Annotated in this window: 197 protein-coding genes, 1 tRNA gene and 2 riboswitches (2 of these 200 running past the window's edge); of the genes, 92 read left to right on the top strand and 106 right to left on the bottom strand. The window is 37.4% G+C overall.

What is annotated here, in order from left to right; genetic code table 11:
- Positions 1–1182 carry the 5' portion of an FUSC family protein gene (locus R2R71_RS01295; RefSeq protein ID WP_316829425.1) on the bottom strand. 978 nt of this gene lie to the left of the window's left edge, so 1182 of the gene's 2160 nt are visible here — the first part of the coding sequence; the start codon lies at positions 1180–1182; the stop codon falls past the left edge of the window.
- Positions 1183–2082: 900 nt separating this feature from the next.
- Between R2R71_RS01295 and R2R71_RS01300 the strand changes: the two genes are divergently transcribed.
- Complete coding sequence (locus R2R71_RS01300) at positions 2083–3435, top strand: PhoH family protein (RefSeq protein ID WP_316829426.1); 1353 nt, start codon at positions 2083–2085, stop codon at positions 3433–3435.
- Here R2R71_RS01300 and R2R71_RS01305 read toward each other — a convergent pair.
- Positions 3430–3819 (bottom strand): hypothetical protein, encoded by a 390-nt coding sequence (locus R2R71_RS01305; RefSeq protein WP_316829427.1) that lies wholly within the window; start codon positions 3817–3819, stop codon positions 3430–3432. The two genes, R2R71_RS01300 and R2R71_RS01305, sit on opposite strands and share 6 nt — an antisense overlap.
- Before the next feature lie 40 nt (positions 3820–3859).
- On the bottom strand, positions 3860–5071 hold the full coding sequence (locus tag R2R71_RS01310; RefSeq protein WP_316829428.1) for a TCR/Tet family MFS transporter: 1212 nt from the start codon (positions 5069–5071) through the stop codon (positions 3860–3862).
- Positions 5072–5395: 324 nt separating this feature from the next.
- Here R2R71_RS01310 and gyrA point away from each other — a divergent pair, with 324 nt between their 5' ends.
- The 4 genes from gyrA to R2R71_RS01330 all read left to right on the top strand — a co-directional run bounded on the left by gyrA (position 5396) and on the right by R2R71_RS01330 (position 11143).
- The gene (gyrA, locus tag R2R71_RS01315; protein ID WP_316829429.1) at positions 5396–7981 is read left to right on the top strand and encodes a DNA gyrase subunit A; all 2586 of its coding nucleotides are present in this window, start codon (positions 5396–5398) and stop codon (positions 7979–7981) included.
- Between the two features lie 30 nt (positions 7982–8011).
- Positions 8012–9100 carry a tetratricopeptide repeat protein gene (locus R2R71_RS01320; protein ID WP_316829430.1) on the top strand — a complete coding sequence of 363 codons (1089 nt, stop codon included), beginning with the start codon at positions 8012–8014 and terminating at the stop codon, positions 9098–9100.
- 83 nt (positions 9101–9183) lie between these two features.
- Complete coding sequence (locus R2R71_RS01325; RefSeq protein WP_410478186.1) at positions 9184–10329, top strand: tetratricopeptide repeat protein; 1146 nt, start codon at positions 9184–9186, stop codon at positions 10327–10329.
- Positions 10330–10468: 139 nt separating this feature from the next.
- On the top strand, positions 10469–11143 hold the full coding sequence (locus R2R71_RS01330) for a GNAT family N-acetyltransferase (RefSeq protein ID WP_316829432.1): 675 nt from the start codon (positions 10469–10471) through the stop codon (positions 11141–11143).
- A gap of 4 nt (positions 11144–11147) precedes the next feature.
- Here the strand turns inward: R2R71_RS01330 and R2R71_RS01335 are convergent, their stop codons facing one another.
- The 7 genes from R2R71_RS01335 to R2R71_RS01365 form a co-directional block, all read right to left on the bottom strand.
- A complete protein-coding gene (locus R2R71_RS01335; protein WP_316829433.1) occupies positions 11148–11585 on the bottom strand; it encodes a Fur family transcriptional regulator in 438 nt (145 codons plus the stop codon).
- A 20-nt stretch (positions 11586–11605) separates the two neighbouring features.
- A complete protein-coding gene (locus R2R71_RS01340) occupies positions 11606–12055 on the bottom strand; it encodes a hypothetical protein (RefSeq protein ID WP_316829434.1) in 450 nt (149 codons plus the stop codon).
- A complete protein-coding gene (locus R2R71_RS01345) occupies positions 12052–12492 on the bottom strand; it encodes a hypothetical protein (protein ID WP_316829435.1) in 441 nt (146 codons plus the stop codon). The genes R2R71_RS01340 and R2R71_RS01345 overlap by 4 nt, the downstream gene beginning before the upstream one ends.
- A 1-nt stretch (position 12493) precedes the next feature.
- A complete protein-coding gene (locus R2R71_RS01350) occupies positions 12494–12955 on the bottom strand; it encodes a hypothetical protein (RefSeq protein WP_316829436.1) in 462 nt (153 codons plus the stop codon).
- 1 nt (position 12956) lies between these two features.
- The gene (locus tag R2R71_RS01355; protein ID WP_316829437.1) at positions 12957–14162 is read right to left on the bottom strand and encodes an ABC transporter permease; all 1206 of its coding nucleotides are present in this window, start codon (positions 14160–14162) and stop codon (positions 12957–12959) included.
- Positions 14163–14789 (bottom strand): ABC transporter ATP-binding protein, encoded by a 627-nt coding sequence (locus R2R71_RS01360; RefSeq protein ID WP_316829438.1) that lies wholly within the window; start codon positions 14787–14789, stop codon positions 14163–14165. It abuts the gene before it with no gap.
- 172 nt (positions 14790–14961) lie between these two features.
- Complete coding sequence (locus R2R71_RS01365; RefSeq protein ID WP_316829439.1) at positions 14962–15357, bottom strand: MerC domain-containing protein; 396 nt, start codon at positions 15355–15357, stop codon at positions 14962–14964.
- A gap of 85 nt (positions 15358–15442) precedes the next feature.
- Here R2R71_RS01365 and R2R71_RS01370 point away from each other — a divergent pair, with 85 nt between their 5' ends.
- Both R2R71_RS01370 and R2R71_RS01375 read left to right on the top strand, forming a co-directional pair.
- A complete protein-coding gene (locus R2R71_RS01370) occupies positions 15443–16642 on the top strand; it encodes a GTP-binding protein (protein ID WP_316829440.1) in 1200 nt (399 codons plus the stop codon).
- A 75-nt stretch (positions 16643–16717) separates the two neighbouring features.
- Positions 16718–17419 carry an endonuclease V gene (locus R2R71_RS01375; RefSeq protein WP_316829441.1) on the top strand — a complete coding sequence of 234 codons (702 nt, stop codon included), beginning with the start codon at positions 16718–16720 and terminating at the stop codon, positions 17417–17419.
- On the opposite strand, the gene hemF is transcribed toward R2R71_RS01375, so the two are convergent.
- The 4 genes from hemF to R2R71_RS01395 form a co-directional block, all read right to left on the bottom strand.
- Positions 17416–18309: an oxygen-dependent coproporphyrinogen oxidase gene (gene hemF, locus R2R71_RS01380; protein WP_316829442.1), complete on the bottom strand. Its 894-nt coding sequence runs from the start codon at positions 18307–18309 to the stop codon at positions 17416–17418. The genes R2R71_RS01375 and hemF overlap by 4 nt on opposite strands.
- Before the next feature lie 129 nt (positions 18310–18438).
- The gene (locus R2R71_RS01385; RefSeq protein ID WP_316829443.1) at positions 18439–19668 is read right to left on the bottom strand and encodes an MFS transporter; all 1230 of its coding nucleotides are present in this window, start codon (positions 19666–19668) and stop codon (positions 18439–18441) included.
- 103 nt (positions 19669–19771) lie between these two features.
- A complete protein-coding gene (locus R2R71_RS01390; RefSeq protein WP_316829444.1) occupies positions 19772–19993 on the bottom strand; it encodes a coproporphyrinogen III oxidase in 222 nt (73 codons plus the stop codon).
- 117 nt (positions 19994–20110) lie between these two features.
- Positions 20111–20419 (bottom strand): phosphoribosylpyrophosphate synthetase, encoded by a 309-nt coding sequence (locus tag R2R71_RS01395; RefSeq protein ID WP_316829445.1) that lies wholly within the window; start codon positions 20417–20419, stop codon positions 20111–20113.
- 79 nt (positions 20420–20498) lie between these two features.
- Here R2R71_RS01395 and R2R71_RS01400 point away from each other — a divergent pair, with 79 nt between their 5' ends.
- From R2R71_RS01400 to R2R71_RS01410, 3 genes are all read left to right on the top strand, one after another.
- Positions 20499–20984, top strand: a complete 486-nt coding sequence (locus R2R71_RS01400) for a DUF4442 domain-containing protein (protein WP_316829446.1) — start codon at positions 20499–20501, stop codon at positions 20982–20984.
- Positions 20985–20993: 9 nt separating this feature from the next.
- Entirely contained in the window at positions 20994–21623 is a 630-nt protein-coding gene (locus tag R2R71_RS01405; protein ID WP_316829447.1) for an ATP-binding protein, read from the top strand.
- A 135-nt stretch (positions 21624–21758) separates the two neighbouring features.
- On the top strand, positions 21759–23129 hold the full coding sequence (locus R2R71_RS01410; protein WP_316829448.1) for an MATE family efflux transporter: 1371 nt from the start codon (positions 21759–21761) through the stop codon (positions 23127–23129).
- A gap of 9 nt (positions 23130–23138) precedes the next feature.
- Here the strand turns inward: R2R71_RS01410 and R2R71_RS01415 are convergent, their stop codons facing one another.
- The 8 genes from R2R71_RS01415 to R2R71_RS01450 form a co-directional block, all read right to left on the bottom strand.
- Positions 23139–23873, bottom strand: coding sequence for a hypothetical protein (locus R2R71_RS01415; protein WP_316829449.1), 735 nt, complete (start codon positions 23871–23873; stop codon positions 23139–23141).
- Between the two features lie 38 nt (positions 23874–23911).
- The gene (locus tag R2R71_RS01420; RefSeq protein WP_316829450.1) at positions 23912–24595 is read right to left on the bottom strand and encodes a pseudouridine synthase; all 684 of its coding nucleotides are present in this window, start codon (positions 24593–24595) and stop codon (positions 23912–23914) included.
- Between the two features lie 23 nt (positions 24596–24618).
- Positions 24619–25521 (bottom strand): histone deacetylase, encoded by a 903-nt coding sequence (locus R2R71_RS01425; RefSeq protein WP_316829451.1) that lies wholly within the window; start codon positions 25519–25521, stop codon positions 24619–24621.
- Entirely contained in the window at positions 25521–26381 is an 861-nt protein-coding gene (locus R2R71_RS01430; RefSeq protein WP_316829452.1) for a bestrophin family protein, read from the bottom strand. Before R2R71_RS01430 ends, R2R71_RS01425 begins: the two co-directional genes overlap by 1 nt.
- A 5-nt stretch (positions 26382–26386) precedes the next feature.
- The gene (locus R2R71_RS01435) at positions 26387–27124 is read right to left on the bottom strand and encodes an aminotransferase class V-fold PLP-dependent enzyme (RefSeq protein ID WP_316829453.1); all 738 of its coding nucleotides are present in this window, start codon (positions 27122–27124) and stop codon (positions 26387–26389) included.
- A 2-nt stretch (positions 27125–27126) separates the two neighbouring features.
- The gene (locus tag R2R71_RS01440) at positions 27127–27678 is read right to left on the bottom strand and encodes a hypothetical protein (protein ID WP_316829454.1); all 552 of its coding nucleotides are present in this window, start codon (positions 27676–27678) and stop codon (positions 27127–27129) included.
- 68 nt (positions 27679–27746) lie between these two features.
- Positions 27747–28352, bottom strand: coding sequence for a DNA-3-methyladenine glycosylase (locus tag R2R71_RS01445; RefSeq protein WP_316829455.1), 606 nt, complete (start codon positions 28350–28352; stop codon positions 27747–27749).
- Between the two features lie 11 nt (positions 28353–28363).
- On the bottom strand, positions 28364–28843 hold the full coding sequence (locus R2R71_RS01450) for a GAF domain-containing protein (protein ID WP_316829456.1): 480 nt from the start codon (positions 28841–28843) through the stop codon (positions 28364–28366).
- A 117-nt stretch (positions 28844–28960) separates the two neighbouring features.
- Between R2R71_RS01450 and R2R71_RS01455 the strand changes: the two genes are divergently transcribed.
- Entirely contained in the window at positions 28961–29644 is a 684-nt protein-coding gene (locus R2R71_RS01455) for a DUF3291 domain-containing protein (protein ID WP_316829457.1), read from the top strand.
- Between the two features lie 33 nt (positions 29645–29677).
- Positions 29678–29929, top strand: coding sequence for a hypothetical protein (locus tag R2R71_RS01460; protein ID WP_316829458.1), 252 nt, complete (start codon positions 29678–29680; stop codon positions 29927–29929).
- Positions 29930–30237: 308 nt separating this feature from the next.
- On the opposite strand, the gene R2R71_RS01465 is transcribed toward R2R71_RS01460, so the two are convergent.
- The 7 genes from R2R71_RS01465 to R2R71_RS01495 all read right to left on the bottom strand — a co-directional run bounded on the left by R2R71_RS01465 (position 30238) and on the right by R2R71_RS01495 (position 36237).
- Positions 30238–30585: a Dabb family protein gene (locus tag R2R71_RS01465; protein ID WP_316829459.1), complete on the bottom strand. Its 348-nt coding sequence runs from the start codon at positions 30583–30585 to the stop codon at positions 30238–30240.
- Between the two features lie 95 nt (positions 30586–30680).
- Positions 30681–31166, bottom strand: a complete 486-nt coding sequence (locus R2R71_RS01470) for a YMGG-like glycine zipper-containing protein (protein ID WP_316829460.1) — start codon at positions 31164–31166, stop codon at positions 30681–30683.
- A 130-nt stretch (positions 31167–31296) separates the two neighbouring features.
- Complete coding sequence (locus R2R71_RS01475; RefSeq protein WP_316829461.1) at positions 31297–32022, bottom strand: ATP-binding protein; 726 nt, start codon at positions 32020–32022, stop codon at positions 31297–31299.
- Complete coding sequence (locus R2R71_RS01480) at positions 32012–32701, bottom strand: SIR2 family NAD-dependent protein deacylase (protein ID WP_316829462.1); 690 nt, start codon at positions 32699–32701, stop codon at positions 32012–32014. Before R2R71_RS01480 ends, R2R71_RS01475 begins: the two co-directional genes overlap by 11 nt.
- Positions 32698–33633, bottom strand: a complete 936-nt coding sequence (locus R2R71_RS01485; RefSeq protein WP_316829463.1) for an ABC transporter substrate-binding protein — start codon at positions 33631–33633, stop codon at positions 32698–32700. The genes R2R71_RS01480 and R2R71_RS01485 overlap by 4 nt, the downstream gene beginning before the upstream one ends.
- 113 nt (positions 33634–33746) lie before the next feature.
- Positions 33747–34337, bottom strand: a complete 591-nt coding sequence (locus R2R71_RS01490) for a DUF6580 family putative transport protein (RefSeq protein WP_316829464.1) — start codon at positions 34335–34337, stop codon at positions 33747–33749.
- A gap of 37 nt (positions 34338–34374) precedes the next feature.
- Positions 34375–36237: a TonB-dependent receptor plug domain-containing protein gene (locus R2R71_RS01495; RefSeq protein WP_316829465.1), complete on the bottom strand. Its 1863-nt coding sequence runs from the start codon at positions 36235–36237 to the stop codon at positions 34375–34377.
- A 97-nt stretch (positions 36238–36334) separates the two neighbouring features.
- A riboswitch (cobalamin riboswitch) is annotated at positions 36335–36520 on the bottom strand.
- Positions 36521–36590: 70 nt separating this feature from the next.
- On the opposite strand from R2R71_RS01495, the gene R2R71_RS01500 reads away from it, so the two are divergent.
- The 3 genes from R2R71_RS01500 to R2R71_RS01510 all read left to right on the top strand — a co-directional run bounded on the left by R2R71_RS01500 (position 36591) and on the right by R2R71_RS01510 (position 38269).
- Positions 36591–37838: a serine hydrolase gene (locus tag R2R71_RS01500; RefSeq protein WP_316829466.1), complete on the top strand. Its 1248-nt coding sequence runs from the start codon at positions 36591–36593 to the stop codon at positions 37836–37838.
- A 98-nt stretch (positions 37839–37936) separates the two neighbouring features.
- Complete coding sequence (locus R2R71_RS01505; RefSeq protein ID WP_316829467.1) at positions 37937–38161, top strand: DUF1508 domain-containing protein; 225 nt, start codon at positions 37937–37939, stop codon at positions 38159–38161.
- Positions 38162–38269: a YegP family protein gene (locus tag R2R71_RS01510; protein WP_316829468.1), complete on the top strand. Its 108-nt coding sequence runs from the start codon at positions 38162–38164 to the stop codon at positions 38267–38269.
- Positions 38270–38332: 63 nt separating this feature from the next.
- Here the strand turns inward: R2R71_RS01510 and rplT are convergent, their stop codons facing one another.
- The 9 genes from rplT to R2R71_RS01555 form a co-directional block, all read right to left on the bottom strand.
- Positions 38333–38677, bottom strand: a complete 345-nt coding sequence (gene rplT, locus R2R71_RS01515) for a 50S ribosomal protein L20 (RefSeq protein ID WP_316829469.1) — start codon at positions 38675–38677, stop codon at positions 38333–38335.
- A 73-nt stretch (positions 38678–38750) separates the two neighbouring features.
- Positions 38751–38951, bottom strand: a complete 201-nt coding sequence (rpmI, locus tag R2R71_RS01520; RefSeq protein WP_056872807.1) for a 50S ribosomal protein L35 — start codon at positions 38949–38951, stop codon at positions 38751–38753.
- A gap of 29 nt (positions 38952–38980) precedes the next feature.
- The gene (gene infC / locus R2R71_RS01525; protein WP_109928230.1) at positions 38981–39550 is read right to left on the bottom strand and encodes a translation initiation factor IF-3; all 570 of its coding nucleotides are present in this window, start codon (positions 39548–39550) and stop codon (positions 38981–38983) included.
- Between the two features lie 23 nt (positions 39551–39573).
- Positions 39574–41499: a threonine--tRNA ligase gene (gene thrS / locus R2R71_RS01530; protein ID WP_316829470.1), complete on the bottom strand. Its 1926-nt coding sequence runs from the start codon at positions 41497–41499 to the stop codon at positions 39574–39576.
- Positions 41500–41663: 164 nt separating this feature from the next.
- Complete coding sequence (locus R2R71_RS01535; RefSeq protein WP_316829471.1) at positions 41664–42761, bottom strand: acyltransferase; 1098 nt, start codon at positions 42759–42761, stop codon at positions 41664–41666.
- 152 nt (positions 42762–42913) lie between these two features.
- Positions 42914–43819, bottom strand: a complete 906-nt coding sequence (locus R2R71_RS01540; RefSeq protein ID WP_316829472.1) for a hypothetical protein — start codon at positions 43817–43819, stop codon at positions 42914–42916.
- 123 nt (positions 43820–43942) lie between these two features.
- On the bottom strand, positions 43943–44680 hold the full coding sequence (locus R2R71_RS01545; protein ID WP_316829473.1) for a (Fe-S)-binding protein: 738 nt from the start codon (positions 44678–44680) through the stop codon (positions 43943–43945).
- Between the two features lie 29 nt (positions 44681–44709).
- Entirely contained in the window at positions 44710–46017 is a 1308-nt protein-coding gene (locus R2R71_RS01550; protein ID WP_316829474.1) for an MFS transporter, read from the bottom strand.
- A 129-nt stretch (positions 46018–46146) separates the two neighbouring features.
- Complete coding sequence (locus R2R71_RS01555; RefSeq protein WP_316829475.1) at positions 46147–48039, bottom strand: ATP-dependent DNA helicase RecQ; 1893 nt, start codon at positions 48037–48039, stop codon at positions 46147–46149.
- 71 nt (positions 48040–48110) lie between these two features.
- Here R2R71_RS01555 and R2R71_RS01560 point away from each other — a divergent pair, with 71 nt between their 5' ends.
- On the top strand, positions 48111–51338 hold the full coding sequence (locus R2R71_RS01560; protein WP_316829476.1) for an amidohydrolase family protein: 3228 nt from the start codon (positions 48111–48113) through the stop codon (positions 51336–51338).
- A gap of 120 nt (positions 51339–51458) precedes the next feature.
- On the opposite strand, the gene R2R71_RS01565 is transcribed toward R2R71_RS01560, so the two are convergent.
- Positions 51459–53654 (bottom strand): B12-binding domain-containing radical SAM protein, encoded by a 2196-nt coding sequence (locus R2R71_RS01565; RefSeq protein ID WP_316829477.1) that lies wholly within the window; start codon positions 53652–53654, stop codon positions 51459–51461.
- A gap of 279 nt (positions 53655–53933) precedes the next feature.
- Between R2R71_RS01565 and R2R71_RS01570 the strand changes: the two genes are divergently transcribed.
- Complete coding sequence (locus R2R71_RS01570) at positions 53934–54650, top strand: hypothetical protein (protein ID WP_316829478.1); 717 nt, start codon at positions 53934–53936, stop codon at positions 54648–54650.
- An 88-nt stretch (positions 54651–54738) separates the two neighbouring features.
- Here the strand turns inward: R2R71_RS01570 and R2R71_RS01575 are convergent, their stop codons facing one another.
- Positions 54739–55929: an NAD(P)/FAD-dependent oxidoreductase gene (locus R2R71_RS01575; RefSeq protein WP_316829479.1), complete on the bottom strand. Its 1191-nt coding sequence runs from the start codon at positions 55927–55929 to the stop codon at positions 54739–54741.
- Between the two features lie 256 nt (positions 55930–56185).
- On the opposite strand from R2R71_RS01575, the gene R2R71_RS01580 reads away from it, so the two are divergent.
- Entirely contained in the window at positions 56186–57325 is a 1140-nt protein-coding gene (locus tag R2R71_RS01580) for a 5-(carboxyamino)imidazole ribonucleotide synthase (RefSeq protein ID WP_316829480.1), read from the top strand.
- Positions 57326–57367: 42 nt separating this feature from the next.
- Complete coding sequence (purE, locus tag R2R71_RS01585) at positions 57368–57850, top strand: 5-(carboxyamino)imidazole ribonucleotide mutase (RefSeq protein ID WP_316829481.1); 483 nt, start codon at positions 57368–57370, stop codon at positions 57848–57850.
- Between the two features lie 84 nt (positions 57851–57934).
- On the opposite strand, the gene R2R71_RS01590 is transcribed toward purE, so the two are convergent.
- Entirely contained in the window at positions 57935–58498 is a 564-nt protein-coding gene (locus R2R71_RS01590; protein ID WP_316829482.1) for a YqgE/AlgH family protein, read from the bottom strand.
- Between the two features lie 45 nt (positions 58499–58543).
- On the opposite strand from R2R71_RS01590, the gene pdxH reads away from it, so the two are divergent.
- Together pdxH and R2R71_RS01600 are read left to right on the top strand one after the other, a co-directional pair.
- Positions 58544–59194: a pyridoxamine 5'-phosphate oxidase gene (pdxH, locus tag R2R71_RS01595; protein WP_316829483.1), complete on the top strand. Its 651-nt coding sequence runs from the start codon at positions 58544–58546 to the stop codon at positions 59192–59194.
- Between the two features lie 370 nt (positions 59195–59564).
- The gene (locus R2R71_RS01600) at positions 59565–60263 is read left to right on the top strand and encodes a hypothetical protein (protein ID WP_316829484.1); all 699 of its coding nucleotides are present in this window, start codon (positions 59565–59567) and stop codon (positions 60261–60263) included.
- Between the two features lie 103 nt (positions 60264–60366).
- On the opposite strand, the gene R2R71_RS01605 is transcribed toward R2R71_RS01600, so the two are convergent.
- The 3 genes from R2R71_RS01605 to R2R71_RS01615 are packed head-to-tail and all read right to left on the bottom strand — an operon-like array spanning position 60367 to position 66041.
- Entirely contained in the window at positions 60367–61308 is a 942-nt protein-coding gene (locus R2R71_RS01605) for a DUF1735 domain-containing protein (protein ID WP_316829485.1), read from the bottom strand.
- Positions 61309–61326: 18 nt separating this feature from the next.
- Complete coding sequence (locus tag R2R71_RS01610) at positions 61327–62919, bottom strand: SusD/RagB family nutrient-binding outer membrane lipoprotein (RefSeq protein ID WP_316829486.1); 1593 nt, start codon at positions 62917–62919, stop codon at positions 61327–61329.
- A gap of 11 nt (positions 62920–62930) precedes the next feature.
- Positions 62931–66041, bottom strand: coding sequence for a SusC/RagA family TonB-linked outer membrane protein (locus tag R2R71_RS01615; RefSeq protein ID WP_316829487.1), 3111 nt, complete (start codon positions 66039–66041; stop codon positions 62931–62933).
- Positions 66042–66458: 417 nt separating this feature from the next.
- Here R2R71_RS01615 and R2R71_RS01620 point away from each other — a divergent pair, with 417 nt between their 5' ends.
- The 3 genes from R2R71_RS01620 to R2R71_RS01630 all read left to right on the top strand — a co-directional run bounded on the left by R2R71_RS01620 (position 66459) and on the right by R2R71_RS01630 (position 70725).
- Positions 66459–67358, top strand: a complete 900-nt coding sequence (locus tag R2R71_RS01620) for a 3-hydroxybutyryl-CoA dehydrogenase (protein ID WP_410478201.1) — start codon at positions 66459–66461, stop codon at positions 67356–67358.
- Between the two features lie 31 nt (positions 67359–67389).
- Complete coding sequence (ruvB, locus tag R2R71_RS01625) at positions 67390–68412, top strand: Holliday junction branch migration DNA helicase RuvB (RefSeq protein ID WP_316829489.1); 1023 nt, start codon at positions 67390–67392, stop codon at positions 68410–68412.
- Between the two features lie 804 nt (positions 68413–69216).
- Positions 69217–70725, top strand: coding sequence for a GNAT family N-acetyltransferase (locus tag R2R71_RS01630; protein ID WP_316829490.1), 1509 nt, complete (start codon positions 69217–69219; stop codon positions 70723–70725).
- A 406-nt stretch (positions 70726–71131) separates the two neighbouring features.
- On the opposite strand, the gene R2R71_RS01635 is transcribed toward R2R71_RS01630, so the two are convergent.
- Positions 71132–71338, bottom strand: coding sequence for a hypothetical protein (locus R2R71_RS01635; RefSeq protein WP_316829491.1), 207 nt, complete (start codon positions 71336–71338; stop codon positions 71132–71134).
- Positions 71339–71492: 154 nt separating this feature from the next.
- Here R2R71_RS01635 and queG point away from each other — a divergent pair, with 154 nt between their 5' ends.
- Positions 71493–72425: a tRNA epoxyqueuosine(34) reductase QueG gene (gene queG, locus R2R71_RS01640; RefSeq protein ID WP_316829492.1), complete on the top strand. Its 933-nt coding sequence runs from the start codon at positions 71493–71495 to the stop codon at positions 72423–72425.
- A gap of 3 nt (positions 72426–72428) precedes the next feature.
- Positions 72429–73268 (top strand): hypothetical protein, encoded by an 840-nt coding sequence (locus R2R71_RS01645; RefSeq protein WP_316829493.1) that lies wholly within the window; start codon positions 72429–72431, stop codon positions 73266–73268.
- Here R2R71_RS01645 and R2R71_RS01650 read toward each other — a convergent pair.
- Both R2R71_RS01650 and R2R71_RS01655 read right to left on the bottom strand, forming a co-directional pair.
- A complete protein-coding gene (locus tag R2R71_RS01650) occupies positions 73265–75124 on the bottom strand; it encodes a M1 family metallopeptidase (RefSeq protein WP_316829494.1) in 1860 nt (619 codons plus the stop codon). The two genes, R2R71_RS01645 and R2R71_RS01650, sit on opposite strands and share 4 nt — an antisense overlap.
- A 12-nt stretch (positions 75125–75136) precedes the next feature.
- A complete protein-coding gene (locus R2R71_RS01655; protein WP_316829495.1) occupies positions 75137–76084 on the bottom strand; it encodes a 3'-5' exonuclease in 948 nt (315 codons plus the stop codon).
- Positions 76085–76271: 187 nt separating this feature from the next.
- On the opposite strand from R2R71_RS01655, the gene R2R71_RS01660 reads away from it, so the two are divergent.
- From R2R71_RS01660 to R2R71_RS01670, 3 genes are all read left to right on the top strand, one after another.
- Positions 76272–78245 carry a DUF3857 domain-containing protein gene (locus R2R71_RS01660; RefSeq protein WP_316829496.1) on the top strand — a complete coding sequence of 658 codons (1974 nt, stop codon included), beginning with the start codon at positions 76272–76274 and terminating at the stop codon, positions 78243–78245.
- On the top strand, positions 78245–80149 hold the full coding sequence (locus tag R2R71_RS01665; RefSeq protein ID WP_316829497.1) for a DUF3857 domain-containing transglutaminase family protein: 1905 nt from the start codon (positions 78245–78247) through the stop codon (positions 80147–80149). The genes R2R71_RS01660 and R2R71_RS01665 overlap by 1 nt, the downstream gene beginning before the upstream one ends.
- A gap of 303 nt (positions 80150–80452) precedes the next feature.
- Positions 80453–81250 (top strand): murein L,D-transpeptidase catalytic domain family protein, encoded by a 798-nt coding sequence (locus R2R71_RS01670; RefSeq protein WP_316829498.1) that lies wholly within the window; start codon positions 80453–80455, stop codon positions 81248–81250.
- On the opposite strand, the gene R2R71_RS01675 is transcribed toward R2R71_RS01670, so the two are convergent.
- Positions 81247–81687 (bottom strand): hypothetical protein, encoded by a 441-nt coding sequence (locus tag R2R71_RS01675; protein ID WP_316829499.1) that lies wholly within the window; start codon positions 81685–81687, stop codon positions 81247–81249. The two genes, R2R71_RS01670 and R2R71_RS01675, sit on opposite strands and share 4 nt — an antisense overlap.
- A gap of 234 nt (positions 81688–81921) precedes the next feature.
- On the opposite strand from R2R71_RS01675, the gene topB reads away from it, so the two are divergent.
- The gene (topB, locus tag R2R71_RS01680; RefSeq protein ID WP_316829500.1) at positions 81922–83775 is read left to right on the top strand and encodes a DNA topoisomerase III; all 1854 of its coding nucleotides are present in this window, start codon (positions 81922–81924) and stop codon (positions 83773–83775) included.
- Here topB and R2R71_RS01685 read toward each other — a convergent pair.
- The 5 genes from R2R71_RS01685 to R2R71_RS01705 all read right to left on the bottom strand — a co-directional run bounded on the left by R2R71_RS01685 (position 83768) and on the right by R2R71_RS01705 (position 87685).
- A complete protein-coding gene (locus R2R71_RS01685; RefSeq protein WP_316829501.1) occupies positions 83768–84145 on the bottom strand; it encodes a response regulator transcription factor in 378 nt (125 codons plus the stop codon). The two genes, topB and R2R71_RS01685, sit on opposite strands and share 8 nt — an antisense overlap.
- A 178-nt stretch (positions 84146–84323) precedes the next feature.
- Positions 84324–86234 carry an AAA domain-containing protein gene (locus R2R71_RS01690; RefSeq protein WP_316829502.1) on the bottom strand — a complete coding sequence of 637 codons (1911 nt, stop codon included), beginning with the start codon at positions 86232–86234 and terminating at the stop codon, positions 84324–84326.
- Positions 86235–86263: 29 nt separating this feature from the next.
- On the bottom strand, positions 86264–86647 hold the full coding sequence (locus tag R2R71_RS01695) for a DUF3037 domain-containing protein (RefSeq protein ID WP_316829503.1): 384 nt from the start codon (positions 86645–86647) through the stop codon (positions 86264–86266).
- On the bottom strand, positions 86625–87416 hold the full coding sequence (locus R2R71_RS01700) for a HipA family kinase (RefSeq protein WP_316829504.1): 792 nt from the start codon (positions 87414–87416) through the stop codon (positions 86625–86627). The genes R2R71_RS01695 and R2R71_RS01700 overlap by 23 nt, the downstream gene beginning before the upstream one ends.
- A gap of 74 nt (positions 87417–87490) precedes the next feature.
- Positions 87491–87685 (bottom strand): hypothetical protein, encoded by a 195-nt coding sequence (locus R2R71_RS01705; RefSeq protein ID WP_316829505.1) that lies wholly within the window; start codon positions 87683–87685, stop codon positions 87491–87493.
- A 121-nt stretch (positions 87686–87806) separates the two neighbouring features.
- Between R2R71_RS01705 and R2R71_RS01710 the strand changes: the two genes are divergently transcribed.
- Entirely contained in the window at positions 87807–88181 is a 375-nt protein-coding gene (locus tag R2R71_RS01710) for a hypothetical protein (RefSeq protein ID WP_316829506.1), read from the top strand.
- A 190-nt stretch (positions 88182–88371) separates the two neighbouring features.
- Here R2R71_RS01710 and idi read toward each other — a convergent pair whose 3' ends face one another.
- Genes idi through R2R71_RS01725 form a run of 3 tightly spaced genes read right to left on the bottom strand, consistent with a single transcriptional unit; the run spans position 88372 to position 90663 of the window.
- On the bottom strand, positions 88372–88890 hold the full coding sequence (gene idi / locus R2R71_RS01715; RefSeq protein ID WP_316829507.1) for an isopentenyl-diphosphate Delta-isomerase: 519 nt from the start codon (positions 88888–88890) through the stop codon (positions 88372–88374).
- A 46-nt stretch (positions 88891–88936) separates the two neighbouring features.
- Positions 88937–89773 (bottom strand): phytoene/squalene synthase family protein, encoded by an 837-nt coding sequence (locus R2R71_RS01720; protein WP_316829508.1) that lies wholly within the window; start codon positions 89771–89773, stop codon positions 88937–88939.
- Positions 89770–90663: a MerR family transcriptional regulator gene (locus R2R71_RS01725; protein WP_316829509.1), complete on the bottom strand. Its 894-nt coding sequence runs from the start codon at positions 90661–90663 to the stop codon at positions 89770–89772. The genes R2R71_RS01720 and R2R71_RS01725 overlap by 4 nt, the downstream gene beginning before the upstream one ends.
- A gap of 259 nt (positions 90664–90922) precedes the next feature.
- On the opposite strand from R2R71_RS01725, the gene R2R71_RS01730 reads away from it, so the two are divergent.
- The 3 genes from R2R71_RS01730 (at position 90923) to R2R71_RS01740 (ending at position 93667) form a co-directional block, all read left to right on the top strand.
- A complete protein-coding gene (locus R2R71_RS01730; RefSeq protein WP_316829510.1) occupies positions 90923–91663 on the top strand; it encodes a LytTR family DNA-binding domain-containing protein in 741 nt (246 codons plus the stop codon).
- Between the two features lie 23 nt (positions 91664–91686).
- Entirely contained in the window at positions 91687–92799 is a 1113-nt protein-coding gene (locus R2R71_RS01735; RefSeq protein WP_316829511.1) for a sensor histidine kinase, read from the top strand.
- 124 nt (positions 92800–92923) lie between these two features.
- On the top strand, positions 92924–93667 hold the full coding sequence (locus tag R2R71_RS01740) for a LytTR family DNA-binding domain-containing protein (RefSeq protein WP_316829512.1): 744 nt from the start codon (positions 92924–92926) through the stop codon (positions 93665–93667).
- 72 nt (positions 93668–93739) lie between these two features.
- Here R2R71_RS01740 and R2R71_RS01745 read toward each other — a convergent pair whose 3' ends face one another.
- Positions 93740–96448: a PQQ-dependent sugar dehydrogenase gene (locus tag R2R71_RS01745; protein WP_316829513.1), complete on the bottom strand. Its 2709-nt coding sequence runs from the start codon at positions 96446–96448 to the stop codon at positions 93740–93742.
- A gap of 185 nt (positions 96449–96633) precedes the next feature.
- Here R2R71_RS01745 and R2R71_RS01750 point away from each other — a divergent pair, with 185 nt between their 5' ends.
- Positions 96634–96984, top strand: a complete 351-nt coding sequence (locus tag R2R71_RS01750; RefSeq protein WP_316829514.1) for a hypothetical protein — start codon at positions 96634–96636, stop codon at positions 96982–96984.
- 1 nt (position 96985) lies between these two features.
- On the opposite strand, the gene R2R71_RS01755 is transcribed toward R2R71_RS01750, so the two are convergent.
- Entirely contained in the window at positions 96986–97258 is a 273-nt protein-coding gene (locus tag R2R71_RS01755) for a hypothetical protein (protein WP_316829515.1), read from the bottom strand.
- Between the two features lie 268 nt (positions 97259–97526).
- On the opposite strand from R2R71_RS01755, the gene R2R71_RS01760 reads away from it, so the two are divergent.
- The 4 genes from R2R71_RS01760 to R2R71_RS01775 all read left to right on the top strand — a co-directional run bounded on the left by R2R71_RS01760 (position 97527) and on the right by R2R71_RS01775 (position 100590).
- Positions 97527–97772: a hypothetical protein gene (locus R2R71_RS01760; protein ID WP_316829516.1), complete on the top strand. Its 246-nt coding sequence runs from the start codon at positions 97527–97529 to the stop codon at positions 97770–97772.
- Positions 97773–97774: 2 nt separating this feature from the next.
- Positions 97775–98677 (top strand): cation diffusion facilitator family transporter, encoded by a 903-nt coding sequence (locus R2R71_RS01765; RefSeq protein ID WP_316829517.1) that lies wholly within the window; start codon positions 97775–97777, stop codon positions 98675–98677.
- A gap of 89 nt (positions 98678–98766) precedes the next feature.
- Positions 98767–99879 carry a Gfo/Idh/MocA family oxidoreductase gene (locus R2R71_RS01770; RefSeq protein ID WP_316829518.1) on the top strand — a complete coding sequence of 371 codons (1113 nt, stop codon included), beginning with the start codon at positions 98767–98769 and terminating at the stop codon, positions 99877–99879.
- 72 nt (positions 99880–99951) lie between these two features.
- Positions 99952–100590 carry a phosphatase PAP2 family protein gene (locus tag R2R71_RS01775; protein ID WP_316829519.1) on the top strand — a complete coding sequence of 213 codons (639 nt, stop codon included), beginning with the start codon at positions 99952–99954 and terminating at the stop codon, positions 100588–100590.
- 161 nt (positions 100591–100751) lie between these two features.
- On the opposite strand, the gene R2R71_RS01780 is transcribed toward R2R71_RS01775, so the two are convergent.
- Entirely contained in the window at positions 100752–101372 is a 621-nt protein-coding gene (locus tag R2R71_RS01780) for a Crp/Fnr family transcriptional regulator (RefSeq protein WP_316829520.1), read from the bottom strand.
- A gap of 354 nt (positions 101373–101726) precedes the next feature.
- On the opposite strand from R2R71_RS01780, the gene R2R71_RS01785 reads away from it, so the two are divergent.
- On the top strand, positions 101727–102248 hold the full coding sequence (locus tag R2R71_RS01785) for a sigma-70 family RNA polymerase sigma factor (protein WP_316829521.1): 522 nt from the start codon (positions 101727–101729) through the stop codon (positions 102246–102248).
- Here R2R71_RS01785 and R2R71_RS01790 read toward each other — a convergent pair whose 3' ends face one another.
- Positions 102249–103061, bottom strand: coding sequence for a murein L,D-transpeptidase family protein (locus tag R2R71_RS01790; protein ID WP_316829522.1), 813 nt, complete (start codon positions 103059–103061; stop codon positions 102249–102251). It lies immediately after the preceding gene.
- A 92-nt stretch (positions 103062–103153) separates the two neighbouring features.
- Here R2R71_RS01790 and R2R71_RS01795 point away from each other — a divergent pair, with 92 nt between their 5' ends.
- Complete coding sequence (locus tag R2R71_RS01795; RefSeq protein ID WP_316829523.1) at positions 103154–103819, top strand: HAD family phosphatase; 666 nt, start codon at positions 103154–103156, stop codon at positions 103817–103819.
- A gap of 77 nt (positions 103820–103896) precedes the next feature.
- Positions 103897–104712 (top strand): S1/P1 nuclease, encoded by an 816-nt coding sequence (locus tag R2R71_RS01800; RefSeq protein WP_316829524.1) that lies wholly within the window; start codon positions 103897–103899, stop codon positions 104710–104712.
- 229 nt (positions 104713–104941) lie between these two features.
- Here R2R71_RS01800 and R2R71_RS01805 read toward each other — a convergent pair whose 3' ends face one another.
- From R2R71_RS01805 to R2R71_RS01815, 3 genes are all read right to left on the bottom strand, one after another.
- On the bottom strand, positions 104942–105124 hold the full coding sequence (locus tag R2R71_RS01805) for a hypothetical protein (RefSeq protein WP_316829525.1): 183 nt from the start codon (positions 105122–105124) through the stop codon (positions 104942–104944).
- A gap of 511 nt (positions 105125–105635) precedes the next feature.
- Complete coding sequence (locus R2R71_RS01810) at positions 105636–106718, bottom strand: PAS domain-containing sensor histidine kinase (protein ID WP_316829526.1); 1083 nt, start codon at positions 106716–106718, stop codon at positions 105636–105638.
- A gap of 108 nt (positions 106719–106826) precedes the next feature.
- Positions 106827–107291, bottom strand: a complete 465-nt coding sequence (locus R2R71_RS01815; protein WP_316829527.1) for a VOC family protein — start codon at positions 107289–107291, stop codon at positions 106827–106829.
- A gap of 156 nt (positions 107292–107447) precedes the next feature.
- Here R2R71_RS01815 and R2R71_RS01820 point away from each other — a divergent pair, with 156 nt between their 5' ends.
- Positions 107448–109511, top strand: a complete 2064-nt coding sequence (locus tag R2R71_RS01820; RefSeq protein WP_316829528.1) for a beta-L-arabinofuranosidase domain-containing protein — start codon at positions 107448–107450, stop codon at positions 109509–109511.
- Positions 109512–109591: 80 nt separating this feature from the next.
- Here the strand turns inward: R2R71_RS01820 and R2R71_RS01825 are convergent, their stop codons facing one another.
- Positions 109592–110470: a polyphosphate kinase 2 family protein gene (locus tag R2R71_RS01825; protein ID WP_316829529.1), complete on the bottom strand. Its 879-nt coding sequence runs from the start codon at positions 110468–110470 to the stop codon at positions 109592–109594.
- Positions 110471–110610: 140 nt separating this feature from the next.
- Between R2R71_RS01825 and R2R71_RS01830 the strand changes: the two genes are divergently transcribed.
- Together R2R71_RS01830 and R2R71_RS01835 are read left to right on the top strand one after the other, a co-directional pair.
- Positions 110611–113055: a transglycosylase domain-containing protein gene (locus R2R71_RS01830; RefSeq protein WP_316829530.1), complete on the top strand. Its 2445-nt coding sequence runs from the start codon at positions 110611–110613 to the stop codon at positions 113053–113055.
- A gap of 122 nt (positions 113056–113177) precedes the next feature.
- Positions 113178–116327, top strand: coding sequence for a peptidase MA family metallohydrolase (locus R2R71_RS01835; protein ID WP_316829531.1), 3150 nt, complete (start codon positions 113178–113180; stop codon positions 116325–116327).
- Between the two features lie 67 nt (positions 116328–116394).
- Here the strand turns inward: R2R71_RS01835 and R2R71_RS01840 are convergent, their stop codons facing one another.
- On the bottom strand, positions 116395–116745 hold the full coding sequence (locus R2R71_RS01840) for a GIY-YIG nuclease family protein (protein WP_316829532.1): 351 nt from the start codon (positions 116743–116745) through the stop codon (positions 116395–116397).
- Positions 116746–116879: 134 nt separating this feature from the next.
- Between R2R71_RS01840 and R2R71_RS01845 the strand changes: the two genes are divergently transcribed.
- Both R2R71_RS01845 and R2R71_RS01850 read left to right on the top strand, forming a co-directional pair.
- Entirely contained in the window at positions 116880–117656 is a 777-nt protein-coding gene (locus tag R2R71_RS01845; protein ID WP_316829533.1) for a LexA family transcriptional regulator, read from the top strand.
- A gap of 68 nt (positions 117657–117724) precedes the next feature.
- The gene (locus tag R2R71_RS01850) at positions 117725–118174 is read left to right on the top strand and encodes a hypothetical protein (protein ID WP_316829534.1); all 450 of its coding nucleotides are present in this window, start codon (positions 117725–117727) and stop codon (positions 118172–118174) included.
- Positions 118175–118242: 68 nt separating this feature from the next.
- Here the strand turns inward: R2R71_RS01850 and R2R71_RS01855 are convergent, their stop codons facing one another.
- The 7 genes from R2R71_RS01855 to R2R71_RS01885 form a co-directional block, all read right to left on the bottom strand.
- Positions 118243–118935 carry a GDSL-type esterase/lipase family protein gene (locus tag R2R71_RS01855; RefSeq protein WP_316829535.1) on the bottom strand — a complete coding sequence of 231 codons (693 nt, stop codon included), beginning with the start codon at positions 118933–118935 and terminating at the stop codon, positions 118243–118245.
- A gap of 24 nt (positions 118936–118959) precedes the next feature.
- Positions 118960–119859 carry a glycerophosphodiester phosphodiesterase family protein gene (locus tag R2R71_RS01860; RefSeq protein ID WP_316829536.1) on the bottom strand — a complete coding sequence of 300 codons (900 nt, stop codon included), beginning with the start codon at positions 119857–119859 and terminating at the stop codon, positions 118960–118962.
- Positions 119860–119872: 13 nt separating this feature from the next.
- A complete protein-coding gene (locus R2R71_RS01865; RefSeq protein WP_316829537.1) occupies positions 119873–121282 on the bottom strand; it encodes a calcineurin-like phosphoesterase family protein in 1410 nt (469 codons plus the stop codon).
- A gap of 59 nt (positions 121283–121341) precedes the next feature.
- The gene (locus R2R71_RS01870; RefSeq protein WP_316829538.1) at positions 121342–122850 is read right to left on the bottom strand and encodes a DUF5689 domain-containing protein; all 1509 of its coding nucleotides are present in this window, start codon (positions 122848–122850) and stop codon (positions 121342–121344) included.
- 16 nt (positions 122851–122866) lie between these two features.
- A complete protein-coding gene (locus tag R2R71_RS01875; protein ID WP_316829539.1) occupies positions 122867–124435 on the bottom strand; it encodes a SusD/RagB family nutrient-binding outer membrane lipoprotein in 1569 nt (522 codons plus the stop codon).
- A gap of 10 nt (positions 124436–124445) precedes the next feature.
- Positions 124446–127754, bottom strand: coding sequence for a SusC/RagA family TonB-linked outer membrane protein (locus R2R71_RS01880; RefSeq protein WP_316829540.1), 3309 nt, complete (start codon positions 127752–127754; stop codon positions 124446–124448).
- A gap of 476 nt (positions 127755–128230) precedes the next feature.
- Entirely contained in the window at positions 128231–129454 is a 1224-nt protein-coding gene (locus R2R71_RS01885; protein WP_316829541.1) for a sterol desaturase family protein, read from the bottom strand.
- 159 nt (positions 129455–129613) lie between these two features.
- Between R2R71_RS01885 and R2R71_RS01890 the strand changes: the two genes are divergently transcribed.
- From R2R71_RS01890 to R2R71_RS01910, 5 genes are all read left to right on the top strand, one after another.
- The gene (locus R2R71_RS01890; RefSeq protein WP_316829542.1) at positions 129614–130372 is read left to right on the top strand and encodes an ROK family protein; all 759 of its coding nucleotides are present in this window, start codon (positions 129614–129616) and stop codon (positions 130370–130372) included.
- Positions 130373–130467: 95 nt separating this feature from the next.
- Entirely contained in the window at positions 130468–131883 is a 1416-nt protein-coding gene (gndA, locus tag R2R71_RS01895; RefSeq protein ID WP_316829543.1) for an NADP-dependent phosphogluconate dehydrogenase, read from the top strand.
- 24 nt (positions 131884–131907) lie between these two features.
- A complete protein-coding gene (gene zwf, locus R2R71_RS01900; protein ID WP_316829544.1) occupies positions 131908–133422 on the top strand; it encodes a glucose-6-phosphate dehydrogenase in 1515 nt (504 codons plus the stop codon).
- A 106-nt stretch (positions 133423–133528) separates the two neighbouring features.
- Positions 133529–134254: a 6-phosphogluconolactonase gene (gene pgl / locus R2R71_RS01905; RefSeq protein ID WP_316829545.1), complete on the top strand. Its 726-nt coding sequence runs from the start codon at positions 133529–133531 to the stop codon at positions 134252–134254.
- An 11-nt stretch (positions 134255–134265) separates the two neighbouring features.
- Positions 134266–134631: a DUF5655 domain-containing protein gene (locus R2R71_RS01910; RefSeq protein ID WP_316829546.1), complete on the top strand. Its 366-nt coding sequence runs from the start codon at positions 134266–134268 to the stop codon at positions 134629–134631.
- On the opposite strand, the gene R2R71_RS01915 is transcribed toward R2R71_RS01910, so the two are convergent.
- The 3 genes from R2R71_RS01915 to R2R71_RS01925 form a co-directional block, all read right to left on the bottom strand.
- On the bottom strand, positions 134628–135509 hold the full coding sequence (locus tag R2R71_RS01915; RefSeq protein ID WP_316829547.1) for an exopolyphosphatase: 882 nt from the start codon (positions 135507–135509) through the stop codon (positions 134628–134630). The two genes, R2R71_RS01910 and R2R71_RS01915, sit on opposite strands and share 4 nt — an antisense overlap.
- 1 nt (position 135510) lies before the next feature.
- A complete protein-coding gene (gene ppk1, locus R2R71_RS01920; protein ID WP_316829549.1) occupies positions 135511–137568 on the bottom strand; it encodes a polyphosphate kinase 1 in 2058 nt (685 codons plus the stop codon).
- 97 nt (positions 137569–137665) lie between these two features.
- A complete protein-coding gene (locus R2R71_RS01925) occupies positions 137666–138295 on the bottom strand; it encodes a hypothetical protein (RefSeq protein ID WP_316829550.1) in 630 nt (209 codons plus the stop codon).
- Between the two features lie 74 nt (positions 138296–138369).
- On the opposite strand from R2R71_RS01925, the gene R2R71_RS01930 reads away from it, so the two are divergent.
- From R2R71_RS01930 to R2R71_RS01945, 4 genes are all read left to right on the top strand, one after another.
- A complete protein-coding gene (locus R2R71_RS01930; protein WP_316829551.1) occupies positions 138370–138861 on the top strand; it encodes a YajQ family cyclic di-GMP-binding protein in 492 nt (163 codons plus the stop codon).
- 43 nt (positions 138862–138904) lie between these two features.
- Positions 138905–139351, top strand: a complete 447-nt coding sequence (locus R2R71_RS01935; RefSeq protein WP_316829552.1) for a GNAT family N-acetyltransferase — start codon at positions 138905–138907, stop codon at positions 139349–139351.
- A 69-nt stretch (positions 139352–139420) separates the two neighbouring features.
- Positions 139421–140014, top strand: coding sequence for a DUF4142 domain-containing protein (locus R2R71_RS01940; protein ID WP_316829553.1), 594 nt, complete (start codon positions 139421–139423; stop codon positions 140012–140014).
- 166 nt (positions 140015–140180) lie between these two features.
- Positions 140181–141794, top strand: a complete 1614-nt coding sequence (locus R2R71_RS01945; protein WP_316829554.1) for a S8 family peptidase — start codon at positions 140181–140183, stop codon at positions 141792–141794.
- 213 nt (positions 141795–142007) lie between these two features.
- Here the strand turns inward: R2R71_RS01945 and R2R71_RS01950 are convergent, their stop codons facing one another.
- Positions 142008–143054 (bottom strand): NAD(P)-dependent alcohol dehydrogenase, encoded by a 1047-nt coding sequence (locus tag R2R71_RS01950; RefSeq protein WP_316829555.1) that lies wholly within the window; start codon positions 143052–143054, stop codon positions 142008–142010.
- 124 nt (positions 143055–143178) lie between these two features.
- On the opposite strand from R2R71_RS01950, the gene R2R71_RS01955 reads away from it, so the two are divergent.
- The gene (locus R2R71_RS01955; protein ID WP_316829556.1) at positions 143179–143829 is read left to right on the top strand and encodes a YceH family protein; all 651 of its coding nucleotides are present in this window, start codon (positions 143179–143181) and stop codon (positions 143827–143829) included.
- Here the strand turns inward: R2R71_RS01955 and fabF are convergent, their stop codons facing one another.
- From fabF to R2R71_RS01970, 3 genes are all read right to left on the bottom strand, one after another.
- Positions 143830–145080, bottom strand: a complete 1251-nt coding sequence (fabF, locus tag R2R71_RS01960) for a beta-ketoacyl-ACP synthase II (RefSeq protein ID WP_316829557.1) — start codon at positions 145078–145080, stop codon at positions 143830–143832.
- A 152-nt stretch (positions 145081–145232) separates the two neighbouring features.
- Positions 145233–146000: an SDR family oxidoreductase gene (locus R2R71_RS01965; RefSeq protein ID WP_316829558.1), complete on the bottom strand. Its 768-nt coding sequence runs from the start codon at positions 145998–146000 to the stop codon at positions 145233–145235.
- A gap of 48 nt (positions 146001–146048) precedes the next feature.
- A complete protein-coding gene (locus R2R71_RS01970) occupies positions 146049–146636 on the bottom strand; it encodes a TetR/AcrR family transcriptional regulator (RefSeq protein ID WP_316829559.1) in 588 nt (195 codons plus the stop codon).
- Between the two features lie 132 nt (positions 146637–146768).
- Here R2R71_RS01970 and R2R71_RS01975 point away from each other — a divergent pair, with 132 nt between their 5' ends.
- The 3 genes from R2R71_RS01975 to R2R71_RS01985 all read left to right on the top strand — a co-directional run bounded on the left by R2R71_RS01975 (position 146769) and on the right by R2R71_RS01985 (position 149451).
- Complete coding sequence (locus R2R71_RS01975) at positions 146769–147680, top strand: helix-turn-helix transcriptional regulator (protein WP_316829560.1); 912 nt, start codon at positions 146769–146771, stop codon at positions 147678–147680.
- A gap of 82 nt (positions 147681–147762) precedes the next feature.
- Positions 147763–148596 (top strand): SDR family NAD(P)-dependent oxidoreductase, encoded by an 834-nt coding sequence (locus R2R71_RS01980; RefSeq protein ID WP_316829561.1) that lies wholly within the window; start codon positions 147763–147765, stop codon positions 148594–148596.
- A gap of 18 nt (positions 148597–148614) precedes the next feature.
- Complete coding sequence (locus tag R2R71_RS01985) at positions 148615–149451, top strand: SDR family NAD(P)-dependent oxidoreductase (RefSeq protein WP_316829562.1); 837 nt, start codon at positions 148615–148617, stop codon at positions 149449–149451.
- Positions 149452–149562: 111 nt separating this feature from the next.
- Here R2R71_RS01985 and R2R71_RS01990 read toward each other — a convergent pair whose 3' ends face one another.
- The 3 genes from R2R71_RS01990 to mutS all read right to left on the bottom strand — a co-directional run bounded on the left by R2R71_RS01990 (position 149563) and on the right by mutS (position 153361).
- Positions 149563–150030 (bottom strand): TlpA disulfide reductase family protein, encoded by a 468-nt coding sequence (locus R2R71_RS01990; protein WP_316829563.1) that lies wholly within the window; start codon positions 150028–150030, stop codon positions 149563–149565.
- Positions 150031–150237: 207 nt separating this feature from the next.
- Positions 150238–150738, bottom strand: coding sequence for a C40 family peptidase (locus tag R2R71_RS01995; protein WP_316829564.1), 501 nt, complete (start codon positions 150736–150738; stop codon positions 150238–150240).
- Positions 150739–150781: 43 nt separating this feature from the next.
- Positions 150782–153361, bottom strand: a complete 2580-nt coding sequence (gene mutS / locus R2R71_RS02000) for a DNA mismatch repair protein MutS (protein WP_316829565.1) — start codon at positions 153359–153361, stop codon at positions 150782–150784.
- A 325-nt stretch (positions 153362–153686) separates the two neighbouring features.
- On the opposite strand from mutS, the gene R2R71_RS02005 reads away from it, so the two are divergent.
- Positions 153687–154004 (top strand): HPF/RaiA family ribosome-associated protein, encoded by a 318-nt coding sequence (locus R2R71_RS02005; protein ID WP_316829567.1) that lies wholly within the window; start codon positions 153687–153689, stop codon positions 154002–154004.
- A 42-nt stretch (positions 154005–154046) separates the two neighbouring features.
- On the opposite strand, the gene R2R71_RS02010 is transcribed toward R2R71_RS02005, so the two are convergent.
- From R2R71_RS02010 to R2R71_RS02025, 4 genes are all read right to left on the bottom strand, one after another.
- A complete protein-coding gene (locus R2R71_RS02010; RefSeq protein ID WP_316829568.1) occupies positions 154047–154787 on the bottom strand; it encodes a menaquinone biosynthesis protein in 741 nt (246 codons plus the stop codon).
- 67 nt (positions 154788–154854) lie between these two features.
- Entirely contained in the window at positions 154855–155478 is a 624-nt protein-coding gene (locus R2R71_RS02015) for a histidine phosphatase family protein (protein ID WP_316829569.1), read from the bottom strand.
- Positions 155479–155545: 67 nt separating this feature from the next.
- On the bottom strand, positions 155546–156739 hold the full coding sequence (mqnE, locus tag R2R71_RS02020; protein WP_316829570.1) for an aminofutalosine synthase MqnE: 1194 nt from the start codon (positions 156737–156739) through the stop codon (positions 155546–155548).
- Positions 156740–157120: 381 nt separating this feature from the next.
- Positions 157121–157615 carry a lipocalin family protein gene (locus R2R71_RS02025; protein ID WP_316829571.1) on the bottom strand — a complete coding sequence of 165 codons (495 nt, stop codon included), beginning with the start codon at positions 157613–157615 and terminating at the stop codon, positions 157121–157123.
- A gap of 123 nt (positions 157616–157738) precedes the next feature.
- Here R2R71_RS02025 and R2R71_RS02030 point away from each other — a divergent pair, with 123 nt between their 5' ends.
- Positions 157739–158854, top strand: coding sequence for a trans-sulfuration enzyme family protein (locus R2R71_RS02030; RefSeq protein ID WP_316829572.1), 1116 nt, complete (start codon positions 157739–157741; stop codon positions 158852–158854).
- A 141-nt stretch (positions 158855–158995) separates the two neighbouring features.
- On the opposite strand, the gene R2R71_RS02035 is transcribed toward R2R71_RS02030, so the two are convergent.
- Positions 158996–160000: a hypothetical protein gene (locus tag R2R71_RS02035; RefSeq protein WP_316829573.1), complete on the bottom strand. Its 1005-nt coding sequence runs from the start codon at positions 159998–160000 to the stop codon at positions 158996–158998.
- Positions 160001–160206: 206 nt separating this feature from the next.
- Positions 160207–160317: riboswitch (SAM riboswitch) on the top strand.
- 256 nt (positions 160318–160573) lie between these two features.
- Between R2R71_RS02035 and R2R71_RS02040 the strand changes: the two genes are divergently transcribed.
- The 3 genes from R2R71_RS02040 to R2R71_RS02050 all read left to right on the top strand — a co-directional run bounded on the left by R2R71_RS02040 (position 160574) and on the right by R2R71_RS02050 (position 164391).
- On the top strand, positions 160574–161881 hold the full coding sequence (locus R2R71_RS02040) for an O-acetylhomoserine aminocarboxypropyltransferase/cysteine synthase (protein WP_316829574.1): 1308 nt from the start codon (positions 160574–160576) through the stop codon (positions 161879–161881).
- Positions 161882–161913: 32 nt separating this feature from the next.
- Positions 161914–162972 carry an alpha/beta fold hydrolase gene (gene metX, locus R2R71_RS02045; protein WP_316829575.1) on the top strand — a complete coding sequence of 353 codons (1059 nt, stop codon included), beginning with the start codon at positions 161914–161916 and terminating at the stop codon, positions 162970–162972.
- Between the two features lie 174 nt (positions 162973–163146).
- Positions 163147–164391, top strand: coding sequence for a homoserine dehydrogenase (locus R2R71_RS02050; protein ID WP_316829576.1), 1245 nt, complete (start codon positions 163147–163149; stop codon positions 164389–164391).
- A 91-nt stretch (positions 164392–164482) separates the two neighbouring features.
- Here R2R71_RS02050 and R2R71_RS02055 read toward each other — a convergent pair whose 3' ends face one another.
- Positions 164483–165253 (bottom strand): queuosine precursor transporter, encoded by a 771-nt coding sequence (locus tag R2R71_RS02055; RefSeq protein WP_316829577.1) that lies wholly within the window; start codon positions 165251–165253, stop codon positions 164483–164485.
- Between the two features lie 147 nt (positions 165254–165400).
- Here R2R71_RS02055 and R2R71_RS02060 point away from each other — a divergent pair, with 147 nt between their 5' ends.
- The 6 genes from R2R71_RS02060 to R2R71_RS02085 all read left to right on the top strand — a co-directional run bounded on the left by R2R71_RS02060 (position 165401) and on the right by R2R71_RS02085 (position 171424).
- Positions 165401–166627: a multidrug effflux MFS transporter gene (locus tag R2R71_RS02060; protein ID WP_316829578.1), complete on the top strand. Its 1227-nt coding sequence runs from the start codon at positions 165401–165403 to the stop codon at positions 166625–166627.
- Between the two features lie 255 nt (positions 166628–166882).
- Positions 166883–168028 (top strand): methionine aminotransferase, encoded by a 1146-nt coding sequence (locus R2R71_RS02065; protein ID WP_316829579.1) that lies wholly within the window; start codon positions 166883–166885, stop codon positions 168026–168028.
- Positions 168029–168049: 21 nt separating this feature from the next.
- The gene (locus R2R71_RS02070) at positions 168050–168853 is read left to right on the top strand and encodes a nitrilase family protein (RefSeq protein WP_316829580.1); all 804 of its coding nucleotides are present in this window, start codon (positions 168050–168052) and stop codon (positions 168851–168853) included.
- A gap of 107 nt (positions 168854–168960) precedes the next feature.
- A complete protein-coding gene (locus tag R2R71_RS02075; protein WP_316829581.1) occupies positions 168961–169995 on the top strand; it encodes a N(4)-(beta-N-acetylglucosaminyl)-L-asparaginase in 1035 nt (344 codons plus the stop codon).
- Between the two features lie 59 nt (positions 169996–170054).
- Entirely contained in the window at positions 170055–170831 is a 777-nt protein-coding gene (locus R2R71_RS02080; RefSeq protein ID WP_316829582.1) for a copper homeostasis protein CutC, read from the top strand.
- 65 nt (positions 170832–170896) lie between these two features.
- On the top strand, positions 170897–171424 hold the full coding sequence (locus tag R2R71_RS02085) for a hypothetical protein (RefSeq protein WP_316829583.1): 528 nt from the start codon (positions 170897–170899) through the stop codon (positions 171422–171424).
- A 29-nt stretch (positions 171425–171453) separates the two neighbouring features.
- Here R2R71_RS02085 and R2R71_RS02090 read toward each other — a convergent pair whose 3' ends face one another.
- The 3 genes from R2R71_RS02090 to R2R71_RS02100 form a co-directional block, all read right to left on the bottom strand.
- Positions 171454–171852 carry a DUF983 domain-containing protein gene (locus R2R71_RS02090; protein WP_316829584.1) on the bottom strand — a complete coding sequence of 133 codons (399 nt, stop codon included), beginning with the start codon at positions 171850–171852 and terminating at the stop codon, positions 171454–171456.
- 106 nt (positions 171853–171958) lie between these two features.
- Positions 171959–172540, bottom strand: coding sequence for a Crp/Fnr family transcriptional regulator (locus R2R71_RS02095; RefSeq protein WP_316829585.1), 582 nt, complete (start codon positions 172538–172540; stop codon positions 171959–171961).
- 18 nt (positions 172541–172558) lie between these two features.
- Positions 172559–173545, bottom strand: coding sequence for a D-alanine--D-alanine ligase (locus R2R71_RS02100; protein WP_316829586.1), 987 nt, complete (start codon positions 173543–173545; stop codon positions 172559–172561).
- Between the two features lie 194 nt (positions 173546–173739).
- Here R2R71_RS02100 and R2R71_RS02105 point away from each other — a divergent pair, with 194 nt between their 5' ends.
- The 9 genes from R2R71_RS02105 (at position 173740) to R2R71_RS02145 (ending at position 184380) form a co-directional block, all read left to right on the top strand.
- Entirely contained in the window at positions 173740–174510 is a 771-nt protein-coding gene (locus R2R71_RS02105; protein WP_316829587.1) for a PASTA domain-containing protein, read from the top strand.
- Positions 174511–174525: 15 nt separating this feature from the next.
- Positions 174526–175581 (top strand): endolytic transglycosylase MltG, encoded by a 1056-nt coding sequence (mltG, locus tag R2R71_RS02110; protein WP_316829588.1) that lies wholly within the window; start codon positions 174526–174528, stop codon positions 175579–175581.
- On the top strand, positions 175581–175988 hold the full coding sequence (locus R2R71_RS02115) for a thioesterase family protein (RefSeq protein ID WP_316829589.1): 408 nt from the start codon (positions 175581–175583) through the stop codon (positions 175986–175988). Before mltG ends, R2R71_RS02115 begins: the two co-directional genes overlap by 1 nt.
- A gap of 8 nt (positions 175989–175996) precedes the next feature.
- Positions 175997–176986 carry a YihY/virulence factor BrkB family protein gene (locus R2R71_RS02120; RefSeq protein ID WP_316829590.1) on the top strand — a complete coding sequence of 330 codons (990 nt, stop codon included), beginning with the start codon at positions 175997–175999 and terminating at the stop codon, positions 176984–176986.
- 96 nt (positions 176987–177082) lie between these two features.
- A tRNA-Ser gene (locus R2R71_RS02125) sits at positions 177083–177167 on the top strand.
- 198 nt (positions 177168–177365) lie between these two features.
- Complete coding sequence (gene pta, locus R2R71_RS02130) at positions 177366–179456, top strand: phosphate acetyltransferase (RefSeq protein WP_316829591.1); 2091 nt, start codon at positions 177366–177368, stop codon at positions 179454–179456.
- A gap of 2 nt (positions 179457–179458) precedes the next feature.
- Entirely contained in the window at positions 179459–180655 is a 1197-nt protein-coding gene (locus R2R71_RS02135; protein WP_316829592.1) for an acetate kinase, read from the top strand.
- Positions 180656–180777: 122 nt separating this feature from the next.
- Entirely contained in the window at positions 180778–181644 is an 867-nt protein-coding gene (locus tag R2R71_RS02140) for an alpha/beta hydrolase (RefSeq protein ID WP_316829593.1), read from the top strand.
- Positions 181645–181776: 132 nt separating this feature from the next.
- A complete protein-coding gene (locus R2R71_RS02145; protein WP_316829594.1) occupies positions 181777–184380 on the top strand; it encodes a hypothetical protein in 2604 nt (867 codons plus the stop codon).
- A gap of 77 nt (positions 184381–184457) precedes the next feature.
- Here R2R71_RS02145 and R2R71_RS02150 read toward each other — a convergent pair whose 3' ends face one another.
- Positions 184458–184850 carry a response regulator transcription factor gene (locus R2R71_RS02150; protein ID WP_316829595.1) on the bottom strand — a complete coding sequence of 131 codons (393 nt, stop codon included), beginning with the start codon at positions 184848–184850 and terminating at the stop codon, positions 184458–184460.
- A 39-nt stretch (positions 184851–184889) separates the two neighbouring features.
- Entirely contained in the window at positions 184890–185654 is a 765-nt protein-coding gene (locus R2R71_RS02155) for a DeoR/GlpR family DNA-binding transcription regulator (protein WP_316829596.1), read from the bottom strand.
- Positions 185655–185811: 157 nt separating this feature from the next.
- Between R2R71_RS02155 and R2R71_RS02160 the strand changes: the two genes are divergently transcribed.
- The 6 genes from R2R71_RS02160 to R2R71_RS02185 all read left to right on the top strand — a co-directional run bounded on the left by R2R71_RS02160 (position 185812) and on the right by R2R71_RS02185 (position 194293).
- A complete protein-coding gene (locus R2R71_RS02160; RefSeq protein ID WP_316829597.1) occupies positions 185812–187398 on the top strand; it encodes a glycerol-3-phosphate dehydrogenase/oxidase in 1587 nt (528 codons plus the stop codon).
- A 21-nt stretch (positions 187399–187419) separates the two neighbouring features.
- Positions 187420–188910: a glycerol kinase GlpK gene (gene glpK, locus R2R71_RS02165; RefSeq protein ID WP_316829598.1), complete on the top strand. Its 1491-nt coding sequence runs from the start codon at positions 187420–187422 to the stop codon at positions 188908–188910.
- Positions 188911–188946: 36 nt separating this feature from the next.
- A complete protein-coding gene (locus tag R2R71_RS02170; RefSeq protein ID WP_316829599.1) occupies positions 188947–189684 on the top strand; it encodes an MIP/aquaporin family protein in 738 nt (245 codons plus the stop codon).
- A gap of 386 nt (positions 189685–190070) precedes the next feature.
- Positions 190071–190511, top strand: coding sequence for a DoxX family protein (locus R2R71_RS02175; protein WP_316829600.1), 441 nt, complete (start codon positions 190071–190073; stop codon positions 190509–190511).
- Between the two features lie 98 nt (positions 190512–190609).
- Positions 190610–193639: a two-component regulator propeller domain-containing protein gene (locus tag R2R71_RS02180; protein WP_316829601.1), complete on the top strand. Its 3030-nt coding sequence runs from the start codon at positions 190610–190612 to the stop codon at positions 193637–193639.
- Between the two features lie 3 nt (positions 193640–193642).
- On the top strand, positions 193643–194293 hold the full coding sequence (locus tag R2R71_RS02185) for a response regulator transcription factor (RefSeq protein ID WP_316829602.1): 651 nt from the start codon (positions 193643–193645) through the stop codon (positions 194291–194293).
- Positions 194294–194492: 199 nt separating this feature from the next.
- On the opposite strand, the gene ligD is transcribed toward R2R71_RS02185, so the two are convergent.
- Positions 194493–197195 carry a DNA ligase D gene (gene ligD, locus R2R71_RS02190; protein WP_316829603.1) on the bottom strand — a complete coding sequence of 901 codons (2703 nt, stop codon included), beginning with the start codon at positions 197193–197195 and terminating at the stop codon, positions 194493–194495.
- A gap of 106 nt (positions 197196–197301) precedes the next feature.
- Between ligD and R2R71_RS02195 the strand changes: the two genes are divergently transcribed.
- Entirely contained in the window at positions 197302–197616 is a 315-nt protein-coding gene (locus R2R71_RS02195; protein WP_316829604.1) for a hypothetical protein, read from the top strand.
- A 39-nt stretch (positions 197617–197655) separates the two neighbouring features.
- Here the strand turns inward: R2R71_RS02195 and R2R71_RS02200 are convergent, their stop codons facing one another.
- The 4 genes from R2R71_RS02200 to R2R71_RS02215 form a co-directional block, all read right to left on the bottom strand.
- Positions 197656–201654, bottom strand: coding sequence for a hypothetical protein (locus R2R71_RS02200; protein ID WP_316829605.1), 3999 nt, complete (start codon positions 201652–201654; stop codon positions 197656–197658).
- 18 nt (positions 201655–201672) lie between these two features.
- Complete coding sequence (locus R2R71_RS02205) at positions 201673–206769, bottom strand: hypothetical protein (protein WP_316829606.1); 5097 nt, start codon at positions 206767–206769, stop codon at positions 201673–201675.
- A 292-nt stretch (positions 206770–207061) separates the two neighbouring features.
- Positions 207062–207259, bottom strand: a complete 198-nt coding sequence (locus R2R71_RS02210; RefSeq protein WP_316829607.1) for a hypothetical protein — start codon at positions 207257–207259, stop codon at positions 207062–207064.
- Positions 207260–207354: 95 nt separating this feature from the next.
- Positions 207355–208416, bottom strand: a complete 1062-nt coding sequence (locus tag R2R71_RS02215; protein WP_316829608.1) for a DUF2235 domain-containing protein — start codon at positions 208414–208416, stop codon at positions 207355–207357.
- Positions 208417–208598: 182 nt separating this feature from the next.
- On the opposite strand from R2R71_RS02215, the gene R2R71_RS02220 reads away from it, so the two are divergent.
- Positions 208599–208961 carry a response regulator gene (locus tag R2R71_RS02220; protein WP_316829609.1) on the top strand — a complete coding sequence of 121 codons (363 nt, stop codon included), beginning with the start codon at positions 208599–208601 and terminating at the stop codon, positions 208959–208961.
- A gap of 53 nt (positions 208962–209014) precedes the next feature.
- On the opposite strand, the gene R2R71_RS02225 is transcribed toward R2R71_RS02220, so the two are convergent.
- Genes R2R71_RS02225 through R2R71_RS02235 form a run of 3 tightly spaced genes read right to left on the bottom strand, consistent with a single transcriptional unit; the run spans position 209015 to position 221399 of the window.
- A complete protein-coding gene (locus R2R71_RS02225; RefSeq protein WP_316829610.1) occupies positions 209015–211006 on the bottom strand; it encodes an OmpA family protein in 1992 nt (663 codons plus the stop codon).
- A gap of 8 nt (positions 211007–211014) precedes the next feature.
- Complete coding sequence (locus tag R2R71_RS02230) at positions 211015–212016, bottom strand: PorP/SprF family type IX secretion system membrane protein (protein ID WP_316829611.1); 1002 nt, start codon at positions 212014–212016, stop codon at positions 211015–211017.
- A 35-nt stretch (positions 212017–212051) separates the two neighbouring features.
- Positions 212052–221399, bottom strand: a complete 9348-nt coding sequence (locus R2R71_RS02235) for a putative Ig domain-containing protein (RefSeq protein WP_316829612.1) — start codon at positions 221397–221399, stop codon at positions 212052–212054.
- A 231-nt stretch (positions 221400–221630) separates the two neighbouring features.
- Here R2R71_RS02235 and R2R71_RS02240 point away from each other — a divergent pair, with 231 nt between their 5' ends.
- A complete protein-coding gene (locus tag R2R71_RS02240; protein ID WP_316829613.1) occupies positions 221631–224219 on the top strand; it encodes a hypothetical protein in 2589 nt (862 codons plus the stop codon).
- 11 nt (positions 224220–224230) lie between these two features.
- On the opposite strand, the gene R2R71_RS02245 is transcribed toward R2R71_RS02240, so the two are convergent.
- The 3 genes from R2R71_RS02245 to R2R71_RS02255 form a co-directional block, all read right to left on the bottom strand.
- Entirely contained in the window at positions 224231–224425 is a 195-nt protein-coding gene (locus R2R71_RS02245; protein WP_316829614.1) for a hypothetical protein, read from the bottom strand.
- Between the two features lie 397 nt (positions 224426–224822).
- Entirely contained in the window at positions 224823–226355 is a 1533-nt protein-coding gene (locus tag R2R71_RS02250; protein ID WP_316829615.1) for a SulP family inorganic anion transporter, read from the bottom strand.
- Between the two features lie 45 nt (positions 226356–226400).
- A complete protein-coding gene (locus R2R71_RS02255) occupies positions 226401–227411 on the bottom strand; it encodes an LLM class flavin-dependent oxidoreductase (protein ID WP_316829616.1) in 1011 nt (336 codons plus the stop codon).
- 145 nt (positions 227412–227556) lie between these two features.
- Between R2R71_RS02255 and R2R71_RS02260 the strand changes: the two genes are divergently transcribed.
- Complete coding sequence (locus tag R2R71_RS02260) at positions 227557–228276, top strand: DUF481 domain-containing protein (RefSeq protein WP_316829617.1); 720 nt, start codon at positions 227557–227559, stop codon at positions 228274–228276.
- A gap of 9 nt (positions 228277–228285) precedes the next feature.
- Here R2R71_RS02260 and R2R71_RS02265 read toward each other — a convergent pair whose 3' ends face one another.
- Together R2R71_RS02265 and R2R71_RS02270 are read right to left on the bottom strand one after the other, a co-directional pair.
- Positions 228286–228960: a competence protein gene (locus R2R71_RS02265; protein WP_316829618.1), complete on the bottom strand. Its 675-nt coding sequence runs from the start codon at positions 228958–228960 to the stop codon at positions 228286–228288.
- Positions 228953–229267: a hypothetical protein gene (locus R2R71_RS02270; protein WP_316829619.1), complete on the bottom strand. Its 315-nt coding sequence runs from the start codon at positions 229265–229267 to the stop codon at positions 228953–228955. The genes R2R71_RS02265 and R2R71_RS02270 overlap by 8 nt, the downstream gene beginning before the upstream one ends.
- A 211-nt stretch (positions 229268–229478) precedes the next feature.
- On the opposite strand from R2R71_RS02270, the gene pxpB reads away from it, so the two are divergent.
- Positions 229479–230207 (top strand): 5-oxoprolinase subunit PxpB, encoded by a 729-nt coding sequence (gene pxpB, locus R2R71_RS02275; protein ID WP_316829620.1) that lies wholly within the window; start codon positions 229479–229481, stop codon positions 230205–230207.
- Positions 230207–230686, top strand: the start of a protein-coding gene (locus tag R2R71_RS02280) for a biotin-dependent carboxyltransferase family protein (protein ID WP_316829621.1). Its footprint extends 510 nt past the window's final position; the window shows 480 of its 990 coding nt (coding positions 1–480); its start codon is at positions 230207–230209; its stop codon lies off the right edge, out of view. The genes pxpB and R2R71_RS02280 overlap by 1 nt, the downstream gene beginning before the upstream one ends.

The raw sequence follows: 230686 nt of genomic DNA on the forward strand, positions 1-230686 counted from the left end.
GTAGGTGAGGTTCTCGGTGAATAAGTTCAAATCGAACTTTTGGCGGGTGATGAATTTTTCAGTATCAACCTCAGCCTTTCTGATATCTTTGCTATTTCTGAGTTTGAAATAACTGTTTATCGTTTTTACCCGGCCTAAAATATTCTCGATATTAACCTCAATATTCTTTAAAGCAATAATACCAGAAGTACTGAACTGTTGCTGATCGTTATTTTTTTCAAAGTTATTTATCTTGATCTTAAGTCTTTCGATTTCGATAAGCAAACGTTTAGAAATTACGGGAGTACCACCACTTTTAAGCGCAAATGCAATATCATCTAGAGCATAAGAAATACGTTTTATTGCCATCTCATAATCTGATAAGATGCCAGCGCTGTCAAACTGCTCATGAAGTTGTTTATAATTGTAATAGGTAGACATTACCTGCTCGAACAAATCGACCATATCTACAAAAACAAGCATCAAAAAACGGCCTTCCGGAGTAGAATCCCTGATAATTTCACGTGTTCTGAAAAGTAATTCCCTTACAGCATCTTGTTTTTCATGTACAGCAACCTGCAACCGAAGCAAATCTGCGTAAGTTTTATCATAATCATTATTGCGATGATAAAATTTGGCCTTTTCGCGAAGGAATTCTGCCACCTCGATTATCGAATCACTTAATGATTGCTGCACCAAACGAAAGGGCCTTAACCGGTAAACAAAGTAACTTAAACCTGTGTACCATAAACTTCCGGATAAAACCATTAAAGAGTGCCTGAGTACTTCCTGCCATGGCCGTATATCATCAATGCTGAGCACCATAATAAGCAGGGTAGCGGTACCAATCGCAGCAGCCCTGATACCGTAGATATAAAACATCGAAAAGATAAAGCTGGAGGCCGCGAGTAAAATACCAATGAAATAATGGTTTTTATTGGTAAGCCCCGTTAATACAGAAAACAAAAATATCAAACCGGCAGTAATTAACATGGCGTTTCTACGATGCACCATGGGACCAGGGCTATCTACAACGCTTACACAGAGTGCACCTAAAGACAAGGTCATCCCATATTTGAGCATCCCGAACTGCGCAAAAATTAATGAGGGTAGTAAAACCCCGATAGTAATACGCAAGCCATCAGCAAAGTAAGTGCTTAACAAAAAATCCTGAATATTTCTTATGGGTTGCCTTAGCTGCATGTGTACAAAAATAACATAATATGAACTGCTTTTGTTGCATGTTTTCAGATGAATTTTTTAAAAAGTTTATGGTTTTAAGTAGAAATCTGATAATTACATCTAATAAAAAACACAAGTAATTGTTTATAAGTAAAATAGCTTAATTTGTTAATAACTTTCAGAAAACTACACTCAATTAAATTCGTAATTGATTTTACGTAATAGATAATGTTAAAAACCCTGATTTTCAGGTTAATAAATTTGTTTATAAAAACTATCGCTTTTCTATTGACAAGAATGCTATTAGCTACTATCTTAGATAATATCAAATACGGAGTAATTTGAAAGTCTGACAGGAAAATTCAAAAGAAAAGCAGCACCGAAAGGGAAAGTTTTTCGAATGATCTACAGAAGAATATGATTATTTCTTGAATGGGTTAAACCATTTAGAATATGAAGGTAAAGCGCCGAAAGGAACATTATCTCAGAAAATCAAAAGGCTTAAGCAGACCTATTGAAAATAGTATTGTTCTACGGAATATCGCTATTGGAAATAGCTTCTAAACGATCTACAACAGTTGCAAAACCAAGTAGAAACGAAGAAATTCAAATTACAGATTTATTAGATGCCTTTTTAACAACTACGGAAGTTATTAAGGTTAAAAACGGGGAACTGAATCGAAAGAAGAAGGACCCCGTTTTTGTTTTTATAACATTTTAAAATAACCTTCGCATTCAATAATATTGAGGATATGGTTTCCCCTGGTAATATGAATTTTCGGAGAAAAGGATAAAACAAATGGTCAGTGTTTATCGGCGAATTCTACGGGGTGTTTCCAAAGTGTTAATTTTCCAGCTATTACAATAGCTTAGCAGAAAAAATCCTTTAAACTTTTAGCAAAGAAAGATTAAATTTACAAAATGGCTAAAAAAGGTAAATCAGATCCCCATTCATCAAAGAAGATTTTCGTTTTAGATACTTCAGTTATTTTGTACGACCACGATGCTATAAATAACTTTCAGGAACATGATGTTGCCATTCCAATTCAGGTTTTAGAAGAACTGGACAACTTTAAGAGCGGCAATGATACCCGGAATTTCGAAGCTAGAAGTTTTATCCGACTCATAGATCTTGCTTCAAAACAAAAGCTTATAAGCGATTGGGTAAGGCTTACACCTGCTAATTCGGGGAAGTTTAAAGTAATCTTAAACGATAAGCCTTTAAAGACAGATGCCGAAGAAGTATATGGAAAAGGTAAAACCGATCATAAGATCTTAAATGCGGCGCTAATCCTAAAAGAAGAAAACCCCGATAAAAAAGTCATCCTGGTATCTAAAGATATTTGCCTCAGGTTAAAGGCTAAGGCGCTTAACCTAAATGCCGAAGATTATGAAACCGGAAAAATTAAAAATGTAGATGAACTTTATACTGGAAAAACAGAGCTAATAAACTTCTCCGAAACCATAATAGATGAAGTAAAGAAAGTAAAAACAATTGATGCCACAGCTATAGATTTACCAGATCACGACGCTAATCAATTCTATATTCTTAAAAATAAGCGTAAAACAGCAAACGTTTTCTATAACCATAGCTTAAAAACAATTTCTGCAGTTTCAACAGACGCTATTTTTAAAATAAAGCCAAAAAATATTGAGCAGGCTTTTGCCATTGATGCGCTGCTAAATCCTGAGATTAAATTAGTCAGTATTCAAGGCAATGCAGGAACAGGAAAAACACTGCTGGCTTTGGCGAGTGCGCTTGAACAGCGTAGAGACTTCCGGCAGATTTACATTACAAGACCCATAGTATCCCTAAGCAATAAAGATATTGGCTTTTTACCTGGCGATGCCAAATCAAAAACAGATCCGTTTATGGCGCCCATATGGGATAACCTACGTTTCATCAGGGAGCAATTTAGCGGAGATGATAAAATGTCGGCAAAAATTGATGAGCTGATTACTACCGAGAAAATTGCGATTGCACCGCTTGCTTTTATAAGGGGAAGAACGCTAACCAAGATATTCTTTATTATAGATGAAGCCCAAAATCTGACACCCCACGAGGTAAAAACAATTATTTCGAGAGCAGGGGAGCATACAAAAATTGTTTTTACCGGCGATATTTATCAGATAGACACACCTTATCTTGATTCTGAAAGCAATGGATTGAGCTATTTGATAGAAAACGCGAAGAACCACCCACTATATGCGCATGTTACCTTACAAAAAGGAGAACGCAGCGAACTGGCAAATCTGGCTAATAAGCTTTTATGATTTTATTCTTTTCATTTTGATATCATCGGGATTGGTGGTTAATGGGAAACCTCTGTGTAAAAAATAGAAGTCACCCTTTATGTTTTTAATCTGAATGATCCAGTCTCCTTTTTTAATAAATGATAATCCCTTACCTCTTGTATTCTTCTCAAAAAATAACGTAATGGTATTTTGATCTGGAAATTCACTAGTGCATAACTGATCAGTAAATACTGTTGTTACTAAAGCTTTATACTTATCCTTTTCCTTAAATAATTTTATTTTGAAATTTTCTTGATAGTTGACAGTAAAAGTTCCTTCCCAATTAATTTCATTTTTCTGTGCTTTAGAATTAACAATATTGAATAAAATGAGTGCAAAGCTTAGAAAGAATATTTTTTTCATGATGGTTAATAGTTTAAGTCAATTTATAAACAGGGATTAATTAATGATATTTCCTTAAAGCCCTGATCGCAATAAATAAACCTATTAAAGTCAAGAAGGCGCTAAAAATGAAAGGTGCACCCGGGAAATAAAATGGTGTTCCATCCTGGATAAAGTAAACAAAAATATGGCTAGCGAGGAAAGGTCCTATTATGGCCGCTAAACTTTGCAAACTGGTGGTAATCCCTTGAATTTCACCCTGGGCATTTTCCGGAACCTGGTTGGATATTATGCTTTGCATGGCTGGCCCACCAATTCCGGCCAAACAATATGGAATTATAAATAGCATCATCATTAAGCCATTAGCAGCAAACGCGAAACAGATAAAGCCTACTACATAAAGAGAAAGCCCCGTATAAATGGCTTTTCGGTTTCCTATTTTAGGAATAATTAAACGGATTAAACCTCCCTGAACAATGGCCACGGTAATACCAACAACACCTAAGGAATAACCAATCATAGTAGGCGACCACTGGAATTTCTCTATTACATAGTATGACCAGTTAGACTGTACAGAATGACTAGCAACATACAGGAGGAGCAAAGTAGCCAATAAACCTAGAATAGCCGGATATTTTGAAGCATTTATAAAAGACCCGACCGGATTTGCCCTTTTCCAAGAGAAATCTCTTCTTTTTTCTTTTGCTAAAGATTCGGGCAATATAAAATAGCCGTACAACCAGTTAATTAATGATAAACCTGCAGCCACCATAAAAGGTACACGTAATCCAAAATTGCTTAGCAAGCCACCACCTACAGAGCCTAAAATAAAGCCCAGGCCAAATGCCGCACCAACCAAACCAAAATTCTGCGCTTTCTTTTCAGGCGTTGAAATATCTGCAATGTATGCCATTCCGGTAGTAAAACTTGCTCCGGTAATCCCTGCTATAATTCTGCCTATAAAAAACCAGAAAACGGATGGTGCAAAAGATAAGAACAAATAATCCATCCCTAAGCCAAATAAGGAGAACAGTAAAATAGGTCGGCGCCCATATTTATCGCTTAAGCCACCCAGTATTGGCGAAAATATAAACTGGGGCAATGCAAATGCGACCATTAAATAACCTCCATAATCTGCAGCAACACTTGTATCGCCACCGGTAAATTCTTTGATGAGGTTAGGTAAAACCGGTATAATAATTCCGAATCCGGTACAATCTATTAACAGCGTAATCATAATAAAAATCATCGCCGATTGTTTTTGCTTTGCCATTAGCTTTTAGGTTATGTACAAAAATATAATTTTAATTGATTTTGCTGATTAGCTAATAGGATTAGAGTTACATTAAAAACCAGAAATTAACCTAACTATTTTAGATTGAGTGCATTCATCAATATAGAAAAGTTTACAAAATGCAAACCAAATAAAAATCGTTTAAACACCACTACAGGAACATAAAAAAAATGTGACACCAGAAAACACCCGCATAAGCCCAAAACTTTTCCACAATGCCTTATTTCGGCATATTTTTGCTAAATTCGCAAGGTTATAATAATACCTTTTTGAAATATCGCTTTATAGGCGAAAAAATAATTTATGGCAGAAGATTTAGAAAATCAGCAAAACGACAAGATCATTCCAATTAATATAGAGGAACAAATGAAATCGGCCTACATTGATTATTCAATGTCGGTAATTGTATCGAGGGCTTTACCTGATGTACGCGATGGATTAAAACCTGTACACCGCCGTGTGCTATATGGTATGTTGGGCTTAGGCGTTACCAGTGGTAAACCTTATAAAAAATCTGCCCGTATTGTGGGAGAGGTTCTGGGTAAATATCACCCACATGGTGATGCTTCAGTATATTTTACAATGGTACGTATGGCTCAGGATTGGAGTTTACGTTATCCAATGGTTGACGGGCAAGGTAACTTCGGGCACATTGACGGAGATTCGCCTGCTGCAATGCGTTATACCGAAGCAAGATTTAGCAAACTTGCTGAAGAAATGGTTGCTGATATCAATAAAGATACCGTTGATTTTCAGTTTAACTTCGATGATACTGAACAGGAACCTACAGTTTTACCTTCAAAAATCCCTAACCTTTTAGTTAACGGTTCATCGGGTATTGCTGTTGGTATGGCCACAAATATGGCTCCACACAATTTAACGGAGTGTATAGATGGTATTGTAAACTACATCGACAATAAGGATATCACTGTAGAGGAACTAATGAAGTTTGTAAAAGCGCCTGATTTCCCTACCGGTGGTATTATTTATGGTTATAATGGCGTTAAGGAAGCTTTCGAAACCGGACGTGGGCGTATTGTTATGCGTGCAAAAGCCGAAATTGAAAACTTAAAAGAGCGTGAAGTTATCATTGTTACCGAAATTCCTTACCAGGTAAACAAAGCACAAATGATTGAGCGTACAGCTGAATTAGTTGGCGAGAAAAAACTGGAGGGTATTTCGAACATTAAAGATGAATCGAATAAAGACGGTATCCGCATTGTTTATGAAATTAAACGCGATGCCAACGCATCAATCGTTTTAAATAACCTCTATAAATATACTGCACTGCAAACTTCGTTCAGTGTAAATAATATTGCGCTGGTTAAAGGTCGTCCGCAAATGCTAAATCTTAAAGATTTAATTGTGCATTTTGTTGATCACCGCCATGATGTAGTTATTCGAAGAACGAAATATGAATTGGCAGAAGCCGAAAAGCGTGCCCATATATTAGAAGGTTATCTGATTGCATTAGATCACCTGGATGAAGTAATTAAGTTAATCCGTGCTTCAGAAACACCTGAAGAGGCCCGTGTTGGTTTAATGGAAAAATTCGGATTAAGTGATATCCAGGCAAGAGCAATCTTAGATATGACGCTCCGTCGTTTAACAGGACTAGAGCGTGATAAGATTAAAGAAGAATATGCTGAACTGATGAAAACCATCGAATATTTGAAATCTATTTTAGCCGACGAAAGTTTGCGTATGAAGATTATCAAAGATGAGCTGGAAGAGGTTAAGCAAAAATTTGGCGATGAGCGTAAAACAACGATTGTTCATTCTGCAGAAGATATGAGCATGGAAGATTTCATCGATGATGAAGAAGTTGTAATCACAATTTCTCACGAAGGATATGTAAAACGTACTCCAGCGACAGAATTCAGGGCACAGGGCAGAGGTGGCAAAGGTTCGAAAGGTAGTAACTCAAGAAATGAAGATTTTATTGAGCACATGCTGGTTGCCACTAACCACAACTATATGCTATTCTTTACCGAAGCGGGAAGATGTTTCTGGTTACGTGTTTATGAAATTCCTGAAGGAACACGCACAAGCAAGGGAAGGGCAATTCAAAACATAATTAATATACCGAAAGAGGAAAAAATCAAAGCGTATATTAAAGTTAAAAACCTTAAAGACCAGGAGTACTTAGAGAACAATTTTATCATAATGTGTACTAAACAGGGTACGATTAAGAAAACTTCTCTCGAGGCTTATTCTCGCCCACGCGTAAATGGTATTAATGCGATAAATATCAATGAAGGAGATGTGCTTTTAGAGGCATGTTTAACTAACGGATCGAGTGAAATTGTTATGGCTTTACGCTCAGGAAGGGCTATTCGTTTCAACGAAAGCACAGTTCGTCCGATGGGTAGAACTGCTACAGGTGTACGTGGTGTAAGGCTTGCACATGATAAGGATGAAGTTGTTGGCATGATTGCTGTTAACAATCCGGAAGTTACAGTGCTAGTGGTATCAGAAAAAGGTTACGGAAAACGTACCGACATCGAAGACTACCGTGTAACTAACCGTGGAGGTAAGGGTGTAAAAACAATTAACGTTACAGAAAAAACCGGACAATTGGTTTCTATTAAAGACGTTACTGACAGTGAAGACTTAATGATTATCAACCGTTCGGGTATCGTAATCAGAATTCCTGTTTCAGCTTTAAGAGTTATGGGACGTGCTACGCAAGGTGTTCGTTTAATATCTTTAAAAGGTGAAGATGAAATTGCATCAGTAACCAAAATTGACCACGAGGAAGATGAGGAAGAAACAGCTGACTTAGAAAACGTAGTAGTTGATGGTGAAGAATTAGAAGCCGATCCAGCTGCTGATGCAGAAGAAACTGAGGATGATGAACCTGATACTGAAACTGAAGACGAAAATTAATCCAATAAATAAGAACAGAATAAAAATTTTATGAAAAGAGTAATTCTAAGTATAATTTTAGCAGGTGTAGTAAGCTTTGCATTTGCTCAGAAAAGTGAAGTAAACGAGGCAAAAAAAGCCTGGGGAATTTTCCAGATAACAGGGCAAAGCGCTTCTGTTCCTTTGGCAAAAAAAATAGAAACACTATCTGCAGCTTTAGCGCACACCGATAAAGCAATTGCTGACGAAAAATCTAAGATTATGCCTGAAGCATGGTCGTACCGTGCATTATTATCTTCAGCTATTGCTTTAGTTGATACTGCAAATGCACAAAATGCTGATGCTAATTTAAAAATTGCTATTGATGCCGCTGCCCAAGCTAAAACCTTAGATACGAAAGGTGCTGAAAAGGAAAACATCAATTTAGCAGAAACGAATATTGCTAATGCCGTTAGAAATGCTGGCGTTGTTGCTTACAACAAAAAAGATTACAAAACAGCTTATGGCAAATTTGTACAGGCAACAGTAATTAATCCTTCAGATACATCGATGTATTTAAACGCAGGTATTGCTGCCAGAACACTTGGTGATTATCCGAACACTGTTCAGCAGTTTAAAAAAGTAATTGGCTTGAATTCTCCTCAATCGAAAGATTTGTATGCTGAAATCATCGACATTACTTTAAAGCAACAAAAAGATACTACAGCAGCTTTGGCTTTAATTAAAGAAGCTTCTACTAAATTCCCTGATGAAGCTAATTTCATTAAAACTGAAACACAAATTTATATCGATAAAGGTGATGCTGCTAAATCAGAGCAAATGCTTAACACTTTAGCTACTAAGGAGCCGAACAATGCAACTTACCAGCTGTTATTAGGTAATGTTTATTTTTCTCAGGCTTTAAAACTTCAGAACGAGCGTAATAAAATTGATGGCAAAAAAGTTAAAGAGTTTAACGAAGTAACTGCTAAAATGAACGGTTTATTAGATAAATCGGTTCCATATTATAAAAAAGCATTAGATATAGATGCTAAAAATGCTGGTGCTCTGGAAACTTTGAAAACAATATATGCTTTCAAAAACGACACTAAAAACTACGATGAAATTAAAAAGCGCTTAGATGCTTTGCCAAAACAATAGTTTGGTTAACACAAAAAAAAGCCCTGAAATTTCGGGGCTTTTTTTTTTATGCCTATTTTTACAACATCACAAAATAAAATGCTATGCACAACTTGTCTAAATTTTTAATTGCCGTTTTAATTACTTTATCGCTTAATGCTTCAGCTCAAAAGAGCCAAATGTTAATTGCCCGTAATGCAGTTGGTAAGTTACAAGCATCATTTTCAGGTAAAGAAGATTCGAAAAAGCAACTTGGCATTATTACTGAAGGCTTAAAATCAATTGAATCGGCAGAGAAAGATAATAAGACGAAGAACTGGCCGGAAACATGGGCCATTAAATCTTATTTAACTTCTTATGCATCAATTATTGAAACCGATAAAACAGCGTCATTTAAATACTTCGATACAGCAGTTGTAGCGGTAAAAAAGGCAAAAAGTTTAGATAAATATGAAGATCCGTCAGGGCTGATTAAAGCTTCTGAACACAATATCTTAATCAAAAAACAGGAGAGGGGTAACCTTGCCTATTTCGAAAACGATTTTAGAGAAGCACTGGAAGATCTTCGTGAAGTAAGCGATAAATTCCCGGCAGATTCAACTTTGGCGTTAAATACTGCGATTTGTGCTCAAAATGTTCAGCAATACGACGAATCCCTAAAATACTTTAAAAGAGCAAAGGATGACAGTATTCGCAATCCGGCGGTATTTCAGAAAATGGCTCAGCTATACGTAGCAAAATCAGATAATGCAAACGCTATTAAGGTTTTAGAAGAAGGACTTGCCTTAAATGCTTACAATCATACATTAACAAATGATTACATTAATCTATTATTGGATACAGAGAATTATAGCAAAGCCCAGGGCTTAATTGAAAATAACCTGAAAGTGGAGAAAGGAAACAAACTATTATTCTTTCTATATGGTTATTTACAGCAAGTTGGTGGAAATAACGCAACAGCAATTCTAGCTTATAACAAAGCGTTATCTAACGACCAGAATTACTTCGATGCTTTATATCAGTTAGGTTTAGCTTACGTAAATACTGCAAATGATACGTTAAAGAAAACCGATGCTGATAAAAACACTCAATATAGTTCACTAATTAACCGGGCACAGTTTGCTTTGTTACGTGCTAACGAAATCAATCCTAATGATAAGCAAACTGTTCAGTTGCTGATCGAAATTTACACCCGTAAAAATGCACAAAGTAAAGTGCAGGAATTGAGAAGAAAATTACAGGAGCTTTAGCGATAAAATTGAATAAAGACTTATGAAGGGGACAGACATCAGAAAACACAACTTAACATAATATTAATTATAAGTCATTAATTATAAACTCAAAAAATCTGTCTGATTAGATATATTTGAGCTGAAATCTAGCAATTTAATGAAACATATTTTAGATAATCCGATATACAATTCTTTAGCTACCGCTCACCACAAATTTGCCAAATCTTTCGGGCAAACGAATCACTATCTTGAAGATATTGCATCGTTTGCTGGATTAAAAAATAATTCTGCAGAAGATTTAAACGAGTTGTATAAAAATTCAGTTGATGGAAATCTGTTCATTGTTTTTTCAATTGAACAACTTCAAATTCCAGAAAAATGGAAATTGATTACACACATAGATATGCATCAAATGGTTTACGATAGCGTAAAATTTCCTGAAGAAAGTTCAGACTATTTTGATTTAAATGAAAACCACGTCCAGGAAATGATTGCACTCGTAGATTTAACTAAACCAGGTCCCTTCAAATCTAGAACTATAGATTTAGGTAACTATACCGGGATTTTTGATGGAGAAAAATTAATATCGATGGCTGGAAACCGTTTTAATCCGGCGCCTTATATGGAAATCAGTGCGGTTTGTACGCATCCTGATTATTTAGGAAAAGGTTATAGTAAAAGTATTATGAATGAACAGGTTAAAAGAATTATACTAAATAATCAGATTCCATTCCTTCACGTTAAAAGTGATAATTTAGCTGCAATAAAATTATACGAAAAAGTTGGCTTTAAGTTTAGAACTGAAATGACCGCCTATGTGATCTCAAGGTAAAAAGTTAGTTTACTTTATCTGCACATGCAGCACAAATACCACTGGCTATTAAATTTATGCCTTCAACTTTAAAACCTGAAGGTACTTTAAATGCAGGTATTTTAACACTGTCAAGGCAGTAAACTTTTTGGCAATTATTACAATTAAAATGTACATGTTCATCATGATGCTCGTGTGCATTACAATTACCTGAGCATATTGCATAGTTTGCCGTTCCGTGGTTATCAAGAACTTTATGAATAATTCCTTTTTCTTCGAAAGCTTTTAAAACACGATAAAGCGTTACCCTGTCTACCTCCTTCCCCATCACCTGTTCGAGGTATGGTTGTGAAGTAGCAGAATCTCTCCGGCTTAAAATATCAAGCACTTGCAATCTGGGTGCAGTTCTTTTTAAACCGTTTTTTATTAAAAGGTTATCGAAACGATTTGAATCATCTTTCATGGTTATACAAAAATAAACAATTAAATGATGAGTTTGGCATTTTTAATGGATATTGGGGGTGCGTAACTGGCATCTTTTTGTTCAAGTTTTAGAATCCCTTTAACCTTAATTGGTTTGTCGGTGAAGGTAACCGCACTCTCCATTTCTATCATTATCATAACCGGAACACCATTCTGTCCGCAAAAATAACATTGATTTATAGGCAAGGTAGCCAGCAGGAATTTTTGCTGTTTCTGGCCGCTTTTTATAGGAATAAGGTAGCCCTTTAAATCAAACTCCTTATTCTCGAATCGTTTTATAACGTCTGAAAAAATTGGAAGCAATTGATTTTTTTCAGTTAACTCAAATTTCACTGAACCGATAATATCCCAGTTTAAAGAGAATATCTGGTCGTTGGGATTATGTTTCTGCGCTTGACCGAATACGTTAAAACCAACGAATATGAATAGAAAAACAAAGAAATACCTCATAGTTGAACGGCGTTTACAAGAAAAAACTCAGAACGTTTATCACCTGAATCATTAATAATCAATTTGCCTCTTAATTTTATAGGCTTATTGGTCCACAATAGTGGATTTAGCATCTTAACTTCAACCATCGAGGGAATATCTCCCGAACCACAAAAGGGGCATGATTCGATAGGAACAACTGAGAGCATAAATTCAGAGAACTTATTACCTACTTTTGTAGGGATAATGAAGCCAGGAAGCTCAATTGTTTTGTTATTAATGGCTTTTAGTTCTGCAGGAAAAATACTTTTCCACTCTAAAGGTTTAATTTGTTTTTCGTATCTCAAACCGATCAAGTTCCAGTAAACTGTTCGCATTTCGGTATGCACCTGAACCTGTGCTTTTGATTTTAACCAAAACAAAGACAAGAAAATCAAAATCAATAATCTTTTTCCCATTTTAAAGTTGTTTAGCATTTAACAAGAAAAACTCACTTCGGTCATCACCAGAATCGTTGATGATAAAAATTCCGCTAAGTTTAATCGGTTTCTCCGTTATTGGAATAGGCTTTAAAGCCTTAACCTGAACCATCGAAGGAATGTCTCCGGTACCACAAAACGGACAAGATTCGACAGGAACAATTGAAAACATAAAATCATTAAACCTGCTACCAACCCTGGTCGGAATCATATAACCTGGCAAAGTAATAACCTTATTGTTTAAAGCCTTTAGTGCTGCTGGGTATACACTGCCCCATTTACCCGGTGTTAGTTCCTTATCGTACCGCAAGCCAATAATGTTCCAGTTTGCTGTTCGCATATCGGTATGTACCTTTACTTGTGCGACATTTTTATTGACGATCCCAAATAAGAAGAAAATTAGCAAAAAGCGCTTTATTTTTTTGAGATTAATACTGCTCATATTATCGCTCTTTACTTAGTGTTTTCGCAATATCTACTTTATAAACCTGTAATGCAGGCAATAGTGAAGCAATAATACCAATAACAAATCCAGCAATGATTAAATATGCCTCTTCGATACTGAACAAATTACCAGTAAGTTTTGCCTGCGATGATTCCTGGTATAGACTAATCACCTCAAGCGCCAGGTGACCAATCATCAGGCCTGTAATTGCACCTGTAACAGTCACAATAAGTCCCTCCAACATAACTAAAAAGAATAATTTCATTTTCGATGCGCCCAAACAGCGCATAATTGCCAAATCGTATTTTCTTTCTTTCATTGAATTGAAAAGGCTTATAAAAATGCTTAGTGCTGAAATAAGCATAATTAATAACGCAAACCATTTCAAAGTATCAACGCCTACGCCGATTAAAGAAAACAATCTTGCGCTTTCCATAGCTGGTGAGGCAGCCTGCATATTTGTACTTTTATTAACCATTCTCGGAAAAGCGATAACCGACATTGGCGAACGGTATTGAATTAATATCGAAGTGATTTCTTTCGGTTTAATTTCATTTTCCTCAGCATGTTCGTGTTCGTCTTCATGAACAGGCTCATGCATTTTATAAACGCTTCCGATATTGGTAAGAATCAGGTTATCTGTAACATTTCCCTGAGGCTTTAAAATTCCTTTTACTACATATGCATGGCTTTTATGTATATCATCATTGCCAGTTAAACCATGGGCTCCAAAAAATGTATCGCCAACTTTAAGTTTCGATTCTAACGCTACGCTATTACCAATGGTTACCTCTAAATCTTTTTGCCAGAATTTACCCGCACTAATTTGTAATTGATACAGACCTGTAAAAGAGGTATCCGTTCCAACTATTCTGAAACCATTATAGTTATCACCAAGTGCAAGCGGAACGGCTCTTTTCACCATAGGGTTAACCATAAGTTTATGTGCATCCTCAGCGGGTATATTTCCTGTTGGAAAATCGATGTGATAAATGCTACTTAAAATCAATTGGAGTGGACTTCCCTTCGCTCCTACTACCAAATCGATATCCCGGCCATTTTGCTCCAGTTTATTTCCAATTTGAGTTGAAGCCAAAAACAATATCGATAGTATACCTATTCCAAAACTAACCAATAAACAATTTAAAAATGTTGTTAACTTATTACGGAAAAGGTTTTTACCTGCTATTTTTAAAATATTCATTTACAGTAAATATGATTGCGAAATATAATTGCGAACACGCTGATCATGAGTGGCGATTATTAAAGCAGTACCATTACTTTTTGCCTGCGATGTAAGCATTTCTATCACCGTCTCAGCATTTTTGTCATCTAAGCTCGAGGTGGGTTCATCAACAATTAGGATATCGGGTTTATTTACCAAAGCTCTCGCTACCGAAACTCTTTGAAGCTGGCCCTCACTTAATTCATCAGGATAACTTTTTAGTTTTACAGCTAATCCTAAATCAGCGAGTAAAGTGGTGTTGAAATCTTTATCCACAACACAACCAGCCATTGTATTTGCCAATTCCAAATTTTCGATAACCGTTAATGACTTTATCAAATGTGGTTTTTGAAAAACAATACCAATTTTTTGCCCCCTGAACTTATCCATAGCTTTTGGTGAAAGTTGGTATAAATTAGTTTGATCAATGAAAACAGCTCCTTCAGTTGGTTTGAGCAAGCCAGAAATTATATTTAGCAATGTGCTTTTTCCCTTTCCAGAAGCGCCTAGCAGCAGCCATTGATCCATATCAGCAATTTCCCAGTCCGGAAAGCTTAAAACATTTCCATTGGAATAGCAATGTTTTATAGATTTAACAGAGATCATTTACTATTCTTTAAAACAGTTTTATCAACTATAATTATATTTTTAACGGCATATCTGCGGTAAATTTCCAATCCATTGTTGGTAGCATGTTTACAGCCAGGGTTTATCATAGATATAAAAATTAAAAATGAAACGAAAGTAGCTTTGTAATATCTCGGCATAATTCTAAAGCTTAATGTTTATGGTTTACAGGGCAAGATTTGAGCATTCTTAAATTTAAAAAATGAGCCAGGGCGATTGTAAAACCTCCCAATGGGATTAAGATAGGCTCGAGAAAATCGATACCCGAAAAATGACCTGTTGCAATTAAAACAAATCCGGTTATCAAAGTACATATTGGTAAAATATTATGATGCGACTTTCTGAAAGATGCGCTTAAAGACCATACTCCTATTACCAGTGAGATGATAATCATAGAGATTTCAATCCAATCGTTCGCCAGAAAATCGAGCCCCCACATTGGAAGAATTGTTATTAAAAATGGAACTGCTGCACAATGAATAGCGCATAATGTTGATGCGGTTATCCCTATCCTATCGAGGTTAATGTTAAACTGAAGTATTTTCATAAAATAAATTAATTGCTCAAATATAAAAGCAATATTGTTGCATTTGAAATTATACTCAATATATTTGCAACTTAATTGCATTAAAATGATAAAAAAATTACCCGTTACCGTATTAAGCGGATTCCTGGGCGCAGGAAAAACTACCCTATTAAACAGCATATTGAAGAATAAACAAGATTTAAAAGTGGCAGTTATTGTTAACGATATGAGTGAAATTAATATCGATGCGAATCTGGTAACCAACCAACACACACTATCAAAAACAGATGAGAAACTCGTTGAGATGAGTAATGGTTGTATTTGCTGTACATTACGTGAAGATTTAGTATTGGAAGTTGAAAAACTGGCCTTAGAAAACCGATTTGACTATTTGATCATAGAAAGTACCGGCATTTCTGAACCTATACCTGTTGCCCAAACCTTTTCTTTTGTAAGTCAGGAATCGGGTATCGATTTAAGCCGTTTTAGTCGGCTGGATACCATGGTTACCGTTGTTGATGCCTACAATTTTTATAAAGATTTCGGTTCGGCCGAAAAGCTGGCAGACAGACAGATGGTTGATGATGACAGCGATAAAAGAACTATTGTCAATTTAATAACCGACCAGATTGAATTTGCTAATGTTATTTTGCTGAATAAAACAGATTTAGTTAGTGATGTGGATTTAAAAGTGCTCAAAGCCCTTATCAAAAAGTTAAATCCTGGCGCTAAAATTTATAATACACTTTTTGGAGAAATAGACCCTTCGCTTATCTTAAATACCAATCTTTTCGATTTTGAAGCTGCTGCTGAAGGTGCTGGTTGGAAAAAAGAACTTGAGGAAGTCCATAAACCAGAAACAGAAGAGTATGGCATTAGTTCGACCGTTTTTCGCTCTAAAAAACCATTTCACCCTGAAAGATTATGGAAATACATAAATGAGCAGTTTCCGCAAACTATTATCAGGTCGAAAGGTATTTTTTACCTTGCTGCAATGCCTGAAACAGCAATTAATTTTTCTCAGGCAGGAGGTTCGTTAAGAATTGACCATGCCGGTGTCTGGTGGGCCAGCATGACAGAAAGCGAAAGAAGAACATATGCTGATTACCTGGAAAATGAAACTGAAATAAGAAAGAATTGGGATGAACAATTTGGTGATAGCATTAACGAACTGGTATTTATCGGGCAGGAAATGGATACGGAACAACTTAAATCAGATTTGGAAAAGTGCTTACTCACAGTACCGGAAGTAGCTGATTTTCATAGCAGAAAGAAATTTGTTAATCCATTCGAAAATGTTATATAACTAATCAGCTAGATTTCACCTTAAAATTTCTAATGTATGTGATCAACCTTTTTGTTATTAACTTGTTATCAAGCTATGTACGATCATTTATCATTTGAAGAAGCAACAGCCTTACAGATTGAACTTGCAAAGCAGCTAAAATTTCAGGAAGTAAAAAATATCACCACGATTGCAGGAGCCGATATTTCTTTCGATAAAGGTAGTACTACAATGTTTGCAGGCATTGTAGTACTAAGTTATCCTCAAATGGTTTTACAAAGCTATGCATTGGCGAATTACGAAACTTCATTTCCGTATAAAGCTGGTTATTTAGGTTTTAAAGAAGTACCGGCTTTATTAAAAACGTGGGAACTAATATCGATAAAACCAGATATTTTAGTTTTAGATGGTAATGGAATCTTGCACCCAAGAAGAATGGGCGTTGCTTCTCATTTTGGTGTGCTCACCAACCATACAACTATTGGCTGTGCAAAAAGCCTTTTGTATGGTAAAAACCATCAACCTGAAAACACTAAATACAGTACCTCTGAAATCAAAACTTCGGGTGGAGAAATGCTAGGCTATGCTTTAAGAACAAAAGCAAACTGTGAAGCAGTATATATTTCAGCCGGGCATTTAATTACGCAGGAACAAAGTTTAGCTGTTATGAAAAATTGTATTGGTAAATATCGCATTCCCGAACCTACAAGAATTGCACATGATATTGTTAACCAGTTTAGAACAGGAAAATTAAAGGCTGGCTACTATGTTTCCATACAGCCGCTAACATTATTTTAAATCCAGTTAATTCCTTTTTTAAGAAACTGCTGTGTTTTGTACTCCTCTGAGTTAACTTCAGGCTGAATATTATATCCCCAGTTCGCCTGTGGTGGCAAACTCATTAAAATAGATTCTATTCTTCCGTTGGTTTCCAATCCAAATTTAGTACCCGAGTCATAAACCAGGTTAAATTCTACATAGCGGCTACGACGCAGATATTGCCATTCTTTCTGCACATCTGTAAATTCTTTTTCACGGTTCCGGTCGATTAACTCTGTATAGATTGGCAAGAATGTCTCGCCAACATTCGCTGAGAAATCTAAAATCTCTCCCCAGCTCAAGTCGGTATTTTCAGGTTTTAAACGATCATAAAAAATACCACCTATGCCACGTGTCTCTTCACGATGTTTGATATAGAAGTAGTCATCTGCGTGCGTTTTAAACTTCGGATAAAAATCCGGATTAAAATCATCACAGGCTTGCTTTAATTTATGATGAAAGAAACGGGCATCATTTTCGAAAACATAATGAGGTGTTAGGTCTATACCACCACCAAACCAGCGTGTTTGTTCATTAAGTTCAAAATACCTGATGTTCATATGAATTATAGGTACCAGCGGATGATTTGGATGAATAACAATAGAAACACCTGTTGCGAAAAAATCATCTTCGGTTACATTGAAAGCCTTTTTTACTGCTTCAGGTAATTTACCGTGTACTGCAGAAAAATTTACACCGCCTTTTTCAATTATAGCACCTTTCTGCATAATACGCGTCCGTCCACCTCCGCCACCACTCCGTTCCCAAAGCTCTTCCTCAAATTTCCCTTTGCCATCGGCAATTTCCAATCCCCTGCAAATTTCATCCTGTATTTGCTTATAACGCTCTGCTACTTCTTCTTTAAACATCGTGAACTTTCTTGATACAAAGCAAATTTAAGGGTAATAAGATAGTGATGACTATTTATGTTTAGATAGTACATTTTGTTGACACAATTAAGCTTAGGATTATTTTGATAATCGCGTGCCTTGCCGTAACTATTCTTCCAGGTAATCTAAATCTTTATTAAAGCTTTCCTTTAACTGACTCAGTCCGAAAATAGCAATTACCGTTAATATGCCCATAACGATATAGCCTGCAGGGATTAAACCATATTTTTCGGTAAAAAATTCGAAAATAAAAGTAATTGGTATTAAAGCACCACGGACAAAATTAGGCGCTGTAGTGGTAACTGTTGCCCTTATATTGGTTCCAAACTGCTCCGATGCGATAGTAACAAAGGTTGCCCAATAACCCACACAGAATCCCATGAACAAGCAAATCCAAATGAATGAACTGCTGGTAAGACCATAACTGGTTAAATAAACGATTACACTAACCACCGAAAGCAGATGAAAAATGAGTACTGTTTTCCGCCTCGACTTAATCACCTGCGATAAGAGACCAGTAAAAACATCGCCTATGGCAATACCAAAATAAGTAAACATAATTCCTGTACCTGCTTTAAGTGGTTCAGTTGCGCCTAATGCTTTACCAAATTCGGGAGCAAGTGTTACTAAAATACCCACCACAAACCAAAGTGGTATACCAATTAAGATACAATACAGGTATTTGAGAAACCTTTTTCGATCGTTAAAGAGCATAAAGATATTACCTTTCGACACTTCTGTTTGGGCTGCGTGCTTAAACATTCCCGACTCAAAGGTGCCAACACGAAGCAAAAGTAAAACCAGCCCCATTCCTCCACCTACAAAGTAAGAAGTTTGCCAGGTATATTTTGATGCTACGGTAGCAGCAACTGCTGCGCCTAAAAGACCAATTGCGCCCACGATCATGGTTCCATAACCACGTTTTTCTTTATCCATAGTTTCGGCTACCAGTGTAATTCCAGCACCTAATTCCCCGGCCAATCCTACACCTGCAATAAACCTGATTATAGCGTAACTGTTTACAGAGTTTACAAAACCATTTGCAATATTTGCAAGTGAATAAAGGAGAATAGATCCGAAAAGCACCTTGATCCTTCCTAATTTATCGCCAAGTACTCCCCAAAGTATACCACCAAGCAAAAGGCCAAACATCTGAGAATTGATAATTAGAAAACCATCGGTACGCATATTTTCGGCAGATACACCTATTTCAGTAAGGCTTTGAACGCGAACAACGGAGAATAATACGAGATCATAAATATCAACGAAGTAGCCTAGGGCGGCCACAATTACCAGAAAAATAACATTACGGTTGTTGGTTTTTGATTGGGAATCCATTTAACTATTTGGTTTAATTGCTGAAAGTACAAATAAGTGCAAATATTTAAAACAGATATTAAAAATAAAGCCACTCTTGTGACAAGAGTGGCTTTTTATTTGCCTACATAGGAGGCATTTTCTTTGTAGTGTCGGGTGGTGTTGTAGTTTTTGAAGTGTCAGGCGGCGTAGTCGTCTTCGTGGTGTCAGCTGCCGGAGTTGTGGTAGTTGTAGAATCCGTCATTGTACTGTCTGATGATCCAGCCATGTTTTTCGACGAATTGCATGCTGAAGTGGCTACCATTAATGTGCCAGCGAAAGCAAGACTTAAGATTATTTTTTTCATAGTTTTTTTATTGTTAACTGTAGTCTTAACAACCTTATAATCATTTGGTTTTAGATTTTTAGTCAAAACGGATAAAAAGAACTTAGAAACTATATAATAACAATCAGTTACCAAAAGCTAGCCATGATGCATCTTAAGCTTATCTAGCAATTGAGGTGAAACATTTTCGGCATATACACCGTAAGCATCAACCAAAACTCCTTTTAAATTACCTACGTTCGATGAAATTGCATAAACAACAGCACTATCGGCCGGATCATTCATTCCTTCAAAACGATATACCTCCTCTATCTCAAATTCTTCAGGCATTAAGAATAAATCGATTTCCTTACATTTCAGGCTTTCTGTTGTTAAATTGAAATCAAGATTATAGCCACGGCTATCTAAATCAGCTAAAGCTGCTGTAACAGTTTCATAAATATGCATATTCCAATTTACCAAAATATTACGAAAACATCATCACTAAAACTTTAAAAGGTGGTAAAACTTTCTGATATTAGTAAATATGATTATTTCTCAAAACACCCTGAAATGGGTTATGCGCCTTTATCCACCTTTACTTTTTCAGCGCATTTGGGTTAAGAAATTTGAAAACGACTTTAAAAGTTGTACAGTAAAAATCAGTAAGAGTTTTTTAAATAAAAATTATAACGGTTCCATATTTGGCGGCACCATATACGCTGCAACCGACCCTTTTTATGCCTTGTTGTTTGACCAGTTAATGCAAAGAAGAGGTTTTAAAGTTCGTGTATGGCTAAAAAGTGCTTCAATACAATACTTAAAACCAGGCCGCTCTGCATTATATTTCACGATTAAGTTGAGTGATGAAATGATTGCAGAAGCAGAGGAAGCATTAAAAACTGTCGGAAAGTTTGTTAAAGCTTATCCGATGGAAATTACGAATAAAAACGGTGAGTTATGTGCCACAGTTATGAACGAAGTTTATATCCGAAACCTGCATCAGGGCGAAACACCCCGCGTTGCTTATTAACATGATATTATGCCAAGTATTAAAAGTTTAATTCTGCAGGGTGAAGGGGTTATGCTCGATTTCAAAAAAACCATCACTAATACCGAAAAAATTGCCAAAAGCCTGGTTGCATTTGCCAATAACAAGGGAGGTAAACTTTTAATTGGTGTAGCCGACGATGGTACGATTAAGGGCGTAAAATCAGAAGAAGAAGAGAAATACATGATTCTTACTGCTGCACACCAATGCTGCAAACCGGCGATCGAACCTTTCTTCGAAGAAATATATGTTGATGATAAACTGGTACTCGTGGTTAACATCCCCGAAAGCGACACAAAGCCTCATTATGCCTTAGATGAGCAGAAAAAATGGTGGGCTTATATCCGCATCGATGATAAAAGTGTCCTCGCAAGTAAGATAATTGTTGAGGTTTTAAAGAGCGACCATAAGGATAAGGGGGTGCTTATTTCTTATTCAGAAAATGAAAAAAAATTACTTGAATATTTAGAAATCAACGAAAAAATAACGCTAAAGGAATTCAGCAAACTACTGCGAAGTTCTTACCGTAAAGCACAAAAGATATTGGTTAACTTAATTCTGACTAATGTAATCAAAACCAATACCACCGAAAAGGAAGAGTATTTTACTGCCGTGAAATAACGTTCATACTCCATAATACAAAACCTAAACTTATATAGCATTCTTAATGAGGATGAAGTTTGCAGAGCGATCCGATAAATTAACTTTCGATTAACTGTCTTTTTTGAGGTTTAAAAATCCGACCTTTGCAGACCTATGTTTTCTAAAATTTACGCCAGATACAAACCTTATTATAAAGAAAATCTTCATCTAGCCTTACCTATCGTAGGTTCGCAGGTTGGGCATACACTTGTACACATGGCTGATAGTGTAATTGTTGGCCACTTTACCGATACCACACAACTTGCCGCTGTCTCGCTGGTAAACAGCATCTTCATTCTTGTCATGGTAATCGGACTTGGAATTTCATATGGATTAACACCATTAATTGCACAAGAAAACGGGCGGCAAAATTACGAGGAATGCGGAAAGCTATTATCAAATAGTTTAATTATCAATATCCTTGTCGGTATTATTCTTTACGCTTTCGTTCACTTTGGTGTCCTGCTGATTATTGATCACCTTGACCAAACCCCTGCCGTAGTTTCTTATGCTAAACCATATCTGGGATTACTTTCCGTGTCGATAATTCCGCTATTAATTTTCCAGACGTTTAAGCAATTTGCCGAAGGATTGGGTTTTACTAAACAAGCTATGTTTGTATCTATCTGGGGCAATGCGATCAATATTATCCTTGGCATAATCTTCGTAAAAGGAATGTTCGGCATTAAATCAATGGGCGTTAGCGGTGTTGGTTTAAGCACACTAATTGACAGGTTGTTAATGGCAACAGTAATGGCAATTTATGTTTTAAGGTCTGAAAATTTCAAAAAATACCTTGGTAATTTCAAGGCTACCTATATTGATAAAATCAGGGCTTTCAAAATAATAAAAATTGGTGCGCCTGTGGCAATGCAATATTCTTTCGAGATCAGTGCTTTTAGTGGTGCTGCCGTATTAATTGGTACTATTGGGGCTATCGAACAGGCTGCACATCAAATTGCAATTAGCCTGGCTGCTATGACGTATATGATTGCCAGTGGTATTGCTTCGGCTGCTACCATAAAAACCGGGAATAACTTCGGAAAAAATAACTTCGACGACTTACGCAAATCTGCAATAGCCAGCTACCATGTAATTTTATTATTCATGAGCTGCACAGCCATTATATTTGTATTTGCACACAGCATCATGCCATTTATTTATACTTCTGATTTAAAAGTGGTTAAAATTGCAGCTCAATTGTTGATTATCGCAGGCTTCTTTCAATTATTTGATGGGACACAAGTTGTTGGTTTAGGTGTCCTCAGAGGTATTGGTGACGTAAACATGCCTACCTTCATTACATTTCTGGCCTATTGGGTTGTCGGTATTCCGGTAGGATACTTACTTGGATTCCATTTCGGACTTGGTGTAAACGGCATATGGTATGGCTTAACCTTTGGACTATTAACCGCCTCTATCCTGCTGTTTTTAAGATTTCAAAACAAAACAAAAGCGCTTAACAGTAAAGTTGCATTCAGCTAATAATAAAACTTATTTTCCGCCAACATTTACAACCACGCCTATTGTAAAAATAGAATTGCCAGCCGACATATAATCACGTTTTTTTAAACCAATATTACTACTTGTAGTGTATTGAAGCTGAACATTCTTACTCAAGCCCATCCTGGTAAAGAAAATCGGTTCAAAGAAAATATTATCCTCTTTAGGTTGAACCACATTATTCAAGAAGAACCTATCCATTTTTACATGACTGATTCTTAAAGCAGTACCATAGTTTATCGGAAAATTTGTACCAAATAATTTCAGGCTATTCTTTCTCTTTGAACTATAATTTACCTGCAAAAATGATTTTCTGTAATCAACATTCTGCACTTCTGTACTTAACAAAACATCATTTTTATAATCGCGAAAGGTGATATCACTCCAGCCCTTTCCAACGCCTCCGTAAATTTCTATAATCCGGTTATTGTCTGGCCCAAAGGTATCAAAGTAACCACCACCAATTTCAATGAGTTTGTGGCTGAAATCTTTACTTTTCCTTTCATTATTCATGATAGAACCGCTAAAAAGAACGCCAACGTGATTGGAAACGGCATAAGCACCATTTAAACTTGCATTACCTTTTAAGGAGATATGTCCGCCCCCGCTGAATTCGCCTTGCTGGCTAAGCATTGGGGTATTTGGAACATTAGGCATATAAACTGAAGAACAGCTGCTGGCAAAAAGTGCTAAAACAGGGAAAGCTAAACGTAAGTATTTATTCATAGATGACTTATAAACAGATTTTCAAAACAAAAATTGTGCTAATATTTCATTTTCATAAAATCCATTACTCTTTTAAACTCATCATGAAGATCAGCCTTTAACTCTATTCTTTCTGAAGTTTTAGGATGAATAAAACTCAACTCAGATGCATGAAGCAACATAGTAGTCATATTCCATTGTTCCAGAAATAATTTATTCTGCTTATTACAGCCGTGTGTTCTATCGCCGATGATAGGATGAAGAATGTGACTGAAATGCCGTCTCAACTGATGCATGCGACCAGTTGTAGGTTTTGCTTCAACCAATGAATACCTTGAAGTCTGGTGCTTTCCGAAAGGGACATTAATTTCGGCTTTTTGTAAGGTTTTAAATGATGTAAAAGCATCCTGCATCGTACCATTCTCCTTTGCCAGAGGATAATCAATATCCATTGAATCAGGTGTGAAACCTCTTAGAAGCGCTAAATATTTTTTATCGGTTTCAGCATTCATAAATTGCTGATGCATAGCAACTTCAGATTCTTTATCAAAAGCAAAAAGTAAAATACCACTGGTTTTCCGATCGAGCCTGTGAACCGGGCTAACATGCTTCCCAACCTGGTCCCTTAACATTTGCAAAGCAAACTCAGTAGCATCTCTTGCAATCGATGATTGATGCACCAGTAAACCATGAGGCTTATTTATGGCTATTAAATTTTCATCCTGATAAATGATCTCCAACATGCCGCGAAGATAAGGATATTACATTAATCAAATAAATCAAAAGCCAACCTGTACGTATTACAATGCGCATCAACAATGTCTTTGATATCCGTAGAATAACCGCCTCCCATGCTAATCTGCAGTGGAAAACTTTTACGTTTACAAGCCTCAAGGACCATCCTATCCCTTTCCTTGCAACCCATCTTGGTTAAAGAAAGTTTACCTAATTTATCAGTTGACAAAACATCAACGCCTGACAAATAAAAAACGAAATCAGGGTCAGACTGCTCTAAAGCCTTGGTCAGATTAACTTCAAGTACGGTTAAATATTCATCGTCTTCTACTCCATCAGCCAAAGGCACATCAAGACTGGAGATTTCTTTTCTGAAAGGAAAATTTTTATCGCCATGCATTGAAAATGTAAAAACGTTTCCCTTATCATTAAAAATTTCAGCTGTTCCATTGCCTTGATGAACATCTAAATCAATAATTAAGATTTGATTAACTATCTTATTATTTAACAAGTAATTAGCAGCAACAGCCTGATCATTCAACAAGCAAAAACCTTCCCCCCAGTTACTTCCAGAATGATGGGTTCCTCCAGCCACATTAAAAGCTATTCCATCCGTTAATGCTGATAAAGCGCCATCAATTGTCCCTTGCATAATTCTTAATTCCCGTTCAACCAATTGACTGTTTAAAGGAAATCCAATACGCCTTTGCTCTTTTGCAGGCAAGGTTAAATCACGCAATTGCTTCCAATAATCTTCATTATGCGTTAGCAAAATAGTCTCTTCATCAACCGGTTCCGGAAAAAACAAATTTTCTGGTGTAATCGTTCCTTCATGCAGTAATTGCTCAGGAATCAGTTCATATTTGAGCATCGGAAAACGATGGCCTTCAGGAAGCGGATGAGCATACAATGGATGCCAGGCAATTTTTATCATTAACTTAAAATCTCCTCAATATGCTTTTCGATATTGTTACAGATCGTGTCAACGGGAAGATCATTAGCATCTTCCCCAAATGGGTCTTCTATTTCTTCAGCTATTAACTCCAAACTCGCTAATACATAGAGAATAAAAGGAACAATAAGCACTAAATAATAACCTAAACTAAACACCCATCCGATTGGAATAGTTAACACATATACGAAGATAAATTTCTTAATAAAAACGCTGTATGAAAATGGAATCGGCGTATTTTTAATTCGCTCACAGCCACCACATATATCAGTAAACTGGTTAACATCATTCGTGAGTACAATAAGTTGCTCCTGCGAAATAAAACCCTTGGCCGTTAACTGATACAACCTGGAAATCATGCTACTGGCAATCTGATTAGGAATATGCTTTGTTGCCTCTACTTCAATAAGAAAACTATTTTTGCCGAAATACTTTTTTTCACGAAGATGTTCCTTTAGAGCGAAAGCATATTTAGGAATACCATATTCGAAAAAACGGGTTTCTTCATCAGGCAGATTCAACGCTTTAATCTTCATTGCGAAATTGCGGCTAACATTGGTTAAAGCACCTAGGAGCTTACGTCCATCCCACCAACGATCATAAGAAGTGTTTGTTCTGAAAACCAGAAGCATTGAAATAACAAAACCCAGCAAACTGTGCATCATACCGATGTTACTTACATAATCGCTTTTCGAGAGCTTAAAAACATGTAGTTCGAGAAACGAGATAAATGCAGAAAATACGGCCACACTTAGCATCAATGGCCATAACTTTCTAAAAGTATCAGCCTTATGAATGTGGAAGATAAAAGTAAACCAATCTTTAGGGTTATAATTAATCATGATCGTTAGTTTAATATTTTCCTGGTTACATCAAGTAAAATTTTTCCGGTTTGATAGATATCCTCAAATGAATTATAAAGCGGAACCGGACTCAATCGAATCACATCAGGCTCCCGCCAGTCGCCAAGCACATTGTTTTCAACCAAACCATCAAAAATCTGCTTACCTTTTTGTTTTGCGATAATTGATAATTGCGCACCTCTATTTTCAGGTTCTTTTGGTGTAATGATTTTATATTGCTCATATCCAATATTTATATTAACCTGACTGACAATAAATTCAAGGTAATTTGTTAAATCTATACTTTTAGATCTTAATGGCTCAATAAAACCAGCATTTTCAAAAATCTGTAACGAAGCATGGTATAACGACATCGGCATTACCTGCGTACAACTTACCTGCCATCCATCGGCGCCAACCTCCGGAACGAAACCTTTTTCCATTTTAAAACGCTTATTTTCCTGGTAGCCCCACCAGCCCGCAAAGCGATTTAAAGCCGTATTTTCAAAATGTTTTTCATGAACAAAGATTGCGCTTATACCACCGGGCCCTGAATTCTGGTATTTATAAGAACACCAACAGGCGAAATCAACATTCCAATCATGGAGTTTTAAAGGCACGTTTCCTGCTGCATGGGCAAGATCCCAACCAACCAGTGCACCAACAGCATGCCCTGCACGGGTAATTGTCTCCATGTCATACCATTGACCAGTATAGTAATTAATGCCACCAAATAAAACCAAAGCTATCTCATCACTGTATTCTTCGATCTGAGCAACGATATCTTCCGTCTTAAGGATATTTCATCACCTTTACGAGGAAAAACTTCTATAATCGCTTCTTTTGGATCAAAACCATGAAACCTAACCTGGCTTTCAATAGCATATTGATCAGAAGGAAAAGCGCCGCCCTCCATAATTATCTTAAACCGCTTTCCTTTTGGCTGATAAAAGCTCACCATCAACAGATGAAGATTCACCGTTAGCGTGTTCATTGGACAAACCTCTGCCGGATATGCTCCAACAATTGGTGCCATTAACTTTTTAAGTTCTTTATGGTAAAACATCCAGGGTTCTTCACCGTCGAACCAACCTTCTACAGCATAATTAGCCCAGTTATCGAGCTGACGACCCAAAACCTCTTTTGACACTTTAGGTTGCAATCCTAAAGAGTTACCACACAGATATATAAAATCTTTATTATTTTGCTTAGGAAATAAGAACTGACTCCTAAATTGTTTCAGTTCATCAGCAGCATCCATCGCTTTCGCAAACGGGAGATTGTTTTCTAAATTCATTGCATCAATAATACGAAAAAAGCAGATATTGTTAAAAACCCGCTAGCGATAGCTGAAGCAAAAAAAAATCACACCTTATTCGGTTTACTTACGTATTTATTGCCACTAACAAAGAATCTCCAGGGAAGCAAGGCATGCTCCTCAGCATAAGCGATACCGACACGGGGTGCAGCGACAATTTGCCCATCAGCACAAGAAAGCTGATGATCTTCTATCCATATTTCACTGCCTGATAAATCTTTAGCATTAAAAGACCGGTCGATACCCAATGCTTTAGCTGCAGAACCAGGACCTGAAGAAATCGCTGCTTTCGATACGGACATATTTCTTCGTTCTTCCATCAACGCAACACCTATCAATGGCTCTATCGCCCTGATTAAAACTGCATGCGGTTCATCCTTTACCGAACTTACTACATTAAAAAGATGATGCATCCCGTAACACAGGTAAACGTAAGCTACACCTCCCTCACTATACATGGTTTCCGTACGAGCAGTACGACGGCCACCATAAGCATGAGAAGCTTTATCCTTTACCCCAAAATAAGCTTCCGTTTCGACTATTATCCCGGCAGTTACCTGTCCATCAATTTGCGTAAACAGCACTTTACCGAGCAGATCTTTTGCCAAAGCAACAACATCTTCATTCAGATAATAATCAAGCTCCAGCTTCAATTTAAATTAATCTATTTATTTAATAAAACAGCTATAACTTTCTCTAAATTAACCTTATCTGTATCATCAAAATGATTTAAGAATTCACTATCAACATCGAGTACACCGATTACCTCACCACTTTTGATTAATGGCAGTACAATTTCAGACTTTGAAGCAAAAGCACAGGCAATATGCCCTGGAAATTCATCCACGTCGGAAACAATTAATGTTTCTTCCTGCGCCCATGATGAACCACACACACCTTTACCCTTCTTAATTCGGGTACAGGCAACAGGCCCTTGAAAAGGTCCCAAAACCAGCTCATCATTTTTAACGAGATAAAAACCAACCCAAAACCAGTTAAATTGCTCTTTTAGTGCAGCCGCTACGTTTGCCATATTCGCCACAAAATCAGTTTCCCCATACAATAAACCTTCAATTTGAGGAATTAGTGATTCATATTGCTCAGCTTTCGTTACAGCCCTGTTTATAATTAAGTCTTCTGCCATAGTTAACAAAGTTAATCAGTTTTAAATAATACACTAGCTTCCTTTATGATAATGACATTTTTTTGAAAACAGGATAAGGGTAATTTCATTAGTTTTGACAACATTTATCCGTAAAGCATGATTGTAGCCTTAACAATAACAAAGTTTAAAAGCAGAAACATCCCTTTCGCCTTTTTAGGAATGGCTATTTTACGCTTACCCTTATGGTTGAACAGGAAATGTAACTTCTGGAAGTTAATGGGCAGCGGTAAAAATGCACAAGTTGATTTACCACCCGACTTTAAACATTGGGCAATTTTAACAACCTGGGAGAACCGTATTGATTGTGATGAATTTTATAGCAAATCAATTCCTGCCAAATGGTTCAGTCACTTTAGCAAAGAAACATTTACAATATTACTTAAACCTTTAAAATCGCATGGCTTATGGTCAGGTAAAGAGCCTTTTATAGTAAAAAATGATTTAACTCAGAAAAACGAAAAAGTAGCTATACTCACAAGAGCAGCAATTCGTCCTGGTAAAATAAAAGAGTTTAGAAACAATATAAAAAGAGCTGCCGAGGCCATGAGAGAAGCTGATGGCTTTATATTATCAGCAGGAATCGGCGAGAATCCTTTTTTTGACCAGGCTACTTTCTCTGTTTGGGACAACATAGAACATATGAAAAATTACGCCTACCGTTCTTTTGACCATTCGGACATTATTAAGCTTACACGGGAAAGAAAATGGTATTCAGAGGAGCTTTTTGCCCGCTTTGAAATTATAGAAAGCCACGGGAGTTTAAACGGCCAATCTATTTAATCAATCAAATCTTAAAATTCAATAATTATAAACATGAGAGTAATTGCAGAGCTTCCGCACCCGGAATGTAAAATATCCATCTTTTCGATGAACCAGAAATACATTGTAAAATTTGAACAGGGAACCTTCGAACAAAGCTATAAACTCGCCGAATTAGATTTGAGTGGCGGAGGCGTTAATGATGTATTCGAAATTCTGGATGAGGAGTTCATCACAACTGTAATCGATAGATTTAAGTTAATGCGAAGCGATTTCAATTCAGCCTACACAAGACACCAATATTAGAAAACAATATCACAACTAACTGATTTTCAGCAATAAAAACATCAAAACAAAATAAAATTTCGTTTTTAGCCCCTATTCCCAACCTAGAATCAACTCTTAAAAACAAAATTACTTCAAATAAAAAACATAAACAATTGATAAACAGAAAACTATAACATACCACAAAACATTATTTTGTACCGTTATTTTACCAAATAAATGAGAGGTTCATGCTATTTCAGCAGTTAACACACAAAAAAAACCTAAGGCCAGCTGGCCTTAGGTTTTTTTGTGTAAAGTATAGCGTACTTTTATATCAAAGCGATTTCTTATCCTTTAACGGATGCGATAACAATATCATGAACAACTACCCTATACCAGTTTTTAGAAAATTTCTCTACGGCATCTAAATGTATTTTATCTTCCTGATAAGCATTATGATCTTCGATGTTAGCGAAAGTAATGGTTAGTGCATAGGTAAAAGAATTATCGGTTACAGGCCGAACAGGTGTATTAGCTGCTAAACCGTAATTAAGCGTTTTGATATATTTAATTGGCTTCAAAGCTTCAAAAAACTGTGTAAAATCAGCTATCTCTGTTTTGGTTAACTGAGGTTTTAACCAAAACATCACGAAGTGTTGTACCTGCCCTTTTTCGGCGTTATTATTTTCTGTCATGGGGATTTTATTTATTTAAATATAGAACGATTTTTTGAGACATAAAAAAAGCGGTCATCAAAGGACGACCGCTTTAAAATATTATGACTTACTGATTAATTTTTAGGTTGCACGCGACCAGATTTTCTGTCTTCACCTCTACCGATTAAGTAACCACCACCAGCACCTACTAATCCGCCGATTACTGCACCACGACCTTTTTTCTTATCAATTAAAGCACCACCTACGGCACCTGCTGCTGCACCAATTACTGTACCTTTCGCAGCATCACTCCAGCCTTTTTTCTTAGCTGTTGGCTGTGTTCCACCGTATGAGCTTGAAGTACTACCTCCTGAACTTACAGAGTTTGCTCCGGCCCTGCGGGCTGCAGCTAATTCTGCCTGACGTTGTTCTTCAGCGGCCTGTTCTTTTTTCACTAATTCAGCTTTTTTAAAGCTATCTAAACGTAAGCTATCTTTAACAGCTTTAACGGCTAATGCCTTTTCTGCTTCTTGTTGTTTAAATGCAGCCTCTTCTTTTGCTTTGTTGTTACATGCAAACATTACTGAACTTAAAGCTAACACTACTAATATCTTTTTCATGATTCCTGATTTTTTTTGATTACTCGTTCCTGACTACCTAACCTCGCCCGGAAGTTTCATTTGCTATATGATTTAGTTAATTACCCATACTAAAGAAAAAATGATGCCAAATTGTTTTGGAAATCAAAAATTAATCAACTAAATCAATATACCAGAAACCAATTTCAGGCTGAGTTGCATCTTTATCTACCTGATTTGAAGCGGTATCAGACGGCTGGGCGTAAGTCCTGAAAACCAATTCCCCTGTCATAAAATCAATTTTTTGCTTAAAAACAGGACCTTCAAAAGCAAATGTATGGAACTCTCCATTCTCCCCGCAAGGATCAATATTTGGTGGTAACGAGCTGATTAGACTTGTGTTAATGACTTTTCCGCAGATTTCCTTTAAATTCTGCTGAGCGCAAACAATGATTGTATTGTAATTCAGATTTAAAAACTCCTTGATGATTGCGGTTGTATTCATTTTCCATAAAGGAAATATAGCCTCGAGCCCTGCTTCTTTCAGTTTATTTTCGCGATATGTCCTTAAATTTTTCAAGAAGATATCACCAAATATAGAATGTGTTATACCTTCTTCTTTAAATTTAGTAAGATGAAGATGCATCACATCATCATAGGTTTTCATATCAGGCATTTCGGGTAGCCTGATTTGATACAAAGGAATACCAATACTTTCGGCTTGTTTAATCAGCAACGATTCGCGAACACCATGCATAGAAACCCTGTTGTATTTTTCGGTAACTGTTGTAACGAGGTATTTAATTTCAATTGAACTATCCTGCATGGCGTAATGCAAAGCGAGCGTACTATCTTTACCACCACTCCAGTTAAAAATACATTGCCGCTTAATTTTCATTTAACAAGATTTCCTTAAGCGCTGCCATGCCCTCAACGGCACCTTTTTCAATAGCAAAAGTATTTTTATAGCGTTTTACGTCGGGCGTTACCGGATCGATAATATACTTTGGCGCTGATGATGAAATAAAATCAATTAAACCTGCTGCTGGATATACAGCCAATGAAGTTCCTATAAGTACAAAAATATCGGCAGTACGGCAAATCTTTGCTGCCACTTCTATCATAGGAACGGCTTCACCGAACCAAACTACGTGTGGCCGCAACTGTGATCCCAACTCACACAATTCTCCCATTTTAATTTCCGTTCCTGCAACCGGGTATACAAGACTGGATTTTTTATCAGATTGGGATTTAGTAATAACGCCGTGAAGGTGCGTTACTTTAGTAGAACCTGCCCGTTCATGCAAATCATCAATGTTCTGAGTGACGATCTCAACATCAAAATACTTTTCGAGTTCCGCTAAAATCTCGTGCCCGGCATTTGGTCTGGCAGAAACAACCTGCCGCCTTCGCTCATTATAAAATTCCTGTACCAGGCCTGGGTTTCTTTCCCAGGCTTCGGGGGTTGCTACATCGTAAACATTGTAACCTTCCCATAAGCCATCAGAATCGCGAAAAGTTTTCAAGCCACTTTCAGCACTTATGCCGGCACCTGTTAATACCACCAGTTTTTTCATCTTTTAAATACGTTGAGCTTAGAAAAATTAACAAACTTATTGCCGATTCTTCCATTCGCCTGGAAAATTTCCGGGTGAAACATGCAGGCCAATGATTCAATTCCATCAACCAAGGTCCCGGCGCTTGGCTGCGTAAACATATCGAAATCGGCAATATAAACCTGGTTACTTTTTACAGCTTCAAGCTCATCCCAGCCAGGTTTCGAAACCAGTAAACTCATTTCTTCTATGCTGCGCTGTACATCAAACCCACAAGGGGCAACAATAAGCACTTCAGGATTATATTTGAGGATTTTATCCCATTGGATTACAATAGAATCGCCTGCCGGATTGGATAACATATCGACACCACCAGCCGCTGCAACCTGAAAAGGAATCCAATGGCCACAATTATACACCGGTTCAATCCACTCCATAATCATTACCCGTTTCAGCGGTGCGCTGTTTGCCCTTAGCTCATCTAAAACATAAGCTGTACGTTTCTGTAAACCCGCGAGATACTTTAAGGCAACTTCCTCTTTGCCCATAGCCCGGGCAATAGTTAATGCACACTCGTAAACATCATTAAGGTTATTTGGAGATAAAGGAACCAAAAGGGGTTGTTTGGTTAACTTCATCACCGCAGTTTCAGTACAAACGGTGTCGATGTTACAAACCTCACAAACATCCTGTGTAAATACAATATCAGGAGAAATACGCTCCAGTAATTCATCATCAACCCAATATAAACTCTTACCCTGGGCTTTAGATGCAGAAAATATGCGATCGATTTCGATACTTGAATAATTCTTACCTTCCAAAATGCAACGAACAATTTTAGGCATATCAGCAGCCTCTTTAGGGCATTCGAAAGTAACACCGCAGAGGTATTCCTGTAAACCCATATCATAAATCATTTTGGTAGCAGCAGGCAAAAAAGAAACAACTTTCATATCAAATATTTATATCGTCATTTAAAATAAGTATAAGCGACGGTAGATTTAAATTTAAAAAAAATCCCCTTTTGAAATTCATCAAAAGAGGATTAACACTAAAAAAATTGTAATCAGGCTTTTTGCACCTGTAATTTTAATACAGGATATTTAGCCTTTAATATTTCAAAAGCTCCGAAAAGCAATGCACCATAAATTAATGTTCCTTCAAGGAATCTGATTTCAAATGGAATAGCTTTTTCTAAAACTAACCAGAAGCCTGCAAGGTCTTGTGTATACGCAGGATTCTTAAACCATATAGGAAAATCAGTTACAATCCAGTGGATTAACACAATAACCAATGTAGAGGCTAGCAGATTAACAATATTGATATTTTTCAACATCACACGCCCAACCAAAACCATTAATGCAAAGGCCAAATAAACCCAGTACCAACCTTCATAAAGGAAACCATTGCTGTATTTGCTAAAAATAGTTGTTGATAGCACAAAATCGCTTAAAAACAAACTCAATATCGGAAACGCAAAAGCTTTTAAATGGTCTTTAAAGTACGCACCGCCAAAAAGTGCTACAGCACCGATTGAGGAGAAGTTTGCAAATTTTAATTCATCTGAATTGAATGTCACCAACAAACGGAAGCCGGTTATTGCCAATATCATTAACAATAAAACTACGGTACGTGGGTTAAATTTTAAGTGAGCCATTTTATATTGGTTATTTATAGTGCAAAGTTAAATTTTCTTAACGGATATTAAAAGTAACACCGGTATTAAAATTGAAGCCTAAACTATTATAACCAATAATCTCGTTATATTTTTCGTTTAAGATATTTTTAGCATCAAAGAATAGCTTCACCCTTTTACCAGCCAGAGCATATTCTGCGTAAGCACCAAGCAACTTATATGCAGGCAATGTATCAACCGTGTAAGTACTGAAATTTCCATCGGTACGGCTACCAAAATAACGATAGTTAGCACTCACAAATAAATTAGCTGTAGCCTGTAAACCTGCATTAATACCAAAAGTATGTTTTGGTCTGCGGAAAAGGTAATCAGCAATTGCATTATCAACAAAGTTAAATTCATTACCTTCTACATAAGCGTAATAACCATTTAAGTTAAACTTACCTAACTTAACAGCAGGTTCAACCTCAAGTCCCTTTGTTTTCTGGCTAACCTGGTTTACATAACCGGCAGGATAAGCATAAATAATTGCATCAGTTAAATCGCGTTTAAATCCGGCTACACGTAAAGAAAACTTATCATCGGCAAAACTGAAATTCACGCCAGCCTCATAGTTTTGCGATTTCTCAGGCTTCAGGTTTAAATTAGCACCAAACTGGCCAAACAACATATTTAATGTAGGTACTTTAAAAGCCGTTGAAACTGTTCCGAATAACTTAATTTCTTTAATGATGTTGATGCTTGGAGTTACTGAATAAGTATAGTTCTCGCCATATTGTTCGTGTTTATTGTAACGTCCGCCAACTTCCAGGTTAAATATGCTTAAATCGTGTAAGAACAATGAACCATAAGCCGCGAAAATATTAGCTTTAGGGTTTGAACCCGCTGCTGTTAACTTCATTACACGATTATCAATCCCTACTAATAAATCTAAATTGTTGTTTAATTTCTGGTTGTAAAATAAATCGATAATGTTCACCTTGCCCTGGCTAAAGCTCGGGAATGAGCTGTGCGCATCGTTAGAAGTATTTTCATAGCTGTAGTTTAAGGTAACTTTTCCCGTAGCAAATTCATATTTTGCGTTTGTACCTGCTGCCACATTTTTCAGGATTGAATAATTTCCGGCATCAGTAAAAGCACCTCCATCAAAACTATAATTCCCATAATAGTACCTCACAAATGGGTTAATCGAGAAATGTTTATCAAGCTTAATACCAAAATTAGCATTTAATGCACCGGTTCTGAAACCGTCTTTATCGAATTCAGTATTATTTCCTGCCGGATTTGCAGCTTCTGAAATGCCGTTTGTTTTATTTTGTGTGTAGTTAATGTTATAGCTAAATCCTTCAACACCGCCATTTAAACCAATAGTACCTTTATAAGTTTCATAGCTACCAGCACTTGCAACACCGTAAATTGTATTACCTTTTGGTCCACCTTTTTTAGTAATGATGTTGATTACACCCGCTACAGCATCTGAACCATAAATGGTAGATTGCCCGCCTCTCAAAATCTCAATATGGTCAATCTGGTCGATGGAAAGTAAACGTAAATCGAATGCACCACCATTGCCAGATGGGTCATTCTGAACGATTCCATCTATTAAGACAACTGCATATGCACTCCCAGCACCGCGAAAAAATACCGATTTATTTAACCCTGGATTACTGCTTGCACCAGCAACGATGATTCCTGCCTGCTCGCTGATTAAATCAGGTAACGATTTACCATGACTTCTCTCCAGCACTTCATTACTGATAATGGTTACTACTTTACCTGTTTGTGATTGTTTTTGATCGTTTTTTGTTGCTGTGATTACAACATCTTTCAGACGTAGACTGTCTTGAGCGTTAGCCAGCTGACTAACTGTTAATTGTGCAAACCCCAGGCCAGCAGCAATTAAAATTCTTTTTTTGTTCATTTGATTGTGAGTTTTGCCCACAGCCAACAGTTAGAAAAGGAAATGAAAATACGAAAAACGTTAAGTACCTCAATCCTAGCTTCAATCCCCGAAAGCTATGAAATTATTCGCTAAAGGCAGGTCTTCTGACTTACTCCCGGTTCTTTCTGCCTTCCCATTGAAATAGTGGCTTTAGATTGAAATACCGTTATGGAGCTTACAGCTGCGGGACAGTTGCAGAATTACACTGCATTCCCTTTTAATTCCGGATGTAAATCCGGAAACCAAAAGCGCTGCAAAAGTAACAAAATTTGGTAAGATGTAAAATGGATGATGGGAAATGGGTTTTATAACACAAAAAGCTAACTTTAGTTATGAAATTTATTTGCCTTACCTTATTTTCTGTAATGAGTTTGATTGCAAAAGCACAACAAACAGATACCGTTTTGCTAAAAAAGTTAATGGAATCAAAACCAGAACTATTCAGTAAGGTGTTAAACCATCCTGACAAAAACCAGATCCAGGTTTTGTACACGCAAGTGAACCGCGATACACAGAATAAGCCCAGTTTTAAAACTTATTCTTATAATTTTGATGCTCATCATTATTTCTATCCGGCAAGTACAGTTAAACTTGCTGCCGTTATCTTCGCCCTGGAAAAAGTAAATCGGCTAAAAAGTACCGGATTAACGGTTAAAAGTACGATGATAACTGATAGTGCTTTCAAAGGACATACAAAAGTTACTAAAGACACCTCTTCGGCAAATGGTCTACCTTCACTGGAACATTACATTAAGAAAATTTTGTTAACCAGCGATAATGATGCTTTCAACCGTTTATTTGAGTTTATTGGCCGTGCTGAAATAAATGAAAAGTTAAAAAAATATGGCTTAAACGATAGCCGCATTTTAAATCGCCTGGCTATTGGCGATGCCGGAGAAACGGCAAAACATACTAACCCGATTAAATTTTACAATGGCGATAAACTGGTTTACAGTCAGCCCGCACAATTTGATGCTAAGGAATATCCATTAACGTTAACCAATACCACTATGGGAAAAGGTTACCTGGACAGTACCGATAAATTAGTAAACAAGCCCTTTAGCCTGGAAAATAAGAATGCATTTGCTATTAATGACCAGCAAGAGCTAATGAAAAAGCTTATTTTACCTGAAGCCTTCTCCTTAAAAGAGCGTTATCATTTAACAGCCGCCGATTATAATCTGATTTATACCTACATGAGCATGTACCCTACTGAAAGCGCTGACCCGAAATACAAGCCCGAGGAGTTCTGGCCAACCTACGCTAAAATGCTTTATTATGGACGGGAAAAAGAAACTGATTTAAATCCTAACATCCGCATATTTAACAAATACGGTGACAGTTATGGCTACATAATCGACAATTCTTACTTCGTGGATTTCAAAAGTGGAATTGAGTTTTTCTTAACCGCTGTTGTACAGAGCAATGAAGACGGCATATTTAACGATAATAAATACGAGTATGAAACGGTATGTTATCCATTTATGAAAAACCTGGGCAGAACCATATATGAGTATGAAATGAAGCGTAAAAAACTACATCGTCCCAATCTGAGCAAGCTGAAAATGGGTTATAAATAGATTACAAAAAGTTAATATAACAAAACATAAATATTCGATAACTTTAAGATAATCATCCCTATACGAAACATTAATAATTATTTAAAACCAAATCAGTTATGGGAAAATTTGTAATCAGTAAAAGAACAAACGGAGAATTTCAATTTAACCTTGTTGCGGGTAACGGACAAACAATCTTAAGCAGCGAAGGTTATTCGGCTAAGACAAGCTGCGAAAACGGAATTGAATCGGTAAGAAAAAATTCGCAAGACGATTCGAAATTTGAAAAGAAAACGGCTAGCAATGGTAAAGCTTATTTTAATTTAAAGGCAACAAACGGATAAGTGATCGGAACAAGCCAGATGTACGAGAGTGAAGCTTCAAGAGATAACGGAATTGTATCGGTAAAAAACAATGCACCGGAGGCAACGGTTGATGACCAAACGGCCTAAAACAAAAAAGTCCCGATTTTCATCGGGACTTTTTTAATATCATTATCGCCTGAGCGAGAATTTCTATTTTACTGCATCAATTACAGCTTTGAAAGCTTCTGGGTGATTCATTGCTAAATCAGCCAATACTTTACGGTTTAAACCGATTTCTTTAGAAGCTAGTTTACCAATTAACTGAGAGTAAGAAATACCATGCTGGCGTGCACCTGCATTGATACGTTGAATCCACAATCCGCGGAATTCTCTTTTCTTAACTTTACGGTCACGGTAAGCATATTGCAAACCTTTTTCTACCGTATTTTTAGCAATTGTAAAAACCTTACTTCTTGCGCCCCAATAGCCTTTGGCCATATTAAGGACTTTTTTTCTTCTTCTTCTCGAAGCTACTGCGTTTACCGAACGTGGCATGTTGTTGTTGTTTTTTGGTAAGCGGCGCCCTGTTTAAGGAACTTTAATGCCTGATACCTGGTGAATTAATAAATTACTTTCCGATACAAAGCATACGTTTAACGTTACCAGTATCTGCTGCTGTTACCATGCTAGCGTTTCCAAGTGCACGTTTACGTTTAGTACTCATCTTTGTTAAGATGTGACTTTTGTATGCGTTGTTTCTTTTGATTTTACCTGTTCCAGTAAGCGAAAAACGCTTTTTAGCACTGGAATTGGTTTTCATTTTTGGCATAACCTGTTTTTTAATTTATAAACCTATTTTTATTTTTTTGCTACTTTAGGCGCAACTGTAAGGAACATACGTTTACCTTCTAATTTAGGTAATAACTCTACTTTTCCTACATCTTCCAAAGCCTGAGCAAATTTTAACAATAAAATTTCGCCCTGCTCTTTGTAAACAATTGCTCTACCTTTAAAATGCACATAAGCTCTAACTTTCTCACCGTTCTCTAAAAAGCTGATGGCATGTTTAAGTTTAAACTGGAAATCGTGGTCGTTTGTATTCGGACCGAAACGAATCTCCTTAATTACAGTTTGCTTAGCATTAGATTTAATTTCCTTCTGCTTTTTCTTTTGCTCGTAAACGAACTTGCTGTAATCGATAATTCTACAAACCGGAGGTACTGCATTTGGAGAAATCTCTACCAAATCCAATTCCAGTTCATCAGCAAGTGCCAAAGCTTTAGCCAAAGGATAAATCCCCGGTTCAACATTATCGCCAGCTAAACGCACTTCGGGCGATTTAATAAACTGATTAATGTTATGTTCTGCTTCTTTTTTCTTAAAAGGTGGACGTGGTCCCCTGTTAAATCCTGGTCTTCCTAATGCCAAATTTGTATAATATTAATTTTAATTTAAACTGTTACTTCTTTCAATAATAAGCCGCTGAACTCTTCCAACGTCATTTCTCCTAAATCTCCCTCACCATGTTTTCTGATTGAAACTTTACCTTCAGCCATTTCTTTCTCACCAATAATGAGCATGTAAGGAATTTTTTTAACCTCCGCATCGCGGATTTTGCGACCGATTTTCTCATCCCGAAAGTCAATCAGCCCGCGAATATCGGAATTATTTAATTCATCTAAAACTTTTTTTGCATATTCTTCATATTTTTCTGAAATAGGAAGGATAATAAACTGCTCAGGACTTAACCATAAAGGGAAGTTTCCGGCGCAATGTTCTATCAAAACAGCAATAAATCTTTCTAAAGAACCAAACGGAGCCCTGTGAATCATCACCGGTCTGTGTTTTTGATTATCACTACCAGTATATTCCAGTTCAAAACGCTCTGGTAAGTTATAATCTACCTGAATTGTACCTAACTGCCATTTTCTGCCCAAGGCATCTTTCACCATGAAATCAAGCTTAGGACCATAGAAAGCAGCTTCACCGTATTCTACAACTGTGTTAAGGCCTTTTTCTGCAGCAGCCTCAATGATGGCATTTTCAGAAAGCTTCCAGTTTTCATCAGAACCGATATATTTCGACTTGTTTTCCGGATCTCTTAACGAAATCTGCGCAGTATAGTTTTCGAAACCTAAAGATTTAAAAACATAAAGTACTAAATCGATAACTTTTTTAAACTCATCTTTTACCTGCTCAGGCATACAGAACAAGTGCGCATCATCCTGAGTAAAGCCGCGTACACGGGTTAAGCCGTGTAATTCGCCGCTCTGCTCGTAACGGTAAACAGTACCAAATTCGGCAAAACGAACAGGTAAATCTTTATATGAACGTGGTTTAGTTTTGTATATCTCGCAGTGGTGCGGGCAGTTCATCGGTTTTAAGAAGAACTCCTCTCCTTCCTGAGGCGTCTTAATTGGCTGGAACGAATCCTTACCATATTTCTCCCAGTGACCAGAAGTTACATATAAATTCTTGTGGCCAATATGCGGCGTAACCACCTGCTCATACCCGGCTTTTGCCTGTGCCTTAGTTAAAAAGTTAACTAAACGCTCACGCAAAGCAGTTCCTTTAGGCAACCATAAAGGCAAGCCCATTCCAACTTTTTCTGAAAAAGCAAACAGTTCTAACTCTTTACCAAGCTTACGGTGGTCGCGTTTTTTAGCTTCCTCAATCATTGCCAGATACTCAGTAAGCTCACTCGCCTTCGGAAATGTTACACCATATATACGGGTTAACTGTTTCTTAGTTTCATCACCTCTCCAGTAAGCACCGGCAACATTCATCAGTTTTACTGCTTTTACAAAACCGGTATTAGGAATATGTGGACCGCGGCACAAATCGGTAAAAGCACCCTGTGTATAGAAAGTAATCTTTCCATCTTCTAAACCATCAATTAAATCAAGTTTATACTCATCGCCTTTTTCAGTAAAATATTTAATCGCATCAGCTTTGCTTACGCTTTCACGGGTGAAAGTTTCTTTTTGCTTAGCCAATTCAATCATTTTAGTTTCGATGGCTTTGAAATCATCGGATGAGAATTCCTTGTCACCGAAGTCAACATCATAATAGAAACCGGTTTCAATAGCCGGGCCAATACCAAATTTTGTACCAGGATAAAGTGCTTCCAAAGCTTCAGCCATCAGGTGAGCAGATGAATGCCAAAAAGTAGATTTACCTTCCGCATCGTTCCAGGTTAATAATTTAACAGTAGAATCAGCTTCGATTGGACGGGTTGAATCCCAAACTTCGCCGTTTACTTCAGCAGCTAAAACGTTTCTTGCTAAACCTTCAGAAATTGACAAGGCAATTTGATGGGCAGATGTGCCCTTTTCGTACTGACGAACGGAGCCGTCAGGTAAAGTAATATTAATCATCTACAACTATGATTTTGTTCCGCATCGATCAAGATTATTGGAACGGTTTAAAAATAATGTTAATTCTAAATCACTTACCACGTGATTTTAATTTGTGCAAATATGCTGATTTTCTTGCTAAAAAGCAAGTTATTGAACTTTAGAAGTGAAGGCTTACCCCATCCCTAAAGATTACTTTTCACCCACTTATCTTTCAGGTAATTACGAAGCGGAATATCGACAAACCGCATTACCAAATAAGCAAAAGCAATTAAAAGCAGCAGAAAAATAGGAATAGTAAATTTAAGTAAAGACATTTCTGGCTTTACAGTTATGAAATAGGTAAGAAAAACCCAAATAAAGGGATAATGCGTCATATACAACGGATAGGAAATTTCTCCTGATAGTTTACATAAAGGCTCCAGTTTAGGTTTTAATGTTGCACCTGCACCTAAGGCAACCAATACAGGAAAATAAATTAGAACGATAAGCGTTTCCGTTAACCAGTTGTATTTCTCGTTGAATGGAACCAAAAAAGCTAAAAGCAACAATAACGAAACGCCCAGAAAGCCTAACCTGTTTTTAATAATCCAGTTCGAACGATAAACAAGCATCCCGGCCAGAAAAGAGTATAAAACCCTTACGCCACCATCCCAAAAGCTTGGTCCGCCCCAGCCACCCGTCAGGTTGGTTGATTTAAAGGCAACAAAACAGATAAGTCCAACCGCCACAAACGATGCGGCTTGCAAGGTTTTTCTTCCTAACCTGTACAAAACCAATACATAAAAAATATTGGCAATATATTCCCAGAATAACGACCATGCCGGTGCATTTAAGCAAAACAGGTTAAAATACCGCTCTTCCATTACCGGATAAGGAATTAAAAATGCAGAGGTAAGAAATAACAATAAGGTTTTTCCAAATCCATATACCGAGTAAAAATTACTGAAAGGATCAAAAAGAAAGGTTAATAATCCTAAAACAGAACCTATTAGCACCAATGGATGTAAACGGATTAACCTAAGCTTGGCAAACTGAGTAAAACCAACTTTTTCAATTCGGCTATCGTATGCATAGGCAATTACAAAACCAGATAAACAGAAGAAAAAATCTACTGCAAGAAAGCCGTGGGCGATAAAATTTTTGCTGTAGTCGGCAATAGCAATTTCCATGAAGTGAAAAAAAACAACTACAATTGCAGCCAAACCTCTTAATCCATCTAAAATTTCGTAGTGCTTCTTTGTCTTTAAAATATCTTCCTTAGCGATGTACTTTTCGGCCATTTATATCTGATTTTGTTTCAATGATAGTTAAATTATGCCATACAGTATAAATATGTCGCGATATTGTTAAGAAAAATGAAGATCAAAATCTAAGGCATAAAAAAAGCCCTTCCGAATTTCACCAGAAAGGCTTTATAAATTTAGGAAGAAAACTATCCACCAAAACCTCTGATTACTGCACCACCACCTGGTCTTCCGTTTCCATTACCTCTGAAACGTTTCATCAAGTTTTCCATTTTCACCTTATACTCAGCTTCTGTAATAGGCACGGCTTTTTTAGGCGCTGTTACATCTTTACTGCTAACGTTTCTGTATTCAATGCTTTTTGCAATTGTACTGTTACCTCTTGCTTCGATGGCAAGTACAGTGCCTTCTGTCCACATATTTGGATTAGGCGAGAAATCAAAACCTAAATCAGTAGTGTACCAGATATGAGTTTCTTCGGTAACATCTCTATCCATATCAAGGATTTTCATGCTTTTGGTCGATTTTATAATCGCTTCGTGGCAAGTGAAACCTGCAATCTGCTTTGTAGCATCGGTTTTAACCACTTCAATTTTGGGAGGGACAACAGGTTTTGGTTTAGCGGTATCGTTAGGGTTTTGGTTTCTGCCCATTCCACCACCGAAACCTAAGCCAGCAGTCATGTTAAGTTTTAAACCACTTTGCATTACATAAGTAGTGTCACTTAAATCAAAGACTTCAACTAATTTTTTATCAGCAAAAGTGTAATAATATTCTCTATTACCACCTGCACCACCAAAACGCATCATCATCCTGCCCATTCCGCCGCCACCGCCGCCGCCATTACTGTCTTCAGTTTCTTCCACAGGCATATAACTCGCATTTGTTGCGTTGAAAAGTAATTCAAAATTGCTTTTGCTCGATGAAGGCATTCTTGCTTTCATCTGCTCCGGAATTTGCATACCGCTTGCAGCTGCCATTGCAGCAGGATCTATTGTAGTTTCGAACTGTATTGCTCCTGAAGTTTTCTTTTGTGCATCAGCAACTGATGCCATAGATAAAACTCCTAATAAAGCGAAAATGATTTTTTTCATCTGTTTTTATGTTTTGTTGTTTAGATACGAAAGGATCAAAAAGGTTTAACAAAGTTATTGCAGATAAAACGCTAAACTTGTTAAAAAGTGTTAAAGCTCTACTAATCAGCAGTAATAATCTTGTTAATATTCAGTACTTTCTAACCAGCCATGGCACAGCACATCGGCAATATGCATGGTTTTAATCGGAAGGTTATTTTTATCGATATAGCCTTGCAGGTGTAAAAGGCATGATAAATCTGTAGAAATAATATAATCAGCTTGTTGTGCTAAAGCATTATTAACCTTTTGTTCGGCCATTGCCGATGAAATAGCATCGAATTTTACGGCGAAGGTTCCACCGAAACCACAGCACATATCGCTATCTGCAAGTTCGAGCATTTCCAAACCATGAACTTTTGACAAGAGCTGACGCGGTTCATCTTTAATTTTGCATTCGCGTAAAGCACTGCAGGAATCATGGTAAACAGCCTTCCCTTCCAGTTCAGCACCGAAATAGTCTTTCCTAGCCACATTTACCAGAAAATCAGAAAGCTCCCAGATGTTTGATTGTAAGCTACGGCATTTGTTGTGAACGATGGTATTGGTGAATAAATCGTTATAACCACTTTTCACCATTCCAACACATGACGCTGATGGTGCAACAACATAAGTATTTTCGGTAAAATCATTCAGAAACTTTGTACCAACCTCCTTTGCTTCATCCCAGTAACCAGCATTGTAGGCAGGCTGACCGCAACAGGTTTGCTTTGAGTTGTATGCCACATTACATCCTGATTTTTCTAATAACCTTAAAGTATTAAATGCGGTTTCGGGATATAACTGGTCTACAAAACAGGGAACAAACAATTCTACTTTCATCTATTATAATTACAATTCGAGCTACAAACTTACAATTTTGCCGACTCTTTGCGCTCGATTTTCTTTAAGATTACCAAAAAGATTAAACCTACTATAAAAAATGATGCCAAAGCAATAATAGATTGACGCATATTATGGGTAATACCTTCAATCAAAGCAAAACTAAATAACCCAATTACTATGGCTAACTTTTCGGTAGCATCATAAAAACTAAAAAATGATGCAATATCTGTCGTATTTTCAGGAATATTTTTCGAATAAGTAGAACGTGACAACGATTGTATCCCTCCCATAATCAACCCTACAATTGCTGCAAGGGCATAAAACTGGTACTCATTGGTGATAGAATAACCATAAATACAGCAACCAATCCAAATTATAACAACAATTATCAAAACATTGATATTACCCAGTTTCTTTGCCAAAAGTGACATCAGCCATGCGCCTAAAATGGCTACCAGCTGAATAATTAAAATTACAGCGATTAAACTGCCCGATTCTAATTTTAAAACTTTAGCCCCGAAACCAGCGGCTGCCAACATGATGGTTTGAACCCCCATCGAATAAAAGAAAAAAGCGATTAAATAGGTTTTTAGAAAGCTCATTTGCTTAAGTTGATTCCATACCTTAACAAATTCACCGAAGCTACTCTTTACAATACCCTTATCTGCCAATGCAGGATTTGGTAAATCTTTTGGCAGAACTTTAAACGGAATCTGTGCAAACAAAAACCACCAGATACCCACAAGTAAAAAGGAAATCTGTGCCGGTAAAGACTTATCGGTAATGCCAAAAAGTTCAGGTTTTAACACAAACACAAAGCAGATGAGCTGTAAAATTACACTACCAACATACCCATAAGAAAACCCTTGTGCACTAACTTTGTCCTGGTTTTCTGTTGATGCAATTATAGGAAGATACGAGTTGTTAAACATTACACCACCAACATAACCCATAGCAGCAAGAACAAAGCAAATAATTCCTATTTCCAGGGTTTCCAATTTAAAGAAAAACAATCCCATACATGCTAATGAGCCTATATAAGTGAACAACTGCATGAAAAATTTCTTTTTCCCTTTTGCATCGGCATATGAAGACAGTATCGGCAGCAAAACAACCATTACCAAGTAAGCAAATGATAAGGCGTAATTAGACAGGACGGTATTTATAAATGTTTTACCGAAAAAAGTTACTTCATCGCCATGCGCTTTTGTTGTAGTTATAGCGACATAGTAAACTGGGAAAATTGTAGAAGTAATAACCAGGTTATAGGCAGAATTTGCCCAGTCGAAGAAAGCCCATGAGCGGATGGTTTTCTTGTTGTCTTTTTGTATCATTTAGTTTTAAGGAGGTTAACTGTTTATTTGGTAACGGGTTAATCGCAGGCGTTTTGTACTACATATCGTTTAACGTTTAATTGCAGTTAACCATTTCCCACAGTTTCAACAATTCATCGTTTTAGCCCGTTAAAGATAGTATTTCTTTCCGTCAGTTTTTATCTTGCCGGCATCTAATAATTCGCGAATGGCATCGATACGCTCATTTTCAGCGCCATTTTTAATGCTGTTAACCAAATCATCCAAACTTAATGGCTGTTGTTGTAGTAACGATACGATGTCAAATTCAATTTCGTCATTCAATTGCACATCATTTTCGGCCCTTTTCTCAGCCAAACAAACATCGCAAACACCACATTTGGTTGCATTATGTTCATCAAAGTAGTTTAACAGCTGAATACTCCGGCATCTATTAGTTGTGGTATAGCCCGCAACAGCATTAACTTGTTTAAGTAATATCTCTTTTCTTAAATTTAAGTAGTTCACATCAAGGTCGAAATGGTCCATATCAACCCGAGGACGAACATATTGTAATTGCGGTTGATCGGTTTGCTGAATGTAGGTTAACATTTCTATTGATTGCAATTTATTTAAAAGCGCAACTACGTCTTTATAAGACATGCCTAACTTCTTGGCTAAATCGGCTTCATTTATCTTAACGAAACCATCAAAAGCACCGCCATAAGACCTGAGAATAGTCTTTATCACGCCGTCATAAGCTTTATTCTCGATCTGAAAACGATACACTTCTTCATGATTCACAATAAACATCAGCCTCGATGGCAAAAAGATACTTTCAGACAAGGTGATGTAACCATCGTGCTCAAGAAACTTTAATGATGAAATTGTTTTTAAAACGCTAATATTAAATCTTTTACAAAAATCAGCCACATCAAAAGTAAAAGTAAGGCCTTCTCCGGCGCCAAATGCCAGCTGGAAGTAATTACCTAAATAATGGTAAACCTTTCTTATGTCTTCGGGTGATGGAAAGCTATCGATATAGCGTGCTTCAAGGCTTAAAATATCAGATTGATTGGCAAGTAAAACGGCGTAACTTTTATTTTCATCACGTCCGGCCCTGCCCGCCTCCTGGTAGTAAGCCTCAAGGCTTTCGGGCAAATCAAGATGCACCACAAAGCGAACATCTGCTTTATCAATACCCATTCCAAAGGCATTGGTGGCAACCATAACCCTGGTTTTGTTCAGTTTCCAATCTTCCTGCTTTTGAAAACGAACATCCCGTTCTAAACCTGCATGGTAAAAATCAGCTTTAATGTGGTTCCGGTTGATAAAATTAGCAATTTCAGCGGTCTCTCTCCGGTTTCGTACATAAACAAGCCCGGTACCTTTAACGTTTTTGCAGATATCAATCAACTTTTTATGTTTATCTTCCTTATTAAAAACAACATAACTTAAATTATCTCTTGCAAAGCTTTTAACAAAAACCTGCGGATTTTTCAGTTCAAGTTTCTCAACAATATCCTGCCTTACAAATTCAGTCGCTGTAGCGGTTAATGCCAAAACAGGAACATCAGGCAAAATTCCCCTAAGTTTTGCAATTTGCTGGTAAGGCGGTCGAAAATCATATCCCCATTGCGAGATACAATGTGCTTCATCAACGGCAATCAGGTTCACATTCATGTAAGAAATACGTACACGAACCAGTTCAGATAACAGCCGCTCAGGTGAAAGGTACAGGAACTTAATTTTGCCATAAATGCAGTTATCCAGTAAAATATCAATTTCCCGTTTTCCCATTCCGGCATAAATGGCCACTGCTTCAATCCCTTTCGATTTCAGGTTTTCTACCTGATCCTTCATCAGCGCAATGAGTGGCGATACAACAATACATATTCCATCTTTAAGCAATGCAGGTACCTGAAAACATATCGATTTTCCTCCGCCGGTGGGCAAAAGTGCCAGCGTATCTTTATCCTCTAATACTGAAGCAATAATATCTTGCTGTAGCGGCCTGAAAGATTGGTGTCCCCAATATTTTTGTAAAATCTCTATTGCTGTCATAAATCGGCGATATCAAAACTATAAAAAAGCTATTGATATTGCTAAATTGCGCCATAATTAATAGAAATTTAATGAAAAAACGCTACATATTAGCTGCGCTTTCACTGTTATTTTTCACTTCAAATGCCCAGGAAAAAAAATGGGATGTGGAAAAATTTCATGGAACAACCAAAAACTTCAGCCTGAATACCGATGAAGGAACCTGGATGAATCTCGATGTTAGTCCGGATGGACAGGAAATCGTTTTCGATTTGCTCGGAGATATTTATACGATGCCTTTTGCTGGCGGGCAGGCAAAACTCATTAGCGGTGGTATTGCTTACGATGTTCAGCCGCGATTTAGCCCGAATGGAAAATACATTTCCTACACGAGCGATAAAAGTGGCGGTGATAACATCTGGATTATGAACCGTGATGGCTCTGGTAAAAAACAAGTAACCAAAGAAACTTTCAGGTTACTAAATAATGCAACCTGGATGCCTAACAGCGAATATATTGTTGCCAGGAAACATTTCACCGCAGGCCGCTCCCTGGGTGCCGGAGAAATGTGGATGTACAACATAAACGGCGGTGATGGTGTTCAGTTAACTAAACGAAAAAACGACCAGCAAGATGCCGGAGAACCTAATGTTTCACCTGATGGCAGATACGTTTATTTTAGCGAAGATGTAAGCCCGGGTCCTAATTTCGAATACAGTAAAGATCCCAACGGAACAATCTATGCCATCCGTCAGTTGGATTTAACCACCGGTAAATTAACCACCTTAATTAACGAACAAGGCGGTGCATGTCGTCCGCAGGTTTCACCTGATGGAAATTTGATTGCTTTTGTAAAACGTGTCCGCTTAAAATCGACGCTTTATGTACAAAACATTAAAACCGGCGAAGAATGGCCTGTAAACGAAGATTTATCGCACGACCAACAGGAAACCTGGGCTATTTTTGGTGTTTACCCTAATTTTGCGTGGACACCAGACAGCAAAAACCTGGTATTTTATGCCAAGGGTAAAATCAGGAAAACTGAACTTGCCAGCTTAATTACTTCAACCATTCCCTTTCAGGCAAATACCGTTCAAACCGTACAGGAGTCAGTACATTTCGAACAACAAGTATTTAACAATGATTTCTCGGCAAAAATGCTCCGCCAGTTAAGTACCTCTCCTGATGGAAAAACAATCGTATTTAATGCCGCTGGATTTTTGTACAAGCAGGAACTACCAAACGGAACTCCTGAACGTTTAACAAATGGTCTTGACTTCGAATTTGAACCCGCTTTCAGTCCTGATGGAAAATATGTAATCTACACCAGCTGGAGTGATGAATTGCGTGGTGCAATTAAACGAACAGATTTAAAATCAGGCAAAACGATTACCTTAAGCGATGAAAAAGGTTTTTACTATTCGCCACAGTATTCAACTAAAGGTGATAAAATCGTTTTCAGAAAAGGAAGTGGTAACGATGTTTTGGGTTATAACTACGGCCGTGGAACCGGTATTTTTATCATGCCTGCAAATGGTGGAAGCAAAACCTTGGTTTCAGAAAACGGTATTAAACCTTCTTTTAATAATACCGATACCCGGATTTACTTCCAGAGTTACGCCGATGGAAAGAAAGCATTGAAAAGTATTGATTTGAACGGCGCAAATGAGCGAACACATTTTACATCCCAGTACGCCAATCAGTTTGTAGTAAGTCCGGATAATAAGTGGCTGGCTTTTAACGAACTCTTTAACGTGTACATTACACCAATGATTAACATTGGAACAGCTCAGGATGCTTCAGCGGGTAATAAGGCTATTCCAGTAGCCAAAATTACCACCGATGGCGGTACGTACATCCAATGGACGGCAGACAGTAAAAATTTACACTGGACTTTAGGACCAAAATATTTTACTATTGATGTAAACAGCGCCTTTAATTTTGATGGTTCGACACCAAAAACACAGCCCACTTCGGTAGATATAAACCTTTTGTTAAAATCTGATTTGCCAACTGGAATTATTGCTTTAAAAGGCGCCAGGATTATTTCGATGAAAGGCGATGAAGTAATTGAGAATGGAATCATTTTAACAGATGGAAATAAAATCACAGCAATTGGAAAAGCTGATGCGGTTACCATTCCTGCAAATGCAAAAGTGATTGACGTAAATGGTAAAACCATTATGCCCGGAATTGTTGATGTACATGCTCATTTACGAACCAGTCCTGACGGAATTTCCCCACAAAGCGACTGGAGCTATATGGCTAACTTAGCTTTTGGGGTAACTACTGCTCACGACCCTTCGAGCAACACCGAAATGGTTTTCAGTCAAAGTGAAATGCTTAAAGCCGGGCGGATGGTTGGCCCGAGAGTCTACTCAACCGGAGGGATCTTATATGGTGCTGATGGCGATTTCAAAGTGGTTATTAACGGTTTAGATGATGCATTGGCACATTTAAAAAGACTGAAAGCCGTTGGCGCATTTTCAGTAAAATCTTATAATCAGCCACGCAGAGAGCAACGCCAGCAGATTTTAGAAGCTGCCCGTCAATTAAAAATGGAAGTTGTTCCTGAAGGTGGCTCAACATTCTTCCATAACATGAACATGGTGGTTGATGGCCATACAGGTATTGAACACAGCATTCCGGTTTTACCTGTTTATAAAGATGTTACGACACTCTGGAACAATACCAATGTTGGCTATACCCCTACTTTGATTGTAGCTTATGGGGGCCAATGGGGCGAAAATTACTGGTACGACAGAACCAATGTATGGGAGAATGAAAAATTAATGACCTATACGCCACGTTCAATCATCGATTCGAGGGCAAGAAGAAGAACGACATCTGAATATAGCGACTATAACCATATTGATATTGCGAAAGCGGCTAAACAAATTGCTGATGGCGGTACAAAGGTAAATTTGGGTGCACACGGACAAATCCAGGGTTTAGGTGCACATTGGGAGCTTTGGATGTTTGTTCAGGGTGGTTTTTCGCCTTTACAAGCCATTAGAAATGCTACCTTAAATGGCGCATCTTATTTAGGAATGGATAAGGAAATAGGCTCTTTAGAAGTTGGTAAACTCGCAGATATGGTCATTATGGACGCAAATCCTTTAGATGATATCCGCAACTCTGAAAAAATCAAGTATGTGATGATTAATGGTCGCTTGTACGATAGCGCTACCATGAATGAAGTTGGTACAAGAGAAAGACTCCGTGGAAAGCTTTGGTTCGAAAATGCAAGAGGAAATGGCTACATCATTCCGAACGGCGAATCAGAAACTTGGACATTTACTGTTCCGCACTGCGATTAAATTATAATCCCGCAGATTTAAAAAGATTAACGCTAATCTTTTTAAATCTGCGGGAACTTTCTTTTTTAGTATTCCTGCTTTCATCGCAATGACGACTTAAAGTAAGGAAAGCTTAAAGCTTTACAATACCAACAACCCAAATTCCCTCAACGTATTTACGGGTTTGGAATACCAGAACAATTCAAAATTATCCATTTCGGTTTCAAAATCCGATTTAAGCTCCTGAAAAGAATGTATGTTTTCCCCGGTCGCTTTAATCCTTTCTAAAATTGAAACCAACCATTCGCCTTCATTTTTATTAACCTGAACGGTGAAACTCTCCCTCTTGTCATGAAAAGTTAGTGAAGCCATTTCCCAGGAGTTGCCTTTTTTTGTTTTGGTGAAATATTCAGCCTCAGGCTTACTCCCTAACCAGATTACTTTGGCAGTAGGTTTTGTATTAAAATGATGCTCTTCCTGAATGGCTTTTTCTATAAAATCAGGTGCGATTTTAGTTCTTGGAATCTTGAAATCGAACCAATCTTGTAATTGGTAATCAAAGCAGATGCCATGCATGAAGTTGAACAGCGATTTCTTTAATCCAAAGCTAAATTTATTATGGTCGATTCCGGTTTTATCCCTGTAATTAATGTCATTATTGGCAAATGTACCGATGCGTTCTGTTTCCTTCACCACACCAAACTTCTCCGGATACATACCAACAGGACTATGAGCAGTCATCGCAAACTGATGCCAGAAACCAGATTGCAGTATACCAGCTTCAAATAACTGACGTACCATCTCCAAACTATCTACCGTTTCCTGAACGGTTTGAGTTGGGTAACCGTACATCAGATAAGCATGCACCATTATACCCGCCGCGGTAAAATTTCTGGTAACCCTGGCAACCTGTTCTACGGTAACACCTTTGTCAATAAGTTTTAATAACCTGTCTGATGCCACTTCTAAGCCCCCTGAAACAGCAATACAGCCAGAAGCCTTTAGCAATAAACATAAATCGGCAGTAAAACTTTTTTCGAAGCGAATGTTGGTCCACCAGGTTACGGCTAATTTTCTTCGAAGGATTTCCAAGGCAACTTCCCGCATTAATGCAGGTGGCGCAGCTTCATCAACAAAGTGAAAGCCATTCTGACCGGTTTTTAAAGAGAGTTCTTCTATCCTGTCAACAATTTGCTTCGCTTGTACCGGCTCATAAACCTTAATGTAATCTAAAGAAATATCGCAAAAGGTACATTTACCCCAATAGCAGCCATGTGCCATGGTAAGCTTATTCCATCGCCCATCGCTCCACATACGGTGCATTGGATTCACAATTTCGATTACGGAAATGTATTTATCTAACAGTAAACCCGAATAATCAGGCGTACCAACATCAGCTTGTTTATAATCCTTTCTAAAAGAATCATTTCTATAAACTACTTCATCATCGTTGAGCAAGAATGTACGTTTATACATTTGCATTTCAGATGGAACATTTCCGCTGATATTCTGAATAAGTAATTCTATTGGTAGTTCCCCATCATCAAGTGTAATGAAATCGAAAAACTCGAAAACACGTTTATCTGATAAGGAGCGTAATTCGGTATTCGGGAAACCACCACCCATAGAAATCTTAATCTCCGGATGATTTTTTTTCACCCATTGAGCAGAGCGGAATGCACTGTACAAGTTTCCGGGAAACGGAACCGAAATCAAAAATAATTTGGGCTGAACGGTTTCAATATATCCCTTTAAAACAGAAAGGAGAATTTTATCGATATAGCTCGGCTCCTGTGCCAGGGTGTTGTAAAGTTCATCGAATGAGTTGGCGCTCCTGCCTAAACGTTCGGCATAACGACTGAAACCGAAGTTTTCATCAACACATTCTACGATAAAATCTGAAATATCTTCGAGGTAAAGTGTTGCTAAATGTTTCGCTTTATCTTGCGTACCCATAGCACCAAAAGCCCAGTCTAATTCTTCCAGTTGCTCAAATCTTGAAGCCTGTGGCAGAAAGTCATCGCCACAAATCTGCAGCGCCAGGGTTGGATTTTTACCTTGCAGAAAATCGATAACAGTGCTTATGGTTTTTAAATATTCGTCTTGCAAGGCAAGAATACGCTTTGCATTCGGGCTCAATGCCTTATCCGTTTTGACGTTGAACAAATCGGTTAAACCCGCTTTTGAAAATATTTTAAGGATTACCTCAATGCCTAAATCTGCCTGGGTTGAACTAATATTTTTAGTGTTCAGAAAGCCTTTTATATACGCTGTAGCCGGATATGGGGTATTCAGTTGCGTAAATGGTGGCGTAACAATAAAGAGTTCTGTTTTCAAAAGGAATATTTAAAATGCAAAAGTAAGGGTTTTTCAAGACTTATGGTTTTAATAAGTGATTGAGTAGCAATTTTCCTAGTTTTTGTCATTCTGAATGCAATGAAGAATCAACAAGCGATGAAAAGAAACTTTTAATAATAGTACTGTCATTAATGGCACTGGATAAGCAAGACTAGAAATAAAAAGAAACAGATGCTCCGTACTTCAGTATGACAACACTTACAAACTAAAACATTCATTCCTGCGTTTTAAAAAAACATCAATACCTTTTTCTGCCGAATGAAAGTTTGTATTTTCTTTTTCCTTGTTCTAATCGCTCACACCAGCAATGCCCAAAAAACATTTCTATTTCCTAAAGTAAAAACACAAGGCATTTCAGTTGAACAGCTTACCCCGGCAAACTGGACGGTTATAGAAACGGCCAACGGCGATTTGAATAACGATGGAAATGATGATTTAGCCGTAATTTTCGAATCAGACCGGATTACTGATGAAACCAGGACCTATGGCGACAATAATTCTGAGATTATTAAGGAAACCCAAAAACCACGTATCCTGGCGATCTTTTTCAAAAACAGCTCAACAGGTGTTTATCAGCTATCTACCCAAAACAACGATTTCATCTTACGTTCGCAAGAGGGAGGTAAACTCGGCGATCCTTTAAACCAGATTAACATTAAAGACCAACAGCTTTACCTCAGGTTTCAGGGTGGTGCCGAATGGCGCTGGGAATTAGGTTATACGTTTAAATTCGAACGTAAAGATTGGTTCCTAACCAGTGCTGTGAACCTTTACTTTAATCAGAATACCGGGGATATGACTGAAAGGGTTTACGATTTTAAGACCCGTGAGTTATTTACAACCGTTGGTAATTTACACCGACGCGATATTGCAAACCGAAAAACAAGCGAAGTACTTTATTTTTCTCAGTTGAGAACTTTTAAAACCTTCAAAAAACCGTGGGCGTGGGAAATTATGCCGAATGTTTATTTGTAGTTTTGCCACGGAAACACAGAATTAAAGCAGTTCTTCAGGCGGTCGTCATTACTTCATACCTGGCAATGACGTGATTGTAAAGATAATCCTAAATATTTTGAGCGATTACAAACCCACTTGCCCAGGCCCATTGAAAATTATAACCGCCAAGCCAACCGGTAACATCCAGGCATTCGCCACCAAAAAACAAGCCTGGAATCTTCTTACAGGCTAGCGTTTTGGCTGAAATTTCATCAGTATCAATTCCACCTCGCATAACCTCAGCCTTATCATAACCTTTATCGCCAGCGGGCTTAACCTTAAAGTGATGAATTGTTTGCACGATTAAATCGATTTCAGTTTTAGTTAAGGATGCAACAGGCTTTATTAAGGGTAAAAACTTACCTAAAGCATCTGTAAATTTCTTCGTGTAATACCTGTTCAACAAGGTTGATAACATATTTTTTCCATTCGATTTACGCTCTTCATCGAGCAGCAAGGCGATATCATGATTAGGGAGGAGATTTATATTGATGATTGCCCCCCTGCGCCAGAATGAAGAAATCTGCAAAATTGCCGGACCGCTTAAACCCCAATGCGTAAATAAAATATTTTCCTCAAAAGAAATTTCATCATTACTCACTTCACAGAAAACCGAATTACCTGAAAGCTGGGCAAACCATTCTTCATCTTTCCCGGTAATGGTTAAAGGAACCAAAGCCGGTGCTGTTTCCACAATTTTTAAACCATGTTTGCGGGCAAAACGCAGTGCGAAGTCGGTTGCACCCATTTTTGGTATTGGCAAACCTCCTGTAGCAATCACTAACTTTTCAGTGCTTAAGGTTATTTTTTTGCCCTTGGCTTCATAACTCACCCGAAAGCCATCCGGTAAAACTTCAATTTCTTTCACATCGGCATTACACCGGATTTCCTGTCCGAAATCTTCACATACTGAGGTAAAAACCTGTACAATATCTTTCGCATTTTTACCTTCCGGAAATAATTGTCCCAGTGTTTTTTCCTTTCCCTGGATGTCATAGGTTTCAAAAAAACTAATGGTATCATCAACCGTCCATTGGGTAAATGAAGATTTAATAAAATGAGGATTTGCCGAAATAAACTGTTCTGCCGATGCAAACTGGTTGGTGTAATTACATCTTCCGCCACCAGAAATTAAGATTTTGGCGCCAGGTTTTTCGTTTTTTTCAAGAACAATTACTTTTTTACCAAGGTATCCGGCCTGCACCGCACACATCAATCCGCAGGCACCTGCACCAATAATAATCGCATCAGCATTCATACAACAAAGGTATAAGTTTTAGGTTTATAGCAGTATAGTTGTTTAATAGCCCCGATTGAAGTGGAAATACTTTTTGTTGCAGGTCTTAGACAAGCTCAGGCTGACAATCGCAAAAAGATTGAAACGTAAAGCGGGACTGAATTTGACTCGTTGCAGTGGCCTTGCGCTTCGAAATTTAAATGATACAAATTAATGATTCTGCCATTATCCTTGTTCTTTTTGCTATTTTTGCAGCTCAAAAAACTCAATCTCATTGATGGCAAAACAGATTAGCGAATTAAAATTAGGTATTTTAGGTGGCGGTCAATTAGGCCGTATGCTCATTCAACAGGCGATTAATTACAATGTTAATTCATTGGTTTTAGACCCCGACCCTGATGCGCCTTGCAAGCATATTGCAAACTACTTTGAAAACGGTTCTATTACTGATTTTGATACGGTTTATAATTTCGGCAAGAAAGCTGATTTAATAACCATAGAAATAGAAAAAGTTAATATTGAGGCTTTAGAGCAATTGGAAAAAGAGGGAAAACAGGTTTTTCCACAATCGAGGGTAATACGGTTGATTCAGGACAAAGGTGTTCAGAAACAGTTTTTCAAGGAAAATGATATCCCCACCTCTCCTTTCCAGATTGTAAACACTAAAGAGGATATGGAAAACAGCCACATCCCTTTTCCATACATTTTAAAACTTCGTAAAGATGGTTATGATGGTAAAGGTGTTATGCGGATTAACAATGCCGCTGATTTGGATAAAGCCTTTGATGCGCCTTGTATTATCGAAAAGCTGGTCGACTTTGAAAAGGAGGTTGCCGTAATTGTTGCCCGCAATTCGAACGGTGATATGAAAACTTTCCCGATGGTGGAAATGGAATTTAATCCTGAAGCCAACCTGGTAGAGTTCCTGATTTCGCCATCAACCTTTGCCGAAAGTTTACAGCAAAAAGCGGAGAACATTGCAAAGAACATTGCATCATCAATGAATATAACAGGTATTTTAGCGGTTGAAATGTTTGTATGCAGAGATGGTGAACTACTGGTAAACGAGGTTGCTCCACGTCCACACAACAGCGGTCATCAAACTATTGAAGGCAATTATGTTTCGCAGTTTGAACAACATTTGCGTGCAATTTACAATTTGCCCTTAGGCGATACCACCAGTATTACCAATGCAATTATGATTAACCTGTTGGGCGAAAAAGGCTCAGAAGGCATTGCCAAATATGAAAACTTAGAAAAGATTTTAGCAATTGATGGCGTTTACGTGCACCTATACGGGAAGAAATATACTAAACCTTTCCGCAAAATGGGCCATGTAACCATAGTGGATATTGACCGGGAAAAGGCTATTGAAAAAGCCCGTTACGTTCAGAAAACGTTAAGGGTAATTGCTTAAGAAAACAAACTAAAAGAAGACTTAAATCACAAAACACATATAATGAGTGCGAAAGTAGGAATAATTATGGGCAGCAAATCTGATTTGCCTGTTATGCAAGATGCCGCTGATGTATTAAAGGAATTCGGAATTGATTACGAAATTACTGTGGTTTCTGCACACAGAACACCAGAAAGGATGTTCAATTACGCAAAGAAAGCACAAGGAAGAGGCTTAAAGGTAATTATTGCCGGTGCCGGTGGTGCAGCTCATTTGCCAGGTATGGTTGCTTCTATTACCACATTGCCGGTAATTGGTGTTCCGGTAAAATCATCAAACTCCATTGATGGCTGGGATAGCATTTTATCGATCTTACAAATGCCTAATGGTATTCCTGTGGCTACGGTTGCTTTAAATGCAGCAAAAAACGCAGGTTTATTGGCCACGCAGATTTTAGCAACGGCTGATGAATCGATAACGGTTAAAATGCAGGCCTATAAAGATGAACTGAGAAGAAAAGTAGAGGAAAGCGCCGATAGTATGTAGTCCACAGTCGGAAGTCAGATGATTTGATGTTTTATTAGCATTCATCACTTCGGTCTGCGGACTGCTAACTTTTCTGACAATAATTTAATTCAAGCTTGGGTCTGTGGGGAAATTGCTGATATGTGCATACTTCGGACCCAGGTTTACAATTACATCCCTCCAGAGTTTCTCCTCATCGTTTCCGAAAATAATATCCGGATGCTGAATATCACTTACCATCCAGGCGTTTTGCTCCAGCTCCCGGTCTAACTGACCTTCATCCCAACCCGAATAGCCCATGAAAAATTTAACTTCGCTTTCATCAATGGCATTAGCGTTAACCAGGATTTTCAGGGTTTCAAAATTTCCACCCCAGTAAATCCCATTTACAATTTCTTCACCACTTTGTAATTTATCATACGCCCGGTGTATAAAATGAATCGTATCGGCAGCAACAGGCCCACCAAAATAAATCTGATTATCCGCAGCCCACAAATCCTGAATAACATCTTTCAGCAGCAAATTACCTGCCTGGTTTAAGATGAAACCCACGGTTCCCTCCTCGCCATGTTCTGTTAATAAAACCACTGAACGTTTAAAGTTAGGATCTGCCATAAAAGGTTCAGAAATTAATAAACGGTCGGTTTTTGGATTTAAATTGTTTAGCATGATGATAATCATTTGTTGCACCGTAAAAGATGCCTATTTTTGTTTATGCAAGTTACTAATGAATTTCTACAAAACCTGCGCCAAGATTATAAAAGCGCCACGTTAGATGAAGCTGACGTAGATAACAATCCTATTACGCAATTCAAAAAATGGTTTGACCACGCCTTAGAAGCGCAGGTTTATGAGCCTAATGTTATGACCCTGGCTACTGCCGATAAAGCTGGTAAACCTGATGCCCGGATTGTATTACTAAAAGGTGTAGATGAAGATGGATTCAGGTTTTTTACGAACTACCTGAGCGCCAAGGGCAAGGAACTGAAACGTAACCCTTATGCAGCACTGGTTTTTTTCTGGCCCGATTTAGAGCGACAGGTTAGAGTGGAAGGAACAGTAGAAAAACTTGATAAGGAAACGTCTGAAGCTTATTTTACCTCACGCCCGGTTGAAAGCCAGATTGGTGCAGTCGCTTCTCCACAAAGTCAGATTGTGGCAAACAGGCAGGTCTTAGAAGAAAAATTCGAGGAACTGAAAACGAAAAGCGCAGGAAAAGCCATTTCGAAACCGGCACACTGGGGCGGTTATATTGTTAAGCCTACCCGCATAGAGTTCTGGCAAGGCCGCAGCAGCCGTATGCACGACAGGATAAATTTTGAGCTTGTAAAAGGAATCTGGATTAAGAACAGATTAGCGCCATAAAATCCTTTAAAAATGAAAAGAGATACGCTATCCAGCAAGATCTCTTTTCTTTAACTAATCATTAACTAACCTAAATTTACTAGGAAGTATCTTTATAAAAACGTTGTCATTCTAGCAGAACACTCAACGATTATTTTCTTCTTTTATTAAGCAATTAAATTGCCTTTTTGTTTTTCTTGATGAATCAAATATCCTAATAAAACAGGTAGCTGTAAAGCATGTATCGATGAATAATTGCTATGTATCGATGAAAAACAAAGGGATAAAATTTAACATTATTATTTAACATTTATTAACTTTAATTTTTTGTAAATCAGCATTTTAAAGTATATTGTATGTACAATTATTTTAAATTAAACTCAATGATTTTATGAAAATTAAAACCCTCGTTCCGCTGTTTTCCCTAGCGGTCACCTCCCTTAACGTAAATGCGCAGGAATCCAAATTAAAAAATGAGAAAATTTCTTTTTTGGGTACAGAACTAAAGTATAAAACCAACAATGAATCTTTAAAAAATGGCGCTGTGGTTTTAACAGATGCTAAATCAGCCAACATTATAGTTAAAGGCTTCTACAAAGACAACCTGCCAGCAGGTAACTGGTATTTTTACGGTGCAACGGGTTTAGAAACAAGTTATAACTACGACCAGAAAAAAACACTGTTCATCGATACCGCTTTAATCAGTAAAAATGTGGTTTCTATAAAAAGCAGTAATCAAGAAATTGTGGAGAAAGCAAGTATACCCGTATTGCTTTATCCTAAAGATTTATTTGTTAAAACAGTTGTTGAGGAACTTACAAAAATCAGAACTGCCGATTCGGCTGAATTTCACCTGGAGATTATTACAGATATTTCCAATGCTGAAAACATTAAGTATGCGGTAAAATATTTTGAAAATGGTAAGGCAAAAACACAGGCACTTAAATTAGGTGATTTACCGCTGCCTGTAAATTGGGTTCCGGCCATGTTTAATAAGGAGTTTATTCCTGCCGAGGTAAAAATGAAGGTTTTGGTTAGCGGGTTAAAATTTGCAGATGATAATTCAAAACGATTAAGATGGGATAACTAATACGTGTTCTCTAAACATCTTTTTACGGTTGATTTCATTAAGAATCCAATCCACAAAAAAAGGCGAACCAATCGGTTCGCCTTTTTTATACTTTATTCAGGAATTACCTGGCTTTGGTATAGGTCCATTTTTCATAGAAGAATGTCCTGTCCGCACCCGATTGCGTCATAATGTAACTCACTTCCAATGTCTTGGTAGTACCCGAAACGGTAAACTTGTTCACCCCTGCCGGATTTAGCCTTGCAGCACGAACAGATGAGTTTGTACCCTGTCCGTAGTAGTTCGTAACACTGGTTACATTACCATCGGCATCCATTGTAAATATTGGCGAGAAGTTTCCGTATGCAGATGTAGAAGTACCACTTTTAATCGGGTGGTAGAAATTGTTTGCATACAGGTAACCATCATATTCTACAACTGATGTTGCACCTGTTGTTCTCAGCTCCTGTGTCATTGGATAATAACCAGTTAATGTTGATGAAGTATTATCAACCATCGAACTTGTAGCGGTTACGGTATAAACACCATCATATTTGTTTTTGGCTACGATTACAAAAACACCGGTTCCGTAGTTACCACTTATTGTTCCGCTGGTTACCGATTTAATTTTCACACCTAAAGCATAGGTTTTAGTAAAGTCAAATGAGGCTGTATTTAATGTTAGGTGAAATGTACCGGTTTTCGATCCTTTAGGAATGGTAACGGTATAACTTGGAACAGTATATAACGTTGATGGTAAAACCGTATAACTAGAGCTCATTGTAGCCACAGCTGCATCGTCAAAGCTGATTACGACACTAATATCTTCTGGTGCACCACTATTGCCGGTATAGTTAATGGTTATTGGAAGGTCAATTGAAGCAGAAGCATCAAGCGACTTTGTTACCACTGAATAAGCAGTAGAACTTGTTCTGGAAGGTAAATCTGCCAATTCTATGATACCGTCTGATCCATTTTGGGTGTAAATCCCATCTTGTTTGGTACAAGATGATAGTCCGAGGCTCAATCCGATTAATGCCAGGAATATTTTTTTATAGTTTTTCATTTCTTTATTTTTAATCAATTAGTTAACATCCCAGAAAATTTTCGACGTAAACGGACTCAATCCAGTTGGTACGTTAGGATTTAAGTTATATTCTGTTGTAGGATACAAGTTTCTAACCGGAAGTTTATCAACTGTAGTTGCTGAAGATTGAAGTGATACAAAAGTTGTGGTTGCAGCCGTACCTGAAATAGCCGGATAACCTGTCCTTTTGTATTCCTGCCATGCTTCATATCCATTTACAAAATTAAGGGCAATATATTTTTGGGTAATAATCGCTTCTAATTTCTGTGCGGTTGTTGTTGCTAAAGAATAATTCACAAGATAGCTTGCTGAATTTGCAGCCTTGTATGCCGTTAAATAAGCATTAAGTACAGCATCAGTTGCAGAAGCTGTTGATGTACCAGATTTCTGAAGATAATTATAAGATGCTTTAATACCATTATCAAAATTAGTTGCTGCATCTCCGGATAAAGTGTGTCCGTTCAATGCCGCTTCAGCGAGTAGGAAATACGTTTCAGCCGCAGGCATAATGATTTGTCCCATAACCCTACTTTTCAAAATCCCCTGCGTTTCTGGCGCACTTGAACCCGTACCCACACCAATATACCATGCCGGATAACCTGAAATCCATGAGGAAACATTTGATTCATTACCCAACTGATTGATCGGAGTAGTACCTGCAGCGTAGTTTTTATATATTAAAGCACCACGTGTTCCATCAGTTAATTTTGTACCATTATAAAATGTAAAAATCCATCGGGTTGGGATTTGCTGCGCCGCATAAGAACCGTTACTTCCCGTATAAGTAGAATGATAAGTGTTCCAAGTTGGATTTTGTCTGGCACTTGTGCTTACATATCCTGGATTTATGGTTACATCATCAGTTAAAAAGCCTTCTGAAGAAAACGTACTAAATGCAGTTGCCGCATATGATGCTAATGTACCTGCCTGTGCCCTTGTTAAAATACGGAGTTTAATATTGTTTGCGAATTTGATCCATTTTGTAGCGTCACCACCAAACATGATATCGGAAGTACCCAAGGCAGTAACGACAGAACTAGATCCATAAGTTTGCAAATCCTTTATTGCAGCGTCAATCTCCGTTACTAAAGATTTGTAAATAGTGGCTGCATCATCGTAATGAGGTGTTAAATTATCAATACCTGCCAAACCCTCTGAATAAGGCACATTACCATATTCATCTACTAAGATTTGATAATAGTAAGATTTCATAATTCTCGACACTGCATTGTACAACACATACTTGTTTACACCTGTAGTAGATGTAATAATATACTGGTAGCTTCTCAGATCGGTAAATGCAGAATTGAATAAACCGTTATTTGTACCTGAGTTCCAGTTATATGTAAAATAAGTTGAGCCTGTAAATGAATAGCCACCAGCATTAGCCTGGTATCCAGCCATCCATGCACCATAATTAAAATACGTAATAAAGTTAGAAGCGGTGTTATTAAGTACAGCTGGCAAAACTAAATTTGGTGATGATGATGTAGCGGAGTTTGCATTTTCATTTATATCAAGGTATTTCTTACAGCCGCTTACTGTAAAAATGATTATTGATAGAATAGTTACTGTTAAAATTCTTTTCATAATTAGTGTAATTAGAAAGTTAATGATATAGTACCACCATAGTACCTTGTTGGCGGCGTTTGCGATAATGAGGTAATACCTACAGCATTACTATCTGATCCGTTATTGCTATAATCCGGATCTGCATATTCGTTTGATTTAGGCATCCATATGAATAAATTTCTTCCCTGTGCACTAATTGTGGCAGATTTAATAAATTTCATATTACGCAATACCGATGATGGAAGTTTATATGCCAATGATAGTTCCCTTAACTTCCAGTAGTTACCTGAATAAACATAGTTACTTGTTACGCCAGAGTATAAACTGCTGCTGGTCCAGAAACCTGCTCCGCCATCAGAAACCGTTATACTGTTATTCGCAACATAGGTACCCGTGGTTGAGTCATAGTATGATGAGTTAGGGAAAACAAATTTCTCACGGTTGTAGTAAGCACTTCTTGCTGATGAACCCGAGAAGTCGTATGTTGAACCAGCTGTACTATACTGAACGTAGTTTGATCTGTATTCAAATAAACCTGAGAAAGTTAATCCTTTCCATGTCAACTGAAAATCTAATCCTAACCTGTTTTTTGGAGTAGTGTTACCCAAAATATTTCCAGTTGTAGTACCTACCGGATAACCTGTATTTTTATCTACTACTACCCTGCCTTCAGAATCCCTGATGTAATCTGAACCAATAATTACCGGATAAACCTGGCCAACCTGTCCGTAAATCGTAGTACTGTTACTTACACCAATACGGGTTAAATCGTTTGAAAGTGATATCAATTTATTATTGTTGTAAGTATAATTTCCACCTACGGTTAATGTCCAGTTGCCTTTTCTAATCGGTGTAAAGTGTAAGGCTGTCTCCAACCCCTCATTGGTCAATTCTCCGGTATTCAATAAGTAGTAGCTATAACCAGTAGTAGCAGGTACACCAGCAGTAATTGCCTGGCCTGTTGAACTGGTATTGTAATAAGTTACAGTACCATCTACTAAGCCTTTTAACAACCTAAAATCCATACCTACCTCATAACCAGTTGTAATTTCCGGTTTTAAATTTGAAGATACCAGTGTGTTACTTGGTGTATATCCTGTACCATAACCATATCCTGTTTGTGAATCGAAAGTTGCTTGTAATGAATATGCACCACCATTTGTTGAGTTACCCACGTTTACGTTACCTACTTTTGATAGACCAGCCCTGATTTTCATGTAGTCTAATATTTTGCTGTTTTTCAGGAAAGAAAAAGCATCCGTTGGAATAAATGATAAATCTGCGGCAGGATAAAAGAAAGATCTGTTAGCAGGGGCCAAAACAGAAACCCAGTCATTTCTTCCCGTTAAGTGCAAGTAAAGATATTTCTTATAACCTAAGGTTACATCAGCCCATGCACCGATTTGACGGGTATTGTAATTAGCTTCACCAGCTGAAGGGGTTCCCGTAATATTTCCAAGATTATATAATTCACTTACCTGTAAACCACTTCCGGAAGCATTTAGATATTTATACTCGTAGCTTTTTAATGAAGTACCAATCAATGCATTAATTGAGAAATCTTTAATGTCTTTTTTAATGTTTGCAAAGAAATCAGTACTGAAATTGCTTGTACTTAAAGTTTCATCAGAAACACCACTACTTTGATTTGTTTTTGCCGAATGATCACGTGTGTATTGTGTATATGTGTAACCAGCCGTGCTGTTTTTATTTTTATAGTAACGGTTACTAATTGCAGCTCTGTAGGTAAAATCTAACCAGTCGGTTGCTTTATACTTTAGCTCCAATAAACCAGTTAAGTATTCATTGGTTGTATTTTGTCTATAGTTATCAATTGACCAATACGGGTTTTTATAATAGTCGTTATAATAATTATCAGGATTTGCCCAACTCGAAGTATCTTCCCAGTTTTTATAACTTAAGAGTGGTATTTGTGCCGGTGTATTTAATAAGTTATCATAAATCGTAGATGTTGCACTCGTAATATCATATCTGTTTTTAGTATAACTTGCATTATAGTTTGCACTAAAGTTTTTAGTGAAGTTTCTCGACCCGTTATACCTTAAGGCAGTTCGGTTGTATTTATCTTTAGGTGTAGTACCAGCACCGTTTAAATACTGAGCAGATAAATAAGTTGAAGATTTTTCATCAGCAGCTGAAATTGAAAAATCAGTTTGATTTGAAATACCAGTATCCCAGAAGTCGTACTTGTCGTTTGTAGCTGAATAAGTTGCGTACTGTTGTGAACCATTTTCAAGCACACGGCCAATAGCTCTTGTCGTACCATCGAATGCAGGACCATATTGCTGATTTTCGATAGGATCGTAAACCTGAGCACCGGAAGTAGAACCCGAACCAAATGAATTCTGCAACAAAGGATAAAAGCTCACTTGTTCAAAAACGGTTGTATTTGATAATTTGATAACTGGCGTACCTACCTTACCTTTTTTAGTGGTAATAATTAAAGCACCGTTTGATGCATCAGAACCGTATAAGGCAGCACCACTCGCTCCGTTTAGTACGGTAATATCTTCAACATCATCCGGATTAAGGTTACCTAGAATGGCATTAGGAACAACAGCTCCATCCAAAACAATTAGGGCCTGGTTATTTCCCGTGATAGAGCGGTTTCCTCTTAGTACCAATCGGTAACTTGGATTAACACCACTGCTTACTGCATTGATTTGTAAGCCGGGAACTTTTCCAGTTAGTCCGCCTGCAATGGTTGGTGATTTACCAGCGGTTAACGAAGCTCCGTCAACACGTGTAGACGCATAACCTTGCTCCCTGGCAGTTCTCTTTATACCACCTGCCGATACAACGACCTCATCGAGCGTGTTCGTATTCGACTCAAGAACTACATCCAGATTACCACTCGTTACTGATATCTCTTTTGATTTGTAACCTACAAAGCTAATAACCAGCTCTGCTTTACCTGTTGGAACCTTAAGGGTGTAACGCCCATTAGCACCAGTTGTCGTTCCTACACCTGTTCCTTTTAGTTTAATACTAGCACCAGGGATTGGTAAGCCATCATCCTTGGCTGATACTACTCCTGTAACAGTCCTGTCTTGTGCGGAAACTTTTGTCACCAGCAAGACCATAAAGAATAACAAACATTTTAGTAGTTTTCTTTTCATTTACATTTAATTTTAGTTTAAATAGTTAATAATATATTTGAAGAATTAATCGCAACATGGCCGTTTTAGAACTGTTTAGTTCTGCTTAATTAAACCATATATTTGATTAGTTTGAGATTCTCATCTTATTGGAAAACTTGGGCGGAATTCCAATTCATTACGAACAGTTGGGATGATTAATAATTCGACATCTAATAAAAGAAATAGAGATCAACTATATTTTTAAGAAACGATAAACAAGATTTTTGTATCGATAAACAATTTAAGCTATGTTAAAAAACATTTTTTAACTATTTATCTTAATTATTTTGACTAAAAGGCACTTTTCAGCAAGGAAAGAAGTGAAATAATCACACAAAAACTAAAAAAGACAACAAAAAATAACTAACCAATTCATAAAACTCATCCAATAAACTTATTATGATTAAAAATATTTCAGTTATAGGCTCCGGAACAATGGGAAATGGCATCGCTCATACCTTTGCGCAATTTGGATGTTCGGTAAATCTTATCGACATTAATCAAACAGCTTTAGATAAGGCTTTACAAACCATAACAAAGAATTTAGATCGGCAAGTTGTAAAAGGAACACTTACAGAAGAACAAAAAGCAGAAACGTTAAAGAATATTAAAACGTTTACCGCTATGGAAACTGGAGTAAAAGAAGCCGATTTAATTGTTGAAGCGGCGACAGAAAACATCGATTTAAAACTCAAAATTTTCAAAGATTTAGATGCCTTTGCCCCTGCCGAGGCCATTTTAGCATCGAATACTTCCTCTATATCCATTACGCAAATCGCAGCGGTTACCAATCGAGGAGACAAGGTTATCGGGATGCATTTTATGAATCCTGTTCCGGTAATGAAGCTGGTTGAAGTTATCCGTGGCTATCAAACCAGTAATGAAACCACAAATACCATCATGGCGCTTTCTGAGCGTTTACAAAAAACACCTGTTGAAGTGAACGACTATCCAGGCTTTGTGGCAAACCGTATTCTGATGCCGATGATTAATGAGGCCATCTATACCTTGTATGAAGGAGTTGCCGGTGTTTACGAAATTGATACCGTAATGAAACTGGGCATGGCGCACCCAATGGGTCCACTACAACTAGCCGATTTCATTGGTCTTGATGTTTGCCTAGCCATTCTTAAGGTACTTCATGAAGGCTTTGGAAACCCAAAATATGCACCCTGCCCGCTGTTGGTGAACATGGTTGCTGCAGGCAAAAAAGGCGTTAAAACAGCTGAAGGCTTTTACCAATATACAGCCGGTTCGAAAGAACTCATTGTTTCCAACAAATTTAAAAAATCCTAATTTTTTTAGCATTTAATTTTATATTTGCTGTATGAATGAAAATCTTGATCCTGAAGCCAGCAACCTTACGCCTACCGACAGGGATATTGAACGGGTATTACGTCCACAGGCATTTGAGGATTTTACCGGGCAAGAAAAGGTTATGGAAAACCTGCGGATTTTTGTTCAGGCTGCAAAACTACGTGGCGAAGCACTTGACCATGTATTGCTTCACGGGCCTCCGGGATTAGGAAAAACAACCTTATCTCATATCATCGCCAACGAAATGGGTGCCGGTATTAAGGTTACTTCAGGGCCTGTTCTGGATAAACCAGGCGATTTAGCCGGATTACTTACCGGATTAGATGCCGGAGATATTCTTTTTATTGATGAAATACACCGTTTATCACCTTTGGTTGAAGAGTACCTGTATTCGGCGATGGAAGATTTTAAAATTGATATCATGCTCGAAACAGGGCCAAATGCCCGTTCTGTTCAAATCTCCTTAAATCCTTTTACACTGGTTGGCGCAACTACGCGTTCGGGACTGCTAACTGCACCTCTACGTGCCCGTTTTGGTATTAATGCCCGTTTGGCTTATTATGATGCAAAACTTTTAACTACTATTGTACTGCGTTCATCAGATATCCTAAAAACACCGATCAGTGATGAAGGCGCCTATGAAATAGCCCGGAGAAGCCGCGGAACACCTCGTATTGCCAATGCTTTACTACGCAGGACCCGTGATTTTGCCCAAATTAAAGGTAATGGAAGCATTGATCCTGAAATTGCAGGCTATGCCTTGAATGCACTAAACGTTGATGAGCATGGACTTGATGAAATGGACAATAAAATCCTGACTACAATTATCGACAAGTTTAAGGGTGGTCCGGTGGGCTTAAAAACCATTGCTACAGCGGTAGGCGAAGATGAGGGTACGATTGAAGAGGTTTATGAACCATTCTTAATTCAGGAGGGCTACATTATGCGTACGTCGAGAGGTCGCGAGGTTACTGAAGCAGCTTACAAACATTTAAAGAAGAATTTTCCTGGACAGACGGGGAAGTTGTTTTAAGGTTTTCCCGCTGATTTAAAGGGATAAGAAACACAGAATATAACTATTAAAATCCTTTTAAATCTGCGAACATCTGCGGGAAGCTAAAATACGCTATAAAGTTCTCGCAGGTTTTGATTTTCCCTGTAAATTTCAAAATATTTTCCCGCTGATTTAAGGGGATAAGAAGCGCAGAATATAACTACTAAAATCCTTTTTAATCTGCGAGCATCTGCGGCGAGATAAAATACGCTATAAAGTTCCCGCTGATTTATTTTTTTCCTATAAATTTCAAAATATTTTCCCGCTGATTTAAGGGGATAAGAAGCGCAGAATATAACTACTAGAATCCTTTTAAATCTGCGAACATCTGTGGGAAGCTAAAATACGCTATAAAGTTCTCGCAGGTTTTGATTTTCCCTATAAATTTCAAAATATTTTCCCGCTGATTTAAGGGGATAAGAGGCGCAGAATATAACTACTAAAATCCTTTTTAATCTGCGAGCATCTGCGGGGAGATAAAATACGCTATAAAGTTCCCGCTGATTTATTTTTTCCTATAAATTTCAAAATATTTTCCCGCTGATTTGATAAAGTTTCGCATTACTGTTTTGCTGAGGCACGAAGCATCTGCAACCTATGTAACAGATTCTTCGTTCCTCAGAATGACAGTAGTTTCAAAAAAGATTTAGTGAACAGCCCGACTGTATTTATAAATGGAAACCTAGCTTTCATTTCCAAGAACTAATTTTTCTCAAAATCAGTAGCTAATTCGCAAAACATTAACTTCATTTCTCTGTTCATTCAATGTAAAACAAACAAATTATGAATATTGAATTACGCAGATTAACGCTCGAGGATTATGCAGATTTAAAGGAATCGATGATTCAGGCATACGACAGCCTTGGCGGGTCCATCTGGCCGAAATCAAGCATAGGCAAGCTACTGAAAATTTTCCCTGAAGGACAGCTTTGTGTTGCGGTTGATGATAAAGTTGTGGCATGTTCCTTATCGATTATTGTCGATTATACAGAATACGGCGACAAGCATACCTATAAGTTAATAACCGGAGATTATTCCTTTACCACTCACGATCCGAACGGCGACACCTTATATGGGATTGAAATTTTCGTACATCCCGAATATAGGGGGCTACGTTTAGGAAGAAGATTGTATGAAGCCCGGAAAGAGCTTTGCGAAAGCCTGAACTTAAAAAGCATAATTGCCGGCGGTAGAATTCCCGGATACCATGCTTATGCCGAAACGTTAAGTCCGAGGCAGTACATCGACAAGGTAAAGGCCAAGGAGATTTATGATCCTACCCTAACCTTTCAGATTTCCAATGATTTCCACGTACGTAAAGTGCTTAAAAACTACCTACCTGGTGATCATGAATCGAAAGAATATGCAACATTAATCGAATGGAACAACATTTACTATCAAGGCGTAGATGCTTCAGCACGCTCGGCTATGACCATTCGTTTGGGTCTGGTACAATGGGAAATGCGTTTATTCCCGGATATGTCTGCCTTTTACGAACAGGTTGAGTTTTTTGTTGATGCGCTTAGTGGCTATAAATCCGACTTCATCATGTTTCCGGAGCTTTTCAATACCCCTTTGCTCCAGCCTTACAACCATTTACCTGAAATCGAGGCCATGCGGAAACTGGCTGAAAAAACCCAGGAAATTGTCGACAAAATGCATGAGTTTGCGCTAAGTTATAATGTAAACATCATCACCGGAAGTATGCCTTTACTTGAAGGAGGAAAACTTTATAATGCTACTTACCTTTGCCACCGGACGGGTAAGATTGATGAATACCGTAAAATACACATCACCCCTAACGAACAGAAATACTATGGTATGATCGGTGGAGATAAGGTTAAAGTATTTGATACGGATTGCGGAAAAGTAGGTATTTTAATCTGTTATGATGTTGAATTTCCTGAACTGAGCCGCATATATGCAGATCAGGGCATGCAAATCTTATTCGTTCCCTTCTTAACGGATACCCAAAACGGCTATACCAGGGTAAGGCATTGCGCACAGGCAAGAGCCATAGAAAATGAATGTTATGTTGCCATTGCCGGTTGCGTGGGTAACTTACCAAAAGTAAACAATATGGATATCCAGTTTGCCCAATCAGCGGTTTTTACGCCTTCAGATTTTGCTTTCCCAACCAATGCCGTTAAGGCCGAAGCCACTCCAAATACGGAAATGGTGCTGGTGGTTGATGTTGATTTACACCTCCTGGATGAGTTACATCATTATGGTACGGTTAAGATTTTAAAAGATCGAAGAACTGATTTATATCAAACCAAATTGTTAAAATAAGAAGCCTCAAAATTACAGCTATTCCGGTTTTTTTATTCCCTGTTTGTATTTGCCTACGGTCTTCTTGGTAGCAATGCCATTTTTATGGGCAAATCCCGAATAAATGTGCAACCAGACACGAGTTATTATACCAGTAAATACGAAGTAAATGTGGACTTGAGGTGGATAAAAGGTGGACTAGACGTGGACTTGAGTCGGACTTGAATGATGATTAATTTAGATGAACTATGTTAAGCTCATTCATCTTTTCTTAACATAAATATACGCAAATCAATCTGCCTGGTCCTATTCTTTATTAATTTTCTCCATGTGCCAGGCTATTAAAAACCAGTTTCAATCAGCAATATATTTTTCAAAAAAAAGCCGGTTATATCACTAACCGGCTTTCAATTTTTACTAAAGCTAATTATTTGCGCATTGCAAACCATACGATTAAACCAATTATTACCGCTATTGGTAAAATCCATTTTAATACAGAACCTGCTCCGTTTTCGTCTTTTTCGGTAACGGCTGGACGGGCGGGTCCCGGGTCTGCTTTATGACTTTCGTAATCTTGTTCTATCGGTTTCGGAGCTTCTCCGCTTTCCGTATGTTTTGGATCTAAGTTTTCCATTATTGAAACATTTAATGCGTTATTTAAGCTCAATGGCATCCCAGTTAAAAATCTGGAAATTAATCCGGCTCATATTTATTAATTCAGTTTTCAAAATAACAACAAGCAATTAGGTAAAAAGGTTTTAATTCTAAGCCCTATCTTTGCAAACCGCATGTATAACAATTCTGCAAAATATAGCAAGCTGATTAAGGATGAAGCCATAAGGTTGGGTTTCATGGCCTGTGGTATTTCTAAAGCAGAATTCCTGGAAACAGAAGCACCCCGTCTGGAAAACTGGTTAAACAAAAACCTTCATGGCGAGATGAAATACATGGAAAACTATTTCGATAAAAGGCTCGACCCCCGCTTACTTGTTGATGGCGCAAAATCAGTTATATCACTTTCCCTGAATTATTATACGGAGGCTAAACAAAGCGATCCTGATGCACCGAAGATTTCGAAATATGCCTATGGACAGGATTACCATACCGTTATAAAAGATAAGCTTAAGGCCTTAACTCATTTTATTGAAGAAAATATTGGTGAAGTATCGGGAAGGGCCTTTGTTGATTCGGCACCAGTTTTAGACCGTGCCTGGGCGCAGCGCTCAGGAATAGGCTGGATTGGTAAAAACTCGAACCTGATCAGTAAACAAAATGGTTCGTTTTTTTTCCTTGCCGAATTAATTATCGATTTAGAACTAGATTACGACCATCCTTTCCAAACCGACCATTGCGGCACCTGCACCAGGTGCCTCGACGCCTGCCCCACTGATGCCATTATTGCACCACAAGTGGTTGACGGCACAAAATGTATATCTTATTTAACTATCGAACTAAAGAACGAAATACCAACGGAGTTTAAAGATAAAATGGATAACTGGATGTTTGGTTGTGATGTTTGTCAGGATGTTTGCCCATGGAACAGGTTTTCGAAAGCGCACAACGAAGCATCATTTGAGCCCGAAAACGGCTTGCTTGATTTAAACGCTAAAGACTTAACTGAAATCACCGACGAAGTTTTTAAAAAGGTTTTTAAGGGATCGGCTGTTAAAAGAACCAAGTTTATCGGCTTGAAGCGAAACATTGATTTTTTGAAATCGTAAAATATGTTCAGGTTAAAACTTATCATCATTTTCTGCTTTTTCGCCCACATGGCAATGGCGCAAACCTTACATCTTAAAAAAAGAAAAAACAACGCCATTGGTGGACATGAATTTGCGCAAAAGATAAGTGACAGCACACTAAGCCTTAAGAAACGGGAAAAAATAATTTTCAGGGAAATTAAACGCGGTAATGTTCCTGATTTTTTGAGAACATTAAAAAATTTCATCACGGTTAGCAATCATGATCCTGTTAAGCTAAGCTATTATGTTTTGCCTGATTATCTTGCCATAGGCAGCAATGAAGATTTCTTCTATGTACCCATGACGCCTATGCTTGCACAGAAGGTGGCAAAGCTGACGCACTGTGTTTTGCCCACAAAACACCTGGTTGATTTAATATACCAGGCTGCTCGTATAAAATTAAACCCACAACCTATCGCACCAACAGCAGCAATGACTACTGTTCCCGTATTTATTGCACATACCGATTCTGTAATAAAGCAGCTTAAACCTTTTTTAGCTGAACATAATGAAAGCGCATTAACGGCTGGCCATAAAAAGGATATTATTATTTCGAATAAAATTTATGGTGAGAACACCGCGAGGGTGGTAATCTATGGCTGGCATAAATCAGATGGAAAGGCTATCCAGCCAGTTTACAATAAGCATACGAATACCTGGGCAGATTACAGCCACGGTGTGCGATTAATTCAAAATACAATTTACGTCGACAACAAAAAAACGACATTAAAAAAGGCGTTGAAAGATCCTCTTTTAAGTCGTTTCTTTAGTGATGAAGGCCAGATTACCAAGCCTTATTACCCTGTAAATGCCAAATATTAATTCAGCGTAAAGGTATTATCCGATTTAACTTTATCAGGCGTATGCGGGTTTCCCATAACTACCTTAGTTAATTTCCTATTTGTTTTAACATTGATGGTTGTCTGGCTGTTTCCGCTTTCCCAAACACCAATTGAGCTATGGTTCTTTTCTGTTGAACCATCTTCATAGGTTAACAATAAATCAACCGGTAAAGCTTTGGTACCTTTGTTCTGAATTACAATTGCGTAACCTGCATCTGTTTTAGTTGCCGATTTAATGGCCATATCAACAACACCACCTTCAAAAAACCAGGGTTTCCAGAACCAGTTTAAATTTTTACCACTACCTTCATTCATGCTGTAAAAGAAATCATAAGGCATCGGATGTTTACCGTTCCAGTTTTTAATATAATGATGTAAAGCTTTGGTAAACAGCTCATCACCCAGGTAATCCTTAATAAAAAGATAAGCTAAACCAGGTTTAGGGTAAGAGTTGGTAAAAGCGCCTGAGCCCTTTAAATCGGGCGTTAAAGTCATGATGGGCGTATCATCCTTTCCACCAGAACTCGAAGCTGTTGGCTGAATACCATATTCATCTACGATGGTTGAGTCAATCATCGGAGAAATCAGCCACTCACCTATCGTTGCCCATCCTTCATCCATCCAGCCATATTTAGTCTCATTAATTCCCATGTAGAATGGGAACATGGTATGAAAGATTTCATGGTCGGTTAGTGTAATTGCATCTTCACGTTTATCAACGGGATTATCATTCACCATCATTGGGTATTCCATCTGGTCTAAACCATCGAAAACTGTTTCATGGTTATATGGATATGGCCATTTTGGAAATTTATAGCTCATAGCCTCTACCGTTTTGCGGGCGAAATCGATTACTTCGTAATAATCTTTATGTTTTGGATTAAAAACGGCATCAACGCGGGTACGTCGCTTCGTTGCCGGATCAACTACCAAACTCGATGATTTCCACAAATAATGATCGCTCGAAGCAAAAACAAAATCAGTAACGTTTTTAGCTTCAAACTTAAAGGTATTAAATGCTTTTGCCTGTGTTACTTTTTTAGCCGCGAGATCAGCTTCGGTAATCACGTCGATAACGGCATCATTTTTTTCTGCTGATGTTATTCTGGCGACAATATCTTTCTGGAAAACATCTGAAGCATTTTTTAAATCGCCTGTTGCCCAAACGCCATAGCCCCCCGGAACCGTAACTTCGGCCGAAAAGTTGTCAAAATCATTATAAAACTCTTCAGCGCCGGTATAAGGATACTTGTTCCAACCATCAACATCGTCATAAACGGCAATTCGTGGGAAGAAATAAGCAACGAAATGAGAACCCTCATCAACCTGCCCTGTACGCATGTGCGATCCCTTGTTTAATGTATAATTATAAGCTATTGCAAATTTTATCGTCTTTCCTGGTAAAACAGCAGGAACTTTAACCGTCATGTTTGTTCCATCAATGGTAAAGTCGCTAATATTTTTTCCATTGGCTGCTAATTTTTCAATCGCTACACCATCGCCTAAGTCAGCTTCGGCAAACCTGGCTTTTCTTGGCGTTCCTTTTTTATACAGATTAGGATATAACTTAAACCATATTTCGTTTAAAGTATCAGGGCTGTTATTGGTATAAACTACATCAACAGTACCTTTCAATAAGCGGTTAACCGGATTAAAATCTACTTTAAGGTTGTAATTAGCACTGTTTTGCCAGTATTTTTTTCCTGGCTTTCCATCAGTACTTCTTGTACCTTTCTGATAAGTACGCTGAAAAACAGGCTCCACAGGCAGCTGTACCTGGGCTTGTAAACAAAAAGATGAAAAAAGAAGAACACTTAGTATTTTGAGTAATTTCATTTTAACTGATTATTATTTACCAAACTTCATTTTTAACTGTTCAAGCATATCGTTATTGATAGGCTGCGCAGGTTTCTCAGGAGCCTTAGGCTTATTGTAGTGTGCTTTGTTTGCCGGAGATGGATTTTGAGGTCTTGGCGCTCTGTTCTCATTCTTTTTAGCATTAAACTTAGCCCACTCTTCATCCAATTTTTTCTTGGTATAAAGCGGGAAATCGCCATTTTTCATCCATGCATAATAGCTGGGTTCAATAGCAAAAACCTGTGCGGTTGTTTTGCCTTTATGCTTTCCGAAATTGAAACATACCTCATTATTCTCGTTATAAACCATACGGCCGGCAAAATCTACAGGTTTGTTGATATTTGTAAAGGTGTGCAATGCGGCTACATCATTAACTACCGGTTTGCTTTTTACGCCTTGCTTATCTTCAAACTCTTTGTCTTTATACATCTCCAGCTGGCCAAGCAGTACTTTGTAGGTCGCAATCACATCAGCCTCTGCTGCGTGTGCATTAACCAAATCGTCGTTACAATAAAACTTATATGCTGCTTTGAGGGTACGTTGCTCCATCTGGTGGAAGATATTCTGAACATCAACAAATTTCCGGTCGTTCATGTCGAAATCTACTTCAGCTCTTAAAAACTCTTCCAGTAGCATTGGGATATCGAATTTATTGGAATTATAGCCTGCCAAATCACTATTGCCTAAAAATTCAGCAATTTCTTTTGCTAAAACTTTAAAAGTTGGCTTATCCGCAACATCTTCATCATAAATACCATGTATTAAAGAAGTTTGTAACGGGATAGGCATTTCAGGGTTAACACGCCATGTTTTAACCAGTTCAGCACCATCAGGCATTGCTTTCAATATTGCAATTTCTACAATCCTGTCGGCACCAACATTAATTCCGGTTGCTTCAAGATCAAAAAAGGCTAAGGGGCGTTTTAAATTTAATTTCATTATTTAAGCTATAAGATTTAGGTATCCGCTTATACGGAGATACCCTTGATTTTTTCTTTAATCAAAAGTGCTAAAAAGGATTGGTTACTTCTGTAAAATCTGTACACATTTTGTAAAATTTAATTGGCAAATTATTTCCTTATGTAAGGGTGTAAATTTAAATTGCGATCGAATTAACCAAGCTCAAATGAGAAAAACTTTCTTAATACTAATCTTATCTATTACCCTATTTACAGCCAAGGCACAAAACTTTAATTTCGGTGCAATAACACTGGAGGATGTTCAGTTTGACAGAAACAAAATAGACAGCAATGCAAATGCGGTTGTGTTAAAAGAATTTGGAACGGCATCCGTTCAAATCAGCGACCGTACCAACAGTACAGAACTCATCTTTGAGTACCATGTAAAAATTAAAATCTTTAACAAGGAAGGTTACAAACAGGCGAACATTATTATTCCAACCTATAAGGACGGCACCCGCGAGGAACTGATCAGTATGGTAAGGGCTTCGACGTTTAACTATGAAAACGGACGGTTTGTTGAGTCGGTTATGGATAAGAAATCTATATTCACGGAGAACAAATCAAAGTATACGGTATTAACCAAATTTACTTTACCAAATATTAAGGATGGTTCGGTAATCGAATATAGTTACCGGCTTGAATCGCCAAATCTTTTTAATTTCAAAACCTGGGAATTTCAAAGCGACATCCCTAAGGTTTACAGTGAATACCTGGCTTATATTCCGGCCATTTATAACTACAATGTTTCGCTTCGCGGATTTAATAAGTTAAGCGACACGAAAAGTGAGGTTGCCAAAGAGTGTATGCGCATTAACGGCACACCGATCGACTGTTCGAAAATCTGGTATATCATGAAAAATATCCCGGCATTTATTGAGGAAGATTACATGACGGCTGCCAGCAACTTTAAATCGGCCATATATTTTGAGCTTTCTGAACAGCAACTACTTAACGGTGGTTCTCAGAAATACACCAAAACCTGGAAAGATATCGATTATGATCTTACCGGAGAGAAAAGTTTAGGCTCCCAGATGAAAAGGAAAGACTTATTTAAAGAGGTGATGCCTTCCATTCTTAAAAATACCAGCGACGACCTTAGCAAAGCGAAAGCCGTTTTTGATTATATCAAGAAACAGATAAAATGGAATAACTATTACGGAAAATATAGTGAAGATAACATAAAGAGGGCTATTGATATGCATTCAGGCAATGTTGCTGATGTAAACCTAAGCCTGATATCGGCCTTATCGGCTGCAAATTTAGATGCCGAAGCGGTGATCCTGTCGACAAGAGATAACGGAACCGTTAACAAGCTTTACCCGGTAATGAGCGATTTCAACTACATTATTGCTAAAGTTAACATAAACGGCACCAGTTATTTGCTTGATGCTACTGAACCATTAGCACCGTTTGGCTTATTGCCCCTTCGTTGTATAAATGATCAGGGCCGTGTAATTAACCTGAAAAAACCATCGTACTGGATTGATCTGGTTGCTGGGCAAAAAACATCTACAAGCTATATTATGGAGGGAAAATTAGCTGATGATGGAAAAATAAAGGGTACAATTACTACCCATAACACGGGTTATGCTGCTTTGAATAAGCGTAAAGAGATAAAAAAATATAATTCGATTGATGAATTTGTTGAGAAGCTTGATGAACGCATGGCAAAAATCCAGATATTAAAACACCAGATAAAGAATGTTGATAGTGTAGAAAATACGCTGACGGAAATTTATGAGGTAGAATTTTCGCCCATTGCCAATGTTGGGAAAGATGATTTATATTTTAATCCCTTTTTTATCAATCCTGTTGCTAAAAACCCGTTCAATTTAAATGAAAGAACTTATCCGGTCGATTTGGGTGCTGCATCTGATGAACGTGTAATTATTAATATTGCTTTACCGGGCAAATACGAAATGACCGAAAAGCCAAAAGACCTCGCCATCGGGCTTCCAAATAATGGAGGAAGATATCTTCTTAAAATGCTTACAGAAGACGGCAGCTTATCTTTCAGTCAGATTATTCAATTTAATAAAGCCATTTACCATCCTGAAGAATATCCTTATCTAAAGGAATTTTACAGTAAAATCCTCCAGAACCAGAAGGCTGATGTGTTATTAAAAAAGGTTAAGTAATGAGACTGACAACACTTCTTTTTTGCCTGTTTATTTCTTTAAATGGTTTTTCGCAGGATAATTATGATGCAGAAAACATCCCTTCAGCATTAAAAAACAGGGCAAATGCCGTTATTCGCAATGAAGAAACTTTAATAGACATGCGCTCGCCTGACAATGTGTTGTTGAGTGTTAAAAAAGTAATTACCGTATTAAACAAAAATGGCGAAGATAATGCCCGCCTGGTTTTATTTTACGATAAAAATACTGCGATAAAAGCCATCAAGGGTGAGGTATTGAATGCTGCAGGAATAGCTACTAAAAAGTTTTCGCAAAACAATTTTACCGACGAAAGTGCTGCCGATGGCTTTTCACTGTTTGTTGACAGCAGGGTTAAGCATTATTTACCTGCTGAAAATATATATCCTTACACCATAGTTTACAATTACGAAATCCGTTACAGGCAGAACCTGATTATCCCGGATTGGATTCCACAGGAGGCGGATGATATTTCCGTTGAAAAAAGCAGCTATACTTTCATCAGTAAACCAAGGGATCAACTGCGCATCAAAACACAGGCTATCCAAGATCGACCAGAAGAATCGGTAAACGATAAACAAAAAATAATGGTCTGGCGGGTTAATAACATGCCCGCTGTAAAAACCGAGCCCTACAGTCCTTACCGGGAAACCTATCAGACTGCTGTAAAAATAGCGGCAAAAGACTTTACTTATTATAACCATAACGGCAGTTACACAAACTGGCAGGAACTTGGCAAATGGGTAAACGATGATTTGTTACAATCGAGGAGAGCGTTATCGCCGGCAACCATACAAACCATTAAAGATTTGGTTAAAGACGAAAAAACGGACAAAGATAAGGCACGGAAGATTTACGACTACATGCAAAAGAAGACACGTTATATCAGTGTTCAGATTGGTATAGGGGGCTTCCAGCCCGTAACTGCTGCTGAGGTAGACCGATTGGGATATGGCGATTGTAAGGCCCTGGTTAACTATACACAAAGCCTGCTTGATATTGCCGGTATAGAATCGTACTACTGCGTGGTTGAAGCCGGCAACAAGAAGGTTAATTTCGATCCGGATTACGCCAGTATGGTTCAAGGCAATCATATTATTTTATGTATGCCCCTAAAGGGCGACACAACCTGGCTAGAGTGTACAAGTCAGAAAATCCCATTCGGTTTTTTAAGCACCTTTACTGATGACCGCACTGTTCTTGCCTGTACCAAAGATGGAGGTAAACTGTTAAAAACACCAAAGCTAAGCACCAATAACAATCTACAGGTCAGGACTGCTGAATTAAAAATCCTAGCCAGCGGAGACGTTTCAGGCAACGTAAAAACAATCTTTTCTGGTGCACAGTACGATAATAATGAAGAAATTATTGATAAACCATTTACCGAACAGAAGAAACTTTTAGCGGAGATATATAATATTGATAATATCAGCTTTAATGCGGTAAACTACAAGCAGCATAAGGATAATAATCCACAGATAATAGAAAATATAACGCTTAATTTACCACACTATGCTACCTTAAATAACAACAAGTTGTTTTTAAAAGTAAATGCTTTCAATATAAAAAATACTATATCCGAATCGCGAAACCGTATAAAACCAGTTTATATAAACAGGGGTTTTACGGACGAGGATACAATTATTTACAGCCTGCCTGAGGAAATGCTCACAAACCTATTGCCGGGTAGTGATAAAAGCTTAAAATCAGCATTTGGAGAATACACAACCAAGACAATACTGGAAGGGAAAAAACTGACCTATCAAAGAAAACTGATTTTAAATGAGGGTACTTTTCCGGCAGAAAGTTATGCCGACTTCTTTAAATTCATTACAGATGTAAATACGGCAGATAATTTGAAACTGATACTCAGCTTAAAAAAATAATCCCCAACCCTATTCCTATAACCATAAGCAAGTATATCAGGATTTCTGTTGAGGCAAATCTTTTATATTTTGTCCAGAAGGAATAATCTTTGTCCTGATCAGGCATTGGTACGTTACGTGTTTAATGGCCAAAAATAGTGATTTCCCGTAACTAATTCTCTTCCTAGGCATAAAATAGAGGCAGCTTCTAAAGTCATAGCAGTGTAAAACCGCATCAGGCAAAAACAATTGTATCATGTCTGTTACAATAAATCTCATCAATGTGCGTATAAGTAGTTCATAAACAAACACAAGCACGCCTGAATGAGTAGAAAAATGATGGGCATAGCTGCGTTTCTTTTATTAGGAATCAGCGTTGTCGGAACGAGTTGGAAAGCGGTGGAGCAACCACAAAAAGTACAAACAAAAACAACCAGACAAATTAAAGGTTTATCGCAGGATAGTCTTTACAACAATTACATTGTTAATATATACCATGCTGCGCATTTAGATTCTGCAGGTTTGGCGATTAATGTTTTTGAGAAAGCACTAACCGGATATTACAATATTAAGTCGCATGGTTTGTTGCATACAAAATCTATCCTTACCATTGCCGATTTCGACCAGGAAAGCTGTAAAAAGAGGCTTTACATCATCGATTTAGCCAAAAAAGAATTGCTTTTGAATACCTGGGTTGCCCACGGGCAAAACAGCGGCGGTGATAAACCCGACTACTTTTCGAACGCCAGGAATTCGAACAGCAGCAGTTTAGGTTTTTACCTTACCGGCGAAATTTACTTTGGTAAACATGGTCGCTCTTTAAAGCTCGATGGCATGGATTATGGTTTCAATAACAATGCCCGAGAACGTTCAATTGTTGTGCATGGTGCAGACTATGTTTGTCAGGCAAGTATTGATCAGTTAGGCAGACTGGGCAGAAGCCAGGGTTGCCCGGCAGTAGCCACAAAACTGGCAAACCAGGTAATCAATACCATTTCTGATAAAACAGTGTTATTTATCAATAGCTCAACACAAGCCTATAATTCGAGTTATTTAAATGAAACACTAGCTGCAAGCGTGGCGTTAAACCAACAAGATGTATTGGCTTCGAACATGGATTAATCTTTCAAGTTCTTATTGCTGATTTTCCCGGGCAGAAATAAAGAGATAACTGACTTAAAGTGCGATAGAAAATCCCAAACCCAACGGTTAGTATCTAGTTTTCTTTCACCACAATCAATTATTTCTGCCCTTTCAATTCCTTTTTGCAGCAGGTTTTGTATCCATTTTATTTTCAGTTTTCTTTTCAGTAGTAAGCCAAGGTAATCGCTGTAAACATGTGCCCATATTTCTATCATCAAAGAATTAACGGTAATTTTTAGGGGTTTGCCAAATTCTTTCTGATAATCTGATTTGATAAGAAGGACTAAGGCTAGCGTTCTTGCCTTTACATTTCCATCGAGATAATACCACAAGCCTTTATCGCTGTAAACACGAATTAACCCCTCATTGAGGCAAACTTTTATTTCGCAGTTTTTTAATTCGTAAGTCTTATCCATCGGCATATTTATTTTATGTTAGACAGATAACACCACAAATTGTTATAATTTTTTAAAGATACTTTAGGTTCAATTCTGATATCGGCTAAATTCTGATACAAACGTTTTCTTATAAATACTGGTAAATCAGCACGTTCCACTTAAGGCTTTTTCGCAGCTCTATTGTGAGTAAAATTTTAGTCCTTGCCTGAGAAATTTTAATCATCTTTGAAGTTTAAAAAACCAAACCGGTTAATGAAGATTGTAATTGCAGAGAAGCCATCTGTTGGTCGTGAACTTGCCAAAGTTTTCGGTGCAACCACCAGAAAAGACGGATATATCGAAGGAAAGGGTTATTCTTTTACCTGGGCATTCGGGCATCTGTTACAATTGGCACCGCCGCAGGATTACGGTTATATTGGCTGGAGGAAACAGCATTTACCAATGCTTCCTGCAAAGTTTAAACTTGCTGTTAGAAAGATAAAAACCAAAGATGGTTTTGTTGAAGACCCCGCAGTACGAAAGCAGCTGGATACCATTAAGAAACTATTCGATGACGCTACGGAGATTATTGTGGCTACCGATGCCGGGCGTGAAGGCGAACTTATTTTCAGGTATATTTACTATTACCTGAAATGTAAAAAACCGTTTAAAAGGCTTTGGATTTCTTCTCAAACAGATGAGGCAATTAAAGATGGTTTCAGAAATTTAAAACCCGGTACCGATTACGATACGCTTTTTAATTCGGCGCATTGCCGTTCCGAGTCGGATTGGTTGGTGGGCATGAATGCCACTCAGGCGCTTAGCATATCGGCAGGCAACCGTACGGTACTTTCTCTGGGGCGCGTACAGACACCTACCCTAGCGATGATTTGCGCCCGTTTCCTGGAAATTAAAAACTTTGTACCACAGATTTATTTTCAGATCAGCATTTTGCTTACAAAGGATGAGCAGACCTTTAAAGCTGTATCGGTAAATAATTATAAAAACAAGGAGGAAGCGGAAACTATTTTCAAGCTTGTTGAAGATGTACCTTCAGGCTTTACCAATGGAGGAAATATCGTTGCCGTTGAAGCAAAGCCCAGAAAAGAGCCGCCACCATTATTGCACGATTTAAGCTCGCTGCAGCAGGAAGCCAACAAGAAAAAAGGCTACACTGCAGATCAGACATTAAATATCCTTCAAAATCTTTACGAAAGTAAGCTGGTATCTTATCCCCGTACCGGAAGCCGGTATATAGGTGATGACGTTTTTGCAGGTGTACCTGCATTAATTGAAAAATTTACCAATCACCCTGATTTTGGCAAACAGGCACAGTTTTTACAAACCATAAGCCTGAACAAAAGAAGTGTTAATGCTAAAAAAGTAACCGACCACCATGCCGTTTTACCTACCGGCGAAGAAGCCTATGGTTTAAGCCCAGATAAGCAAGCTGTTTATGATATGGTTGTTGGCCGTATGCTGGAAGCCTTTCATCAGGAGTGTTTAAAAGAGATTACCAAAATAACGGTCGAATCGGCAATAACATTCATTGCAAACGGAACTGTTATTCGTTCTGCAGGTTGGCGCTCAGTTTTTAACGAAACGGAAGACGATAAAAAAGATGAGGATAATGCGGCCTTACCGAAAGTTGCCGTTGGGGAACAGCTCCCGATTATTGAAAAAAACTTACTGGAAAAGCAAACCAAGCCTAAATCGATGTACAATGAAGCTTCGTTGTTAAAGGCACTGGAAACCTCCGGCAAAGAAATAGAAGATGAAGAATTGCGCTATGCCATGAAAGATAGTGGTTTGGGCACACCTGCAACAAGGGCATCCATCATAGAAACACTGATTACCCGTGAATACATCAGCCGTGAAAAACGAAACCTGGTACCAACCAATAAAGGCCTGGCCGTTTACGAAGTAGTGAAAGATAAACAGATAGCACAGGCAGAATTAACAGGACAATGGGAAAAACGTTTGGAGGAAATAAGAACCGGTGCTTCGGTGAAGGATTTTAAAGCTGAAATAACGGAGTATACCAAAACAATTACCAATGAGTTATTGGTGGCGGGGGCAAGCATATCAGCTAAACTAACTGAAGAAAAGCCAGTTCAGGTTAGTTAAAGTGAATATCCAACAAAGCTTTAGCGTTAATACCGATTTGTTCATCTTTCTGAATAAAACCAACTGCACCGGCATCGAGGTAACTCTGCTCGAATGTTTTCTTGTCGTTACCGCTAAACATAATCACTTTTAAATCGGGGTATTGGGCTTTGATCGCCACAACAGTTTCCGGGCTACTATCGCCATTTGGCATATTTATATCCAGAACAAGCAGATCAAACTTATTCGTTTTGAGTTTACTATAAGTATCTTCCAAATCAGTTGCCTGTTCTACCTGAGGGTTTATCAGGTATTTGATAAAAAAGCCCCTCATCACTAACCGCATCATCTCACTATCATCGGCAATTAAAATTTTAAGATCTTCCTTCATGAAAAGATTAGCATGTGAGCGTTTAGTTTTTTAGGCAATCATCCATAACATTACAAATTCACTGAACTCAATGGCAATAAAACCAAACAATTTAAATTTTACTGCTTAGAATCATGGAATGATTAACCAAAAATAACAAAATTATCGAATTAGGTTAAAAAATTTAGAGCAAATATCTCTAAACGTTTATAAACTCCCATGCGCTGTGGTGTGAATTTAGCTTTTCTGCGTATTTCATGAATTCATTGTAAAAAACATCTTTCGACATTGTTACACCATCGCCAATTACAACGAGTTTCTTTTTTGCTCTGGTCATGGCAACATTCATTCTTCTGGTATCTGATAGAAAGCCAATATTTCCATCGCTATTACTACGGGTTAAGCTAATATAAATGATATCCCGTTCCTGTCCCTGAAAACTATCAATAGTATTGATTGAGATTTTATCTGCGTAAAGCATTAATTCGGGATCAGACAGCATTAATTCTTTAAGTAAATAAACCTGCTGCTTATATGGGGAAATGACACCAATTGAAGGAAATGGCGAAACATTATTGTCTGTCAGGCTTTTAATCAAACTATGCAGGTGATTTAAAAGAAAAGTTGCTTCTTCGGGATTTATTGTACTGGTTCCGTCTGCCTTTTCATCAAATCCGCAGCCAGCTGTATCGATAAACATTAGCGGTTTATCGTTTTCAAACAGTAAATGATTTTCGACGGTAGCATTAGCCTTTAGTTTAGCCTGATAGAATACCTGCGATGAATAGCCCATAATTTCTTTATGCATGCGATATTGCTCATTGAGCAATACAACATTGTCCGGATGGAGTGTAGCCGTTTTTTCGAGGAGCGTGGTGCTTAATCCATTTTTAGCAGCCTCGTTTGATTTTATAGTCGGCGAAAGCTGAAAATGATCGCCAGCTAAAACTATTTTTTCTGCTTTCAATAAAGGAATCCAGCAGGCTGGCTCGAGTGCCTGGCCAGCCTCATCAACCACAACGGTACCATATGTTAAGCCTTTTACTGTGTAATGGTTTGAACCTACAAGCGTTGCAGTGATAATCTGTGCATTGGCAAAAAGATTATCCATAATGTATTTCTCAGCATTTTCTATTTCCCTGCCAATTTTATGCGCTTCATCAAAAAGAGCCTTTCGCTGATCCCGTTCTGCCTTTCCAAAATTACGCTTGTATTTATGCGCCATGTTTTTGTACTCATTGGCTTGTTTTTTTAAAGCTTTTATTGATTTCATTTCCGGGTGTCCGGCCATTTTAAAATCGAGCGTAGCATGTAACAAGCTTTCAGAAACCCTTGCCGGATTACCAACACGGAGCACGTTTAAGCCCTCTTCAGATAACTTTTCGGTTAATAAATCGACAGCCGTATTGCTTGGTGCAACAACCAATATTTTTTGATTGTTCTGTTTGCTCAAGGCCTTTATAGCCTGCACTAATGTTGTTGTTTTGCCGGTTCCCGGCGGGCCATGAACAATAGCCAGTTCATTAGCCGAAAGAATTTTGTTCACAGCTTCCAGCTGAATATCATTTAGTTTATCAGTGGTAAACCTTTCAAAATCGGGATTAAAATCTGCAGTTTCGCCATTTGTTAATATCCGGATAAGCTTGTTTTTAGCACTGTCTTCAGAAAGCAGCATTGCCTGTTTTAAAGCTTGCTGCATTTCATCGTAACTATTGTTATCGAAAAGCAGATCCACACCAAGCTTTCCGTCCCTTGTCCAATCGGGTAGTTCATCCAACCGCAAACTAATCTTCATTTTGTCGCGATTCAGGTGCGTTATTGTTCCTTCTATCCTATCGGTTTTAGGATCGTGATTGGAAAAAAGCATTACGGCGGAACCAAACCGAAACTGCTGCGACAAGTCCTGATGCGTAGTTCTTTCAATTTCAACCGTGAGGTAATCTCCCCGTCCCATTTCCGTATTACGTATGGCAACAGGGTACCAGGTTAAGCCCAGGCTCCTCCTATCTGCAGCGTCAGTATTTTTCGTTAGTTTTAGGAAAGCAGCATGATCTTCTTTTCGCTCAATATTGAGTAGTTCCTGAAGTTTTTTGAAGTAATCTTTTGACAAGAAAAAATAATGATAAGTGAAATAATCAATTACAAAACCAATTGATGGTGTAATTTTAGTAAAGTTTCTTCGGCATTTACACACAAGCCAGGGTGAACCTTTGAGCATTGCACTACGGTACTCCTGGTTGCTGTTAACCAGCGGAAACGGGCAGCCATATCATATTGACCAATTGGCCCGGAACCTTTTGCTCCTGCGCTAATACGTTCAAAAGCTTCAAGGTTTTCTACAATCTCTTGTATATCCAATGCAGGTGCAAAAGTTTTTATTTTATTTTCGTCAATGGTAAAGACGCTCTGTAAAAATTTTTGCTTAGCACAGTAGAGTATTATGCCAACATTCAGAAACTCTTCGCGTTCTACCCTTGGCATAACACGAATTACAGCATACTCAAATAAGTGTTTCTCTTGCATGCTGTGCTTGTTTTAAAAATATTTCTGAGTTTTCGAATCTGATTTGCAGAAACCTGGCATAAGCCAAACGGTGCTGTTCTTTGGTTTCAAAAACAGTTTCTCCTTCTAACCAAACATCAGGGATCAAGGAAACGATAGAAAGAAAGTGTTCGGGTTTTAATATGGCACGGAATTCTTCATCAACAGTTGCTAATTCGGTTGCCCATGGTAATAAAACATGGTCTTTAATTAAAGCAAATGGGCGTTTTGCCTGCTCTTCCCAATCTTGCCATGAATGGTGAAAATATAATGATGCACCATGATCGATAAGCCATAGTTCTTTATGCCACAACAGCATGTTTGTATTGCGGCAGGTTCTATCCATATTAGTTAGCAGGCTATCTAACCAGACAATTTGCGATGCAAGTTTAGCATCAACCGTGGTAACTGTGGGATCGAAGGTTATGGAACCCGACAAATAATGAAGGGCTAGATTTAGGCCCACACTGGCTTTCAATAAATCCTGAATTTCTTCATCGGGCTCAGTACGCCCAAAAGCTTCATCAAGGTTTGCAAATACCAGTTCGGGCACCCGAAAACCTAAAAGCCGTGCAATTTCGCCGCCAATTAATTCAGCAATAAGTGCCCTGGGGCCTTGTCCTGCACCACGGAATTTTAAAACATATAAAAAACCGTCATCAGCCTCGGCTATTGCAGGCATTGAACCTCCCTCTCTTAAAGGTGTAACATATCGGGTTACATTTACGGTTCGCAGTTGGATATCATTCATAAATTACAGGCACAAATTTAGCAGAAATATGCTAAATAATCTGCTATGAATAAATCCTCGATTTAAGCTAAAAGTTAGTTGACGTAATTATGAAGAAAACTCATACCTGCCGGTGTAATTGATGATGACCACTGAACAGCTTCGCGGTTTATCTTAATATAACCAAGATTTTCAAGTTCCTCATATTGATCATCCATACCTCCAAGTATTGATGAACTCACCTGCTGGTCTATGATTTCCAACAAGGATTTAATTTCTGCACGTTCCATTTTATTTATTTTACTGGAAAACAATTGGCAAGCGATAAAGTTTTAAGCGTTAATAATAAACCACTTAACAAAACCATTATGGTACTTATCGGTTGTAACAATACTTCATTTATAATTACATATGCCGATTTATTACTTATTTATACTGGCCATTCCCGTAGCTTGCGTGGCGTGGACCTTCACCAAGGAAGAAATTTTCAGGGAAGCGCGTGAGTTCTGCGTTGGGAAATCGCAAAACTGTAATCACCTGTTTAAACGCAAGTTTTTCTATGTTTTTACCTGTGAATACTGCTTTAGCCATTATGTAACCATTATTCTATTATTGATAACAAAATATACATTACTATATGCCGATTGGCGGGGCTATCTGATTGCAGGTTTTTCCATTATATGGATCGCAAATGTTTACATGAGTTTATATAACCTGATCAGGATTGATTTAAAGAAAGAAAAAATAAAGGTAGCAAAGGAAGAATCTGAATTAAAACAGGAATAATGAGTTCCTTTTTTATAGAGAACGGACAAATTTAAAAGATGCCTGCAGCATAGCTGAAGGGCCAAAAATCAAAAAAAAGTAAAGAATTTGTTAAAAAGTTTAGTTTTATCAGAACTAAACCTATATTTGCCCTTGAGAGCGTTAATTTAGATGCGGGTATACGACGAAAGTTGTATGCCCGTTTTTTGTTTCAGGCAACTTTTATCGCTTCTATAACCCTTTCAAGGCATATTTTTAGCCATTGCGTATAAACACCTGGGTTTTGCTGTATATCATTCCTCAAGGTTTCCAAATTCATGTATTTATAAGATTCTACCTCAAGTGGGTTTATTACCGGAAGCTCATCAGAAATTCCGAAAAAAACGTGATCCAGTTCATGTTCAATTAAACCATCAGCAAATTCAGCTTTATAGGTAAAATTAAAACCATAGGTAAGGTCACAGCGCATACCCATTTCTTCAGCAAGCCTGCGCTCAGCAGCATCTTCATTACTTTCTCCTGAGCGTTGGTGGCTACAACAGGTATTTGTCCATAAACCACCCGAATGATATTTATTTTTAGCCCTTTGTTGCAATAAGAGTTCGCCAGAAGTGTTAAAAATAAAAACAGAAAATGCCCTGTGGAGCAGCCCCTTTTCATGAGCTTCCAGCTTCTCCATTTCGCCAATGGGCACATCATTTTTATCTACAAGAACTACTTGTTCAATCATTTTATATAAGTCTTCAAGATGGTCAATTACAAAAATAGCGATAATTTTATATCACATTTAATTTATGGCGTATCATAGAGTCGAACATTAAGCCAATTTTACGGTGGTTAGATATTCTGATTCTTTCGTTCATTATTCTTTCAGCCGATAAGCCTTTTATCTTGCTAAAAAGTTTGCGGTAATAAATATAGGAAAGATAAACACCATGTCTTGATGACGCAGGAAGCATCTTTATACCAGATAAGGCTTCTTCAAATTCCTGCTCAATTTCTATCTCAATTGCCTGTTTCTGTTTATCGCAGAATGCTGAAAGATTTATGTTTGGAAAATAAGTTCGGTTTAAAGATTGGCTATCAGCTTTTAAATCCCTAAGAAAATTAACCTTTTGGAAAGCAGAGCCCAATTTCATAGCGAAAGGCTTAAGTCGTTGATATTCTTCTGCATCGCCATTGGTAAATACCTTCAAACACATTAAGCCTACTACTTCTGCCGAACCCAGTATATAGGTATCATATAACTGGCTGGTATATTTGGTTTCACTTAAATCCATCTCCATACTATTTAAGAAAAGATTGATTAGGGTATGATCGATCTGGTATTTATTAACCACACTCTGAAAAGAATTGAGCACTGGATTTAAGCTTATTTTTAAATTAATGGCCTCGAAGGTATCTTCTTTAAATTTTCTCAATAAGTACTCTTTATCATAATCATGAAAACTGTCGACAATTTCATCAGCTAAACGAACGAAACCATAAATAGCGTATATTGGCATACGCAGGTTTTTATTTAAAAAATATATTCCCAACGAAAAGCTTGTACTGTACCTTTTCGTGGTTATTTTACTGCATTCGGCAGATAGTTTATCGAATATATCTTTCATAAGATTTCAGGCTTTTTAATAATCCTTTCAAAGTCTTCCAGTGTATTGAATATGGTAACATTTTCACTCATTGTTAACTGATTTAATAAGTGGGTGTTCCCTGCGATGTTAATTTTAGTGTCGGCACCTATTGCCTGTAAATCATCTAAGTATTTTTGCGCCGTTTTCTTATATCTTATTCCAACCATAAAAAACAATAAGCTGTCGATTTTATTTTCGAGCAGTACTTTTTTTATAGATGTTAACGGAACTCTTGCGCCCAAAAATATCACCTTTTTATTATTAGCCCTCAAAATATAATGAGAAAATAGCAAACCAATATCATGCTCCTCATCTTCAGGCAAAAAGAGTAACCAGGTTTCTTTGGAATTTTCTTTTAAGGGCAATTCATCAATTGCTTTAAATATTTTACGTTTGATTATGTTGGCTAAGTAATGTTCCTGAGCAGGGCAAATATTATCTTTCTGCCACATTAAGCCAAGCCGAACCAGTACCTGGTACATTATATAACGGTAAGCATCCGACATTCCGAACTTATCAATACAAGCAGTTAAAAGCTTATCAAAGGCATATTCATCATAGGCTAATCCAGATTTTATGAGCTGTGTTACAAAATAATCAAACTTAGGTTTTTCCGGAGCTAGGGTAATGTAAGCGTCAAGCATCTTAAGCAAATCGCTATCACTAAGGCTGCATATTTTCGAAATTTTCAGCCCTGACTGATTGAGCATAACGATATTCAAAAGCTTTTTCAGCTGGCTATCATCGTAAAAACGAGTATTACCTTCTGTTCTCATGGGCTTCAAGGCATTGTAGCGTTGCTCCCAGGCCCTTATAGTATGAGATTGAATTCCAGAGAGTTGCTCGAGATCTGATATTGAATAAAGCATTTTGTTTAAAAAAATAGATTTAAATTTAAACAAAAAAGCCTTTAACATGTTTTAATAAAAACAACAAAAAAAGGTTTTAAACAAGGATTTTATTCAATTAGTATTATTTTACTGGGTTTATGAATTACTCTTTTAAAGAATATCCTTTTCGTACAACAGCGTATTCTTTATGAATTAGTGTTAAACCTTTACGAAATTGTTTTTTTTTCTAAATTAGAACTCTTGAGTTATTTTGCATCCGTTTTAGCCGCTACCAAATATGAAATTAAAGTGTATAGTTATTGATGATGAAAGCCAGGCAATTAGCGGTTTAAAATCTTATATAGATACACTGAAAAACCTGCAACTTATAGCCGTTTACACCGATCCGCTGCAAGCTTTAACAGAAATTGGCTCAGGTCAGGATGTAGACATTATTTTCATGGATGTAGATATGCCGATGATTTCGGGTATAGAGTTATCTAAAGCGATTAAACACAAAACTTCAAAACTTATATTTACAACTTCACACAGCAAATATGCATATGAGGCTTTTGAAATAAATGCAAACGCTTATCTTCTAAAACCTTACACTTTTGCCCGTTTTGCAGAAACCATTAACAGGTTGTTTCCACACATACCTGCACAGCCCAATGTTACCGTAAAGCATGAGGAAGATTATTTCTTTATCAGGAACAAAAATGACAACAATAACCTTGTAAAGGTCCGGTACAATTCGATCGTAGCGGTAGAAAGCTTACAAAATTATGTTAGAATTTACACTGATGACGACACTATCGTTTCCTACATTGGCCTTTCAGAAATTAAGGAAATTTTAAAAGAACAGGCAAATTTTATACAGGTGCACCGTTCATTTATCGTTTCAAAAAGCCACATTGAAAAAGTTGAAAGCAATACGCTAAAAATGAAAAATCAACTACTGGTTAATCTGGGAAATAATTACCGTGATGAGGTTTTGGCCTTTATTAAAGAAAAGACCATTAAAACAGGTCGTTCTTAATCTCTAAATTTTTCGCTCAAAAAATGATATCCACAGCAGACACTGTAAGTAAGCGCCAACATGGTTTTTTAAGCTGGTTAATTTTAAACAGGTACCATCTCATTGGATGGGCTATATTTCTATTCTATGAAATTGTTATTGTTGGCTTGTATACAGGTAAATTTAGTTACCCGGGTGCTTATGTTTTTCACTATATCATCAATATTGCCATATTTTACATACATGCATTATGGGTATTAAAATATAGTTTGATTAATCCGAAACAAATTTTTTGGCGTATGCCGCTATACCTTGCATTGGAGGTTGGTGCCTATTTGCTAATCATATATATAGCCTACGCATACATCAATAAAAATTTTCATTTGATTAGACCCGAACAGCCTGAATTCAACAGAACGTTCTTCATAGCTGGTATATTCAGGGCTGTTTATTTCATGATTTTCGGAACAGGTTATTACTTTTTGATCACATTTTTAAAAGAAAGAAGAAAGACTGAAGAACTTGAACAACAAAGGCTTAATAATCTCATCCAGCTTGCAAAATCGGAACATGCATTTTTAAGGGCCCAGATACAACCACATTTACTTTTTAATACGCTCGATTTCATTTACCAAAATGCGAAAGAGCGTTCGCCCATAGCAGCAGAGACTATCGTAGCACTTTCCGGAATGATGCGTTATGCTGTTGACAGTAAGCATAGGGAAGAATTTATTGAACTGGGAGAAGAGATTGAACAGGTGGAAAACCTGATTAATCTGCACCAACTAAGAAATAACCATAACTTACAAATTCAGTTTTCTTATGACGATGAAGTAAAAAAGGAAAAAATTATTCCAATGGTGCTGGTTACTCTGGTAGAAAATATGTTTAAGCATGGAGAATTAGAGGATATGACAAGTCCATCACAAATAACTATATTAAAAGACTTAGAAAGCCTTATAATTCATACAAGAAATCCTATCAAAAATAAGGTTATAAACCACAAAAGACCAGGTACTGGTTTAGAAAATATTAAAAAGCGATTATCTTACAGTTATGGCGAAAAAGCCATCATAAAAAACTATTTTAATGATAATGAACACTTTAATACAAAAATAACTATAAAAAAGCTCGACTTTTTAAAAGATAATCCCTAGATTAGCTTTAATTTTATTCCTACTAAGGATAAAATGGCATAAATTCTTTGTAAGTTAAATTTGTATAAGTGTTTTGCTTATGAAGAAAAAATTTAAATTAAAATCTCAAACCTAGTAAAATAATATGCCGATTAATTGTATTGCGATAGATGACGATCCGAATTCTTTAGAGAACCTTAACTCCTATTTAATCAGCTTACCCGATTTACAGCTGGTTAAAAGTTTTACTGATCCTCTTAAAGCCCTAACCGATATTACGGTTGCTGATAAAGTTGATATTATTTTTATGGATATCGAAATGCCCACGTTATCGGGCATCGAGTTAGCTTCATTATTACGCCAGAAAACGAAACATTTAATATTTACAACTGCGCATCCACGCTATGCTTTAGATGCGTTCAGTGTAGCTGCAGATGCATATCTGTTGAAACCTTATACCATGTTTCATTTTGAAGAAGCAATTAATAACCTTTACCCTAACGAGAAGTCAGGTAATACTGATCCGGAAGGTAATTCCTTTTTAATTCCATCACAGGATGAATCAGCAGAAGCCGTTAAAGTAGAATATGATGATCTGATCGCTTTAGAACAGATCAATGAAATGATTTACATCAGAACAATTAAAGAAAACTATATGAGTTTTAAATTAAGCTTTGACAAAATGCTGAGCTTATTAAGAAACCATCCATCTTTTATACAGGTTAGTTCTACTGCAATTATTTCAAAACTTCATATTAAGAGCTTTCTTGGCGATCAAATTGTTTTAGCAGGCGGATTTTCTATCCCTCTGGCAACAAAATACAAGGATTCATTTCTTTCTTTTGTGAAACAAAATCTCTTAAAAAGTAAGTTAATAAACGATAACTAAACGGTTTTTAACATTATAAAAAGGGGCTTCAGAAATTTCTGAAGCCCCTTTTTTTTGTTTGAATATGAACTATTATTTAGCTTCAAGTTTTATCTCCCGGATTGACAATCTGTTTTTAACTGCCTCCTTAGTAGATTTAAATAAAATTATTACATCGTGAAACTTACCATCTGTTATCAATTCTATTGGAAAATCCACCTTAGTTAAATTACCTTTTCCGATAACTTTACCATCTTCCCTGTCTAACCTGATTTCTACTTCATAATCTACATCCGCCGATTGGCTTAAAGAAGTAATATTAAATTTGGCTACATCAGTTAAATCGATAGCTGATAACTTTAGCCAGCCTTTATTTTGCAGAAGGTTAAAACCTCCATTATCTCTACGGCTGAAACCCGAAAAGTCTTTAATATCTGTCGAATTTATGATGTTACTTTTCAGGTTGTAAACATTTGTAGTTGTTAATGGCTTAAGTCCTTTGGCACCTAAATCAGAATAACTCGCTTTTAATGTTAGTACAGGTTTGTTTTTATTTACTGTTTCCGGTGGCACAATTTTACCTGTTGTTGGTAAAGATGCGGTTGTATTTCCTTTAGCCGATAAGCTTAATACCCACTCAACGATCTGTTTAACTTCCGATTCTTTCATCTCCGAGTGTGCCGGCATTGGAACTTCGCCCCAAACACCGCTACTTCCTTTCATAACCTTCGATGCCAGGTAGTCAACAGCTTTAGGATCTTTTTGATATTTTGCTGAAACTTTGTCGAAGGCCGGGCCAATAGATGTTCCGGAAACTTTATGACAAGTACTACAATCAGATTTGGCCATTAAAGATTTACCGATTAGTGTTTGTGCTGCCTGTTGGTGCCCAAGCTGTGCTCCCGCTAAATCCGAACCTTCGGTATAAGCATTTGAAACATAAATCCTGTCTTTCCCAACTGTTGCACCCTTATCTGATACTAAGACCTGATAGTTAACCGGTTTACCAGGAAAATAAAAAGATTTGTTACCTGACAATACAATATCAACTTTTGGGTGCTCATTACCGGCAAAAACAGGTATAACAGTACTTTTTGTAGCAGCTTTCGCATTATCAACTACCTGAACACTGATCGGATATTCGCCTGCTTTCGTAAATACATGCTGTAGTTCCGGAACTGTTGTTGTTTTCTTCAGCCCATTTCCAAGGCTCCAAACATAAGTCAATTTGCCACCATCGGCATCCGTTGCTTTAACTTTTGCGATCATTTTATAAGGAAGCAAACCGCTTGGTTTATCTATGGTCAAGCTCGTTATTACCGGTGGGCGATTGCCTTTAAGGTAATCAACCCTTGCAATTCCAGCATCAGGATTTTTTGAGAACCAACCTTTTCCATACTCTAACACATAAATCTTCCCATCGGGTCCAAGTTCCATATCAATTGGAGCTGAAAAAGAAAGGTTAGACATAATTGGCTCCATACTTGCATAATCGCCATTGGCTTTCATGGTCACGGCTTTAATCCATCCTCTAACCCATTCGTAAATAATCAGCTTACCGTTATAATATGCCGGATAAGGGTCGGTTGGCGCATTGTTATACAAAACCGGACCTGCCATTGCCGTCCTGCCACCCGAACCTACTTGTGGAAATTCTTTTGATTCGCCATAAGGATACCAGATAAATGCTGGATTAGCCGGAGGAACATTTTCCAACCCAGTGTTATTGGGCGAATTATTTATCGGATGTGCAGGATCGAAAGCTGCCCCATTCTTACCATTTGTATAATCATAAGCTTTATACGGATAATTATTACCTATAAAATATGGCCATCCGAAATTACCTGCTTTCCTGGCCTGGTTTACTTCATCATAGCCTCGGGGACCACGCAATTCATCATCATTAGTAGCATCGGGCCCTACTTCACCCCAATATAAATAACCGGTTTTCTGGTCAACAGAAATACGATATGGATTCCGATTGCCCATTACAAAGATTTCAGGACGGGTTTTATCCGTTCCTTTTGGAAATAAATTCCCTTCAGGAATGGTGTAAGTACCATCTTCCATTACTTTAATACGCAATATTTTCCCCCTTAAATCATTTGTATTTCCGGCAGACCTTCTCGCATCATATTGTTGTAATCCAGGCCTGTTATCCAGCGGGGCAAATCCCTTATTTACAAATTCCTGTTTCGGCACGTCAAATGGTGTAGAGTTATCACCTGTTGAAATGTATAGCAAGCCATCGGGACCAAAAGCCAGCGAGCCGCCAGTATGGCAACAGATTTCCCGCTGTGAATAAAATTCTAGAATTACCTTTTCCGACGACATACTTAACATATCGTTTACCATTTTAAATCTAGACAACCTGTTTACCGATTTCCCCATCGGGCTGTAAAACAGATATACATATTGATTTGCAGCATATTTAGGATCGATTGTTAAGCCAAGCAAACCCTCTTCAGCATTCACATCTGATAAGCCGGTTTTAAAGTAAACATCCAATTTTGCCGCCTGGACAAGTTTTTTAGTGCTGTTCTTGTACAGCATTAATTCACCTCTTCTTTGTGCCACAAGAATATCAAGATTAGGCAGAACAGACATTTCTGTAGGTTCTGTAAATTGGCCCTGAATGAGGTTAACTTTTACAAACCTATCCTGGTCAGGTGTATCAATTCTTAGTTCTTTATTAGCAGTTTTAATGAGTTTTGTATTGCTTACAGAATTATTGATGAGTTTTGTCGATAAAAATACTGTGAAGGCTATTCCTGAAAGCAATATTACGGATGATGTTTTCATTTGTTCGGTTAGATATTTTTTATTGGCTAAATATAATCCAATGTTTTAAAACGAATAACCTTTAGCCGGATAATTCTAAGTAATATTATTGTTGGCAACAGGAAAATCATAATTTATTAATGCCGAATTCAATAAAATTTAAATTCAGGAGTTTATATTTGTATCCGTTTACTTAATCATCTCCAATGAAAAAATTTCTTTTGCTTATCAGCTTTATTTTTGCAGGTTATTTAGCTAAAAGCCAGACTTTAATATTAGCTAAAGATGCCGGCCAATACATTGGAAAAACTGTTACGGTATGTGATTCGGTTTACAGTTCAAAGGCACTCGATAAATTAAGTTTATTGAATCTAGGTGGCTCCTATCCTAAAGAATTATTAACGATCGTTGTAAATAAAGAAGATATTGCAAAGTTCTCAGCAGAACCTGCAACGATGTTTTTAAGCAATAATATTTGTGTTACAGGTACGGTAACCGAATTTAAGGGAAAGTTCCAGATCGTTGTTACCGAACCTAAACAAATTGTTGTTAAGTAGCTTAATTAAATACAGTATCTGCCAGCAGCACTCCTTTTTCGCCACTTGTTGTTTCAATGGTATGAATATGTTTGTACGAATGGGAGAACTTATCGTAGGCTTTTTTTACCGCATGAACCAACACATCTTTAACAGGAAACCTTCTGTTATTTTGCATACAATGTAATATCTTGTTATCTATTAAATGAAAATCGCAATCATAGCCTTTATCATGTAATTCAATTACTTTTTCGGTCATTGTGCCATTCATTTCTAACTTTCCATTGTTGATCATAACATTTAGTTTTAGGTTGATGATTTGTTAATTACAGGGAGCGTAATATTAAAACACAGATTACTAACTAATTATATATTATCTACAATACTATAGATTAAATGTTTTACAACATTTGTTCTTTTTGTTCAGTTCAAAAGACTTGATATTCCATGAATGAATTTAAGTCTTTAAAAGTTAAAAACAAAAAACCAGCTGTTTATAAACATTATACCCTTCCTTTTAAGGGGAAGGGTATAATGATGAGCGTAATAGATGAAGGGCCTTAATGAATAGATTATTATATTTTGGTTTTAGTTATCATGTTACTTTAGCAGCCGACAAAGAGGTAGCCTTGCCGACTGTTGAAGCTTCGATTTCCTATAATCTACCGCTAAGATTAATATTCGGTATTACAAATACTAAAAGCTTATACATAAAGGTTCAAATCCTTGATGGAAAGTACAGTTTCCGTGATAAAGCCGATCAACATTTCAGCAATTTATTTGTTAAAGAACAGAAAAAATCAAAATAAGAATGGCCAGAGCCAACAAATCTATTTATAGCGCCTTAGCGGCTAATTTGCTTATTGCAGTTACGAAATTTACAGCCGGGGCATTCACAAACAGTTCATCCATGATTGCTGAAGGTATTCATTCGACAGTAGATACCAGTAATCAGCTCTTATTGCTTTATGGCTTAAAGAGAAGTGTTAAAGCTCCTGATCGATATCGCCCATTTGGGTATGGCAAAGAGCTGTATTTCTGGTCTTTTATTGTTTCAATTATGATTTTCGGGCTTGGTGGTGTGGTTTCCATTTCTCAGGGGATTGAACATATCCGCCATCCTGAAATATTAAAAAACCCAGGCTGGAATTACCTGGTATTAGCATTATCTTTCATTTTCGAAGCTACTTCTCTTTTTATTGCAATAAAAGAATTTGATAAAACCAGAAATGGGATTGCGTGGTGGAAAGCCATTATTAGAAGTAAAGATCCTTCGGGCTTTCTTGTTTTATTTGAAGACGGAGCAGCTGTACTTGGCCTTCTTATTGTTTTTATTTTAATGCTTCTCAGTCACCATTTTCAATTACCGTTTTTAGATGGACTTGCATCAGTGCTAGTCGGTTTGTTGCTGGTATTTGTATCGTTTATTTTAGCCAGGGAAAGCAGAAGCTTATTAATGGGTGAAGGTTTTGCACCTGAAACACAACAAAAAATAGAAAAATTTGTAAAAAAGGATCAGGATGTTGTAAGCCTCATTAGTCAGCTTTCTACTTACCAATCGCCAAAAGAGGTACTATTAATGCTTGTTATTGCATTTCAGGATGAGTTAAACACCAAAGACATTACTACCGCAATTGAGCGGTTAAGTACCAATATCAAGCAGGAATTCCCCCTGGTCAAATTTGTGATTATACAACCTCAGCAACTTAAGTAATTGTAATATTTCTATGCCAATTTAATTCAGGTCAGTTTTTAACTCTACCTTGGATAATCCTTTAACCAATCATTCTAAATCGTTTAACCATGAGTCCAAAATCTTGTAAAACCCTGTTTAACATTTTAAGCGTAATGCTATTGTTTTTAGTTTCATCATACAAGGGTGAAGCACAAACAAAATTAAATGTTGCCGTTGCCGGATTAAACCACGACCATATTTTCCTAATCATGAACAGTTACCAAAAAGGGGAAGTAAACATCGTTGGTATTGCGGAAAATAACCCGGACTTGATTGAAAGGTTTAAAAAGCGGTATAAACTAAATGATAGCTTATTTTTCCCTGATGTTAAATCGTTATTGGCTAAACATAAACCAGATGCAGTATTAGCTTATAACGCAATCAGCGACCACCTTGCTGTAGTTGAAGCTGCTGCCCCACTTGGCATTTCGGTAATGGTTGAAAAGCCACTGGCCACTACGGTTAAAGATGCAGAGAAAATGGCCCAGCTTGCGAGGCAGTATAAAATCAATCTTTTAACCAATTATGAAACAACGTGGTATCCAAGTAACCAGGAGGCTTTTTTAACGGTTAAAGAACAAAAGTCAATTGGAGAAATCAGAAAAATGATTGTTCATGACGGACACCAGGGGCCAAAAGAAATTGGTGTAAGTAAAGAGTTTTTAAGCTGGTTAACCGATCCTAAGAAAAACGGTGCCGGTGCCCTGGTGGATTTTGGTTGCTACGGTGCCAACCTGATGACCTGGCTGATGAATGGGCAAGCACCAATTTCTGTTTCGGCAGTTACCCACCAGATCAAACCTGATATCTATCCAAAAGTTGATGATGATGCCACTATTTTATTGGAATATCCAGATGCTACAGGTATTATCGAAGCCTCCTGGAACTGGCCTTTCAGTATAAAAGATATGGAGATTTTTGGCAAAACCGGCTATATACAAGCGGTTAATGACAATAATTTAAGGCTGAAAGAAAATGATAGATCAGACTATAAAATATTCAAGGCTAAGGCACTGGCCCCTGCCTATGCGAGTAGCCTGGGTTATCTTTCGGCGGTTTTAAAAGGCGAAATCAAGCCACTTAATGATTTATCATCTCTAGAAAATAACCTCATTGTAGTTAAAATTCTCGAAGCGGCAAAAACAGCAGCTAAAACCGGCAAAAAAGTGATGATTAAATAGATATTCGTTAAAAAAAAGAACTGCGATAATAATTTTTATAGCTTTGGATTTTCAGCCAGAGTAACAGCCATCATGACGAAAAACCCGAAACTTTTAATTTCTTTATTAATTATATTTTTAATAGGATTTATCTCTTTAAGTGTATTAATTGCTTACCACCCTATTTTAAAATCTGATATCGCTATTTCTCTGATGGTACAAAAATATCAGGCTAAATGGCTCGACTACGTTATGCTGGCAATAAGTTTATTTGGCGAATTACCCTGGTCGTTACTATCGGTTTTGGTAGTTGCAGCCATTTTTTACTACAATAAATTTAAGCGTGAAAGTTATTTCATTGCACTGGTACTATTTTCAGGATTAATCATTCTGGGAATAAAGAACATTATAAACAGGCCACGGCCTACTAGTTTTTATGTCCGTCTGGTTGAGGTAAACCGGTTTCAGAGTTATCCAAGCGGCCATGTTTTATCTTATGTACTCTTCTTTGGGTTTCTCATTATCTTAATGAAAAAGTTAAAAGGTATAAATAAGGGCTGGCGAAATATAATTACCGTAATTTCTTATTTCCTGATCATTATGATTGCTCCGTCAAGAATTTACCTTGGAGCGCATTGGTTTACTGATACTTTAGGTGGGTTTTTGTTAGGTTTAATCTGTTTATTTCCCCTTTCCTATTTCTATCTTAAGAAAGCCGGGGAGGTAAATTAACTTGCCATTAAACAGGATAAGTATAAACCTGCTCTTGAGCTGGGGCTTTTCGTCCGTTTGCATAGGAATAAATGGCTTTCTGAAGCGCATAGCAAATACATTTTCTATAAATTTATAGACTAGAAGAATACTAAGCAATACCGTTTTAAGGGTATTTACAATCAGGTTCCGGTTTTGGTTCTTATCCTCGATAAGGTTTCCATTCTCATACCTAAAAATGAGGCAATATATTTTAGCGGAATACGGTCTATTAAACCAGGGTAAGATTTTAGAAAACGGAGGTATCTCTTTTCAGCAGATTGTAACCTGCATAAAAAACCACGTTCATAAGCCTGTGCATAATGTAAGGTTGTCATTTTCCTGCCTACATAATTTGCAATAGGGAAATTGTCATATAATTCTTTAGACATCTCATGAGGAATGGCAATGGCTTCTATCGGCTCTAGCGCTTGTATATATTCATCTGTATCCTCCTCTTCCCATAAATTTCTTATGGTTCCTACCAGTTCATTTTCTTTGGCTATCCAGGTTGTTACTTCTTTGCTGCCATGCTTCATATATCCTCTGGCTGCGCCCTTAAGTATCAGGAAAATATACTTGTTTCGATGTAGTGGCGACGAAATAAATTTTCCCTTATTAAAAATTACAGGGAATGTACTGCTATTAATAATGTCCTCAATTTCCTGATTGAGTGGGTGGAAATATTTGAATACAGAAATCAGTGGTGAAGCTCCCCCGTAAGCTACCCATTTATCTTCAGTATAATTTTTTTGAGGATTCATAACTTAATAATGAAATGTTAATCTGCTATGCAAATAATCATAAAATTTCTATCAAGCGCTAAAAAATCATGTAAATTATTTAACGTATAAACAGAAAATTGGTTTTATCCGGCTAATCATTATTGCATACACAAAGGTACACTGCATTTAATACTAACTAAGTAACTTAATACCTTTTATTAGCGTATTAATACGCTAATTATACCACAAGCTTTGCAAGCGGGGAACATGTTAATACGATACAGCGCACCCTTACACCCACTTATAGACCAATAATAGCAATGGTTCAGTTATTTAGCTGGAATTTAATGGTACATGGTTTGTTGAACCATAGTACACCTAACCTATAAAATCATGACAACATTTGAATTTAACAAATTAGTAAATGTGCATTCCGTTTCATTAAAATCGCATGCCTTAAAATTTACTAATGACATAGAAGATGCAAACGACTTAGTCCAGGATACTTTAGTGAAAGCGATCAGGTTCTATGAGAATTTCCAGGAAGGTACAAATATCAAAGGATGGTTATTTGTAATTATGAGAAATACATTTATAAATAATTACCGGAAAATATCTAAAACGAGGGCCTTAATTACACAGAATGATGAAATATCTTCTGCTAACCTGATGCATAGCGCAACGAGTAATCAGGCTGAGGGTAAATTTATAGTTGGTGATATTGGAAAAGCACTGGCCAGTTTACCGGAAGCTTATCACACCCCTTTTGTACGGTACTTTGAAGGTTATAAATACCACGAAATTGCTGATATGCTGCAGATACCTTTAGGCACAGTAAAAACAAGAATATTTGTAGCGCGGGAAATGCTTAAAAAATATTTAAAAACTTATGCTAAAGCACAGCATGGCGAATAATTATTTTCTGATTTCTATTGTTGTACCTGCCATAACATGATTAAACAACGAATCCATTTCATAGTTCTTTAAAGCTATACACCCATTAGTCCAATCTTTTGATTTTACTCTTTCGGGGCTTGTGCCATGTATCAGCACTCCACTACCTGGCTTAAGCCCCTTTTTTAATGCGTTCGCTTTATCAGCAGAATCAGGGTAAGAAATCCAAATGCTTTTGTAGAATTTATCATTTCTTTCAAACTTCATATCAAGATGATAAATGCCTTCTGGTGTTTTTCTGTCTCCCTCGTACTCTTTATCACCAATGGGATTTCCACCTAGATTTATATCAAATTCTAAAACATTAATGCCTTTCCGTTTCACAAACATTTTTCTTTTGCTTTTAAATACAAGGATATAGTCGGCCATTGAAAGTGTATTAGCAATCTTTTTAATTCTTTCTGCAGGACTAGCTGAGGTATCCGGATTTCGTATATTTATCCATCGCTCTGATCTACCACTCGATTGATCATCTCTGCTAAGAGAATCTAATCCGCCTTTAGTAAGGCGTTGTAACCGCCATTTACCCCTATCAGCATAGATTAATGCTTCGTTATTAAATAAAGGTTTAATGTATTGATTAAATTTAAGCGGGGTTTCATTTGCATCAAATACAATGATAGAGGTATCGAGATAAGCTGGTATGGATTTAAATAAGCTATCATTCCATAAAATACCAGTATGTTCTTTTACAGCAGCAACTTTAGTATCGCGTTTCCAGAACACAATTAGCAATATTATAGCAAGCAGCGGAATCAGGCTTAAATATCTCATAATGATTTACTAAATATAAATTATAAATTCCTGAAAACAATAAGCCTACGAAAAACACGAGAGTTTTGTAAGTTTGCCATTATCATAAAAATATGAATTTTAAGCCAAAAGCCCTTCTTTTCGACCTCAATGGAACCATGATTGATGATATGGAATATCACAATAAAGCATGGTTTACTATTTTAAACGATGATTTAAATGCGAACATCAGTTATGCTGATGTTAAAAAACAGATGTATGGCAAAAATGATGAGCTTTTGCAGCGTGTTTTTGGTGCAGGTTATTTCACACAGCAACAAATGGATGAGATTTCCATCAAAAAGGAAAAAATTTATCAGCAGGATTATTTACCTGATTTACGCCTTATCGCCGGCTTACCAGCAGTACTCGATAAAGCCAAAGCTTCGGGTATATTAATGGCCATTGGTTCGGCAGCAATTCCTTTTAATATTGATTTCGTTTTAGATGGCTTAAATATCCGTTCATATTTTAATGCAATTGTGAGTGCAAATGATGTGGAAACGAGTAAACCAAATCCAGAGACTTTTTTAAAAGGGGCAGAAATTCTTGGCATTGCTCCAGCCGATTGCCTGGTTTTAGAGGATGCCCCTAAAGGTGTTGAAGCTGCTCTTAATGCCGGGATGCCATGTATTGTTTTAAGCACTGCGCATGATGCGGCGTATTTTAAAGATTATAGTAATGTATTAAAAGTTGTTTCAGATTTTAATGATCCTATCTTTTCTGAGCTGATAAAATAAAATTCTTTTGTAAAGGCTTGATGACATTATTTTAATTTAACCTAAGGCAGCTACCTTTGCCCGACATTTAAAACAACATGAAAATTCGTCATTCACTTTCACTGCTTGCTGTTGCGGTTAGCTTAATTTTAATTTCCTGGGGTTATACAGGGCACAGAACTATAGGTAAAATAACCGAAAATTATCTGGGCCCGGCGGCAAAAGCCGGCATACAAGAACTTTTAGGTAATGAAAGCATAGCTGACGCCTGTACCTGGGCAGATGATGCTAGGAAATACCCGGAGTTAAAGGAAACGGCAAACTGGCATTTCTTAAATTTACCATTAGGCCTAAACTTTGAAGAGTTTAAAAATATGGTCGATACCATGAAACAAGCTAACGTTTACAGTGCCTTAATAAAAGCTAAGGAAACATTAAAACAACCTGAAGCTACGAAAAAGCAAAAAACTGAGGCATTAAAATTTGTACTTCACTTTGTAGGTGATATCCATCAACCTATGCACATATCAAGGGCTGAAGATAAGGGTGGAAATACCATCCAGTTGAACTTCGATGGAAAAGGCACCAATCTACACAGCTTAATCGACACTAAATTATTGGAACGTGGCGGAGCGAAATACGATAGTATAGCAGTTGCATTTAATCATATTCCTAAGCGTAAGATCAGAAAATGGCAAAAAGACCCGATAATTAAATGGGCATGGGAAAGTTATCAAATCAGTTCGGAGCTTTACAAAGAAGTAGATGAAATGAAATCAAGGAATATAGGTGATGAATATTATAAAAAACACATTGGTATTGTAAGGAAGCGAATTCAGCAAGCTTCTGTTCGTTTAGCTGGATTACTTAATGAAGCTTTTGAAAACAACACTGCTGTTTCTAATGCTAAATAATCAAGACTTAAATCAAGCATGAGTTATTAACAGTTTTCAACAGGTGTTTATAATTATTTTAGGTAAAAAACCATTCTATGCATAACTTGTTATAGTAAAAAGAACAACCTGAAATAAGTCCTGTGAGCGGGGTATCCGCGAAGGGCAGGCACACCATAACCACAAAACATTTAAGCACAAAACAAAGGCCTCCAATAAATATCGGAGGCCTTTGCTGTTTGTTTAAACCTTACTTCGCTATGAATATCGTTCCATCGTTTTTAATTTTATAAAAATATTGTTTCTGCCCTTTGGCACACACCACCTGTATCTTTACAACTTCACCCGATTTTCCATTTCTATAGCTGATCCTGTCGCCTTCACGTATACTATCCAATACGTAAACTGGCGTGTATTGATTAACTTCTTTCATGATAATTTTAGATGATATCATTATCAAAACTGGCTAATGATTAAAGCAGATGGTTAGAAAAAAATTGCAGGTTACAATGATAACCTGCAATCCTCTAAATTAATCATTGCTTCCAATCCTGATAAGCTTTGTATGATTAACGCCAAAGTAGAAAAATTGTTGAAGTTTTTGCCGGGTTGAATAAAGTGAATAAATTATCGTAGCAAGCAATGAACAGTTTTTTTTAAAAAATGAATAAAACAATAGCTAAGTTACTCCATTTAGAAGATGATCGATTTGATATTAAGGCTTTAGCCGATCATCCGATATCCTTAAAACTGAACAAGATTAAGCCCGATATAATTTATTAAATGAAGCACCATTCAAAGGTACCGGCAATAACATCTTATTTGTATATCCAGAGCAATAGTAAGACGTACCAGTATTTATGGCAGGTAAAAACCAGTTAAAAACTGAGAACTGATTAACATTATAAACCAGAAAGATAAGCAGGAGCTTCGATAGCAGAGAATTATTTAGGCACCTCGATGTAAAAAGTACTTCCAACATGTTCAGTACTATTAAACCAGATTTTACCCCCGTGAAGGCTTACAATTGCTTTAATAATCGCCATTCCCAAGCCCCACGAGTCTTCGCCGTGAAGCCCCTCACGCATAGCGATGCTAAACCTTTCGAACAGATAAGGTTGCAAATGAGCAGGAATTCCTATACCGTTATCGCTAACACACAGTAAAACATTATCACCCCTATCTTGTATTTCTACCTTAATTGTTCCATTTACCTCGGTAAACTTTATAGAATTAGATATCAGGTTATTAATTACCTGCATAAACTTCATGTTATCTATCCTGGCATAAAGTTTTTCATGGCTGCTTACAAATTCAAAGTTCCTGAAAAGATTTGATTCTGCCTGCTGGTAAAAGCCTATTACATCTTTAATTTCATGTACCAGGTCTGCCCGCTCTTTTCGAATTTCTACTTCAGACGATCTTAAAAATTCGTGGTTAACCAGATTCCTAATCAGCAGGATATTACGTTCACACATATCTTTAATAAAGGTTAAAGATTTGAGAATTCGCTCTTGCCCGTGTAATAGTTTATTGGCCAGTAAATCAGAAACAGCAAGACTAATCATGGCTAAAGGCTCTTTTAAATCGTGCGAAACAATTTCAAGTGCTGTATTTTTACGGGCATTTATTTTTTCAATGTGAAAATTGTTATGTTTCGCAACACTTACGTCCTCTGCAATTCCGGCCAGTTCCGTTAATTTGCCATCAATATAGATGGGATATGCACTTACCCGTATATATTTTTCCAGCCCCTCATTACAAATAATTCTGAACTCATATTTCCTTGAAACATTATCTTCCAGCGTTTCTTCGTAACAATCGATCACATGAGCCCTGTCCTCAGGATGAATAAAATCAGAAAGTCTTAAAGGATTTGATACGACTTCGTTAACAGGAATTTCAAAAATGGCTTCAAAAGCAGGACTTATATAAGAAAAAACTTGTTCATCGATATTAAAAATAAAGTATATATCTCTTGAAGCATTACCGATGTGCTTAAAGAGTTCGGGATTTAGTATAGACATAATTATTTACAGCATTAAAAAGACAAAAAATTAAGCATATCATTTAATGTTTATAAAAAAACAGGTATTTGCCTATCGAATTACGTACTTATACCATTCTGATACTACCTACCTGTCGTTATTTACTTCAAGCCAATGACCATCCGGGTCTTTAAAATAAATTTGTTTAATCCCATCAACCCTAAGGGTAAATTCGCCCTTCACTCCTACCCAGCTTTCAAACTCGATATTTTTGGCCTTAAGTTTTTTTATAAAATCATCTATAGAAACCACACTAAAGCATAAATGTTCATTCTTATCATGAATTTCGTTCTTTTTAGCACCTTGAATTATATGCAGGTGCCCTGCGCTACCTAAACTAAACCAGGTATGTCTGCCATCATGAAAAGGTTCAGGAATCTGCGGTAAGCTGAATATGTTTTCATAAAAATCAGTTGCTGTTTTCAAATCAGCAACGTAAACAGCTATATGGTTTAATACTGCAGCCGGTTGTTTTTTGTCTGTTTGTGCCATAGATTTCTGTAAGGGGCTTAAAGCAATCAATGTTAATAAGCTGAACGCAAAAAATTTCATAGAATTTAAGTTTTAACAAAACAATATGATGAAAATTATTGAATATATCCTTTTGTATTTTCTAAAGATATATTCTTGTAACAATATCAGAAATTAATAATTTAATTAAAAATAAGTTATAATTTTAGGGCTTTAACCATAACCTAAATCGTTTTTATGAGTACCACATCCTGGATTAAACCAAGTGCTATCCTTACCTTAATCGTTTCTTGTTTATCGCTAAATACGCAGGCCCAAAATTTAAAGGCTGCTACAGTAGAAAATACCGATAATAGCCTAACCAACAGCTATTATATAAGTAATAAAGCACCACTGTTAAAAAACCACTTCATTAAATTACCTATCGGCAGTATTAAACCAGCCGGCTGGTTAAGAAATGTTCTACTTCTTCAAAAAGATGGTTTAACAGGAAACCTTGGGGAAATTAGTATCTGGCTATCAAAAGAAGATAATGCATGGCTTCATAAAGATGGTAAAGGAAAAAACGGATGGGAAGAACTACCCTACTGGTTAAAAGGATACGCAAACATAGGCTACATGTTAAATGATAGCAAAATGATTACTGAAGCGAAATTCTGGCTGGAGGCTGTGCTAAAAAACCAACGTGAAAATGGCGATTTTGGACCTTTGGTAGAAAAAGGTGCGGGTAAGAGAGATTTATGGACCAATATGCCAATGCTCTGGTGCTTACAATCTTACTACGAATATTCGAAAGATAAACGGGTAATTGACCTGATGACCAAATATTTTAAGTGGCAATTGAGTATTCCTGATGATAAGTTACTTGAAGATTATTGGGAAAAAAGCCGCGGCGGAGACAATATTGTTAGTATTTACTGGCTATACAACAGAACGGGCGACAAATTTTTGCTTGATTTAGCTACAAAAATTGATAAAAATACGGCGAACTGGCGCCAGCAGGATAATCTTCCAAACTGGCACAACGTAAATATTGCACAATGTTTCCGTGAACCAGCAACTTATTACCTTCAAAGTCATGATAAAGCTGATTTGGCGGCGAGTTACAATAATCAGCAACTTATCAGAAATATCTACGGACAAGTTCCGGGCGGAATGTTTGGTGGTGATGAAAACTCAAGAAAAGGATATGACGACCCTCGTCAGGCAGTAGAAACCTGTGGATTGGTAGAACAAATGACATCTGACCAGATGATGCTTGGTATTACCGGCGATACCTACTGGGCCGAAAACTGCGAAGACGTTGCTTTTAATACTTTCTCTGCAGCTTTTACACCTGACTATAAAGCTTTAAGATACCTGACCGCTCCTAATATGGTTATCAGCGATTCAAAAAACCACCATCCGGGCATAGATAATTCCGGTCCTTTTTTAATGATGAACCCTTTTAGCAGTCGCTGTTGCCAGCATAACCACTCAGCAGGCTGGGTTTATTATGCAGAAAATACGTGGATGGCCACACCGGATAACGGTATTGCTGCTCAGCTTTATGCCGAAGGCAGTGTAAAAGTAAAAGTTGGTAACGGAACTGAAGTTACATTAAATCAAACGACTAAATATCCGTTCGAAGACCAGGTAAATATTACCCTAACAACACCAAAATCAGTAAACTTTCCACTTTATCTACGCATACCAGCATGGTGCAAGGGCGCAGTAGTTAAGGTTAACGGTAAGGCTATAACTGTTGATACAAAAGCCGGAAGTTATGTTAAATTAAGCAATACCTGGAAAAACGGAGACCAGATTTCGTTACAGTTGCCAATGGATTTAAAACTTCGTGAATGGGAGAAAAATAAAAACAGCGTAAGCCTGAATTATGGTCCGCTTACTTACTCTTTAAAAATTGATGAAGATTATATCTTAAAAGACAGTAAAGAAACCGCAATTGGCGATTCTAAATGGCAAAAAGGTGCAGACCCTAAAAAATGGCCTTCATTCGAGATCCACCCTAAAAGTGCCTGGAATTATGGGTTGATTCTGAATAAAGCTGATTTAAAAAATTCATTTACAATCGTAAAAAAAGAATGGCCTAAAAACAACAATCCATTTACAAACGGAACCTCACCTATAGAAATAAAAGCAAAGGGAAAAATTATTCCGGAATGGAAAATAGACCAATATGGTCTGGTTGATATTTTACCAAAAAGCCCGTTAACGAATAATGAAGCTGAAACTTCATTAACGTTAGTACCCATGGGTGGAGCAAGGTTAAGAATTTCAGCATTCCCGGTAGTGAATTAATAAAGAGAAATCTATTGAAAAATAAAATGGCGCATCTTTAACATAAAAAGATGCGCCATTTTTCTTTAATAATAAATAAACTATTCTGCCAATAAAGCTGTTTTTGTTTCTGCCAGTTTTGCCTGCTCAACATCATCCAAAACCGGAAATTTAATATTCAGGCTTTTAAGCTTGTCTTCAATAATTTCACTTATCGCCAAACGGGCAAACCATTTCTTATCGGCCGGAATAACATGCCATGGTGCATCCTTAGTTGCAGTTTCATTAATTGCATCTTCATAAGCTTTCATATAATCATCCCATAAAGCTCTTTCCTTAATATCCCCCGAAGAGAATTTCCAGTTTTTAGTTGGATCTTCAATCCTATCCAAGAATCGCTGTTTTTGTTCATCTTTACCCACATTCAGGAAAAATTTTAGCATTACTGTGCCATTGGCAATTAAATGCTCCTCAAAATTCCGGATACTTTGATAACGTTGTTTCCAGAAATCTTTGTTTATTTTCTTTACATCTGCATAACCAGGGATATTTTCGCTTAAAACATATTCAAGATGAACTTTACATACCAACACGTTTTCATAATGAGAACGGTTATGAATTCCAATTCTGCCCCTTTCAGGTAAAGCCTTATAATGTCTCCATAAAAAATCGTGCTCATATTCTTCTGCTGTTGGCACTTTGAAACTAAAAACCTGACATCCTTGCGGATTTAAACCACTCATCACATGCTCGATAGCACTATCCTTTCCTGCGGCGTCCATTGCCTGAAAAATTATCAGCAGCGAATGGGTGCCAGAAGCATAAAGTTTTTCCTGTAACTGACTAACCTCTATTTTTGATTTCACTAAAGCATCTTTCGCTTTTTCCTTATTAAACCCGCCAGTGTAATCGGTTTTGGTATTCTTTATTGAAAATTTTTTATCTCCCTGTACAATCAGGCTTTTAAATTCGTTCTTCATATCTGTGCATTAAAGTATATACTCAGCAATCAATTATTTAAATATAGACTAAAAAATAAGTAAATTAAATACGTTAATTTGCATTTGGAGTTTTTTATATTTAACGCCACAGCTTTTTACAATACCACATCTTAACCAATATGTTTAAAGAGATAAAAAACAAGTACTTACGTTATTCGGCAATTAGTGTTTTTTTTATAATTATATTTTTCTCTGCGCTTCAGCTTAACTTTTTATGGCTGTTTGGTTATTCACCGAGTTATCATGACATCAAAATCCCGACACTTCGCGTAGGTTCAGAGCTCTATACAGCTGATGGAAAGTTGATCGGTAGGTACTTTAAAGAAAACAGAACACCTGTTAATTATAATGAAATTGCACCAAGCGTGTTGAATGCACTGGTTGCCACTGAAGACGTTCGCTTTTATAAGCACTGGGGCATTGATATTCAAGCTGTTGGAAGAGCAGTTGTAGGTTTTGGAAAAGACGGTGGTGCCAGTACAATAACGCAGCAGCTGGCTAAAAACTTATATCGCACCCGATACAATAAATCGCAAGGCCTACTATCTAAAATTCCTTTAATCCGTACCGTAATTTTCAAACTGAAAGAATGGATGACGGCTGTTAAACTGGAATCCAACTACTCAAAGAACAACATTATTACCATGTATTTGAATACCGTTTCATTTGGTAACAATACTTATGGAATTAAAACTGCGAGCCGCATCTATTTTGATAAAGAAGCAAAAGATTTATCTACTACTGAATCGGCGCTGTTGGTGGGAATGTTAAAGGGAACTACTTTTTATAACCCGACAAAAAATCCGGAAAGAGCCCTGGTAAGGCGAAACACTGTACTAAGTCAAATGAATAAGTACAAATACCTAAGTAAAGATAGCCTTGCCGAATTATCAAAGGAACCCATCAAACTTAAAGAAGGTAAAATGGAAGATGGCAGTGATGGTGATTCTTATTTACGCGCTGCCGTGGCAAAATACCTTGAAAAATGGTGTAAAGATAATGGTTATGATTTGTATGAAGATGGATTGAAAATTTACACTACCATCGATTCAAAACTTCAAAAATATGCGGAAGAAGCTGTTCAGGAGCAGATGAAAACCTTACAACGCCGATTTTATAGCGTTTGGGGCAACGAAGATCCCTGGTATGATTCTGAAAAACAAAAGGTAGATTATCCGGACAGGGCAATGAAAAACCTGCCGATATATAGTTTACTTCAAAAGAAATTCCCGAACAATCCTGATTCTGTAAAGGCCTATTTCAATAAAAAGAAAAAGATGCAGATCTTTACTTATAAAGGCGACCGCGACACCTTATTTTCTACAATGGATTCCATCCGTTATTACGGAAAAATCATGAATACCGGTATGATGACCATGGAGCCAGCGAGTGGAAAAATTAAAGTCTGGGTTGGCGGTATAGACCACAAATTCTTCAAATACGACCACGTTAACCAAGCTAAAAGACAAGCAGGCTCTACGTTTAAGCCATTTGCTTATCTCACCGCTCTTGAACAAGGAATGAACCCTTGCGATAAATTCACAGATAAACCGGTAAAAATTGCTTATCAAGATAAAGGAGAAACAAAATACTGGGAGCCAAAAAATGCAGACTACAGTGTCACTTACCGCGAAATGAGCTTACGCTGGGCGATGGCAAAATCGGTAAACACCATTACGGCTCAGGTTACGGAAAAAGTTGGTTGGGATAACGTAGTTAAATGGGCTCACGAATGTGGTATAGACAGTCACCTGGAATCTGTTCCATCAGTAAGTTTAGGTTCGAACGATGTTACCGTTTATGAAATGGTTAAAGCATACAGTACCTTTTTAAATAAAGGGGTTAAAACAGATCCTATTCTGGTAGAAAAAATTACTGACCAGGATGATAACATGATTGATGATTTCAAACCTAAAACAAAAAGGGTTTTATCAGAAGAAATTGCCTGGTTAATGTTATATATGTTCAGGGGTGGTATGGAAGAACCAGGTGGTACATCGCAGGCATTATGGGAATGGGATTTATGGAAGAAAAATAATCAGATTGGTGGTAAAACAGGTACTTCATCTGATTATGTTGATGCCTGGTACATGGGAATTACAAAAGACCTGGTTACAGGTGTATGGGTTGGTTGCGATGAGCGTACGGCACATTTTAAAAATGGCGAACAAGGTGAAGGTTCAAGAACAGCACTCCCTATTTTTGCTAAATTTATGGAAAAAGTTTACCATGACCCTAACTCAGGTTATACTTACGGCCCCTTCCCTAAAGCAACAGTTGATATAACAAGAACAATTAATTGTCCAAGTCCGAGGATTGTTGAGGATACGACTTCGACAGATAGTGTTATTGTCGATTCTACTGCTGTAGCAGAACCAGAAACACCTGAAACTGCAACTCCGGTACCGGCAACAGAAACTGAAGTTAAAAAAGAAGAGAAAAAACAAGAAACAGCTCCAATTCAACCGGCAGTTGTTGTTCCGCTAACCCGCAAAGAAGAACGGGAATTAAAAAGGAAACAAAGGCAGGAAGAAAGAGAGAAAAAAAAGAACGGTAATAATTAGGATCTAACCTTATAAAAAGTGTTAAAATAAAAATAGTGGTAATAAAACAATCACTATTTTTATTTTTTAAAGTCTTGCCCCTCTGTTTTGTAAATTATACCACACAAATTAAACCAATACATATGAAAATAAACGCTACTATTTTAAAGCAATTAATTCCGGCTTTGCTTCTGGCTATACTTTCATTTTCTGCTCAGGCACAATACTTCGGACAAAACAAAGTCAGATATAAAAACCTCGATTTTAAGGTTTTACAAACCCCACACTTCGAAATTTACTATTACATTAAAAATGAAAACCTGTTAAAGAAATTTTCGCAGGATGCTGAAACCTGGTATAAAATGCATCAGGAAGTTTTCAGAGATACTTTCATGAAGAAAAACCCTGTTATCCTTTACAATAACCACCCTGATTTCCAGCAAACTACTGCCTTAAATGGTGAAATAGGTGTTGGTACCGGTGGTGTAACCGAGGCCTTAAAAAACCGTGTTATCATGCCCGTTATGGAACTCAACAGCCAAACAAGGCATGTACTTGGCCATGAGCTTGTCCATGCTTTTCAATATCACCTGTTACTTGAAAAAGACTCTATCAGTCTTGAAAACGTTGGACAAACACCTTTGTGGATGGTTGAGGGGATGGCTGAATACCTCTCTATCGGTAAGCGAGACGCTTTTACTTCAATGTGGATGCGTGATGCCATGTTAAACCGTGATATCCCTTCGCTAAAGGATTTAACTAATTCAAACAAATACTTCCCTTATCGCTACGGTCAGGCTTTCTGGACTTATATCGGTTCTCAATATGGCGATACTACAATTGTGCCCTTATTTAAAAACACAGCAAAATACGGTTACGAAAATGCCATAAGGTATACTTTTGGTTATGATGATAAAACTTTATCTGGTTTATGGAAAAATGCAATCGATGCGCACTACAAACCAATGTTAAAGGCCGACAGTTCGCAGATTAAAATAACAGGCACAAAAATTATTGATAATAAAAACGCGGGAAACATGAATGTTGCTCCTGCCATTAGTCCTGATGGTAAATACGTTGCATTCATGTCTGAGAAAGATTTATTTGGAATAGATTTATTTCTTGCTGATGCGAAAACAGGTAAAATCATCAGGAAACTTACCAGTCAGATTTCGAATGGCCATATAGATGATTTCAATTTCATTGAATCAGCCGGGGCATGGTCGCCTGACAGTAAGCAGTTCGCCTTTAGTATTTTTAGTCATGGCAAGAACCAGATGATGATTATCAATGTGAGTAATGGGGCTACTGTTTCTCAAACCGCGATGGGTGATGTTGCTCAATTTGGTAACCTCACCTGGTCGCCGAATGGAAAAGACATTGCTTTTTCGGGAATGATTGAAGGACAGAGTGACATTTTCTCTTATAACTTAGACACCAAAAAAGTTACTCAAATTACGAATGATATTTATTCTGATTATGCGCCAAACTATTCGCCAGACGGAAAAAAATTAGTCTTTTCATCAGACCGCGGAGCAATACAGAACAAAAACATTACTGCTGTTCATCCAATAAACCTGACCATTTTCGATATCTCGACAAAAACGGTAAGCAACCTCGATGTTTTCCCTGGAGCAAACAACCTAAATGCACAGTTTTCGCCAGATAGTAAAAACATTTATTTTCTATCGAACAGAGATGGTTTCAGGAATCTATATAAATATAATTTCGATGACAATTCGGTTGACCAGTTAACCGATTATTTTACGGGTATCAGTGGTATTACGGAGTTCTCCCCTGCTATTTCCGTATCACAAACTAACGATATTGTTTACAGCTATTATCGTTACCAGCGCTACACACTTTACAATGCAAAACTTAACAGTTTTAAACCGAAGAGAATCAGTAACCAGGAAGAAAATTTTGATGCAGCAATACTGCCTCCAATGGAAAACATTGGTGTAAACATTATAAATTCAAACCTGAATAATTTTGACAGGTTTGAAAAAATTGTTGCCGATTCGATGAAAACTGTACCATACCGACCAAAATTCAGGTTAGATTATTTAGCAAACAGTGGTGTTGGTGTATCAACAAGCAGATTTGGAACAGGTGTTCAGGGTGGAATTATCGGAATGTTCAGTGATATTTTAGGTAGAAACCAAATCATCGCAAACTTATCTGTTAATGGGGAAATTTATGATTTTGGAGGGCTGGTTGGTTATATTAATCAAAAGAGCAGAATAAACTGGGGCGCTGCCGTATCGCATATCCCTTATGTTTCCGGATTTAGTTCTTACGCTTTCGAAAAAGTGCCAAGTGGTAATACAACCATCGATGCCGTAAACTACCGAACAGATATCATCAGAACTTTTGAAGATCAGGTACAATTATTTGGTTCTTATCCGTTTAGTAAAATTCATCGTTTTGAGCTGGGTGGTGCCTTTTCACACTACAGTTACCGGATAGACAGGTACAGTAATTATTATAGTACAGATGGTTATTACTTAGGTTCTGACAGAAGTAAAATTTCCAATGAACAGGCTTCAAGCGACTATGGCGTACCGTTTAATTCATTTACACTATACCAGTTAAATGCAGGTTTTATTGGCGATAATTCGATTTTTGGGTTAACTGCTCCTTTAGATGGCTTCAGGTACCGTGTTAGTGGTGAATTATATTTTGGAACCTACAGATTTTCTGGTGTTACCGCCGATTTGCGTAAATACTGGAGAATTAAGCCTATTACAATTGCTGCCCGTTCTTACAACACCCTCAGAATTGGTGGCGATGCAGACCGTTTATATCCGATGTATGTAGGATATCCGTACTTAATCAGAGGTTATGAAGCAAATTCAATTTATAAAAACAGTACAGCTACAATTGGAGGAAACTATGATATCAATCAATTGAGCGGAAGCAAACTTGCTGTATTTAATTTTGAAGTCAGGTTACCATTTACCGGGCCTAAAAAACTTACAGCGATCCCATCTAAATTCTTGTTTTCTGATTTGAATTTATTCTTTGATGCAGGGGTTGCCTGGACAAACGATACAAAAGTTGCCTTTAAAAAAGAGCCTACTTACACAACAACACCAATTTATGATGAAACAGGACAAGTTATTGGTGAAAACCAAACCACTAACGAGCGTGTTCCGGTTATGAGTGTTGGTATTTCGTTAAGGGTTAACGTATTTGGTTATTTCGTACTGGAACCATATTACGCAATTCCATTTCAACGGAAAGATGTTAAAACAGGTGTGTTCGGTTTAACCTTTGCACCTGGCTGGTAAAGTACTCTAAAAAATAGAAAAAGGCTTTGATGTTAACAATCAAAGCCTTTTTTATTGGTTTTTATTTTTACGATAAACTGCTGAAAGATAGCTTAACCTGATTGGTAATATTCCGGTGTAATAGAATATTTTCAAAATCCAATCCTACAGTCAAATCAATCCAATCAGGATTACAAGATCTTACAAGGCGTTCTTTCTGCATTCTTGTAAATCTGCTCACAAGTTTAAATCTGTTTAATGCCTGTGCTTCCGTTTTAAATTCTTCAAAGTAAACCAAACGGGTTAATTGCTTTCCGTTATCAAAAAACAAGTTTGGCATCTGCTTGTAGAAATCCAATGTTTTAATCAAATCGGAGCTCATGCCAACATGCATACTTGTACGATTTCTGTCGGTAACGATGTAAACAAACTTTTTCATAATAACGTATCTAAAATTTAAAACTAAACTATTTAGTATATCCTCTTGCAATTCAAAATAATATTACTAACTTTATGAGCATAAAATTACTAACTATTTTAGTATTTGCAAATTTATTTTAATAATTTATTTTTATGTCAAATATTTCAAACAACTTAAAGTACCTGAGGAAGAAAAAAGGCCATACACAACAGGGATTCGCTGATATCATGGAGATTAAGCGTTCGCTTATCGGTGCTTACGAAGAAGACAGGGCTGAACCGAAATATGAATTACTAAAAAAAATAGCTGAATATTTCGATTTAACAATAGATGAATTTATTAACGAAAAAATTTCAGATAGCTGGAAACCCAAACCGAAAAGTTCAGGTTCTAACTTAAGGGTATTGAGTATCTCGGTAGATGCCAACGACAGAGAGAACATTGAATTAGTACCTGTAAAAGCAAGTGCAGGTTATTTAAATGGCTTTTCCGATCCACAATACATTAGTGATTTACCTAAATTCCAGCTGCCGCTTCCGGCCTTACGCCAGGGAACTTTTCGTGCTTTTGAAATTATGGGCGATAGCATGCTTCCTGTTCAACCTGGAAGTGTTATTATTGGTGAGTATCTGGATAACTGGAATGAAGTTAAAACAGGCGAAACTTACATCGTAATAAGCAAAAACGAAGGTGTGGTATATAAAAGAGCAGGCAATCGTTTCAGGGAAAACAAAGACCTTAAATTAATATCGGATAATAAGGTTTATGATCCTTATACAATTGCTGCTGATGATATTTTAGAAATATGGCGAGCAAAAGCTTATATTTCTACATCATTGCCGGAACCAGCTCCAGATCCGACAATAGAGACGCTGACGCAAATGATGTCACAAATGCAAAAATCAATTTCACAGCTAAATAAAAATTAACATCTTTTAACAAAGCCAGATTAAACCGGACAGCCATTTCTGTATCTATTAGTTTAAACACATACAACATGAAAAAACTAATTTTAACTATGGCCATTGCAGTAATGGGATTTACAGCAGTGTTTGCACAAGATTCTACTAAAAGACAAAGAAGACCAATGCCGAAACTTTCAGCAGAACAAAGGGCTGAAAAATCGACTGGCATGATGGAGAAAAAATTAAACTTAACTGCAGATCAAAAGCAAAAAGTTTACGCTATTGAATTAGACAGAGCAAAAAAAATGGATGCTTACCGAAGTGAAGACAGAGCTGCAATTAAAGGAAAAATGAAAGAGCGCAAAGCAGATCTGGAGAAGAGTAGAGCTGATCTGGATAAAATTTTAACAGCCGATCAAAAAACTAAGCTCGATGCATTTAGAGCAGAAGCCAAAGAGAAAGGTGATAAAATGCGAAAAAACGGAATGAGAAGAGCTAAAGATAAAGCGCCAGTAGTTTCTAATCCACCTGCTCAGAATTAAATTTCAAAATAATTTGTAATCAAAAAAGCGTCTCTGATAGGACGCTTTTTTGATTTAAAGAACTATTATTACTTTAAATAATCATTTGCTTTTAGGTAATCGGCCCAAACTTTATAACCCTCAGGAATCAAATGCAGGCCATCCTTTGTTAACTCGGCCTTTAAACGTTTATTATCATCAACAAAGACCGGATATAAATCGATTACAGTAACATTTTTAGAAGCAAATTTTCTAATTTCATCGTTCAACCAGAGGATATGATTATCCTTTCCGTAGTGATTTTTAAATTTCTCAAATGAGCTGTTAACCGGAAGCAGCGTTGTGAAATAAATATGTGTCCTTTTTGAACCTTTTGTTACCCTTGCTATTATGGTTTTATAATTGCGAAGAATAATACTGTCAGGAATATTTCTTGATATATCATTTATACCAATCAGAATAAACAATTTTTCAGGTTTCCTGTCAATAACTTCCTGCAACCTTTCTAAAACACCGAATGTTATATCGCCGGAAATACCTCTATTTTTAGCTTGAGGCAAATCCAAAAGTTTAGCCCAATCTGTACCAGCAGTGATACTGTTCCCCAGAAATATAAAATCTTTCTTTGATTTTGGTTCTGCCTTAAATTTTTCAACCAGTTCTGCATATTTACCTGGTCGGTAAGTACTGTCCCATTTTACAATCTGGGCATTTACATCAGCTAATGTAAACGTAAAAACAAGGCAGCCAATTAAGAAGAATTTATTCAGGAAAGATTTCATATCGAAGATTTTATTTAAAGATAATTATTTTGATTGAACCAATAAATCAGGATAGTCGGAAATAATGCCATCAACACCTAAAGCCTTTAAAGCATTCATATCTTCCAGCTTATTGGCTGTCCATGGAATAACTTTAACACCATCAGCATGTGCTTTTTTTATTAGCTCTGGATTCACCATTTGCCAAACCGGGCTTAGAATAAATGGTTTATAACCTAAATCGGCAATATTTTCTTCGTAAGTTTTTTTATTGGCAACAAGGAAAGATGTTCTTACATTAGGGTATTTTTCATGTATAAGCTGAATTGTCCTTTTATCGAAAGACTGAATAACTACATAAGATGTTATCTTCTTTTTTTCGATAATATCCATTAGTTTTTTAACGAAAACGGCTGGTTCAGGATTCGTTATACCGTCGCCCGGAGCATCGCACTTGGTTTCTATATTATAGAAAAACTGTTTCCTTTTATTTGTTTTAATGTCTTTCTGAACGGCATCAATTAAATCTTCCAGTAAAGGAATCTGGGTTTTTATCTTTTGCTGGTTTGGAAATCCAGCCAGAGGTTTAGAGCCCAAATCAAAAGCTTTTAAATCATTATAGTCCATCTGATAGATTGGATATTTTTTGGCATCCGTAGCCGGAATATCCTGTCCCTCAGGTGTACGCATAAAGCCCGGACTCAAATAATCATCATGGGTTACCACAACCTTACCATCGCGGGTAATGTGTGTATCCATTTCGAGTGTTGTAATCCCATCAATTTTCATTGCATTTTGCATCGCGATGATGGTATTTTCCGGCCATAAACCTCTCCCACCCCTATGGGCTTCGGCACTAAACTTTGGAAATTCGGCAACTTGTGCGGATACACTAAATGACCCTGCACTTAAAATAACGGCTAATAATTTACTTGTTAACTTCATCTTGTTTATTGTATTATGCTTTAATTTCTGCTTCAAATTTTTCGCCAAAGCGGTCGGTAGCAACCACTTTAACTGTCGTAACCGAAGGCTCGAAGTGAGCCATAAATAAATGGTCGGTAGACCGCGGTTCAACAAATGGCCGTGGATTTGGGAGTTTATCTCCTTTATATAATTTTACCGCCAAAGGATCAAAACCGTCTTGTTGAGCCAAAGCGCCCATAGGCTTTCCATCTAAGTAATATTCAACTTTCCATTCCGGATCGTAATTCCAAACATTGGCAATTAACCTTTTTTGATTGGTTAAAGTATCAACATAGATATCCAATTGCTCTTTTCTATCTCTACCTGTAGATTTATAGTACCATTTCAGCTTTGTACCGTCAACTTCATAAACACCATAACCCCGAGGCGTTCCATCTTCACAAATAGGGCCAGTCCACCAACCTCCGCATACCGTTCCATGATTATGTTCGTAAACACCATTCTTGATTACATTTTTGTTAAAATGTGTATGTCCCGACATGATATGGATATTTTTAAAATCCTTGATTACGGCGTAGAAATCTTCCTTATTTTTAACTGAGTTATGCACTGGAATATGCAAACAAATGATGAGTAATGCATCTTTCGATACAAATTGTAAATCTTTCGCAAGCCACTCCAGCTGGGTTGGTGTAATATAACCGTCGTAATTTCTTTCCGTCCCTAAATAACGAACATCGTCGAGTACTACATAATGTGCTTTTCCACGATTGAAAGAATAATATGTTGGCCCATAATGCGCCTGAAATGTCCTGTCAGAAGTTTCATCTCCTCCTTGTCTGTAATCCTGATCATGATTTCCCAGTGCCTGAAAAAACGGAATACCAATTTGTGCTATAGCTGCATCGTAATCAGGGAAAAGATCGAAATTATCCCATACCAAATCCCCTACACCAATTCCATGTACAAGTGCATTCCCCATGCTTTTCACTACGGCTTTGGTATCAGGCACTGATGTATTCATCATTTGTTCAACATCTTTTTTGTTTTTCACCTGCGGATCAGCCCATATAATGAAATTATGTTTATCATCATTTTGTTTAAGTGGCTTTAAATCGAAGTTTAATTTCCCTGCGGTATCCGGCTTGTAATAATGACGGGCGATACTGCTTTCAGTTTTAAACTCGTATCCCGATGGTGTACTTATCCAAACAAAACGGGCAAGTTCGTGAAGCTGAAGCTGATAATTACCATTTTTATCTGTTTGGATGACACTATAACCATCAGAAATTACCACGCCAGCAACAGCTTTACCTTTACTGGTTACAGTTCCGCTGACCAATCCATCAACAGAAAACAGTGCTGAGGGAAAAGTTTTTAAACTTATAAAAATTGTAGAGGTTAATAAGCTGGATTTCTGGATAAATGATCTTCTATTCATGGATGATTTGTTCGTTAAAGAAACAAGCCATCTTTTTAAGGATGGCTTGTTGTTTATATTTAGTTCACTAAGGTTGTGAAACCTGTTGCAGTTTCAATTGTTGAGAGTGGTGAAGTTGCTGTTAGCGTAATAAACTGTGCAGTTCTTCCAGTACTCCACAATCCGGTTTTTGCATCATACACACCACCAAGCATGGTAAACGCACCTGCTGTTGTTGGGAAACCAAATTTACTGGTATTTGTACCTGCGCCATAGAATGCTACTGCTTTTCTGTTTTGAATGGTACTGTATTTATCGGTATTGGTAATTCTGTAACCAGCTTCCGGTGGACCAGCAGCGTATACAGCGCCATTACCACCGTACATAATCACATCTAAAGGAATACTATTGCCATCAACATTTATTCCATCAAAAACTGCAACTCCTGCAACGTTTCCGCTGTTAGCCAATAAATTAGAAGTTGCTGTACCAAAGCTTACACTGTTTACAGTTGAGTATTGTGTACTACTAATCCAAACGGCGGCACTGATATCTGTAGAACCAGAACCCCAGATGTTTTTATTGCCACCAACATAACAGAACTGGCCTTTTTTAACTGTTCCTGATGTGATGTTAAATTTATAGGTTCTAACATCACCCAATGCCCAACCCGTTGCCGGTGCAACTAAGATACCCGCATTATTACAGGTAACAACAGAGAAAGGTGTGACTGCAAAATCAATATCTCTGGTTGCTTTAAACTGAATATATTCATAATTGGCATCAGAACCACTTGGATCGGTTAAATAGCCGGTAATTATAAGTGCAGATGGCTTAATAACTGCAAGCGGGAAGATATCATCATAAGTTCTTGGCCATAGTTGAATTCCGGTGGTTGTTCTGGTAGCTATACCTGTGAAATCCGCAAAAGGTGTTAAAGTTTCATTAGCAAATGTTGCGGTAGTTTCTGTATGTACCGTTGCTGATCCATAACCATCATTTATGGTTTTATTACCAACCACTTTTTCAGTTGATGTAGGCACAGGATCTACATTTCCTTTACTTATGGTTATCAAAGTACTTTCGTAAAAATCAGGTCTACTGTTTAAAGAGGCACTATTCACTGCTCTGGTAATTATTGCCCTGCCTGATGCCTTTTTCTCAATGGCCGATGCGGTAACCCCTGTTAACTGTAAAATTCCATTTACTCTTTTTAATGTTGAACCGGTTACCCTTACGTGAATAGAATCACCCGGGATATATTTCGAAGCATCTGCGCCAATGTTGATGGCAATTCCTCTTAACGAATCTATACCATTACCGGCAATCCTGCTGTTCTGTAAGATTACCAATCCGGCAGGAATATTAGCACCGGCCTGATTTGAAATCACTACACCCTTTACAAAATCGGCACCCCCTAAATTTTCATTATTAAGTGTTAAATCTGCATTTTTAAAAAGTTTACGTAAATCGAAGTTTGAAATATATGGACTTACGCTTACGCCGATATAATCGGTTTCACGCTTACATCCCATCCAGGTGCCACAAATAAAAATTATTGCACCGATATAAAGTATTGTCTTTTTCATATTATTTGTGATATGATTAAGGTTTTTGCCACCAAACAAGTGTATTAATATCATCAGCACCTTGAGCGGCAACTGCATTTTTATAACTTGTTGGATTTGTTGATTGAGTAACTAATGGATAATTTAATCTCGAAGGCATTCTGCCACCATTTGCCAGACCAGTTCCTTTCGGAATAAAGGGATGACCTGTCCTGCGATATTCAATCCATTGCTGAAAATCGACTAAAAACATTGCGTAGTATTTCTGCAAATGAATTAACTGCATTTTACTAGGTGCATTGGTTGTCGTGTTATCCAAAGGTAAAGCATTGTTCCAGTTAATATCAGCTGCAACAACATAACTTGCCAAAGCCGGATCAGCCGCAGACGTAAATCTTGTAGGCAACCAGTAATTAACAGCATCGGCTATGCCTTTTAAATAATAACTTTCGCCAGTACCGCTTATCCAACCTTTGGCTGCAGCTTCTGCCAAGATAAAATCAACCTCAGCGCAGTTCATGATTATTCCTGTGTAAGGATCTGTTTGTAAAGTAACACCAGCGCTTTGTGCGTCCGAATAAAAATAGGATTGTTTAGTAATAGCAGTTCCCGTATCGTAGCCACTTGGTACACCGATTAAGCCAGCAGGTCCGGGAGCTATCCCAAATCTACTCACACCATTTACACCATATGTTGTATTTACACGAGGATCCCCCCAGATAGCAAGGTTACTTAAAAAGAAATCTGTAATTGCAGGCGTTCTGAAATCTACTGCCCTTACATTTATCATAAATGGTGATGAATAAACAGCAGTACTACTATTCGTACCATTCCACAAAATTTTTGCAGTATGGGTATTGTTTTCCATTATCGGATAACCTGTTTTATTGGTATCTGCAATCTCTTTAATTTTTGAAATTACTTGCGCACTAACTTCAGCTTTGCCAGAAAGCCTTAACAGCAACCTCAGGTACAAAGAATTACCAAATCTGCGCCATTTACTAATATCTCCCTGATATATAGGATCACTGCTGGGAACAATAGATTTCCCTTCGGTAAGTAATTTATTTGCTTCCTCAAGCTTACTGAACAAATCTAAATAGATATCTTTTTGCTTATCAAAAGCAGGCTCATAAACACCTTCTTTACCTTGATTTGCCTGTGTATAGGGTACATCGCCATAAACATCTGTAAGCAGCTGGAAAACCCATGCCTGAGTAATTAGCGATATACCTTTGTACGATGAGTTTAACGATTCAGGTTTATTTGCTATGGTATAAATATCTCTCAGGTTTGTTAATTCCAGGTACCAGGCATTCCATGTATAGTCTGCCCATGTACGGCGTACATCGTACCTGAAAACTTTTCCTTCAGCATCACTGATATCAACCGTAACCTGCATAAGTTCGTTATTAAAGTTTCGGTTTCTAACCATGTTTGCCGACAGGACATTTACCAGAGCCGGCGCTAAAAGCTGACTTGCAGTAACTGTTGATTTCCCAATAGGATCTGTATTAACTTCGTTGAAGTCTTTTTTGCAGGAGAAAGCAGAAACACTAACTGCTGCTAATAATATATAACGGGTTATTTTATTTATCGATTTCATAATGTTTTCTTTATAAGCCCACAACTAAACGTACACCATAAGTTCTCGTGGCTGGCAACTGACCCGTTTCAAAACCCTGAACAATATCAGTTCCAGATAAGGTTCCAAATTCAGGATCGAATGCTGGCCATGGCGACCAGATAAATAAGTTACGGCCGTAAGCGCCAATTGTTAATTTGGTAAAACCAATTTTCTTCAAGAAAACCTGACCAAAGGCAAAAGTTACATTTGCCTCCCTGAACTTTAAGTAGTCTGTTCTGAAAACACTTCCTTCAGCCTGATCTGAGCCATATAATGAAGTGTAAAAGCTTTCTAAGTTTGTAGCAACTACATCATTAGTACGGTAAGTTCCGTTTGCATTTTGAACCACACCATCACCAACAACACCATTATACCTTCCTGGTAAGGTTAAATTAAGTTTACCCAAAGCGGCCATTCTCGAGAAAGTAAGTGAATGGGCAACTGCCCCCAGTTGGGCATCAAACAAACCATTTACACTAAAACGACCATAAGTTAATGTTGTGCCAAAACTGAACCTGAATTTAGGCATCGTATTACCTAAATATACTAAGCCGGTTGATGTTTTTGCATTACCCGTGGTTGCATCATAAACAATTTGTCCATCTGGCGAGCGCAGGAAACCATTTCCATATAAATCTCCCATGCTACCCCCAACATTGGCAACAATTTGTCCACCACCCAGGGCACCTGTTCTAAGCACTACAGAACTATCAGCAAGTTCTACAATTTTATTTCGGTTCGCCGTAAACGTTCCGGTAAGTTCCCACTTAAATTTCTTTGTCTGAATCGGCGTACCATTTACAGCAAGCTCGATCCCTTTGTTCTCCACTTTACCAACGTTAAACACTGCAACATTGTAACCAGTAGCCCTATCAACAATACGACTTAAAATCTGATTCTTGGTATTTCCTAAATAAGCTGCAAAATCAAAGTTTAAACGGTTTTTAAACAAACGTAACTCTGTACCAACCTCTATAGTAGTTGTTTTAAGTGGCTTAAGGTTCGGATTTGGTAATATATTCGGATTAGTCATTGCGCTATCCGGGTAAATACCGTTCGAAGCCAAATTATAGTTATAGGCAGTACGATAAGGTGTTGTACCACCACTACCAACCTGAGAAATTGAAGCTCTTAGTTTAAAGAAGCTGATTTGAGATGGTAATTTCCAGAAATCAGACAATATGAATGAAGCACTTGCTGATGGATAGAAAAACCCAACATTATCTGTTCTGAATGGTGTTGCAAGTGTACTGCTCCAATCCTGACGACCTGTTAAATCAAGATATAGATAGTTCTTATAAGTGAATGATATCGCTGCATAAAAACTGTTAATTCTGTAACGGGCAGTATCAGGAACTGAAACTAATGGATTTGCATTATTTGTTAAACTGTAATTACCGGGAATTACCAAACCATCAGCTCTAAGTTCAGATTTATTATACTGGTTACGCATCTGGCTTCCACCAACATTAGCATTCATTCTTAATGACTCTGAAATTTTCTTATCATATTTCAATAAGAAATCTGCATTAATCTCATAAGAATTAATGTCTTGTACACGATAAGAACCTTGAGCAAATTTATTACCTGCAGCATCCCACGGGCGTTGTGTTTCGCGGATATCATGATTATAATCAATTGAACCTCTAACCAACAAACTCAATTCATCGGTAAATTTATAATTTGCCTGCAGGCTACTCAATACACCATTTCTTCTTTGCTTATTTAAATATTGTTCAGAAATTGCATAAGGGCTTTCAGGGTTTGTTGTTGTGATGTTCACAAACTGAACATTTTCTTTACCATTTACCCAGTAATCGCGATACCAGTCTGTATTTACGTTTGGCTGTGCAAACATAAACCAGTACATCAGCGATTGGTTTCCATAACCTGTTGCAGGTAAATTATCGCTATGCCTGTTATTATAGGCCGCTTTGAAATTAATATTCAATTTTTTTGTTACATCGGCATTTGCAGAAAATGAAGCCGAAGTACGCTCTAAACCTGTATTAGGAACAATCCATTCGTTATTGCCGTGACTGGCAGAAAAACGCATACCCACTTTTTTATAAGTTCCGTCCAAACTCACAGAATTTGAAGATTCGAAACCAGTTTGAAAGAAAGCATCAACGGGGTTTTCATACGCTACCCATGGTGTTCTGGTTAAGCCTCTGGTTTTGGTTGCCGGATCATATTGATAATACATACCTCCCTGATTAAAAGGAGCACCCCAGCTGGCACTTGTACCATTTGTACTTGGCCCGTCTTCAGTTGCACCATAAGAGAAATAACCAACACCAAACTGCCCCTGGCCATACTGGTTTTGAATATCAGGGCTTTTACTTACCTGTTCCCATGTACTGTTAGAGGTAAATGTAATATTAAGTTTTTTACTCTTTTTATTACCTGATTTTGTTGTAATGATAATCGCACCGTTTGCGCCACGCTGACCATAAAGCGCAGAAGCACCCGGGCCTTTTAATACGGTTACACTTTCAATATCATCAGGATTTAAATCGTTCAAAGCAGAGCCAAAATCTGGCGGCATAATATCACCTGAAGTTCCGTAAACACCACCAGAAGAAGCAGCTGTACGGCGAGCGGAACTGCTGGCAACAACTCCATCAATAACAATTAATGCTTCGTTATCTCCGGTCAGGTTATTTTCCCCTCTTAAGATGATTTTATTCGATGCTGCAGGGCCGCTATTACGTACAAGATTTAAACCCGCCACTTTGCCAGATAAGGCATCGGTCCAGTTACTCGCCACAGCATTTGTAAAAGCGCTACTGTCAACTTTTGTTGTAGAATAACCCAATGATTTCTCTTCACGCTTAATACCTAAGGCTGTTACAACAACATCATTCAATTGGCTTGAAGCTGATTTTAGCCTGATGGTAATATTATTTTCATTCTTATCGAAAACCCTTCTTACAGCAGTATACCCAAGCATATTAAATACTACTGTACTACCTTTCGGAATAGAAATACTATAATTACCATCGTTATTGGTTACACCTAGGTTTCTTTTATTAATATCGGTAATTGTAATTCCTACTAAAGGCTGGTTGTCATCTTCATCCAATATCGTTCCTTTTATCATTACATTTTGCTGAGGCTGCTGAGCCGACACATTAGTTAAAAAAAATGATAATGAAATAAAAAGCAGTAAAATCTTAATCCAGTTTCGATGTGGACTAAAAACTTTTGCCGATTTCTTGAGATCATCAGGAACGTTTCCATTTTCTGGCCATACGCACTGAAACCCCACATTTTGTTGGGTAAAATTTTCGTTCATAATTGTTTATATCCGGTTAGTATTATTAGGAAATTGATTAATTAAGTTATCAGAACCGGACGCCGGCAAAATAACCTTACCAACATTAAGTAAATATTAACTAACTATTAAAATAAAAAAGGCAAGCCTCATACTCTTGCGATTTATTAGCTTTATATTACTTAATGTTTCGTTAACTAAAATTATAAAAACAAATCGAAACTAAAAACAATTTATTGAAATCAAAAATAAGTTTATAACTGGAAAAGTTATGGAAATAAAATATAGATTCGGGTATAGCCAAACAAATGACAAAACAAGCCAAAAAAGCCCCATTATTGACATTAATCTATATCAACGAATTATTAGGTGTTCAAAAAAGTAGCAGTAATAATTTCGTTACCTTAAGAAACACAAGAATAGAAAATACAAAACAACATGAAACATAAGCATTGTAACAATACTATACCATTTCAAAACCGAAAGCTATTGAAATACTAATCATTATTGTTTTTATACTTTAAGACGTATTTATTGTAAAGAGATTTTAACGCAAATATTCTCTCAAGTATGATTAATCCCACAACCGGAAAGATCAATAATTCAAAAATGCCGAAGATAAAAAACACATAGGCAAAAATAGAAATCAGCCTGAAACACTCCAGGTAGTAAATCCATTTTCTCTGTTCGAGTAATGCGCCAATGTTAATTAGTGTAATCATGATAAATACAAGAATTGCAATTGCATTCAACGAATTGATTGACTCATAAAACATTGTTGTCAGCGTTAAAATTGCAACAATTAAAATCAGTTGAAAATTAACGTAACCTTTAAACTTAATCTTTTCCTCATCATGCTTCCTTTGAAGATATCGTTCTTCCAGCTCTGGCCTGATACCCTGATCCATCAGCGCCGGGCTTCCAAAAACGGCAATCCACTTTTCCTTGAAACCGTTAGCCCTCCTATATGCTTCGATAATTTCCAGGTAATAATGAAAATGCTGCCAGAGAAAACTATAACTCTTAATCGGGTGTGTTAAGCCATAGCTTGGTGGTTCTTCTTCAGTCTGAAATGTACCAAAAATCTTATCCCAAAACACAAACACATCTCCATAGTTTTTATCAAGATACTTTTCATCTGAAGCATGATGAACACCATGAAGAGACGGTGTTATAAAAACATGCTCGAGCCAGCCAATTTTACCTATAAGCTGTGTGTGTGTAAAAAAAGAATATGCCCCGTGTGCAAGAAGTATTACAATGATCATATCCGGATGAAAGCCAATAAAAGGAAGTACACACCAGAATACATTTCTGAAAACAGCCTGAATAGTTGTTATTCTTGCAGCTGCAGATAAATTAAACTCCTCGCTTTGATGATGAACGATATGTGCCGCCCAGAGAAAATTAATTTCGTGCCCAAGGCGATGGTACCAGTACCAAACTAAATCAGTAGCTAAGAGCAGAAATATCCATATATACCATTTATTGGGGATATTAAATAATGCATAGTTTTTATACACCCATTCATAAAGCTGGTAAAAACTTGCTGCTATAAACAGATTTAATAATCGCTCTGCTATCCCAACACTAAAATTAGCAATCGAACTTTCGTATTTGAAAACCGAGCTTCTTTTCTTCTGTTGAGCGAGTTTATACTCCAGAAATACAAAAATAAAAAAAGCAGGAATGGCAAAAGCAAGATAATTAACGTTGTTCATAGCAAGGATTTGTTGTATTACGTTGCAAACATAAAAATATTCTATTAATTACATAGATTTAGTAGTTATTTTTATTTACACATAAATTACTTCCAAAAGCATTTAATGTTTGTTGTTTTAATTTATTTGTAGAACTTCGAAGCGGATAAAAGCACAATTATGGCAACAAAAAAGCAAGCTGAAAACACCAATATTTTATCCATAGATATTGGCGGTACAAGTATTAAAACAGTTCTATTAGATGAGAATGGAAATATGTTATCAGAATATTTAAAGTTAAAAACCCCTGATGGCGCAACACCAAAGGATGTTTTAACGGGAATTATTGAACTGATCAAGCCTTTTCCAGATACTTACGATCGCGTTTCAGTTGGTTTTCCAGGCTATGTTAAAAATGGCGTAGTAAAAACAGCTCCTAATCTTGCCAAAAATAAATGGGATGATATAGATTTAGGTCAGCGAATTGCCAATGCATTAGGTAAATCGGTTAGGCTGGTTAACGATGCCGACCAACAAGGACTAGGCGTTGTAGAAGGTAAGGGTTTTGAAATTGTTTTTACAGTTGGTACCGGTTTTGGAACTGCTTTATTATTTGATGGTGGTCTGCTTCCACATCTGGAACTGGCCCACTTCCCGATTAGCAAAGAAGAGGATTATGATGATTATATCGGTAACAAAACCTTTGAAAAAATTGGTGCAGAACGCTGGAATAAACGCTTGAAGAAAGTTATCGAGATTTATAAAACGGTTTTCAATTATGATACATTGTATATTGGCGGCGGAAATTCTAAACAAATCGATTTTAAGCTAGAGCATAATATTAAAATTGTATCGAACAGAGATGGAATAAAAGGTGGTGCAAAGCTGTGGAAACTGGCTGACGGAAATAATATTACAACATTAAAACCTAATAAATAGACATTCTTTTAAGCTATTTATTACAATCATTTAACATCACTAATAAGAATATTAATTTGTAAACGCTAATTTTGGGCATAATCAAAACACAAAAAATGGCAAATAACAATTCCAAACAATATAAATTGGGTATGATTGGTTTAGGCACAATGGGCCGTAACCTCTTATTAAATATGGCCGACAAAGGCTTCTCAGTAACAGGTTATGATAAAGATCATAAAATGATTGCAAAGCTTGAGGAAGAAGGAAAGAACCATAACCTTGAAGGTTTTGATAATATTGAAAACTTTATTGACAGTTTAGCTACTCCCCGTACATTGGTACTGTTAGTTCCGGCCGGGCCAATTGTTGATAGTGTTATTGCAGAATTAAAACCCCTGTTAAGTAAAGGCGATATTATTATTGATAGCGGAAACTCACACTTTACCGACACCAACCGTAGAGTTGATGAATTGGAAAAAGATGGTCTGCATTTCTTTGGAATGGGTATTTCAGGAGGTGAAGAGGGAGCACGTTTTGGCCCTAGTATGATGCCTGGTGGCGATAAGCAAGCCTACAATGTGGTTAAAGATGTTTTCGACGCCATAGCAGCTAAAGTAAATAACGACCCTTGCGTAACTTATATTGGCCCTGGTGCTTCAGGCCATTTTGTTAAAATGGTACATAACGGCATTGAATATGCTATTATGGAGCTTATCGCAGAAGTCTACGGCATTCTAAAAAATGGCCTTGGTTATAGTAATGAAGAAATCTTTAAGGTATTCAAAAAATGGAATGAAGGCAGACTTCAGTCATTCTTACTGGAAATCACCGCTGAAATTTTCGTTTTTAAGGATGGCAATACGAATATTGATTTGTTAGATCAGATTAAAGATGAAGCACGCTCGAAAGGAACTGGAAAATGGACTTCGGAAGTTTCGATGGAATTACAGTTACCAATTCCGACAATAAATGAGGCTGTTTCAAACCGTGATTTATCAAAATTCAAGAAATTACGTGTATCGCTCGAAGAAGCATTCGGCAAAAAAGACACAAAAATTAATGTTTCTATTGAAGAACTGGAAGATGCCTTTTATTTTTCAATGATAAGTGCCTATGCACAGGGTATGCATTTATTGGTTCAGGCATCTAAAGAATATCAGTACGATTTAAAACTTCAGGAGATCGCTAAAATATGGCGTGGCGGATGTATCATCAGGGCTAAATTTCTTGAAGATATTTATCAGGCATATGAAAAAACAAACAGTCTTGAACATCTTTTCGGAGATTCTGGCATTCAGGAAATTATTAAAAGCACATTAAATGGAACACGTAAAACTGTTTCTGCTTGTATAAATTCTGGTTTAGGAATCCCGGCATTTGCCTCAACCCTAACCTATTTCGACACCATTACTACTGGCCGCATGCCATCTAACTTAATACAGGCACAGCGGGATTTCTTTGGTGCACACACGTTCGAGCGCATTGATCAGGAAGGCGTATTCCATGCCGACTGGAATAAATTATCTTAACAATACCGATTTAAAAACATAAAAATGAAATCAAATACCGTGTTAAGCCCAACAATATTTGTAATATTTGGAGGCACAGGTGATTTAAATAAACGCAAACTAGCCCCTGCGCTTTATAACCTGTTTATCGAAGGCTACATGCCTGATAAATTTGCTGTTATTGGTACGGGGAGAACTGAATTTACTGATGATAGCTACAAAGCCGCTTTAGAAGACGCAGTTAATGAATTTTCCCGCTCAGGAAAAGTAAAAAAAGATAAATGGGAAGAATTTGGCAATACAATTCATTATTGCCCAACAGATTTTGCCCAGCCCAAAACATTTGAAAATTTAAAGGCAGCCGTAGAAAAATACCAGAAAGAATACGGACCAAAAACACAGGTTATTTTTTACCTGGCTGTTGCACCTAACTTCTTCCCTGTTATTGCCGAGTGTTTACAAAAATATAAGTTAACACAAAATGAAGATAACAGCCGTATTGTTATCGAGAAACCTTTTGGTCATGATTTGGAATCAGCTAAAGAATTGAATAAACTTTTGAGTACAATATTTACTGAAAAACAAATTTACCGTATTGACCATTACCTGGGAAAAGAAACTGTTCAGAATATGATGGCTTTCCGTTTCGCCAACTCATTATTCGAGCCGCTATGGAACAGATCTTACATCGACCATGTTCAGATATCTGTTACAGAACAATTAGGCGTTCAGGATCGCGGTGGCTATTACGAGGGTGCAGGTGCTTTAAGAGACATGATTCAGAATCACTTATTGCAGTTGCTGTGTTTAATTGGCATGGAAGCACCGATTACTTTTGATGCTGATGAAATCAGAAACAGAAAAGTTGAGGTATTGAAAGCAATGCGTCCTTTCACATCTGAAGATATTCGTTTTGGAACTGTTCGTGGCCAATACAGCAAAGGTTGGGTAGAAGGCAAAGAAGTACCGGGTTACCGTCAGGAAAAAGGTGTTGATGCACACTCAAATACTGAAACATTTGCAGCAGTTAAGTTCCATATCGATAACTGGAGATGGCAGGGAATTCCTTTCTATTTGAGAACAGGAAAGCGCTTAAATCAAACTTCATCACTTATAACCATACAGTTCAGGGATGTACCTCATCAGATTTTCTCTTCTGATGTAACTGAAAACTGGCAGCAAAACAGATTGGTTATCAGCATTCAGCCGGAAATGAGTATCCGTATGCAAGTTCAAGCTAAAAGACCGGGACTAAATATGGTACTGAATCCAGTAGATATGGTTTTCGATTATAAAGGAACATATGAAGGCGATACACCGGAAGCATACGAAACCCTGCTATTGGATGCAATGATGGGCGATCAGACATTATTTATGCGTGGCGATCAGGTTGAAGCAGCCTGGGAACTGGTAATGCCTATTTTAAATACCTGGGAAAGTAAAAAATCAATTAATTTCCCTAACTACCCGGCCGATAGCTGGGGCCCGGAAGAAGCCGAAGCACTTATTGCCAGAGATGGCTTCCATTGGTTTAACCTGCCTTTAAAGAATAAAGACTAATAATTACCTCACCATTGCGAGGCGCAAAGCAACCCAAAATATCATAAAATAAACGATTATAAAATCAGATTGCTTTGTTCCTTGCAATGGTGTTACCTTATAAAACATGAACTTACTCATATACAAAACGCTCGAAGAATTAAACCAGGATTTGGCTGATTATGTTATCAAAATTGCTGAGTTAGCGATTGAAGAAAACGACCGGTTCAATTTCGTATTAACAGGAGGCAACTCACCTAAAGAGCTTTATAGAATTCTATCGGTAGATTGTAAGGACAGAATTGATTGGGAAAAGGTTTATTTTTTCTTTGGTGATGAACGTAATGTACCAGCCAGCGACGAAAATTACAATGGCTTAATGGCGAAGAAAAACTTCTTCGATAACCTGAATATTGCTGATGATCATATTTTTTATGTAGATACAACCCTGGCTCCTGAAAAGGCAGCTATTGAATATAAAAAAGCCATCGACAAACATTTTAACGGGAATGATATCGTTTTCGATTTAATTTTACTGGGCATGGGCGATGACGCACATACCGCATCGATTTTTCCAGGCACAAGTTTGGTAAAAGATGAAGAAGTAAATGTTGCCTCAGTATTTGTTGAAAAACTAAATACTTACCGCATCAGCCTTACGGCACCATTAATAAACAAAGCCGAGAATGTTGCCTTTTTAGCCTTTGGCGATAACAAAGCAAATGCGTTAAGCCATGTAATCGGTGATGAGGATAAAAATTTTGAAACTTATCCGGCGCAATTAATCAATCCGATTGATGGAAAATTAACCTGGTTTGTTGATGAAGCTGCAGCTAAATTATTGGAAGATTAATCAAAATAAACATGTCTGAACAAAATGATTTATCAGACTTTTTAAATGGAAAAACGGAATATGCTCTTGAGTTATTCCGTTTTTTTGTTGATGAATTCAGCAAAGTGGCTGAAGTAAATGTTCGTGCCTTAAAATCGATGATTTCGATAGAAGGAAGACATAATTACGTTTATATAACACAACTAGGCAAAAACTTTGTTCACGTAGTGTTTCATTTCAAAACACCTTTTGAAGAGAATCTGTGCTTCAATAAAATAGCACAAGTACCAGGTACTAATCAGTTTAATCATCACCTCAGGCTTTATTTCAAAGAAGATATTAACGATGAAGTTAAAGCTTTTATGAAACTAGCGGCTTCAGGCAACCAAAATGCTTAATCTAACTTTTCTTCGATTAAAAGTTTAATAATACCATCAGCCATACCCACCTTTGGTACGTAAATCTGCTTAATTCCTGTCCATTTCATTAAAGTAAGGTAAATTTCACAGGCAGGAATAATAACATCAGCCCGATCAGGATTTAAGCCCAAAACATTTATTCTTTCCTTAAGTGAATAACTTGTTAAGCGATTGTATAAAGCATTTAATTTTTGGAGCGACATTGGTGCGCCTTCCTTTTCATCGGCCATACGAAAAAGCTTGTTGATGTTACCACCAGTTCCAATTCCAGCAAGGTGTTTGTAAGCTTTCGTATTGTCTTTCACCCAGGTTTTCATTTCTTCCCAGGTTTCTTCCTTATCCTGATTATCAAGCATCCTTATCGTACCGATATTGAAAGATTTAGAGGCTTCAGGAACACCATTTACAAAAACAGAAAGTTCGGTACTACCGCCACCAACATCAATATAAAGATAGGTTTTATCCTGATCCAAATCCTGTTCAATATGATTGGCATAAATAATATTAGCTTCCCGCTGGCCCTCAATAATTTCGAGCGTTAATGACGTCTCTTCTTTAATAAGCTTTACAATTTCCTGCCCGTTTGATGCTTCACGCATCGCCGAGGTGGCACAAGCAAGATATTCTGTAACATGGTAAACATCCATCAGATTTTTGAAAGCAGTCATCGTTTTTACCAGATCGCCGGCTTTTTTTGGCGAAATATGCTGATCTAAGAAAGCATCATCGCCCAAGCGCAAAGGCACACGGATTAAGGTGTTTTTCTTATACTTATATGCTCCATCATGTTTACTGATATCTGCGATGAGTAACCTAACCGCATTCGAACCGATATCTATTGCTGCGTATCTTAACATATTATTGATGCTTGGTTTTCAAATAGTTATAAATATCTACCTGAGCCCTTGTCTTTTTACTTAACCTGTTTTTATGGTACCTGTTATTATTCTGGGCGTTTATTTGCCTTGCTTTTGTATTATCCTGCAATTGCAAATCAATCATATCCTGAATTTCCTGCTTAACATCAGCATCTAAAACAGGAAAGCCAACTTCTACCCGGTGATCGATATTTCTGCTCATCAAATCGGCAGATGATAAATACATATCATTTTTGCCATTGTTACTGAAAATGTAGACCCGGGCATGTTCTAAAAATTTATCGATAATACTAACGGCAGTTATGTTTTCACTAAATCCTTTAACACCAGGAACCAGGCAACAAATCCCTCTAACAATTAGCTGGATTTTAACACCAGCATTGCTGGCCTCGTAAAGCTTACTGATAATCCCCTCGTCGGCCAAACTGTTTACTTTCAGCAGTATATAGGCTAATTTACCAGCCTTTGCATTCCTGATTTCGCGGTTAATAAAATTGGTAAGCTTTGATCTGCTTTCCAAAGGAGATACAATTAAATGCTTAAATCCTTTAGTAACCGTACGTTTTGTTAAAGCATCGAAAAGCTTCGCTAAATCATTTGTTATTTCTTTCCTGGCTGTGAATATGCTATGGTCGCAATAAATGTTAGCTGTTTTTTCGTTGAAATTTCCTGTTGCTAAATTTGCGTAATACACAGGCTTATCTTTTTCAATACGTTTAACAAGACAAATTTTTGAGTGTACTTTGTAATCAGTTAGGCCATAATTTACCTTTACCCCTTCTTCCATCAACCTCCCGGTCCAGAAAATATTGGCCTGTTCATCAAAACGGGCTTTTAATTCCAATAAAACCGAAACGTTTTTTCCGTTTTTAGCCGCATTTATTAATGCATTAATCACTTTAGAGTTCTCGGCAAGGCGATACAAAGTAATCTGAATATCAGTAACTTTCGGATCTATTGCTGCTTCACGCAGAAACAGAATGATATAATCGTATGATTGATATGGTAAATTTACGAGGTAATCTTTGTGTGCAATTTTGGAAAAAACACTCTCAGTACGATGCAAACCATGAACTTTTAAAGGTACATTGGGTGTATATTCCAGTTCTTTACCGCCAACATTTGGAAAAGCAATAAAGTCACCAAATTTATGATAACGGTTTCCTGGAATTAAACTTTCGGCTTCGAGTTTAAGTTTATTGACCAACACAGTTAACATGTTCAAAGGCATGGCCGAATCGTAAAGTAAACGCATAGGCTTACCTTTTTTACGTTTCTCGAGGCTACTTTTTAAATCGTCAATAAACTTATCACTGATGTTTTTATCAATATCCAGTTCTGCATCCCTTGTTAACTGAATGGAATACGCTTCCAGGTTATCATAGGTAAAAACATAGAAAATATCATCAAGACAATAACGGATAATATCTTCAGCAAGAATGATAAATTTTAAATCATTTGTTTCTGGCAGAACAAGAAACCTGGGTAAATTCGGTGGAATTTCAATTAAAGCATATTTCTCCCTCAGTTTGGTATCTTTTCTCGATAACTTAACAAAGAAATATAAAAACCTATCCTTCAATTCAGGGAAAGGTTTATCCATATCGAGCATTATGGGAACCAGGTTCGATAGAATTTTATCTCTAAAATGGTTTTTAACAAATTCACCCCTGCTTACATTCAGCTGCGTATCGTTTAAGATAAATATCCGGTTTTGAGCCAGTTCATTAATTAATGTAGCCTGAAAAAGCTGGTCGAATTTACGTTCCTGCCTAACAACAATGTTTTTAATTTCATTAAGGATCTTCTTCGGATTAAAACCTAAAAGTGCTTTGGCTTTTTCATTAAGATTGGTTAAACGGGTCATTGTGGCAACCCTAACCCTATAAAACTCTTCGAGATTGGACGAGAAGATAGATAAAAATTTGATACGTTCTATTAGTGGAACAGTTTCATCTGCTGCCTCCTGCAGTACGCGTTCATTAAAATACAACCAACTTATTTCGCGATTAAAAAAAGGTATCTTCTTCTTGCTCATTTAAAAAAATAAAAATCCCTGCCAAGCAGGGATGCCCAAAACTGCAAATTTATTTGTTAAATCGATGTTAATTCATAACCATATTAATGTTAACAAACTATTTAGCCGGTGGTGTTTTGGTCGTTTTTTTAACAGCGGGTTTAGCGGTAGTAACGGCTTTTTTCGCTGTCGAAGCAGCTTTTGTTGCAGCGGCTTTAGCCGGCACAGCCTTCGCAGCTATTGTAGCAGTAGTTTTTTTTGCAGTAGCTGCTTTCGGAGTAACAGTACTAACAGCCTTTTTAGCTACAGGAGCCTCTTTTTTAACTGTTGATACCGCCTTTGCCACTTGCTTACTTATTGCTTTCTCGGCCTTTTCCTCTGAAGCAATTGCGGCAACTTTTACACTTTGAACCACAGGTTTAGCTTTAGACACAGCTTTTTTAACTACTTTTTCGGCCTTAACAGCAGCCTTTGTTGTTGGTTTTTTAACCTCTTTTTCTGCTTTTTTAGCGCTATGTAATAAATCATCAATCTTGTGCCCAACATCTGCTTTTATCACAGTAAACTTTTTGGTTAATTTTTTAGCCACTCTTTTACTTGCCTTAGCTACCTCTGTACTAATTTCCGAAGCATCGTGCCCCAGGCTTTTTACTACTTCTAAAAACTGAGCAGTTAAAGATTGTTCCAATTGCTTTTTAGCATCTTTTTTAGTGGTTTTTTTTTGAGCCTTAGCCTTAGTGGTTTTCATAATATTTTCGTTTTTTTGTGGTATCAGTAATTATCTATTAAATCTACTTATTTTTTTACTTTAAAGCTAAAACCATGCCTTCTTTTGATATCGTAAGTAAAGTTGATGCGCAAACACTCGATAATGCAATTAACAATGCTAAAAAGGAAATTTTAAACCGTTTCGATTTTAACGGTTCTAAAAGCACCATCGATTTGGACAAAAAAACCAATGTGGTTACCATTGTAACTGAAGACGACATGCGTTTAAAAGCAATTGAAGGTTCGATTATTTCCAGAATGATGAAACAAAATTTAGACCCTAAAAGTTTGGATTTTGGTGATGAACACCAGGCTTCGGGCAATATGATCAGAAAAGAAATAAGCATTAAAGAAGGTTTAGATAAAGAAGCTGCTAAAAAAGTTGTTGCCAAAATCAAAGCAAGCGGGTTAAAAGTTCAACCATCAATTATGGATGATCAGATTCGTGTTACAGCGAAAAAAATCGACGACCTGCAAGCCGTAATAAGCCTTTGCCGTAATGAAGATTTCGGACAGCCATTGCAGTACATTAATATGCGCAATTAATTGTTGTTGATTAGTTATGGCTTAATTCGTAGAAATATTCAAAATGGAAATCAGCGAAAACGGATTCATATTTTCCGATAATAAAGCGCTTATTAAAACTGAGTCAGTGCATCACTATCTCAGTGAATCGTCTTATTGGGCAAAAAACATCCCTTTCGAAACGGTAAAAAAATCTATTGAAAATTCTCTTTGTTTTGGCATTTATAAAGACAATGAACAAGTCGGCTTCGCCAGATGGGTAACGGATAAAGCTACTTTTGCCTACTTGTGCGATGTTTACATAGAAGAACACTTCAGAGGCCAGGGTTTATCGAAAAAACTAATGTCATTCATGATCTTTCATCCTGATTTACAGGGATTACGACGTTACCAGCTAACAACTTTAGATGCACATAAGTTGTATAGCCAGTTCGGTTTTTCAGCAATAAATAATCCCGAAAGGCAAATGGCAATCGTGATCGAAAACATTTATCAAACCCAAAAACATTAACTACCCATACCGGCTATAGAAAACTTTTCTTCTACTTTCTTGTTTTTCAATCAAACAATAGAGAAAGTAATGAAAAAGATAATTTTAGGTTTAGCCTTCGCAGCGGCGATAACATTTCAGGCTTGCCAAAGTGCAGATAAAAAATCATCGACTACAAAAGACAGCGTTTCCGGAGATACCACTATGGTTAATGGTGTTCACGTTACGGGCTCCGAAAGCACTGAATCTTCGCTTGATGAAGAAGGTGCTACTTTTTTAAAGAAAGCTGCTGTTGGCGGTTTAATGGAAGTAGAGGCTGCTAAAATTGCTTTAACAAATGCGAAGAGTGCTGAAGTGAAGAACTTCGCTGAGCAGATGATTACCGACCATACCATGGCAAATAAGGAGCTGAAAGAGCTGGCAATAAAAAATAAAATTATTACTCCCGATGCCTTACCAGCTGATGAGCAAATACATCTGGACGCAATGAAAAAACTTAAAGGAAACGATTTTGATAAGCACTATATTGCCATGATGGTAGATGACCATGAGAAAACCGTTAAACTTTTCGAACAGGGAAAACATAATAAAAATGCTTCTTTAAAAACATGGGCAACTAATACCTTAACTGTAATTGAAGACCATACTGCGAAAGCAAAAGAAATTGCATTGTCTTTAAAATAATAAAGCCTCAGCCGGCTAAAAAAGCAGAATTCAACAGGAATGAATTCTGCTTTTTATTTAACCGGATTAAACGAATACTAATTGTTCGCATAACATCATTTTTAATTGGGTTTTATAATTTAAAGAAAATTAAACCTATATTTTGCCGTTAAATACAAAAACACAAATGAATAAGAATAGAATTTTCAAAGCCCTATTAAGCTTTATTGTAGCGATATCAGCGCCATTTATTGCTGATGCCCAAAAACCAAACTGGCAAAACCTCGATTTAAAAACCGATTCGGTATTCGGAATTGGCACTGAGAAAGCGTACAAGGAATTGCTTAAAGGTAAAAAATCTACAAGGGTTATCGTTGCCGTGAACGATGGTGGTGTAGACGACCAACATGAGGATTTGAAGAGAATTATGTGGGTAAATACCAAAGAAATTGCAGGAAATGGCAAGGACGACGATAACAACGGTTATATAGATGATATTCATGGCTGGAATTTTATTGGTGGTGCAAAAGGTTCGGTAGACCATGAAACCCTTGAGCTAACCCGTTTGGTTCGTCGCGATATGGTTCGATTTGCGAATACTACTGATGCCAATGTAACCGAAAAAGATAAAAAAGATTATGAAGCATTTAAGGTTATGCGCTCTGATTTGGAAAAACAACTGGGCGAAGCTAATTCGAACTTAGCTGGTTTAACAGGTTTTAAAAGCGCCCTCGATGCTGTTGTTAAGAAAATTGGAAAAACAAACCCTACAGCAGAAGATTTTGCGAAATTTAAACCTGAATCAAACGCTGATGCCCGTATACAGGAAGTTTTGGCTGATGAACTTAAAAAAGGAAGTTTTGCCGATTTTTATGAAGACCAGATTGTTGAAGGTGTTAAATATTACACTGAACAAGCTAATTATAATTTAAACCTCGATTATAACCCACGAGACATTGTTGGCGACGACCCAAATAACGATAAAGAAAAATTCTACGGCAATAACGATGTTAAAGGCCCTGACGCCATGCATGGCTCACACGTAGCGGGTATTATCGCGGCAGACAGGACCAATAAAATCGGTGTAAATGGCGTAGCAGATAATGTTGTAATTATGGGTGTTCGCTGTACACCAAATGGAGATGAGCGTGATAAGGATGTGGCGAATGGAATCCGCTATGCGGTAGATAACGGTGCAAAAGTAATTAACATGAGTTTTGGAAAAGCTTACAGCTGGGATAAAGCTATCGTTAACGAGGCCATGAAATATGCTGCATCAAAAGATGTACTGATTGTTCAGGCTGCAGGTAATGAAAATAAAGACATCGATACCGAAAACAATTTCCCTAATCATAAAGATTTAGATGAAAAAACCATTGCATCATGGATTACTGTTGGTGCATCCGGTCCAAAAGACGATGAAACATTAAAAGCAAGTTTCTCTAACTTTGGAAAAACCCAGGTTGATGTTTTTGCTCCTGGCGTTCAGATTTACTCTACAGTACCAGGTTCAAAATACAAAAATCTTGACGGAACGAGCATGGCATCGCCAGTTGTTGCAGGTTTAGCAGGATTAATCCGTTCTTATTATCCTAAGCTTAGTGCTGCGCAGGTAAAAGAAATCATTGTAAAATCAGTAACGAAAGTAAACCACAATGTTTCTTATAAAAAAGGTGAAGGTGAAGATGCTCCTAAAGTTTCTGTTCCATTTGCCGATTTATCAATCAGCGGTGGTATCGTGAATGCCTACAATGCACTAAAACTGGCGGCAACTTACGATGGCAAATCAGCTGCCAAATAAAAAGAAGATATTTATTCGTTATAAAAAATGCGAACCATTTAGGTTCGCATTTTTTGTTTATCATCCTTTCTAAAATGTACTTAGATTTTCGATAAGTAAAGCAGGTTCATTGCTGATCGTTTATTTCAGTCCTGCTGTTCATTATAGCCCTCGTACCTCGGGGCTGTCATTTCCATCAGGTTTATAATCCGCAGGCTTGCTCCTGCCTAATCCTTAAACCGTTGCCATATCAATCACAAAACGGTATTTTACATCACTGCTTAAAACCCGTTCGTAAGCTTCATTTACATAATTGATGTTAATGACCTCTACATCGGAAGTAATATTATGAGCAGCACAGAAATCTAACATCTCCTGTGTTTCCTCTATACCTCCAATGCTCGATGCAGTTAACACCCTGTTGCCATGCATTAACGCAGACCCCGGAAACTTCAAAGGTTCAGGAGGTATTCCTACACAAATATGTACGCCGTTTACATTTAACAGTTTCAGGTACATTTCATAATCGTGCGGAGCAGAAACCGAATCGATGATAAAATCAAAATGCTTAGCATATTTTTTCAATTCTTCAGAATCTTTTGTAATGACAAAATGATGTGCACCTAATTTTTTGGCATCCTGTTCCTTAGATGGTGAGGTACTTAATACAGTAACATCTGCACCAAAGGCAACGGCGAATTTCACAGCCATGTGTCCTAAACCACCTAAACCCAATACTGCCACTTTATGACCTTTTCTGATTCCCCATCTTTTTATAGGCGAGTAAGTGGTAATCCCTGCACAGAGCAAAGGCGCAACACCCGCCAATGGAAGTGATTCGGCTACACTCACCACAAACTCTTCAGTACAAACTATTTTATTCGAATAACCACCATAAGTTGGTGTGGTTTTATCACGTTCTACGCTGTTATAAGTCCATACTGTTTCTCCTTTTTCACAAAACTGTTGCTGGCCGCCTTTACAGGTCGGGCATTCTTTGCAACTGTCAACCATGCATCCAATACCAGCCAGCTGGCCAACTTTGAATTTGGTAACTTGACTTCCTACTTCAGTAATACGGCCAACTATTTCATGTCCTGGCACCATTGGATAACGGGCTGGTCCCCACTCACTTCTTACCTGATGAATATCTGAGTGACAAATGCCACTATATAAAATTTCAATCAAAACATCTTTCGGCCCTACATTTCTTCTTTCGAAATTCCATGGAGCCAGTTTATCAGTTTGGCTGTGAACAGCATATCCTTTTGCAGCTATCATATCATTTAAATTTTCGGCAAAGCTATAAGATTAGGAAATAAGCTTCGTCATTTTGGATTCATTTAAGCTGATTAAATTTATCAAAATATTTACATGATATGCATTCAATTTCTATTTTTATCAAATGGAAGATATTAAACCACTACCCGATTTATCAGCAGCAGAACAACGTGTGCTGGGTTCGCTTATAGAAAAAAGCAGAACTACACCTGATTATTACCCGATGACACTGAATAGTTTAACTGCAGCATGTAATCAAAAAAGCTCAAGAAATCCGGTGGTGAATTATGATGAAGAAACGGTTACGCTCACCTTAAATTCCTTAAAAATTAAAGGCTTAATATCTACAGCTACAGGAGGTGGAAGCCGTGTAATCAAATATAAACATAACCTTGGGATCGTTTATCCTTTGGTTCCATCTGAACTTTCTATCCTTTGTCTCTTGCTTTTAAGGGGACCGCTTACACCTGGTGAAATTAATAGTAATTCAGGAAGGCTTTACGAATTTGAAAGTATTGAGGAAATACTGGAGCAGTTACAAAAACTCTCAGAAGAAGCACCTGCTTTCGTAAAACTATTACCCAAAAAAACAGGACAAAAAGAAGCTCGTTTCGTTCATTTACTTGGTGAGCAAGCCGACATACAGGAAACGGAGCAGCAAGCCCCTGAAGCAACAATTTTCCAGCCCAATGAAGAACTGGAAAATCGTATAAGTAAATTGGAAAAAGAACTCGAAGAATTAAAAGAATTGGTTAATCTTTTAATGGATAAATAATTAAGCTTCGTATTTCTTAAAAATTGTGCTGGCAACATGTCCACCGAAACCGAACGTGTTGTTAAGCACATAATTGATTTCTTTTTTAATAGGCTCAGCTAGAACAATGTTTAATCCGGCAGGGATTTTTTCATCAAGTTTTTCGGTATTGATAGTTGGTGGAATAACACCATCTTTAATAGCCAGAACACTGATTAAACTCTCTACTGCGCCTGCAGCACCGAGTAAATGACCTGTCATTGATTTTGATGCGCCAACTACAACTGGTAAATCACCAAATACATTTTTCACCGCAACAAGTTCACTGATATCCCCTAAACCGGTTGATGTAGCGTGAGCGTTGATGTAATCGATTTGACTGGTGGCAATACCAGCATCATTTAACGCTTTTTTCATACCAAGCGTTGCTCCGATTCCATCCGGTGGTGTGCCTGTTAAGTGATAGGCATCACCAGCCATTCCACCACCAACCAATTCGGCATAAATGGTAGCACCTCTTTTTAAAGCATGCTCAAGCTCTTCAAGGATCAATGCGCCTGCACCCTCGCCCATCACAAAACCATCACGCGATTCATCGAAAGGCCTTGAAGCCGTTTCCGGACTGTCATTTCTTTTAGAAAGTGCCTGAGCAGCATTGAAACCACCTACTGAAGCTTCTGTAATGGCTGCTTCCGAACCTCCTGCTACCATAATATTAGCTTTCCCCAAACGAATGGTATCAAAAGCACTGATGATTGCGGTATTCGACGAGGCACATGCAGATACCGTACAATAATTAGGTCCGCGGAGCTTATGACGAATGGAAACCACACCTGCAGCAATATCTACAATCATTTTAGGTATAAAGTAAGGATTAAACCTTGGTGTCTTGTCGCCTTCATGAAATTCAGCCAACTGCTGTTCAAAAGTAGAAATACCGCCATTTCCCGTTGCCCAGATTACGCCTACCTCTGCCAGTTCATCATCCGACATCGCCGTGAAGTCTAAACCTGCATCAGCAATAGCCTGATCGGTAGATGCGATAGCATACTGTGTAAACAAATCGTACTTTTTAATTTCTTTTTTATCTATATATGAAGTGGCATCAAAGTCTTTTACTTCAGCTGCAAACTGTGTTTTAAATTTGCTTGTATCGAATTTAGTAATGGGTCCCACACCACTTTTACCAGCTAAAATATTCTGCCAGAAGGTTTCTACTGTGTTTCCAAGGGGCGTTATCGCACCTAATCCTGTAACAACTACTCGTTTCATTTTTATTCGTTTTAATTTATCCTGCATGCAGGGAATCAATACCATTGATCAGCATTGATCAAGTTTTTACGCTTATCGCCGCAAAGGTGACAATTCTCATCGTATTAATTGCCATATTTAAATACAAAAGTTCTTTGCTCTGACATCCTGAACTACTGAATGGTTTCTGCCCAGGCTTTTCGGTTTGCATTCATGGCATTCAATGCATCCTGGGGCGACTGACGAAACAATTCATATATTTTTGCGGTATCGCCAACCCTGATCTCATATTCATCTCTGGCTAAAGCAGCGATAAACTCATCTGCTACCACTGATGGTTTTATTCCATTATGACCGCCAATTTCCTTTGAAAATTCTGTATCAACCAATGGCGGCATCAGTTCAAAAACTTTAACCGATGTATTTTCAAGGCTCAGTCTTAATGAGGTGGTGTAAGAATGCAAGGCTGCTTTACTGGCTGCATATCCCGGCAAACTAATTCCGGGCACATAGGCAACAACAGATGAAACGTTAACGATTGCAGATGCATCCTGTGTGCGAAGAATCGGCAGTAGTTTTTGGTTTAATCTAACGATGGATAAATAATTGGTCAACATTTCCTCTTCAGCATTGGTGTATGCATCCTGGGCTCCATCAGCCAGATGATACAATAGCGCCCTGCCTGCATTATTAATAACCATATTTAAATGGGGGAAGTTCTTACCAATCCTTTCAACCAGGTTATCTACTTCATTTGCCTTACTTACATCAAATTGTATTGCCGTAACATTTTTCAATCCATCTGTTGCTCGGGTCAAACGTGATGCATCTCTGCCAGTTACAATAACATGGTTATTTAAAGCCGTTAATTGTTTAACAATTTCTAAGCCTATACCAGCAGTGCCGCCGATAATTAATACTGTGTTTTGTGAAGTTTTCATTTTTACATGTTATTTAATACCAATCGGTATATTTTAGATTAAATTTTTTTAATTCAGACTATTAATGTAATTTTTTAAAGAATCCATGATCAGGTTCCAATGGTCAATTTTGTTGGTAAGTCTCGAAATCATAATCCCTCCTTCAATCATCGCAATAACCGTTAGTGCAATTTGTTCTGCATTTTGACCTGATTTAATTTCCTTTGCCGAAATTCCATCTTCTACCAATTTGACCAGACTTTTTTTCCAGGATAACACCGCTTTTAATGCTTTTTCCCGCAAAGCCGGATGCGTATCATCTGCATCCGTTGCAGTGTTAAGAATCGGACAACCTCCTTGAGAAATCCCACCTTTAAAAAACTGTTGATATACCTCAACGTAAGCTAAAAGTTTACCTTTAACCGAAGCAAGGCTATTCATTCTTGCTTCTATCTTCGAGATATTGTTACTCAGGTTATAATCGAACACAGCTAAAGCTACTTCATCCTTATTGGCAAAATTCCCATATATACTACCCTTGGTCAAGCCAGTTGCTTCCGTTAAATCACTTAAAGAAGTTCCTGCAAAACCCTTTTTATTAAAAATTGGTGCAGTTTTTTCAATAATAAAGTTTCTGGTTTGTTCTGCCTTAGTCATAACAATAATTGAATAAACAAATATATACCGATTGGTATATTTAATTGTCATAATCAGGTAAATGATGCTTTACGCAGTATAGGTTTTGAACGACAAGTTTTAAAAGAAGTTTGAATTTTGTAATTTTGATACATGAGCAAAATAGAAAGTCTTGAAGATTTCTACCAGAAGAAATTTGATTTCTTACCAGATAACCTCCAAAAAGATATGGGGCATTTCAATGTCTTCAGACTGGAAGATTGTTTGGGTGATGATAAACCACCAATGAACTACAGTCGCAGGGATTTTTACAAAATAGCCCTGAACAGAGGACATAATATTTATCATTATGCGGATAAAAGTGTTGAAATTGATGGTACTGCGCTCATGTTTTTTAATCCACAGGTCCCCTACACCTGGGAACTTGCCAGTGGAAACATCGCTGATGTACGTGGTTATTTCTGCATTTTCACGGAAGCATTTTTCAACGAAAAAATTCGTGGAAACATCGGCGACTTGCCAATGTTTGCCTTAGGAGGTAAGCCTGCTTATGTGTTAAATAAAGAACAGGATGCACTCATTTCGTCCATCTTCCAGAAAATGCTGGATGAAATCAATAGTGATTATATCTATAAATACGATCTTCTGCGTAATTACACCACCGAAATTACCCACTTTGCTCTAAAAACAAATCCTTCGGAAGCTTTGTACAAACACCCTGATGCCAATTCACGGATTACTTCTGTATTTACAGAGCTTTTAGAAAGACAATTTCCTATTGAGAATACCTCACAACGATTCACCATGCGCTCGGCGAAAGATTATGCAGCACAACTTGCCGTACATGTCAACCACCTCAACAGGGCGATAAAGGAAACTACCGGACGCACCACTACGCATTACATATCTGAACGTTTACTTAGCGAAGCAAAGGCTTTACTGAAACACACGGATTGGAATATCTCCGAAATAGGCTATTGTTTAGGCTTTGAAGAACCAACACATTTCAATAACTTTTTCAAGAAACTCACCAACCATACGCCTACTTCATACCGAATTGTTTGAATTTCGTAATCATCAGTTTGATTCCTGTAATATGATTTTTTAATTCTCAACCTAATTTTGTCTTAACAAAAAGGATAAAATTATGGGACTTAAAAAAGTTTGGTTTGTAACTGGTGCATCTAAAGGATTAGGACTAAGTTTAGTAAACCAATTATTAAAAGCTGGACAGTTTGTTGCCGCAACATCCAGAAATGTAAACGATTTAATAGCAGCAGTAAACTCTAATTCTGAAAAATTTCTACCCTTAGCTGTAAATCTAAGCGATGAAATAAGTGTAGAACAAGCCATTAATGCTGCAATAGCAGAATTTGGAAGAATTGATGTATTGATCAATAATGCAGGCTACGGCATCGGAGGAAGTATCGAGGAGCTAACGGATGAAGAAACCAGAACGGCATTTGATGTGAATGTTTTTGGAACAATTAACGTCATCAGAAAAGCTAGTCCGCATTTAAGGGCACAACGCTCTGGTCATATCATTAACATAGCATCAATTGCAGGTATTGCAGGGAACACAGGTTGGTCGGTATATTCTGCGGCCAAAGCTGCTGTAATTGCCCTATCAGAAGTTTTAGCTGAAGATGTAAAAGCTTTTGGCGTCAAAGTTACAGTCGTAGCTCCTGGTGCATTCAGAACGAGTTTTCTTACCGCCGATTCGCTGGTGTTGGCAAAAAACCCAATTGCAGAATATGAAGATGTTCGTGCAGTACACCAAAAGTATTTACAAATGGACGGCGTACAGGTTGGCGACCCGGAAAAAGCCGCTGCAGCAATGATTTCACTCGCCAGCATGCCAACTCCACCAGTTCGTTTATTGTTGGGCGATGATGCTTTACAAAGAGCTACCGCTAAAACCCAAGCATTAACAAAGGAGTATCAGGACTGGAAAGCAATCACCATTTCAACTGATTATTAATCATTAACCACAAAAATCATGGAAAATAAAAAAGTATGGTTCGTTACGGGTGCATCAAAAGGCCTCGGACTGACATTAGTAAAAAAATTATTAAATAAAGGATATGCCGTTGCGGCAACTTCAAGAAACCTAAGCGATTTATCACAGGCTGTTGGTGATTTTGAAAACTTTCTACCACTTTCGGTTAACCTCCTGAGCGAAGAAAGTGTAGAAAGCGCCATAGGTCAAACCATTAGTAAGTTCGGAAAACTGGATGTTGTGGTAAACAATGCTGGCTATGGTATGGTTGGGGCATTGGAAGAATTAACAGATAAAGAATCGAGAGAGAACTTCGACGTAAATGTTTTTGGCTCACTAAACGTCATCCGTAAAGCTCTACCACAAATGCGTAAGCAACAATCAGGGCATATCTTTAATATTTCTTCAATCGGTGGCTTCTCAGGTAATTTCCCTGGATTCGGAATTTATTGTGCAACGAAATTTGCCGTAGCTGGTTTTACAGAATCGCTTGCTGCTGAAGTGAAATCGCTTGGCATTAAAGCTACAGTAGTTGAGCCTGGATACTTTAGAACAGAATTTTTAACGTCAGGCTCACTGGCCATACCTGCAAACCCAATCGATGCTTATAAAGAAGTACGTGAATCGCAGGCCGCTCACCAGAACGACATTAATAATCAGCAGCCTGGTGATCCGGCTAAGGCAGCTGATGTGATGATCGCCGCAGCTGAAATTGAAAATGCACCGTTACATCTTTTCTTAGGCCCGGATGCTTATCAGGTTGCAAACGCTAAAATTGCTGATGTGCAGAAAGACATGGAAGCATGGAAAGATTTAGCTACGGCTACTAACTTTTAGACATTAATACACTAGCAATAGCGTTCATCATTGCAGCCGAAGCAATCTCATTAATTGATTGCTTCGGCTTGCTTAATTTTAGCCCTACAACAAGACACTTCGCACAAACACTTATTTAAGGTTCAGCAGTGTTTTGTTCAATTCTTCTTCCGTAAGTTCCTTCTCATAAAAGCGCCTCGACTTTTTATTCACGAATAATGTGGCTGGTATTGCTCCCGACCACTTCTGATCGATTCTGGCAATATATTCCTGTTGATCAGATTCATTTAACAGAAATACTTCTGCTTTTATATTATTCTTTTGCACGAAAGGAATAACTGCTTTCTCCAGTTTAGATTTAAAATCCAGGCTTACCAATAAAACCTTTACTGGTTTGTTTACATTCGCTACCCTTAATTTTTCGAAATGAGGCAATTCCGCAACACATGGCGAGCACCAGGTTGCCCAAAAATTTATAACATAGGTTGTATCCTTACCAGCTGCAATCCGCTTATCTAAATCATTAAGAGTAAGCAATTTTACTTGAGCATTAGCAGAATAAGTGATGATGCATAGGCAAAAAATAATAAGTATACGCATAGGTTTATGATAAAGACTTGTGGATATTGACATTCTGAGCTTAGCGGAGATCACCAGGCGGCTACGAAGTAAATCTGCAGCAATCTGGCTGCTCTGGAAATATTACTTTTTTTCAGCATTATCTTCTTAGTTCATTATTCCATCGTTTGCAGATTTACTTCGTAGCTGCTTCGCGGTCTTCATTGCATTCAGAATGACAGCAAGTATTTAGTTAACTGAGCCCGATTTAACGAAAACCCGCTGATAAGCTGGCATATTAATATCATCAACAATAACACCCCTGTTTGTACTTGCATGAACAAAAAAACCGTTGTTTAAATAAATACCAACATGATCAACGTTGCTCCCACCAAAGGAAAAGAAAACGAGGTCACCTTCTTTTAAGTCACTGATATTTTTACGCCTGACAACGTTCGCCTGGTCGCGGGAAACCCTTGGCAAACTAATCCCATAAATCTCTTTCTCTAATAAATAGGCAAAACCTGAGCAATCAATCCCATTTTTGTCTAGTCCGCCAAACTTATATCTCACACCTGTCCAATCGGTAATAAACTTATACAGTTGCTTACTTTTCAAATTAGACATGGCGTCAGCTGCTTTTGGAGCTGTCTCAGGCCGGGTAGTATATTTTCGAGAACCACATGAAGACAGCACAACTATTAAAATAAAAACGATCCAATAAGAATAAAGCAATTTTGTTTTTACCATATCTAATCTTTATGTGGTTTCAGGGGCTAACTATCAGGATAAACTAATTTTTGATCAAACGCTGGATCTCATCCAGCTTGAGCAAAGCTTCCACAGGAGTTAACGCATTTACATCTAAATTATTTAGTGTATCTCTTATTTTAACCAGAACAGGATCATCAACAGCAAACATCTGTAACTGATAGGCCTGGTTCTGTACTTTCTTAATACTGTCTTTAATGCTCTGTCCTTCTGTCCTGTCGATTTCCAGTTTCTTCAAAATCTCATTTGCCCGGCCAATCAATTTCAATGGCATACCTGCCATTTTAGCCACATGAATACCAAAACTATGCTCACTGCCTCCTGGAACCAGCTTTCTTAAAAAGATCACTTTGTTCGACATTTCCTTAACAGAAACGTTAAAATTTTTGATCCGCGGCATTGTATTCGCCAACTCATTTAGTTCATGATAATGGGTAGCAAATAATGTTTTTGGCCGCGAAGTAGGGTGCTGATGCAAAAACTCCGCAATTGCCCAGGCAATCGAAATACCATCGTAAGTACTTGTTCCACGGCCAATTTCATCTAAAAGAATCAAGCTGTTATCAGAAATGTTATTCAGGATACTGGCCGTTTCATTCATCTCTACCATGAAGGTACTTTCTCCTGAAGAAATGTTATCAGATGCACCAACACGGGTAAAAATTTTATCCACCAAACCAACATCAGCCGCTTTTGCAGGAACGAAACAGCCCATTTGTGCCATCAGCACAATTAAGGCTGTTTGCCGTAAAATGGCCGACTTACCCGCCATGTTCGGACCAGTAATCATAATAATCTGCTGCGATTCCGTATCCAGGTAAACGTCGTTAGTGATGTACTCCTGTCCTACCGGCAACTGTTTTTCGATAACAGGATGGCGGCCGCCTTTAATATCCAACACCTTATCCTTATTCACCGTAGGCATTACGTAATGATTTTTTTCTGCAAGTTGCGCAAAACACAACAAACAATCCATCTGCGCAATTAAAAATGAATCGAGTTGAATGGGCTTGATATAACTCGCTGTTTCAAACATCAGTTCGTTATATAAGCGGATTTCAATTGCCTGAATTTTTTCTTCGGCACCTAAAATCTGTTCTTCATACTCTTTAAGCTCCGGGGTGATGTATCGCTCTGCATTCACCAGGGTCTGCTTTCTTATCCAACCCTCAGGCACTTTATCCTTGTGGGTATGTGTCACCTCCAGATAGTAACCAAAAACGTTATTGAAAGAAATCTTCAATGAAGGAATCCCTGTGGCTTCAGCTTCACGCTTCTGAATTTGAACCAGGTAATCTTTACCACCAAAAGCTATTTTCCTCAGTCTATCCAACTCCTCGTCAATGCCATCATTAATCACATTACCTTTAACAAGTAAGGCAGGTGGATCTGGTTGAAGTTCCCTTTCGATGCGTTCCCGAATGGCAATGCAAGGGTTCAGTTGATCGGCAATCTTAATGAGAAAAGGATTCTTTGAGCTTGCAGCAAGATGCTTTACCGCTTCAATGTGGCTTAAAGCTCTTTTTAAGGCTACAAGTTCTCTTGGGCCAACACGTTGCAAACCAACTTTAGAGATTAATCGCTCTAAATCGCCAATCTGCTTGATATGAGACAGAAACTCCTGTAATAGTTCGTCGTTCTTTACAAAAAAATCAACCATTCCCAAACGCTCCTGAATGGGCTTTAACTCCTTTAATGGCATGATAATCCACTTTTGAAGCAACCTCGCACCCATAGGCGTAGCGGTATGGTCAAGAATATCGAACAAGGTTACCGCATTGTCATTAGCCGAATTTACCAGCTCAAGGTTACGGATGGTGAACCGATCGAGCCACATGAAACGATCTTCCTCTATTCTGCTTATCGAAGTAATGTGCTGTAAATTGCGATGCTCTGTTTCGCCGAGATAATGTAAAACGACACCCGCGGCGATGATACCACTCTGCAAACGCTCAATACCAAAACCCTTTAAGGAAGTTACATCAAAATGTTTAGTTAGCGTTTCTTCAGCATAATCGGTTGTATACGGCCATTCGTCTAAACCGAAAGTATAAAACCGGTCACCAAACTGCTCTAAAAATGCCTGCCTTTTAGATTTCTGAAAAATAACTTCTGTGGGTTTAAAACCCTGCAACAATTTATCTATATAATCACTATTTCCCTGGGCAATCAAAAATTCTCCTGTAGAGATATCCAGAAATGAAATCCCAATCTGTGTTTTATCGAAGAAAACCGAGGCCAGATAATTATTCGATTTTTGGTTAACAATGTTATCACCATAAGCAACGCCAGGTGTTACTAACTCAGTAACGCCGCGTTTAACGATAGTTTTGGTTGTTTTGGGATCTTCCAGCTGATCGCAAATCGCTACGCGCTCACCTGCCCTAACTAATTTAGAAAGATAGTTATCTAAGGAATGATGCGGAAAACCGGCAAGCTCCAATGCACCACCATTCGGTCCTGTTCCCCTTCGGGTTAACACAATCCCTAAAATCTGTGCTGTTTTTATGGCATCTTCGCCAAAGGTTTCATAAAAATCACCAACCCTAAAAAGTAAAAGTGCACCCGGATACTTCGCTTTAATAGCGTTGTATTGCTGCATTAACGGGGTTTCCTTATTCGTATCTTTAGCCAAAACTGAAATTAATTTGCAAAAGCTATAAAGATAATACGATTGTGCATTCTATGGGTGTTTTGTTGAAAAATTGAAAGATTGTTAGCAAGGTAAGATTCTCGCAACTAATCATTATTTGAAAATGAAGTGCTCTTCACCTTTCGGATAATCTAGCCCTGCTATCCGCTTTACTTCTCCCAATTAAAATCGGGCTCGTGTCCGCTTCTATCAGGTTTAAAAACAAAGGGCAGTTAAGCCCTACCTGAAACAAATAACGAAGCTTAATTGTTAAGTTAAAAAAGATAAATATAATATGATGACGATCCACTTAAACACAGACAAAAATCTCACTATACACCAAGAGTATGAAGACAAGATTCAAACACAAATTGATTCTGCTTTAGCTCGCTTCAGTGATCTGATTACAAGAATAGAAGTTCATTTATCAGATGAAAACGGCAGCAAAGACGGGCTTGAAGATAAACGTTGTTTAATCGAAGCAAAAATAACAGGAAAAGAACCAATAGCAGTAACCAATTTAGGCAATACTTACGATTTGGCTATTGCAGGCGGATTAACCAAATTGAAAAGCAAGCTAGAAACACTCGCAGGAAAAATTAAAGCGCATTAAAACAAGAAAGGCAATCCCACATGATCAGGATTGCCTTTCTTATTATACTTTTTCTTTCTTGAGTTCTTCAATATAATTTAAAAACAAATTCATTGCCTTTTTCCGATCATCAGTTACCTCAAATTGCAGTTTATGATATAAATAATCTTCTAAATCGAAGTTTTTTGTTTCAGGTAAGGTTTTGAGTACATCAGCCCTGTGTGCCAAACCAAAGCTTAGAGCCTCATTAAATTCATCTTTAAAGGCTTGCGGGATTTCCTTATTTGCAACCCAGGCGGCATACATAAAGGGTAAGCCCGTAAAATTCTTCCACTCCTCACCCATATCGTAAACAAATGCATAATCGCCTTTTTTACCAAAGGTTCTGTCGCCGATTAAAACGATGGCATCCGTTTCTGCATTATTGTCTGTTGTGAATTCTACTTCTTGCTTCCAGTAAAACTTAAGTAAAACCTTCGCCAGGTTATTCGATGTTCTGGAATGTGCATCAAGTCTTAATGTTCTAATTTCTTCAACGGGAACGTTACTAAAAATAAAAACCGAATTAACTGCGCCATCACTGCCAATACAATAATCGGCAACAATGTTAGCGTTTGGAACCAATGGAATAGCTGCCACAGGCATCAAACCCATATCTACCTCACCATTAATTACTTTAGCAGCGCAATCTGAAGGAATATCTAAACTTAAATCTATTTTATGCTTAATATCCGAATGTTCTAATCCGTATATAAATGCTTTGGTGTTGGTGTAAGCAACAGCCGATATTTTTATTTTATTCAAGGTATTATTTTAAAAATCTACGTCATTACAAAGTACTTGCCCAGCACCTGCAATGACGATTAAAGTATTACTCAATTACTAAACCATCCAAATGAACAGCACTATTAAACTCAAGCACAGAAAACTTTCCATCCTCAAAACCCATTTTATACAAAACGGTATTTTGATGTGGAAACTCAGTCATTTCACTAAGCGGTTTATTCAACAGCAAGCAAAGGAAAACCCGCATAGCCCTGCCGTGCATACACAACAAGACAGTCTGTTCTTCAGGGCGTGTTGATAAAACCTCCATTGGCTGTTTCAATCGCTCATAAACATCCTGAACGCTTTCTCCACCTTCAAAGTGGGCAGTATAGTCGCCATTTTGCCAGGCTTCAAGCATCTCACGAAAAGCATCCCTTGAATTTTCAGTATTTGGCTGCCCTTCCCAAATACCCCATGCAAGCTCATCCAAACCTGATAGACGTTCCCAAGGCAATCCTGAATCAATAAATTTCTGTACGGTTTGCCATGTGCGTTTCAGTTCTGATGTATAAATTTTATCAAACTTTACATCTTTGTACGTTTGATAAAAAGCTTCTGCCTGGGCTCTGCCTGTATCATTTAAATCAGCATTTATACCTCTGCCTTGTACTATACCTTGCCTGTTCAGTTCTGTTTCGCCGTGGCGGATGATGTAAATATGCTTCATTTAATGATTGATTTTAGAAATGATTGAATTTCAGATAGTATTAATGCTATCATGCCGTGATTCAAAATTAATTCACAACTGGTAATTTATAATAAGCTGGTTTTTTCTCTTCTTCGAAGACAACATTTTCAAAATCTGTAACCACGTTATATAAAGTATCGCGTTCTATCGCTTTTCGTCCAACTTGTTTAATTAAATTCACCAATTCTTTGGTACTCATTGCTGGGGTTTGCTCTTCAGCCCCTGCCATGGAATAGATTTTGGTCGTATCATCCAAAGTACCATCGATATCATCTACGCCGTAATTAAGAGACAATTGAGCAGTTTCACGGCTAATCATCGCCCAGTATGCTTTAATATGATCGAAATTATCCATGTAAATACGGGCAATGGCATAATTCCTTAAATCCTCAACTACAGACGATTCTGCAACATTACTCATTTGATTATGCTGGTTTCGGAATTTTAGTGGAATAAAAGTCTGGAAGCCTCCAGTTCTATCTTGTAAGTCGCGAAGTTTTTCCATATGATCTACGCGATGCCAGAATTCTTCAATATGACCATAAAGCATCGTTGCATTGCTTCTCATACCAAGCTTATGCCATTCTTCATGAATAGCAAGCCATTGTTCACCAGTACACTTATCTTTTGCTATCTGATCACGAACTTCAGGATGAAAGAGCTCAGCACCTCCACCAGGCATCGATTGTAAACCAGCTTCTTTCATCAGTTTCATACCCGTAGCATAATCAACCTTTGCTTTCTTAAAAATGTAGTGATATTCAACTGGCGTAAGCGCCTTCACATGTAAATCGGGCCGGTGTGTGCGAATTGCAGTAAATAATGCGCTATAAAATGCCATATCATACTGAGGCAAAACTCCTCCAACGATATGAACTTCAGTAACGGGCTCATCATCATACTTCTTCACAATATCAAGCATCTGCTCCATTGTTAAAGCCCAACCTTCTTCCTTTTGCTTAATTAAACGCGAATAAGAACAGAATTTGCAATCGTAAACACAAAGGTTTGTAGGTTCTAAGTGAAAGTTTCGGTTAAAATAAGTTTTATCACCATGTTTCTCTTCACGGACAAAGTTGGCTAAAATGCCTAAATAACCTAATTCAGCATACTTATAAAGGTAAACGCCCTCATCAAAAGTAATACGTTCTTTATTAAGGACTTTATGCGCTATGTTTTGTAGTTCAGTTGATAATGAAGTATCAGCTAATATTTTTTCAACCTGTTCAGTTGTATTCATTCCTGATTATTTTGAACAAAAATACAATATTGAGGCGATTTGAAAATCATTTTCTTGTAACAAACAGTATGGGTGCCTCAGATTCGCAGATTTTAGGTTTGTTAAATTGAGCAATGAAATAGTAGTTGCCACGGAAGCACCGAACACACGGAAAATATTTTCTTATTCTACCTCAAATTGGTTTGCCACAGATTAACTGAATATTTACTAAATCAAGCACGAAATAATAGTTGCCACGGAAACACAGATTTAGATGGAATTATGGTGAATGATTCTCCGTGTATTCAGTGCTTCCGTGGCAAAACTGAGGCAAACCTCGGGCGAAAAAAAAGCACCTCTTTTCAGAAGTGCTCTCGTATTATGTTTTTCGTAGGTAGTTTTTTAGTTTGAAGCAGGAGAAAATGTTAACACGATGTTCGCAGTTCTTCCACCGAATTCAATAGGCGATTTCATTACCATACTTCCTTTAGATAGTTGAGTAAGCACTAAACGGTAACCTTCAGTTACGTTTTTAGCTTTATCACCTTCGTAAATTTTCTTAAACTGGAAGGTTTCTTCTGACGGAGTAGCCGACCAGAAAATTGTTTGCATTACCGAACCGCAAGTGCTTGATGCAGGCAAAGTATATGAACCATTTCCGCTATTGGTTAATTTCCAAGTACTACCCTGAAAGCATTTGTAAGATTTCTCACCAAACAAACCCTGAACAGCCTGATCGGGTAAACCTTCTAATGAAACATTGTTCAATACCCAGGTTCCTGTAACTGTACCTCTACCACCATTAATTCCGGTGGTGGCATTTTTTGTTGATGAACAACTTTGTAACATTAATAAAGTAGAACATGCTATTGCGATAGCTATAAATAATCTTTTCATTTTAGTTTAATTTAATTTTCGGGTAAACAGATTACATAAATCTTGCCAAAACAATTATGAAAGTTAAATTTGCTTTAAAATATTAAATTGTATTTTGATTAAACCCTGCAAAAATAAATTAAAATGAAACCCGAAACCCTTGCTATTCACGCTTCTAATCTTGTAAAAAATATTACAGGAGATGTTACGCCTCCAATAAATTTATCTACAACATTTTTCCGTGATGAACAAGGTGGCTATCCGGGTGGACACATGTATAGCCGTGTAAGCAACCCCAACAGGTCTGCTTTAGAGAACACCCTGGCAAAACTGGAATATGGTGAAGATGCAGCAGCCTTTGCTTCGGGAAATAATTGCGGTTTAAGTTTGTTTCAGGCTTTAAAGCCTGGCAGCCACATTATTGCACCTGATGATATGTACTGGGGTATAAAAAAACAACTTCTAACTATTTTTAACGATATTCTTGAGTTCGATTTTGTTGACCAGACAGATTTAAACCTCATTAAATCTAAGATAAAAGAGAATACACAACTCATTTGGATTGAAACGCCATCAAACCCATTGTTAAAGGTTACTGACATTAATGAAATTGCAAAAATCGCGAAAGCAAACCACATTACGTTAGCCTGCGACAGCACTTTCGCTTCCCCAATTTTACAAAACCCAATCTTGTTGGGCGCCGATATTGTGATGCATAGCAGCACAAAATATTTGGGTGGACACAGTGATGTGCTGGGTGGTATTCTCGTTACCGCTAAAAAAGATGAACTTTGGGAGAAAGTCAAAAACATCCAACAAACTGGTGGTGCAGTGCCCTCGCCTTTCGATTGTTACTTATTGTGCAGAAGCATTAAAACTTTAGCTTACCGCATGAAAGGGCATTGTGAAAACGGGAAAAAAGTTGCTCAATACTTAGTCAGTCATCCAAAAGTTGAGGCCGTTTTTTATCCTGGACTAGAAACCCATCCTCAGCATGAAATTGCCAAAAAACAAATGAAAGATTTTGGAGGTATGCTCTCATTCCTGGTTAAAGGTGATGTTAATGATGCCAGTAAAGTGGTAAATAAAGTAAAATTATTTGCACAGGCTACAAGTCTTGGTGGCGTAGAAAGTCTTATAGAACACCGTTACTCGGTTGAAGGACCGGATAGTAAAACGCCTAAAAATTTATTAAGAATTTCTGTAGGACTAGAGCATGTAGACGATATCATTGCAGATTTAGAACAAGCTTTAATATAATTTCAACATCACAAAAAAGCACAAAGCAAGCTAATAATTACAATAGTTATTATTCAGCGCTTGCTTTGTGCTTTGCAGTAGCAATATTTAATTCGCTTGCAGAAAGCCTGACTTTAGTAAACGAAACTTAAGGTTAAAACGTTACTTAGGATTACAAATGGTTACCAGTTTTGCAGTATAATCGGCATTTAATGGCTCATTGGTTTGGGCCAAACGCTGTGAACCTGTATTTGCCGGACAGGCAATATCGCCTGCTGCATCATAAACGAGCTTGTTTCCGTTAGCTAATAACGCTTTAGGTACGTAAACCTGCACCTTAGTTACCGAATAGCCAGAAGGAAAATAACGCACATAATAGCCATCAGGGTGTTTCGTCCATATACCACTTGGCACATCAGCACGTGGAGGTGCCATACCTGCAATAATCGCATATTTTTCCATGTCGGCATAGGTATAATTGCCTGAAGCAACCAGCTGCCTGATATTATTTTCTGCTTCGAAAACAGCTTTTACTCCAGAAGGGAGCTGATCTTTCGCTTTCTCCATCACATCGAATGGCAGCACACCCAAAGCACCGCCTTCAAGCTGTGTCAATTGCTTAGGTGTCAGAAGCTTAATGGCAGTCAATTTAACTGTTCCGGCATAGTCGGCAAATTTTGTTCTGGCAATTATAGTCCATAATAAAACCTGAATATCGTGCTGTTCTACTTCCGGATGCTTTTCTGCACTCTTCAAAACCGAAACAACAATTTCTTCTTTAGGCCCTAAAACAGGTGCAAACATGTAGCCATCACCTTTGGATGGTGCAAAGGTCCCTGCTTTCAAACAATAACTCTTATTCGTCATTTCATAAAAGCCTTCACATAAAAGATAACCACCCTCAGGATTTTTCGGTAAAAGATACAGGGGTTGAAACTTTGCATTTGCGTTAAAATCAGGCATTTTCTCACCTTCACGGTTTACATCTTCAAATGAAGTTGTGATGGCCGCCGGTTGTTTCAGAAACTTATCTACACCCAGGGCCTTTGCGCCTTGGGCTGTTCCAACCTTGAGTAACTTGTCTTTTAAACCACCAAACTGAGCCTGGGCCGTTAGCCCTGAAAAGGCAATAAATATCGCCAGGGAAATAGATTTTATTTTTTTCATAATGATTAGATAGGTAATACAAACATAAAATTTTGAGGTTAAATTTGTGTTATCTTCATTCTTTTTATCAATTTGATAAATATAGCATGTTGATTTACAGAATATTGACAAAAAATCAGAATTTAATTTTGTTGTTAAAATTTTAATACCGACATTTGAAACATTATTTGGCAGCAAGCTAAATAAAAGTCAATCTTAATCGGATTGATTTATAAAGAAGTGGCGAGAGACTGGCTCATTGACCCACTGGCAACCCTCAGAAAGAGAAGGTGCCAATTCCTGACCGGATAGCGAGGTGTTATCTGGAGATATAAATTAGAACTGATGAAAACATTAAATCTACAATCGCAAAGCGAACCCAGTGCAAAAAAAGTAAAGCGCATTTCTGTTTCTTTTATTTGTTGTGCTATGCAGGCGATTACTTGTATGTGCTGTTGCATACAGTAATTTAAAAATCTTCCTTTTTTGTTTCTTTTTCAAACTGGAAGGTCCCGAATAATCGGGATACGCCCACATAGGTTTACCCTATTCACTTGAATAATTAAATCGTACAACATTTAAAAATTAGCAATCATGTCAACAACATATAAATTTGAAACTTTACAAATTCACGCCGGCCAAGAAGTAGACCCAACAACAGGCTCAAGAGCAGTCCCTATTTACCAAACAACATCATACGGTTTTAAAAATGCAGAACATGGTGCAAATCTTTTTGCATTAAAAGAATTTGGAAATATCTATACCAGGATTATGAATCCTACAAATGATGTTTTCGAAAAACGTATTGCGGCTTTACAAGGAGGTATAGCTGCACTAGCCGTAGCATCAGGTCAGGCAGCACAATTTCTGGCATTAAATAATATTCTTGAGGCTGGCGATAGCATTGTTTCTTCATCACATATTTATGGCGGAACATATAACCAGTTTAAAGTGGCTTTTAAGCGTTTAGGTATTCATGTAGATTTTGCCAATCCAGATGTTCCGGAAGAATTTGAACAAAAGATTACCGATAAAACAAAAGCCATTTACCTGGAAACCATCGGCAATCCGGCATTTAGTATTCCCGATTTCGAAAAGATTGCTGCAATTGCAAAAAAGTACGATTTACCACTGATTGTAGATAATACATTTGGCACTGCAGGGTACTTATTTAAGCCATTAGAACATGGTGCAAACATTGTAATTGAATCGGCAACAAAATGGATTGGCGGTCACGGAACAAGTATAGGTGGTGTTATTGTTGATGGTGGAAACTATAACTGGGGAAATGGAAAATTCCCTCAATTCAGCCAGCCTTCCGAAGGTTATCATGGATTAGTTTTTAGTGATGTTTTTGGAGTAGACGGACCATTTGGCAACATTCAGTTCATCATTCGTGCCCGTCTTGAAGGCTTAAGGGATTTAGGTCCTGCCCTTTCTCCTTTTAACTCATTTCTTTTATTGCAGGGATTAGAAACCCTATCGCTTCGCGTTCAGCGCCATGTAGATAATGCTTTAGAACTCGCCACCTGGCTGGAAAATCACCCGGCAGTTAAAGAAGTTTCTTATCCTGGTTTAGCCAGCAGTAAATATAACAATTTAGCAAAAAAATACCTTAACAATGGCTTTGGAGCTGTTTTATCCTTCGAACTAAATGGAAGTAAAGAAAAAGCGACACAGCTAATTGATAATTTAAAATTGATTTCGCACCTGGCAAATGTTGGCGATGCGAAAACATTAATTATTCAACCTTCTGCAACCACACACCAGCAGCTAAGCGATCAGGAACAGCTCGCTGCCGGCGTAAAACCAAATGCACTAAGAGTTTCAGTTGGTATTGAGCATATTGACGATATCAAAGCCGATTTTGAGCAAGCTTTTGCAGCAATTAACAAAGCTTAATCGTCTTTTTTTACAACATTACAATTTTTAAAATGAGCATAACAACAACATATAACCATCCAAAACAATTCAAATTAGAGAGCGGTAAAAAAATCAGGAATCTGCAAATTGCTTATCAAACTTATGGCAAGCTAAATGCAAATAAAGACAATGTTGTTTGGGTATGCCATGCCCTTACTGCAAATGCAGATGTTTTTGAATGGTGGGAAGGCTTGTTTGGACAAAGTGCATTATTCAATCCTAACGACCATTATATTGTTTGTGCAAATGTTTTAGGTTCTAATTATGGAACTACAAACCCTTTGAGCATAAATACGGTAACTGGTTTACCCTACTATTTGTCATTTCCACAATTTACCATTCGCGATTTTGTGTCTGCACACCAGCTCTTAGCCAATCATTTAGGTATCGAACAGATTAAACTTTTAATTGGCGGATCTTTAGGCGGACAACAAGCTGTTGAATGGAGTATAACCGAACCTCCCCGAATTGAAAACCTGATTTTGGTAGCTACCAATGCAGTACATTCGCCTTGGGGAATTGCATTTAATGAAAGTCAGCGTTTAGCCATTACAAGCGACAGAACCTTTTATGCGAACCAGCCTGATGGCGGAAGTAAAGGTTTAAAAACCGCTCGGAGTATAGCGCTATTGAGTTATAGAACTTACAATGCTTACGGAAGTACACAGGTTGAGAGTGTTAATGATAAAACCGACAATTTCAGAGCATCTTCTTATCAGAATTACCAGGGCGAAAAATTAATCAACCGTTTTAATGCTTACAGCTATTATTACCTTACAAAAGCTATGGACAGCCATAACGTTGGTCGTGGCCGTAAATCTATTGCTGAAGCATTAAAATTAATAAAGGCTAACACCCTGGTTATTGGAATTGAAAACGACTTTTTATTCCCGATTTCGGAACAAAAATATTTAGCTGATAATATTAAAGATGCTGCCTTTGAAACAATCCACTCTGAATATGGCCACGATGGTTTCCTAATTGAAACAAATGCATTAACAAACGTCATCGGCACTTTTATTAAAGAAAGCAGGGATAAAAAGATTATAAAATTACAGCATACCGCTTAAGTTAAAACAGAAAGAATAAATAGAAAAATAACCTGCCACGAAAACATACAAAACCAGATGTCGGTTAAAGGTGTGTTTCTGTGGCAAACAGAAAAATAAACAAACAAATTAGTAGCGTAGGGATTTTTTGAGCATTCAGTCTAGATGCCCTGCTACCTGATACGATAAAAGACCATGAGTAAAAATTTAAAAATCGGATTATTTGGTTTCGGAGTTGTAGGACAAGGTTTACTGGATATTATCCAGAGCCAGAACCTAAACCTTGAAATCATTAAAATAGCGATTAAAGACCCAAAAAAGAAACGTACACTGAGTAAGGATTTATTTACAACCGATAAGAACGAAATCCTTAATAATTCAGAAATCAATACCATTGTAGAATTAATAAACGATGCTGATGCTGCTTATGATATTGTAACAACTGCTTTAAAAAATGGTAAGAATGTGGTTTCGGCAAACAAGAAAATGATTGCAACACATTTAAAAGAGTTGGTAGATTTACAACAAAAGCATGGTACATCATTACTTTATGAAGGTGCAGTATGTGGGAGTATTCCAATTATAAGAAACCTGGAGGAATACTACGACAATGAACTTTTCCACGCATTAAGTGGTATTTTTAATGGTTCATCAAATTATATTTTATCAAAAATATTTAACGAAAACCAAAGCTACGACGCTGCTTTAAAAGAAGCACAGGATTTAGGTTTCGCAGAAACAGATCCTACCTTAGACGTTGGCGGTTACGACCCAAAATACAAGCTTGCCATTGCTACTGCACATGCCTACGGCCTGTTTGTTAATCCAGATGAGATTTTAAATATCGGCATTCAGAACCTTTCTCAACACGATATTAAGTATGCACGCGAGAAAAACTTTAAAATAAAACTTGTTCCAACGGCCCGCAAAGTAAATACAAAAGACATTGTTACCTACGTTTTACCAAAACTGGTTACTAAGGATGATTTCCTTTACAATGTTGAAAATGAATACAATGCAGTTACGGTACAGGCAGCATTTGCCGATAAACAATTTTTCTTCGGAAAAGGTGCTGGTGGCCACCCAACAGGCGCTGCCGTTCTATCGGATATTGCCGCATTACGCTATGATTATCGTTACGAGTATAAAAAATACCATTCGGAAAATGGCGTAAAACATACAGAAGATATTTTATTGGAAATTTATCTGCGCTATGCTGATGAAGATTTAATCAGCCTGCTCGAATTTGACGATATCAGCGAGCGTTATGCTGCCAGCGAATTTAAGTATGTAATTGGCACCATAAAACTGAACAGTTTAATTAAAAACCGCGATTTATTACTCCACAAGTCTGTTTTTGTGGCTTATACCGGCCGCCAGATTTACAAACAAGATCAGATTGCAGAATATATATATGCAGAAGAATTAGCTGCACTTTAAGATTTTTTTAAGGTTAAATTTTTATTTGTTTTGTTGTTAAGTAAAAAGGCCGGAGCGAGTCCGGCCTTTTACGTACAATAAGTAATTTAGTTTATCCTCGTCCAGCCATATCCATTAGTTTTTTAGCTAAATCTTTTCCAAGATATCCATCGATTATTGCATGGACCATGTATAAAATAGGTGTCATTAGAATAGCGACAATGAATTTGTAAGTGTAATTAACCAGGCCAATTGCAGCTACCATTTGCCAGCTATAATGGTATTGAGGATTGAGGTAGAAAGCGATAAATATCACAACAAAACTATCAATAAGCTGCGAAACCAGCGTAGAACCTGTAGCCCTTAACCAAAGGGCCCGTTCGCCAGTTACTTTCTTTATCCTGTGAAAAATAAGTACATCGGCCAGCTGACCAACAATAAAGGCAATTATTGACCCCACGATAATCCACATACCCTGACCGAAGATACCAGCAAATGCATTATTCATGTTAAGGTCTTCGCCATTAATATTTTGATGCACCCAAAAATCGGCTGCACTCAAATGCATAGAACCCCAAACAACGAGGAATGCAAACGCAATCAAAATAGATGTTAGAATTGATAAAAAACGGACTTGTTTAACACCGAAATATTCATTGATAATATCCGTCATAATAAAGATTATGGGCCAGGTTAACACACCTGCCGACATCACAAATGAAAGATTAGGAACACCAAACAAGTTTATATCAAACTTTTTAAAGCCAAGTGTTTCTTCAACACTGAATAACTTTACACCAATAAACTCTGATAATATTGCATTTGCCACAAAAAAACTTCCCAGAACGAGAAGCAAACGGCTTTCTTTAGTTTTAAAAGTCATAGCCTATAAATCTAGATATAAATCAACTCAGATTTACTTTTTAAACGTTAAATTTTAAAATCGTTACTTTTTACAATCTATCAACCTTAAAAATAGGATTAGCAATTTAATCTCCCAATCTTTGCGCCTCCGAAAAAACTAACAATCATGGCTAAAAAACAGCACTTCTACCTGATACTAATCTTGGGTTCATTAGCAGCACTTGGTCCTTTTTCTATCGACATGTATTTACCCGGTTTTGTTGATATTGCACAAGATTTAAAAAGTACTGAATCTACTGTAGCACTATCCCTATCGAGTTTTTTCATTGGAATTTCCTTTGGCCAGCTTTTGTACGGTCCTCTTTTAGATAAATTTGGCCGTAAGAAACCTTTATATTTTGGTCTCGGCCTTTATATCCTTTCCTCATTATTATGTTTAGCCGTTACCGATGTAAACCAGTTAATTGTTTTACGTTTGGTACAAGCTATTGGAAGTTGTGCTACTGCTGTTGCTTCGGTAGCCATGGTTCGTGATTTATTTTCTGTTGAAGAAAGCCCAAAAGTATTTGCATCTTTAATGCTGGTTATAGCTGTTTCGCCAATGCTTGCGCCAACAGCAGGAGGTTACCTCATTTCTGCCCTGGGTTGGAAATATGTTTTTGTTTTCCTTGCCTTTATGGCTGTATTGATGTTATTAGCTTCCATTTTCAAACTACCTGAAAGTTATAAACCCGACCCTAACTATTCACTGAAACCCATTCCAATTATCACCAATTTCATGAAAGTACTGGAAGAACCGCAGTTTTATACTTATGCACTAATCAGTTCGATAACCTTCTCGGGTTTGTTTGCTTATGTTTCTTCATCGCCAACGGTTTTTATGAAAATTTATGAAGTAAGCAAAACGGGTTACGGTTGGATATTTGCATTGCTTTCTGTGGCTTTTATTGGCTCTAGCCAGTTAAACAGTATAATTTTAAAATGGTTTAGCAGTAAAAAAATAGTAACATGGGCTTTAATAGCCCAATGTATTTTCAGTTTAATATTTTTAGCCTTTGCCCTTAATAACTGGCTCAACCTGTATTTAACAATCGGTTTTATAGCTTTGTTCCTTTCATGTCTAGGTTTTATCAACCCAAATGCCGCTGCCTTATCCCTTGCACCATTTACAAAAAACGCGGGCAGTGCATCTGCTTTAATGGGAGCGTTGCAGATGGGCTTAGGCGCATTAGCTTCAGTTATTGTAAGTTTATTTAGTGAGCATTCTGTTGTGCCAATGCCTTTGGTAATGACCGCTGCAGCATTTATTGGATTACTATGCCTACTAATTGGAAGAAGGTTTATTAAAACTGAAATCGAGGCTTCGGCAGATGCCGCAGTTGTTGGTCATTAATCAGCAGGCAAACTTGTTATTTCTACTACGATTTTATTCTTTATTTGCCATTTAAAAATGATGGCAACGGCAACTCACCCTGATTTTGCATCGGCACCATAAGGACTATAGTAAACAAAGAGAGAAAGCCTTACCTTTTCAATTTCTTAAATACTTTACAAAAGCTTTAATATGATTTGGTTTCGGTGAAAGAAATAAGCCATTAGTGTTTAGGCTTTAATTTTTTGGGCTTTTTTTGTTATTTTCGCTTATAACATGTTGAATATACAATCGAAACTTCCTGGTGTAAGTACTACCATTTTCTCGGTAATGTCTAAACTTGCGGCAGAACATAATGCAATTAATTTATCACAGGGCTTTCCAGACTATCCCTGCGACCCAAAACTGACTGAACTTGTTGATAAAGCCATGAAAGATGGTTTTAACCAATATGCTCCAATGCCCGGCAACACTTTTTTAAAGGAAACCATCGCCGAAAAAGTTCACAACTTATATAATGTAAAGTACAATCCAGATACGGAAATAACAGTTACCGCAGGCGGAACGCAGGCCATTTTTACTGCCCTGGCAGCAATTATCAATCCTGGTGATGAAGTAATCATTTTTGAACCCGCTTACGATAGTTACGCTCCAACCATTAAACTACTTGGCGGACTTGTAAAAACTTATGAATTGGCACCCCCGGCATATAGTATTGATTGGGACATGGTGAAAAAGCTTTTTACGGCCCGTACTCGGATGATTATTTTAAATTCTCCGCAAAACCCTACGGGTAGTATCTTATCAGAAAATGATATGGAGCAATTGACAAAGCTGGTAAGCGGAACTGATATTTTGATCCTTGGCGATGAAGTTTATGAGCATCTTATTTACGATGGACAGCAGCATAAAAGCGTAATGCTTTTTCCTGAATTAAAAGAAAGAAGCTTTGTTATTGCGTCGTTCGGCAAACTTTTACACGCTACCGGATGGAAACTGGGTTATTGCCTTGCACCGGAACGTTTAACCAAAGAATTCAGGAAAGTACACCAATTTAATGTTTTTAGCGTTAATAGTCCGATGCAACAAGCCATTGCCGATTACATTAAAGAACCAAGCCACTACAATGGAATAACAGCTTTCTTTGAAAAAAAACGAAATTATTTCAGAACACTTTTAGCCGATAGCCGTTTTGAGTTATTACCTTGCAGAGGCTCTTATTTTCAATGCGCAGCTTATCGTAACATAAGCGATGAAAAAGATACAGATTTCAGCATCAGGCTGATCAAAGAATTTGGAGTTGCCACCATCCCTGTTTCGGCATTTTACCAAAAAGCAAACGACCATAAAATTATAAGATTCTGTTTTGCCAAAGAAGACTCAACCCTCGCGCTGGCGGCAGAAAAATTAAAAAATGTTTAATCATCCCGTAACACTAAACATATGGAAGCACCTGTTTACACTCAAATAGAGAACCTGAAAGTTACCGTTTTCCAGGCGTATCTTTTTTGGGAAAACATCGAAAAAAATTTACAAAACCTTGCCCTTCGACTATCGATGGGTGTTAGGGAAAAAACCGATTTAATTGTGCTGCCCGAAATGTTTAACAGCGGCTACAGCATGAATTCTGAAACACTGGCTGAAGAAATGGGTGGTTTTACTATGCAATGGATGCAAAAAATGGCGCATCAGTATAATTGTGTGGTAACGGGAAGTTTAATTATTAAGGAAAACGGAAATTATTACAACCGCCTGATTTGGATGGATCAGCATGGCGAACATAAACATTATGATAAACGCCATTTATTTGGTTTAGGCGAAGAAGATAAGAACTTCAGTCCGGGTAAAGACAAACTTATAGTAGAACTAAAAGGCTGGAAAATAAGGTTAGCCATTTGCTACGATTTGCGTTTCCCGGTTTGGCTTCGCAATGTTAATGAAGAATATGATATTTTATTACTGGTAGCCAGTTGGCCCGATAAACGCTCAAGCCATTGGAAAGCATTGATTCCCGCACGTGCAATAGAAAACCAGAGTTATTTCATTGCTGTAAACCGTGTCGGACATGACGGGAACCAGGTTTACCATAGCGGACACTCGATGTGCATTGATCCTTATGGAAGCACCGTTTATTATAAACCAGAGGATGAAGATTTATATACTTTCAGCATCAATTATGAAGAACTTGTTAAAATAAGACGTCAGTTTCCGTTTTTAAAGGATGCAGATAAATTTGAAATTAAATAATTAATAAAAGAACCATCAATTATTGAGCGATAGGTAAATTAATGATAATTTTGTTCGCTAATACCACTCAACACTAACAAATAACCTATTTTATAGTTAACCAAACCATGTTCAACCGTCGTATATTTATTAAGGCTTCAGCCCTCTCAGCCGGATTACTCGCTATCGATAAAACTAGTATGGCCGATGCAATTCCGACCAAATCACTTAATGCTGCTAATTTCCCCATCGTAATCTCTACCTGGGATTTCGGCATTGCTGCAAACGCAGATGCCTGGAAAGTGCTTTCAAAAGGTGGTCGTGCGCTTGATGCAGTTGAACAAGGTGTATGGGTACCAGAAGCAGATGAGAAAAACCAGTCGGTGGGTTATGGAGGTTTACCTGACCGCGATGGTAAAGTAACTTTAGATGCCTGCATTATGGACGAACTGGGCAACTGTGGTGCTGTTTTGGCATTAGAACACATTAAGCATCCTATTTCCGTTGCACGTAAAGTAATGGAAAAAACCCCTCATGTAATGCTGGCGGGCGATGGTGCTTTGCAATTTGCCTTGGAGCAAGGTTTTAAAAAAGAAAACCTACTTACACCGGCAAGTGAAAAAGCATGGAAAGAATGGTTAAAAACAGCAAAATATGAGCCTGTAATAAATATTGAGAATAAACTTTACGACAAGGCTGCACCTCAAAAACTACCAGGCAACCAGTATAATCACGATACTATCGGGATGCTGGCGATTGATGCTAAAGGAAATATAGCTGGTGCTTGCACCACCAGCGGCATGGCTTATAAACTTCATGGACGGATTGGCGATAGCCCGATTATTGGTGCAGGTTTGTATATCGATAATGAAGTCGGAGGCGCAACATCAACCGGTGTTGGCGAAGAAGTGGTTCGCAATGTTGGCTCTTTCTTGGTGGTAGAACTTATGCGCCAGGGTTACACACCTGAAGCTGCGTGCAAAGAAGCGGTAATGCGCATTATTAAGAAAAAACCCGAAACTGCTAAAAATATACAGGTAGGTTTCCTCGCAATTAATAAAAAAGGCGAATACGGTGCCTATGCTATCCAGCAAGGATTCAGTTATGCGGTTTGCAACGCTGAAAAACAAGATTTACTAATTAAAGGTAAAAGCTATTATTAACAGTTATTTGCTTTTACTCGTTCCTGGCTGTTGATGCTTTAAGCTATAATCAAATCAAAATGAATAATAAAACAAATCTGGCATTTTCCTGCGGATTGGAAGTTTGTGCAAACGGCTACGAATCTGCTTTAGCCGCTCAAACCGGAGGTGCAATACGTGTTGAACTTTGCGATAATTTAGCTGAAGGAGGAACTACCCCAAGCTACGGGCAAATTGCATTGGCGAAAAGAAATTTAACAATTGAAATCTGGCCAATCATTCGACCTCGCGGAGGTGATTTTCTTTATTCAGCAATTGAGTTTGAGCTAATAAAGGAAGATATAAAAAACTGTAAATCATTAAATTGTGATGGAATAGTTATTGGAATACTTAAAGCAGACGGAAGCATTGACAAGGAACGTTGTGCGGAATTAATTGAGCTTGCCAAACCACTTCCGGTAGCATTCCACCGGGCATTCGATATGAGCAATGATATGGAACAAGCGCTTGAAGATTTAATCGAATTAGGTGTTATACGTGTGCTTTCTTCAGGTGGTGCTACCACTGCACCTCAGGGTGAAGCCATGCTCGCGAAACTCGTTAAACAAGCTAAGAGGAGAATTATCATCATGCCAGGTGCCGGAATTAACGAGAACAACATCAAGGCACTAATGGCTAAAATAGGTGCAAGTCAATTTCATGCATCAGCAAAAGGTTTTATTGCAAGTAAAATGATATACCGAAACAATGAAACCAAAATGGGAAGCATTGATGATGAATACCAGTACGAGCTAAGTTCCTCAGAAAAAATAAAGGCCTTAGTTGAAATGATTACGCAAGCTGATAAACATAATTAAATTTTCAATTATTTAATTATCAGACAATTAATTATATTTAAGCATCTCAAACTAAATTAATTGTCATGAAAAAAATCTTATCTCTATCTTTTATTGCTTTAATTTTTGCGGCTTGCCAAAACAAAGAAGCAAAAACTACAGACACTGCAGCAACAGCTGACACTACAAAATACCCTTACACAACTAAAAAAGTTCAAAACTGGGCAATGAATCCAAATAGCCAGAACCTGGTTACCGCGATGACTTTAATTAAAACCTTTGAAAATTTAGATACTGCCAGTATGGAAAAAATTCTGGCAGACAGTGTTTGGTTTACACTTGATGGTTATCAATTCAAAGGTACAAAACCAGAATTTCTAAAACAGATACAAGGAGAGTTTTCGAAAATGAGCAGCTTTAAAATTGACATGCAAGACGCAGAATCAGTCATTAACAAAGACAAAAGCGAAGAATGGGTAAGTTTATGGTACAGCCAGGTTTCTACAACCAAAGAAGGAAAAGCAGATACAGTTAATCTTTTTAATGATATTAGATTGAAAAATGGAAAAGTAGTGGGGTTATCAGAATATGTTCAGCACTACATGAAGAAATAAACTTAACTCCCAGCTAAGGTTGGGAGTTTTTACTTCTGAACACCACTTCCCGGAACATAACCCAAACCAGGAGTTAACCAATGCAATAAAATAACTCTTGAGTAACGGTAATTTATTGGCGAAAGCAATAATACCCCTGCCATAATTAAAGCCACATAATACCAGAGATTGTCGTAAATAAGCGGTAAACCTAAAATGTATGAAGCAACGCCAATGGTAATAATTTCGGCTACATTCATCGCATAACTAACAAACATCGCAACATAAAAGAAACCGGGTTCACGTTCAAATTTTAAATTACAAACCGGACAGGTGATATTTGTCTTCTGTAGTTTGAAAGCGTAAGCACTGCCCGTGAAAATATCGCCCTTGCGGCATCGTGGACACTTACATTGTAAAACGGATTGTAATTTAGATAACTCTGCCATAATCATTTTATTAATGAGGCAAATTTAAGTTTTAATAAACTGATAAATTATGACCTGCATCATATTATAAAAACAAGCATAATTAGAAAAGGTTCAAAAACTTACTTTAACCTTTAACAATTTTACCCTTAATTAAACGAAGTACACCTCTATCGGCCAAAAGCTTTACACCTCTTATAACAGTTTCTACACGCAGGCCCGTCATATCGGCTAAATCCTGGCGTGTTACTTTTAAATGTTCACCAGTTTGAATTTCTAAAAACAGGTAATTAATTATTGTTTCTAAACGGTGCTCTGCTTTTTCATTAGCCAATTCTTCCAGCATCATCGATTTATAAAAAAGGCGGTTGCTCAGCACTTTTATCAAATCCATACTGAATTCAGCATCATCTTTTAAAAGATTGAAGAAATCGGTTTTCTTAACCGGAATGATTTCTGAATGTTTACTGGCGATGGTATAAGCAAGGTATGGCCGATTGATAAGTAATGCAGGCTCGCCAAAATATTGACCGGTTTTAAAGACACCCTGAATAAACTCCTTTCCATCATCATTTACCGTAACCATCCTAACTTCGCCCTTCTTTATAAAATAGACGAAACGCGGCAGCATACCAGGCTCATATATTACAGAATCTTTCGGGAATTCTTTAACAATGTAACCTTTATCAATGAGTTGCTGGATATACATTCTTAGTTTTGAGTGTCTTTAGCCTAAAGTTTCTTTCATCAACTTTGTATAAAATTCTTTTAATGAAATACCCATTGCGGCTACTTGCTGAGGGATAAAACTGGTAGCCGTTTGCCCAGGAATGGTGTTAATTTCGATGAAATAGAAATTACCTGTTCCATGTTCCAGGAAATAATCTACCCGAACAACCCCTCTGCAATTTAACTTCTTGTATACATCTTTTATAATCTGATGAACACGGGCATATTCTTCATCGTTCATATCGCCAGGGGTTATTTCTTGTGTAGAACCTGGTGTATATTTTGCATCAAAATCAAAAAACTCATTTGAAGGGATAACTTCGGTAGCTGGCAAAACCGTTATTTCTCCTTTTGTACTGAAAACGCCTATAGAAAACTCTCTTCCACTAACAAATTCCTCAATCAGCACCTGTGTATCTTCGTTAAAGGCTTTTTCTACAGCGCTATCCAAATCATCAGCATGTTTAACTTTACTCATTCCAATGCTGCTGCCACCACTATTTGGTTTTACGAAATAAGGTAATTTCAAATCTTGCTTAATCTGGTTGAGGTTATATTTTCCGGTTTTGAAAATCTGCACAGACTTAGCCGTATATAAATTATCAATACCATTTACAATTGCTTTTGTGTAGCCTTTATTCATGGTTATAGATGAAGTTAGTGCATCGCAGGTAGTGTAAGGAATATTAAGCATATCGAAATAACCTTGCAGTTTACCATCCTCACCCGGTGAGCCATGGATTGCAATAAATACACCATCAAACTTTACCTTACGTCCATCAATATTTAAGGAAAAGTCATTTTTATCAATTTCTATTTTAACTGAATCGGCAGGCTCGTAAAACCAACCTTTATCATTAAGCATAATTTTATAAACATCGTACAAATCACTATCGATATTTTGGGCAATGGTAGCTGCGCTTTTAACAGAAACAACCCATTCGCCTGTGGTACCGCCAGTTAACAAAGCAATCGTTTTTTTCATACTGAAATCCCTTAATTATTTAAATAGAAATTGAATATTAATATTGCTCAAAAATATAAATATCTTTGAGCAATATTTAATTTTGAATAATAGAATTGATAATTGATGGTACTGTATTTGCTTAAAACAGGGCATTCAATTATTAAAATAACTACATTTGATTTTGCAGCCTTAACCCCAAGAATTTAAGATTCATGTCTAAATTTATAGATTATTTAAAAACCAAATCATTTAGAAAGACCATTATAGCAGCTGTTGTAACAGTATTTGTATTGCTGCTCATTGCATTTTTCAGCTTACGATTTTACACCAAACACGGAGAGGGTCTTAATGTTCCTCTGGTAAAAGGACTTTCATTTGCCGATGCTGTAGTAAAATTGGAAGAAGCCGGGCTTAAATATGAAGTCGATTCCGTTTTCATTTTAGATCAGCCTGCCGGAATTGTAATTGATCAGGATCCCGATCCAAATACCTTTGTAAAGGATAACCGCACCATTTACTTAACCATTAATGCTGGTAAAATACCGAATACGAAATTCCCTGACATTGCTTTTAAAACATTAAGAGAAGCACAGGCAATCATCGAAAGTTCGAGACTAAAAGTTGGTGATACCACTTACAAAGCAGATGTAAGTCGCGATGTTGTGCTCGAAGCTTCTTTTGGCGGTCAGCCAATCCAGGCCGGCCAAATTATACCTGTTGGTTCAAGAATTAATTTGGTTTTAGGCGATGGACGTGGAAACCAGGATGTAGATATCCCTCAATTGGTCGGTTTAACCATCGATGAGGCGAAATTCAGTTTAAAAGGGTCGGCGCTAACCCTTGGGAACATTGTTTACGAAGGAACGATTACAGATAGCGCAAATGCTGTTATCGTCAAACAAGATCCAATGCCTGCCGATTCGCTAACCAAAATATCGATTGGCACAAAAATTAATATTACCCTATCTAACAAACAACAATAATTACGCAAAACAATAATGACTGAAGTAGAAAAACAAAAAACGGGTAACGGAAAAAAGATTATACTTACCATTGCAGCAATCGTTATTCTTATCGGAGGTTACTTTGCATTAAACTTTTATAAGGTTTACTTCGCTCCTAACGTTACCGAAAATCAGAAATATTTATACATCAAAACAGGTTCAAATTATGATGCTTTGATGGATAACCTAAAAAATAAAGACATCGTTAAAAGTATTTCTTCTTTTGCTACGGCTGCCGGAAAAATGAATTTGGCTTCAAATGTAAAACCCGGACGTTATCTTTTGAAAAAAGGAATGACCAACCGTACACTGATTAATATGATAAAAGCCGGGAACCAGGAGCCTGTAAAGCTTAAGTTCCAGAATATCCGTAAAAAGGAAAATTTTGCAGCCTACCTGGCCAGCAACCTTGAAGCTGACTCTCTGAGTTTCATCAGCGTTTTAGATTCAACAGCGCTGATAAGTAAATATGGTTTTAATCAGGATAACGTATATGCCATGTTTATTCCAAACACTTACGAAATGTACTGGGATATTTCACCTGCTGATTTTTTCGAGCGCATGCATAAAGAATATGATAAATTCTGGAACGCAGATCGTAAACAGAAAGCAGCCAGCCTTAACTTAACCCCCGCCCAGGTATATACGTTAGCATCAATTGTTGATGCTGAAGCCCTTTACGATAAAGAAATGCCAATTATTGCAGGCTTATACCTTAACCGGTTAAATAAGGGAATCCTGTTGCAAGCCGACCCTACTGTTATTTTTGCAAATAATGATTTTACCGTAAAAAGAGTTACAGGCAAGCTTTTACAGGTTCAATCGCTTTACAATACGTACAAATATGCGGGGTTGCCTCCAGGGCCTATTATGATGCCGAGTATTAATGCCATTGATGCTGTGCTAAACCGCAATAAAAACAATTACATATATATGTGTGCTAAGGAAGATTTTTCAGGTTACCATAATTTCGCAGAAACAAAAGCGGAGCATGAAATCAACGCCAGAAAATACCGCGAAGCATTAAACAAAAGAAATATCTTTAAATAATGTATAGCTACTCCACAAAAATCAGGGTTCGTTATGGCGAAACCGATCAGATGGGTTACATGTATTATGGTAATTATGCCCAGTATTATGAAGTTAGCCGTGTAGAAATGCTACGTAGTTTAGGCATGAGTTATAGCTCGATGGAAGCCGATGGCATTATGATGCCGGTTTTGGAATTGAAATGCAAGTACATTAAACCAGCGCTTTACGACCAGGAAATAACAGTAAAAACAATTATTAAAACACTTCCGGGTATTCGTATTTATTTTGAATACGAGTTATACAATGAAAAAGAAGAATTAATAAACCTTGGTGAAACAACCCTGGTTTTTGTTGATATGAAGAAAAATAAACCAACTAATCCGCCTGCAAATTTCATGGAGAAATTATCGGTATTTTTTAGTTAATTTTTATAATGGAATGGTTACACCGGCAATTATTAAAACTTAAGCTCTATTCTGATTTTATCGAATGGACTAAAGGCTGTGTTTTGCCTGGTTTTAGCCCTCTTCCGCTCTATACCGTTGCAACTTTTTTCTTTCGGGAAATTGGCAAGGAATCGTTGGTTAATAAATCTTCATCGCTTGCCTATAGCTTTATGCTCGCGGTGTTTCCGAGTATCATTTTCCTTTTCACCTTAATCCCTTTTATTCCGATAACCGGTTTTCAGGATAAGCTACTAAGTTTAATTGAATTAATACTCCCGCATAATGCTTTCGAAGCTTTTGAAACAACGCTAAAGGATATCATTAAAAACCAGAACAGAGGACTATTATCGTTCGGTTTCCTTTCGGCTATTTTTTTTGCAACAAATGGGGTTAAAAATTTAATGAAGGCTTTCAATAAGGCTTCATTAATTATTGAAACGCGAAGCTGGCTAAAGCAAAGACTCATCGCTTTAGTTTTAACCATGGTAATTTTCCTTTCGGTTGTGTTATGTATAAGTGCAATGGCAATTGGCGAGTTATTATTGAATTATATAAAAACGGAACTTCATATTAAAGATAGCCTGGCCGTTTATGCCATACAAATTACGAGGTGGGCTTTATTAACAATCTTATATTTCATTACCATTTCTATATTATACAGATATGGCCCTTCTCATACAAAAAAATGGAAACTGTTTAGTGCAGGCTCATGGCTGGCAACCATACTTGCTTTTTTAACCATCTGGGGATTTTCTTTTTACATCAATAATTTCGGTTCATACAACAAAGTCTATGGCTCAATCGGTACGTTAATCGTTGTCATGATCTGGCTTTACCTTAACTCGCTGATATTATTAATCGGATTTGAGCTAAATGCAAGTGTAGATGTAAGCAAAAGAAGTGTAAAAATCATCCGTCCTACTTTCAATCTGTTCAAAAAATCAGATCCAATTGAAGAAAACATTAGCAAGAAATAATTTTTTTCTTCCTATGTGTTAAGTAATTATCAATTTTATTTAAAAAAATACGCATCACAGTTTGCAGATTTAAATCAGATTTGTACTTTTGCCTCCGGAAAGCTGGCAGAGTGGTCGAATGCGGCAGTCTTGAAAACTGTTGACTGTCATAGGTCCGGGGGTTCGAATCCCTCGCTTTCCGCCCAAAAAAATCCTGTATCGAAAGATTACAGGATTTTTTTTGTTTAAGACTTTTCTACAGTAACTCATTATAACAAAGTAATCAAGTTTATTATCTAGAATAATTCTAAATAAAATTACATTTATTCTTCATCCTTTTAATTTTTTCCAACTATCTTGCCGCAAATTGGTTTATTCATCATAAACAATCACCTTTTGTATGACTAAGAACATCTTTATCGCCTCAGCCGAACCTTATACCGGAAAATCAGTTATCGCTTTCGGAATGATTAATATGTTACTGGCAAAAACCCAGAAAGTTGGTTATTTCAAACCCATTATTGCGCAGGACGATTTAACAAAAAAAGATGAACATGTAGAAGCAATGCTCGATTATTTCTCACTCCCGGTGAAATATGAAGATGCATTTGCCTTTACCCGCCAGGATATGCTCCATCAATCTGAAAACAGTGGAGAAATCATTAATACAATTATCAGTAAGTATAAAAAGCTTGAAGACAATTATGATTTCACCGTGATAGAAGGCAGCGATTTTTTAGGTGAAGGCATGGCTTTTGAGTTCGAATCGAACGCTTTAATGGCTAAAAACTTAGGTGCTCCGGTATTAATCGTTGTATCTGGCAAAAACAAGACCGCCAGCCAGCTATTTAAAACAGCGATAAATATTTACCGTAATTTTTTACTTCGTGATGTACAGGTACTTGGTGTTGTAGCCAATATGGTTAATCCTGATGAAGCTGAACGTATTAAGCAAGCCTTAACAAATCAACTGCCCGCAGAATTATTAATTGCTGTTATACCTATTGAAAGTGGCTTACAAAGCCCTACGATGAAGGAAATTACAACTGCATTAGATGCAGAGGTTCTTTTTGGTGCCGATTTACTCGATAACCAGGTTGATAATTTTGTAACCGGGGCAATGATGCTGCCTAATTTTTTAAGGCATATTAAAGATAACCTGCTCATCGTAACACCAGGCGATCGTGGAGATATTATTATCGGATCTTTACAGGCAAATTTATCGGCCAATTATCCTAAAGTAGCGGGTATTGTTTTAACGGCTGGTAGTTTACCAGATGAACCGATGATTAAACTTATTGAAGGTTTACAAACCATAATTCCGATAATAGCTGTTCAGAAAGGTACTTTCGAAACCACAACCGCAATTGGTGCTATACATTCGAAAATCACTATTGATAATAAAAAGAAGATTGCACTAGCCATTGAGTTATTTGAAAAGTATGTTGATATAAAAGCCCTCGATGATAAAATTATTACTTTCAGTTACGAAGGCATTACTCCGCACATGTTTCAGTATAACCTGGTTAAATGGGCAAAGAGTGAGAAAAAACACATCGTGCTACCCGAAGGGAACGACGAAAGAATTCTTAAGGCAGTTGAAAAACTAATAACACAAGACATTGTAAACATTACTTTGCTTGGGGATGCTGCTGAAATTGGAAATTCGATAAAACGCCTGGGTTTAAACCTGGATATAAATTCGATTCACATACACAATCCGGCGCAATCGCAGCATTACGACAATTATGTCGAAACCCTTTATGAGTTACGTAAAAACAAAAACGTAAACATGGAAATGGCCCGTGATATGATGACAGATGTATCCTATTTTGGTACGATGATGGTTTACAAGGGTGATGCCGACGGAATGGTTTCCGGAGCCGTACACACTACGCAGCACACCATCAGGCCCGCCTTGCAATTTGTTAAAACGAAACCAGGTGTATCTGTTGTATCGTCGATATTTTTCATGTGTCTGCCTGAAAGGGTAGCTATTTTTGGCGACTGCGCGGTAAACCCAAACCCTACTGCCCAGCAACTGGCAGAAATTGCAATATCATCAGCTGAAAGTAGTGCAAAATTTGGTATCGAACCTCGTATTGCAATGCTCTCCTATTCTTCCGGAACATCGGGCGAGGGCGAAGATGTAGAGCGTGTAAGGGAGGCAACGGCAATTGTCAAAGAAAGGCACCCAGAACTTAAAATTGAGGGACCAATTCAATATGATGCGGCTGTTGATCCACTTGTAGGACAGCAAAAACTACCGGGATCGGAAGTTGCCGGCAGGGCCAGCGTTTTAATATTCCCCGATTTAAATACAGGTAATAATACGTATAAAGCAGTACAGCGGGAAACCGGGGCATTGGCAATTGGACCAATGCTGCAAGGATTAAACAAACCTATTAACGATTTAAGCCGGGGTTGCACGGTAGATGATATCTTCAATACAGTTGTAATTACAGCCATTCAATGTCAGGATATTAAATAATTATGAACATTTTAGTTATCAATTCAGGAAGCAGCTCTATTAAATACCAGCTCTTCAAAATGCCCTCAAAACAGCCTGTTTGTAGCGGTTTAGTTGAAAGAATCGGCATCGAGGGCTCGTTTATAAAGCATTCGGTATTTCCCAATGGAGAAAAACTGAGTATTGAAAAAGATGCCTTTATCTCCAACCACGGTGAAGGTTTGAAACAGGTTTTAACTTTATTATCTGAGGGTGAACATGCTGTAATTACGAGTCCTGAAGATATTGCTGCCGTAGGGCACCGGGTAGTTCATGGCGGAGAACATTTCTCAGGGCCTACTCTGATAACGGATGAAGTAAAAAAACAAATTAAGAAGTTATTTTCACTGGCGCCTTTACACAATCCGGTTAATTACAAGTGTATTGAAGTTGCCGAATATACTTTTCCATCAGCTAAGCAAATTGCTGTTTTCGATACGGCCTTTCATCAAACTATCCCTCATGAAGCCTATCGATATGCTATCCCTGAATGGTATTATAAAGAACATGGTATTCGTGTTTATGGTTTCCATGGTACCAGCCATAAATATGTAAGTGAGCAGGCCATAAATTGGCTCGGAAAAACAAACTCAAAGCTAATAAGCATTCACTTGGGTAATGGATGTAGCATAACGGCAATAAAAAATGGCCTTTCAGTTGATACCAGTATGGGCTTCGGACCATTAAGTGGTTTAATGATGGGAACACGATCAGGCGATATCGATCCTTCGGTAATTTTTCACCTAATGGAACATTCGGGCTATACTTTGGAACAATTAAGCACTTTACTTAATAAACAATCAGGACTACTGGGTGTTGGCGGTTCAAGCGACATGCGTGATATTAACAAACTTGCATCCGAAGGCCAGGAAGCTGCCGTACTTGCACTGGAAATCTACGCCTATAGGATCAAGAAATTCGTTGGCGCTTACACTGCTACCTTGAACGGTGCTGACAGCATTATATTTACGGCCGGCGTTGGTGAAAATGATGCCGGAATGAGGGCTTCAGTTTGCAGGGAGCTTACCTATTTAGGTATAACAATCGACGAGAAAAAGAATAAAAGTTACAGCGGTGAACTGCTTGATATAAGCACCGCCGAATCACGTGTAAGTGTCCTGGTGATACCAACAAATGAGGAGTATGAAATTGCTAATCAATGTTTTCATTTACTCAAATAAAATCGGGCGAAACAAATTTACTTCGTGTAACATTCACACAACATTTTTCTTCTAATCTCAATTTGTAGTTAGATTTATTGTGCCAATATACATTCATATTGAGCTAGCCAAAATAAATCTATATGAAAAAATTAATTAGCGCATTCGCTGCATTTTTATTGCTATTGCCAGCAATTTTATTTGCGCAAACAGGAAAAGTTTACGACAATCTCATCCTGCCGAGTAAAATTCTGAAAAGCGACAGGAAATTTGCAATTTACCTTCCTCCCGATTATGAAACTTCGGGCAGAAGCTATCCTGTGTTGTACCTGTTACATGGTGCAGGTGATGACCAAACCGGTTGGGTACAGTTTGGTGAAGTTTTAAACATCACTGACAAAGCAATTGCCAGTGGTGAATCAACAGCAATGATAATTGTAATGCCCGATGCAAACACTGGTCGTAGAGGCTATTTCAATGATATTAAGGGCGACTGGAATTACGAGGATTTCTTTTTCACAGAACTGATGCCATTTATTGAGAAAAAATACAGAACTAAAACAGATAAACGCTCAAGGGCAATTGCGGGTTTATCTATGGGTGGCGGCGGAACATTTGTATATGCTTTACATCATCCTGAATTATTTTCATCAGCATGCCCTTTAAGCGCATACCTTGGATTTTTGACTTTAGAGGATGCCCAAAATGCTTTAAAAAAGGCAAATCCAAATTTAGATGAGGCCAAAATCCTTAATTATTACAATACACAAAACGTATTGCCGCTGCTAAACAACATGCCCGACACACAAAAAAAAGCGGTAAACTGGTATATCGATTGTGGGGATGACGATTTTCTGTTTGAAGGCAACTCCCTTGCACACATCCTGATGCGAAAAAAAGAAATCCCGCACGAATTCAGAATTAGAAATGGCGGCCATACCTGGACTTACTGGCGTGAATCATTACCTAAAGTGTTAGCTTTCGTTAGCGATTCTTTTCATCAGCACTAAGCTAAAAATGGTATAAATTTAACCTGCATTAGCCGGTTTTTAATCCATTTACACGTTGCTTAATTTCAAAAAAATTAAATTCTTAACTTAGAAAATTCTTTAATTCAACTAACATAGCCGAAACCCTTAACCATGATTAAAACATCATTGAGCTTAATTTATTCCATTATCTTCCTAGGATTAATAAGTTTCTTTAACCAACCAAAAAACAACAAACCAAATCCTTCAGAATTAACTTTATCAACCTTTGCCGGGCCTGACGTTACACCAAGTCCAGCTTGTCTTGCCGTATCGCCTACCGGAGAAGTATACGTTGGTGTCGACATGATTGGGTCGCTAGGGAAAGACCAGGGTAAAGGCAAAATACTTAAGCTTATTGATAAAGATAACGATGGCAAAATGGATGAACATATCGCTTTTGCTGAAGTTGATAACCCAAGGGGAATCATTGTTCAGGGGAATAAAGTTTTTGTATTGCATACCACTTTCTCCAAAGAAACCAAAACAGCTACAGGAATGAACTTGGTTGTTTTTGAAGATAATGATGGCGATGGAAAGGCTGATGGGCCCGAAAAGCCATTAATTGAACACATCAGTAATGCAAAATATATCCGGGAACGGGGTACCGATCATGCTACAAATGGTATCCGGATGGGTATTGATGGCTGGATTTACATTTCAGTAGGCGATTTTGGTTTTCATGATGCAGTAGACCGCTCGGGCAAAAAACTAACCATGTTGGGCGGTGGAATTGTACGTGTTCGTCCTGATGGAACTGAAATGGAAGTATTTACACATGGCACCAGAAATGTTTATGATGTTGCCATAGACCCTTACATGAATGTTTTTACCAGAGAAAATACCAACGATGGCGGTGGATGGAATGTCCGCTTTTCGCACCACATTCAAACGGGAGAATATGGCTACCCTGTGTTATTTCAACATTTCACTGACGAGATAATACCTGCTTTAGCCGACTTAGGCGGTGGTTCTGGTACGGGTGCATTATTTATGAACGAACCTGGATGGCCCGAAAAATATAACAATGTACCAATGATGGCCGATTGGGGAAGAAGTATGTTATATATCCATAGAGTTTCTCCGGATGGACCAACTTTCACACAAAAAGACGAAGAATTTTTAAAAATACCCCAGATAACCGATTTGGACGTTGATGGTTCAGGAAGACTTTTCTTATCCGCATGGGATGGCGCTGGTTATTCAGGCAGCGAAACAAAAGGATATGTAATCAGGGCTGTACCCAATAACTGGACATATAAAGCTTTTCCAAACGTTAAGAAATCATCGGTTAAAGCGCTTGTAGAAATGTTGAAATTAAACAGTGCTGTTGCTCGTGTTACAGCTTCACAGGAATTACTAAACCGCTCAGGCAAACAAGCCATCGCTCTAACTTTGAAAATAGCATCTGACAAAGATTTGCCTTTATATGCTCGTGTTGCCGGTATTTTTACCTATGCCCAGTTAGCCAAGGAAAATGGAATAACCAGTCTGGTTGAACTTGCCAAAGATGAAACTATTAAAGAATTTGCCTTAAAAGCACTTACCGATAGAAAAGGTCTTCTTGAACAAGTACCTTCTGCCCCATTTCTTGAAGCACTGAAAGATGCATCACCACGTGTGCAATCGGCTGCCATTGTGGGTTTAAATCGTTTAGGCAGAAATGAGGCTATTCCGGCCTTACTGCAAACTAAAGTTCCGGCTTCATTTACTGAGCCGGCAAAGGATGTTGAAGGCCCGCATGCCACGCCAAATGCTGCAATTATACTACCACACCTGGCTGTTCGTGCGCTGGTAAGCCTCAATGCAACCGAAGCTTGTTTAGCTGCCATTGGGACAGAAAATTCTGACCTTGCGCTTTGGGCATTGCGTTATATGCATAACCAGCAAGCAGTAGATGGTCTGATTAAAAGTTATGGAACTTCAAAAGATGAGAAACTGAAAAAACAAATACTAACAACTCTCGCACGCTTATACAAGAAAGAAGAAGCATACGATGCAAGTTGGTGGTGGGGCACCCGCCCTGATTCTCATGGCCCTTATTTTAAGGCGGTTACATGGGAAGCCTCCCCAGTTATCGAAAAATTCCTTAAAGAAGAATGGTCTAAGGCATCGCCACAAGACAAGCAGTTCTATGTTGATTTAGATGCCCGTCACCGTATGGATATTAAAGAGTTCGCTGTTGAAGAAAAACTTGCTACCACCGAAGAGCCTAAAATTGACTTAGAAAAGATTAAAAATAAAAAAGGTCAGGTTGGAAAGTCATCAATTGAAGATGTGCTTTTAGCTATTAATAAGCTACCAGGTGATCCGCTTAAAGGACGAACAATTTTCAATAATCAGGGATGTGTTGCCTGTCATAGCTTAACCAGGGCAGAGAAAATGAAGGGTCCATTCATGGGGCAAATTGGTTCTATTATGAATCGGGAACAAATTGCCGAGTCTATACTTAAACCCGATGCATCTATATCTCAAGGCTTCGCCACGGTTATGATTACTGCCAAAGGAGACAAAACTTACATGGGCTTTATTACCGAGGAAACCGCTGCTAAAATTGTAATGCGCAATATTGCAGGAGAAGTATTTACCATTAAAACAAGTGATGTTCTTACACGCAAGGAAATGGAAAATTCCATGATGCCGCAGGGCTTAGCCAATTCCCTTTCTTTTGAAGAACTGGCGTCATTGGTTACTTTCCTTTCTCAGCAAAAGAAATAAGCAACTCAACCATAGAATTAAATTAAACTTAAATAAAAAAGAGGCCTTTGGCCTCTTTTTTATTTAAGTTTTTACGACTAAACCTTTTCAGGCTTATTAGCCCTGCTTTTATCAATTAATGTATTAATGGTTTTCAAAACATCATAAATATCAAAAGGCTTGCTAACATAAGCATCAGCAAATGCATCAATAGCTTTTTGCTCACTGTTATTCTGAGCCGACATTACAATGATTGGGATGTGTTTTGTAAAAATATCAGTTTTTAAATCTTCACAAATTTCAGCACCATTGCCATCAGGTAACATCACATCCAAAAGAAACAAATCTGGCATAGCATCCTGAATATTCTTTTTTAACTCTGAAAATGATGATGATAACTGAAGTTCGAAGCCCTCTTCTTTTAAAAGAATCTCAATAACGTTTCTTATTTCCTGATCATCTTCTAAAATGTGTATTCTCTTTTTCGACATAATTCAAATTATTGTTTTGGTTTTTATCGGGTGATTTTTCTATACGATAGTAACAGTAACACCCAAACCTTCTAAATGTTTTACAATTTGATCAGAAATTCCTTTATCTGTAATAATATGATCAATTTCTTCAAGACCGCATATTTTTCCAAAACCTCTTTTGCCAAATTTAGAAGAATCGGCAAGAACGATAGTTTTTTGTGATGCACTAATCATTTTGCGGTTTAAATGTGCTTCCATAGCATTTGTAGTGGTTAATCCGAAATCCAAATCAATCCCATCAACTCCCAAAAACAGTTTATTGAAATAAAAATCGCCTAAAACATGCTCGGCATAACTTCCTGTAACAGACGAGGAGCTTTTTCTTAAAATCCCGCCCAATTGTATCACTTCTATACTTGGCTCCCTCATTAATTCCAAAGCAACATTTAATGCTGAAGTTACAACGGTTAAATTAGCTGCTGGCTGGATATTCTTAGCGAAATACAATACAGTTGTTCCTGATGCAATAACAATAGAGTCATTATCATTCAATAAAGCCGCAGCTGCAATTCCAATTTTATTTTTTTCGGAAGACTGAATTTTTTCCTTTTCATTAACCGGACGGTCTACCGTGTAAGGATTATTCATTGTAGCACCACCGTGCGTTCTGAAAAGTAAACTCTTATCTTCAAGAAGTTTTAAATCCTTTCTTATGGTAACAGATGAAACTTTCAGTTCCTTACATAAATCTACAACATTAATATATTGATCTCTTTGTAAACGGCTTAAAATCAACTGGTGCCTTTCAGCTAAATTCATCATAATACGAATGGTTATTTTGCAAAGGAACAAAATAAACAATTTGTCAAATCATTTAAGTAAATAAAATAATAATTTTTTAACGATGATATTATATTATTTCGATAATGATTACTTATAATTGCGTATTGTTTCGTTTTATTATGTTTTGTTTTAAATAATGAGAATTCACAATCCCATACTCAACGAAAGTACTATTTACGATATTATCATTATTGGTGGTGGCGCAACAGGATTAGGTACGGCGCTGGATGCCGCCAGCCGGGGCTATAAAACCTTGCTTGTAGAGCAATCGGATTTTGCCAAAGGAACATCGAGCCGTAGCACCAAGCTTGTTCATGGTGGCGTACGCTACCTTGCACAAGGCGACATTAAACTGGTTAAACATGCGCTCGAAGAACGTGGTCTTTTACAAAAAAATGCCGCTCACTTAGTTAATAAGGAAGAATTTATAATTCCTTGTTACAGCTGGTTTTCAGTTTTAAAATACCTAACTGGTTTAACACTTTATGATTGGCTTGCCGGAAAATATAGCTTCGGGAAATCAAAATATTTAGCAAAAAAAGATACCTTAATCAAGATTCCAGGCATAAAAACAAAAGGATTGAAGGGCGCAATCAGTTATTTCGATGGAAAATTCGATGATGCCCGTTTAGCCATTAATATTGCACAAACTGCGATAGAAAATGGAGCCATACTGTTAACTTATACAAAAGTAATTGGATTAAAAAAGAGCGGAACGACCGTTACAGGAATTGATACTGAAGATGTATTAACAGGAAAAAAAACAAGTTTTTCGGGTAAAGTTGTAGTAAACGCAACAGGAGTTTTTGTTGATGACATCTTAAAAATGAACAATCCCGATTCAACAAACATGGTAAGGCCAAGCCAGGGTGTGCATATTGTTTTAGATAAAAAATTTTTAGCTAGTGAATCAGCTTTGATGATCCCAAAAACATCTGATGGCAGGGTTCTATTTGCAGTTCCGTGGCATCAACATTTGTTAGTGGGCACAACCGATACCCCGCTTAATGAACACAGTCTTGAACCCAGGGCATTAAAAGAAGAAGTGGACTTTATACTTAGCACAGCAGGTCAATATTTCAGCAAAAAACCTGTCGAGAAAGATATTTTAAGCGTATTTTCAGGATTAAGACCCCTGGCTGCACCAACTAAATCTGATGGTAACAGCACCAAAGAAATCAGTCGTGATCATAAATTAATTGTTTCAGCTAAAGGCCTGATAACGATAACCGGTGGCAAGTGGACCACTTATCGTCGCATGGCCGAAGAAACTGTTGATCTGGCAATTAAACATGCAAGTCTTCAACCTAAAAACTGTATAACTAAAACCTTAAATATACATGCCTCAACGGATATTAGGAGTGGCAGTTATCTGGATATTTATGGAACCGACAAGACAAATATCGAAGCACTTATTACAGAAAACCCGGGGCTAAATAACAGGCTCCACCCCCATTTCCCCTACAATGAAGCAGAAGTTGTATGGGCAGTTAGAAATGAAATGGCCGAAACTGTTGAAGATATTTTAAGCCGCAGATTAAGGATTTTGTTCATTGATGCACAAGCAGCGATAGATATGAGTAAAACTGTAGCCGCTATTTTAGCAAAAGAGTTACATGCAGATAAAGATTGGGAAAATAATCAAGTCGAAATTTTTAATAAATTGGCTTCAGGTTATCTTTATCAATCGAACAATAAAGAAGAACTGGCATTAGCCAAATAATACCTAACCAAATTTTAAGTTATGAGCAAGTTTATCTTGTCGCTCGATCAGGGAACCACAAGTTCGAGGGCAATTATTTTTAATCACAATGGTGAAATCGTTGCCATTGCACAAAAAGAATTTACACAGATTTACCCGCAAGCCGGCTGGGTTGAACACGACCCAATGGAAATCTGGTCGACACAATTAACAGTTGTAGCTGAAGTTATTGTAAAAGCAGGTTTATCTGCCAGAGATATCGATTCTATCGGGATTACTAATCAAAGGGAAACAACTATAGTATGGGATAAGGAAACAGGCATTCCGGTTTATAATGCTATCGTATGGCAAGACCGACGTACATCTGCCTATTGCGATGAAGTAAAATCAAAGGGACTTTCAAAGAAAATTCAGGAAAAAACAGGTTTAATAATTGATTCATATTTTTCGGCAACAAAAGCCAAATGGATTCTGGAAAATGTTGATGGAGCACGAGAAAAAGCAGAGGCCGGAAAATTAGCCTTCGGAACCATAGATAGCTGGTTAATCTGGAAACTAACTGCCGGGAAAACCCATGTTACGGATGTAACCAATGCATCGAGAACAATGATTTACAATATCAATACCCTGGAATGGGATAAAGAACTGCTTGAATTGTTTGGTATTCCCGAACAAATGCTTCCGGAGGTAAAATCATCGAGTGAAGTTTATGGAGAAACAGCAGGAAATATCATCGCTGCAAAAATACCGATTGCAGGAATAGCAGGCGACCAGCAATCTGCGCTCTTTGGCCAAATGTGCACATCAGTAGGTATGGTTAAAAATACTTATGGTACAGGTTGTTTTATGCTGATGAATATCGGAACACAAGCCAAAATCTCCTCAAATAACCTGTTAACAACAATTGCTTGGAAAATAAAAGATGAAGTTAATTATGCTTTAGAAGGCAGTATTTTCATTGGCGGAGCAGTTGTTCAATGGCTTCGCGATGAAATGGGCTTAATTTCAAAATCGGCTGATGTTGAATCCCTGGCTAAAAAAGTTCCTGATACGCAGGGCGTCTACATTGTGCCCGCATTTGCAGGTTTAGGTGCACCACATTGGGACCAGCATGCCCGGGGAACAATTACTGGTTTAACCCGGGGGACAAACAAATCGCACATTGCAAGGGCAGCTTTGGAAAGTATTGCCTACCAGACTATGGATGTTTTAAAAGCAATGGAAGCAGATGCCGGAATAAACATTTCTGAATTAAGGGTAGATGGTGGGGCCACTGCTAATGATTTATTAATGCAGTTTCAGGCAGATTTATTAAAAAGTAAAGTAATAAGACCCGAGGTAACTGAAGTTACCGCAATTGGTGCAGCTTACCTGGCCGGCCTGGCAACAGGTTTCTGGGATAGCATTGATCAGATTCGCTCACAATGGAAGATTAATACAACTTTCAGTGCAACCGATAGCATTGACAATACAGAAAGGATTAAAGGCTGGAACAGGGCTGTTAAGGCAGCACGTGTTTGCGCTGAAAACTAAACATAAACATCCCTTAGGGATTTAACCAAATATAAAATGACAGAATTTGTTGCAGAATTTATCGGCACGGCTTTGATAATTCTTCTTGGAAATGGCGTTGTAGCCAACGTAGTATTAAAAGGAACTAAGGGACATGATAGCGGATGGATTGTAATTACAACGGCCTGGGCACTTGCTGTTTTTGTTGGCGTAGTAATTGCCGCCCCTTATAGCGGGGCTCACTTAAATCCTGCAGTAACGATTGCCCTTGCGATAACGCAAAAATTTGCCTGGATTAAAGTTCCTTACTATATATTGGCCCAATTATGTGGCGCAATGACAGGTTCAATGCTCGTTTGGATAATTTACAAGGATCATTTCGATATTACTGATGATAAAGGCCTGAAGGCTGCCCCATTTGCAACCTCGCCGGCCATTAGAAACCTGAAATCAAACCTGTTTTCCGAAATTATCGGAACGTTTGTACTTATTTTCGTGATTTTCTATTTCACAAATGCTGAAATGGGAACAGAAAAAACACCGATTGGTTTAGGTTCTATTGGCGCAATTCCAGTTGCATTTTTGGTGTGGGTTATCGGGTTAGCACTAGGTGGTACAACTGGCTATGCCATTAACCCCGTTCGAGATTTGGGGCCGCGAATCATTCACAGTATCATTCCAATGAAAGGAAAAGGAAAAAGCGATTGGGCGTACTCATGGGTACCGATTGTTGGTCCGGTTGTAGGCGCAACTTTAGCGGCATTACTTTATTTAGCACTTAATTTTAAATATTAAGTTTTGGTATCGTTACACATTTGATAAATTAACAGTTTTTTTACCCTTTGATATAAGTATAAAATCAGTATTTTAATAACTTTGTACCAATTCATTCATGTTTGAGCGCATGTTTGGGTTTAGATTTAGGATAGGCTTTCAGCCTATCCTTTTTTCATACAATCAAATCATAAAAACCTAATAATCAAACTATAATAATTATTTTTTGTTATACTAGTGATAACATTAAGGGTGACCTGATTTCAAGCTTGATAAATGAGAAGGATATGTTATTAATGCAGGATTTTTATCCTGCATTTTTTTTGTCAATTTTATTTTCTTAATCTGGATTAACTTTTTTACAATTTAAAATCTAGACTTTTGATGTCTACTTAAAGATTTGTAACATGAAAAACCAAACAACTTACGCTCAGCTTTTTCTCCGGTTCGCATTAGGAATTGGATTTATTTATGCCGTTATTGATCGATTAGGCTGGCTCGGTCCAGCTGATGGCCAAAACATAGCCTGGGGAAACTGGAAAAACTTCCTCGATTATACCCATATATTAGTTCCATTTTTGAGCAGAGGAATATCTGATTTTTTCGGGCTTCTGGCAACAGCAGCTGAAGTTATTTTTGGCGTTTTATTAATTATAGGGTTAAAAACAAGATTTGCAGCAATTGGAAGCTTTATATTATTGCTATCTTTTAGTATTGCAATGACTTATGCACTAGGCTTAAAGGCTCCTTTTAACTATTCAGTATTTACTGCTGCAGGTGCTTCGTTCTTGCTATCTACACTTAACAATTTCAAATGGAGTATAGATAACTTAATCAGCAAAAAATAACACTACATACTGAAATTCAATAAAATACAAATAAAAAACCGGGATATTTTTTATTAAATTTAGCCAATTAATCATTCTTTAGGCTAAATTCTATATAATTGAGAAGTATTGAATTCCTTAAATACTTAATTTTTTTTATCTGCCTTTCACTCTGTATCCTGGCAAATGAAAATTTATTTTCTCAAAATAGGAAAACCTTACTATTTAAACATCTAACACAGGAAAATGGCTTAAGCGATCCTAGTATACGAGCATTATACGAAGATAAGGATGGCTTTTTATGGATTGGAACTGAAAACGGCCTGAACCGCTTTGATGGAACAAACTGTTTAGCTTACAAGAGCAACAAAGTTGATAAAAACCATTTCCCTGGGAATTATATTACCAATATAATTGAAGACAGAAATGGAGATTTAATTATTGGTTCCCAGACTAACCTTGTGAGGTACAATAAAAAAACTGATAATTTTAGTTCGTTTAAATTTAACCATCCCGACCTTCAAAAAAATTATTACGCCTTCCCTTTTTATATTGATAACAAAAATGCCTTATGGATTTATCTAGCTGGCGAAGTCTACAAATACCAAAAAAATAATGAAAAACTCTTAAATATCACAAGTAATTCAAACGGATTTGAATTCGCACCAAAGCCTTTTTATAATCAATTAGAATGGTTTGTTAGCCGGGGCACCAAGGGAATTTATCTTAATAAATTAGCGAATGCAGACAAAGTGAAAACTTCGTCGTTTTTTATGTCCTCAAAAAATCCAGGTATAATTAGCCATATCGAAAGTGTTTATATGCCTTCTGATTCTTTGTTTTGGTTGGCCGGAGAGAAAGGATTAATCAGATTAAACCCGGTTAAAAATACTTTTAAGGTTTTTAGCAGCTATAAAAATGAAACACTTATTGGTACATCAATAGCAAAGTATCCAGGTAAACCCTGGCTTCTTGTTGGTACAAATGGCAACGGGCTATTAATTTTTGATTTAAAGAGCGAACGTTTTATTAATCAGTTTAAACACCTCGAAAGCGACCCGCACAGTATTTCCTCAGATTACATCAGAAGAATTTATATCGATAAGAAAAACAATTTATTTCTAAGTATAAACAGGTATGGGTTAGATTACACCAACCTTAATCAGGTTATTTTTCCTCGTTATGTTTCAAAATCAGAAAGCCCTGATAATGACATTACTGTAATCCTTAAATACAACGATAATCAAATCTGGTGTGGAACTAGAAAGTCAGGAATTAAAATATATAATGAGGATCTATCCAGTTTGCTTAAAAATGAATTACCCAATTTAGGAATTACCCGACTTATAAGATTAAATGATAAAGGCATTTTAATTGAAACGAGTGATGGAGAATACTATTTGTACAATTCGATTCATAAGAACTTTAAACTATTGAAAGTTAGTTTTTCTAACCAGTTCAAAGGAAGAGCAAATATCCATCAAATTATGCTAAAAGCTAAAGATACTTTACTGGCAGCTACAGAATTTGGTATTGCTGCAGTTAAAATTTGGCGCAATACACTGTCGTTTAATTTAATTAATAACATCAATAAACAACTTCAATGGAATAATACGCAGCAAATCATTCCAATAACAAAAAACCGGTTTCTGGTTCAAACCTATTATACTGCAATGTACCTGTATCATTCAGAAGATTCCACCTACACTTTTAAAGGAGAAATTGGCCGTATACCCTATGCCACTAACGGAAGTTTAATTTTAAACCGAAACTTGTACCTGGCGACGACTTCAGGTCTTTTAAAATTTAATGTCGATAACATTTCTTCCAGCCCGGAAATTTTAATTGATGCAAACTGTTCAAGCCTGATTGCAGATAAAAACCAGAATCTCTGGGTTGGTACCAACAACGGGCTATATTTTTACAATTTACATAAAAAAACTACAATTAAATACACTACAGCTGATGGTTTACAGAGTATGGTGTTTAATCCTGCTAGTATCTCAGCACTAAAAAATGGCCAAATTGCAGTTGGTGGTGTAAATGGTGTTAATGTATTCAATCCTGAAAGAACCGCTCCTTTTACAACTAGCAGCTGTCCTAAAATTGTATCGATTCAGGTTAATGATAAGCCATATAAGAAATCAGGAAATTCAGTAACCACTAAAAATTTAAATCTTAATTATAATGAAAATACGATAACCATCAGTTTCAGTACGATGGACTATATCAACCCTGCACAAAGAAATATAAAATATAAGATGACGGGGTATGACAACAAAGATGTTGTAACGACCGGTAATAGTGAAATCCGGTTTCCAAATATGCCAGCCGGCAATTATATTTTTGAACTAACAGATGTTTTAAGCAATAATAAAACAGCTGTTTCCATTACAATAAATGCACCTTTCTGGCAAAAATGGTGGTTTATTACAGTTATCGTTTTTGGCCTTTTTATAACTGGTATACTTATTCTTTTACTTTATTTACGTTGGATTAAACACATACAAGCTTTGCAATTAAGGGAAATGATAAATTTCCAGAAAGAGGACAGAAAAAGAATTGCAGCCGATTTACACGATGATTTAGGACTAAAATTATCGTCACTCAAACATTATCTGCTTGCTGGTGATATAAATAAAATGATTGAAGGCGGCGAACTCAGAAGATTATCAGAACAATATATAGATCAGGCAATACACGTTTTAAGAAATACGTTAATAAACTTAAGCCCTAATACACTCGACGAAAACGGTTTAGTAATAGCGCTACATGATTTAGCTGATAACATCAATAAACTCGAAATAGTTGAAATACACCTTGACGATGCTGGCTTTAACACTATTCTAAAAAAAACACAGCAATATGCTTTGTACAGAATTTGCCAGGAACTCATTAATAATACAATTAAACATGCTGAAGCTAAGAACATCTATATCTCTATTGTGAACCGTGATGACAGCGTGATTTTGCTTTACGAAGATGACGGAAAGGGCTTTGATTATTTTATGATAAAAAGAGGTTACGGATTATCAAATATAGAAGCACATGCAGAAGCCATCAAAGCTGATATTAACATAGATACAGCGATTGGAAGAGGCTTAGCTGTTACGATTAACATTTACCTTAAACAGAAGAATAAATTTTAAATAATGGTTAAAATTCTTATTGCAGATGATCATAACATGCTGATAAACGGCCTGAAACTGATACTGGCCGTTCGCTCCGATTTTAATGTTATTGGAACAGCTAACAATGGTGTTGAAGCCATTGAACAGATCAAAAAAGACACACCAGATATTGTCTTGCTCGATATCAATATGCCCAGGCTTAATGGATACCAAACGCTTCAGATTCTAAAAGAAGAATATCCTCACATAAAAGTAATTGTGCTTTCCATGACAGCTGAAAGAAAAAGTGTGCTGAATATGCTAGAAGCAGGTGCTAACGCTTATCTTTTCAAGAATACTGATGACAAAACGCTCTTTAAAGCCATTGATGTAGTTCTTAAAGGCAAGTATTTTGTAAGCACCGAAATACAGGATGTACTTGAAGAATTCTTAACGGGAAATAAAAACCCAGCTAAAAGAACATCGCAAAAATTACTTTCGGCCAGAGAAATAGAAATTGTAAAACTAATAACAGATGGAAATACAAACAGCGAGATTGCAGATATATTATTTTTAAGTGTTCGGACAGTTGATACACATCGGAAAAACATTTTATATAAGCTTGGCATTAATAATACAGCATCGTTAGTTAAATACGTGCTTGAAAACAAAATATTCCTCGGATTAGCATAACGGATTATCTAAGAATCTATATTTCGACTAAAAATACCATGAATTAGGTATTGATTTCATTTGCAGAATTTATTCTATTTGTATTGAAAACCATCTACCTGATAAAAATATTTTAATTTAAATTGTGTTCTTGTTATTGAAGAAGGTGCCTTTAAGGTGCCTTTTTCTTTAACCAATAATCAATTCTGCTTCTGGAATTTTACTCAAACGTAATTTTAGCCTGTTTAATTGCTTTTTTTAAATCGATACCTTTTCCCAGTACGGCTTTAAATATATCTCCTTCATTTTTAAGACGGTCAACAGCATTAAAAATATTGAAATCCTTGATTTTCAAACCCGGCTTCACTTCCTCCCAATGTAAAGGCATTGAAACCGTTGCACCCGGTTTAGGCCTCAAAGAATATGGTCCGGCTATGGTAGCTCCAGGTCTGTTTTGTAGAAAATCCAGATACATCTTTCCTTCTCTTGCTGAAATCATTCGTTCAAGGGAAGTGTATTCAGGGATTTGTTTATTTACCTGGCTAACTATTATTTTCGCAAACATCTGACTTTGCTCATATGTATATTTTGCATTTAACGGAATGTAGATATGCATACCTGTAGAACCTGACGTTTTTGGGTAACAGGTAACGTTAATCGCATCTAAAACCTTTTTAACCTCAAGTGCTGCTGTTACCACCTTATCAAAAGATTGTTTGTCAGGATCTAAGTCTATTACGCAATAATCAGGATTATCGGGTTTTTGAATACGGCTAAACCATGGGTTTATTTCTATACATCCTAACGAGGCCATCCATAATAAACTATCTATTCCAGTACCAACGAGATACTCCTTCTTTTCTCCATCACCATTTTCATAAGGAAAAGTTTCTGCCCACACAGGTGCTTTCCCTTTAACATCTTTTTGGTAAAAACTTTTGCCGTTAATTCCACCGGGAAAGCGATTTAACGATTGCGGCCTGTCTTTCAGATATGGTAAAATATAATCTGCAACCTGATAATAATAGTTAAATAAATCGCGTTTAGTAATTTTGTCGGCAGGCCAGTAAAGTTTACTCAAGTGTGTAAACTTTATCTCATGACCTTTAATCTTTCTAACCTGTGTTTCATCTTTTGGATTCAATAATGTTTTTGGGCTTTCACCCTTTGGAGGTTTAATAGCTTGTTTATGATTATCTTTTCCCTCATTTTTTTTATTATCTAACATGGCTTCTACAGGCTTTTCAATTTCTAATTTTATTTCTTTAGCATTTTTATCATCCCTCAATCCCTTAAATGAAGGATGCCTGAAAACACCATCAGCAGTAACTTCCGTAAAAGTAACCTCGCAAACAAGTTCGGGCTTTAGCCAGGTTATTTTTGTTTTTGGCGGATTTGGCCTGAAACGCGAAGGTTTATTTACATCAGGCTCCGTAAAAAATGGGCTTTCAGAAATTATCAAAGGTTTAAGTTGATTAAGTAAAGCTTTTTGGCTTTTATCAGAAAAGCCTGTCCCAACTTTACCAACATATTGTAATTTATCGTTAATGTAAACACCTAAAAGTAAAGCGCTGAAAAGTTTAGAAGAATCGACGTTTTTGGTATAGCCCGCAATAACTACTTCCTGGCGTTTGTGAACTTTAATTTTCAACCACTCTTTTGAGCGGGTTCCTGGATGATACAAGCTATCCGATTTTTTAGCAATTATTCCTTCAAGCCCCATTCGTTCTGCTGCATCAAAAAAATCTATACCGCTTGTCTTAAAAACTTTACTTAACCTAACCCGATCATCATCAACAGGAAGAATTTGTTCCAATATGGCCTGCCGTTGATGAAGCGGTACATTCAATAAACTTTTTCCTTCATACCAAAGCAAATCGAAAACATAAAAAACAAGGTCGCCATCAGCTTCACTACGCCAGTTTTGTAAAGCACCAAAATTTGATACACCTTTATCATTAAGCACTAAAATTTCACCATCAAAAACTGCGTTCATTTTCCAATGCTTAATTAAATCATAAATGGGATAAAATTTATCATTGAATGATTTATTGTTTCTTGAAAGTAAATCAACTGTTCCTTTGTTAAGGTACGCAAGCGTACGATAGCCGTCCCACTTCACCTCATATTGCCAGTTAACATCATCAAAGGGCTCATCAACTAAAGTGGTTAGCATCGGTTTTACGGCATCAAGAAAAGCACTTTTTTTTATTTTCTTTAAAATCTGTTCAGCACTAACTTTTTCCTCTGCTTTTTGAGGCTTTATCTTTTTTGCTAATTTTTCCTGAGGACTTTTTTTTTCAGCCTTCAGCTTTTCTTCATGTCCTCCTTTCCAAACTTTATCGAAAGTTTTTTCCATCTTTTCGATAGTCTTTCCGGAAACAACAGATTTATCATCCTTTGTTATGTCTTTAACCGACGCAAATTTATCTTTATGTTTAATCAGCAGCCAGCCATTTTCGCCCATACCATGTGTTTTAACCAAGGCGAATTCACCATGAAGCTTTTCTCCATTAAGTTTAATTTTTAGTGAGCCCTCTTTAAGCTGGTGAATTAAATGTTTTTCCTGTGCTTTTTTTCCTTTAATTTCTTCAATAGGCTCGTAAGTTCCTTCATCCCAAACTATTACTGTTCCACCACCATATTCACCTTTTGGAATTATACCTTCAAAAGTCCTGTAATCATAAGGATGATCCTCAACCATCATGGCCAGGCGCTTTATTTTAGGATCGGTTGATGGGCCCTTAGGTACTGCCCAACTTTTTAAAACACCACGCATTTCAAGCCTGAAATCATAATGAAGTCTTGAAGCATCGTGTTTCTGAATTACAAAATGAAGTTTATCGGTATCTTTACTCTTTCCAGATTTAGGTTCTTCTGTTTTGGAGAAATCACGCTTAGAAATATATTTGTCAAGACTCATATCCTTTTTTATATGACAAAACACTTGAACAAATACAAAGGTTTGCTATCTGCTTATTTCCAAACCTTTTAATGAATTGAAATGTTGAATATAAAACTATCGAAACATGGCAACAAATCAATATCATGAACCACCCGAAGAGCTTTCGGAAGAAACCAGAACTTTTGCCCGCATGATTACTTCATTACAAGAGGAAGCAGAAGCAATAGGCTGGTATGAACAGCGAATTTCTGTAGAAAAAGATCCTGACGCAAAGGCAATTATGATAAATGCCCAGCAGGAAGAAATGAAACACTTTGGAATGGATCTGGAGTTCCTTTTGCGAAAAAAAGAAGCCTGGAAAGAGACATTAAAGCCAATACTTTTTAAAACCGGTGATATTGTTAAACTAGGTGAGAAAGGTGAAAAAGCCGCAGAATAAATCAAGAGCCCGATTTATCGGGCTCTTGAAAAATTTAATCTAACAATCATCGCAACAAACTTCGGCAACCGGTATCAGGGCTGATGTTCGGTATATCCTGTAAGATCCTAGACCTGTTGTTAAAGGATTAAGCGGCTCTTGAGTGGCTGCCCTTTCGGCTAAAGACCTGTTTTTCTCATCGTCTGTTCTCCAGGTATTTCCCATGGGAAACATTTCTACACAAAGCACACTCAAACTACTTTCCGAAGAAAGGCCTAATTCTGCAAGTTTTTGCTGAATATCCTCAACCTTTAAAATTGCCATCCCTAACTTAGTACCTTCATCTTTTAATGCAAGTTCATTTTTCCCTAAAACCTTTCGCTTAGGTGGAACATAAGCCATATATCCTGAATTCAACAAAAGGTTTCGGTAGGACAATCCATCTGCCTGACGTACTTGCGTATACAGCATATACCATAAACTTGTTTGTGGTGGATTTGCGGTGATATTTTCACCGTTTAATAGTGCCGTTGCAAAGGGTGCGGTAATTACAATTTCATTGAGAAAAGTGATCTTAACTGGTGATGCCTTTATTAACCGGCTTGTCCTTTTTACAAGTTTCTCAGCTCTGCTTGCTAAAACCTCTGCCTTCGAAACTCTTGAAATTAATGGAATTTTCCTTCTAAATACATTACAGGTTAAATTTGGCGCTGGATGTTGCACACCATTTACTTTGAGTGGCCTGCCATACCTTGCTTGTGCTGTACTCCATATTTCTTTTTTATGGCCAACGCGAATTTCGTAACTAAAAAAACCAAATAGTTCATCACTATCAGCGTGCAGTCCTGGAGGCAAAGGCAACATATAAAAGTTCGATTTCCCTGAAGCATCGTCTCCCCTAAGCATTTCCTGCATTGCTCCCATTCCGGCAAAATCATTATCCATTCCTGGGATAATTGATCGTATTTTTTCGTCGTTGATACTCAAAGGTGGATCAACAGGGTCGTAAGTTTTTAATTTTCGGGTAACCAAACTGAGCAATGGATCTGGCGCATTTGAGAGTACCCTTGCAAAATAGGTATCGTTAGGATCATTAGGGCTAGAATCCATCTCTAACCATAGAAAGCGTTGTCTTAAATCTGTAGAAGCGTACTTTTCGTCGTCAGCAACATAAGGAGATAATGCAATCCCAGCCGAAACGAGTTTAGGTACCTGTGCCGGAATTATAGTTACCGGTAAATGGATTTCCTGATCGGCAATTTCCGCATCGGCAATTTCTGGAACACCATCTTTTTTAAAGTTTGTAACGATACGGTAACTCAGAATAATTTCTGAAGGATAAGGTCTGGCTGCTTCTTTCGGATCAAAAGCATCTAAAAAGAGTAACCTGGAATAACTCCGCTCTGGCTCGCTTAAAGCATTCATAGCGGCAGTATCCGAAACATTAATCGTTCCAGCAAGCACCTCACTGCTAAAGCCGGTTTCACCTTCACGTTTCCATTTACGATAAACAGAAAAACTCTCCTTTTCCAAACCATCCCATGCCCAATCGCGGGCCATGGTAAAGTTGACGCCAATAACCCAGTGATTAAATAATTCGCCTAATGATGAAAATGATACAGAGGATGAATCTGGTGCTAAAGAATGTCGCATCATTTTCGAACATCCAAATTGTAGCCTTTTTCCTTTCTCGCCTTCGAGGGTTAAATTATGTGCAGAAAGACTAAATGCCTCTGCCAGGCGGTTGAGCTCTACTGGTGTACTGCTCTTAACTAAATTCAGTGTAACCGTTGTTTTGTAAACTTTAACCTGATTCTGATCTGATGCATATTCTGGCTGAAGATATACTGCCTTAAAACCACCATCAATTGGTGACAGTAAATTACTTTCATTTGTCGATGGTTCATAAGCAGTTAATGTGAGTTTTTTTCCTTCAAGAATACTTAAATCTGCATAATCATTATCGGCTGCTTTAATTATGGGAATAAAAGTTAAGCGTATATGTCTGGAAGTTGGCAAAACAAGTTCATCATCATTACCCGTATCATCAAAACCATTTATAAAATCAAGCTGATTGACATCTGAATACACAATTTTTAAAGGAAACTCCTGGTCATAATCGTTTTCTGCGGCTTCAAATGTATACTCTTTCTCATATAAGATAATGAACGATTCTTTACCATTTTCCGATCGCCCATTATCCATTTCCAGACTTTTAATTTCTACTTTCACCTTAAAGAAATCGACATTTGGATCGGACAAACCGATATCCACCGCCTTTCTGCCGCTATTGGTTAAATTGTTTAAAATGGATTTTAAGCGACCGATGGCATCAGAATACTTCCCGGTAAATACTACTGCAGGGTAACCTAACAAAGGTCTTTGAATCTTTAATATTGGTCTGTCGGCAGTAATGAGATTCTGGAGTTTACTTGTATCAATAATATCGGCAACTTCCTTTTTAGGAAGTTTATCGAAAACATTAGTAACGTTAACAATTCTTAATGCTCCGGCGGCAACATGTCTTTTAAAATGTAAATCTGCAATAGGTTTTTCACCACCATTTAAAGCCTTATCATTTACCGTAGGTCCACCGCCAGAAATATCCATTAACCGAACCCTAAACTGATAGTCGTTACCGTAAACGAGTGGAAGCACATTGGCAGGGTCGGCCGAATAAGGATGAAAAGTTCGCTTTGGAATATTGTTAATCGAATTTTCAATATCAGGACGAGGTTTAATCATTTTATCTGGCCGGAGCATATTAATATCTTCCGCATCCTTGTCTGCAATGGAAACTGGCTTTCCCATCCAGCTGCTAAAATACATTGGTAGCCAAAAACCATCTCCTTGCGAGTCGCCATGTGCTGCTGGATGAATTTCGATGCCAGGTTCGACAATTTCACCGGCACGGGAAATTAATAGCTGGCCATTTTTCAGCGCTGTATTTTGTTGAAGAACCAAACTATTTTGAGAAAGCCACCGCTCCTCTCCTTTTTTTCTTACATCAACCTTGTAGCCAAACACTCCCAATGGCGTATCAACAGCCGTATCCGTTTGTTCTTCTTTTTTAAGCATCTGTCGATTGTACCAAATGGCAATCTGTTCATCATCCCAACCTAAACGAATACCAATGTCTTTTAACGGCGGGTTTGATTTATCTTTTTCCTGCAGCAAATCCTGATTTACAGGTTGATTTGCATGAACAATTTTTGCAAAACCATCATCATAAACAATAGCATCACGCAAAACTTCATCATAACCTATATTGTTATTTGCAACACTTGAAACCGGAAATTGCACAGCAGAAAACAATACACGTTCTGTTAGTCCCTTAAGGGCAGGTATTCTTGCTGCATACTGCATCGTATCTAAACCTGCAAAAGCACTTCCAGCAGAAAAACCGCAATATATCCAGCCACCCTTTTCAAACAATCCTGCAGGATCATTCACCGCTATTGAAGCCTTGTAGATTAATCCTGCCTTTTGCGCCAGTGTTGGATTTCGCAAACACAAAGCAATAACTTTACCCCATGAAAGTACATCTCTTTGTGTATTTCTATCTGTACTTTCAGGGTTCTTGTTTTTTATTGCACAACTATAGTCATCGCCGGTAATAGCATATCTACTTCTCGATCTGACATAGTTAAAAGATGTACGGTAACTTTCTGGCAAGTACTTTCTGATGGAAACGTTTTTGTACTTATCGATAGCATGTGCTGCTCTTTGTTCTGCTTTTGCCGATTCAGCATCATTTATTTTCATGCCATCACTGGCTTCCATCTGTACTTTTAGTGCCTCCCAAACTTCACGACTTGAGGTAATTTGATTTTCGATAATTAATGATGTCGATTGGATAGCACTACCCGACAAGGGTAAGCCATCCAAACTATTAATTATCATGGCCTTGAATAATATTTTGGCATCTGCAAATGCTGGTAAACCAGTTTGCAAGGGCAAGAGTGGGTTAAGGTTTCGCGGTATGATAACAATATTAAAAGTAATTCGCCCATTTTTATAGTATTGGGGAAAAGTTAAGATGCAAAGATTTGGTTCCATAATAGTTTAAATTAAGGATTAAGCAATTTGACGGGTTTCTTCCCAGGTTTCGGAGAAGCTGATATCGATAACCCAGAAAATACTGATATCTAAAGCAAAAGTGCACATAGCGATACAGCTGGTTGGACCACCGTTTAATTGTTTCTGAATTTTTCCCGCAGCTTCGATCTGGATAGTTATTGTAACAATTCCACCAAAAATTTCAGCTCTTCCTCTAAAGTAGATGAATGCCCCAACAATTAATTCTTCTGTATTAAGCGACATATCTACGCCAACCATATACATTACGGCAACACTTCCAATTACGGGTAAACCAACACATAGTTCTACACCAAAACCGAATTTAAAATAAAGTGTCGGTGGATTTTTCAAATCTGCAGCCAAGCCTACTTCAGCCCTTCCTGTTGCATAAATTGTTGCTGCTGCCAGCGATACGCACATTACCCTTAAATCGGCACCCAATTCTAAAAATGCGCCCGCCGATGGCATTACCTGATCAATGGTTTTTGGAATCTTAATGGGCTGATTAAAATAGCAGCCAATTTTAAAATAAGCATCGAGTTTTAATGGTGTAGTTGGCGAGTTATAATTAACCGGATCGAAAGGAAATTTAACAAATGGAATTTCTTTCGAGGCTTTAAATTTGTAATCCCAGCTATCGGCACCATTGCTCATCGCAATTTGCAAACCTTTTTTTACAGCCTCAACAGGTTGTGTTGGATCGAGGTTATCTAAAAACTCCAATATCTGGTATATTTTCTCAAGGGGCTCTGCAAGTTTAAGTTGTGGTGCTTTACCAGATTCGAAGCCAGGCTTTATTGAAGCGTTTGCTTTGAAATCCCCGCTAATCGTCATTAATGACTTAAAGGAGGCTAAATCGACCACAATACTCATGTTACCCAATTCATTTTTCCACTTATCTAATGCAGCCCCTGAATCGGTAACATAATCTACTAATGTATTTGAGCTCGGGCCAGTTTTGGGATCACTTTTGTATTTGATGTACAACCTGAACGGTGAACCTTCCGTACCAATAACATCGAAAGTAAAGTTATCAGGTACCTTGAAGCCTTTAATCACCTTTGACAATCCACCTGGAAGAATTTTAGTAACAGCAGTTGTAACATCCTCTATTTTTATGGCATTACCCATGTTAGGGAAAGGGCCTTTACTATTTAAAAGCCTGAAACTATCAGCAAGTAAAGGGGCTTCGGTTAATAATGAGCCTATTTTCGTAATATCATAATTTGGATCAGCCATTAAGAGCTTTTGGGTTCCTGTATTCTGAACAAATCCATATCTTTTAGCAAAGGTTACTGCATTATTCAACAAAGCATCGGGGAATGTGATTTTAGAGATACTTTTGGGGCCGGCCACCTTAAACAAGGGATTAAGCCGATCGCGTAAACCATCTCTTATCACAGGGACACTTTCTTTATTTGCAACTGGCAACACATCGCCCGATGTTTTATCAAGTTCGACGACACTCCAGCTTCCATCGGCAGGTAATTGTACCGATCCTTTTGCCGCAGCAACAAAAATTATTTCATTAGGGTTATTATTTTTGAATGAAGAAGTAACATCAACACGGTTTACCTGGATAGATTGCTTGCTTGCACCTAAACTTAAAACACAATCTACGTTACCACCAACCGCATTCTGAGCTTTCAACATTAACTCTTTGAATATCCTCTGCGGTACCGGAACACCTTCAGGGCCTAATTGCAGATAGCCTTTAAATTGCTTACCAGTTTGAAGAACATAATTACCCTTTCCATCCATATCAAGATTTGCATCCGCATCAAAGGTTACAGCAATAAATTCTGCTCGAACTGCTGTCCCTGCTTGTGTGCGATGAACATAATCGGACGGATTGCCTTTCCAGTATTCACCATCTTGTGGCGTATAATCTATTTTAATTAGCTCACCTGGTATTTCTTTTATATTATGAACATTGTATAACCCGCCGACTAAACCTGGATAGAAAAAATAAGGGTTTTCAAATTTCGCATTATTGCCTGCGCTATTAGCCAGCGTTTCAAAAGAAAAATCGAAAATACCCTCGCTTTTAGCCTGCCAGCCACTGTCTTCTCTGTAAATTATTGCATTGTTACGTCTAAAAAAAGTAACTGTCCTTACCACGCAAATACCCCAAGGATAAAGCATGCTTACTGCCTGAACAATTTCGTGCGATAAGCGACCACGCATCACATCGAATTTTACCTGCGAAATTGAAGCAAATTTGGAAAGTGGTGCCAGCCAGTTACTAAATGTGCTTGCACCATAACCAGAAAAATCAATATGTGTTAAGGGAATGCCTGTTTTAATACTGCCAGATTGCGCAAATCTTTGATTGAATATTTTGTGAACACTTTCCCCCAAAATACTTTGTGGTAGCTGATTACCCCATTCATCTACAAGATTTCGCATTTGACCAGTTAATCCTTGCATTTCAGGTGGATTTAGTTCCTCCAGCGGTTTATTTGCAGCCAAACGAAACTGTACACCTCCCGCAAATTTGGCATCCTGTATTTTAAATTCGGGCAATATAAAATCCAAATGCCTGTTATTTACTGTTGCCTGTTGTGCATTAAATGGAACCAGATTAGCAATAGAAAATTTACCGTTTGGCAGCCCAAATAATATAGAACTCCTTAAATTACCATCTTTTTCTATCGGATTTAGCGGAGCAGGATAGGTTCCGGCAATAACATCATCTGGTTTTAAATTTCGCCTGAAACGTTGAATGTATTTTAATGGGTCTATATCGATTGTCCTGCTATCCAGTTGGGTGAATACAGTTGCAGGTCCCTGATCACTAAAACCTAAAGTACCTAATTTAGGGTAAGTACTGTCATCAGGTGGAGTTAGGTTAATCAGTGGCTCCCAGGTTATGTGTGGGAGTGTAAAACCATTTAACATGGCCATTGGAGAACGCAAATTCATTTTTTCAATTGTAACAATCTGATCTGCGGTTTGCTTAATTTTGGCATAACCTTCTGTAACAACCCGAACCTGGTTAAACGACATCGATATTCCTAACAAATCATAATTGGTACTCAAATCCAACAACGAAAAGACATGTGGTGTTCTAAATGATGATGAATCATTCATCCTGTCGATAGGTGTTTGCCCAGTTGATACCATTGCAGCCATTGGCTGAACCGCAGTTTCTTGATTTGCAGTAGTCTGCATTATGGTTTGCATACCCTGGGTAGCATTATAAGTTAACTTGAAATCGACATTTACTAACGCAAGTCCTGATTCATTTTGAGACCATTCACAAGTTGATGTTAATAAGCCAATCATACTTTGATTATAGCTGGCAACATCGCGGAAAGTTGTTGCGGCCCTGCTTGGCTTATATAAAAATTCAGAAGTATAGGGATGTGGTAATGTCGGAATTAAATCTGTTAAGCCGTACAAAATAGTAAGGTTACCTTTTGTTAATGTATTTTGATTATTCCAGCTACCACTTAACATTAACGCAGCTGGCGGTGTACACAATAAATAAGCATTTTCCAGGGCGAATCTGTAACGTGAATCAGCTTTTTTAATTTCTCTGAATTTCACAGGCGATATCAGGTTATCTGTATTTTCTGTTATTGCATTTTGCTCGTAAAGCATATCCTGATCGATAATCATTACCTGCGCTAATGCAGCAGAAATGTATTTCACATAAATACTATCTTTAGTTTTAGGTGCTACAGGATTTCCATCAGCCTGTAAAGGCTTATCAGCATCAGTAAAAACATCTGCGGGTACAACAATGCCTTCAATACCTTCCTCAAAACAAGTATAATCGAATTTTTTCTTGCGATTAAAGCTTAATCTCAATCCTGCTTTTATTCCACTATCAAGTGCTGTATCCCAAAGGTTATAGTGTTCTTCAATAGTTTTAAAATCGGCCTTTAATTCGTGTATCAGGAATAATCCCTGCTCAGCAAAAATGTAAGGACTTAATAATTCGACAGGCAAACGATCATCTATACCCTCCCAAGTACAGTTTAAACCTTGATTAGCAAATAAGGCCAGCGCACCATTGTTCCTAATAGAAAATGGTTTGGAAACATCCAGTTCACTTAGTGGAAGTGCCCAAAACGATGATTTTATTGTCGCTTCTCCATTTAGTTTAAAAAACGTTGATTTAACATTCAAAGGCTTGAAAATTAAACTATTCGAATCGATTGGAATTAGCAGCTTATCAAATGGCGCACTATATGTTGCGTTTTTATTAGAATAGGTAAAAGTTCTTGCATCACCATAAAGTTGCCATGCTGCATCTCCCATTCTAGTAATTGTAAATTTCTTGCCGGCATAATTCATTGTCAATAAATCTGGCATTTTTATATTTGCCATCCGAGAGTCTAATCCGTAAATACCGTCACTTTTGGGTGTAAAAGCATTATCAAAATTAAGTTCCAGCGAGTATGTAATATCAGGTGTTAACTTTATCGAATCGGCTGTAACGGAAATCGACTTCGAGAAGATGATTTTTCCAGAAGCGATCTTAAAGCCAGTATATTTTAAGTTACCTGCGCCGGCAGCAAATAAATCGGCCCTCAGCCAAACACTACCTTTTGTTAAAGTGAAAGTACTAGATGGGCGGTTCACGATTGCAAGTTTTATGGGAATAAGCATTAATGGTTGCGTTTCGCCATTTAAATAAACTGGTATAAGTTTTTCGTATGTAAAGAAATCGTACCAAACTAACCTTCCATCGTTGGTAGTAAATGGCCCCATAGTTTTTGATGCAGAAGCAGCTGAACTTAAACCACCTAGCACTGAAAAGGTATTGGCAGTATTCGAAAAATTAGTAGGTAATGAAATGTTGCTTAATGTAGAAAATGGTGTTTCCCTTCTAATAACCAATTGTTCATTGTCTGTTTTCGGAACTTTCGATTCGACGAAATCGCTTAACAGCACATTCTTACGTATATTTTCATTAATCTGCGTAATACTTTCTGTTTTTAATGGGCGAACGCTTAGCGGAGTGACATCAGATTTTTTAATCTGATTTAAAAGAACATCGACCTTTTCCGCATGAACTTCGGGCTGAGCTTTTAAATCATGTACAAGGTTAACACGACTTTTCAATGAGATAGATTTAGCCATTTTCGGATTAATTGTGACACATGTGCCAATTAAAAATTAAACGCAATGAAAAAGAAACAATCGTGTATGTGCTGCTGTAAAATTAGGATAGAGCAAGAAATAGCAGGAGAAGCGCACCACAAGGCTTTATTAGAATTAAGCCATTACAAAAAATCTTAGTTTAAGATCCTGCTATGTAAGTATACATATACACAGTGTAAATCTGCAATAAAAAAACAAAATCTTATATACCGTTTTTACGGTATTCTTGCAAATGTATGTGGAAGTTAAGAGTGGGTATAAAATCAATAAATTATCTGGCTACAGGCCAAAAATAATCTTTATTAACATGGAGCGTAAAATCATATTTTCTGCGTTCATAATCCATCGCCATTTGGCGTAAATGGTTTAATTCCGTAAAACTATTATTCAACTCATTAGTTTGTTCCGAAAGAGAAGTAATGCGATTAATTATTTTTTTATAATCAGCATCTGTTAAAATAGACTTCATGGTTGAGGTATTTAATTCTTATGTTTTATTGATCATATAAATGATGAAATTAAACACCAAATTATTTTAAAAGTTTTTAACAATTGTTAGGATAGCTATGGCCAGTTACCATTATCTCTAATTTTTTCCATTACATGCCTTAAATTTTTAGGGCGATAATTTACATCTGCCGACCATTTCTTGATTACCGTAGGATCGACTGTAGCCTGATAATTTTCCCTTGCACTTATTGTACGATGAATTGGTCCCAGAAGGTTAAAAGGAAAAACTGATGAATTATACAACTTACCTTCGATGCCGGGATTAATGTGTGTTTGCTGATATGTTCTGTCAATTGCCAAACCAACAGCCGAGGCTTTTTCTATAATCCAGTTTAAGGCAATATCATTCAGGCGCTCATCAGGATAACCACCACCAACATTAGAATGAACACCGCAAAACCAGCGCTGCTCCATTACCTGAGGCACTTCCCGCTTATGTACATTCTTACTCTGCGACCATAAAGTAGGTTTGAAACTCTTTCTTTTCTCATCAATGGCCAAAGCATGATACGCGTAATCGACATAGCTACTCAAAGTTGTATCATGGAATTTATATTTATTACTATTAAAAAGACGAAATATACTAAGTGGAATTCCTAAAGAACCAACGGTATCCCAAACACCAATAAATTTTATATTGGTTTCAATGCTATATCTTTCCCGAAAATCGCGTGCATTTTTACCATCAGGACTCCAATCGCCTTCTCCCCTGTTTCTATAATGATGGTAAGCTTCATTAATTAAGCCAAGGTCATCATTTCTGATAATGCCACAATTACGTATTAATCCTGCAACGCTCCGAGCTGTGTAAGCACCGCGACTAAATCCAAAAAGATAAATTTCATCGCCTTTAACATAATTCCACACAAGGAATTTATAGGCACTAATAATATTATGATCTAATCCCCAACCTGTGGCACCATCCAGAATTCTTCTTGTTTTACTACCTGATGTACCAACACCTTCTATGTAATGCTTAATTTGAAAAACACCATTTTCATCTATATTACACACACCTTCAAATAACTTCTGAACATTGGTTTTAATGGGTTCGCCATCTTCAGTATCACCCGGACTATTCCAGGTTCCGTCACAGCAAATGATAATTCTTTTCATAGAGTAGTTAATTAGGATGATTAGATAACTTAAAGTTAATATATTCAAGCTGTTACACCAAAAAAATCATTAAAAAGCGAACACTAACCAAAAACATAAAAGTTAATAACTACAACGATGTGAAAAACTAAGCTAAACCCCTTACGATCAACCACGTTATTAATACATAAAATAGAAATACTATGAAAAAGTGCATCTATATAGTAGAAGATAACCCGGCAATCAGAGATGTTATCGAATTTCTGTTAACAGAGGAGCTTTACGAGGTAAGGGCCTGCCCTAACACCAAAGACTTTTGGTTACAGATGAATAACCACAAGCCTGATATGATTATTTTGGACATTATGCTGCCTGATGGAAATGGTATTGACATTTGTACTGAATTAAAACAAAATGCCAAAACCTATGATATTCCTGTAATGATGATGTCGGCAAATAATCACCTAAGTCATGTTAAATCTAAATGTACAGCCGAAGATTTTATTAATAAACCTTTCGATTTAAATGATTTTGCAAATCGGGTAGAGAAATATGTTCATAATTAAAAAGGCAGGAGTTATAAACCTCCTGCCTAACACTAAACTATGGACAACACCCCTTATTTTTTAGTTACTTTAAATTCTGTTCTTCTGTTTTTTGCCCTTCCCTCAGGATTGTCTTTACCATTTTTTAATTTGTTTGGTGCAATCGGTGTACTTTCACCGTAGCCTTTTGAAGTCATACGGTTTTGGGCTATGTTTTTACTTACCAGATAATCAACACATGATTTCGCTCTTCTCTCGGATAAATCCTGATTATAAGCATCAGTTCCGATATCATCGGTATGTGCACCGAGTTCGATTTCCATTTCAGGATTATCTTCCATAATCAGAACCAATGCATCGAGTACCTTTTTAGAAGGTTCGGTTAATTCGGCGCTGTTAAATTCATAATAAATGTTATCTAGAACAATTGGAACGTTTAGTTTGAAAGCATTCATGCAGTAATCAGCATACATTAAGGTATCAGCTTTGGCTATTTCCTCAAAAGAGTAACTCTTGTTTAAAGCAAAGTAATTTTCTTTAGCCATATGTAATCGTACCGGACGTCGACTATCAATTTTAAATTCATATTTACCAGATGCACCAGTTATGAGGCTGTCTTCAATATCCTGATCAAACATTTTCACTGACACACCACTCAAAGGCGCTTTAGTTTTACAATCGGTAATAATTCCCGAAATCGTTACGTACTCAATTTTAACTTCAAAGAGTTCAAGACAGCAGGCAGATTCCCTGTCAGAACTGATGTAGCCTTTGCTACCATCAGCATTTGAGGCTGTAAAATAAACATCGTCTTTTGAGGAATTAAAAGGATATCCCATATTTTTTGGAGTTGTCCAGGTTACCAGATCACCTGTTGACTCAAAGAAATCCATACCGCCAAAACCGATTCTTCCGTTACTGCTGAAAATTAGTTTTTTGGTGAGCGAGTTATAATTTGGCGCCCGTTCATCAGATTCTGTATTAATTTTCGGCCCCAGGTTTACGGCACTGCCTATACTTCCATCGACCCTGATAGCAGCATACCATAAATCATATTTACCGTGGCCACCAGCCATATCAGATGAGAATATTAGAAATTTCCCGTCGGCAGTTACAAAGGGTTGTGCCGAATTATGGTCTTTACTGTTAATCTGAAGACCCAATGGTTGGGGGTCCGACCATTTATCATCTACTTTAGCAGATGAATAAATCGCGTATTTTTCCTTTTCTTTCCATGCCGTAAAATAAGCTACAGTACCTTCGGGATTAAAGCTGACAGCCGCAAATTCCATATCCTTAGGCAGATTTATATCAATTTTTTTTACACCAACCTCTGTTTCATTAATATTCCCCTTGCTTCGGTAAATATTGTTTATAAAAGGATTTGCTTTCGTTGAAACAACAGTTTCACCCTTTACAGCCTTTAACACTTCAGGCTTACCTGCAACAGAAACAGGCCGTGAGGATGTAAAATAAAAATCGCCACCAGCTTTTACAGGAGCATAATTTGAACCCAGGCCGTTAACATCATTAGGCAATTTTTTCAGCTGAACCATCCTTGGATATTTCATTTCCTTTATCGCAAACTTGCAAGAAAGGATTTCTAGTCTGGCATGTTTAACTAATTCATCGGTATCATTCTTCTGAATAAAATGTTCGAAAGCCGTTATTGCCTGCTGAAATTTTTTATTTGCCCTTAGGCTTTCGCCGTAGTGATACATGGCTTTTCTATACTTTGGATTACTAAATGTACTGGCCACGGCATAGTATTTTTCGGCTTCAGAAAAATCACGATATAGTCTGCTCGATTCAGCCAGATTATATAACGACCCCTCATAATCTTCAATCACCTTATCATTGCTGCCTTGTTTTTTATCTTTTCCGTAGGGTAAAACTAGCTGAGTGCTATCGGAGGTAATTTTTAAGGCTTTTTTATAAAAGGTTGAGGCTGCATAGTAATCTTTATTTTGGAAATAAGCATCAGCTACTTTTTTGTAATTGACTACATATTGTGCTTTAGCAGATGTAACTGAGGCAATAATCAGGAAGAGGATTAATTTTTTCATAAGAATAATTATAAACGAGGACAGAAAAAGTTTGGGCCAATAATACCATTACGACCAATGAGTGAAATAGATAACTCTAAGCCACCATTGCTGTTTGATGCCCTGTTGAAAGTTGAGGTATTCACATCATAACTCAAGCCAAAAACCATGTTCTTAAATTGAAGGCCCACGAATGCAATAGCTGCATCTTTGACACGATAGTTCCCTCCAAATAAAATATTCGATTGGTTATTAACCATAAACTGGGCGTAAGCACCAACAGACACTTCGTTAGTGTTTCCTTGGTACATAACTAAAGCATTTGGGATAACATCAAGCAATTCGGTAGCCCTTATGCGGGCACCGCCATGTGCTGTGAAACGGATCGGTGTACGTGTGCTATTACCTGAAAACCGCTCTACAGGCCTGTTCAAATGGGCTGCGCTGGCACCAACAAATACATTTACATTCTGGTTTGGGTTACCATCAAAATACATCAATCCTGCATTAATATCAGGCACAAAAGACGAGGTTGAGGAAAAATTTTCACCACTGAAAGAGCCTCCATCATAGCCTGTAATCGGATTAAACTGATTTCCGAATCTTGCCTGCGACAAATCGAAACTTCTGTTTACAAACCCCGCCTGCAATCCAAAACTTATCATTTGCAAACCCTCCACGCCAAACCTTAACCGATATGAGCCCGAAACCAATGCTGTCAAATAGTTAAAATCAAGCTCCCCCGCTCTTTGATTGAGGATAGTTGCACCAAAAGCAAAATTCTTAGTTGGGGCAACATCAAAAGATGCACCACCGGTAAGAAAAGAATTTGATAGTGCGCCCCATTGTTGCTTAACGTTTAACGATGCACGATAATCACCATCAATAACACCGGTTAATGCCGGATTTAACCATAAGGGATATGCATAATATTGCGAAAAATGAGGATCTGTTTGTGCCTTAAGGCTAAGCGTTACAATGCTTAACAAAAGCATTGTAACGTATATTTTTAGAGGTGATAGCATTTTCATAGAATGTAGTTTATAGCTTAAATTATATCTGTTAATTATCTGATAAGGGTTACTGTTCCTTTTTTCATAACCTTGGTACCATCTGTCATTTCAATTTCAATCATGTATACATACACACCACTTGGCTGGGCTACGCCTTTGTAAGTTCCATCCCATCCTGTAGTTGTAGAGTTAACCTGATAAATCAGTTGGCCCCATTGTGTATAAATATTCATTTTAACAGAAGCGATAGCTGTTCCGTAAACAAGGAATATATCGTTCTTACCATCATTATTTGGGGTAAAAGCATTCGGCACATAAACATCATTACCAAGTGGATTTGCCGCCTTACCTGTTATAGCAGTAGAATTTGCACTGGTTTGACAAGCTATCTGTCCAATTACTCTGACAATAATTACTACCGCCTGATCTGGTTTTAAACCTGTTACAGTATGCGAAGTTGATGTAGCACCATTTGATGGCGACTGCCATGTGGCACCATTATCAGTAGACACCTGATACCCAGTTGCGCCTGAAATCGCATTCCAGCTAAAGGTTACACTTGTAGGTGTTGTTGTTTGTACGCTGACTACTGGTGCTGCCAACACCGGTAAAACAGTAACAGTTACAGGTGTCCTGGTTGCACTGCTACAACCCGATGCATTTACACTTTCAACATAAAATATTGTTGTAGTGCTAAGTGATGGTGTTGTAAAGGTAGTTCCCTGGCCTAAAGCAGTACCGCCTGTATTTGTATTATACCATCTGTAGGTCAATCCTGCATCTGGCGAGCTTACACTTAAAACAGTTGTACTACCTGAACAGATTACACCATTCGCGGCACTTACCAGAAGCGGTGCAACTGGAAGTGGAGAAACCGTAATATTAACAGGGGTACGATTGCTTGAAGTACAGGTACCTGAAGCCGCTTCAACATAATATGTGATATTGTTTGTTAATGCGGGAGTTGTAAAGGTGCTTCCGGTACCAACAATTGTACCTCCTGTTAGTAATGTATACCAATTATAATTAGTATTTGCCTGAGCATTGGTAACTACTAGGGTTGTACTGCTTCCTGAACAAACACTAACTGAATTACTAGCAACAATTGGCACAAAAGGCTGAGCATTCACCGTTACAGTAACCATTGTTCTACCCGCAGCACTGGTACATCCGCCGGCACCAACTGCCTGTACATAGTAGCTTGTTGTAGCCGTTAAAGTGGTAGTAGTATATGATGTTCCAGTACTTAACAAGTTACCACCCGAAGCTGCGTCGTACCATTCGTAAGTTACACCAGCCTGAGGGTTTTGAATATTTAATGTTGTGGCACTTCCTGAACAAACTGCTGTACCGGTACTTGAAACGACAGGATTAGATGGTGCTGCGCTCACAGTTACTGTTATTACCCGTGCTGTTGACGGAGCATTCTCACATTTATTATCACCTTTTACGGTTACATAATATGTGGTGTTCGTATTCAGTACTGGTGTTGTATAAACCGGCCCAACAAAAGATATATTCGTTAAAGCGGCATCGCTATACCAAGTAAATACTGGATTCGTTACCGTGGTAGAACTGGCTGTAAGTGTGGCTGATGAGCCTGTACATGCTGCTGTATTTCCAGTTACAATAATATCGGTTGTTGTAGCCAGCGGATTAACATTTACAGTAACTATTTTAGCATCAGCTGCTGCATTTTCACATTTATTTGTTCCTTTAACTGTAACATAGAAGCTCGTAGTTGAGCTGACAGTAACATTATAGGTTGGCCCTGTGTAAACAGGAACAGTAAGCGAAGCATCACTATACCAGGTAAATACCGGCTGTGTAACCGTTAAACTAAAAGCCATTAATGTTACAGTATTACCTGAACATGTATTTACGTTATTCAAATTAATATCGGCCGCAGTAGCGTAATCTTTAACTGTTACAGTTACCACTTTTGCATCGGCAGGCGAATTTGCACAACTATTATCTCCTCTAACAGTAACATAATAAGTTGTGGTAGCACTTAAAGCAGGTGTATTGAACGAAGAACCTACAAATGCAACGCTTGTTAAAGCAGCATCATTATACCAGGTAAATACAGGATTAGTTACCGTAGCAGAAGATGCCGATAAAGAAGCTGTGGCATTTTTACAGATAACATTTAGCCCGCTTACATTGATATCTGCCGCCGTTGAAAGCGAATTAATATTAATTAAAACGGCTTTCGCAGTAGCTGGCGTATTTTCGCATCTGCCATCGCCTTTTACAGTTACATAGTAAGTCTTTTCGGTAGACAATGCAGGTGTTTGAAATGAAGCACCCGTAAAGGCAACGCTAGTTAATGCAGCATCATTGTACCAGGTAAACACTGCATTTGGAATAGTAGAAGATGCGACCAAAGTTGTTGATGAACCTGCGCAAATGGTATTCGTTCCTGATATATTGATATCAGAAGCTACAGCTACAGGATTAATGGTAATGGTAACTACAGCTGCATTGACAGGAGTATTCGGGCACCTGTTCGTACCACTTACAGTAACATAATAGCTTGTATTTGCATTGATTTGAGGCGTAGTAAATGCGGCACCAACGAACACTTGATTGGTTAAACCGGCATCGCTATACCAGGTAAATACTGGATTGGTTACCGTTGTACTACTTGCAGTTAAAACTGTTGTTGAAGCATTACATAAGGCATTATTTCCTGAAATAATAATATCAGAAGCTAAAGCATTTTGGTTAACTGTAAGGGTAATAGCCGTTCTAGTAGCATTTGTACAACCAGTTGCAGAGGCAGCTTCTACATAATAGGTATATGTATTTGCAGGCAAATTGGCTGGTGTAGTAAAGGTGCTGCTATTGCTGACAAGCAGGTTACCAGAAACAGCTGCATCGTACCAGTTGTAAACAATTCCTGCTACAGGCTGAATGCTTAAGGTTACCGGAGAGTTTAAACAGGTTGATACAGGATTTGTTGTTGATGGTACAGGAGGTGTTGGCGGCGCAGATATGGTAACAGTAACCTTTACAGGGGCAGATTCGCAACCATTATTACCTGTTGCGGTTACATAAAAATCGTAACTTCCAACTGCAAGTCCTGGATCAGTCAAAAAGGTAACACCATCTTTATTTGCCTGATAAACCGTTCCCTGATACCATTTATAAGTTGTATTAGGTTTTGGATTATTAACACTTAGCACAGCTGATGAGCCTAAACATGCAATGGCCGTAGCAGCGCTAACCTCAGGCGCCATAACCGATCTTTGTGCATAATTAAAATCAATTGATGTTAGCACGCCGACTAAACCAGAATTTAATCTTAATTCTACTCCATCAAACGGTTTTGTTGGGATAAACGTTAAAGTAGCCTCGCTACCATTTGTGGCTAAATCAAGTTGGATAAGCTGGCTGTTTAGTGTTACTTCATCAGCATTGCTTACTGAACCATTATAAGTTGTTAAGGTAATATTAGGAAGTACTGCTGCTGATAATAAACTTCCAGGAGATGAAATTTTTATTCTTAATGTATCGCCTACATTTGATAAACCGCCTGTAAAGCCTAAACGATGAAACACAGAAGTATTGAGCACCCCGGCAGGAATAAATAAGGTAGAACCAGTATTTACATCATTATCGATTGCTAAACCCGGATTGAAAACACCAGCACCTATGTTCACGCCATCAACACCGGTAGCCAGTGTAGTGGTAGCAATGCCGCAATCGGTAGTTCCAGGTGTAGGCGGTATAACATTTACAACGACCGAAGTTATTGGGCTTGTTCCACAAGCAGCAACTGTGGTTGTAACGTAATAAGTTGTATTTACAGTTAATGTTGGTGTTACAAATCTTGTACCTGTAAACACAATTGTGCTGGCAGATGGATCACTGTACCAGTTAATAACAGCATTAGCAATTGATGAAGTTGCTGTTAGTACAGCACTAGTTCCTGATACAATTGTTGCCGATGTTGGCGTAATTACCGGAGCAGATGGTACGCCTCCGGTATTTACAGTTGCAGTAGCTCCTGAAGATGCTGCTCCACAACTATTTACAGCCTCTACTGTATATGTTGTACTTGCCGATGGCGTAACAGTTAAAGTTGTACCATCAGGGCCTGCACTATTTCCATTTACATCATACCATTTGTAGGTTATTCCATTTACAGGATTTTTAACCTGTAAAGTAATTGCGCTTCCCAAGCAGGCATTTACAGTTGGCGATAATAATTCTGGTAAGGCCGGCGCAGCTTGTATAGTGACATCAACTTCTGTTTTAGCACTAACACAACCTGAAGCAGAAACTACGGCAACATAAAATTTCGTATCGGCTGTCAAGGCAGCTGTTGTGAATGTTGGCCCATCCGCAAGCGTATTTGATGAGGCATCAAACCATCTGTAAGTTACCCCGGCTATAGGATTTAGAACTGCTAATATGCTCGTCACCCCACTACAGCCCGCAACACTTGATGATGCAACCTGAGGAGCTGCCAAAGCCCTTTGCATATAATTTAAATTAACGGATGTTAAAGCTCCTAACACACCTGAATTCAGGCTTAAACGAGCTCCATCAAATTGTGCACTGGGAATTACAGTAATTAAAGCTTGAGTATTGCCATTTAACAACCTTATATTTAACAAAGCATTATTTAAAAATGTAGCATCGTTATTTGAATTAGCCCCGTTGTAAGTTGTAATTGAAATATTATTTAAAACACCAACAGACGCTAAACTTTGAGGAAATGAAACTAACACTTTTAAGGTATCTCCAACATTAGATAAACTTCCAAAATATAAATTCTGGAAAGTAGTTGCTCCCAAAGCGCCTACCGGCATCACCAGTGACGATGCCGTTTGAGCATCATTATCTATTGCTAGTCCTGCATTGAAAACGCCTGCGAGTAAAGCAACGCCTGTAACGCCATTTGTTTGAGTTGTTGCCGCCTCACAAGGTATTGATACAGGGGTTCCGGTTCCATTTACTGTTATGGTTACTTGCACTCGACTTGAAGATGTACAACCCGAGGCTGAAACAGCTTCAACAAAATAACTCGTTGTACTGGTTAATGGTGGAGTTACAAATGCAGCACCGTTAAAAACAGGTGTGGTTGATGATTGTGAATCATACCAGTTGAAAGTTACACCAGTTTCGGTAGAGCTTGCAGTTAATATCACTGTCTGCCCAGGATTTACAGATGAAGAAGAAGCCGAAACTGTTGGTATTAGCGGCCGTGGGTTTACAGTAACAGGTACAGCAACCCTGCTTGCACTAGCGCAATTTCCATTAACGGCCTCTAGGTAATAAGTAGTATTTGCATTTAATGCGGGTGTAGTAAATGTATTTCCGGTAAATACAGGAGTACCTCCATTGGCTGATGTATACCAGTTATAAGTAAGTATTGGGTCGGGATTAGCTACAGCTAATGTAGCTGTAGAACCAGCACAGGCATTTGCGACCGGAGCCAGAATAGGTAGCGATATTGCGGGAGTTACTGTTACAACAACAGGAACCCTATCGCTATTAGTACAAGTTCCATTGGCTACTTCAACATAATAAGTTGTGGTTGCAGTTAAAGCTGGCGTAGTAAATGTTGCTCCACTGGCTACCAAATTCCCTCCTGTAGCAGCATCAAACCATCTGAGTGTTGTACCACCATTGGCAGTTGCAGTTAATGTTGCCGTATTTCCAGAGCATATTGTTTGCGAACCACTGGTAAATGTAGGGTTTGGATAAATTACTGTAGCACCATAAATATCTAAACTACTCACTGCTGATACTAACCCACCAAAACGCAATTCAACACGGTCATAAGGTCCAACTGCGGCTAGTGTCGCTGTAAACCTACTTCCTCCTAACAAAGCAAGTTTCAACGTTGATGAGTTAAGCTGATAGCTGGCAACAACTGTTTGACCGTTCATAACATTTACAGTTATATTACTCAAAACAGAAAGATCAAGTAATCCTGTTGGCAAACCTAAATCTAAACGGATGCTGTCCGTTGCATTTCCTGTAGTTGGAAAAATCAGTTGCTGATAACCAGTAGAGCCAACCCCAACTGCTAATGTTATTCTTGTAAAGTTATCTGGATTAGCATCAGTAGAATTGCCTGCACCGCTAATACTGCATAATAAACATATGCCAGTTATACCAGAGTTTTGATTGTTTGCAGCATTACATGCAGTATTTCCACCAGCAGTAATTACTGTTACAGTTACAGGTACCCGTGTTGTACTTGCACAGCCGCTTGCATTCGTGGTTTCAACATAATATGTGGTGGTAGAAGTTAAAGCAGGTGTAGTGAAAGTTGCCCCAGTAGCCAACTCGGTACCACCAGTAGCTGATGCATACCATTTTATGGTATTACCTGCATCAGCAGTTGCGCTTAACGTAGTCGATTGACCAGAATTAATAACCTGATTATTAGTAGTAATTACTGCAGGATTTGCATCCGGATTAACGGTAACATTTACTGCCGTTCTTGCGCTAACGGCTCCACCCGAAACAGCTTCTACATAAAAAGTTGTCGAGGAATTTACCACTGGTGTTAAAAAAACGCCGGTGTTATTTGTTGCAAGAGCTGTGCTTCCTGTAGCACCATACCAGTTATAAGTTACTCCCGCCTGTAAATTACTAACCGTTAACGTTGCAGCACTACCTGCGCATACTGTAGCAGCAGCTACAACCGGCTGATTAACATTCACGACGATTGTATAATCGGTATTTACTTTATTATTGTTGGCATCCGTTCCTGTTAATGAAATTACATATGTTCCCCCTAAGGTAGGTGTACCAGTGATTTCGCGGGTTGCTGTATTAAAGCTTAGTCCTGGAGGCAAATTAGTAGCGATGTAAGTGTATGGTGGTGTACCTCCACTAACTACAGGCAAAGTTTGCGTTACATAAGCCGCTCCAACAATGCCATTTGGCAAAGAAGCTGTTGGCAAAGATAAAACACCACTCACACTTAAAGGATAAGTATTTGTAGCAGTTCTTCCCTGACTATCAGTAACAGTTACTGAAACAGTGTAATTACCTGCCTGTGTTGGTGTTCCAGCAATTTCTCTGGTAACAGGATTAAAAGTTAAGCCAGGAGGAACACCAGTTGCAATGTAAGTATATGGCCCAACACCTCCACTAGCAGATGGTATTGTTTGGGTTACATATAATGTTCCTGCAGTACCTGCAGCAAGTGTTGCGGGTGGCAGTACTAATGGATCAGTAACCGTTATAGTATAATTTGTGCTAACAGTTTTCCCATCCGCATCTGTAACAGTAACTGGAAAGGTGAAAGTTCCTGCGGTACCTGGCGTTCCGGTAATCTCTCTGGTAGTAGGACTAAAGGTTAAACCTGCAGGAAGATTTGTTGCAGTGTAAACATAAGGTCCGGTTCCTCCTGTTACAGAAGGTATTATTTGTGGTGTATACACTTGGCCTGTTGTTCCATTAGCAAGGGTTGCAGAAGCTAAAATTAATGGATCAGTAATCTTTACAGTATATATTGACGTAACATTATTTCCATTAGCATCAGTAACAGTTACCGGAATATTATAGCTACCAGCTTGAGTTGGCGTTCCTGTAATTTCTCTTGTTTGTGGATCGAAAGATAAACCTGGAGGCAGATTTGTCGCAGTATAAACATATGGCCCGGTTCCTCCTGTTGCAGATGGAATTGTTTGTGTTGGATATGGTGTACCAGTTGTTCCACCTGGCAAATTTCCCGGGGTTAAAGCAAGGGAAGCTGTAACTGTTAAGCTATAATTTGCCGTAGCAGTACATCCTTTTGTATCTGTTGTAGTTATAGAGAACGTAAAATTACCAGTAGTTGTTGGCGTTCCTGATATCAAACCAGTTGATGATAAACTTAACCCGGCGGGCAAAGAACTTCCGCTGGTTAAGGCATAAGTAAATCCTGGTGTTCCTCCAGTTGCAGGATTAATTTGTTTTGAATATGAAAAACCGTTTGAAGCATTGCTTAAGGTTGTTGTATTAAATACAATGGCAGGATTAACGGTAACTGTAACAGGAACCCTTACCGACTCTTCGGTACACCCTAATCTTCTTGCAGCTACATAATATACTTTGTTGGCAGTTAGTGCTGGAGTAGTAAATGTACCATTATAGGCGGTAGTTGCTAAAACAGTTCCTCCTTCAATTACATCATACCATCTCAAATCATTTGTGCTGGCAGTAGTTGCTGCTAATGTTGCTGGTGCATTATAACAAGTTGATACAGTACTTGAAACAGGAGCAGTAAAAGTTGGCCTTCCGGCAGATTTTGTTAATCCATAAATAAAAATGGTTTGAGTTAAGTTAACATTCAACAAGGATGATAAGGTAACCTGCACCCTATCGAACGGAACGCCTGGAGAAAAAGGTACAGTTACAGGTTGGCCTGTATTTAATAAACCTAATAAATCTAAATTTAGCAATCCAGCTGCTGAAGCTGAATAGACCTGACTATTACCATTAAAAGCAGTTACGGTTAATCCATTGAGAACACCCGCAGTTAATAATGCAGATGAAGCACTAAATCTTAGGTTAAAATCATCGCCCGCGTTAGATGGTGTATTAAAATAAAAATTCTGACTTATAGAGCCTGCCACACCCAGAGCGCCCAGACTCAATTCAGAATAGTTAGTTGTATTAGCATCAATTGCATATTGAGGGTTAGTTACGCCTGCCTTACCTAAGCCCAGCACGTCGAGCGTTATGCCATTACCCTCGTAATCAGTTGCAAATGCAGGTGCGCAAGCATCAGTACCACTGGTATAAAATGCATGATATACTTTGGTATTATTCAGTGTTCCCAGTAATAAGGCACTAGTAACATCGCGAACATATACCCTATCGTAATCCTGTGTAGGCCTTAATGCCAGATAATAGTATCCATTACCGTCGCGAACTAACCTGAGGTTAGGACTGGTAAATGCACCCGTACTCGATCCGCTTAAAACTGTTGTACCAGTAGAATTTCTGGCTCCTGCTTCTATAGAGTGGTTTCCAAGTACCACTCCACCGACAACCCCAGCCAGCAAACCACCCAGATTTCCACCGAGCAACTGATTAAGTAATGTTGGATCTGCATCAATTCTTATAAACGACGTTGTTCCGGCAGCAACAGTATTTGGAAATTTCAACTCTATTTCCCCTGCATACGAACCTATCCCTATTAACACCCCTCCTGATGATTTGACGGTTGCAAATGTTGTTTCATCTGCTGTTAATGCATTTGCAGCATTATCCACAGTTGTTACATTAGATGGTCCATTCCCACTAACATAACTAACCGAATTTGCGTAAATTTTGGTTTGACTATACGATTCTCTGCACAGCAGCGTTAATAAAAGAATAGTTGTGATTAGTTGAACAATACAGAATTTGCCGAAGCAGGATTGAGAAGTAGAGTTTTTCATCATATCTGGCGTTATATAGGTTGATTTATTTCTGAACCCTCAAATTAATGTATCCCTCCTAAGGGTAATTTGATATTCATTTTCAAATCTACGTCAGCATCATCCAATAGGTTTTATCCATTACTGTTCATTATTTAACCTACATCTCCGTTCATTTTGTTCATAGGAACATTGTTACTGAAATGATTTCCTGTATTCCATAATTTTGATGAAATTAGCATATCAACCTCTAGAATGAATACAAACGAATTGCTCTCTCAGCTCAGAAAGTTTGTTCTTATAAAATCGGGTCTTCGAAACATCGATCCGGCACACTGTAAGACGATTTCTGAATTAGTTTTCAAGGAAACAAAGAATTATGTTAGCGAAACCACCGTTAAACGATTCTTTGGTTTTGCCCAAACTTTGCATAAGTTTTCATTATTTACACTTAATAGCCTTTCTCAATATGTAGGTTATACAGATTGGGAATCTTTTTGTAAGGATAAAAAGAGTCAAACAGAGGATATTAATGATGTTTGGTCAGATCTGAAAATAAGATGCCAGGCCGTTACTGACGTTTCGTTAATTGCTAAAAAAAATAATTCTGGTGTTCCTTTTGAAGCTACAGCAAACAGAAGTTTTCTATATAGCGATTTTGATTATTTCTTAAAAAACGATTACCAGTTTACAACAATAAGTGCACAACCAGGACAAGGAAAATCGATTCTTCTAGCGCATCTTGTAGAACATTTTTTTTATAGCGAAAACGCTGTTTATAAAAAAGATATCGTACTACTGATTAATTCGGGTACAATAAACGACATTATCCAGAACAATTTATCTTTAAAGGACTGGTTTTTAAAAGAATTTAAGTTTGCAGGAGTTAGCGAACTGATCACCTATTTTAAAAAAAATCCTAAGGAATGTAAAGGCCGTTTTGTACTTATCATCGATGGTATCGATTTGTTTTTATCAAAAAGCAAATATTTTAAAATTTTCACCGATTTTTTATTCAGTTTAAGAGAATGCGACTTTGTTAAGATTGTATTAGGTTTAAGGGTTAACAATTGGGTAAATATGCAACCAGCCATTTCTGGCTCTGCATTCTTAACTAAATCATGGTATAAGGGTCTGTTTTTCGATGATGATAAAGACACTAATGTGCCCTTATTAAATAAAGAAGAAATTCTTTATACGCTTACACGAATTGAAGGAAAACCAATAAAGGGTGATGATATACACCCTGATTTAATAAAGCAGTTCCGTACGCCATTCTGGTTACAGATTTACTATAAGCTAAAACAGGAAAACAACACAATAAGATTAAATAACTATCTTCTATGCCTTGAACTAATTAACTATTTTTTAGAGAACAGGGTGTTTCTGTCTAAGAATAGTACAGAGAAAATTTTCATTTTAAAAGAAATAAGTAATACAGTATCAAAAGGGAATCTTCTAACACACCGTGTTCCAAAAGAACGTATTTTAAACAGTATTACCAGTTATGCTGAGGCGTATCAGGAATTGATCTATTCGGGTGTTATAATTGAAGAAAAACGTTTAACTACTTCAATTCCAACGGAAATTATTCGTTTTTTGAATGATGATATCTACACGTACTTTTTATTTCTTCAACTTACCGAGAAATTTAATTTTAAACCAGATAAAGCTTTTTTTGAAGAAATACTGAATATTTATTCCGGTCAGCAAGAATTAAGAAAACTTATGCTAAACTGGAGCATTCGTTTTTGCATTAATAGAAATGAAATACAGGCACTAAAACAAATCTTTAAATTACCTTTCTCTAATGAAGAAAAAAATAGTGCGTTCGATTTCATATGTAACGTAGCATTATTCGAGCTGGAAAAACCTGATTCAAATTTTAATGGCCAAACCATAGATATCCATTTCATAGATATTATGGTTATGGGTAGGATAATAAGCAAAAACTATAAAGAAGCAATAAAGAAAATTTCTGAAAAAGTATTTAATGAAGATATACAAATCATGCTGCATGTTATTGAATGCGGAATTTGTGTAATCGACATGGATAAAAATGCTTTGAATGAAAACATGAATACCCTGAAAAGACACAGTAAAAAACTACAGGAACTTTTCCCAATAAACCCCTATGATTTAATACTTTACCTTTCCAACACTATCAATAACAAGCCTAACAATATTAAGACGCTTGATGAAAAAATAGTAAAACTTTGCGAAAAGGTTGATAAAAGTGACCCTCACAAAAATGATGATATTACCAGTGCAGAGATTATTGTTTATAGATTTGTAATTATTGTACTTTTCACCAATAAGAACTATGAAGAGTGTGCTAACTTTTTATCAGCTATATTGAAAAAGTATCCTAATTTATTTTATTTACGTTCATCAATATTTTCATCGCTTCTAATAATATTTACTGCACAGACTTGCATCAAACTTGAAAAATTCAAACAAGCGCAACGACTTATTCAGTATCTCGATACCCTTTTAAATGCAAGCAGTACTTATTTTACGCCATACATTAAATGCGCATACATTTTAGCTAAAGCTAATTTTCTTAACCACACCAAAAATTATGATAAAGCACTGGGAGAAATAAATAAAGGACTAGCGATGGCAGGGGAAAATGAAATACAAATTATCGAAATAGCCTTCAGGCTTTTAAAAATAGATGTGTTGAAACGATCAAAAGATACCGAAAATATAAATCAGAATATAAAGGATTTGCTAAAGTTTGTTCAGGTTAATAAATTAAGCTTACCAGATTTTGCAAATGTTAATAGTATTGATTTCGACCACACTTTCAATATATTGAAATCCTACAAGAGTGGTATGTAAAACACTTACACTCACTCCGTAAGTAACTGTACATCAACAGCTACCAAACCATCAACACTTAATTCTATTTCAAAGCTTACCGATGCACCATTAAATTTTTTTAATGCATCTATTTCAAATTTAAAAGGAATTTCCTGGTCGTTTTCGTCGGTAATAACCCCACTTCCGTCTTCCCCTATTAGTGTAATGGTACCCTTTCTAAGCATACAAAAAATTTTCAATTATTTAATTACATCGCAATAATATAAATAATTGTAATATTAATTTGTATAAATTATCATACACCTTACAACCTTTCTGTTTAAAAATAATTTATTTGTTTTTTTCATGACAGAATAAACTAAACGACGTTGAATTTAATATAATTAAAAGTGATTATTATACATGGACGTGTCTTTTTATACTTTATTTTGACAAGGAGATTGTAACAAAGATTGTATAAAAAGAAAGCCCTTAAATGCATTCCTGCACCAAGGGCTACTTTAAACTTAATCAATTCTTTAATTATGAACTGACTAAATCAATACAAACATATAACGCTTGCCCGAATCAAAAGTTTTAAAATTCTAAAAAAGAATACATTAAATCAATCAACCCTATATGTTATTTAGCAGCAACCATATAATCCGGGTCTTCAATAATGTTAACATCAATTACTGCTTCTGCATTTTTCAACAATAACCTACAATCTTTGCTTAGATGCTTTAAGTGAAGTTTTTTTCCTGAAACTGCGTAGCGTTCAGTAAGTTTACTCAAAGCATCTATACCACTCATATCAGCAATTCTGCTCTCCTTAAAGTCAATTACAACTTCTGAAGGGTCATTAGCAATATCAAATTTTTCATTAAATGCAGCAACTGATGCAAAGAAAAGGGGGCCATAAATTTCATAATGTTTAACACCATGTTCATCTATAAATTTACGAGCCCGAATGCGCTTAGCGCTCTCCCAGGCAAATACCAGGGCTGAAATTATTACGCCAATCAATACTGCCAGTGCAAGGTTATGAAGAAAGATGGTAATAACCGCTACAGAAATTCCTACGAAAATATCTTGTTTTGGCATTTTATTAATAATCCTGAAACTTACCCATTCAAAAGTTCCAATCGCAACCATAATCATTACTCCTGTAAGTGCAGCCATTGGAACACGTTCAATTATGGGTGCACCGAAAAGGATAATTACCAATATGGTTAAAGCGGCAACAATTCCTGATAATCTTGCCCTTGCACCGGCCGATAAATTCACAAGCGTTTGCGCGATCATCGGGCAACCGCCCATCCCAAAGAAAAATCCATTTAAAATATTCGCTGTACCCTGTGCAACGCATTCTTTATTACCGTTTCCTTTTGTAGCGGTCATCTCATCAACAAGATTTAAGGTTAACAAGCCTTCTGTTAAGCCAACACCAGCCATAATTAATGCATAAGGGAAGATAATTTTTAAAGTTTCCAGATTGAATGGAACTTTAGGAATATGAAATGGTGGAAAACCTCCACTTACAGAAGCAATATCCTTTACGGTTCTTGTATCGATATTAAATCCAAAAACGATTAAAAAAACAACAATTATCGCTACTAAAGATGGTGGAAATGCTTTTGTCAGTTTAGGAAAAAGATATACAATAGCAATGGTTAGTAAAACCAAACCAAGCATAATATATAAAGCCTGACCAGTAAGCCATTTTAACTCGCCATTTATTACTGTTTTGAATTGTGCTATCTGTGCCATAAAAATAATAACTGCAAGGCCATTCACAAAACCGTACATTACCGGCTGGGGAACCAATCTGATAAACTTACCGAGCTTAAATAAACCGATAACGATTTGAATAAAACCAGCCATAGCAACTGCAGCAAAAACGTAATCCAATCCATTCGATTTCATTAATGCGATAAGAACAATAACCGTAGCTCCTGCCCCTCCGGAAATCAACCCTGGTCTACCACCAAAAATAGCGGTAACTAACCCCATTATAAAGGCAGCGTATAAACCAACAAGCGGAGGAAAACCTGCAAGGATAGCAAAAGACAAAGATTCAGGCATCATGGTCATGGCAACCGTGAGACCTGCAAGAATTTCATTTTTATAGTTAACCTTTTGTTTAAAATCGAATAAATTAAAGTACGCTTTCATATCTGCCACAAAGATAATTCAATTTAAATGGCTTTTATGAAAATCCTAAGATTGCACAAATGCTTCGGCAAAAAGCTTGTTAGAGTGTAATTTTGCCTGATGATTATAAATATGAGAAGTACCCATAATCTCATCGACGCCATATTTAGAAACAAAATCTTCTAAATTCGACTTAATCGTATCAACACTGCCGATAAAAGAGTAAAACAACATTTGTTCTACAGCTTCCTTTTCCAACTGATCACAGTAAGCATTAATATTTTCTACTGGTGGTTTCAGCTGCTCCCTTCTTCCGGTAATAACACCTAAAAACATCCGTTTAACCGAGCTTGCCAATATTTCAGCTTCTTCATCAGTGTCTGCAACAACAACATTTACGCAAGCCATTACATAAGGTGCGTTTAAAAACTGCGATGGCTTAAAATTATTGCGGTAAATTGAAATTGCCTGCTCAAAATAAGCAGGTGCAAAATGACTTGCAAAAGCATAGGGTAAACCTTTTTCTGCTGCCAGCCGGGCGCTATCGGTACTCGAGCCTAAAATCCAGATTGGAATTTCCAAACCTTCGCCTGGAATTGCCCTAACGTTCGAATTCCGGTTATCTGCTGAAAATAACTGGTGAAGCCGATCAATATCTCTCGGGAAATTATGTACCGCATTAAAATTTTCGCCTCTTATGGCCATCGCTGTAACCTGATCGGTTCCTGGTGCCCTGCCCAAACCTAAATCTATTCTGCCAGGATATAACGATGCCAATGTTCCGAATTGCTCAGCAACAATTAATGGTGCATGGTTGGGAAGCATAATTCCGCCAGAACCAACCCTGATTGTTTTTGTACCACCAGCAATAAAACCTATAAGTACAGATGTAGCCGAACTCGCCACACCCGCCATATTATGGTGTTCTGCAAACCAATAACGCTTATAGCCTAACTTTTCTGATTGTTGTGCAATTTCTAAGCTTGATTTAAAAGTATCTGACGCTGTATGACCTTCCAGAACGGTTGCAAGATCGAGAATGGAATAGGGTATGTTATTTAATATGCTGCTGGCCATAATTGAAATATATCTGTTTGCAAAAGTATCTTTTCTAAACCCATATGATACTTAACGAAACAACAAATGACGGTTTGGAAACATTCAGGAATTTTATATCCACTTAAATTAAAACATCATCGTCATAAAATCTGTTAAAACAATTATGAAGATACTGATCAGCTTTGCTGCCCTGATATTTTACACTTTAAATGCATTTGCACAATTTAGCGATACCACAAATTATCATGTTGCGCTGCTATCCACCGGCTCCATCAACCGAACAAATAATGAGCGGGCTTATCTTTTAAACAACAACTTAAATTTCGGCATCAAAAAGAAGAGTATTGTCTTAAATAGCAGCACTTCATGGTTATATGGTAAACAAAACAGCTCGCTAAGTAATAATGATTTTTCTACAACACTGAACTTCAATCTGTATAAAACCTTTCCTCATTTCTATTATTGGGGACTGGTAAATTACAACACCAGTTATTCGTTACAAATTAAAAACCAATTACTTGCGGGAGGTGGAATAGCCTATAATTTTGTTGATAAACCAAATGCTTACATCAATCTTAGTAATGGTATTTTATTCGATAAAAGTAGTCTGGTAGAGATAAATGATTATAACACTTTAAGAAATTCGCTCCGGTTACAGTATCATTTTTTAATTAAAGATATTATTAGCATAGATGGCAGCCATTTTTTGCAAAACTCTTACTCGAGAAAAGGCGATTATATTATTCGGTCGGTAACTACACTCGGACTAAAAATAAGAAAGTGGATTAGCCTAACAACCGCACTAAACTATAACAAACTAAACATTACACAACGCGAAAACCTTAATTTAACCTATGGATTAACCTTGGATAAATATTTCTGAATATAACAATTATCCGAAGCATAAATAACTTTCTACGAATGCTTTTCGGCTAATCATTTCCAGGTAAGCATAATCTTCAGCTACCTGTTTCCTGATTTTTAATTTATAAAGAAAGTGCCCGTCTAAATCGACAATTATTGGTGCCGTTGCTGTAAACCAGACCGCATGAGGTTGTTTCCAGCAGAAGTGGTAAAAATTAGACGTTATGCTTACCTCTTTTATTTCAGGGTGATAAAAGTTAAGCACTTTTGGATTTATCAATCCTTTTAAAATATCCGCCTTGCGTAACATCGATAAATGGTCGTTGTTACGAAAATCATAATCTTTTAATTTTGGATCATCGGGATTAGGAAGGTTCTTTAAAATACGGAAACCTTTAAACTTTTTTCCGTTAAGTACCCATATCATTTTAGGATAGAAAGCTTCTCTGCTCTTCATCTCGGCAGGAGAAATTGGCGAATTCTGAAATTCTATTACAGTTCCACAAGGTGTGAATACATCTGCCCTATGCAGTTCTCCGGTAGTTTGACAACAAAAGCTTTGTTCCCGGTAGCTCTCAGGAAAAGCTTTTTTCCAGTTCCTGTGCCATACACTTTCTTTATAATATTTTTCAGGAACCCAGAGTGGTGGTAAATTTAATATTGCCTTATCAGCAGTATGAAGATTTTCCTCACCACTATTCATTTCCTTTAAAAACGTTTACAACATTGGTTTTCCACTTAATGTAACCAAGGTTTCCGCAGGTATAGGCTACGAAATTTTCGACTTCCTCAGGTACATCATTAACTACCCTAAACCTTATGGTATATTTTGGATTATAACTGATGTAAATTACAAGGTCATCTTTTGGCTGCCCAACAGATAACATCGCCTGTAAATGGATATCCTGTAACTCTGCGGCAGCTTGTTTCAATCGCTCATTCATAAGTTTGGCGAGAGAAACGTCCGGAACAAAATCAGTTTCTGTAATAGCAAGTACTGTAACCGTCATAAAATATCTAAAAATTAACCACAATCAGATGATTTTCACCTCCTGATAAACTATTGTTACAACGGCAAAAGTATACTAATATTTTTAGCAAGCAAATTATTCTTAAAGTATTTCAGTTGTTAATACTTAACCTCCTGTTGATTAATGAAATAATTTTTACTTATAAGAATTGAATTTTATATATTCAAATCGATAAATTAATTGAAACGCATTGTCAAATTCAGTACCAAACCAGGAATTTAAAATATATGCTTTAAGCGAACAGGCGGTTACCCTAAGTTTTGGAAATGAAATCAGTGATTCGATAGCGTTTGAAATCAATAAATTTAATGGTCTGCTCAACAGCAATCCATTTAGCGGTTTTATAACAACTGTTTCCGCGTACACTACTTTAACCATATATTTTGATATAATAACGGTTTACAAGAGTAATTTACCAGGAGAAAATGTTTTTGAAAAAGTAAGTAATTACCTGAAAAACTTAAAAAGAATACACCAAGATTCAATTTTAGCCGCACAAAATCGCCTCTCAATACCGGTTCACTATGGGGGCTTACATGCTCCCGACCTACAAGAAGTTGCCAATTTTACTAAACTCAGCATACCCCAAATAATTGAATTACACTGTGCAGCTGTTTACAAGGTTTACATGATTGGTTTTGTACCTGGCTTTGCTTATCTCGGCGGGATGGATGAGCAATTAGCCACGCCAAGAAAAGATACTCCAAGATTAACCATAGCAGCAGGTGCTGTAGGTATTGCCGGCAAACAAACAGGCATTTATCCATTGGAAACACCCGGCGGATGGCAGATTATCGGTCAAACACCAGTTAAGCTCTTTGATATAAACCGGCAACAGCCTTCATTTTTAAAAGCAGGTGATGAAGTAAAATTCCATTCAATAAGTTTAGCAGAATTTAACGTTTTAGCAGCTAAGTAATGGAAATCAGCATATTAAAACCGGGTATCCAAACCACTGTACAAGATTTAGGAAGAAATACATTTTTGGCTATGGCTGTTCCACTTTCTGGCGTAATGGATAATTTATCGGCCCGGATCGCAAATATCGCCATTGGAAACGATGATAACGCTGCTGTGCTAGAGTTTACTTACGCCGCAGCAGAATTTAAAGCAGAAACCGATATCCTTATCGCCTATGCTGGTGAAGGTGCCTTTTTGCTTTGCGCTGGCTTAAGGTTGCCCGCAGAACGACCACTGTTCATTCCTGAAGGCGAAACCATAAAACTGATCAATAATCCGGATGGCGCATTAACATACCTTGCCATTGCCGGAGGATTTAACATTCCGGAAGTTTTAGGGAGTAAGAGCACTTATTTAATAGCAGGCTTTGGTGGTTATAATGGCAGAAGCTTACGAGCTGGAGATTCTTTAAAAAATCAGGATAACCTGGGTAAACTA

This window comes from Pedobacter aquatilis, from assembly GCF_032678405.1.
Lineage (GTDB): Bacteria > Bacteroidota > Bacteroidia > Sphingobacteriales > Sphingobacteriaceae > Pedobacter > Pedobacter aquatilis_A.

Bases quoted from the DNA above. Each gene is read 5' to 3' on its own strand.
- R2R71_RS01300 (WP_316829426.1), top strand. From the start codon at position 2,083: ATGGCTAAAAAAGGTAAATCAGATCCCCATTCATCAAAGAAGATTTTC.
- R2R71_RS01305 (WP_316829427.1), bottom strand. From the start codon at position 3,819: ATGAAAAAAATATTCTTTCTAAGCTTTGCACTCATTTTATTCAATATT.
- R2R71_RS01310 (WP_316829428.1), bottom strand. From the start codon at position 5,071: ATGGCAAAGCAAAAACAATCGGCGATGATTTTTATTATGATTACGCTG.
- gyrA (WP_316829429.1), top strand. From the start codon at position 5,396: ATGGCAGAAGATTTAGAAAATCAGCAAAACGACAAGATCATTCCAATT.
- R2R71_RS01320 (WP_316829430.1), top strand. From the start codon at position 8,012: ATGAAAAGAGTAATTCTAAGTATAATTTTAGCAGGTGTAGTAAGCTTT.
- R2R71_RS01325 (WP_410478186.1), top strand. From the start codon at position 9,184: ATGCACAACTTGTCTAAATTTTTAATTGCCGTTTTAATTACTTTATCG.
- R2R71_RS01330 (WP_316829432.1), top strand. From the start codon at position 10,469: ATGAAACATATTTTAGATAATCCGATATACAATTCTTTAGCTACCGCT.
- R2R71_RS01335 (WP_316829433.1), bottom strand. From the start codon at position 11,585: ATGAAAGATGATTCAAATCGTTTCGATAACCTTTTAATAAAAAACGGT.
- R2R71_RS01340 (WP_316829434.1), bottom strand. From the start codon at position 12,055: ATGAGGTATTTCTTTGTTTTTCTATTCATATTCGTTGGTTTTAACGTA.
- R2R71_RS01345 (WP_316829435.1), bottom strand. From the start codon at position 12,492: ATGGGAAAAAGATTATTGATTTTGATTTTCTTGTCTTTGTTTTGGTTA.
- R2R71_RS01350 (WP_316829436.1), bottom strand. From the start codon at position 12,955: ATGAGCAGTATTAATCTCAAAAAAATAAAGCGCTTTTTGCTAATTTTC.
- R2R71_RS01355 (WP_316829437.1), bottom strand. From the start codon at position 14,162: ATGAATATTTTAAAAATAGCAGGTAAAAACCTTTTCCGTAATAAGTTA.
- R2R71_RS01360 (WP_316829438.1), bottom strand. From the start codon at position 14,789: ATGATCTCTGTTAAATCTATAAAACATTGCTATTCCAATGGAAATGTT.
- R2R71_RS01365 (WP_316829439.1), bottom strand. From the start codon at position 15,357: ATGAAAATACTTCAGTTTAACATTAACCTCGATAGGATAGGGATAACC.
- R2R71_RS01370 (WP_316829440.1), top strand. From the start codon at position 15,443: ATGATAAAAAAATTACCCGTTACCGTATTAAGCGGATTCCTGGGCGCA.
- R2R71_RS01375 (WP_316829441.1), top strand. From the start codon at position 16,718: ATGTACGATCATTTATCATTTGAAGAAGCAACAGCCTTACAGATTGAA.
- hemF (WP_316829442.1), bottom strand. From the start codon at position 18,309: ATGTTTAAAGAAGAAGTAGCAGAGCGTTATAAGCAAATACAGGATGAA.
- R2R71_RS01385 (WP_316829443.1), bottom strand. From the start codon at position 19,668: ATGGATTCCCAATCAAAAACCAACAACCGTAATGTTATTTTTCTGGTA.
- R2R71_RS01390 (WP_316829444.1), bottom strand. From the start codon at position 19,993: ATGAAAAAAATAATCTTAAGTCTTGCTTTCGCTGGCACATTAATGGTA.
- R2R71_RS01395 (WP_316829445.1), bottom strand. From the start codon at position 20,419: ATGCATATTTATGAAACTGTTACAGCAGCTTTAGCTGATTTAGATAGC.
- R2R71_RS01400 (WP_316829446.1), top strand. From the start codon at position 20,499: ATGATTATTTCTCAAAACACCCTGAAATGGGTTATGCGCCTTTATCCA.
- R2R71_RS01405 (WP_316829447.1), top strand. From the start codon at position 20,994: ATGCCAAGTATTAAAAGTTTAATTCTGCAGGGTGAAGGGGTTATGCTC.
- R2R71_RS01410 (WP_316829448.1), top strand. From the start codon at position 21,759: ATGTTTTCTAAAATTTACGCCAGATACAAACCTTATTATAAAGAAAAT.
- R2R71_RS01415 (WP_316829449.1), bottom strand. From the start codon at position 23,873: ATGAATAAATACTTACGTTTAGCTTTCCCTGTTTTAGCACTTTTTGCC.
- R2R71_RS01420 (WP_316829450.1), bottom strand. From the start codon at position 24,595: ATGTTGGAGATCATTTATCAGGATGAAAATTTAATAGCCATAAATAAG.
- R2R71_RS01425 (WP_316829451.1), bottom strand. From the start codon at position 25,521: ATGATAAAAATTGCCTGGCATCCATTGTATGCTCATCCGCTTCCTGAA.
- R2R71_RS01430 (WP_316829452.1), bottom strand. From the start codon at position 26,381: ATGATTAATTATAACCCTAAAGATTGGTTTACTTTTATCTTCCACATT.
- R2R71_RS01440 (WP_316829454.1), bottom strand. From the start codon at position 27,678: ATGAATTTAGAAAACAATCTCCCGTTTGCGAAAGCGATGGATGCTGCT.
- R2R71_RS01450 (WP_316829456.1), bottom strand. From the start codon at position 28,843: ATGGCAGAAGACTTAATTATAAACAGGGCTGTAACGAAAGCTGAGCAA.
- R2R71_RS01455 (WP_316829457.1), top strand. From the start codon at position 28,961: ATGATTGTAGCCTTAACAATAACAAAGTTTAAAAGCAGAAACATCCCT.
- R2R71_RS01460 (WP_316829458.1), top strand. From the start codon at position 29,678: ATGAGAGTAATTGCAGAGCTTCCGCACCCGGAATGTAAAATATCCATC.
- R2R71_RS01465 (WP_316829459.1), bottom strand. From the start codon at position 30,585: ATGACAGAAAATAATAACGCCGAAAAAGGGCAGGTACAACACTTCGTG.
- R2R71_RS01470 (WP_316829460.1), bottom strand. From the start codon at position 31,166: ATGAAAAAGATATTAGTAGTGTTAGCTTTAAGTTCAGTAATGTTTGCA.
- R2R71_RS01475 (WP_316829461.1), bottom strand. From the start codon at position 32,022: ATGAAAATTAAGCGGCAATGTATTTTTAACTGGAGTGGTGGTAAAGAT.
- R2R71_RS01480 (WP_316829462.1), bottom strand. From the start codon at position 32,701: ATGAAAAAACTGGTGGTATTAACAGGTGCCGGCATAAGTGCTGAAAGT.
- R2R71_RS01485 (WP_316829463.1), bottom strand. From the start codon at position 33,633: ATGAAAGTTGTTTCTTTTTTGCCTGCTGCTACCAAAATGATTTATGAT.
- R2R71_RS01490 (WP_316829464.1), bottom strand. From the start codon at position 34,337: ATGGCTCACTTAAAATTTAACCCACGTACCGTAGTTTTATTGTTAATG.
- R2R71_RS01495 (WP_316829465.1), bottom strand. From the start codon at position 36,237: ATGAACAAAAAAAGAATTTTAATTGCTGCTGGCCTGGGGTTTGCACAA.
- R2R71_RS01500 (WP_316829466.1), top strand. From the start codon at position 36,591: ATGAAATTTATTTGCCTTACCTTATTTTCTGTAATGAGTTTGATTGCA.
- R2R71_RS01505 (WP_316829467.1), top strand. From the start codon at position 37,937: ATGGGAAAATTTGTAATCAGTAAAAGAACAAACGGAGAATTTCAATTT.
- rplT (WP_316829469.1), bottom strand. From the start codon at position 38,677: ATGCCACGTTCGGTAAACGCAGTAGCTTCGAGAAGAAGAAGAAAAAAA.
- rpmI (WP_056872807.1), bottom strand. From the start codon at position 38,951: ATGCCAAAAATGAAAACCAATTCCAGTGCTAAAAAGCGTTTTTCGCTT.
- thrS (WP_316829470.1), bottom strand. From the start codon at position 41,499: ATGATTAATATTACTTTACCTGACGGCTCCGTTCGTCAGTACGAAAAG.
- R2R71_RS01535 (WP_316829471.1), bottom strand. From the start codon at position 42,761: ATGGCCGAAAAGTACATCGCTAAGGAAGATATTTTAAAGACAAAGAAG.
- R2R71_RS01540 (WP_316829472.1), bottom strand. From the start codon at position 43,819: ATGAAAAAAATCATTTTCGCTTTATTAGGAGTTTTATCTATGGCATCA.
- R2R71_RS01545 (WP_316829473.1), bottom strand. From the start codon at position 44,680: ATGAAAGTAGAATTGTTTGTTCCCTGTTTTGTAGACCAGTTATATCCC.
- R2R71_RS01550 (WP_316829474.1), bottom strand. From the start codon at position 46,017: ATGATACAAAAAGACAACAAGAAAACCATCCGCTCATGGGCTTTCTTC.
- R2R71_RS01555 (WP_316829475.1), bottom strand. From the start codon at position 48,039: ATGACAGCAATAGAGATTTTACAAAAATATTGGGGACACCAATCTTTC.
- R2R71_RS01560 (WP_316829476.1), top strand. From the start codon at position 48,111: ATGAAAAAACGCTACATATTAGCTGCGCTTTCACTGTTATTTTTCACT.
- R2R71_RS01570 (WP_316829478.1), top strand. From the start codon at position 53,934: ATGAAAGTTTGTATTTTCTTTTTCCTTGTTCTAATCGCTCACACCAGC.
- R2R71_RS01575 (WP_316829479.1), bottom strand. From the start codon at position 55,929: ATGAATGCTGATGCGATTATTATTGGTGCAGGTGCCTGCGGATTGATG.
- R2R71_RS01580 (WP_316829480.1), top strand. From the start codon at position 56,186: ATGGCAAAACAGATTAGCGAATTAAAATTAGGTATTTTAGGTGGCGGT.
- purE (WP_316829481.1), top strand. From the start codon at position 57,368: ATGAGTGCGAAAGTAGGAATAATTATGGGCAGCAAATCTGATTTGCCT.
- R2R71_RS01590 (WP_316829482.1), bottom strand. From the start codon at position 58,498: ATGCTAAACAATTTAAATCCAAAAACCGACCGTTTATTAATTTCTGAA.
- pdxH (WP_316829483.1), top strand. From the start codon at position 58,544: ATGCAAGTTACTAATGAATTTCTACAAAACCTGCGCCAAGATTATAAA.
- R2R71_RS01600 (WP_316829484.1), top strand. From the start codon at position 59,565: ATGAAAATTAAAACCCTCGTTCCGCTGTTTTCCCTAGCGGTCACCTCC.
- R2R71_RS01605 (WP_316829485.1), bottom strand. From the start codon at position 61,308: ATGAAAAACTATAAAAAAATATTCCTGGCATTAATCGGATTGAGCCTC.
- R2R71_RS01610 (WP_316829486.1), bottom strand. From the start codon at position 62,919: ATGAAAAGAATTTTAACAGTAACTATTCTATCAATAATCATTTTTACA.
- R2R71_RS01615 (WP_316829487.1), bottom strand. From the start codon at position 66,041: ATGAAAAGAAAACTACTAAAATGTTTGTTATTCTTTATGGTCTTGCTG.
- ruvB (WP_316829489.1), top strand. From the start codon at position 67,390: ATGAATGAAAATCTTGATCCTGAAGCCAGCAACCTTACGCCTACCGAC.
- R2R71_RS01630 (WP_316829490.1), top strand. From the start codon at position 69,217: ATGAATATTGAATTACGCAGATTAACGCTCGAGGATTATGCAGATTTA.
- R2R71_RS01635 (WP_316829491.1), bottom strand. From the start codon at position 71,338: ATGGAAAACTTAGATCCAAAACATACGGAAAGCGGAGAAGCTCCGAAA.
- queG (WP_316829492.1), top strand. From the start codon at position 71,493: ATGTATAACAATTCTGCAAAATATAGCAAGCTGATTAAGGATGAAGCC.
- R2R71_RS01645 (WP_316829493.1), top strand. From the start codon at position 72,429: ATGTTCAGGTTAAAACTTATCATCATTTTCTGCTTTTTCGCCCACATG.
- R2R71_RS01650 (WP_316829494.1), bottom strand. From the start codon at position 75,124: ATGAAATTACTCAAAATACTAAGTGTTCTTCTTTTTTCATCTTTTTGT.
- R2R71_RS01655 (WP_316829495.1), bottom strand. From the start codon at position 76,084: ATGAAATTAAATTTAAAACGCCCCTTAGCCTTTTTTGATCTTGAAGCA.
- R2R71_RS01660 (WP_316829496.1), top strand. From the start codon at position 76,272: ATGAGAAAAACTTTCTTAATACTAATCTTATCTATTACCCTATTTACA.
- R2R71_RS01665 (WP_316829497.1), top strand. From the start codon at position 78,245: ATGAGACTGACAACACTTCTTTTTTGCCTGTTTATTTCTTTAAATGGT.
- R2R71_RS01670 (WP_316829498.1), top strand. From the start codon at position 80,453: ATGAGTAGAAAAATGATGGGCATAGCTGCGTTTCTTTTATTAGGAATC.
- R2R71_RS01675 (WP_316829499.1), bottom strand. From the start codon at position 81,687: ATGGATAAGACTTACGAATTAAAAAACTGCGAAATAAAAGTTTGCCTC.
- topB (WP_316829500.1), top strand. From the start codon at position 81,922: ATGAAGATTGTAATTGCAGAGAAGCCATCTGTTGGTCGTGAACTTGCC.
- R2R71_RS01685 (WP_316829501.1), bottom strand. From the start codon at position 84,145: ATGAAGGAAGATCTTAAAATTTTAATTGCCGATGATAGTGAGATGATG.
- R2R71_RS01695 (WP_316829503.1), bottom strand. From the start codon at position 86,647: ATGCAAGAGAAACACTTATTTGAGTATGCTGTAATTCGTGTTATGCCA.
- R2R71_RS01700 (WP_316829504.1), bottom strand. From the start codon at position 87,416: ATGAATGATATCCAACTGCGAACCGTAAATGTAACCCGATATGTTACA.
- R2R71_RS01705 (WP_316829505.1), bottom strand. From the start codon at position 87,685: ATGGAACGTGCAGAAATTAAATCCTTGTTGGAAATCATAGACCAGCAG.
- R2R71_RS01710 (WP_316829506.1), top strand. From the start codon at position 87,807: ATGCCGATTTATTACTTATTTATACTGGCCATTCCCGTAGCTTGCGTG.
- idi (WP_316829507.1), bottom strand. From the start codon at position 88,890: ATGATTGAACAAGTAGTTCTTGTAGATAAAAATGATGTGCCCATTGGC.
- R2R71_RS01720 (WP_316829508.1), bottom strand. From the start codon at position 89,773: ATGAAAGATATATTCGATAAACTATCTGCCGAATGCAGTAAAATAACC.
- R2R71_RS01725 (WP_316829509.1), bottom strand. From the start codon at position 90,663: ATGCTTTATTCAATATCAGATCTCGAGCAACTCTCTGGAATTCAATCT.
- R2R71_RS01730 (WP_316829510.1), top strand. From the start codon at position 90,923: ATGAAATTAAAGTGTATAGTTATTGATGATGAAAGCCAGGCAATTAGC.
- R2R71_RS01735 (WP_316829511.1), top strand. From the start codon at position 91,687: ATGATATCCACAGCAGACACTGTAAGTAAGCGCCAACATGGTTTTTTA.
- R2R71_RS01740 (WP_316829512.1), top strand. From the start codon at position 92,924: ATGCCGATTAATTGTATTGCGATAGATGACGATCCGAATTCTTTAGAG.
- R2R71_RS01745 (WP_316829513.1), bottom strand. From the start codon at position 96,448: ATGAAAACATCATCCGTAATATTGCTTTCAGGAATAGCCTTCACAGTA.
- R2R71_RS01750 (WP_316829514.1), top strand. From the start codon at position 96,634: ATGAAAAAATTTCTTTTGCTTATCAGCTTTATTTTTGCAGGTTATTTA.
- R2R71_RS01755 (WP_316829515.1), bottom strand. From the start codon at position 97,258: ATGATCAACAATGGAAAGTTAGAAATGAATGGCACAATGACCGAAAAA.
- R2R71_RS01760 (WP_316829516.1), top strand. From the start codon at position 97,527: ATGAATAGATTATTATATTTTGGTTTTAGTTATCATGTTACTTTAGCA.
- R2R71_RS01765 (WP_316829517.1), top strand. From the start codon at position 97,775: ATGGCCAGAGCCAACAAATCTATTTATAGCGCCTTAGCGGCTAATTTG.
- R2R71_RS01770 (WP_316829518.1), top strand. From the start codon at position 98,767: ATGAGTCCAAAATCTTGTAAAACCCTGTTTAACATTTTAAGCGTAATG.
- R2R71_RS01775 (WP_316829519.1), top strand. From the start codon at position 99,952: ATGACGAAAAACCCGAAACTTTTAATTTCTTTATTAATTATATTTTTA.
- R2R71_RS01780 (WP_316829520.1), bottom strand. From the start codon at position 101,372: ATGAATCCTCAAAAAAATTATACTGAAGATAAATGGGTAGCTTACGGG.
- R2R71_RS01785 (WP_316829521.1), top strand. From the start codon at position 101,727: ATGACAACATTTGAATTTAACAAATTAGTAAATGTGCATTCCGTTTCA.
- R2R71_RS01790 (WP_316829522.1), bottom strand. From the start codon at position 103,061: ATGAGATATTTAAGCCTGATTCCGCTGCTTGCTATAATATTGCTAATT.
- R2R71_RS01795 (WP_316829523.1), top strand. From the start codon at position 103,154: ATGAATTTTAAGCCAAAAGCCCTTCTTTTCGACCTCAATGGAACCATG.
- R2R71_RS01800 (WP_316829524.1), top strand. From the start codon at position 103,897: ATGAAAATTCGTCATTCACTTTCACTGCTTGCTGTTGCGGTTAGCTTA.
- R2R71_RS01805 (WP_316829525.1), bottom strand. From the start codon at position 105,124: ATGAAAGAAGTTAATCAATACACGCCAGTTTACGTATTGGATAGTATA.
- R2R71_RS01810 (WP_316829526.1), bottom strand. From the start codon at position 106,718: ATGTCTATACTAAATCCCGAACTCTTTAAGCACATCGGTAATGCTTCA.
- R2R71_RS01815 (WP_316829527.1), bottom strand. From the start codon at position 107,291: ATGAAATTTTTTGCGTTCAGCTTATTAACATTGATTGCTTTAAGCCCC.
- R2R71_RS01820 (WP_316829528.1), top strand. From the start codon at position 107,448: ATGAGTACCACATCCTGGATTAAACCAAGTGCTATCCTTACCTTAATC.
- R2R71_RS01825 (WP_316829529.1), bottom strand. From the start codon at position 110,470: ATGAAGAACGAATTTAAAAGCCTGATTGTACAGGGAGATAAAAAATTT.
- R2R71_RS01830 (WP_316829530.1), top strand. From the start codon at position 110,611: ATGTTTAAAGAGATAAAAAACAAGTACTTACGTTATTCGGCAATTAGT.
- R2R71_RS01835 (WP_316829531.1), top strand. From the start codon at position 113,178: ATGAAAATAAACGCTACTATTTTAAAGCAATTAATTCCGGCTTTGCTT.
- R2R71_RS01840 (WP_316829532.1), bottom strand. From the start codon at position 116,745: ATGAAAAAGTTTGTTTACATCGTTACCGACAGAAATCGTACAAGTATG.
- R2R71_RS01845 (WP_316829533.1), top strand. From the start codon at position 116,880: ATGTCAAATATTTCAAACAACTTAAAGTACCTGAGGAAGAAAAAAGGC.
- R2R71_RS01850 (WP_316829534.1), top strand. From the start codon at position 117,725: ATGAAAAAACTAATTTTAACTATGGCCATTGCAGTAATGGGATTTACA.
- R2R71_RS01855 (WP_316829535.1), bottom strand. From the start codon at position 118,935: ATGAAATCTTTCCTGAATAAATTCTTCTTAATTGGCTGCCTTGTTTTT.
- R2R71_RS01860 (WP_316829536.1), bottom strand. From the start codon at position 119,859: ATGAAGTTAACAAGTAAATTATTAGCCGTTATTTTAAGTGCAGGGTCA.
- R2R71_RS01865 (WP_316829537.1), bottom strand. From the start codon at position 121,282: ATGAATAGAAGATCATTTATCCAGAAATCCAGCTTATTAACCTCTACA.
- R2R71_RS01870 (WP_316829538.1), bottom strand. From the start codon at position 122,850: ATGAAAAAGACAATACTTTATATCGGTGCAATAATTTTTATTTGTGGC.
- R2R71_RS01875 (WP_316829539.1), bottom strand. From the start codon at position 124,435: ATGAAATCGATAAATAAAATAACCCGTTATATATTATTAGCAGCAGTT.
- R2R71_RS01880 (WP_316829540.1), bottom strand. From the start codon at position 127,754: ATGAACGAAAATTTTACCCAACAAAATGTGGGGTTTCAGTGCGTATGG.
- R2R71_RS01885 (WP_316829541.1), bottom strand. From the start codon at position 129,454: ATGAACAACGTTAATTATCTTGCTTTTGCCATTCCTGCTTTTTTTATT.
- R2R71_RS01890 (WP_316829542.1), top strand. From the start codon at position 129,614: ATGGCAACAAAAAAGCAAGCTGAAAACACCAATATTTTATCCATAGAT.
- gndA (WP_316829543.1), top strand. From the start codon at position 130,468: ATGGCAAATAACAATTCCAAACAATATAAATTGGGTATGATTGGTTTA.
- zwf (WP_316829544.1), top strand. From the start codon at position 131,908: ATGAAATCAAATACCGTGTTAAGCCCAACAATATTTGTAATATTTGGA.
- pgl (WP_316829545.1), top strand. From the start codon at position 133,529: ATGAACTTACTCATATACAAAACGCTCGAAGAATTAAACCAGGATTTG.
- R2R71_RS01910 (WP_316829546.1), top strand. From the start codon at position 134,266: ATGTCTGAACAAAATGATTTATCAGACTTTTTAAATGGAAAAACGGAA.
- R2R71_RS01915 (WP_316829547.1), bottom strand. From the start codon at position 135,509: ATGTTAAGATACGCAGCAATAGATATCGGTTCGAATGCGGTTAGGTTA.
- ppk1 (WP_316829549.1), bottom strand. From the start codon at position 137,568: ATGAGCAAGAAGAAGATACCTTTTTTTAATCGCGAAATAAGTTGGTTG.
- R2R71_RS01925 (WP_316829550.1), bottom strand. From the start codon at position 138,295: ATGAAAACCACTAAGGCTAAGGCTCAAAAAAAAACCACTAAAAAAGAT.
- R2R71_RS01930 (WP_316829551.1), top strand. From the start codon at position 138,370: ATGCCTTCTTTTGATATCGTAAGTAAAGTTGATGCGCAAACACTCGAT.
- R2R71_RS01935 (WP_316829552.1), top strand. From the start codon at position 138,905: ATGGAAATCAGCGAAAACGGATTCATATTTTCCGATAATAAAGCGCTT.
- R2R71_RS01940 (WP_316829553.1), top strand. From the start codon at position 139,421: ATGAAAAAGATAATTTTAGGTTTAGCCTTCGCAGCGGCGATAACATTT.
- R2R71_RS01945 (WP_316829554.1), top strand. From the start codon at position 140,181: ATGAATAAGAATAGAATTTTCAAAGCCCTATTAAGCTTTATTGTAGCG.
- R2R71_RS01950 (WP_316829555.1), bottom strand. From the start codon at position 143,054: ATGATAGCTGCAAAAGGATATGCTGTTCACAGCCAAACTGATAAACTG.
- R2R71_RS01955 (WP_316829556.1), top strand. From the start codon at position 143,179: ATGGAAGATATTAAACCACTACCCGATTTATCAGCAGCAGAACAACGT.
- fabF (WP_316829557.1), bottom strand. From the start codon at position 145,080: ATGAAACGAGTAGTTGTTACAGGATTAGGTGCGATAACGCCCCTTGGA.
- R2R71_RS01965 (WP_316829558.1), bottom strand. From the start codon at position 146,000: ATGAAAACTTCACAAAACACAGTATTAATTATCGGCGGCACTGCTGGT.
- R2R71_RS01970 (WP_316829559.1), bottom strand. From the start codon at position 146,636: ATGACTAAGGCAGAACAAACCAGAAACTTTATTATTGAAAAAACTGCA.
- R2R71_RS01975 (WP_316829560.1), top strand. From the start codon at position 146,769: ATGAGCAAAATAGAAAGTCTTGAAGATTTCTACCAGAAGAAATTTGAT.
- R2R71_RS01980 (WP_316829561.1), top strand. From the start codon at position 147,763: ATGGGACTTAAAAAAGTTTGGTTTGTAACTGGTGCATCTAAAGGATTA.
- R2R71_RS01985 (WP_316829562.1), top strand. From the start codon at position 148,615: ATGGAAAATAAAAAAGTATGGTTCGTTACGGGTGCATCAAAAGGCCTC.
- R2R71_RS01990 (WP_316829563.1), bottom strand. From the start codon at position 150,030: ATGCGTATACTTATTATTTTTTGCCTATGCATCATCACTTATTCTGCT.
- R2R71_RS01995 (WP_316829564.1), bottom strand. From the start codon at position 150,738: ATGGTAAAAACAAAATTGCTTTATTCTTATTGGATCGTTTTTATTTTA.
- mutS (WP_316829565.1), bottom strand. From the start codon at position 153,361: ATGCAGCAATACAACGCTATTAAAGCGAAGTATCCGGGTGCACTTTTA.
- R2R71_RS02005 (WP_316829567.1), top strand. From the start codon at position 153,687: ATGATGACGATCCACTTAAACACAGACAAAAATCTCACTATACACCAA.
- R2R71_RS02015 (WP_316829569.1), bottom strand. From the start codon at position 155,478: ATGAAGCATATTTACATCATCCGCCACGGCGAAACAGAACTGAACAGG.
- mqnE (WP_316829570.1), bottom strand. From the start codon at position 156,739: ATGAATACAACTGAACAGGTTGAAAAAATATTAGCTGATACTTCATTA.
- R2R71_RS02025 (WP_316829571.1), bottom strand. From the start codon at position 157,615: ATGAAAAGATTATTTATAGCTATCGCAATAGCATGTTCTACTTTATTA.
- R2R71_RS02030 (WP_316829572.1), top strand. From the start codon at position 157,739: ATGAAACCCGAAACCCTTGCTATTCACGCTTCTAATCTTGTAAAAAAT.
- R2R71_RS02035 (WP_316829573.1), bottom strand. From the start codon at position 160,000: ATGAAAAAAATAAAATCTATTTCCCTGGCGATATTTATTGCCTTTTCA.
- R2R71_RS02040 (WP_316829574.1), top strand. From the start codon at position 160,574: ATGTCAACAACATATAAATTTGAAACTTTACAAATTCACGCCGGCCAA.
- metX (WP_316829575.1), top strand. From the start codon at position 161,914: ATGAGCATAACAACAACATATAACCATCCAAAACAATTCAAATTAGAG.
- R2R71_RS02050 (WP_316829576.1), top strand. From the start codon at position 163,147: ATGAGTAAAAATTTAAAAATCGGATTATTTGGTTTCGGAGTTGTAGGA.
- R2R71_RS02055 (WP_316829577.1), bottom strand. From the start codon at position 165,253: ATGACTTTTAAAACTAAAGAAAGCCGTTTGCTTCTCGTTCTGGGAAGT.
- R2R71_RS02060 (WP_316829578.1), top strand. From the start codon at position 165,401: ATGGCTAAAAAACAGCACTTCTACCTGATACTAATCTTGGGTTCATTA.
- R2R71_RS02065 (WP_316829579.1), top strand. From the start codon at position 166,883: ATGTTGAATATACAATCGAAACTTCCTGGTGTAAGTACTACCATTTTC.
- R2R71_RS02070 (WP_316829580.1), top strand. From the start codon at position 168,050: ATGGAAGCACCTGTTTACACTCAAATAGAGAACCTGAAAGTTACCGTT.
- R2R71_RS02075 (WP_316829581.1), top strand. From the start codon at position 168,961: ATGTTCAACCGTCGTATATTTATTAAGGCTTCAGCCCTCTCAGCCGGA.
- R2R71_RS02080 (WP_316829582.1), top strand. From the start codon at position 170,055: ATGAATAATAAAACAAATCTGGCATTTTCCTGCGGATTGGAAGTTTGT.
- R2R71_RS02085 (WP_316829583.1), top strand. From the start codon at position 170,897: ATGAAAAAAATCTTATCTCTATCTTTTATTGCTTTAATTTTTGCGGCT.
- R2R71_RS02090 (WP_316829584.1), bottom strand. From the start codon at position 171,852: ATGGCAGAGTTATCTAAATTACAATCCGTTTTACAATGTAAGTGTCCA.
- R2R71_RS02095 (WP_316829585.1), bottom strand. From the start codon at position 172,540: ATGTATATCCAGCAACTCATTGATAAAGGTTACATTGTTAAAGAATTC.
- R2R71_RS02100 (WP_316829586.1), bottom strand. From the start codon at position 173,545: ATGAAAAAAACGATTGCTTTGTTAACTGGCGGTACCACAGGCGAATGG.
- R2R71_RS02105 (WP_316829587.1), top strand. From the start codon at position 173,740: ATGTCTAAATTTATAGATTATTTAAAAACCAAATCATTTAGAAAGACC.
- mltG (WP_316829588.1), top strand. From the start codon at position 174,526: ATGACTGAAGTAGAAAAACAAAAAACGGGTAACGGAAAAAAGATTATA.
- R2R71_RS02115 (WP_316829589.1), top strand. From the start codon at position 175,581: ATGTATAGCTACTCCACAAAAATCAGGGTTCGTTATGGCGAAACCGAT.
- R2R71_RS02120 (WP_316829590.1), top strand. From the start codon at position 175,997: ATGGAATGGTTACACCGGCAATTATTAAAACTTAAGCTCTATTCTGAT.
- pta (WP_316829591.1), top strand. From the start codon at position 177,366: ATGACTAAGAACATCTTTATCGCCTCAGCCGAACCTTATACCGGAAAA.
- R2R71_RS02135 (WP_316829592.1), top strand. From the start codon at position 179,459: ATGAACATTTTAGTTATCAATTCAGGAAGCAGCTCTATTAAATACCAG.
- R2R71_RS02140 (WP_316829593.1), top strand. From the start codon at position 180,778: ATGAAAAAATTAATTAGCGCATTCGCTGCATTTTTATTGCTATTGCCA.
- R2R71_RS02145 (WP_316829594.1), top strand. From the start codon at position 181,777: ATGATTAAAACATCATTGAGCTTAATTTATTCCATTATCTTCCTAGGA.
- R2R71_RS02150 (WP_316829595.1), bottom strand. From the start codon at position 184,850: ATGTCGAAAAAGAGAATACACATTTTAGAAGATGATCAGGAAATAAGA.
- R2R71_RS02155 (WP_316829596.1), bottom strand. From the start codon at position 185,654: ATGATGAATTTAGCTGAAAGGCACCAGTTGATTTTAAGCCGTTTACAA.
- R2R71_RS02160 (WP_316829597.1), top strand. From the start codon at position 185,812: ATGAGAATTCACAATCCCATACTCAACGAAAGTACTATTTACGATATT.
- glpK (WP_316829598.1), top strand. From the start codon at position 187,420: ATGAGCAAGTTTATCTTGTCGCTCGATCAGGGAACCACAAGTTCGAGG.
- R2R71_RS02170 (WP_316829599.1), top strand. From the start codon at position 188,947: ATGACAGAATTTGTTGCAGAATTTATCGGCACGGCTTTGATAATTCTT.
- R2R71_RS02175 (WP_316829600.1), top strand. From the start codon at position 190,071: ATGAAAAACCAAACAACTTACGCTCAGCTTTTTCTCCGGTTCGCATTA.
- R2R71_RS02185 (WP_316829602.1), top strand. From the start codon at position 193,643: ATGGTTAAAATTCTTATTGCAGATGATCATAACATGCTGATAAACGGC.
- ligD (WP_316829603.1), bottom strand. From the start codon at position 197,195: ATGAGTCTTGACAAATATATTTCTAAGCGTGATTTCTCCAAAACAGAA.
- R2R71_RS02195 (WP_316829604.1), top strand. From the start codon at position 197,302: ATGGCAACAAATCAATATCATGAACCACCCGAAGAGCTTTCGGAAGAA.
- R2R71_RS02200 (WP_316829605.1), bottom strand. From the start codon at position 201,654: ATGGAACCAAATCTTTGCATCTTAACTTTTCCCCAATACTATAAAAAT.
- R2R71_RS02205 (WP_316829606.1), bottom strand. From the start codon at position 206,769: ATGGCTAAATCTATCTCATTGAAAAGTCGTGTTAACCTTGTACATGAT.
- R2R71_RS02210 (WP_316829607.1), bottom strand. From the start codon at position 207,259: ATGAAGTCTATTTTAACAGATGCTGATTATAAAAAAATAATTAATCGC.
- R2R71_RS02215 (WP_316829608.1), bottom strand. From the start codon at position 208,416: ATGAAAAGAATTATCATTTGCTGTGACGGAACCTGGAATAGTCCGGGT.
- R2R71_RS02220 (WP_316829609.1), top strand. From the start codon at position 208,599: ATGAAAAAGTGCATCTATATAGTAGAAGATAACCCGGCAATCAGAGAT.
- R2R71_RS02225 (WP_316829610.1), bottom strand. From the start codon at position 211,006: ATGAAAAAATTAATCCTCTTCCTGATTATTGCCTCAGTTACATCTGCT.
- R2R71_RS02230 (WP_316829611.1), bottom strand. From the start codon at position 212,016: ATGAAAATGCTATCACCTCTAAAAATATACGTTACAATGCTTTTGTTA.
- R2R71_RS02235 (WP_316829612.1), bottom strand. From the start codon at position 221,399: ATGATGAAAAACTCTACTTCTCAATCCTGCTTCGGCAAATTCTGTATT.
- R2R71_RS02240 (WP_316829613.1), top strand. From the start codon at position 221,631: ATGAATACAAACGAATTGCTCTCTCAGCTCAGAAAGTTTGTTCTTATA.
- R2R71_RS02245 (WP_316829614.1), bottom strand. From the start codon at position 224,425: ATGCTTAGAAAGGGTACCATTACACTAATAGGGGAAGACGGAAGTGGG.
- R2R71_RS02250 (WP_316829615.1), bottom strand. From the start codon at position 226,355: ATGAAAGCGTACTTTAATTTATTCGATTTTAAACAAAAGGTTAACTAT.
- R2R71_RS02255 (WP_316829616.1), bottom strand. From the start codon at position 227,411: ATGGCCAGCAGCATATTAAATAACATACCCTATTCCATTCTCGATCTT.
- R2R71_RS02260 (WP_316829617.1), top strand. From the start codon at position 227,557: ATGAAGATACTGATCAGCTTTGCTGCCCTGATATTTTACACTTTAAAT.
- R2R71_RS02265 (WP_316829618.1), bottom strand. From the start codon at position 228,960: ATGAATAGTGGTGAGGAAAATCTTCATACTGCTGATAAGGCAATATTA.
- R2R71_RS02270 (WP_316829619.1), bottom strand. From the start codon at position 229,267: ATGACGGTTACAGTACTTGCTATTACAGAAACTGATTTTGTTCCGGAC.